This is a genomic window from Sphingobium amiense, assembly GCF_003967075.1.
Lineage (GTDB): Bacteria > Pseudomonadota > Alphaproteobacteria > Sphingomonadales > Sphingomonadaceae > Sphingobium > Sphingobium amiense.
In genome coordinates this window covers 1,800,672-2,028,791 of sequence record NZ_AP018664.1, presented here as the reverse complement: position 1 = coordinate 2,028,791, position 228,120 = coordinate 1,800,672, and the positions used below count along the sequence as shown (strand labels likewise).

207 protein-coding genes, 1 tRNA gene and 4 pseudogenes (2 of these 212 running past the window's edge) are annotated in these 228,120 nt (G+C 64.4%); 115 read left to right on the top strand and 97 right to left on the bottom strand.

Annotation, left to right across the window (positions count from 1 at the left end; all coding sequences use genetic code 11):
- The 4 genes from SAMIE_RS09730 to SAMIE_RS09715 all read right to left on the bottom strand — a co-directional run.
- Window positions 1-1,927 carry the 5' portion of a TonB-dependent receptor gene (locus SAMIE_RS09730; RefSeq protein ID WP_066703769.1) on the bottom strand. 644 nt of this gene lie to the left of the window's left edge, so 1,927 of the gene's 2,571 nt are visible here — the first part of the coding sequence; it begins with the start codon at window positions 1,925-1,927; its stop codon lies beyond the left edge, outside the window.
- Between the two features lie 152 nt (window positions 1,928-2,079).
- A complete protein-coding gene (locus SAMIE_RS09725; RefSeq protein WP_066703756.1) occupies window positions 2,080-5,031 on the bottom strand; it encodes an amidohydrolase family protein in 2,952 nt (983 codons plus the stop codon).
- A gap of 35 nt (window positions 5,032-5,066) precedes the next feature.
- Window positions 5,067-6,920 (bottom strand): gamma-glutamyltransferase family protein, encoded by a 1,854-nt coding sequence (locus SAMIE_RS09720; protein WP_066703746.1) that lies wholly within the window; start codon window positions 6,918-6,920, stop codon window positions 5,067-5,069.
- A 57-nt stretch (window positions 6,921-6,977) separates the two neighbouring features.
- A complete protein-coding gene (locus SAMIE_RS09715; RefSeq protein WP_083952624.1) occupies window positions 6,978-10,121 on the bottom strand; it encodes a TonB-dependent receptor domain-containing protein in 3,144 nt (1,047 codons plus the stop codon).
- Between the two features lie 441 nt (window positions 10,122-10,562).
- Between SAMIE_RS09715 and SAMIE_RS09710 the strand changes: the two genes are divergently transcribed.
- Complete coding sequence (locus SAMIE_RS09710; protein WP_066703744.1) at window positions 10,563-12,440, top strand: gamma-glutamyltransferase family protein; 1,878 nt, start codon at window positions 10,563-10,565, stop codon at window positions 12,438-12,440.
- Between the two features lie 23 nt (window positions 12,441-12,463).
- Here SAMIE_RS09710 and SAMIE_RS09705 read toward each other — a convergent pair whose 3' ends face one another.
- The 8 genes from SAMIE_RS09705 to SAMIE_RS09670 are packed head-to-tail and all read right to left on the bottom strand — an operon-like array spanning window position 12,464 to window position 20,915.
- A complete protein-coding gene (locus tag SAMIE_RS09705) occupies window positions 12,464-13,372 on the bottom strand; it encodes an NAD-dependent epimerase/dehydratase family protein (protein ID WP_066703742.1) in 909 nt (302 codons plus the stop codon).
- Between the two features lie 7 nt (window positions 13,373-13,379).
- Window positions 13,380-13,949, bottom strand: coding sequence for a cupin domain-containing protein (locus SAMIE_RS09700; protein WP_066703740.1), 570 nt, complete (start codon window positions 13,947-13,949; stop codon window positions 13,380-13,382).
- 6 nt (window positions 13,950-13,955) lie between these two features.
- Window positions 13,956-14,420 carry a hypothetical protein gene (locus SAMIE_RS09695; protein WP_126516807.1) on the bottom strand — a complete coding sequence of 155 codons (465 nt, stop codon included), beginning with the start codon at window positions 14,418-14,420 and terminating at the stop codon, window positions 13,956-13,958.
- Entirely contained in the window at window positions 14,420-15,577 is a 1,158-nt protein-coding gene (locus tag SAMIE_RS09690) for an alpha/beta hydrolase family protein (RefSeq protein WP_066704340.1), read from the bottom strand. The genes SAMIE_RS09695 and SAMIE_RS09690 overlap by 1 nt, the downstream gene beginning before the upstream one ends.
- A gap of 5 nt (window positions 15,578-15,582) precedes the next feature.
- Window positions 15,583-16,485 carry a VOC family protein gene (locus SAMIE_RS09685; protein ID WP_066704338.1) on the bottom strand — a complete coding sequence of 301 codons (903 nt, stop codon included), beginning with the start codon at window positions 16,483-16,485 and terminating at the stop codon, window positions 15,583-15,585.
- Window positions 16,486-16,496: 11 nt separating this feature from the next.
- Window positions 16,497-17,612 carry an FAD-dependent oxidoreductase gene (locus tag SAMIE_RS09680; RefSeq protein WP_066703505.1) on the bottom strand — a complete coding sequence of 372 codons (1,116 nt, stop codon included), beginning with the start codon at window positions 17,610-17,612 and terminating at the stop codon, window positions 16,497-16,499.
- A 37-nt stretch (window positions 17,613-17,649) separates the two neighbouring features.
- Entirely contained in the window at window positions 17,650-18,618 is a 969-nt protein-coding gene (locus SAMIE_RS09675) for an MBL fold metallo-hydrolase (protein WP_066703504.1), read from the bottom strand.
- 5 nt (window positions 18,619-18,623) lie between these two features.
- The gene (locus SAMIE_RS09670) at window positions 18,624-20,915 is read right to left on the bottom strand and encodes a TonB-dependent receptor (protein WP_066703501.1); all 2,292 of its coding nucleotides are present in this window, start codon (window positions 20,913-20,915) and stop codon (window positions 18,624-18,626) included.
- Between the two features lie 116 nt (window positions 20,916-21,031).
- Between SAMIE_RS09670 and SAMIE_RS09665 the strand changes: the two genes are divergently transcribed.
- Both SAMIE_RS09665 and SAMIE_RS09660 read left to right on the top strand, forming a co-directional pair.
- Window positions 21,032-21,928, top strand: coding sequence for a LysR family transcriptional regulator (locus SAMIE_RS09665; RefSeq protein ID WP_066703498.1), 897 nt, complete (start codon window positions 21,032-21,034; stop codon window positions 21,926-21,928).
- A 110-nt stretch (window positions 21,929-22,038) separates the two neighbouring features.
- Window positions 22,039-23,343, top strand: a complete 1,305-nt coding sequence (locus tag SAMIE_RS09660) for an MFS transporter (RefSeq protein WP_066703495.1) — start codon at window positions 22,039-22,041, stop codon at window positions 23,341-23,343.
- Window positions 23,344-23,467: 124 nt separating this feature from the next.
- On the opposite strand, the gene SAMIE_RS09655 is transcribed toward SAMIE_RS09660, so the two are convergent.
- Together SAMIE_RS09655 and SAMIE_RS09650 are read right to left on the bottom strand one after the other, a co-directional pair.
- Window positions 23,468-24,754: a glycoside hydrolase family 130 protein gene (locus SAMIE_RS09655; protein ID WP_066703493.1), complete on the bottom strand. Its 1,287-nt coding sequence runs from the start codon at window positions 24,752-24,754 to the stop codon at window positions 23,468-23,470.
- 21 nt (window positions 24,755-24,775) lie between these two features.
- Window positions 24,776-27,064, bottom strand: coding sequence for a glycosyltransferase family 4 protein (locus tag SAMIE_RS09650; protein WP_066703508.1), 2,289 nt, complete (start codon window positions 27,062-27,064; stop codon window positions 24,776-24,778).
- Between the two features lie 189 nt (window positions 27,065-27,253).
- On the opposite strand from SAMIE_RS09650, the gene SAMIE_RS09645 reads away from it, so the two are divergent.
- Genes SAMIE_RS09645 through SAMIE_RS09630 form a run of 4 tightly spaced genes read left to right on the top strand, consistent with a single transcriptional unit; the run spans window position 27,254 to window position 32,156 of the window.
- Window positions 27,254-28,009 (top strand): SDR family oxidoreductase, encoded by a 756-nt coding sequence (locus SAMIE_RS09645; RefSeq protein WP_066703491.1) that lies wholly within the window; start codon window positions 27,254-27,256, stop codon window positions 28,007-28,009.
- Window positions 28,006-29,130 (top strand): glycoside hydrolase family 130 protein, encoded by a 1,125-nt coding sequence (locus SAMIE_RS09640; RefSeq protein WP_066703489.1) that lies wholly within the window; start codon window positions 28,006-28,008, stop codon window positions 29,128-29,130. Before SAMIE_RS09645 ends, SAMIE_RS09640 begins: the two co-directional genes overlap by 4 nt.
- A gap of 51 nt (window positions 29,131-29,181) precedes the next feature.
- A complete protein-coding gene (locus tag SAMIE_RS09635) occupies window positions 29,182-30,675 on the top strand; it encodes a glycerol-3-phosphate dehydrogenase (protein WP_066703486.1) in 1,494 nt (497 codons plus the stop codon).
- Window positions 30,672-32,156, top strand: coding sequence for an FGGY family carbohydrate kinase (locus SAMIE_RS09630; RefSeq protein ID WP_066703483.1), 1,485 nt, complete (start codon window positions 30,672-30,674; stop codon window positions 32,154-32,156). The genes SAMIE_RS09635 and SAMIE_RS09630 overlap by 4 nt, the downstream gene beginning before the upstream one ends.
- Before the next feature lie 160 nt (window positions 32,157-32,316).
- On the opposite strand, the gene SAMIE_RS09625 is transcribed toward SAMIE_RS09630, so the two are convergent.
- The 4 genes from SAMIE_RS09625 to SAMIE_RS09610 form a co-directional block, all read right to left on the bottom strand.
- On the bottom strand, window positions 32,317-33,183 hold the full coding sequence (locus SAMIE_RS09625; protein WP_066703480.1) for an FAD:protein FMN transferase: 867 nt from the start codon (window positions 33,181-33,183) through the stop codon (window positions 32,317-32,319).
- A gap of 107 nt (window positions 33,184-33,290) precedes the next feature.
- A complete protein-coding gene (locus SAMIE_RS09620) occupies window positions 33,291-34,124 on the bottom strand; it encodes a DUF4198 domain-containing protein (RefSeq protein ID WP_066703478.1) in 834 nt (277 codons plus the stop codon).
- A gap of 11 nt (window positions 34,125-34,135) precedes the next feature.
- Window positions 34,136-34,660 carry a DUF2271 domain-containing protein gene (locus SAMIE_RS09615; RefSeq protein ID WP_066703476.1) on the bottom strand — a complete coding sequence of 175 codons (525 nt, stop codon included), beginning with the start codon at window positions 34,658-34,660 and terminating at the stop codon, window positions 34,136-34,138.
- A 12-nt stretch (window positions 34,661-34,672) separates the two neighbouring features.
- On the bottom strand, window positions 34,673-35,314 hold the full coding sequence (locus SAMIE_RS09610) for a PepSY-associated TM helix domain-containing protein (protein WP_066703473.1): 642 nt from the start codon (window positions 35,312-35,314) through the stop codon (window positions 34,673-34,675).
- Window positions 35,315-35,599: 285 nt separating this feature from the next.
- Here SAMIE_RS09610 and SAMIE_RS09605 point away from each other — a divergent pair, with 285 nt between their 5' ends.
- A complete protein-coding gene (locus SAMIE_RS09605; RefSeq protein ID WP_066703469.1) occupies window positions 35,600-36,514 on the top strand; it encodes an MlaA family lipoprotein in 915 nt (304 codons plus the stop codon).
- 46 nt (window positions 36,515-36,560) lie between these two features.
- Here the strand turns inward: SAMIE_RS09605 and SAMIE_RS09600 are convergent, their stop codons facing one another.
- Together SAMIE_RS09600 and SAMIE_RS09595 are read right to left on the bottom strand one after the other, a co-directional pair.
- Window positions 36,561-41,225 (bottom strand): NAD-glutamate dehydrogenase, encoded by a 4,665-nt coding sequence (locus SAMIE_RS09600; protein WP_066703466.1) that lies wholly within the window; start codon window positions 41,223-41,225, stop codon window positions 36,561-36,563.
- Between the two features lie 226 nt (window positions 41,226-41,451).
- A complete protein-coding gene (locus tag SAMIE_RS09595) occupies window positions 41,452-42,750 on the bottom strand; it encodes a PAS domain-containing protein (RefSeq protein WP_066703464.1) in 1,299 nt (432 codons plus the stop codon).
- A 184-nt stretch (window positions 42,751-42,934) separates the two neighbouring features.
- Here SAMIE_RS09595 and SAMIE_RS09590 point away from each other — a divergent pair.
- The 3 genes from SAMIE_RS09590 to SAMIE_RS09580 all read left to right on the top strand — a co-directional run bounded on the left by SAMIE_RS09590 (window position 42,935) and on the right by SAMIE_RS09580 (window position 44,326).
- Window positions 42,935-43,010 (top strand) — tRNA-Thr (locus tag SAMIE_RS09590).
- A 348-nt stretch (window positions 43,011-43,358) separates the two neighbouring features.
- Entirely contained in the window at window positions 43,359-43,775 is a 417-nt protein-coding gene (locus SAMIE_RS09585; protein WP_126516806.1) for a rolling circle replication-associated protein, read from the top strand.
- Between the two features lie 215 nt (window positions 43,776-43,990).
- Window positions 43,991-44,326: a hypothetical protein gene (locus tag SAMIE_RS09580; protein ID WP_232037410.1), complete on the top strand. Its 336-nt coding sequence runs from the start codon at window positions 43,991-43,993 to the stop codon at window positions 44,324-44,326.
- A gap of 61 nt (window positions 44,327-44,387) precedes the next feature.
- Here the strand turns inward: SAMIE_RS09580 and istB (SAMIE_RS09575) are convergent, their stop codons facing one another.
- The 4 genes and pseudogenes from istB (SAMIE_RS09575) to istA (SAMIE_RS09555) form a co-directional block, all read right to left on the bottom strand.
- Window positions 44,388-45,170, bottom strand: coding sequence for an IS21-like element helper ATPase IstB (istB, locus tag SAMIE_RS09575; RefSeq protein WP_126516718.1), 783 nt, complete (start codon window positions 45,168-45,170; stop codon window positions 44,388-44,390).
- Window positions 45,160-45,474: pseudogene (locus tag SAMIE_RS09570) on the bottom strand (IS21 family transposase); the annotation flags it as partial. The pseudogene SAMIE_RS09570 and the gene istB (SAMIE_RS09575), both read right to left, overlap by 11 nt.
- Window positions 45,475-45,645: 171 nt before the next feature.
- Window positions 45,646-46,995: an IS1380-like element ISSp1 family transposase gene (locus SAMIE_RS09560; protein ID WP_013039775.1), complete on the bottom strand. Its 1,350-nt coding sequence runs from the start codon at window positions 46,993-46,995 to the stop codon at window positions 45,646-45,648.
- 129 nt (window positions 46,996-47,124) lie between these two features.
- Window positions 47,125-48,333: pseudogene (istA, locus tag SAMIE_RS09555) on the bottom strand (IS21 family transposase); the annotation flags it as partial.
- Between the two features lie 119 nt (window positions 48,334-48,452).
- Here istA (SAMIE_RS09555) and SAMIE_RS09550 point away from each other — a divergent pair.
- The 6 genes from SAMIE_RS09550 to SAMIE_RS09525 all read left to right on the top strand — a co-directional run bounded on the left by SAMIE_RS09550 (window position 48,453) and on the right by SAMIE_RS09525 (window position 54,097).
- Window positions 48,453-49,022 (top strand): cysteine dioxygenase family protein, encoded by a 570-nt coding sequence (locus SAMIE_RS09550; RefSeq protein WP_066701895.1) that lies wholly within the window; start codon window positions 48,453-48,455, stop codon window positions 49,020-49,022.
- The gene (locus tag SAMIE_RS09545) at window positions 49,019-50,281 is read left to right on the top strand and encodes a rhodanese-like domain-containing protein (protein WP_066701795.1); all 1,263 of its coding nucleotides are present in this window, start codon (window positions 49,019-49,021) and stop codon (window positions 50,279-50,281) included. The genes SAMIE_RS09550 and SAMIE_RS09545 overlap by 4 nt, the downstream gene beginning before the upstream one ends.
- 76 nt (window positions 50,282-50,357) lie before the next feature.
- Complete coding sequence (locus SAMIE_RS09540) at window positions 50,358-51,446, top strand: LLM class flavin-dependent oxidoreductase (RefSeq protein WP_066701797.1); 1,089 nt, start codon at window positions 50,358-50,360, stop codon at window positions 51,444-51,446.
- Window positions 51,447-51,449: 3 nt separating this feature from the next.
- Complete coding sequence (locus tag SAMIE_RS09535; RefSeq protein ID WP_066701799.1) at window positions 51,450-52,412, top strand: ABC transporter substrate-binding protein; 963 nt, start codon at window positions 51,450-51,452, stop codon at window positions 52,410-52,412.
- Between the two features lie 199 nt (window positions 52,413-52,611).
- Complete coding sequence (locus tag SAMIE_RS09530) at window positions 52,612-53,403, top strand: class II aldolase/adducin family protein (protein WP_066701800.1); 792 nt, start codon at window positions 52,612-52,614, stop codon at window positions 53,401-53,403.
- Window positions 53,404-53,446: 43 nt separating this feature from the next.
- Window positions 53,447-54,097, top strand: a complete 651-nt coding sequence (locus SAMIE_RS09525) for a peroxiredoxin-like family protein (protein WP_066701802.1) — start codon at window positions 53,447-53,449, stop codon at window positions 54,095-54,097.
- A gap of 80 nt (window positions 54,098-54,177) precedes the next feature.
- On the opposite strand, the gene clpA is transcribed toward SAMIE_RS09525, so the two are convergent.
- Together clpA and SAMIE_RS09515 are read right to left on the bottom strand one after the other, a co-directional pair.
- Entirely contained in the window at window positions 54,178-56,493 is a 2,316-nt protein-coding gene (clpA, locus tag SAMIE_RS09520; RefSeq protein ID WP_066701804.1) for an ATP-dependent Clp protease ATP-binding subunit ClpA, read from the bottom strand.
- 153 nt (window positions 56,494-56,646) lie between these two features.
- Window positions 56,647-56,844, bottom strand: a complete 198-nt coding sequence (locus SAMIE_RS09515) for a DUF1192 domain-containing protein (protein WP_066701806.1) — start codon at window positions 56,842-56,844, stop codon at window positions 56,647-56,649.
- A gap of 90 nt (window positions 56,845-56,934) precedes the next feature.
- Here SAMIE_RS09515 and SAMIE_RS09510 point away from each other — a divergent pair, with 90 nt between their 5' ends.
- From SAMIE_RS09510 to SAMIE_RS09480, 7 genes are all read left to right on the top strand, one after another.
- Window positions 56,935-57,939 (top strand): NAD(P)H-quinone oxidoreductase, encoded by a 1,005-nt coding sequence (locus SAMIE_RS09510; RefSeq protein ID WP_066701808.1) that lies wholly within the window; start codon window positions 56,935-56,937, stop codon window positions 57,937-57,939.
- A gap of 144 nt (window positions 57,940-58,083) precedes the next feature.
- On the top strand, window positions 58,084-58,959 hold the full coding sequence (locus tag SAMIE_RS09505) for a UDP-2,3-diacylglucosamine diphosphatase (RefSeq protein WP_066701810.1): 876 nt from the start codon (window positions 58,084-58,086) through the stop codon (window positions 58,957-58,959).
- 105 nt (window positions 58,960-59,064) lie between these two features.
- Window positions 59,065-60,093, top strand: a complete 1,029-nt coding sequence (locus SAMIE_RS09500) for a glycosyltransferase family 4 protein (protein WP_066701812.1) — start codon at window positions 59,065-59,067, stop codon at window positions 60,091-60,093.
- A 116-nt stretch (window positions 60,094-60,209) separates the two neighbouring features.
- Window positions 60,210-60,893, top strand: a complete 684-nt coding sequence (locus SAMIE_RS09495) for a DUF1013 domain-containing protein (protein ID WP_066701816.1) — start codon at window positions 60,210-60,212, stop codon at window positions 60,891-60,893.
- A gap of 137 nt (window positions 60,894-61,030) precedes the next feature.
- The gene (locus SAMIE_RS09490; protein WP_066701818.1) at window positions 61,031-62,737 is read left to right on the top strand and encodes a long-chain-fatty-acid--CoA ligase; all 1,707 of its coding nucleotides are present in this window, start codon (window positions 61,031-61,033) and stop codon (window positions 62,735-62,737) included.
- Window positions 62,738-62,778: 41 nt separating this feature from the next.
- The gene (gene msrA / locus SAMIE_RS09485) at window positions 62,779-63,312 is read left to right on the top strand and encodes a peptide-methionine (S)-S-oxide reductase MsrA (protein ID WP_066701820.1); all 534 of its coding nucleotides are present in this window, start codon (window positions 62,779-62,781) and stop codon (window positions 63,310-63,312) included.
- Between the two features lie 109 nt (window positions 63,313-63,421).
- Window positions 63,422-63,685 (top strand): hypothetical protein, encoded by a 264-nt coding sequence (locus SAMIE_RS09480; protein WP_066701822.1) that lies wholly within the window; start codon window positions 63,422-63,424, stop codon window positions 63,683-63,685.
- A gap of 1 nt (window position 63,686) precedes the next feature.
- Here SAMIE_RS09480 and SAMIE_RS09475 read toward each other — a convergent pair whose 3' ends face one another.
- On the bottom strand, window positions 63,687-64,703 hold the full coding sequence (locus tag SAMIE_RS09475; protein ID WP_126516804.1) for an L-threonylcarbamoyladenylate synthase: 1,017 nt from the start codon (window positions 64,701-64,703) through the stop codon (window positions 63,687-63,689).
- A gap of 45 nt (window positions 64,704-64,748) precedes the next feature.
- Here SAMIE_RS09475 and SAMIE_RS09470 point away from each other — a divergent pair, with 45 nt between their 5' ends.
- Window positions 64,749-65,567, top strand: coding sequence for an ATP-binding protein (locus SAMIE_RS09470; RefSeq protein WP_066701824.1), 819 nt, complete (start codon window positions 64,749-64,751; stop codon window positions 65,565-65,567).
- 1 nt (window position 65,568) lies between these two features.
- On the opposite strand, the gene SAMIE_RS09465 is transcribed toward SAMIE_RS09470, so the two are convergent.
- Both SAMIE_RS09465 and SAMIE_RS23385 read right to left on the bottom strand, forming a co-directional pair.
- Window positions 65,569-66,894 (bottom strand): PQQ-dependent sugar dehydrogenase, encoded by a 1,326-nt coding sequence (locus SAMIE_RS09465; RefSeq protein ID WP_066701825.1) that lies wholly within the window; start codon window positions 66,892-66,894, stop codon window positions 65,569-65,571.
- Window positions 66,895-66,942: 48 nt separating this feature from the next.
- Window positions 66,943-67,119: a hypothetical protein gene (locus SAMIE_RS23385; protein ID WP_162849050.1), complete on the bottom strand. Its 177-nt coding sequence runs from the start codon at window positions 67,117-67,119 to the stop codon at window positions 66,943-66,945.
- Window positions 67,120-67,364: 245 nt separating this feature from the next.
- Between SAMIE_RS23385 and SAMIE_RS09460 the strand changes: the two genes are divergently transcribed.
- On the top strand, window positions 67,365-67,574 hold the full coding sequence (locus tag SAMIE_RS09460) for a hypothetical protein (protein WP_174522242.1): 210 nt from the start codon (window positions 67,365-67,367) through the stop codon (window positions 67,572-67,574).
- 346 nt (window positions 67,575-67,920) lie between these two features.
- Window positions 67,921-68,280, top strand: coding sequence for a hypothetical protein (locus SAMIE_RS09455; RefSeq protein ID WP_066701826.1), 360 nt, complete (start codon window positions 67,921-67,923; stop codon window positions 68,278-68,280).
- 106 nt (window positions 68,281-68,386) lie between these two features.
- Here the strand turns inward: SAMIE_RS09455 and argC are convergent, their stop codons facing one another.
- The 4 genes from argC to SAMIE_RS09435 are packed head-to-tail and all read right to left on the bottom strand — an operon-like array spanning window position 68,387 to window position 72,049.
- Window positions 68,387-69,328 carry an N-acetyl-gamma-glutamyl-phosphate reductase gene (gene argC / locus SAMIE_RS09450; RefSeq protein ID WP_066701829.1) on the bottom strand — a complete coding sequence of 314 codons (942 nt, stop codon included), beginning with the start codon at window positions 69,326-69,328 and terminating at the stop codon, window positions 68,387-68,389.
- Entirely contained in the window at window positions 69,325-70,233 is a 909-nt protein-coding gene (locus SAMIE_RS09445; protein WP_066701832.1) for a C40 family peptidase, read from the bottom strand. The genes argC and SAMIE_RS09445 overlap by 4 nt, the downstream gene beginning before the upstream one ends.
- Window positions 70,193-70,591, bottom strand: a complete 399-nt coding sequence (locus SAMIE_RS09440; protein ID WP_066701835.1) for a MarR family transcriptional regulator — start codon at window positions 70,589-70,591, stop codon at window positions 70,193-70,195. The genes SAMIE_RS09445 and SAMIE_RS09440 overlap by 41 nt, the downstream gene beginning before the upstream one ends.
- A 60-nt stretch (window positions 70,592-70,651) precedes the next feature.
- Window positions 70,652-72,049, bottom strand: coding sequence for a leucyl aminopeptidase family protein (locus SAMIE_RS09435; RefSeq protein WP_066701836.1), 1,398 nt, complete (start codon window positions 72,047-72,049; stop codon window positions 70,652-70,654).
- A 140-nt stretch (window positions 72,050-72,189) separates the two neighbouring features.
- Here SAMIE_RS09435 and SAMIE_RS09430 point away from each other — a divergent pair, with 140 nt between their 5' ends.
- Both SAMIE_RS09430 and SAMIE_RS09425 read left to right on the top strand, forming a co-directional pair.
- The gene (locus SAMIE_RS09430; protein ID WP_066701838.1) at window positions 72,190-72,390 is read left to right on the top strand and encodes a hypothetical protein; all 201 of its coding nucleotides are present in this window, start codon (window positions 72,190-72,192) and stop codon (window positions 72,388-72,390) included.
- Complete coding sequence (locus tag SAMIE_RS09425) at window positions 72,390-73,217, top strand: PdaC/SigV domain-containing protein (protein ID WP_066701840.1); 828 nt, start codon at window positions 72,390-72,392, stop codon at window positions 73,215-73,217. Before SAMIE_RS09430 ends, SAMIE_RS09425 begins: the two co-directional genes overlap by 1 nt.
- A gap of 82 nt (window positions 73,218-73,299) precedes the next feature.
- Here the strand turns inward: SAMIE_RS09425 and rimO are convergent, their stop codons facing one another.
- The 3 genes from rimO to serS are packed head-to-tail and all read right to left on the bottom strand — an operon-like array spanning window position 73,300 to window position 77,213.
- Window positions 73,300-74,682, bottom strand: a complete 1,383-nt coding sequence (gene rimO / locus SAMIE_RS09420) for a 30S ribosomal protein S12 methylthiotransferase RimO (protein WP_174522244.1) — start codon at window positions 74,680-74,682, stop codon at window positions 73,300-73,302.
- Between the two features lie 25 nt (window positions 74,683-74,707).
- Window positions 74,708-75,766 (bottom strand): potassium channel family protein, encoded by a 1,059-nt coding sequence (locus tag SAMIE_RS09415; RefSeq protein WP_066701842.1) that lies wholly within the window; start codon window positions 75,764-75,766, stop codon window positions 74,708-74,710.
- A 25-nt stretch (window positions 75,767-75,791) separates the two neighbouring features.
- Complete coding sequence (gene serS / locus SAMIE_RS09410) at window positions 75,792-77,213, bottom strand: serine--tRNA ligase (RefSeq protein WP_066701844.1); 1,422 nt, start codon at window positions 77,211-77,213, stop codon at window positions 75,792-75,794.
- Between the two features lie 113 nt (window positions 77,214-77,326).
- On the opposite strand from serS, the gene SAMIE_RS23760 reads away from it, so the two are divergent.
- The 4 genes from SAMIE_RS23760 to SAMIE_RS09385 all read left to right on the top strand — a co-directional run bounded on the left by SAMIE_RS23760 (window position 77,327) and on the right by SAMIE_RS09385 (window position 79,589).
- Window positions 77,327-78,157 carry a hypothetical protein gene (locus SAMIE_RS23760; RefSeq protein ID WP_232037409.1) on the top strand — a complete coding sequence of 277 codons (831 nt, stop codon included), beginning with the start codon at window positions 77,327-77,329 and terminating at the stop codon, window positions 78,155-78,157.
- Window positions 78,158-78,247: 90 nt separating this feature from the next.
- Window positions 78,248-78,520: a hypothetical protein gene (locus tag SAMIE_RS23380; protein WP_126516803.1), complete on the top strand. Its 273-nt coding sequence runs from the start codon at window positions 78,248-78,250 to the stop codon at window positions 78,518-78,520.
- 162 nt (window positions 78,521-78,682) lie between these two features.
- Window positions 78,683-79,147 carry an RNA polymerase-binding protein DksA gene (gene dksA, locus SAMIE_RS09390; protein ID WP_066701845.1) on the top strand — a complete coding sequence of 155 codons (465 nt, stop codon included), beginning with the start codon at window positions 78,683-78,685 and terminating at the stop codon, window positions 79,145-79,147.
- Window positions 79,148-79,214: 67 nt separating this feature from the next.
- The gene (locus SAMIE_RS09385; RefSeq protein ID WP_066701906.1) at window positions 79,215-79,589 is read left to right on the top strand and encodes a PilZ domain-containing protein; all 375 of its coding nucleotides are present in this window, start codon (window positions 79,215-79,217) and stop codon (window positions 79,587-79,589) included.
- Window positions 79,590-79,733: 144 nt separating this feature from the next.
- Here the strand turns inward: SAMIE_RS09385 and SAMIE_RS09380 are convergent, their stop codons facing one another.
- Window positions 79,734-79,892: a YdcH family protein gene (locus SAMIE_RS09380; protein ID WP_083952561.1), complete on the bottom strand. Its 159-nt coding sequence runs from the start codon at window positions 79,890-79,892 to the stop codon at window positions 79,734-79,736.
- A 169-nt stretch (window positions 79,893-80,061) separates the two neighbouring features.
- On the opposite strand from SAMIE_RS09380, the gene SAMIE_RS09375 reads away from it, so the two are divergent.
- The 7 genes from SAMIE_RS09375 (at window position 80,062) to SAMIE_RS09345 (ending at window position 89,894) form a co-directional block, all read left to right on the top strand.
- Window positions 80,062-80,259 carry a YdcH family protein gene (locus SAMIE_RS09375; protein WP_066701848.1) on the top strand — a complete coding sequence of 66 codons (198 nt, stop codon included), beginning with the start codon at window positions 80,062-80,064 and terminating at the stop codon, window positions 80,257-80,259.
- 107 nt (window positions 80,260-80,366) lie between these two features.
- Window positions 80,367-80,846, top strand: coding sequence for a DUF1465 family protein (locus tag SAMIE_RS09370; protein WP_066701908.1), 480 nt, complete (start codon window positions 80,367-80,369; stop codon window positions 80,844-80,846).
- Between the two features lie 67 nt (window positions 80,847-80,913).
- Window positions 80,914-82,971, top strand: coding sequence for an autotransporter assembly complex protein TamA (locus SAMIE_RS09365; protein ID WP_083952562.1), 2,058 nt, complete (start codon window positions 80,914-80,916; stop codon window positions 82,969-82,971).
- The gene (locus SAMIE_RS09360) at window positions 82,971-87,158 is read left to right on the top strand and encodes a translocation/assembly module TamB domain-containing protein (RefSeq protein ID WP_066701851.1); all 4,188 of its coding nucleotides are present in this window, start codon (window positions 82,971-82,973) and stop codon (window positions 87,156-87,158) included. The genes SAMIE_RS09365 and SAMIE_RS09360 overlap by 1 nt, the downstream gene beginning before the upstream one ends.
- Window position 87,159: 1 nt before the next feature.
- Window positions 87,160-88,554, top strand: a complete 1,395-nt coding sequence (locus tag SAMIE_RS09355) for an L-serine ammonia-lyase (RefSeq protein ID WP_066701853.1) — start codon at window positions 87,160-87,162, stop codon at window positions 88,552-88,554.
- 172 nt (window positions 88,555-88,726) lie between these two features.
- Window positions 88,727-89,380 carry an outer membrane protein gene (locus SAMIE_RS09350; protein WP_066701857.1) on the top strand — a complete coding sequence of 218 codons (654 nt, stop codon included), beginning with the start codon at window positions 88,727-88,729 and terminating at the stop codon, window positions 89,378-89,380.
- Window positions 89,381-89,477: 97 nt separating this feature from the next.
- Window positions 89,478-89,894 (top strand): acyl-CoA thioesterase, encoded by a 417-nt coding sequence (locus SAMIE_RS09345; protein WP_066701861.1) that lies wholly within the window; start codon window positions 89,478-89,480, stop codon window positions 89,892-89,894.
- Between the two features lie 187 nt (window positions 89,895-90,081).
- Here the strand turns inward: SAMIE_RS09345 and ilvD are convergent, their stop codons facing one another.
- Window positions 90,082-91,932: a dihydroxy-acid dehydratase gene (ilvD, locus tag SAMIE_RS09340; RefSeq protein WP_066701865.1), complete on the bottom strand. Its 1,851-nt coding sequence runs from the start codon at window positions 91,930-91,932 to the stop codon at window positions 90,082-90,084.
- Window positions 91,933-92,114: 182 nt separating this feature from the next.
- Between ilvD and SAMIE_RS09335 the strand changes: the two genes are divergently transcribed.
- A complete protein-coding gene (locus SAMIE_RS09335) occupies window positions 92,115-92,765 on the top strand; it encodes a L,D-transpeptidase family protein (RefSeq protein WP_066701868.1) in 651 nt (216 codons plus the stop codon).
- A gap of 27 nt (window positions 92,766-92,792) precedes the next feature.
- Here SAMIE_RS09335 and SAMIE_RS09330 read toward each other — a convergent pair whose 3' ends face one another.
- The 7 genes and pseudogenes from SAMIE_RS09330 to SAMIE_RS09300 form a co-directional block, all read right to left on the bottom strand.
- Window positions 92,793-95,228 (bottom strand): TonB-dependent receptor, encoded by a 2,436-nt coding sequence (locus tag SAMIE_RS09330; RefSeq protein WP_332004534.1) that lies wholly within the window; start codon window positions 95,226-95,228, stop codon window positions 92,793-92,795.
- Between the two features lie 164 nt (window positions 95,229-95,392).
- Window positions 95,393-96,973, bottom strand: coding sequence for an alkyl hydroperoxide reductase subunit F (gene ahpF, locus SAMIE_RS09325; RefSeq protein WP_066701874.1), 1,581 nt, complete (start codon window positions 96,971-96,973; stop codon window positions 95,393-95,395).
- A 145-nt stretch (window positions 96,974-97,118) separates the two neighbouring features.
- Window positions 97,119-97,682 (bottom strand): alkyl hydroperoxide reductase subunit C, encoded by a 564-nt coding sequence (gene ahpC / locus SAMIE_RS09320; protein ID WP_066701876.1) that lies wholly within the window; start codon window positions 97,680-97,682, stop codon window positions 97,119-97,121.
- 174 nt (window positions 97,683-97,856) lie between these two features.
- Window positions 97,857-98,615 (bottom strand): TIGR02186 family protein, encoded by a 759-nt coding sequence (locus SAMIE_RS09315; protein ID WP_126516802.1) that lies wholly within the window; start codon window positions 98,613-98,615, stop codon window positions 97,857-97,859.
- Window positions 98,612-99,526, bottom strand: a complete 915-nt coding sequence (locus tag SAMIE_RS09310) for a sulfite exporter TauE/SafE family protein (RefSeq protein WP_066701888.1) — start codon at window positions 99,524-99,526, stop codon at window positions 98,612-98,614. The genes SAMIE_RS09315 and SAMIE_RS09310 overlap by 4 nt, the downstream gene beginning before the upstream one ends.
- 60 nt (window positions 99,527-99,586) lie before the next feature.
- Complete coding sequence (locus tag SAMIE_RS23570; RefSeq protein WP_174522243.1) at window positions 99,587-100,636, bottom strand: hypothetical protein; 1,050 nt, start codon at window positions 100,634-100,636, stop codon at window positions 99,587-99,589.
- A pseudogene (locus SAMIE_RS09300) lies at window positions 100,633-101,376 on the bottom strand (glycosyltransferase family 2 protein); the annotation flags it as partial. The pseudogene SAMIE_RS09300 and the gene SAMIE_RS23570, both read right to left, overlap by 4 nt.
- Before the next feature lie 238 nt (window positions 101,377-101,614).
- On the opposite strand from SAMIE_RS09300, the gene SAMIE_RS09295 reads away from it, so the two are divergent.
- A complete protein-coding gene (locus tag SAMIE_RS09295) occupies window positions 101,615-101,977 on the top strand; it encodes a hypothetical protein (protein ID WP_126516801.1) in 363 nt (120 codons plus the stop codon).
- Window positions 101,978-101,992: 15 nt separating this feature from the next.
- Entirely contained in the window at window positions 101,993-102,508 is a 516-nt protein-coding gene (locus SAMIE_RS09290) for a helix-turn-helix domain-containing protein (protein WP_126516800.1), read from the top strand.
- A gap of 68 nt (window positions 102,509-102,576) precedes the next feature.
- Here SAMIE_RS09290 and istB (SAMIE_RS09285) read toward each other — a convergent pair whose 3' ends face one another.
- The 4 genes from istB (SAMIE_RS09285) to SAMIE_RS09270 form a co-directional block, all read right to left on the bottom strand.
- Window positions 102,577-103,359: an IS21-like element helper ATPase IstB gene (gene istB, locus SAMIE_RS09285; RefSeq protein WP_126516718.1), complete on the bottom strand. Its 783-nt coding sequence runs from the start codon at window positions 103,357-103,359 to the stop codon at window positions 102,577-102,579.
- Window positions 103,349-104,872: an IS21 family transposase gene (istA, locus tag SAMIE_RS09280; protein ID WP_126516717.1), complete on the bottom strand. Its 1,524-nt coding sequence runs from the start codon at window positions 104,870-104,872 to the stop codon at window positions 103,349-103,351. Before istA (SAMIE_RS09280) ends, istB (SAMIE_RS09285) begins: the two co-directional genes overlap by 11 nt.
- Window positions 104,873-104,966: 94 nt before the next feature.
- On the bottom strand, window positions 104,967-105,206 hold the full coding sequence (locus SAMIE_RS24115) for a recombinase family protein (protein WP_126516799.1): 240 nt from the start codon (window positions 105,204-105,206) through the stop codon (window positions 104,967-104,969).
- Window positions 105,136-105,759 (bottom strand): glycosyltransferase, encoded by a 624-nt coding sequence (locus SAMIE_RS09270; protein ID WP_066704174.1) that lies wholly within the window; start codon window positions 105,757-105,759, stop codon window positions 105,136-105,138. The genes SAMIE_RS24115 and SAMIE_RS09270 overlap by 71 nt, the downstream gene beginning before the upstream one ends.
- 279 nt (window positions 105,760-106,038) lie before the next feature.
- Between SAMIE_RS09270 and SAMIE_RS23375 the strand changes: the two genes are divergently transcribed.
- From SAMIE_RS23375 to SAMIE_RS09250, 5 genes are all read left to right on the top strand, one after another.
- Window positions 106,039-106,212: a hypothetical protein gene (locus SAMIE_RS23375; RefSeq protein WP_162849048.1), complete on the top strand. Its 174-nt coding sequence runs from the start codon at window positions 106,039-106,041 to the stop codon at window positions 106,210-106,212.
- Between the two features lie 21 nt (window positions 106,213-106,233).
- Complete coding sequence (locus SAMIE_RS09265) at window positions 106,234-106,608, top strand: hypothetical protein (RefSeq protein WP_332004529.1); 375 nt, start codon at window positions 106,234-106,236, stop codon at window positions 106,606-106,608.
- Between the two features lie 144 nt (window positions 106,609-106,752).
- Window positions 106,753-107,952, top strand: a complete 1,200-nt coding sequence (gene sucC / locus SAMIE_RS09260) for an ADP-forming succinate--CoA ligase subunit beta (protein ID WP_066704170.1) — start codon at window positions 106,753-106,755, stop codon at window positions 107,950-107,952.
- Between the two features lie 96 nt (window positions 107,953-108,048).
- Window positions 108,049-108,795: an electron transfer flavoprotein subunit beta/FixA family protein gene (locus SAMIE_RS09255; protein WP_066704162.1), complete on the top strand. Its 747-nt coding sequence runs from the start codon at window positions 108,049-108,051 to the stop codon at window positions 108,793-108,795.
- A 22-nt stretch (window positions 108,796-108,817) separates the two neighbouring features.
- Window positions 108,818-109,747: an electron transfer flavoprotein subunit alpha/FixB family protein gene (locus SAMIE_RS09250; RefSeq protein ID WP_066704155.1), complete on the top strand. Its 930-nt coding sequence runs from the start codon at window positions 108,818-108,820 to the stop codon at window positions 109,745-109,747.
- 63 nt (window positions 109,748-109,810) lie between these two features.
- On the opposite strand, the gene SAMIE_RS09245 is transcribed toward SAMIE_RS09250, so the two are convergent.
- Together SAMIE_RS09245 and SAMIE_RS09240 are read right to left on the bottom strand one after the other, a co-directional pair.
- A complete protein-coding gene (locus SAMIE_RS09245; RefSeq protein ID WP_066704153.1) occupies window positions 109,811-110,161 on the bottom strand; it encodes a glycine zipper 2TM domain-containing protein in 351 nt (116 codons plus the stop codon).
- A gap of 204 nt (window positions 110,162-110,365) precedes the next feature.
- Window positions 110,366-110,560 carry a hypothetical protein gene (locus SAMIE_RS09240; protein WP_066704150.1) on the bottom strand — a complete coding sequence of 65 codons (195 nt, stop codon included), beginning with the start codon at window positions 110,558-110,560 and terminating at the stop codon, window positions 110,366-110,368.
- Window positions 110,561-110,759: 199 nt separating this feature from the next.
- Between SAMIE_RS09240 and SAMIE_RS24045 the strand changes: the two genes are divergently transcribed.
- Window positions 110,760-111,035 (top strand): hypothetical protein, encoded by a 276-nt coding sequence (locus SAMIE_RS24045; protein ID WP_332004526.1) that lies wholly within the window; start codon window positions 110,760-110,762, stop codon window positions 111,033-111,035.
- Here SAMIE_RS24045 and SAMIE_RS09235 read toward each other — a convergent pair.
- Both SAMIE_RS09235 and relB read right to left on the bottom strand, forming a co-directional pair.
- Window positions 110,989-111,651, bottom strand: coding sequence for a hypothetical protein (locus SAMIE_RS09235; RefSeq protein ID WP_332004524.1), 663 nt, complete (start codon window positions 111,649-111,651; stop codon window positions 110,989-110,991). The two genes, SAMIE_RS24045 and SAMIE_RS09235, sit on opposite strands and share 47 nt — an antisense overlap.
- 74 nt (window positions 111,652-111,725) lie before the next feature.
- The gene (relB, locus tag SAMIE_RS09230; protein WP_066704149.1) at window positions 111,726-111,905 is read right to left on the bottom strand and encodes a type II toxin-antitoxin system RelB family antitoxin; all 180 of its coding nucleotides are present in this window, start codon (window positions 111,903-111,905) and stop codon (window positions 111,726-111,728) included.
- A gap of 65 nt (window positions 111,906-111,970) precedes the next feature.
- Between relB and SAMIE_RS23370 the strand changes: the two genes are divergently transcribed.
- Both SAMIE_RS23370 and SAMIE_RS09220 read left to right on the top strand, forming a co-directional pair.
- A complete protein-coding gene (locus tag SAMIE_RS23370; RefSeq protein WP_126516798.1) occupies window positions 111,971-112,276 on the top strand; it encodes a hypothetical protein in 306 nt (101 codons plus the stop codon).
- The gene (locus SAMIE_RS09220) at window positions 112,276-113,049 is read left to right on the top strand and encodes a hypothetical protein (protein ID WP_126516797.1); all 774 of its coding nucleotides are present in this window, start codon (window positions 112,276-112,278) and stop codon (window positions 113,047-113,049) included. Before SAMIE_RS23370 ends, SAMIE_RS09220 begins: the two co-directional genes overlap by 1 nt.
- Window positions 113,050-113,173: 124 nt before the next feature.
- On the opposite strand, the gene SAMIE_RS09215 is transcribed toward SAMIE_RS09220, so the two are convergent.
- Window positions 113,174-114,523 (bottom strand): IS1380 family transposase, encoded by a 1,350-nt coding sequence (locus SAMIE_RS09215; RefSeq protein ID WP_162849047.1) that lies wholly within the window; start codon window positions 114,521-114,523, stop codon window positions 113,174-113,176.
- 152 nt (window positions 114,524-114,675) lie between these two features.
- Here SAMIE_RS09215 and SAMIE_RS09210 point away from each other — a divergent pair.
- Window positions 114,676-115,461 (top strand): annotated as a pseudogene (locus tag SAMIE_RS09210) (deaminase); the annotation flags it as partial.
- Window positions 115,462-115,652: 191 nt separating this feature from the next.
- Here SAMIE_RS09210 and uvrA read toward each other — a convergent pair.
- Window positions 115,653-118,643 carry an excinuclease ABC subunit UvrA gene (uvrA, locus tag SAMIE_RS09205; protein WP_066700248.1) on the bottom strand — a complete coding sequence of 997 codons (2,991 nt, stop codon included), beginning with the start codon at window positions 118,641-118,643 and terminating at the stop codon, window positions 115,653-115,655.
- A gap of 222 nt (window positions 118,644-118,865) precedes the next feature.
- On the bottom strand, window positions 118,866-119,207 hold the full coding sequence (locus SAMIE_RS09200) for a hypothetical protein (RefSeq protein ID WP_066700246.1): 342 nt from the start codon (window positions 119,205-119,207) through the stop codon (window positions 118,866-118,868).
- A gap of 656 nt (window positions 119,208-119,863) precedes the next feature.
- On the opposite strand from SAMIE_RS09200, the gene SAMIE_RS09195 reads away from it, so the two are divergent.
- Complete coding sequence (locus SAMIE_RS09195; protein ID WP_066700241.1) at window positions 119,864-120,214, top strand: UrcA family protein; 351 nt, start codon at window positions 119,864-119,866, stop codon at window positions 120,212-120,214.
- Between the two features lie 85 nt (window positions 120,215-120,299).
- Here SAMIE_RS09195 and SAMIE_RS09190 read toward each other — a convergent pair whose 3' ends face one another.
- The 6 genes from SAMIE_RS09190 to SAMIE_RS09165 are packed head-to-tail and all read right to left on the bottom strand — an operon-like array spanning window position 120,300 to window position 126,411.
- Window positions 120,300-121,547 (bottom strand): DUF3422 domain-containing protein, encoded by a 1,248-nt coding sequence (locus SAMIE_RS09190; protein WP_066700240.1) that lies wholly within the window; start codon window positions 121,545-121,547, stop codon window positions 120,300-120,302.
- 32 nt (window positions 121,548-121,579) lie between these two features.
- Window positions 121,580-122,842, bottom strand: coding sequence for a dihydrolipoamide acetyltransferase family protein (locus tag SAMIE_RS09185; protein ID WP_066700239.1), 1,263 nt, complete (start codon window positions 122,840-122,842; stop codon window positions 121,580-121,582).
- Window positions 122,843-122,846: 4 nt separating this feature from the next.
- The gene (locus tag SAMIE_RS09180) at window positions 122,847-123,851 is read right to left on the bottom strand and encodes an alpha-ketoacid dehydrogenase subunit beta (RefSeq protein WP_197724675.1); all 1,005 of its coding nucleotides are present in this window, start codon (window positions 123,849-123,851) and stop codon (window positions 122,847-122,849) included.
- 11 nt (window positions 123,852-123,862) lie between these two features.
- Window positions 123,863-125,098 (bottom strand): thiamine pyrophosphate-dependent enzyme, encoded by a 1,236-nt coding sequence (locus SAMIE_RS09175; RefSeq protein WP_066700237.1) that lies wholly within the window; start codon window positions 125,096-125,098, stop codon window positions 123,863-123,865.
- Between the two features lie 21 nt (window positions 125,099-125,119).
- Window positions 125,120-125,356 (bottom strand): hypothetical protein, encoded by a 237-nt coding sequence (locus SAMIE_RS09170; RefSeq protein ID WP_066700235.1) that lies wholly within the window; start codon window positions 125,354-125,356, stop codon window positions 125,120-125,122.
- Entirely contained in the window at window positions 125,356-126,411 is a 1,056-nt protein-coding gene (locus tag SAMIE_RS09165; RefSeq protein ID WP_066700233.1) for a Leu/Phe/Val dehydrogenase, read from the bottom strand. The genes SAMIE_RS09170 and SAMIE_RS09165 overlap by 1 nt, the downstream gene beginning before the upstream one ends.
- A 120-nt stretch (window positions 126,412-126,531) precedes the next feature.
- Here SAMIE_RS09165 and SAMIE_RS09160 point away from each other — a divergent pair, with 120 nt between their 5' ends.
- Window positions 126,532-127,002 (top strand): Lrp/AsnC family transcriptional regulator, encoded by a 471-nt coding sequence (locus SAMIE_RS09160; RefSeq protein WP_066700231.1) that lies wholly within the window; start codon window positions 126,532-126,534, stop codon window positions 127,000-127,002.
- Window positions 127,003-127,025: 23 nt separating this feature from the next.
- Here SAMIE_RS09160 and SAMIE_RS09155 read toward each other — a convergent pair whose 3' ends face one another.
- A complete protein-coding gene (locus SAMIE_RS09155; RefSeq protein WP_066700230.1) occupies window positions 127,026-128,273 on the bottom strand; it encodes an MFS transporter in 1,248 nt (415 codons plus the stop codon).
- A 580-nt stretch (window positions 128,274-128,853) separates the two neighbouring features.
- On the opposite strand from SAMIE_RS09155, the gene SAMIE_RS09150 reads away from it, so the two are divergent.
- Window positions 128,854-131,136, top strand: a complete 2,283-nt coding sequence (locus SAMIE_RS09150; RefSeq protein ID WP_066700229.1) for a TonB-dependent receptor — start codon at window positions 128,854-128,856, stop codon at window positions 131,134-131,136.
- Window positions 131,137-131,298: 162 nt separating this feature from the next.
- Window positions 131,299-133,446, top strand: a complete 2,148-nt coding sequence (locus tag SAMIE_RS09145) for a PQQ-dependent dehydrogenase, methanol/ethanol family (RefSeq protein WP_066700228.1) — start codon at window positions 131,299-131,301, stop codon at window positions 133,444-133,446.
- A gap of 200 nt (window positions 133,447-133,646) precedes the next feature.
- On the opposite strand, the gene SAMIE_RS09140 is transcribed toward SAMIE_RS09145, so the two are convergent.
- Together SAMIE_RS09140 and SAMIE_RS09135 are read right to left on the bottom strand one after the other, a co-directional pair.
- Window positions 133,647-134,900, bottom strand: a complete 1,254-nt coding sequence (locus tag SAMIE_RS09140) for an NAD(P)/FAD-dependent oxidoreductase (RefSeq protein ID WP_066700226.1) — start codon at window positions 134,898-134,900, stop codon at window positions 133,647-133,649.
- A 24-nt stretch (window positions 134,901-134,924) separates the two neighbouring features.
- Window positions 134,925-135,302 (bottom strand): RidA family protein, encoded by a 378-nt coding sequence (locus SAMIE_RS09135; RefSeq protein WP_066700225.1) that lies wholly within the window; start codon window positions 135,300-135,302, stop codon window positions 134,925-134,927.
- 300 nt (window positions 135,303-135,602) lie between these two features.
- Between SAMIE_RS09135 and SAMIE_RS09130 the strand changes: the two genes are divergently transcribed.
- Window positions 135,603-136,526 (top strand): LysR family transcriptional regulator, encoded by a 924-nt coding sequence (locus SAMIE_RS09130; protein ID WP_066700224.1) that lies wholly within the window; start codon window positions 135,603-135,605, stop codon window positions 136,524-136,526.
- On the opposite strand, the gene SAMIE_RS09125 is transcribed toward SAMIE_RS09130, so the two are convergent.
- The gene (locus tag SAMIE_RS09125) at window positions 136,507-137,481 is read right to left on the bottom strand and encodes a GlxA family transcriptional regulator (protein ID WP_066700222.1); all 975 of its coding nucleotides are present in this window, start codon (window positions 137,479-137,481) and stop codon (window positions 136,507-136,509) included. The genes SAMIE_RS09130 and SAMIE_RS09125 overlap by 20 nt on opposite strands.
- Before the next feature lie 118 nt (window positions 137,482-137,599).
- Here SAMIE_RS09125 and SAMIE_RS09120 point away from each other — a divergent pair, with 118 nt between their 5' ends.
- The 6 genes from SAMIE_RS09120 (at window position 137,600) to SAMIE_RS09095 (ending at window position 147,215) form a co-directional block, all read left to right on the top strand.
- Window positions 137,600-138,268: a DJ-1/PfpI family protein gene (locus SAMIE_RS09120; RefSeq protein ID WP_126516794.1), complete on the top strand. Its 669-nt coding sequence runs from the start codon at window positions 137,600-137,602 to the stop codon at window positions 138,266-138,268.
- Window positions 138,269-138,655: 387 nt separating this feature from the next.
- Window positions 138,656-140,887: a TonB-dependent receptor gene (locus SAMIE_RS09115; protein ID WP_162849045.1), complete on the top strand. Its 2,232-nt coding sequence runs from the start codon at window positions 138,656-138,658 to the stop codon at window positions 140,885-140,887.
- Between the two features lie 146 nt (window positions 140,888-141,033).
- A complete protein-coding gene (locus tag SAMIE_RS09110; RefSeq protein WP_162849044.1) occupies window positions 141,034-142,608 on the top strand; it encodes a serine hydrolase domain-containing protein in 1,575 nt (524 codons plus the stop codon).
- Between the two features lie 152 nt (window positions 142,609-142,760).
- Window positions 142,761-143,429, top strand: coding sequence for a DJ-1/PfpI family protein (locus tag SAMIE_RS09105; protein WP_066700218.1), 669 nt, complete (start codon window positions 142,761-142,763; stop codon window positions 143,427-143,429).
- Between the two features lie 267 nt (window positions 143,430-143,696).
- Complete coding sequence (locus tag SAMIE_RS09100) at window positions 143,697-145,970, top strand: TonB-dependent receptor (protein WP_066700216.1); 2,274 nt, start codon at window positions 143,697-143,699, stop codon at window positions 145,968-145,970.
- A 147-nt stretch (window positions 145,971-146,117) separates the two neighbouring features.
- Complete coding sequence (locus tag SAMIE_RS09095; RefSeq protein ID WP_126516792.1) at window positions 146,118-147,215, top strand: DUF2817 domain-containing protein; 1,098 nt, start codon at window positions 146,118-146,120, stop codon at window positions 147,213-147,215.
- Window positions 147,216-147,275: 60 nt separating this feature from the next.
- Here SAMIE_RS09095 and SAMIE_RS09090 read toward each other — a convergent pair whose 3' ends face one another.
- The 4 genes from SAMIE_RS09090 to SAMIE_RS09075 all read right to left on the bottom strand — a co-directional run bounded on the left by SAMIE_RS09090 (window position 147,276) and on the right by SAMIE_RS09075 (window position 151,735).
- Window positions 147,276-148,721 carry an N-acyl-D-amino-acid deacylase family protein gene (locus tag SAMIE_RS09090; protein ID WP_066700213.1) on the bottom strand — a complete coding sequence of 482 codons (1,446 nt, stop codon included), beginning with the start codon at window positions 148,719-148,721 and terminating at the stop codon, window positions 147,276-147,278.
- Between the two features lie 49 nt (window positions 148,722-148,770).
- On the bottom strand, window positions 148,771-149,163 hold the full coding sequence (locus SAMIE_RS09085; protein ID WP_083952459.1) for a nuclear transport factor 2 family protein: 393 nt from the start codon (window positions 149,161-149,163) through the stop codon (window positions 148,771-148,773).
- 86 nt (window positions 149,164-149,249) lie between these two features.
- The gene (locus SAMIE_RS09080; protein WP_083952458.1) at window positions 149,250-150,755 is read right to left on the bottom strand and encodes an aldehyde dehydrogenase family protein; all 1,506 of its coding nucleotides are present in this window, start codon (window positions 150,753-150,755) and stop codon (window positions 149,250-149,252) included.
- Between the two features lie 413 nt (window positions 150,756-151,168).
- Entirely contained in the window at window positions 151,169-151,735 is a 567-nt protein-coding gene (locus SAMIE_RS09075) for a cysteine hydrolase family protein (RefSeq protein ID WP_066700210.1), read from the bottom strand.
- A 98-nt stretch (window positions 151,736-151,833) separates the two neighbouring features.
- On the opposite strand from SAMIE_RS09075, the gene SAMIE_RS09070 reads away from it, so the two are divergent.
- Window positions 151,834-152,799 (top strand): GlxA family transcriptional regulator, encoded by a 966-nt coding sequence (locus SAMIE_RS09070; RefSeq protein ID WP_066700209.1) that lies wholly within the window; start codon window positions 151,834-151,836, stop codon window positions 152,797-152,799.
- A 47-nt stretch (window positions 152,800-152,846) separates the two neighbouring features.
- On the opposite strand, the gene SAMIE_RS09065 is transcribed toward SAMIE_RS09070, so the two are convergent.
- Window positions 152,847-153,653, bottom strand: coding sequence for an SDR family NAD(P)-dependent oxidoreductase (locus SAMIE_RS09065; RefSeq protein WP_162849043.1), 807 nt, complete (start codon window positions 153,651-153,653; stop codon window positions 152,847-152,849).
- A 284-nt stretch (window positions 153,654-153,937) separates the two neighbouring features.
- Between SAMIE_RS09065 and SAMIE_RS09060 the strand changes: the two genes are divergently transcribed.
- From SAMIE_RS09060 to SAMIE_RS09030, 7 genes are all read left to right on the top strand, one after another.
- A complete protein-coding gene (locus SAMIE_RS09060) occupies window positions 153,938-155,731 on the top strand; it encodes an acyl-CoA dehydrogenase (protein WP_197724668.1) in 1,794 nt (597 codons plus the stop codon).
- A 65-nt stretch (window positions 155,732-155,796) separates the two neighbouring features.
- Window positions 155,797-156,591, top strand: coding sequence for an enoyl-CoA hydratase-related protein (locus SAMIE_RS09055; RefSeq protein ID WP_232037407.1), 795 nt, complete (start codon window positions 155,797-155,799; stop codon window positions 156,589-156,591).
- A gap of 2 nt (window positions 156,592-156,593) precedes the next feature.
- Window positions 156,594-157,751, top strand: a complete 1,158-nt coding sequence (locus SAMIE_RS09050; protein WP_197724667.1) for an alpha/beta hydrolase — start codon at window positions 156,594-156,596, stop codon at window positions 157,749-157,751.
- A gap of 225 nt (window positions 157,752-157,976) precedes the next feature.
- Entirely contained in the window at window positions 157,977-159,011 is a 1,035-nt protein-coding gene (locus SAMIE_RS09045) for an alpha/beta hydrolase (protein WP_066700205.1), read from the top strand.
- A 66-nt stretch (window positions 159,012-159,077) separates the two neighbouring features.
- On the top strand, window positions 159,078-159,875 hold the full coding sequence (locus SAMIE_RS09040) for a class II aldolase/adducin family protein (RefSeq protein ID WP_066700203.1): 798 nt from the start codon (window positions 159,078-159,080) through the stop codon (window positions 159,873-159,875).
- A 62-nt stretch (window positions 159,876-159,937) separates the two neighbouring features.
- Window positions 159,938-160,537, top strand: coding sequence for an HD domain-containing protein (locus SAMIE_RS09035; protein WP_066700201.1), 600 nt, complete (start codon window positions 159,938-159,940; stop codon window positions 160,535-160,537).
- Between the two features lie 20 nt (window positions 160,538-160,557).
- On the top strand, window positions 160,558-161,409 hold the full coding sequence (locus SAMIE_RS09030; RefSeq protein ID WP_066700197.1) for an alpha/beta fold hydrolase: 852 nt from the start codon (window positions 160,558-160,560) through the stop codon (window positions 161,407-161,409).
- A 43-nt stretch (window positions 161,410-161,452) separates the two neighbouring features.
- Here SAMIE_RS09030 and SAMIE_RS09025 read toward each other — a convergent pair whose 3' ends face one another.
- Window positions 161,453-162,529, bottom strand: coding sequence for an AraC family transcriptional regulator (locus SAMIE_RS09025; protein ID WP_232037406.1), 1,077 nt, complete (start codon window positions 162,527-162,529; stop codon window positions 161,453-161,455).
- 209 nt (window positions 162,530-162,738) lie between these two features.
- Here SAMIE_RS09025 and SAMIE_RS09020 point away from each other — a divergent pair, with 209 nt between their 5' ends.
- The 19 genes from SAMIE_RS09020 to SAMIE_RS08930 all read left to right on the top strand — a co-directional run bounded on the left by SAMIE_RS09020 (window position 162,739) and on the right by SAMIE_RS08930 (window position 185,986).
- A complete protein-coding gene (locus SAMIE_RS09020) occupies window positions 162,739-163,971 on the top strand; it encodes a TetR family transcriptional regulator (RefSeq protein ID WP_169800205.1) in 1,233 nt (410 codons plus the stop codon).
- A gap of 137 nt (window positions 163,972-164,108) precedes the next feature.
- Window positions 164,109-166,334, top strand: a complete 2,226-nt coding sequence (locus SAMIE_RS09015) for a TonB-dependent receptor (protein ID WP_066700192.1) — start codon at window positions 164,109-164,111, stop codon at window positions 166,332-166,334.
- A 20-nt stretch (window positions 166,335-166,354) separates the two neighbouring features.
- Window positions 166,355-167,332 (top strand): alpha/beta hydrolase, encoded by a 978-nt coding sequence (locus SAMIE_RS09010; protein ID WP_066700191.1) that lies wholly within the window; start codon window positions 166,355-166,357, stop codon window positions 167,330-167,332.
- Window positions 167,325-169,040 (top strand): class I adenylate-forming enzyme family protein, encoded by a 1,716-nt coding sequence (locus SAMIE_RS09005; protein ID WP_066700190.1) that lies wholly within the window; start codon window positions 167,325-167,327, stop codon window positions 169,038-169,040. The genes SAMIE_RS09010 and SAMIE_RS09005 overlap by 8 nt, the downstream gene beginning before the upstream one ends.
- Window positions 169,041-169,079: 39 nt before the next feature.
- The gene (locus SAMIE_RS09000) at window positions 169,080-170,363 is read left to right on the top strand and encodes an acyl-CoA dehydrogenase family protein (RefSeq protein WP_066700188.1); all 1,284 of its coding nucleotides are present in this window, start codon (window positions 169,080-169,082) and stop codon (window positions 170,361-170,363) included.
- 51 nt (window positions 170,364-170,414) lie between these two features.
- A complete protein-coding gene (locus tag SAMIE_RS08995; protein WP_232037405.1) occupies window positions 170,415-171,461 on the top strand; it encodes a phosphotransferase family protein in 1,047 nt (348 codons plus the stop codon).
- A gap of 15 nt (window positions 171,462-171,476) precedes the next feature.
- Window positions 171,477-172,259 (top strand): SDR family NAD(P)-dependent oxidoreductase, encoded by a 783-nt coding sequence (locus SAMIE_RS08990; protein WP_232037404.1) that lies wholly within the window; start codon window positions 171,477-171,479, stop codon window positions 172,257-172,259.
- A gap of 34 nt (window positions 172,260-172,293) precedes the next feature.
- Window positions 172,294-173,073 (top strand): SDR family NAD(P)-dependent oxidoreductase, encoded by a 780-nt coding sequence (locus SAMIE_RS08985; protein WP_066700183.1) that lies wholly within the window; start codon window positions 172,294-172,296, stop codon window positions 173,071-173,073.
- Between the two features lie 17 nt (window positions 173,074-173,090).
- Window positions 173,091-173,885, top strand: coding sequence for an SDR family NAD(P)-dependent oxidoreductase (locus SAMIE_RS08980; protein ID WP_066700181.1), 795 nt, complete (start codon window positions 173,091-173,093; stop codon window positions 173,883-173,885).
- 10 nt (window positions 173,886-173,895) lie between these two features.
- Complete coding sequence (locus tag SAMIE_RS08975) at window positions 173,896-175,938, top strand: 3-hydroxyacyl-CoA dehydrogenase NAD-binding domain-containing protein (protein ID WP_066700254.1); 2,043 nt, start codon at window positions 173,896-173,898, stop codon at window positions 175,936-175,938.
- Window positions 175,935-176,387: a MaoC family dehydratase gene (locus tag SAMIE_RS08970; RefSeq protein ID WP_066700176.1), complete on the top strand. Its 453-nt coding sequence runs from the start codon at window positions 175,935-175,937 to the stop codon at window positions 176,385-176,387. Before SAMIE_RS08975 ends, SAMIE_RS08970 begins: the two co-directional genes overlap by 4 nt.
- A gap of 29 nt (window positions 176,388-176,416) precedes the next feature.
- Window positions 176,417-177,589 (top strand): acetyl-CoA C-acyltransferase, encoded by a 1,173-nt coding sequence (locus SAMIE_RS08965; protein WP_066700174.1) that lies wholly within the window; start codon window positions 176,417-176,419, stop codon window positions 177,587-177,589.
- A complete protein-coding gene (locus SAMIE_RS08960; RefSeq protein ID WP_066700172.1) occupies window positions 177,589-178,596 on the top strand; it encodes an NADPH:quinone oxidoreductase family protein in 1,008 nt (335 codons plus the stop codon). Before SAMIE_RS08965 ends, SAMIE_RS08960 begins: the two co-directional genes overlap by 1 nt.
- On the top strand, window positions 178,596-179,783 hold the full coding sequence (locus SAMIE_RS08955; RefSeq protein WP_066700171.1) for an MFS transporter: 1,188 nt from the start codon (window positions 178,596-178,598) through the stop codon (window positions 179,781-179,783). Before SAMIE_RS08960 ends, SAMIE_RS08955 begins: the two co-directional genes overlap by 1 nt.
- Window positions 179,780-180,805: an NADP-dependent oxidoreductase gene (locus SAMIE_RS08950; RefSeq protein ID WP_066700169.1), complete on the top strand. Its 1,026-nt coding sequence runs from the start codon at window positions 179,780-179,782 to the stop codon at window positions 180,803-180,805. The genes SAMIE_RS08955 and SAMIE_RS08950 overlap by 4 nt, the downstream gene beginning before the upstream one ends.
- A gap of 59 nt (window positions 180,806-180,864) precedes the next feature.
- The gene (locus SAMIE_RS08945; RefSeq protein ID WP_066700168.1) at window positions 180,865-181,755 is read left to right on the top strand and encodes an SDR family NAD(P)-dependent oxidoreductase; all 891 of its coding nucleotides are present in this window, start codon (window positions 180,865-180,867) and stop codon (window positions 181,753-181,755) included.
- Window positions 181,756-181,770: 15 nt separating this feature from the next.
- A complete protein-coding gene (locus SAMIE_RS23605; protein ID WP_083952454.1) occupies window positions 181,771-184,251 on the top strand; it encodes a CaiB/BaiF CoA-transferase family protein in 2,481 nt (826 codons plus the stop codon).
- Between the two features lie 14 nt (window positions 184,252-184,265).
- A complete protein-coding gene (locus tag SAMIE_RS08935; protein ID WP_066700163.1) occupies window positions 184,266-184,895 on the top strand; it encodes a glutathione S-transferase family protein in 630 nt (209 codons plus the stop codon).
- Window positions 184,896-185,014: 119 nt separating this feature from the next.
- Complete coding sequence (locus SAMIE_RS08930) at window positions 185,015-185,986, top strand: NAD(P)H-dependent flavin oxidoreductase (protein WP_066700161.1); 972 nt, start codon at window positions 185,015-185,017, stop codon at window positions 185,984-185,986.
- 53 nt (window positions 185,987-186,039) lie between these two features.
- Here the strand turns inward: SAMIE_RS08930 and SAMIE_RS08925 are convergent, their stop codons facing one another.
- Together SAMIE_RS08925 and SAMIE_RS08920 are read right to left on the bottom strand one after the other, a co-directional pair.
- On the bottom strand, window positions 186,040-187,824 hold the full coding sequence (locus SAMIE_RS08925) for a CocE/NonD family hydrolase (RefSeq protein ID WP_126516790.1): 1,785 nt from the start codon (window positions 187,822-187,824) through the stop codon (window positions 186,040-186,042).
- A 166-nt stretch (window positions 187,825-187,990) separates the two neighbouring features.
- Window positions 187,991-190,243 (bottom strand): TonB-dependent receptor, encoded by a 2,253-nt coding sequence (locus tag SAMIE_RS08920; protein WP_083952453.1) that lies wholly within the window; start codon window positions 190,241-190,243, stop codon window positions 187,991-187,993.
- A gap of 417 nt (window positions 190,244-190,660) precedes the next feature.
- On the opposite strand from SAMIE_RS08920, the gene SAMIE_RS08915 reads away from it, so the two are divergent.
- The 18 genes from SAMIE_RS08915 to SAMIE_RS08840 all read left to right on the top strand — a co-directional run bounded on the left by SAMIE_RS08915 (window position 190,661) and on the right by SAMIE_RS08840 (window position 199,942).
- Entirely contained in the window at window positions 190,661-191,233 is a 573-nt protein-coding gene (locus SAMIE_RS08915; protein WP_066700250.1) for a DUF1643 domain-containing protein, read from the top strand.
- A 144-nt stretch (window positions 191,234-191,377) separates the two neighbouring features.
- Window positions 191,378-192,427, top strand: coding sequence for a hypothetical protein (locus tag SAMIE_RS08910; protein ID WP_066700155.1), 1,050 nt, complete (start codon window positions 191,378-191,380; stop codon window positions 192,425-192,427).
- Complete coding sequence (locus SAMIE_RS08905; RefSeq protein WP_126516789.1) at window positions 192,417-192,650, top strand: hypothetical protein; 234 nt, start codon at window positions 192,417-192,419, stop codon at window positions 192,648-192,650. The genes SAMIE_RS08910 and SAMIE_RS08905 overlap by 11 nt, the downstream gene beginning before the upstream one ends.
- The gene (locus SAMIE_RS08900) at window positions 192,647-193,027 is read left to right on the top strand and encodes a hypothetical protein (RefSeq protein ID WP_066700153.1); all 381 of its coding nucleotides are present in this window, start codon (window positions 192,647-192,649) and stop codon (window positions 193,025-193,027) included. Before SAMIE_RS08905 ends, SAMIE_RS08900 begins: the two co-directional genes overlap by 4 nt.
- A gap of 508 nt (window positions 193,028-193,535) precedes the next feature.
- On the top strand, window positions 193,536-194,102 hold the full coding sequence (locus tag SAMIE_RS08895; protein ID WP_126516788.1) for a hypothetical protein: 567 nt from the start codon (window positions 193,536-193,538) through the stop codon (window positions 194,100-194,102).
- 300 nt (window positions 194,103-194,402) lie between these two features.
- A complete protein-coding gene (locus tag SAMIE_RS08890) occupies window positions 194,403-194,663 on the top strand; it encodes a hypothetical protein (RefSeq protein WP_066700150.1) in 261 nt (86 codons plus the stop codon).
- A gap of 4 nt (window positions 194,664-194,667) precedes the next feature.
- Window positions 194,668-195,030, top strand: coding sequence for a hypothetical protein (locus tag SAMIE_RS08885; protein WP_066700147.1), 363 nt, complete (start codon window positions 194,668-194,670; stop codon window positions 195,028-195,030).
- Between the two features lie 9 nt (window positions 195,031-195,039).
- Window positions 195,040-195,324 carry a hypothetical protein gene (locus SAMIE_RS08880; RefSeq protein WP_066700145.1) on the top strand — a complete coding sequence of 95 codons (285 nt, stop codon included), beginning with the start codon at window positions 195,040-195,042 and terminating at the stop codon, window positions 195,322-195,324.
- 3 nt (window positions 195,325-195,327) lie between these two features.
- Complete coding sequence (locus SAMIE_RS08875) at window positions 195,328-195,561, top strand: hypothetical protein (RefSeq protein ID WP_066700143.1); 234 nt, start codon at window positions 195,328-195,330, stop codon at window positions 195,559-195,561.
- A 3-nt stretch (window positions 195,562-195,564) separates the two neighbouring features.
- Window positions 195,565-195,798, top strand: coding sequence for a hypothetical protein (locus SAMIE_RS08870; protein ID WP_066700141.1), 234 nt, complete (start codon window positions 195,565-195,567; stop codon window positions 195,796-195,798).
- A gap of 138 nt (window positions 195,799-195,936) precedes the next feature.
- Complete coding sequence (locus SAMIE_RS08865) at window positions 195,937-196,329, top strand: hypothetical protein (RefSeq protein WP_126516787.1); 393 nt, start codon at window positions 195,937-195,939, stop codon at window positions 196,327-196,329.
- A gap of 3 nt (window positions 196,330-196,332) precedes the next feature.
- Complete coding sequence (locus SAMIE_RS08860) at window positions 196,333-196,902, top strand: hypothetical protein (protein WP_066700137.1); 570 nt, start codon at window positions 196,333-196,335, stop codon at window positions 196,900-196,902.
- Window positions 196,903-197,115: 213 nt separating this feature from the next.
- Window positions 197,116-197,241 carry a hypothetical protein gene (locus tag SAMIE_RS23975; RefSeq protein WP_267886506.1) on the top strand — a complete coding sequence of 42 codons (126 nt, stop codon included), beginning with the start codon at window positions 197,116-197,118 and terminating at the stop codon, window positions 197,239-197,241.
- A gap of 4 nt (window positions 197,242-197,245) precedes the next feature.
- The gene (locus SAMIE_RS08855; RefSeq protein WP_066700135.1) at window positions 197,246-198,166 is read left to right on the top strand and encodes an IS1595 family transposase; all 921 of its coding nucleotides are present in this window, start codon (window positions 197,246-197,248) and stop codon (window positions 198,164-198,166) included.
- The gene (locus SAMIE_RS23360; protein ID WP_157077760.1) at window positions 198,163-198,306 is read left to right on the top strand and encodes a hypothetical protein; all 144 of its coding nucleotides are present in this window, start codon (window positions 198,163-198,165) and stop codon (window positions 198,304-198,306) included. Before SAMIE_RS08855 ends, SAMIE_RS23360 begins: the two co-directional genes overlap by 4 nt.
- A 90-nt stretch (window positions 198,307-198,396) precedes the next feature.
- Entirely contained in the window at window positions 198,397-198,750 is a 354-nt protein-coding gene (locus tag SAMIE_RS08850) for a hypothetical protein (RefSeq protein ID WP_066700133.1), read from the top strand.
- Window positions 198,747-199,424, top strand: coding sequence for an ATP-dependent DNA ligase (locus SAMIE_RS08845; protein ID WP_066700128.1), 678 nt, complete (start codon window positions 198,747-198,749; stop codon window positions 199,422-199,424). The genes SAMIE_RS08850 and SAMIE_RS08845 overlap by 4 nt, the downstream gene beginning before the upstream one ends.
- 20 nt (window positions 199,425-199,444) lie before the next feature.
- Window positions 199,445-199,942: a hypothetical protein gene (locus tag SAMIE_RS08840; RefSeq protein ID WP_066700127.1), complete on the top strand. Its 498-nt coding sequence runs from the start codon at window positions 199,445-199,447 to the stop codon at window positions 199,940-199,942.
- A gap of 308 nt (window positions 199,943-200,250) precedes the next feature.
- On the opposite strand, the gene SAMIE_RS08835 is transcribed toward SAMIE_RS08840, so the two are convergent.
- Together SAMIE_RS08835 and SAMIE_RS08830 are read right to left on the bottom strand one after the other, a co-directional pair.
- Entirely contained in the window at window positions 200,251-201,042 is a 792-nt protein-coding gene (locus SAMIE_RS08835; RefSeq protein ID WP_145988120.1) for a hypothetical protein, read from the bottom strand.
- A gap of 3 nt (window positions 201,043-201,045) precedes the next feature.
- Window positions 201,046-201,498, bottom strand: a complete 453-nt coding sequence (locus SAMIE_RS08830) for a hypothetical protein (protein WP_126516785.1) — start codon at window positions 201,496-201,498, stop codon at window positions 201,046-201,048.
- A gap of 23 nt (window positions 201,499-201,521) precedes the next feature.
- Here SAMIE_RS08830 and SAMIE_RS08825 point away from each other — a divergent pair, with 23 nt between their 5' ends.
- From SAMIE_RS08825 to SAMIE_RS08795, 7 genes are all read left to right on the top strand, one after another.
- Entirely contained in the window at window positions 201,522-202,133 is a 612-nt protein-coding gene (locus SAMIE_RS08825) for a hypothetical protein (RefSeq protein WP_066700123.1), read from the top strand.
- Window positions 202,134-202,205: 72 nt separating this feature from the next.
- Window positions 202,206-202,880, top strand: coding sequence for a hypothetical protein (locus SAMIE_RS08820; protein WP_232037403.1), 675 nt, complete (start codon window positions 202,206-202,208; stop codon window positions 202,878-202,880).
- Window positions 202,877-203,311: a hypothetical protein gene (locus tag SAMIE_RS08815; protein ID WP_066700119.1), complete on the top strand. Its 435-nt coding sequence runs from the start codon at window positions 202,877-202,879 to the stop codon at window positions 203,309-203,311. The genes SAMIE_RS08820 and SAMIE_RS08815 overlap by 4 nt, the downstream gene beginning before the upstream one ends.
- Complete coding sequence (locus SAMIE_RS08810) at window positions 203,304-203,741, top strand: hypothetical protein (RefSeq protein ID WP_126516784.1); 438 nt, start codon at window positions 203,304-203,306, stop codon at window positions 203,739-203,741. Before SAMIE_RS08815 ends, SAMIE_RS08810 begins: the two co-directional genes overlap by 8 nt.
- Window positions 203,742-204,007: 266 nt before the next feature.
- Window positions 204,008-204,223, top strand: a complete 216-nt coding sequence (locus SAMIE_RS08805) for a hypothetical protein (protein WP_126516783.1) — start codon at window positions 204,008-204,010, stop codon at window positions 204,221-204,223.
- Between the two features lie 233 nt (window positions 204,224-204,456).
- The gene (locus SAMIE_RS08800; protein ID WP_083952452.1) at window positions 204,457-205,740 is read left to right on the top strand and encodes an O-antigen ligase family protein; all 1,284 of its coding nucleotides are present in this window, start codon (window positions 204,457-204,459) and stop codon (window positions 205,738-205,740) included.
- A gap of 11 nt (window positions 205,741-205,751) precedes the next feature.
- Window positions 205,752-206,867, top strand: coding sequence for an endo-1,4-beta-xylanase (locus tag SAMIE_RS08795; protein WP_083952451.1), 1,116 nt, complete (start codon window positions 205,752-205,754; stop codon window positions 206,865-206,867).
- Between the two features lie 19 nt (window positions 206,868-206,886).
- Here SAMIE_RS08795 and SAMIE_RS08790 read toward each other — a convergent pair whose 3' ends face one another.
- From SAMIE_RS08790 to SAMIE_RS08690, 21 genes are all read right to left on the bottom strand, one after another.
- Window positions 206,887-208,749, bottom strand: a complete 1,863-nt coding sequence (locus tag SAMIE_RS08790; protein ID WP_126516782.1) for a hypothetical protein — start codon at window positions 208,747-208,749, stop codon at window positions 206,887-206,889.
- 3 nt (window positions 208,750-208,752) lie between these two features.
- Window positions 208,753-209,013, bottom strand: coding sequence for a hypothetical protein (locus tag SAMIE_RS08785; protein WP_066700106.1), 261 nt, complete (start codon window positions 209,011-209,013; stop codon window positions 208,753-208,755).
- 16 nt (window positions 209,014-209,029) lie between these two features.
- The gene (locus tag SAMIE_RS08780; protein ID WP_066700104.1) at window positions 209,030-209,560 is read right to left on the bottom strand and encodes a hypothetical protein; all 531 of its coding nucleotides are present in this window, start codon (window positions 209,558-209,560) and stop codon (window positions 209,030-209,032) included.
- Window positions 209,557-209,883 (bottom strand): hypothetical protein, encoded by a 327-nt coding sequence (locus SAMIE_RS08775; protein WP_126516781.1) that lies wholly within the window; start codon window positions 209,881-209,883, stop codon window positions 209,557-209,559. The genes SAMIE_RS08780 and SAMIE_RS08775 overlap by 4 nt, the downstream gene beginning before the upstream one ends.
- 17 nt (window positions 209,884-209,900) lie before the next feature.
- The gene (locus SAMIE_RS08770; RefSeq protein WP_066700102.1) at window positions 209,901-210,416 is read right to left on the bottom strand and encodes a TIGR02594 family protein; all 516 of its coding nucleotides are present in this window, start codon (window positions 210,414-210,416) and stop codon (window positions 209,901-209,903) included.
- A 235-nt stretch (window positions 210,417-210,651) separates the two neighbouring features.
- Window positions 210,652-210,957 (bottom strand): hypothetical protein, encoded by a 306-nt coding sequence (locus SAMIE_RS08765; protein ID WP_066700101.1) that lies wholly within the window; start codon window positions 210,955-210,957, stop codon window positions 210,652-210,654.
- Entirely contained in the window at window positions 210,954-211,265 is a 312-nt protein-coding gene (locus SAMIE_RS08760; RefSeq protein ID WP_126516780.1) for a hypothetical protein, read from the bottom strand. The genes SAMIE_RS08765 and SAMIE_RS08760 overlap by 4 nt, the downstream gene beginning before the upstream one ends.
- Window positions 211,266-211,310: 45 nt before the next feature.
- Window positions 211,311-214,907 carry a polysaccharide deacetylase family protein gene (locus SAMIE_RS08755; RefSeq protein WP_066700097.1) on the bottom strand — a complete coding sequence of 1,199 codons (3,597 nt, stop codon included), beginning with the start codon at window positions 214,905-214,907 and terminating at the stop codon, window positions 211,311-211,313.
- A complete protein-coding gene (locus tag SAMIE_RS08750) occupies window positions 214,907-217,393 on the bottom strand; it encodes a hypothetical protein (protein WP_066700096.1) in 2,487 nt (828 codons plus the stop codon). Before SAMIE_RS08750 ends, SAMIE_RS08755 begins: the two co-directional genes overlap by 1 nt.
- Window positions 217,393-221,310 (bottom strand): AAA family ATPase, encoded by a 3,918-nt coding sequence (locus tag SAMIE_RS23560; protein ID WP_066700095.1) that lies wholly within the window; start codon window positions 221,308-221,310, stop codon window positions 217,393-217,395. Before SAMIE_RS23560 ends, SAMIE_RS08750 begins: the two co-directional genes overlap by 1 nt.
- Window positions 221,311-221,943, bottom strand: coding sequence for a hypothetical protein (locus SAMIE_RS08740; RefSeq protein ID WP_126516779.1), 633 nt, complete (start codon window positions 221,941-221,943; stop codon window positions 221,311-221,313). It abuts the gene before it with no gap.
- Between the two features lie 228 nt (window positions 221,944-222,171).
- Complete coding sequence (locus SAMIE_RS08735; RefSeq protein WP_066700091.1) at window positions 222,172-222,939, bottom strand: hypothetical protein; 768 nt, start codon at window positions 222,937-222,939, stop codon at window positions 222,172-222,174.
- A gap of 61 nt (window positions 222,940-223,000) precedes the next feature.
- Window positions 223,001-224,185, bottom strand: coding sequence for a hypothetical protein (locus tag SAMIE_RS08730; RefSeq protein WP_232037402.1), 1,185 nt, complete (start codon window positions 224,183-224,185; stop codon window positions 223,001-223,003).
- A gap of 9 nt (window positions 224,186-224,194) precedes the next feature.
- Window positions 224,195-224,395: a hypothetical protein gene (locus SAMIE_RS08725; RefSeq protein ID WP_066700085.1), complete on the bottom strand. Its 201-nt coding sequence runs from the start codon at window positions 224,393-224,395 to the stop codon at window positions 224,195-224,197.
- Between the two features lie 17 nt (window positions 224,396-224,412).
- Window positions 224,413-224,883: a hypothetical protein gene (locus tag SAMIE_RS08720; RefSeq protein ID WP_066700084.1), complete on the bottom strand. Its 471-nt coding sequence runs from the start codon at window positions 224,881-224,883 to the stop codon at window positions 224,413-224,415.
- Window positions 224,876-225,217, bottom strand: coding sequence for a hypothetical protein (locus SAMIE_RS08715; RefSeq protein ID WP_066700081.1), 342 nt, complete (start codon window positions 225,215-225,217; stop codon window positions 224,876-224,878). The genes SAMIE_RS08720 and SAMIE_RS08715 overlap by 8 nt, the downstream gene beginning before the upstream one ends.
- The gene (locus SAMIE_RS08710) at window positions 225,217-225,600 is read right to left on the bottom strand and encodes a hypothetical protein (RefSeq protein WP_066700079.1); all 384 of its coding nucleotides are present in this window, start codon (window positions 225,598-225,600) and stop codon (window positions 225,217-225,219) included. Before SAMIE_RS08710 ends, SAMIE_RS08715 begins: the two co-directional genes overlap by 1 nt.
- 10 nt (window positions 225,601-225,610) lie before the next feature.
- Window positions 225,611-226,642, bottom strand: coding sequence for a major capsid protein (locus SAMIE_RS08705; protein WP_066700077.1), 1,032 nt, complete (start codon window positions 226,640-226,642; stop codon window positions 225,611-225,613).
- A gap of 30 nt (window positions 226,643-226,672) precedes the next feature.
- Window positions 226,673-227,065 (bottom strand): head decoration protein, encoded by a 393-nt coding sequence (locus tag SAMIE_RS08700; protein ID WP_066700072.1) that lies wholly within the window; start codon window positions 227,063-227,065, stop codon window positions 226,673-226,675.
- Window position 227,066: 1 nt separating this feature from the next.
- A complete protein-coding gene (locus tag SAMIE_RS08695; protein ID WP_066700067.1) occupies window positions 227,067-227,606 on the bottom strand; it encodes a hypothetical protein in 540 nt (179 codons plus the stop codon).
- Between the two features lie 21 nt (window positions 227,607-227,627).
- Window positions 227,628-228,120: the 3' portion of a S49 family peptidase gene (locus tag SAMIE_RS08690; RefSeq protein WP_066700065.1), read on the bottom strand. 434 nt of this gene lie beyond the right edge of the window; the window shows 493 of its 927 coding nt (coding positions 435-927); its start codon lies off the right edge, out of view; its stop codon occupies window positions 227,628-227,630.

The following is a 228,120-nucleotide window of genomic DNA, read 5'->3' as shown; positions in this document are numbered from 1 at the left end:
TCCTGTCGAACAGATCGGCCTTCGCGCCAATTTCGTAGTTTTCCGTGGTTTCCGGCTTCACGAAGCAGGTGCCGCTGCCGCCCGACGCATTGGCGGCGGTGCATGAGCCGTCGACCGACGCCTTCGAAGGCAATCTGGAATTGCCATAGGCGATATAGACGCTGGTTTCGGGCGTCGGCTTCGCGACCAGACCGACGCGGAAGGAGAAGAGGTGGTCGCTGGTCGACAGGCGCGCCGACACGCTGGCAGGCTGGCCGAGCATAGGCGAGCCAGCGACGGTGTTATAGCTGACGCTGTAGTTGAAACCTTCCACTTTCTCGTAACGCACGCCGCCGTTAAGTTCCAGCCAGTCTGCAAACTTCATGGTGTCGAACAGATAGGCTGCATAGCTGGTCTGCTCCCCGATGGCATGGCTCGCCAGAATGAAGTTGACGGGGCCGACATAATTGTTGTCGCCATAAACACGGGCGACCTGACCGGCCGGGGCGACAGGGCCGGCTACGATCTGTCCCGGATTGGAAATGCTGACGAGCGGCAGGTAGGAGCCGAGGCTCGCGCCGGCATCATAGGCCGGATTGGCCGTCCCGGCACCGGTCGCTGGCGCGGTAAAGGGCGCGGCATAGGGATCGAAGCCATTGCCGGTGCGGCCGATGCTGCCCTGACGCTGATCGTAACGCTCCCACAGGGCGGACGCGCCGATCACCATCGTATGACCGATGCCGCCGGTATCGAACTCGGCGCTCAGATCGAGCTGATTATAAGCCGTCTTGTTCGAGATGAAGCGCTGACTGCCGCGGCCGCCGGTGGGCAGATAATAGCCCGCCGGAATGGTCAGTGTCTGGCCTGCGGCGGTCGTCCCGATCCGGACTGTGCATGCAGCGGCAATACCGGTGTTTACATCGGGCGGCTGCAACCCGGTGGAGGCGAGACAGAATGTGCCCGTCGGCTGACTGGTCACGGTATCCTGCGTGATATGCTCGTATCGGGTCAGATTGCGGATGCTGACGGAATCGCTGAAGGCGTGGCTGAAGATGGCCTGTAACGATCTGGTCCTGCTGTTCTGGCGATCAAGGTTGGCGAAGCCATAATAGCCGCTCCGGTCGAACTCCGGCAGGAACCCGCCTTCGCGCGGATAATAGCGGATGCCATATTGCGGCATCGCCTTGTCATCCAGATATTCACCCTGAAGGGTCAGGCTTGTCGGACCGTCGATGCCGATCGTGACCGCAGGGGCCACGCCCCACCGCCTGAAATTTTCGACATCGCGACCGGGCACGTCATTCTCATGATAGACCGCGTTCAGGCGGACGGCGATCAGGTCGTTGACGCGCGAATTGATGTCGACGGTGCCGCGATAATAATTGTCCGTGCCGATGCCGGCATTCAAGATCATCTGATCGTCAGCCAGCGGACGCTTGGTCACGAGGTTGATCGTGCCCGCGACCGAACCGCCACCGTTCATCACGGAGTTGGCGCCGTTGGTGACTTCGACCTGTTCGATATTATAGACTTCGTTCCGATTAAGAAACGCGCCTGAACGGACGCCATCAATGGTGACGTCATTCTTCGCATCCTGCCCGCGCAAAATAATGCGGTCGCCATAGCCGAAACCGCCTTCGCCCGCGCCGAAGGTGATCCCCGGCACAGTCGACAGCACATCGCGCAAAGTCAGCAGGTTCTGTTGCTGGATCGTCTCTTTGCCAATCACCGTGATGGTTTGCGGGGTGTCGAGCAGGGGACGCGTATATTTGGGAGACGCAGCTTCGTCCCGCTTCGGCGTATCTTCGTCGATTGCCGTATCGGTGACGGTCATGCCGCCCAGGCTGCGCTTCTCTTCCTGCGCGACAGCGGGCTGCGCTGCCGCGAGCGCGCTGAAGCAGGACAGCGCCAGAAAAGCCGGCGTCGTAACATTCTGACTATTTCGCATAAATTCCCCCATCTGGTCGATGGCGAACTATTGCGACGCATTCGCAGAGTCAACAGCAATTGCGAATCATTTGCATTTTCTAAGAGGGAGCTGTGGCAAGCGAAAACGCAGGCGGGTTCGCTCAGGCCACAGGCTATCAAGATTTCCGGCGATCATTCTTTGGGCGGACGCACCAGATCCTCCTCGTCGAACACATTGCCGTTCGCGATGACCTTGGCGACATTGAATGTGTTCGCGATGTCGGCGCGGGGGTCTCCTTTCAGGAGGACGATGTCGGCGAGCTTGCCCGCCTCAAGCGTTCCGGCATCCAGTAATAGCGCCCTGGCGCTGTTGACCGTCGCGGTCTGGAGCGCCTGAAACGGTGTCAGGCCCGCATCGACATAGGATGCGATTTCCGAATGGAGATTTGTCGCGATGATCGTGTCCGTTCCTGCGGTTACAAAGGTGCCTGCGTCATACATGGCCTTGAGCGACTTGAGGCTGCCCGCCATCAGAGGCCGCAGCATTGCCGCCATGGGGTCCTGATCCCGCACCGATTTCTGCGCCCATACCGGGTAGAGGTTGACGCGCGGATCGTCGCGATAGGCGGGATGCTGCTCCAGATAGCCCGTGAGCGATCCGAACATCGTGGGCGTCAGAGTGCGGCCGCTGCGCGCGAACAACTGGACTACGTCCTCATAGGCCATGCCCTGCGGCCCCTGCTTGGGCGAATAGCCGCGCCGGCTGGTCGCACCCAGATGCTCGGTCGCGTCGACGCCAGTATAGGCGGCCGGGTAGATTTCATGGCCCGACACCGGGATTCCCATCGCGTGCGCTGCTTCCACGATGCGCCGCTGGTAAAGGTCGGGCATGCGGACATAGCTTTTCATCATGTCATATTTGAGCAGACGGATGCGTTTCAGTTCCCGCTCCAGATGGGCGGGGCTGGAGACGGCGATGCCCATTTTATAATAGACGCGCTGCCATTCCATCAGCGGGCTGCCGGTATAGATGCGCGGCCCGATCCGCACGCCTGCTTCGCTCGCCTCGCGGTCCTCCAGTCCGTCATAGACCTGCGCGCCCGGATCGCGGACGGTGGTGATGCCATAGGCGAGCCACGCCTTGTGCTGGTTCGCGCCGAAATCCTTCTGCACATGGCTGTGATGTTCGATCAGGCCGGGGATGGCGGTCAGGCCGGTCCCGTCGACCAGCTTGCCAGCCGCATGCAAGGCCGGGTCATGATCCTGCACCGCGACGATGCGGTTGCCCTCGATCACGATGTCCTTGTCGTGCTGCGTCTCGTCGCGGACGGAATCGACCAGATTGCTGACATGGACGATTGTGCTCCCGGTCGGTTTGGCCAGCCGGTAGGTCAGGTCCAGCGGGATGTCCGTGACCTTTCCGGTTTCCAGATCGACCGTCTTCAGCTTGTCGGCAGACTGGTAAAGGATTGTCTTCGAGTCCGCCGTCCATGTCGGGAAATAGGCGATTTCGGAGCTGTAGCTGCGTGGCGGACCCATCGGTTTGCCGTCCGGATCGACAGGCCAGATCTTGAGCAGCCCTTCGTAGATCGCTGCCATCTTCGTCCCGTCCGGCGACCATGTCGGGCCGCCGCCGCCGCGCGTGTCCATCGACATGTTGGCTTCCGGGATCTGCCAGAAGGGTTCGCCCTTGCCGTCCGCCGGGATGACATAGACCTGATTGGTCCCCTCCCGGAAGCTGTTGGAATATTTGTAGGACAGGCTGATCGCGACATATTTGCCGTCCGCTGACCAGCTCGGACTGCCCGGCTGGCCGAGCGACCCTTGCAGCCGCGTGATCGCGCCGGTCGCGACGTCGATGATGCAGACGCCAGCAACGCCCCAGCGGCCGTCAACGTCGATATAGGCGATACGCTTCCCGTCCGGGGACCATGCCGCGCCGAGCGGTTGTGTGTCGATATCGGTCAGCTTGCGGTCCTTGCCGCTCGCAAGGTCGCGGACCCAGAGTTGCGGAAGACCGCCGCCCTTGTCGGACGTGTAGGCGATCTGCTTTCCATCGGGCGACCATGCCGGGTCGGCATCCAGCGCCCCGTCCCTGGTCAGATTTTCCGGCGTCCCACCCTTCGACGACATCAGATAGAGGTCGCCCAGAGCGACGAAGGCGATGCGGCTGCCGTCGGGCGAAATGGTCGGATGGACGATGCCCAGCGCCTTGCGCGGCGCTTCGCTGTCCCAGTCGCGCATGGCGCGCTTATATTGGGGCTTCACGACCTCCAGCGTGGCGGAGAAGGGAATGGTGGAGAGCTTTGTGCTGGTGCGGTGCCTCAGCTTGCCGTCCGAAACATAATAATAGCCGCTTTTCCCCCACGAAACGCGGAAGGGGAAAACATTCTCCGCACCGCTGACGGGGGCGCCGTCTATTTCCAACCGGCTGCCGCTCGCATCCTGCACGACATAGGCGAGTTCCCCCTTCGGCCCGAAGGACGGCGCGTCGACCCGGCCCTTGACCTCGCGCAGCGGAGTTTCGGCTCCGGTGGCGAGCGTGGTCGCGTAGAGGCCTGTCTTTGCACCTTCCGTCCCGGAATAGGCGATCCGTGCGCCATCGGGCGACCATGTCGGCATGCGATCCTCGCGCGGAGCGCTGCTGACCTGTTTGATCGCGCCGGATGTCAGATCCAGCGTCCAGATGTCGTAATTGCCGCTGCGGTCGGAGGAGAAGGCGATCGTCCCGCCATCGGGGGAGAAAGCCGGTTCCCGGTCGTCATAGGCGCCTTGCGTCAGCTTGCGCGCGCCGCTGCCATCCGGTCGGATCGTCCATAGATCATAGCCGCCTTCACGATAGGCGAAATAGGCGAGCGCCTTGCCGTCCGGCGCCCAGACCGGCTGGCGCGCATCGTTGAAATAGTCGGTGATCCGCACCGCCTTGCCGCCCTTTGCCGGGACGATCCAGAGGCTGCCCTGAAGATCGACCGCAAGCCATTTGCCGTCCGGAGACACGGATACGGCCATCGAAGTGCCTTCATGCACATCGAACGCGACGGGTTTCTCTCCGCCGGGCGGGGGCAGGTTGGCGGGCGCCGCATGGGCGAGTGGCGCGCCTGCGAGCAAAAATGCGGCTATGGTCGATTGCAACGATCCGGTCATGCCCTGCGTCCCCTGTTCTCTCTAATATTCCCGATTCAGTATCCGACCGCATATCCCATGCGGCGCGGGTCGGCCCCTCCCATCCGGGTGCCGGACGGATCGACCATGATCCCCTGCACGCTGCCGATGGCATAGGGGCCGACCGGCTCGATCCGATGACCCATGGCGGTTAGCCCCTCCAGCACCGCGGGCGAAAAGCGGTCCTCCGCCTGAACGGTGATCGCCGCACCGGGCCTGTAGAAATTGGGATCTGCGTCGAAAGCGAAGCGCGGCGCTTCGATGGCGGCCTGAATGGGCATCTGCCGGTCGATGGCATTGACGAGAAACTGGAACTGCGTCTGGCCGATCGTTTCGCCGCCCGGCGAACCGAAGACCAGCTTCAACCGTCCCTTGTCGAGGACGATGGTCGGACCGTTGCCGAGCAGCGGCACCTTGCCCGGCGCGCGCATGTTGGGGTGGCCGGCGTAGGGCGCGGTGGAGCCGAGGCGCAGCCCGTTATTGAACAGGATGCCGGTGCTGCCCATGACGAGGAAGGTGCCGAATCCGCCGCCCACTGTCGTCGTGACCGCGATGGCATTGCCGTCCGCATCCACGGCCGAGAGGCTGGTGGTGTCGCCACCGCGCGTGCGCTCGTCCCGCGCCGCGAACTTTCTGGCCGGAAGAGCCGCGAGCGTCGGCGTCCCGCCTTCCGGGTAGACGCCCGCACGGGCCGGGTCGATCAGCTTGCGCCGCTGAGCCGCATAGGCCTTCGACAGCAGCGCTTCGACCGGTGTCTGGCTGAACCTGGGATCGGCGGCATATTTATAGACATCCGCCTTGGCGACCTTGATCGCCTCGATCAGAAGATGCGTGAAGCGCGGATCGTCCGGCGGCAGCGCCGCGAGATCGAACCCTTCGACAAGATTCAGCTGCTCGCACAGTTCCAGACCGGTGCGCGATGTGAGCGGGCTGCAAAAGACATCAAGGCCGCGATAATTCGTCGTGACCGGCTTGTCCCAGCGCGGCTGATAGCTTTTCAGGTCGTCAAGCCGCAGCCATCCGCCCGTTTCAGCCGAGAATCGGGCGAACTCCTGCGCGATGGGGCCGGTGTAAAAATAATCATAGGCCGCCTGAAGCGCACGGTCGCGGTCTGCGCCGCCCTTCAGCGCCTTCGTCTCTGCATCCGCCAGCGACTGAAGGGTGCGCGCCAGATCGGGATTGCGGAAGATCGAGCGCGGAGCAGGGGGCTTTCCTCCCGGCAGGAAAATCGCCGCGCTGCTGGGGTAGAGCGCCAGCGTCTTCTGTGCGCGGGCGATGAAAAGGGCAATCGACGGATCGAGCGGATGCCCGTCGCGGGCGTAGCCGATGGCGGGTTCCAGCAGCACCGACAGCGGCAGCTTTCCGAACCGGCGGACGAGCGCGATCCACCCGCCGAACGCACCCGGCACCGTCAGCGCCTTCGGTCCATGGTCAAGCGCCGCCGGATCGACCTGCGGATCGAGCAGCCGGGGCGCGCCGCCGGTGAAAGCGAGCGAATGGACGGCCCCGCTCCTGCGGTCGAGGCAGGTGGCAAAGCCGTTGCCACCCGCGCTCGATGCCCAGGGTTCCACCACGTTCATGACCGCCATCGCCGCGACGACCGCATCCGCCGCCGTGCCGCCCTGCATCAGCATGCGCGTGCCCGCCATGGCGGCGAGCGGGTGCCCGGCGGTCACGCCGCCATGGGGCATCGGCACTTCCACACGATGCGCGGCGACGCTTGCCCCGCCTGATCGCGGCGCATCGGGCGCCCGCGCACCCGACTGGGCCTTCGCCGAACGGGGCAGGGCAGCCAGTCCGACGCCCGCCAGCCCCGCCGCCAGCATTTCGCGTCGATCCAGAGAAGCGGAAGGTGGACGCCGGTCGGCCATATAAATCCTCATTCCTGAAAAAGGGGAGGGCGCTGCAGCACGCTCTCCCCACAGAGCCTAGAAGCTCTTCTTGATGCTCGTATACCAGTAGCGCGCCTGAGGCGTGTAGACGCTCGACAGATAGCCGGTGGAAGCGAGCGGCGGGTCCTTATCGAAGATGTTGCGCGCTCCGACCTGAATTGACGTACCGTTGAGCGGTCCGTCATTCTTGAACGTATATTGTGCGTAGAGATTGACGGTGGTCTGCCCCTTCACCACCCACTTCGTGTTGGTCGCGTCGAACACCGCATTTTCATACACATCGTCGACAAATTGGGTGAAAGCGCCGATCTTGACCGGCCCCATCGTCCAGTCGAGCGTAGCGGAAATGCGCCAGCGCGGCTGGCCATCGCGCCCGATCACGTCGCCGCCGCCCTGCACGGGCACGGATCGACTGATCTCACCCGCACCCTGCGCGTCGATCACCTGCTGCACGGCGGCGGGCGCATCGACGAAGTAGCTGATGAGGCGCGATGCGTTGACGTTGAACGAGAAGGTGCCGAGCGCTGCCGTTGGCAGATAATAATCGAGGCCGAAATCAATGCCCTGTACCGTGACCGGCAGCAAATTCTGGAAATTGGCCACGACGTAGAGCAACTCGCCCACGGGCGCCAGCCCGGTTCCGGCGGTCAGATCAATGTCAGTTTGGGTTGGGGCACGGCGGACCACATTGGGATTGCTGCTGCCCTGCGTGCGCAGCAGATAGTCGAGGTTCAGCGCATTCTGATAGTCGAGCAGGCCAACCACATTCTTCTGCTGGATCTTCCACCGGTCGACCGTGAAAGTGACCTTGCCCCACCCATCGCCCAGTGGCGGCGAGAAGACCGCGCCGAAGCTCCAGCTCGTCGATTCCTCCGGCTTCAGCTTCGGGTTGCCGCCGCTACGCCGCAGGACGGAAATGCTGCGCGCGCATTGTGAGAAGTTGGCGATCCGCCCGGCGCGCACGTCCGCTTCGCACAGCACATAGTCGATGCCCGTGTTCACGCGGTCGAGCGTGGATGTGTTGATGACTTCCAGGTTCGGCGCGCGGAAACCCTGCGACCATGACCCGCGCAGCCGCATGCCCTCCAGCAATTCCCACGATCCCGCGATCTTGGGCTTCGCGACCGATCCTACGTCGCTATAATCTTCGTATCGGCCCGCGATCTGGAATTCGAGCGAGCGGAAGAAGGGCACTTCCATTTCCGGGCTGAAGATCGGGATTGCGAGTTCGGCATAGGCCGACTTGACGTTCCGCTTGCCGCGCACGTCGGGCGAGGGGCTGGCGCCGCCAAGGTCGGACCCGTAGAAGATGCCCGTTACCGCGTCGGTATAGGTTGTATCGACGCCCGCGACGCCGCCCTGATAGGTGGAACGATTGTCGTGATAGGTTTCGCGGCGATATTCGATGCCCGCAGCGACGCCGATGCTGTTACCGCCCCACAATCCGATCAGATCGTTGTTCGAAATCTTGAAGTCGGCGAGCGCAAGGCTGGTGCGTGTGCGGCGGGTCGCGTCGATCATGAAGCTGTCGATGGTCGCCTGCGAATTGGGGGTGCAATCGCCGATTGAAGGCTTGTCGATGCAGCCGCCATTGAAGGGGTTATAGGCGTCGGGCGTCGTGCGGTTGATCGCCCGTTGCAGCAATGTGTTGGAAAAATTCCTCTGCGTATCCGCCGCGGTTGCCCAGGTGTAGAGCGCGGCGCTGTCGAAATCCCAGTCGCCAAGGCTGCCGCGCACGCCGCCCAGGAACCGATATTGGTAGTTGGTCACATCGACCGGCCGCGATCCCACATCGACATAGCTGAGCGCGGTGATCTGCACCGGCAGCCCCTCCGCCGGAACGACGGCGGTGGACAGGCCCGGCAGGCGGTTGGCGGAACCGACCGGTCCCAGCGGGTTCCAGTAGGCATTGGCCGCCACCGTGATCGGGATGTTCGCCAGCGATCCCGGCGCGCCGATGGTGGCATGGGTGACGCCGCGATAGAATCCCGCCTCGCCGAACAGGGTGATATTATCCGTCAGGTCGAAATGCGCATTGGCGAACAGATTGATGCGCCGCACGGACGGCTGGGTGGTCAGATCCTTGAACGTGCCCGGCGAATCGAAACGCAGGTTGGAGTCGATATTCGCCATTTCAGTGACGCCATTGCCATCGTCATAGCACATGCCCGGCGTCCCCGCCGCGATGCGGCAGCCGCTGTTGGTGTTGGGCTGGATATGCCACTGGGCCGATGCGTTGCTGAACGCGGTCCCGTTGCTGGCGATGCTCCGGTTGAGGAAGCTCACGACGCCGTTCGCGCTCGGTGTGGCGTTGAGGGCGCGGAATGTGCCCCATGGTGTCGACGTGCCGGTGCCATTGAAGGCGTTGACGTTCGCAAAGCTTGTGCCCGCCACGAACGGACGGCGGTCCGCAACGGCGGTATAATCCTGATCGGCCAGATAGAGCTTCGACTTACGCGCATAGCCGGCGAACAGCGAGATGTTGCCGCGGCCTTCCGCAAAGTCCGTTCCGACAAGGCCGTTCACGGCCAGCTCACGCAGGTTGGTTCCTTCCGCGCCGCCATATTGAATATCGAACTTGGCGCCTTTGTAATCGGAATTGAGCACGTTGTTGACGACACCCGCCACCGCATCCGATCCATAGAGCGCCGCTGCGCCATCGCGCAGGACTTCGACGCGGGCGATGTTGCCGACCGGGATGGTGTTGGCGTTGTAGCCGAATGTGGGAACGCCGGAATCGATCACGCCCGTGATCGCCTGCGATGTCGGGTGCAGCACGGTCCGGCGACCGTTGATGAGCAGCAGCGTATTGCCCTGGCCCAGGCCGCGCAGCGACACGGTGGATACGTCGCCGCGTGCCGCGTTGGCGTTGCCGCCGCCCAGAACCTGTTCATTGAAGGTGACGCCGCCCAGTTGCGGGATGGACCGGAACAGGTCTGCGCCGGATACCGCCGCCACGGCTTCGATCTGTTGTTCGCCCACGACGCTGACGGGCAGGGCGCCGGTCGTGTTCGCACCCCTGATCTGCGATCCGATGACGACGATTTCCGCCGCCGGCTGTTCCTCGCTCTGAGGCGCTGCGTCACTGGCCGTCTGGGCCGCCGCGCTTCCGATGGCGAAGGCGCTCAGGCTTGCTCCGGCTAATATTCGCAAATGTCTCGCTTTGATCTTGACCCTCATGTTTCTGTTCCCCTGTTTGCGATGCGCCTTCTCCTCAGGGCCATTCCAGGGCGTGCGGGCTTATCGGCTGACTGACCGGGCAAGCGCGTCCCGTAGCCCGCGTGGAATGCGGTGGGCGCGATCGTCGTTCTTGAATTCCGGGCAGCGTATCAGCAGACCCCCATGAACTGGATTGCCGGCACCTTCCCCTTGGGCGCGAGTTATCGAGGGCGATGAAAACAGCGCCACAGATGCGTCCGCCACCCCGCTCCGGCGCACGCTTCGTTTCCATAAGACTGATGACCGCGAAATTTCCGCCACTCAAATTGAAAGAAATGTGAAATTTATTGAATGCACCAATATGGATGGCGGAGATGGCCGCGCCTTTCGTTGATTTTGGATCGGATCGACTGACAGCGCCTCTCTTCGCAGGTTGCCGGTCACGAACAGGGGATAGCGATCATGACCGAAAGGCCGGAAAACAGGGTTTCCCGCCGCGAGCTTGCCGCTCTAGCCATGGCTGGGGCGGTTGTAACCGGATTGGAGGGAAGAGCGGGCGGGCAAACCGCGGCGGCACCGAAAGCGGCGATAGAACCAACCAGATTGGTGAGTGCGGGAGAAACCCTCCGGCCTGAAATCGTCGGCAGTTTCGGCATTGTCGCGGCGGGCCGCCATTATGCGGTGGCTGCCGGGACGCGCATTTTGATGGCTGGCGGCAACGCCACCGACGCAGGTGTCGCCGCCGTGTTCGCCGCCGCTGTCACCGAAATTTCCCACTTCGGCTTCGGCGGAGAAGCACCGACCATCATCTATGACGCGAAGGCGAAAAAGGTCTCGGTCGTGAACGGGCAGGGGACGGCGCCCGCACTCGCGACGCCCGCCCGGTTCGCCGCGGCGGGCGTGATCCCCGGCAACGGTCCCAATGGCGGCACTATTCCGGCCATGGTCGATGCGATGGCGCTTGCTCTGCAACTTAACGGCACCATGACCCTGCATCAGGTGATGCAGCCCGCCATCGAACTGGCGGACGGTTTCGTCATGTATAATTTCCTCGCCGAAGTCTTTGTCAGCCAGCAGAAGGCGACGTCTAAATGGGCGGATGCTTATGCCGCCTATTATCCCGGCGGACAGCCGCCCCGCACCGGCGAAATCTTCCGCCAGCCCAATCTCGCCCGCACGATGCGGATCATCGCCGATGCCGATGCGGCGGCGTTCGCCAAAGCCAAGGATCGCAAGGCCGCGATCCAGGCGGGGCGCGACGCTTTCTACAAGGGCGACATCGCCCGGCGCATCGGCGCGGCGATGGAGCGGGACGGCGGCCTGATGCGATACGAGGATTTGGCGCGCTACAAGGGCAAGGTCGAAGCGCCCGCCACTGCCCGCATCTTTGGCTATGACGTCTGTAAGGGCGGTTTCTGGAGTCAGGGGCCAGCCATGCTCATGGCGCTCGCCATCGCCGAGGCGGCGGGCATCGTGTCCATGGAGCCGGGGTCGGCCGATTATCTCCACATCGTCGCGGAATCCATCAAGCTCGCCTTCGACGATCGCAACATGTATTTCGGCGATCCCGATTTCGCGACCGTTCCGGCGAAGGGGCTGCTGTCGAAAAGCTACGCCGCCGCCCGCGCGGCGCAGATCGCCAGCCGCGCCTCGCTCGACCATCGCTATGGCGACCCATGGGCCTATGAGGGCAAGGCGCGCACCACGCCCGTCTTCACACCCCATATGCTCAAGGCGCCGCCGCGCCCGACCGCCGACACGACCGCGATCGAAGTGGTGGACCGGGACGGCAATCTTTTCAGTTGCACGCCCAGTTCGGGCTGGATGCTGGGCGGCGCCTATATCCCCGGCAACACGGGTGTGCCGATGAGCAATCGCATGACCGTTTTCGATCTGGACCCCGACAGCCCCAATGTGCTCGCTCCCGGCAAGCGGCCGCGCACGACGCTCTCCCCCTGCATCGTCATGAAGGACGGCGCGCCGTTCCTCGCCATCGGCACGCCGGGCGGGGACAATCAGGATCAGCAGATCATGAACGTCCTGCTGCGCGTTCTCGCTTTCGGCCAGCCGCTTCAGGCCGCCATTGAAGCGCCGCGCATCAATTCCAACCATTTCCACGGCTCCTTCGGAATCAAGAAGGACGAACCAGGTGTGCTGGAGATCGAGGATCGCGTTCCCGCACAGGTGCGCGACGATCTGTCGGCGCGGGGGCATAAGCTCGATGTGCTGGGTCCGTTCGGCGTGTCGACCGGCATCGTCGCGGCCGGCGTCGTGCCCGGCACAGGCACCCTGCGCGGCGGCGCGGATGTCCGCCGCGAGAGATATGTCTTCGGCTGGTGACGCCCGGCTCATTCAATCGTGCATCAGAAGGCCACGCCGTCCTCATGCGCGAACACGGCGTCGATCAGCGCGGGGAGATCCCTGTCCCGCACAAAGCCAAGGCTTTCGGCAAGCGGCGTCGCAAGCGGTGGATAGCTGCCGAACATGCGCCGGACCGCCACATCTTCGGCATGCGTGAAGCCATCATATCCGAAACGCTGCGATAGCCGGTCGATCAGGTCGCCGATCCGCACATGCAGGGCGGGGAGTGTGACCGGAGCGGCGACTGCGAAATCTGCGCAAAGGGCGTGAACGAGGTTGTGCGCCGTCACCTCGACCGACGCCAGCCAGCTTGTCGCCTCGCGTGCCACGGGCAGGCACAGGGGTTGGCCGGTGCGCGCGGCGTGGAAGATGTCGCTCATCCATGCCGACCCAAATCCGCCCGCGCTGACTGGTCGCGCGACCACCCCGGGCAGCCGCACCAGCACGCCGGTTATCGCGCCGCGCCGGACGGCATCGCCGAACGCCAATTCTACCATCGCCTTGTGCGTCCCGTAAACGCTGTCGGGACGCCGCAAACTGTCGTCATTGACGGGTCCGGCAGGCGCGCCACCCAGCACCGCGATGGAGCCTGCGATAACCAGCCTGCCCCCTTCCATCCGCTCGATCAGGCGCACCGGCACGTCGAGGTTGATGCGGCGCGACAGGTCGGGGTCCGCCTGCGCCGCACCGCCGGGCAGCGCCGCCAGATGCAGCAGCGCGTCGCACTCCGCCGTCGCCGCGCTCAGGACCGCTTCGTCCGTGAGATCCCCGACCAGCGTCGGCGAAGCGCTGGCCTCGGAGAAGGCGCGGTCGACCAGCAGCAGGTCGGATGGCGGCACGCCCTGCGCCATCAGCCTGCGCACCACGGCCCGGCCGATGAACCCGCCCGCACCCGTAACCGTCAGCCGCATGGGAATCTCAGCGTTTCAGGTCCGGCTCGAAAGCGCCGTCGATCAGGATGAAGGCGATGCGGCAGTTGCGGTCCGACCGGTTGGACCAGCCATGATTGGTGCCGCGCTGGATCACGATGTCGCCCGCCCGCACGGTGGTTTCGCCTTCATCCATGATGAGCACCAGCTCGCCCTCCAGCACGATGCCATAGTCGATGGTTTCGGTTCGGTGCATCAGGGCATGGCGCGATCCTTCGCCATGATGCGCCGACGCGCTGCCCGCGCCGACCTCGGCGAAATGGGCCTGCGCCTCTTCGGGCGACATGGCGCGGATGGCCTCTCCTTCCGGCGGGATATCGAGCACCCGGATGCGGGTGCCGCCCTTGGGTGGGGCGAGGATGATGCCGGTTTCGGGCGGCTCGCCGGACGCGGCATCAATGGGGGCGGGCGTCGCCTGCGTATTCCACACTTCATGGAAGATCGGACCGATCTCCCCGCCGATGCGCTGGACGCGCGGAACTGCGCCGTCCTGCTGGATGATGGCGCGGCCTGATGCATCATGACCGGTTACGATGCGGCGAACGGGAAGAAAATCCATGGCAGTTCAGTCCTTTGCAAGCGGGGTTGGGCGTAGCAGCCGTTGCAGCACGCGCCGGGTAACGAGCGCGCCGATCAGCGCGCCATAGACGATCTTGACGACAAAGGCGGGGAGGGGCGCAAGCGCGGCGATGCCGCTGCCGATCCAGATCATCGCTACGCCCCCGCCCAGCAGGGCGGACAGCGCCGCACAGATAAGTGCCATTCGGAACAATGCTGCCACGCCGGGGAGTTCCGGTGAAGCGATCCGCCCCGTTCTCACCGCCCGCCGTGCCAGCAGCGCGGGAACGAGGCAGGCCATCAGCGCGACCGGTGCGCTCTGAGGCACGAAGTCGACGGCATAGCCGCCCCATCCCGTAACCGGCACCGCGTCCCGCAAACCGAACAGGCCGAGGAAGAAAGCCGCGCTGATCGCGCCGTTTATGACTGCGCTGACCATCGTCTCGCGGGCGATGAATGCGGTCGTTCCCATCACCCCGTGGTTCCGCCCAATGTTTGGGCGAACCAGTCGGCGAGGAGGTCGCGGCCGTAGGCCATGTTGTCGGCGCCGACATGTTCGACACCGCCTTCGCGGGGGGTGAAGATCATCTTCTCGCGGCGGGGGGAGTTGATGAGCTGGTCGTAGAGATCGTCGGCGTAGGACGGGCTGATCTGCCGGTCGCTGGCGCCATGGGTGACGAGGAAGGGCACCTTGATCCGGTCCATATGACCGTTGAGGTTCATGGCCTCCGACCTGGCGAGGAAGTCGTCCTGATCCTTTGCGCCGAAGGCCCAGTGGACATGCGCCCAGTAATGCGGGACCGGGTTCTCGCCCTCGCGCGCCATGCGCCTGTCCTGCACCTCGCGCCAGTTGTGGTTCGCGCCCCACACCGCGCCGCTGGCGAAGCGCGGCTCATAGGCGACCGCGCGCGGCGCGAAATGGCCGCCGAGCGATATGCCGGTCATGCCGATGGCCCCGGGGTTCACGTCGCTCTGCTGCTCCAGCCAGTCCACCGCCTTGCTCGCCCAGCTTTCGCTGTGCGGATCGACGGGGAGGTTCTGGAGCCGCAGCGCTTCGCCGGAGCCCGGCTGGTCGACGCACAGGGTGGAGATGCCCCGCCGCGCCAGTTCGACCGGAAGGCCCGTCCAGTAGAGCAGTTCCTTGCAGCTATCGAGACCGTTGCAGAAGACGACGACAGGCTTTTTCCCTTCGCCCGGCGCGCGGGTGAACAGCGCGGGCATGGTGCCGGTATCGAGCGGGATCTCGACCCGCTCGCGATTGATCCGCCCGAGCTTCGTCGAACGGTCGAAGGCAGCGCGCGCCTTCGCATAGGTTTCCGCGCGGCCCGGCGCGCCATGGCCCTGCATCCGTTCGGCAACGAAGAGGTAGAGCGATGCGCGCTCCAGCTTGTTCGAGGCGGAGTAGGCGCGGCCCCTGCCCTCATCCTCGGCGGCAAGGTCCAGCAGCCTGTCGCCCATGCCCGCCCATGCCTTCATGAACATGGGCGTGCCCGCGTCCGCGCCGCTGGCGGCGGCGTCGAGGATCGGCTGGCACATGTCGACGATCTCGCCGATGCGCCCGCCGCTCTCCAGCGCGATCGCGACCGAGAGGTTCCAGATATAGTTGGGGAAGGGTTCGTAGAGCGCCACGGGGCTTACACCTCCCCGCCCGTGAACAGGCCGCTGTCGGCCTCCGGATGCGGCATGGTTTGCGGTCCGCCAACGCCGATGCCCCACTGGTCCATCACTTTGGGGCCGGGCACATGGACCTTCGCCTCATGGGCCTCGAAGTCCACTTCCTCCAGTTCCGAGGTATATTCGACCGCAAAGCCTGCGGGCGTGGTGAAATAGCTGAAGGTGTTGTTGCCCGCCGTGTGCCGCCCCGGACCCCAGCGCAGGTCGGTGCCCTTCTGCTTCAGGCGGTTGATGCCCACCATCATGTCGTCGACCGAGAGCATGTCATAGGCGACATGGTTGAGGCAGGGCGGTCCCGGCAGCACGGCGATGCGGTGATGCGCCGCGTTGCAGCGCAGGAAGCCCATGAAGTCGCCCAGCCAGTCCGAAACCTTAAAGCCCAGCACGTCGCAGAACCACTGCACCAGCGCCTTGTGGTCGGGCGAATGCAGCACGATGTGGCTGATCTTCTGCGGCACGCCTTCCCAGCGCTCCAGCGTCCGTGGCACGCGGACATGCACGTCGCTCGACACTTCGAAGGGCAGACCGTCGGGCGAGAAGAAGCGGAAGCCATAGCCGCCCCCCAGCGTGTCGAGATCCCTGGGCGCAAAGATGATGCGGCATCCCGACGCCGCCACCTGTCCGTGAAGCGCATCGACATCGGCCCGGCTGTCCGCCGCCAGCGCGATCACATCAACCCGCTTCTCGTCCGCCTGCCGCAGCCGGACCACATAGCCCTCCGCTCCGCCATCGGCCGCGAAATACACCATCCCGTCCCCAGAACCCGCCTCCACCAGCTTCCACTGGTCATTATAGAAAGCCCGCTCCGCCTCCACATCCGGCAACCCATAACCCACATAACGTATTTCCGTGACACGGCTCATAACGACTTCCTTCAGATCGGTTGAGAGACGACGGCGAACATCTCTGCCGTCGCCTTGTGATTATCGACCGCCGGTCCCCTGCCGATCTGCCCCATGCAGATCGCCAGCGACTGTTCGACGATGTAACGGCACCGCTCGTAGCGGCGTTCGCGATAGGCGGTGAAGGCGGCCTGCGGTGTCTCCGCTCTCGCCAGTTCCTCGGCGAGAACGATCGCGTCCTCGATCGCCATCCCTGCGCCCTGGCCCAGATGCGGGGTGGTCGCATGAACCGCGTCGCCCAGCAGCACGACCCGGCCCTTGTGCCATGGCCCATGGATCATCAGCGTTTCGAGCGGGCGATAGACGACCGCATCGTCCTGCGTGATCAGCTCCGCAAGAGCGCGAATCTGAGGCGCGGCGGCGGCCAGCTTCGACCGCATTGCCGCCGCAAGGCCGTCGCGCGGGTAGCGGGGGTTGCCCGGTTCCGGCGTCGTCGCGAACAGATACATGACCTCCGGAGACATCGGCACCAGTCCGACGCCGATCGGACCGTTATAGGCCTGAAGCGCGTCCATGCCTTCGGTCCGCGGCAGATTGTAACGCCACACCGCCTGACCCGTAAATTCCGGCTGCGGCGCATCGGGAAAGATTGTCGCGCGTGTCTGGGAATAGACGCCGTCCGCTCCGATGACGACATCGAAATTCCGGCTCGTCCCGTCCGAAAAGCGAACGGCGACGCCGTCTTCCCGCTCCTCGATCGCGGTCGCCGTCACCCCCAGTCTGACGATAGCGCCCGACCCGATGGTGCGGTCGCCCAGCACCTTGTGCAGCGCCCGCCGCCCGACGCCCATATTCGCCGGATAGCCTTCCACCAGCCGGGGCGAGGGCACCTGCGCCACCTTCGTCCCGTCCGGTGCGAAAATCTCGACCGTGTCGAAGCCAGCGCCCGACGCCACATATTCGTCGAGCAGCCCCAGATGATGCATGGCCCGCAGCACGTTCGACTGCTGGATAATGCCCACGCCATAAACCGACCAGTCGGGATCGCGCTCGATGACCGTCACGTCGAACCCTTCCCGGCGCAGCGCGATGGCGGAAGTCAGGCCGCCTATGCCGCCGCCGATGACGAGGATATTTGCCTTGTCCATAAAGCCTTGTCGTTCCTGAACTGCGAGGACCGGCCGGTCAGAACCGGTCAAGATCGTTGGCGATCGTCACCGGCCCCTTGAAAGATCGGTGAATGGCAATGTCGTATGCCGTTGAGGGTGCCTCGCCGGGGGTTCCGCCGGCCAGATGCGTGACGACGAGCGCCTTGACCTCCGCTCGTGCCGCCAGTTCTCCCACGGCCTGCGGTGTCAGGTGGTGAGTCGTCAGATGCTGTGTCATCGTCGCCTTGACGGCGGGCGGCATGTTGGGACTGACCTTACTCACCCGATCCAGCGTGGCGTCGATGTCGATCATCTCGCTGACGAGCAGATCGGCCCCACGCGCCAGCTTTTCGACCCGGTCGCTCGGCCCTGTGTCGCCGGTATAGACGATCGACCGGTCCGGCAGGTCGAAGCGATAGGCGAAGGATTTGTAGACCCGGTCCTCCGCGCTGCCTGCGGGAAAGTCGTAATGCGTGTTCTGCGCGACGCTCACCCGGAAATCGTCGACGCCCAGCGTCTGTCCGTCCGCCAGTTCGACGACTTTCACCAAGGACTGCGGCGGCGCCCAGGGCTTGCCGACGATGCCGTAACCCGCTTTTGCCGAAGGCTGAAGCGCGGCGACAAGCCCCGCGACCATCTCCTGCGTGCCGGGCGGGCCATAGACGGTCAGCACGTCGCGCGCTTCGGTCTGGTTGCGCAGGCCGAGGATCGCCGACAGGCCGCCGACATGGTCGATATGGAGATGGCTGAGGAAGACGGCGCGCACCTTCGTCAGTGGCACGCCGATGCGGCCAAGCTGGCCGACCGTGCCGTCGCCTGCATCGACCAGATAGACATTGTCGCCCCGGATGATGGCATTGGCGGGCTGCGACCGCCGACCGTCCGGAACCGGCCCGCCCATCGTGCCCAATGTGACGAACTGCGACCCGGAAGGCGCGACGGGCGGCTGTGCGAACAACGATGTGGACAGCAGCAGCGCACCGAGCGCCGCTGCCTTCACGGTCATGCGTGTCACAGGTTGAATCCCACCCGGACGCCATAGGTGCGCGGCGGGCGCAGCGTGCCCACCGGGAAGTCGAGGATCGGGCGCGTGCCCGCGCGGGCGAGCACTTCCTTGTCCTCGATATTGTTGATGAAGGCGGTGATGCTCCATCTGTCCTGCGGGCCTTCCAGCGTGAGGAAGGCGTCCGACATCATGAAGCTGCCCTGCTTTTCCTCCGGCCGGTAGTTCGCGTTCATGAAGCGGCTGCTTTCGATGTTGGAGCGCACGCCCGCGACCAGTCCCATATCGCCGCCCAGCGCGAATGTGTGCTGGTAGCCGACATTGATCGCCCATTTGGGTGAGTTGACGGTCGGCTTGCCCGAACAGTCGATGTCGTAGAAGCGCGCGCCGTTGACGCCCGGATTGGCGAGCCGCGTGCCGGTGATGGTGCAGCCGGTCGTGACCGGCGCGCCGGTGGGCGAGAAGTTCGCAGTCTGAAGGCTGTTATATTTGCCGTTCAGATATTGCACGTTGAGGTTGAAGAGGTCGTCGCGCGTCGGGGCGAAGCGGGCTTCGGCTTCCGCGCCGTAGATGCGCGATTTGCCCGCGTTGGTCGTGAGCGACCCTTGCGCGAAGAGGCCGTTGCCCGTCCGCACACCGCCCACGAACGTCACCTGCTGGTCCTTGTAATCCCAGTAGAAGGCCTCGAAATTGAGTTGCAGCTTGTTGCCGAAGAAGCGGTTCTTCGCGCCCACCGTATAGGCCGTCAGCGTCTCCGGCGCGAAGCTGTTGTTCGGCGGGGAAGCGACGTAGAAGCCGCCGGATTTGAAGCCCGTCGCAACATTGGCGTAGAGAAGCGACGCCGGACCCGCATCCACTTCCACACCCGCCTTCCAGGTGAATTTGGTGAAGGTGAGGTCGCCCGTGATCGGCGCGCCCAGCGGCGGATCGACCGGTCCCGGCAGGCCACCCGATACCGATGAAGTGAGTTGCGACTTGTCCTCCCGCGTATAGCGCCCGCCCGCAATCAGGCGGAAGCCGTCCGCGATGTCGAAAGTCAACTGCCCGAACGCGGCAAGGCTCTGCGTCTTCAGCCGCGGCGTGAAGCGCGTGGTCGAAAGCCGTCCCTGCCGGAAATAGTTGAGCGTATCCTGCTGCTCGTTGAAGAAGAAGGCGCCCAGAACATAGCGCAGCCGCTGGTCATTGGCGGAAGTCAGCCGTGCCTCCAGCGACATCTGCTCGGCATTATCCTCGATCTCGCCGCGGAAGCCGGGCAGATAGGTGCGGAACTTGGCTTCCGACCGCCGCCACGCCGGGATCACCGTCAGCGTGCCGAAGCCCATGTCGCCCTCGACCTGAGCGCTCAGGCCGTAGAAATGATTGTTGAGATAGCCGTCCTTGCCTGCATTTTCGATGCAGCCGCTGGGGATGAATCCGCCCGCGCAGAAGGGCGGCGCGAACAGCGTCGCGGCATAGCCGTTGATTGCGGCAATGGCGCGGCTGTCGGAAATGCTTACCCGGTCCTCGACGGCCGGCACCGCGAACGCCCGGCTGGGCAGCAGCACCGCACCAGCGCCCTTGCCCCCCTGATGATAATAATCGCCGACGAGGGTGATGGACCAGAGGTCGGACGGCTTGATGAGCAGCGACGCGCGCGCCGCTTCGCCCTTGTCGTCGTCATAACCGTCCGAGATGTAGCCGTCGCGGTCGACCACCTGCCCCGCGACACGCAGCGCGACCGTATCGCCCAGCGGCAGGTTGACGGCGAGGAAACCCTTCTTGCTGTCATAATTGCCATATTCGGCGATGCCTTCGACGCCGAAGCGGCCGAGCACGGGCTTCTTGGGCAGCACGTTGATCGCACCGCCGGTCGCATTGCGGCCATAGAGGGTGCCCTGCGGCCCCTTCACCACCTCGACCCGCTCCAGATCGTAGAACACGCCTGCGGGTGCGGTCGGGCGGCCGACATAGACGCCGTTGAAATTGAACGCGATGGCGTTTTCGGAAAAGCTGTTCTGTGAATTGGTGCCGACGCCGCGCAGGAAGAAACTGGTCGTGCCGCCGGTGGGCTGAACCACCAGCGCCGGGACCAGCTTGCCCAGGTTGGATGTTTCGGTGATGCCCGATCGCACGAGATCGCTGCCGGTGACGGCGGTCACCGCGATGGCCGCTTTTTGCAGGCTCTCCTCGCGCCGCTGCGCCGTCACGATGATTTCCGTGAGGCCGCCATCTTTCGCCTGATCCGCGCCCGCCTGCGCCGCCGCCCATTGCGGGGCCAGCGCTCCGCTCAGCATGGTCGCACCCCAAAGGATTTTCTTCATGTCATCTCCTCTCTTTCGCAGCCGATCTGCGCCGGTTGAAAAGCGGAGTGACAGATTTCTGAGATTGCGTAAAATGGATGAAATATGTGCATAATCACAAATGAAAGTGATGATTGATGAGGCTGGACCGCTTCGATCTCAATCTGCTCGTTGCCTTCGACATTCTGGTCGAGGAACGGAATGTGACGCGCGCGGCGCGGCGGCTCAACCTGACGCAGTCGGCGATGAGTGCGGCGCTGCGGCGTTTGCGCGAAGCCTTTGCCGACGACATCCTCGTCCAGCATGGGAAGAAGATGTTTCCCACGGCCGCGGCCCTGTCGCTGGCGCCCGAAATTTCCGCGCTCGTCGCCGACCTGCGCGGGCTGATCGCACGAGGGCTCACATTCAATCCCGCCGACAGTCAGCGCCTTTTCCGGATCGTGGCGTCGGATTATGTCACCACGGTCCTCATCGGCCCATTGGTCGAACGCCTCGAAAAGATCGCGCCGAATGTGCGGCTGGAGATCACCCTGCCGCGCAACGATATCGCCGAACGGCTGGAGGATGGCGACATCGACCTGATCGTATCGCCCGAGCGCTTTCTGGAAGGACCGCATCCCAGGGAACTGCTGTTCGAGGAAAGGCATGTCGTTGTCGGCTGGTCCGGCAATCCCCTGATCCGGGACGGGCTGACGGAGGAGGTCTATCATCGGGCCGGACACGTCACCGTCAGCGTCTCTCGCGACGGCACCTTCATCGACAACCATCTGCGCGACCATGGCGACCGGCGGCGGATCGAGATCGTATGCGCCGCTTTCAGTCAGGTCGGATGGATGCTGCCGGGCACGTCACGGCTGGCCCTGATGCACGAACGGCTCGCGCAGGTGATGGCACGGGCGCTGCCGCTGCGGATCATGGAGCCTCCGATGGCTTTGCCGGTGATGCAGGAAATGATGCAATATCATCAGGCGCGCGCAGCCGATCCCGGCCTCACCTGGCTGCGGGAGCAGTTGAGGAGCGCCGTCGAGAGATAGGCGTCGGCGAAGGACCGTGCGCCCTTGCGCGATGCCAGCCGTTTCGCCAAACCGGAGGTCGCCCTGATTTCCTTTGTCCCGACCTCTTCCTGCACGGAACGCCGCTTAGCATGACCGCACCGTCTCCGACGCCATCCAGCCCGACCGCGCGGGAGCGGGCGAAGGCGATCATCGGCGGATCGACGGGCAATCTCGTCGAATGGTATGACTGGTATGCCTATGCGGCGTTCACCCTCTATTTCGCGCCCCATTTCTTTCCGTCCGGGGACAAGACCGCGCAGTTGCTGGGGGCTGCGGCCGTGTTTGCGGTCGGCTTCTTCATGCGGCCGCTCGGCGCATGGATCATGGGAATCTACGCCGACCGGAGGGGGCGCAAGAGCGGCCTCGCGCTGTCCGTCACACTGATGTGTGCGGGATCGCTGCTGGTCGCGGTGTCCCCGACCTATGAAAGTGCCGGCCTGCTCGCGCCGGCACTGCTGATTCTGGCGCGGCTGATGCAGGGGCTTTCAATCGGCGGCGAATATGGCGCGAGCGCAACTTACCTGTCCGAAATGGCCGGAGCGGGGCGGCGCGGTTTCTTTTCGTCTTTTCAGTATGTGACGCTGATCGGCGGGCAATTGCTGGCGATCGGGGTGCTGCTCGCGCTGCAGACGATGCTGGGCGAAGCGGCGCTCGATGTGTGGGGCTGGCGTATCCCCTTCGCCATCGGCGCGGCGCTGGCGGTGGTGGTGTTCTGGATTCGCCGCGGCCTTTCCGAAACCGAAAGCTTCCGCAACGCGAGCGGCAGCGACGCGCCCCGGTCGAGCATGACCGCGCTGTTCCGCCATCACCCGCGCGAGGCGTTCACGGTCCTGATGATGACGGCGGGCGGCACGCTCGCCTTCTACGCCTATTCGATCTACATGCAGAAATTCCTCGTCAATACGAGCGGCTTCGACCGTGAGACAGCTTCGCGCATCAATGGCGGCACGCTGTTCCTCTTCATGCTGCTGCAACCGCTGGCGGGCGCCCTGAGCGACAGGGTGGGGCGCAAGCCGCTGCTGGTAAGCTTCGGCGTGCTCGGCGTGCTCTGCACCTATCCGCTGTTCGCCGCGCTCGAAACCACGCGCGATCCGGTGACGGCCTTCCTGCTCGTGCTGGGCGGTCTCGTCATCGTGACGGGCTATACTTCCATCAACGCGGTGGTGAAGGCGGAGATGTTTCCCGCGCATATCCGCGCGCTGGGCGTGGCGCTGCCCTATGCACTCGCCAACACGATCTTCGGCGGGACGGCCGAATATGTGGCGCTGCGCTTTAAGGATGCCGGGTGGGAGCGGGGTTTCTACTGGTATGTGACCGCGATGATCGCGATTTCGCTGATCGTCTATCTGCGGATGCGCGACACGCGCCGCCAGAGCGCAATCGTCGAGGATTAGCCGAACCCGCCAAAAACAACCCCGCCGGAGCGATGCTCACGGCGGGGCCGAGGTTCAGGGTCACTCCGGGGGGAAGAGTGACACGGGAAGGACGGCGCGCGCGTGCCGGACCCGTCACGGAAATTCACACCATCAAGGACAGCATCTCGGATATGCCGACGAAGGCGAAGGCGACGCTGCTGTCGGCGACGCCATAGGGCATGAAAATCTGGTCGCCGATCCTCGTTGCGCCGCAGGTGTAGACCACATTGGGGACATAGCCTTCGCGCTCGTCTTCCGACGCGGCGAGGATCGGCTGGCTCGACCGCGCCAGCACTCTGGCGGGGTTCGCCTTGTCCAGCAGCACCGCGCCGATGGAATATTCCCGCATCGCGCCGACGCCATGCGTCAGCAGCAGCCAGCCTTCGTCCAGTTCGATGGGCGCGCCGCAATTGCCGATCTGGACCAGTTCCCAAGGGTGAAGCGGCGTCAGGATGCGCTGCCCTTCGCCCCAGTCCAGCAGGTCGTCCGACTGAATGAGGTAAAGATTTTCGCCGTCCTGCCGCCCGATCATCATGTAGCGGCCGTTCACCTTGCGCGGGAACAGCGCCATGCCCTTGTTGCGCGCCGCGCTGCCCGACAGGGGGCAAAGCTGGAAGCTGCGGAAATCGCTGGTCCGCATCATCTCAGACTGGATTTCACGCCCGTTATAGGCGGTGTAGGTGCCCAGCCATTCGCGCGTGCCATCGTCATGGGTAAAGGCGACGAGGCGCAGATCCTCAAGGCCCTTGGCCTGCGCCGCTGTGATCGGGAAGATCACCGTGCCTGACAGGTTGCTGTCGGCATGGCGATAGATCCTGACCGGCCCGACCTTGTCCTGCTCCTCGTCGCCGTGGAAGTCGGCGGCGGTGGCGAAAGGCGGCTCGGGCGCGAGGTGCAGATCGCCGTCCTGCGATATGATCCCCTCGCGAAAGGCGATGGAACTGATGTGCCCTTCGCCCACCGCGCGCAGCGACATGACGATGCGCATATTGCCGCGCGACAGGCCGCTCTGGTCGGGATGAGGGACGACGCTCGGGTTCATCAGCGCCGCCGCGGCATAGCTATATTCGTGACAGAAATAGGCGCCGATCAGTTGTGACCGTTCGTCCCCGATGCTGTCGGGGTCGATCATCAGGCGATGGGCGATGTCTTGAAAGCGCGTCTTGAACACGCGCCGCATCTGCCAGTGGCGCGCCTCAAACCCGACAAGCACATGGTTCAGACCCCTCATCACTTCTGAGTCCGACAGGGCGAGCACGGCTTCGGTAATGCGCTGCGTCCGGCTCGGCGCGCCTCGTGCGCCCTGCAAAGCAAGGTGAAAGGGCCTCACGACCACACGGGTAGGATCGGCCGTGAGACGAAGCGGAAGCGCGTTGATTTTTTGCGGCATGCAGTCCTGTGCTCCTCCGCTTCAGGCAGAAACGGAGGGCTTGTCCGAATTGTGCGTCACTTCGCCGCCTGATAGCAGCCCAACGATACGGTTCATAGCGCAGGATGCAAGTTGCAGGGCCAAAAGTGATTCCGCTCCCTGATTGAGGTTGGGGCCACCCGGTGTCAGGCCATCGTAACAACCCTGGTTGAACGGCGTGGCGAGCGGCGTGTCGAGGTCATTTTGCCCCAAAAACCAGCGATAGGCCGATTCCGCCTGCGCCAGCCAGCCACCCTTCGGATCGACGGCATGCGCGGCAATCGCCGCTTCCACTGTAGCCAATGCTTCCAGAGGCTGTTGGTCATAGGGGAGGGGCGGCTTGCCGGGGCGCCCGAAGCTTTCCGATCCGACCGCGCGGAAATGCCCCTCGGGTGAGCGTTGCTGCCCGCAAAGCCAGCGGAGCCTTGAAAGGCCGCGCCGTATCATGTCGTCGCGCTTCAGTATCCGCCCCGCACGCAGCAGCGCTTCGGGCAGTCGCGCATTGTCATAGGCCAACACGTCCTCGAACCAGACCCATGACGGAGGCTGCGGCGCATAGGGCAGAGCCATCAAAGCGTCAGCAAAGCTGGTGAGGATGGTGCGAGCCGCGCGATGATCCGGATCGACCTCCAGCACAGCCGCCGCCCCGAGCATCGCAAAGGCGCGCGCCCGCGGCGACCCGAGCGCCGACAGCGGCTCCACCGCCGTGTTGAACAGCCTGCGCGCCCATTCGCCGATGGGAGTCTGCGCCGCTTCGCGCATGGTGACGCCCAGCGCCCAGAGCGTGCGCCCGTTGCTGTCTTCGGACCCTTTCTCTTCCAGCCAGCGGCGGTCGAAACTCATGAAGTTGCGAAAGCGCTGGATATCCGGATTCCAGCCATGCTGGATGAAGGCGGCGTACACGCCCGACCAGCGGTCTCGCTCGTCCGCGGCGACTTCGGTTGCCTGCACCATCAGCATCAGTGCGCGCGCATTGTCGTCGATGCAATAGCCATGGTTGCGGTCGGGAACGGACAGGATGCCATGCTGCAACATGCCCGTGGAATCGCTCATCCGCACGATCGACCGAATGTCCGGTTTCAGGAGCGCATAACTGCGGCGCGGGCTGAACCGCGCCGGCGCTCCGGCACAGGCCGCGCTCAGCAGCCCGCCGACATTGTGCGCAAGCTCGCTCCAGATCATCGCCCGGCCACAGGCATAGGCGCGGCGCGCATGGCCGTCGAGCACCGCGTCGTCAGACAGCAGCCGCACAATTTCCAGCCCCAGCGCTTTTGGATCGCGGAAGGGGACTACGACGCCGCGTTCCTCCGCCAGCACTTCGATGGCCTGCACATAAGGTGTCGAAACGACAGGCTTGCCCATGCCGAGCGCATAGCTGAGCGTTCCCGACACGACCTGTGCAGGGTTGACGTAAGGGGTCACGTAAATGTCCGCTGCCTGAAGGAAATCGAGCAATTCCTCCTGTTCGATATAGGTATCGACGAAACGGATATTGCCCGCAACGCCCAGTTGCGCCGCCAGAGTTTTCAACCCATCTCGTAGTCTCTCGCCCTGTTCGCGGACGAGATTGGGATGGGTTGCTCCCATGATGACATAGAGCGCGTCGGGGTGGGCCGCCACGACGGCGGGCATGGCGCGGATCATCTGGTCGATGCCCTTGTCGGGCGCGAGCAGGCCGAATGTCAGGATGACCTTGTGCCCGTCCCATCCGAAGCGGGGTTTCATCGTCGCCGGTTCGACGTAGGGACGATCAGGAACGCCGTGTGGGATGACGGCGACGATTGCGGGATCGACGCCATAGTCGCTGATGAGGATGTCCCGCCCTCGTCCAGCCATGACGATGATGCGGCTGGCGCGGCGCAGAATCTGGTCCATCACGCGGCGCTCATCCGCGCTTGGCGCATCGGAAATCGTGTGCAGCGTCACGACCAGCGGCAGCTTTGTGCGGTCGAGTAGCCGCAGGATCAGGTCGCCCGCCGGGCCGCCGAAGATGCCGAATTCATGCTGGAGCCAGATCGCCTTTGCGCCGCTATCCTCGATCCGGGCGGCGGCTTCGGAATAGGCGGCTACATCGTCCTGTGCGATCACGTGGATGTTATCGGGATAGACGATGCCGTCGGCGCCATTGTCCATGGCGTAAAGGTCGATGCGCAGCGACGGAAAAGCCTGCTTCATCGCATCATGGCAATGGGTGGTGAAGGTGGCGATGCCGCAACGGCGGGGAACGCTGTTCCCGATGAGAGCTATGTGTCCCACCCCAGGCACCTCGTCGCACAGCGCGCCACGCTTCATGAACATTTCCTTGTTGATGCGGCCCGCGCGAAACGCAGGCGGAGGATCGCGGTTGGTTAACTCATACGGGCCGCAAAAGTTGCTGCGCAGCAGCATCGAAACATCTTCCTGTCTTCCGGTGAAAAGATTCTGCTGCAACGCGCACCGGCATGGCGCGTTGTCGCTGCGCAACCACGATCAGGGGCAGGCATGACCGATTTATCCGACGCGCATACCGCCTGTCCGTCGCTGAAAGGCCGCAGGGCGCTTATCACCGGCGGGACGACAGGCATCGGTCGCGCCATCGCTGTCCTGCTGGCGAGCGAAGGCGTGGACGTGTTCATCTGCGGCCGGACGCCTGAACATCTTGCCGACGCGTTGGCGCGGATCGGGGAGGTGGGAACGGGCGACGGCATCTCGCTCGACTTGGCAGATCCCGACGGCGTCGACCGGGTCTTCAAAGCCGCGCAGGGTTATTTCGGCGCGCCCGACATCGTCATTGCCAACGCTGCGGTTCCGGCAGGCGCACTGGCAGAGAGTGAGGCCAGCCATCTGCGCTACAGGATCGCCGTCGATTTCACCGCTTATCTCCTAACCGCGCACAAGGCGGTCGGGGTCATGGAAGGAGGGAGCGATCTTGTGTTCATCGGCTCCATGTCCGCCGTTTCCCGCAACCCCGGCGGTTCCATCTACGTCGCGGCGAAGGCCGGGATCGAAGCCTTCGCGCAGGTGCTGCGGAAGGAAGTCGCCGGGCGCGACATCAAGGTGGGGCTGGTGGAGCCGGGCTTCACCGGAGCGGACTTCCACTATCCCGAACTTCCGGCCGACGAACAGGCCGCCCTGATCGCGGAGAACAGGATGCTGCGCGGGCAGGACATCGCCGTCGCCGTGCGCACCATGCTGACCCAGCCGCGCCGCGCGGCCCTGTCGCTGATCCGCGTCGAACCGCTATTGGAGCGCGAATGAGCCATATCCTCAAGGACAGTCTGGTCCTGACGCCGGACGTCATAGACCTTGGCCGGTCGCCGCTGGCAGGGAAGGTGGATGCGCCGACCTATGTGCTGGGCGCCTTCAATCCGGGCCTGACCCGCCTGCCCAACGGCAACCTGCTGCTGATGGTGCGCGTCGCCGAGGCGCTGCGCGATCCGGTGTGGGACGGGCATGTCCATGCGATCCGGTGGAGCGACGCGGGCTATGTGCTCGACGCGTGGCCGCTGGACGATGTGGACATCAGCGATCCGCGCACCTTCCGCATGATGAGTGCGGGGTGGAAGGTGATGGGCCTCACCTCGCTGTCATGGCTGCTCCCGGTGGAAATGTCGCCCGACGGTCTCGATGTCGTCGCCTTCCACTATGACCGCGCCATCACGCCGTCCCGCAGCGCGCAATGCTACGGCGTGGAAGACCCGCGCATCAGCCGCGTGGACGACCGCTGGTTCATGACCACCTGTTCGGTCAGCCCCGAACGCCAATGTTCCACCATTTACAGTTCCCGCAATGCTCTGGACTGGCGGTATGAAGGGATCGCGCTCGATCACCAGAACAAGGACATGCTGATTTTCGAAGGACTGATCGACGGTCATTACTGGGCGCAGACCCGGCCCCTGGGCGACGTCTATTTCGCCTATCCGCCGGGCAGCGAGTGGCGCGCGGGGCCGTCCATCAACCTCGCTTTGTCGCCCGATGCGCGTTTCTGGAAACCGCATGAAAAGCCCGGCATCCGTCCCCATGCCGCGACTCTCGCGACCGCGCGCATGGGCGGGGGCGCGCCGCCGATCCTGACGGAGGAAGGCTGGCTGACGCTCTGGCACGGGGTCGAACCCAATGAGTCGGTCGGGACATACCGCACCTACTGGTCGCTGCTCGACCGGGACGATCCCGCCAGGGTGATCCGCACCGATCATAAAGCGCTGATCGAACCCGACGCCGATCTCATCGGGCCGCTGGAGCATCAGGTCTATGTGCGCGATGTGGTGTTCACGACCGGGATCGTCGATGCTGGCGATCATTATATCGTTGCGTCGGGGGAGGCGGACCTTGCCTGCCGGATCACCCATATCGACAAGCGGCGGTTCCGCGAGGCCTAGCGTCCATTTGCCCGCCCCACCGCAAGCGGTTAGTGAATGCGACGGTGCCGCATGAACGAGAGAGCCGACGAGACATATGACCTTGCCGTCATCGGAGGCGGCGTCAACGGGTGCGGTATCGCGCGCGATGCGGCGGGCCGGGGCGCGCGCGTCCTGCTGCTGGAACAGGGCGACCTCGCCAGCGGCACCTCCTCCGCCTCGACCAAGCTGATCCACGGCGGCCTGCGCTACCTCGAACATTATGAGTTCGGTCTCGTGCGCGAAGCCCTTTCGGAACGGGAGCGGCTCTGGGCCATCGCGCCGCACATCATCCGGCCGATGCGCTTCGTCCTGCCGTATGTGAAGGGTCTTCGCCCGCGCTGGCTGCTGCGGCTCGGCCTCTTCCTCTACGATCATATTGGCGGGCGCACGCGGTTGCCCGCGACGCAGGCGGTCGATCTCCGCCGCCACGCCGCTGGCACTCCGCTCAAGTCCGGTTTCGGCCCGGCCTTCATCTATTCGGACGGATGGGTGGACGACGCCCGGCTCGTGATCCTCAACGCGCGCGACGCGGCGGACAGGGGCGCCACGGTCCTGACGCGTACGCCTGTGGACGCGCTGGAGCATGGCGGAGAAGGGTGGCTGATCCGCAGCGGCGACCGCAGCTTCCGCGCACGCGCTGTCGTCAATGCCGCCGGCCCTGCGGTGCTCGACCTGCTCTGCAAGGCGCACGAGCAGACCGACAGGCATATGCGGCTGGTGCGCGGGTCGCACATCGTCGTCCCGCGCCTGTTCGACCACCCCTACGCCTATTTCTTCCAAATCCCCGATGGCCGCATCTTCTTCGCCATTCCCTATGAGCGCGACTTCACGCTGATCGGCACCACCGACCGCGACCATCACGGATCGCTCAGGGATGTTCACGCGAGCGAGGAAGAGATCGCCTATCTCTGCGATGCGGCGAACGCCTACTTCGAGAAGGCGATCACGCCCGCCGATATCGTCTGGACCTATTCCGGTGTGCGCCCGCTGATCGACGATGGATCGGGCAAACCCGAAGCGGCAACGCGCGGCTATAGTTTCGAGCTGGACCTGAACGAAGCGGGCGGCGCGCCCCTGCTCTCCGTGTTCGGCGGCAAGATCACCACTTACCGCCACCTTGCGAACGAAGCGGTGGAGCGACTGAAGCCGCACGTCCCGGCTCTGTCGGGAGGCGACTGGACCGCGACCGCGCCGCTGCCGGGCGGCGATTTTGCCATGGACGGGATCGACGCGCTGAAGGGCGGCCTTGCCCGCGACTATCCCTTTCTCGACGCGGCGAGCGTGGACCGGATCGCGCGCGCCTATGGCACGCGGGCGCGGCGCTGGCTGGGGGAGGCGCGTTCGCTGGCTGATCTTGGCGCCCATTTCGGCCATGGCCTGACCCGCGCGGAAGTCGACTATCTGCGCAGCCACGAATGGGCGCGGACGGTCGATGACATCCTCTGGCGGCGCACCAAGCTCGGCCTCCGCCTGACGGCAGAACAGGTCGAAACGCTGAAACATTATCTGGGGGAAGCGGCGTGAGCGCGGACCATATTCTCGTCCTCGACGAAGGCACCACATCGACACGCGCCATTGTTTATACCCCCGACGGCAGGGCGATGCATGTCGCGCAGCAGGAACTGACGCAATATTATCCACAGCCCGGCCGGGTCGAGCATGACGCCGCCGAAATCTGGACCCGAACGCTGGCCTGTGTGCGCGAAGCCGTCGCGGCAGCGGGCGGCGCGGATCGCATCGCGGCGCTCGGCATCACCAACCAGCGCGAAACCGTCGTCGCCTGGGACCGGGGGACAGGCGAGCCGATCACCCGCGCTATTGTGTGGCAGGACCGCCGCACCGCACCCTTCTGCACCCGTTTGCGGGAAGAAGGGCATGAGGAGCGGGTGCAGGCGCGCACCGGCCTTATCCTCGATCCCTATTTTTCCGCCAGCAAGATGCGCTGGATCCTTGATCATGTGCCGCAGGCGCGCGAACTGGGCGACCGGCTCGCTTTCGGCACGGTGGAAAGCTGGCTGGTGTGGAAACTGACCGGTGGCCTTCATATCAGCGACGCCAGCAACGCCAGCCGCACGCAGTTGCTGGCGCTCGACGGAGCCGATTGGGATGAGGATTTGCTGGACCTGTTCGGTGTGACGCGGCGCGCGCTGCCGCAGGTCGTGGACAATTACGGCCATTTCGGCACCTGCAATCCCGCGATCCTCGGTGCCCCTATTCCGATCTGCGGCCTTGCGGGCGATCAGCAGGCGGCCTCCATCGGCCAGAATTGCCTGACGCCGGGCGATACGAAAGCGACATTCGGCACAGGCGCCTTCATCCTCACCAATATGGGGGAGAGCCTGCCCGCATCGGCGCACCGGCTGCTCGGCACCGTGCTGTATCAGGCGTCGGGCAAGCGCATCTACGCGCTGGAAGGCTCGATCTTCGTCGCGGGCAGCCTCATCAAATGGCTCCGCGATGAGCTGGGCATCATCCAATATGCCGGGGAAAGCGAAGCGCTCGCGGCCTCGGTGCCCGACAGCGCAGGGGTGCAGTTTCTCCCCGCACTCGCCGGGCTTGGCGCGCCGCACTGGCGGCCCGATGCGAAGGGGGCCATCACCGGGCTGACGCTGGGGACGAAGCGCGCGCATATCGTGCGCGCCGCCATGGAATCGCTTACGCATCAGGCCCATGATCTTCAGGCCGCTTTCGCGGCGGACGGGGCGGACTGGTCGAAGCTGCGCATCGACGGCGGCATGAGCGTCAACAACTGGATGGCGCAGGATCTGGCGGACATCCTCGCCATTCCGGTCGAGCGGCCCGCCGATACCGAAACCACGGCGCTGGGGGCCGCCATGCTGGCCAGCGTGGGCGCGGGGCTTCACCGGAGCCTTGCCGAAGCGGCGTCCATGGGCAGCGCCGCCGCCCGTTTCGACCCGGCGATGGCTGAAGAGACGCGTGCCGCCCGCATCGCCTTCTGGCGGCAGGGGCTGGGGCATCAGCTCGACGGACCGGCACCGCGCTGACCTGTTCGTCCTCGTGGATAAATGGGCATGATCCGGTCATTGATTGTTCATGCAGCCTGTCTATATTGGCTTTGTCACTCTTTCCCCTTTGGAGTGACACCTCCCTGAACCTGGCCCCGCCGTGAGACATCTCCGGCGGGGTTTCTTTTTGGGGTGCGCCTCAATCCAGCATCGCGGCGAGCGCCGGGCTGAGATGCTCGCGGGGCAGGGGCGCGCGTTCGATCAGCCGCGCTGCCAGCCCGTGCCGCTGGGCCAGCGCCATACCGCGCCCTGCGCCCGACACGAGGATCGCGGTCGCCCATGCATCGGCCATCATCGCGCTGTCGTGCAGCACCGTCACGGAGGCGAGGGAATCGACGACAGGCTCTCCCGTCGCAGGGTCGATATTATGCGACAGCCTCCGCCCCTGCGCCACCCGAAAGCGCCGGTAATCGCCCGACGTCGCCACCGCGAGGCCGCTCAGCGCCACGCGAAGCGGCGGGACGGCGATGTCGGGGGGCGTTTCCATATCGACCCACCAGGGCTGGATGTCGGGCTTCACACCGATCCCGCGCAGCTCGCCGCCGATCTCCACCAGCCCATTGTCGACACCGATGCCGCGTAGCGCTTCGGCGACGGCATCGACGGCAAATCCCTTGGCGATGCCCGAAAAATCGAGCGCGACATCGGCCAGACGTCTGGCCCGTTCGTCGCCCATTTCGATCGCGGTCCATGGATGCGCCCGTCCCGTGGCGGGCGCTGCATCGGCCGTCCCCGGCCCAAACCCCCATGCAGCGACCATCCGCCCCACTGCGGGATCGAACGCGCCATCCGAAAGCCGCGCGACCTCCAGCGCCGCTCCCAATACCGTCAGCATGTCGCGGGGGAGCGCCATCCATTCCCCGACCGGCGTCCGGTTGAACCGGCTGATCGCCGAGTCCGCTTCCCAGTTGCTCATCTGGTCGATGACGCGCGCCAGCACGGTTTCGATCGTCGCGGCGCATTCTTCCGGCGGATCGACGATCTGCGCGGACCAGCTCGTCCCCATCGTTTCGCCGCCCAGCGTCGCAATTGCGCCAGACCGCCGCCGCGCGACGAAGATGTCGGGCGACAGGCCGGGCGCGATGGCGATGCGGACGGGCGGAGGCGCTGCGATCAGGGCGCGAGCACTTCCAGCGTCGTGATGTAGGAAGCCCGGCGCTGCGGCGGACCGGCGGGCTGCGGCGCGCCCTCGCCACCTTCACGGCCACCGCCCAGCGTCGCGTTCAGCCAATAGAGGCCCGGCTGCGGCCAGTTGACCGCGACCTTGCCATTCTTGTCGGCGACAAGGTCCATCTGCCCCAGAGCGTCGCGATAGCGGATGCCGCCGGGGATCACCGTGACTTTAAGGCCCGAAGCGGGCTTGCCGTCGAGCAGAAACTGGAACGTCGCCGCCTCGCCGGAGACCAGATCGTTGGGGTGCGTCACCGGCACCATTTCGATCCCTTCGCCGGTCGGCTTGAACAGGGTTGTGGTCGGCGCGCCCAGCGTCACGAAAATCTCGTTCCGGTTGGCCATCTCCGCCGTCTGCACATCGGTCGCGCCAGCAGGGATGGCAGTCGCCAGCGTCGACTTCGTGGTGCCGCGCGGCAGCCGCTCGCGCTTGCCGTTCAGCATGTAGCTGCCGATCATGCCGCTGGTCACGCTGGCGATGCGATAGGTGCCGGGCTTCGTCAGGTGCACATCGAACGTGGAGCGGTAGCGCCCTTTGGCGGCGTTCTCGATCCGGCCCGTCGCGCCGTCCGGCTCGGTCACGACGATATTGTCGGTCGGCATCGGGAAATGTTCGAAATAGAAAAGATCGTTGGATATGGCGGCGTCCACCGTCACCCAGCTATCCGTTCCCGACAGCGTCGTCGCGGACGGCATCATCCACTGCCGGTGCGCCTGCGCGGTGCCTGCCAGCATCAGGGCGGCCAGGGCGCCCGCGATCACATGTCTCGTCTTCATCCTCGTTCCCCTCATTTGCCGAAGGTCAGCGCCACCGCGCCCAGTTCCGTGCTTCCCTTGACGTTCACTGTCGCGCCGGGCTTTGGCGGCCAGACGAAGGGCAGCCGCAGCACTTCCCGCCCGCCGACTTCGCGCGCTGCTTCGACCAGCAGCGTATAGTTGCCCGGCGACAACGCGCCCAATGGACCTTTGCCAGCGGTGAAGGCGATCTTCTGATCGCCCGGCGCGCGCGTCGCGCCGGTCACGCCATCGGCGGGAAAGCTGATCGTCCTTCCCGAAGCGCGCCACCATTGCCTGACGTCGCGCAGCCATTTGGTGCCTTCGCCGTTCTTTTTGTCATTATCGTACCAGACCGACAGGGTGCGCGGGGCCGCGCCCTCCTTTTCAACCCAGATCGCGACATAGGGGCGGTGATATTCCGCGACCGACAGGCGCGGGATGCCGATGCTGACGGTCATCGTCTGCGCGCCAGCGGGCGTTGCCGCCGCTCCAAGCGCCGCCGTGCCGGTCAGGATCAGGCGATGGCTGATGGACATCAAGTATTTCCCTTAGTGGATGAAGATGATGGCGAGGACCGCCGGGATGGCGAGGCCGGCCGCGACGATGGGCCACGTTGTCGGCCGCTTCTTCGCATGAAGTTGCAGCAGCAGCAGTCCGGTCAGCGCGAAGAGGAAGCAGGCGACCGCAAAAATGTCGATGAACCATTTCCACGCCGTCCCGGTGTTCCGGCCCTTGTGCAGATCGTTGAGATAGCTGATCCAGCCCCGGCTCGTGCTTTCGCTGGTGACGGCGCCGCTCGCCCGGTCGATCGAGACCCAGCCGTCGCCGCCCGGACGCGGCAGGGCGAGATAGACTTCGTCGGCGGACCATTCGGCTTCGCCCGCGCCGCTCTGCCCCACTGCTTTCGCGATCCATTCGGCGACAGGCGCGGGCAGGGGCTTCTTCTCGTCAGCCTTGCCGTCCGGCGCGACCAGCGGGCGCAGGCTGGCGGGCAGCGTCGTGCTCTTTTCCACCGTCGCAGGCGCGCCTTCCACATCGGCGGCGTGGTTGAGGGTGATGCCCGTGAACGCGAACAGGAGCAGCCCGACAAGGCTGACCGCCGAGCTGATCCAGTGCCAGCTATGGAGCTGCTTCAGCCAGAAAGCCCTGGCCTTTTTCCGGGGCTGCGCAAGGGGGGTAGTTCCGTGCATGGGTGGTCAGGAGAGTCCGGCTGGCGATGAGGTCGACCGCATACCGCGAACGACTCGCAATTGCAAACTCACGCGACCCTGAAAATTGTATAAACATGTAAGCGCCACGACAGGATGCGTTTACAATGCGTTCGAAGCTGTCGCCTTCGCTGTCGCATCTCTTGACCCGCCTCGTCGGGGAGCCTAGCGCCGCTGTCATGATAATTCAGGACGGGCTGCGCGTGTGCGGAGCGTCCTGACGGCAGCGGCCGGATGTCGGCTGGCTGCGCGCCAAAAGGGACATATATGCTGTTACCGGCCGTCGCCGCAGGAATGATGATCATAGGCGGCGTTCAGGCCGAGGCCGGAGCAGCGCCTCCGGTTGTGGCGACCATACCGCCCGCAGCAACGCCTGCGTCACCGCCCGCCGCGCAGGGCGATCAGCCGCAGGACATCGTCGTCACCGGCGAAAAGGGCGCGCCGCAGCGCGACCCCCTCGAACAGCTCAACGCCAAGAGTTTCGAGGCGGTGCAGTCGGTGGACAAGGCGGTGGTGGAGCCGGTCGCGAAGGCGTACAACAAGGGTCTTCCGCGCCCCGTGCGCAAGGGGCTGCGCAACTTCTTCTCCAACCTTGGCGAACCGATCGTGTTCGCGGCCTATCTGCTCCAGTTCAAGCCGGGCAAGGCGATGGAGACGGCGGGGCGCTTCGGCATCAACACGACGCTGGGGCTGGCGGGCTTCGTCGATGTCGCCAAGCGCAAGCCCTTCCATTTGCCCTACCGGCCTAACGGTCTCGCCAACACCCTGGGCTTCTATGGCGTCAAGCCCGGTCCCTATTTCTACCTGCCGATCGTCGGGCCGACCACGTTGCGCGACATCATCGGCGATACGGTGGACAAGATGATCCTGCCTTTCGTCGTGGGCTCGCCGTTCAACAAGCCGAGCGTCGTCATCCCCGCGACGATCCTCAACCAGTTGGGCGAGCGTGCGGCGTTCGACGAGACGATCCGCGAAATCCGCAAGGAAGAAGATCCCTACGCCGTCTATCGCGACCTTTACCTCAAGCAGCGGCAGGCGGAGATCGACGCCCTCCATGGCCGCGCGCCCGCCGAGCCGGTCGTGCCCATTTATGGCGAGGGACTGCGCACGCCCGGCAAGAAGGACGCGCCGAAAGTCGTGATTCCCGACCCCGACGACGCGCCCGCCGACGATCAGCCCTGACGGGCCTGACGAGGCTTCATCCGGGCAGAGATGAAGCCTCCGGGCGTCAGCGCGCCAGCAGGCCTCGCGCCTGTCCCGCGATTTCCGCCAGCATCGCAACATTGGGCGTCGCCGCCGCTTTCGCCCGCTGAACCAGCGTGCGGAACTGCCGCACCCGGTTGCCCTTCGCCTTCAGCCAGTCTTCGACATGGGTCGCGACATCCTTGCCCTTGCTGAGCGCGAGGAAGTCGAGCCGGACCTGCTGCATGTCCCGCGCCACGCCGGAAATGAGCAGCCGCTCCCACGGATCGGTGGGCTCCATGCGCGCGGCAGCGGACTGGACCCAGTCGATGCCGACCGCTTCGCCCAGATGGGTGAAGGCCCGCGTCAGCGCGATCTCGTCGACGCCCAGCCGATCCGCCAACGCGGCGATGCCGACCGCGCCGTCCAGTTTGAACAGGCCCGCGGTGCGATGCGCCAGCGCCTCCGGTGCGCCAAGGCCCAGCAGCCGCTCGACCACGCCGTTGGACCGCCGCTGCGCCTCGCTGGTCAGCAGGTCGTCGACCTTCGCCGCCAGCTTGCCGACGCCGGCCGCCAGCTTGGCCTGCCCTTCACCCGGCAGGCTGCCCGCCGGCAGGGCGCGCAATATGTCGGCGATCTGCGCACGCATCCCGTCCGCAATGTCGCTGAACAGCGCCAGCCGTGCCGCCTCCGACATGTCCGCCGCGTCGATGTCCGCCCACAGCGATCCGATGTCGTAGAGCCGTTCGGCGATCAGGAACGCGCTGGCGAGGTCGGCGAGCGAGCAGCCTTCTTCCTCCGCCAGTTCGAACGGATGGATAAGGCCGAGGCGGTTGACGATCCGGTTCGCGACTTTGGTGGCGATGATCTCCTTGCGCAGCGCATGACCCCCGATCGCGTCGGCTTCCTTCTTCTGCATCGCAGGCGGGAAGGCAGCCATCAGTTCGGCGGCCATGCTCTCGTCGGTGGACAGGTCGCCATGCTCTATGGCGTCCTGTAGCGCGAGCTTGGCGGTCGACAGCAGCACTGCAAGCTCGGGCCGCGTCAGCCCCTGACCGTCCTGTCCGCGCCGCAGCAACTGGTCGTTCGCCGCCAGCCCTTCGACCTGCCGGTCCAGCCGCCCGCTCTCCTCGAACGTCTCGATCAGGCGCACATAGCTGGCGAGGCTGGCCGCGCCGCCCGCTTCGGCGATGGAGAGGCCCAGCGCCTGAAGCCGGTTATCCTCCAGCACGATGTCGGCGACGGCATCGGTCATACTGCCCAGCAGCGCATTGCGCTTTTCGAAGGGCAGGCGGCCTTCGGCCATTTCCTTGTTGAGCGCGATCTTGATGTTCACTTCATTGTCCGAACAGTCGACGCCTGCGCTGTTGTCGATGAAGTCGGTGTTGATCCGACCGCCTTTCAGCGAAAAGGCGATGCGTCCGGCCTGCGTGACGCCCAGATTGGCGCCTTCGCCCACCACCTTGACGCGCAACTGTTCGGCATTGACGCGCAGGCGGTCGTTGGCGGGATCGCCGACATCGCCATGGCTCTGTGCCGTCGATTTGACATAGGTGCCGATGCCACCGAACCAGAGCAGGTCGGCAGGCGCTTTCAGGATCGCGGAAATGAGAGCGGTCGGCTCCATCTCCGTGTCCGTCACGTCCAGCACGGCGCGCATCTCGTCGGACAGCGCAATGCGCTTGAGGCTGCGGGGGAAGACGCCGCCGCCCTTGGAAATCAATGACTTGTCATAATCGTCCCAGCTCGACCGGGGCAGCGCAAACATGCGGTTACGCTCCTCCCAGCTTTTCGCCGGATCGGGCGAGGGGTCGAAGAAGATATGGCGGTGGTCGAAGGCCGCCACCAGCCGGATCGCCTTGCTGAGCAGCATGCCGTTGCCGAACACGTCGCCCGACATGTCGCCGCAGCCGACCACGCTGACCGGCTCGCTCTGCACATCGACGCCCATCTCGGCGAAGTGGCGCTGAACGCTGATCCACGCCCCGCGCGCGGTGATGCCCATTGCCTTATGGTCATATCCGTTGGAGCCGCCGCTCGCAAAAGCATCGCCCAGCCAGAAGTCGCGCTCCAGCGCGATGGCATTGGCGACATCGGAGAAGGTCGCCGTGCCCTTGTCCGCTGCGACGACGAAATAGGGATCGTCGCCGTCATGCACCACGACCTGTGCGGGATGCCTGACCCTGTTCTTGACGATATTGTCCGTCACCGACAGCAGCGCCCGGATGAATATGCGGTAGCTTTCGGTGCCCTCCGCCAGCCACGCGTCGCGGTCGGCCTGCGGATTGGGCAGTTGCTTGGGATAGAAGCCGCCCTTCGCGCCGGTCGGCACGATGACGGCGTTCTTGACCCGCTGCGCCTTCATGAGGCCGAGAATCTCGGTGCGGAAATCGTCGCGCCGGTCCGACCAGCGCAGGCCGCCGCGCGCCACCGGTCCCGCACGCAGGTGAATGCCCTCAACACGCGGGCTGTAGACCCAGATTTCGCGCCAGGGCAGGGGCGCGGGAAGGCCCGGCACCTGCGCGCTGTCCAGCTTGAACGCGATCGCTTCCCGCGCCGCGTCGCCGAAGAAGTTGGTGCGCAGCGTAGCGGTGATGACGGCGCGCAGCAGGCGCAGCACCCGGTCTTCGTCGATAGCCGTGACCTGTTCCAGCCCCGCGTCGATCTCCGCCTGCGCCGCTGCGATCCGGTCCGCCGCGCCGTCCCGCGCGGCAGGATCGTGCAGCGCTTCGAACAGGGTGACGAGGTTCGTCGCGACGCCCTGCGCCTTGCGCAGCGTCTCCGCAAAGGTCGCCATGCCATAGGCGACGCCCGCCTGCCGAAGGTAGCGATAGAGCGCGCGGAACAGCACGACCGAGCGGGGCGAAAGGCCCGCCGTTACGATCAGTTCGTTGAAGCGGTCATTTTCCGCCCGGCCCTCCATCACATGCGCGACAGCTTCGGTCACGACCTCGGCCCGGCCCACGACCGCGTCGGCATCGGCCCCTGCGGGCAGTTCCAGCACGAAGCGCTGGACATAGCCGAGCGCGCCATTGTCGATGGCGGTGGTCATCTCCTCGATGACGCGAAAGCCGAAATTCTCGAATGCCGGGACGACCTCGGACAGGGCGACGGTCGCGTGGCTGTAGAGTTTGAGGCGCAGGCGCTCGGCCTTGTCCTCGGCATTGCGGTAGATGCGGATCGACTTGTCGCCGTCCCCTGCAAGGCCATGGATCAGCCGGATGTCGATGGCCGCTTCCTCTGGCCCCGCGCCATTGCGGTAGGCGAGGGGGAAGCCGCCCGCGAAACGCTGCGCCAGCGCGGCGGCCCGGCCCGGCTCCTCGGTCGCGGCGAGCGCTTCCTCGACCGCCGGTATCCAGCCGCGCACCATCTGCTTCAGCATCCGGTCGAGCGCCACATCGTCGGGCACCACACCCCCTTCGCGCAGGTCGAGCGTGATGCGCAGCAGAGCCAGTCCTCCTTCTTCCAGCGCGATCGACCAGCTCAACACCGTGCCGTTGCTCTTGAGCGCCAGCATGTCCTGAATGCTGACGCGGCGCGCGGTCGACAGTTCGTCGCGCGGCAGCCAGACGAAGGCGTAGAGGTGCCGCGCCAGCGGACTCGTTGCCAGCGCCAGCTTGGGACGAGGCCGGTCGCTGAGCGACATGAAGGTGAGCGCCAGCCGCTCCAGCGTCTCCCGGTCGAAACCGATGGTGATGTCGTGCGGCAGGGCGGTCAGCGCATGCGCCAGCGCCTTGCCCGCATGGCCCTGCGGATCGAAGCCGAACTTGTCCATCAGGGACGAGAGCGCCGACCGCAGCAGCGGCACCTTGTCCGGCGTCGCGGTCAGGCCCGAACTCGTCCACATGCCCGCGTGGATCGACAGCGCCTTCACCTCCCGGCCCTCACGCAGCGGAATGATGATGAGGTCGAGCAATACGCTGCGATGAACGCGCGAAAGGCGGCTCGCCTTGATGATGAGCGGCGTGCGCTTGCCTTCCTCGAACCACTGGAAGGCCGCGTCCAGCGATGTTGGCGCGATCAGCGGCCTGTCATGCCGGGTGCAGATGCCGAGCGGCTGACTGCTGCTGCCGTCGCGATGCACGATCTCGTGGCCGGTCTGGGTGAAATGCCGCGCAAGGAACCAGCGCAGCAGCGCCGCGCCTTCCTCATCGGGAACCATGTCTGCGTCCGCGGCCATCGCGGCCTGCATCTTCGACCAGTCGGCCACCGCGGCGCGCACGTCCGCCAGCGTTTCCGCCAGCGCCTTTTCCAGCGTCCGCCGCGCCTTGGCGTCGGCCCGGTCGGCTTCGATATAGATCATCGATTCCCGCCGCGCGCCCGCCGCCTCGTCGTGGAGAATGGCTGTCAGCGCCCCGTCTGCGGATCGTTCCACCGACAGGACGGGATGCAGCAGCCGATGGATCGTGATGTCCGCGTTCGCCAGCACATTGGCAATCGAATCGACGAGGAAGGGCATGTCATCGTTGATGATCGCCAGCCGCATGAAGCGCCCTGTCGCGCCTTCGCCCAGCGTTTCGACCGCGACGGCGCTGTGGCCGGGCTTGCGGCCGGCTGCGGCGCGGGCGAGGAAGGTCGCCGCGTCCCTGAGCGCCGCCTCGTCCAATCCCTCGCTCTCGCCCGGCAATGCGCCACGGCTCAGCGCCTGCGCCAGAGACTCCAGAACCTTGCCATCAACCTGCGCATTCTTCGCGTTCGCCAGCGCCGTCATTCGCTTCACCTCTCACCGCGGGTGATCCCGCTTGTTCCTAAACGGAGGAGGCACTGGATCGCCGCCAGACGACTCCTCGGCATGAACGACTATATGCGCCGCGACCGTCGGAGGCTCAAGTCTGGTCCCGACATAAAATGTCTCGAAATTGAAATTAAATGATTCAAGCAGTGTGGGCGAAAAGGGCGAGTCACTGAGACCACCCGCATTTCCCCGAAAAATCTGCCTATTTCGCCGACGCGATCATGACTTTCCGGCCAAGATCCGATCCTTCCGGCAGAGCCGCCACGATGGAAAGGCTGCCGTCCGCTTCGCGCCGGGCGACGACGACGGCCAGCCCGTCTTCATCGGTGCCGATGGCAGCGGCGGCCAGCGGAGGAGCGGCGCGCATGGCGCGGCGCGCGACCGTGGCGCGATCCGGCTTCGCTGTCTGATGCGACCGGCGCAGAGCGCGCTCCTCCGACACAAGCGCCTTCAGCCCGCCCTTATACGCGCCAAGATATTCCGCCAGCGTTCCGACTTCGAGATCGCGGCGCATCGCATGGTCGAGCGCCGTTGCATATTCGGTGATGCGGGTCTTGTCGTAAGTGGCGCCGAAAACCAGCTTGATGATCGCGGTCATCGGGCTGCGGGCCTGCGCCTTGACGCCATAATCGTGCAGCAACTCGGCATAGTCGGCAGGGCGCGCCCGTGCGACCAGAGCGAAATCATAGGAGAGACTGACCGCGCGATAGAGCGCAGCATGGCTGCGCGCCTCCGAGATGCGCACCCGCGCTGCACCCTCTCGCGCCAGCGCCAGCCAGTCGGCCAGCGACGCATCCTCCTGCGGACACTCCATGCCGGACAGATCGAGTTCGTCCAGCGAGTCTTCCTCACCGTCGGCCATCATCGACCCGGCCGGGCCATCCGCCCAGATCGGCACGGCGGAATGCGGCATCGGCGCGGTGCGCAGCGCTTCGCCCACTTCCGCCTCCAGAGCCTGCATCATGTCGTGGCTCGCCACTTCCTTCCAGTTGATGACGCCGAACACGAAATCAATCGTCTCGTCGTCGGAAGAAAAGGGCATCAGGATGCCGCGATACATGATCTCGGCATTGCGCTGGTTGACGAACTCAGCCTCGAACCCGATGGGCGCGGCATTGGCGATGATCTGGAGATAATGATCGGTCAGCCGCGACAGCAGCGACCGGGCCGGAACATCGTCGATATAGGCGATGGTGCCGTCGACACCGCATTCCTCGCGAAGCGCCGTTCCCAGATAGACGATGGCGGGGTTGTCGATCCCGGCGCTGAAATCCAGCAGCACGGCATAGGGACCGAAATCCTCCAGTTCGTCCGGCGAAAGATCCTCGATCGACGGCAGCGCGCGATCGCCCAGCAGGGACGCCCAGTAATTATAGGCGCGAACCTGCATGCGCCGTTCTTCCGAAATAGCCGAAGGAGGCTGCGGATCGACGCCTTCGCCGTCCAGATAGGCCAGGTCGTCCCGGTCGCCGTCTGCGTTACGCTCCTGCAGAATATCCATCCGAACGTTCCAACCCACAGTCTGAAAGCTTCTTCACATATCCCACACTGGCAGGCGATGGTAAAATAGGAGTTAATGGGCCGGCGCAGGGCGGGGGTGGAGGAACGGCGCGCAGGATTATCGGCCATCGGCGAAATTGGCGGGTTGTCCTGCGCCCCAACCACTGTTATCTGCCCGCCCCGACGCCGCTTTAGCTCAGTTGGTAGAGCATCGCATTCGTAATGCGAGGGTCACGTGTTCGAGTCACGTAAGCGGCACCAGTCCTCATTTGAAACTGATTAGTCTTCTGACTTCTCCCCGGTGTGATCCGATCACAACCGGCAGTCTGTCGTTCTCTTCCTCATAGAAAATCTCCTGACGACCGTTCAGGGATCAGATTTTTCTTCCATAGTTGTTCATGAGCTATTGGTGCGATTCGACGTGTCGGATATATTGAATGAACGGATTTTCTTTAATTTCTATCCGTCTCCCCTTCATCCCATCCCTAAATACCACAAAACTAACTATCGGTTCTGCACGTCCGCATGAGAACAAACCAAGATCGAATTTCCTACCGTCAGTCTGTCCTGTCGTTCGTGAATCTCCAGCGATTCTCGTTCCCCTTCGCTGTGACCCTGACCCTGAAACAGGGGATCGCGGGTGTCGGTGGTTTTGCTGGTCGGTATCAGAAGATCGACATGTACGAAGCTAGGAAGAATTTCCGTCACTTCATGAACCTTCTGAACCGTCAGGTTTATGGGAAGGCTACTGCTCGGTACGGGAAACGGATCAACGTCCTTCCGGTGATCGAGGGAGGGAACGGTGTCCGTGTCCACTACCATCTGATTCTCGATTGTCCCCGGCCGGAACTGGAACTGGAATATCCTGCGATGATCCGCGACTGCTGGTCTCGGACCCCGTGGGGATACAACGAGATTCACATCCAATCCCTCTGTGACGAGGGATGGGTGTCCTACATTAGCAAGCTACAGAGTAAGGTCGTTTACGATGAATCGTTCGACTGGGAAAACTCTCACCTGAGTTGATTGCTGGGTCTAAGACCCCTTCGACCACCTTCGCTATCATCCGCAAACCCGACTTGGTTCGAAAACAGCTTCGGACCTTGATTCTATAATATTGTCTAAAAACCTTCAGAAACAATTCTGAAAAATCATCTCTATAAAAAACATTCAAGAAACACATCAACACCGTGCGAAGCACCATCCGAAGGATGTATTATAAAACCAGCTAAGGAGAATATATGACAGACACAAAAACACTTGTAAATTTCAACGTGCCAACAGCCACTCTACAGACATTCGATAAGCTATGCCGTTTGTACGGCAAGCCAAGATCACAAATTCTGAATGAGCTGCTCTATGGGTATATTTTAGAATTCGGTCAGCAGGCATTTTCCAGAATCGATCAGGTTCGAAAGATCGATGAGAGTCTGAATTCAGCCTTTGAAAATGGCGATGTCACGGATTTGGATGATTTGCCGCCGAAGGCGGAAAATGATGTCCAGAGCGGCTTGAATCGGAAATTTTCCAGCTTTGGAAGAAAGGATGAAAAGCTGTTGATTGCTGCTGAGAAGTGACCCGGGGTTTTCATCGAGAAGTGACCCACCTTGCGATTATGTTTCGGATGTCAGGGGTGGGTCAAGATGGGGTTTTCTCCTTCCGGGTTTTGGGCTGCTGAGCGGAGCTGTTCTTGAACCTGAAGCTGTCGTTGCCGGTCTCGAGGATGTGGCAGTGATGGGTGAGCCGATCGAGGAGCGCGGTGGTCATCTTGGCATCTCCGAACACGGTGGCCCATTCGCTGAAGCTGAGGTTGGTGGTGATGATGACGCTGGTGCGCTCGTAAAGCTTGCTCAGCAGATGGAACAGCAGGGCGCCGCCTGAGGCGCTGAACGGCAGATAACCAAGCTCGTCGAGGATCACGAGATCGGAGTGGGCAAGCCTTCCGGCGATCTGCCCTGCCTTGCCCTGCGCCTTCTCCTGTTCCAGCGCGTTGACCAGCTCGACCGTGGAGAAGAACCGCACGCGCTTGCGATGATGCTCGATGGCCTGGACGCCTAGGGCGGTGGCGATGTGGGTCTTGCCGGTTCCGGGTCCGCCGACCAGCACGATATTGTCGGCCACGTCCATAAACTCGCAGCGGTGAAGCTGGCGGACCAGCGCCTCGTTGACCTCGCTGCTGGCAAAGTCGAAGCTCGCCAGATCGCGATAGGCCGGGAACCGTGCGATCTTGAGCTGATAGGATACCGACCGCACTTCCCGTTCGGCAGTCTCCGCCTTCAAAAGCTGGGACAGGATCGGGACGGCCGCGTCGAACGCGGGCGCGCCTTGCTCCATGAGATCGGTGACGGCCTGCGCCATGCCATGCATCTTGAGGCTGCGCAGCATGACGATGATGGCGCCGCTGGCGGGATCATGACGCATGGCGGTTCTCCCCGCGCAGCGCATCATAGCGTTCCACATTGGCAAGGGGCTCGCTGACCAGCCTCAGCGCCTGGGGCGCCGTGATCGGCGGTGTCGTCAGCGGCTTGCCGTCGATCAGCCGGTGCAGCAAGTTGAGGATATGGGTTTTGGTCGGAACACCGGACTCCAGCGCCATGGTAACCGCGCGCAGTACGACCTGCTCGTCATGATGCAGCACCAGGGCAAGGATCTCGACCATCTCTCTGTCGCCGCCGGGAGCGCGCAACAGATGGCGCTGTAACCGCTGGAAGGCATCGGGCATCTCTAGCCTCTCTTATTCACGACGCTCGGTTTCGGGTCCGCTCTGGGCATTTGCTGCGGCTGGCTGTATTGCGCGGACGACCGGCATCGCTGGCGTTTGTTTCACCGCATTCGGATTGATGGGCTTTTCGGGTTGAAGGGCTGGGCTCGGAGTTCTGCGGCGCTGCCGCATGGGCTACGTCGGCGCAGGCTTCAGCCGGAGAACGAGGGCGCGGAACAGGTCGGCATCCGGACAGGCGGAAGCGAAGGCAATGCGGATGCGGCTAGCACTTTCTACGACGCGCGCAGCGACCTTGAGCAGCCGCAGGCGCAAGGTGGTAAACTCCGCGCTTGCCAGAGCAGCGGTCCTGGGCATCGCCTGCTGGATGCGCCATAGCAGCCAGTATGCGGCAGTGTGCAGTATCAGGCGCATCTGATTGGCATTGGCCGAGCGGCACGAGGTTCGGTCGCTGGCGAGCTGGGACTTGTGGCGCTTGATCAGGTTCTCGGCCTGACCACGCGCGCAGTAGAGCGTGTCGTAGATGTGCTCGGCCGATCCTGTTGCCAACGAGGTGACGACATAGCGGATGTCCATGCCCAGCGTGCTGGCCTCGATCCGTGCAACGACGCGACGCTGGCACTTCCAGGTCTTTGCCCCATAGCGGGTCTCGGCATAGTTGCGCAGGACGGGACACTGACGCTGGGCGCGCTTGACCGCGCAGGCATCGGCGACCGCAACAATGGCGGGATCGGCGCGCAGCGCTGAATTGGTGGGCAGGCCGAACACGTAATCGACGCGGGCCGCATCGCAGTAGGCCATGACCTCGGGTCGACCATAGTGCCCGTCGCCGCGGATAGTGATGTGGGTATCGGGCCAATTACGGCGCAGGTGACGCACCAGGCGTCGGATGTGCCCCGCCGCCTCCTTTCCAGAAGGCGTCTTGCCTGTGCGCAGCAGCATGGCCACCGGCCTGCCGGTCGCGGTGTCGTAGATATGGATCGGTAGGAAGCAGCGCTCCCCATGATGCCCGTTCCAGAACGAGAGCTGTTGATAGCCATGCACGACGTCGCACGTGTCGTCGATATCCAGCGTGACCGCTGTCGGAGGGGCGGGATAGCTGGCGCAGTAGATGTCGATCATCGCGGCCATCATGCTGGCCAGTTCGCGCGTAGTCGGTGCATTTTCCCACCGGCTCATCGTCGGTTGGCTGGCCAGCCCCGCGCCCGATTCCGGCAGCTTGCCGAGCGCCAGGCGGAAGCCTGGATCGTCGCGCAGAGCATCGAGATCATCGGCATCCTCATAGCCGCACGCAATCGCGAACACACGGGCACGCAGAATGTCATCCAGGCGATGGATCACCCGCGCTGGATCGCGCGGATCGGCAATACAAGCCGCCAGGCGCTGGCAAATCCCCATCGCGCGCTCGGCCTGTGCAAGCAGTAGAACACCGCCATCCGAGGTAAGCCGGCCACCGTCGAACGCAGCTGTGATTTTCTTGCGGCCGACTGCTGGGAATCCAAATGAGCTTGCGATATCATCGTTCATGGCGGGTGTGGCCCGTGGCATTTTCTGCCCTGCGGCAGGTTCGGCTTAGACACCCAGTTCCTAATTCAGATCAGAGGCTTACGCCACTCCCGCCAACCCTTCAGGACACTTTTGGTGAATAAGGCGGGCTAGGAACGGCGCGCCATTGCGCAGGGCGCCAGGCTTGCGCTGGACCACTGCCAGATAATGGCGCCAGTCATAAACAGTGCGTCCTGGCCCATCATGGGATCGTTCGATGATGCGCTGGTGTTCGCACAGCAACTGCCCCTCGGCCACCACGAGGAAGCGGTCGGGATAGAGCCGCACGCTGACAGGGCGGTTGGCAAAGGATGCCGGCACGCTGTAGCGGTTGCGCTCCAGATGGACGAGGCAGGTCGGTGAGACCCGCTTGCCATATTCGACAAAGCCGTCGAACGGCCTGCCCATCGGCATCAGGCTTGCCACCTCCTCGGCCCAGGCATCAGCGACAGAGCCCGGTTCGATCCCGTGCGGGATATCCTGCCACAGCGCCTTGCAGCGATCCTCCAGCCAGCTGTTCAGGGCGTCGAGCGTCTCGGTCTGGGGAACGGGCTGCCACAGGCGATGCCGCGCATCCTGGACGTTCTTCTCGACCTGCCCCTTCTCCCAACCCGCTGCCGGATTACAGAACTCTGCCTCGAACAGATAATGGCTCACCATCGTGAGGAAGCGGGCGTTGACGGTCCGATCCTTGCCGCGCCCGACCTTGTCGACGGCAGTGCGCATGTTGTCATAGATGCCGCGGCGCGGCACCCCGCCCAGCACGCGGAACGCGTGATTATGGGCGTCGAACAGCATCTCGTGGGTCTGGAGCAGATAGGCTCGAACGAAGAAGGCCCGGCTGTAGCTGAGCTTGAAGTGTGCAACCTGCAGCTTGGTGCGGACACCATCGATGATCGCCCAGTCCTCGCTCCAGTCAAACTGGAATGCTTCACCCGGTGCGAACGACAACGGCACGAAGGTGCCCTTGCCGCTCATCTGCTGCTGGCGGCGATAATCATCGCGCCAGGCACGAGCAAAGGCCGCGACACGGCCATAGGACCCGTCAAAGCCCAGGCTCACCAGATCGGCATGCAACTGCTTGATCGTGCGCTTCTGCTTGCGCGATCGGCCCATCTCTCGCCTGAGCCAGACCGTCAGCCGATCGACGAACGGATCCAGCTTGCTCGGCCGCTCGGGCACTTTGAACTGCGGCTCGACTGTGTCTGACCGCAGATATTTACGGACCGTGTTGCGGGATAGACCGGTACGCTTGGCTATCTCCCGGATCGACAGATGATCGCGGTAATGCCAGCGCCGGATGACGCTCAATAATGCCATGTCCAACACTCCATGGTCCCCCGCTCAAAGCCAGGGACGTGTTCAAACATGGGTCACTTCTCAGTGAAAATTACTGGCTTCCCCGGGTCACTTCTCAGCAGCAATCAACAACCACGCGCCTGCGCGGCTTCGTCACCGCCTTCGCCGACCTGCTGGCGGCGACGCGCGACGAGCAGGCGATCCTCGACAGCGGCAGCGCGCTGCTCGCCCGCCTGATCGCCACCGACGACTGGTTGCCCGAAGAGTTCGCCCGCCCCGATCCTGACCGTTACCAGCAATATCTCCTCCACTGCGACAGCCGCGAACGCTTCAGCATCGTCAGCTTCGTCTGGGGACCGGGCCAGTCCACCCCCATCCACGACCATAGCGTCTGGGGTCTCGTCGGCGTGCTGCGCGGGGCCGAGAAGGTGGAGCGCTTCGGCCGCCTGCCATCCGGCGCGCTGGCGGCGGAGAGCGAAGAACTGCTCCACGCGGGCCAGGTCGACGCTGTCTCGCCGCGCATCGGCGACATCCATCGCGTCACCAACGGCCTTGCCGATCGCCCGTCCGTCAGTATTCATGTCTACGGCGCCAATATCGGCGCGGTCGAGCGCGCGACCTACACCCCCGATGGCGCGCGCAAATCCTTCATCTCGGGATACGCCAATCGCGTCATCCCCAATTTCTGGGACAGATCGAAACAGCCATGACCACCGACACGCTTGACCGCATCCAGACGGCCACGCCGCAGGACATCCGTCGCGCGCTTCTGACCGGCAGCGAAATCGCGCTGATCGACGTGCGCGAGGAGCATGAGTTCGCGCAGGGCCACCCCCTTTTCGCCGCGCAGATTCCGCTCCGCCGCGTCGACGACGAAGCGCGCTGGCGCATCCCCCGGCTCGATACGCCGATCGTCGTCTACGACAATGGCGAAGGGCTGGCGCGCAAGGCCGCCGTGCGGTTCGAGGCGCTGGGCTACACCGATGTGCGCGAGCTGGAAGGCGGCCTCACGGGCTGGCGCGACGCGGGCTATGAACTGTTCGAGGACGTCAACAGCTACAGCAAGGCGTTCGGCGAACTGGTCGAACATCGCCGTCACACGCCCAGCCTCCCCGCCGAGGAAGTGCAGGCGCTGATCCGGGAAAAGGCCGACATCCGCATTCTCGACGCCCGCCGCTACGACGAATATAATACGATGAGCATCCCCACCGGCACCAGCGTCCCCGGCGCCGAACTGGCGCTGCGCGCGCGCGCCATCGCGCCCGATCCCGACACGACGATCATCGTCAACTGCGCCGGACGCACCCGCTCCATCATCGGCACGCAGTCGCTGGTGAACGCAGGCATCCCCAACAAGGTCTATGCGCTGCGCAACGGCACAATCGGCTGGACGCTGGCGGGGCAGGATCTCGAAACCGGCCAGACCCGCACCGCGCCCGAAGTGGACGAGGCCGCGACGCAGGAAGCCCGCACCCATGCCCGCGACGTCGCCTATCGCGCGGGCGTCAAGCGGATCGGCTGGGGCGAGCTTGACGCGCTCAAAGCCGACACGGCGCGCACGCTTTACCTCTATGACGTGCGCCAGCCGCGCGAATATGAAAGCGGCCATCTGCCCGGCTTCCGCAACGCGCAGGGCGGGCAACTGGTGCAGGAAACCGACCATAACGCGCCCGTGCGCGGCGCGCGCATCGTCGTCACCGACCCGACCGGCGTGCGTGCGGACATGACCGCGTCCTGGCTCGCGCAGCTCGGGTGGGAAGTCTATGTGCTCGACGTCGACTGGTCCGCCGTCGATCTGGAGCGCGGCGCCGACGGCGCGCCCGCCCCGCGCGGTCCCGAAGGCCGCTACAAGCGCCCCTATGAAGGCACCGACAACAAGGCCGCCGCGATGCAGGCTTATCTCGACTGGGAATATGGCCTCGTCGCCCAGCTGGAGCGCGACGGCACCCACGGCTTCTACGTCATTTAGGCAGACCCCACCGCCGTTCGCTTCGAGCGTAGTCGAGAAGCGAGCGGCCCGAACCTTCGAGTGAGGAGGACGCAGCATGAGCGTCAAATTCATCGGCTATATCGGTTTCAACAACGCTTCTGAAACGCAGGCGGCGGTGCGCAGCCGCGCGCTCGACATCGACTATGTCGATGCGGCGGCGAAAGCGCAGGAGGAGGGGGGCTTCGACCGCGTCCTGATCCCCTTCGCCTCGAACAGTCCCGAAAGCCAGATCGTCGCCGCCCATGCCGCCGCCCGGACGACGCGGCTCGGCTTCCTCGTCGCGCACCGCCCCGGCTTCACCCAGCCGACCGTCGCCGCGCGCCAGCTTGCGACGCTGGACCAGCTTTCGAACGGGCGCGTCGCGGTGCACATCATCACCGGCGGCGCGGACGATGAAATGGCGCGCGACGGCGACACGAAGAGCGTGAAGGCGGAACGATACGCCCGCACCGATGAATATCTCACCATATTGCGGCAGGAATGGACCGCGTCGAAGCCGTTCGATCATCAGGGCCGCTTCTACGACATCCGCCAGGCGTTCAGCGCGATCAAGCCCGACAATCTGCCCGTTTTCTTCGGCGGATCGTCGGACGAGGCGATCGAGGTCGCGGGCCGCCACGCCGATGTCTACGCGCTCTGGGGCGAAACGCTTGCCGCCGTGCAGGACACCGTGCGCGCCGTCCGCAAATCCGCCGCGCGCTTTGGCCGCAGCCCCGGCTTTTCGCTCTCGCTCCGCCCGGTCATCGCCGATACGGAGGAGGCCGCGTGGAAACGCGCTGCCGAAATCGAGGAACAGGTGCGCGAAAACCGCGTGGCTGCGGGGCTTCCGATCACAGGCCATCGCCCGCCCAATGCGGGTTCGCTGCGCCTGCTCGAAACCGCGAGCACCAACAGGCAGGACAAGCGCCTGTGGACCGGCGTCGCGGCGCTGACCGGCGCGGCGGGCAACAGCACCGGCCTTGTCGGCACGCCCGAACAGGTGGCTGACGCCATGCTCGACTATTATGACATCGGCATCGACCATTTCCTCGTCCGCGGCTTCGATCCGCTCGGCGATTCCATCGTCTATGGCCGCGAACTGCTGCCGCTCGTCCGCGCGAAGGTCGCGGAGCACGATGCGGCCCGTCTGGCGCTGGCGGGCTGATCCATGTCGAAACGAAACGTCGCCATCCTGTCGGCGGCTCTCGTCGCGGTGGCGGGCATAGGGTTTGCCGCCGCGACCTTTTCCCGCAAGGACGATCAGGTGCTGCGCGTCGCCAACCAGAAGGGGCAGGTGAAGGCGATGATGCTCGCCTCCGGCGCTCTGGAAGGCGCGCCCTATACTGTCGAATGGTCTGAATTTCCCGCGGCCCAGACGCTGCTCGAAGCGGTCGGCGGCGGCGCGGCGGACCTTGGCCTTGCCGCCGACGCGCCCTTCATCTTCGCGTGGCAGAGCGGCAGCCCGATCAAGGCCATCGCGGTGCAGTCTCCTGCCAGCCGTGCGCCCGAAGCGCTCGCCATCCTCGTGAAGAACGACTCGCCGATCCGCAGCGCGCAGGATCTCGTCGGCAGGTCCGTCGCCGCCACGCGCGGCTCGATCGGCCATCATCTGCTGCTGCAGGCGCTGGAGCGGGCCGGAATTCCGGCGGACAAGGTGCGCGTCACTTTCCTGCCGCCCGGCGACGCGAAAGCCGCCTTCGACAGCGGCGCCATCGACGCTTGGGCGACATGGACGCCCTATACCAATGTCGCGATCAAGGAAGGCGCGCGCGCGGCGGTGGATGCGAAGGATTATGGCCTGCCGCTCTATATCGACGTGGCGAACGCCGATTCCATTGCGCCTAAACACGCTCTGCTCGCCGACTTCCTGCAACGCGAAGCCAGGGCCGTCGCATGGTCGCGCACGCATCCGGACGATTTCGCCAAGGTGCTGGCGAGGGAAACGGGACTGCCGCTCGACATCGCCCGCGCCAGCTTCGAACGCAGCAATCGCGTGTCCCGGCCCATCGACGCGACCGTCATCGCGCATGAACAGGGCATCACCCGCCGCTTTCAGAACGCCGGTCTGCTGAAGCAGCCCCGCGATGTGAAGGACGCCTTCGACACCAGCTTCGGCGGCGGCAAGCCCTAGATTCCCGCGCGGCCGTTTGCGCTTGGATCGAACACGCCGCCCGGCATGACGGGCGCGCGAGAGGGCGTGCGCGCCGATGGCGCCACCGCGACCGGTCCCCGCGTCCGCCCGGCATGAGCGGCGCTGTCCTACCCTTCAGAAATCCTCATTGGGCGGCCCGGCGCCGTCCCCTTACACTCGCCCTCAAAGGAGCATCGCCATGGCTACTGTCTTGAAGGATGACCGGTTCCGCAACAGCGGCATCAGCGAAGCGGAATGGAAGGTCCGCGTCGATCTCGCCGCTTTCTACCGGCTTTCCGCTCTCTACGGGTGGGACGATTTCATCTATACCCATATTTCCGCCCGCGTGCCGGGGCCGGACCATCATTTCCTCATCAACCCCTTCGGCCTCATGTTCGATGAGATCACCGCGTCCAGTCTGGTGAAGGTCGACCTCGACGGCAATGTCATCGGGGACAGCGAATATGGCATCAACTATGCCGGCTATGTCATCCACTCGGCGATCCACGGCGCGCGCGACGACGCGCTCTTCATCGTGCATTTCCACACGGCGGACGGCATGGCGGTCTCCGCCCATGCCGAAGGGCTGCTGCCGCTGAACCAGCGCGCGCTGGCGATCATCCCGCGCCTTTCCTACCACGACTATGAAGGCGTCGCGCTCAATCTCGACGAGCGTGAGCGGCTGGTCGCCGATCTGGGCGACAGCAAGATCATGCTGCTGCGCAACCATGGCACGCTCGCGCTCGGCGCATCGGTCGGCGAGGCGTTCAGCGGCATCTATCATCTGGAGGAAGCCTGCAAGGCGCAGGTTCGCAGTCTTTCGGTCGGACGCGACAGGGTGCTGATCGCGCCTGAAGCGGCGCAGGAGGAAGTGCGCCGCCAGATCGGCCGCGACCGCAAACCGGTCGAAGGCGCCAAATCCCACTACGACCTCGTCTGGGAAGCCGCGCTCCGCAAGGCGCAGCGCCAGTCCCCCGGCTTCGACGCATGAGCGCTGTCCCGTCGGCGAATCCCGTGCCCGCAAGGAGAAAATGATGGCAACCCTACTGACCGAATCCCTCAGCAGCCGTTATGCCGCGCTTCAGGCGGAGCGCGAAAGAAGCTGGTCCGCCGCCCAACTGGAAGGCAATGCGCGGCAGCGCCGCCTGCTGGCCGAGCGGTTCGATCCTGCCGCCGTGGCCCAGCCGGGCGACATTCTGCCCAACTTCACCTTTCCGGAAGTGGACGGCGGCGAACTGACCCTCGATGGGCTGACGGCGGGCGGATCGGCGCTCTTCATCTTCTTCCGCTTCGCCGGATGCCCCGCCTGCAACATCGCGCTGCCTTATTATGCAGAGGCGCTTTACCCCGAACTGCAAAAGCGCGGCATTCCGCTCGTGGCGCTCAGCCCGCAGCGCGCGGACCGGCTCGCGGAGATCAAGCACCGCCATCATCTGCCCTTCGCCGTCGCGACCGACACCGACAACCAGCTCGCGCGCGAGATCGGCATCGCCTTCGATCCCGACGACCGGCCTTCGCCGCCGCCCGCCGGATGGATCGGCGAAGTGACCGGCACGGGCACTTGGACGCTGCCTCAGCCCACGGTCCTGCATGTCGGCGCGAACCGCGTCGTCCGTTCGGTCCATGTCAGCCCCGACTGGCTCGACCGGCCCGAAGCGGACGACATCCTCCAGCAGCTCGGCTGAAACAGGCGCGGGCCTCGCGCCGGTCGGAAAAAAAGGGCGGCCTTCGCAGGCCGCCCTTTCTCGTTGCATGTTGCAGAGGCTCAGGCGGCGGGTGCGGCCTTCGCCTTGCCGCCCTTCTTGCCCTTCTTGGGCGCGGCGGGCGTGATTTCGAAGGCCAGAGCGTCGTCCTTCATATGGACATGGACCTCGCCGCCATGGACCAGCTTGCCGAACAGCAGTTCCTCGGCCAGCGGCTGCTTGATCTTCTCCTGCATCAGGCGGCCCATCGGACGCGCGCCGTAGAGCTTGTCATAGCCCTTGGCGGTCAGCCATTCCTTCGCCGCCTCGTCCAGCGTGATATGCACGTCGCGGTCGGCCAGTTGCAGCTCCAGCTGCAGCACGAACTTGTCGATCACGCGCGCCACGATCTCGGGCGGCAGATATCCGAACGGCACGATGGCGTCGAGGCGATTGCGGAATTCCGGGGTGAAGAGCTTCTTCACCGCATCCTCCTGCACATCGTCGCGCGACAGTTCGCCGAAACCGATGCTTTCCTTCGCCATGTCCGACGCACCGGCGTTGGTGGTCATGATGAGGATGGTGTTGCGGAAATCCACCGTCTTGCCGTGGTGATCGGTCAGGCGTCCGTTGTCCATCACCTGCAACAGGATGTTGAACAGGTCGGGATGCGCCTTCTCGATCTCGTCCAGCAGCAGCACGCTGTGCGGATTCTGATCGACCGCATCGGTCAGCAGGCCGCCCTGATCGTAGCCGACATAGCCCGGAGGCGCGCCGATCAGGCGGCTGACCGAATGCCGCTCCATATATTCGGACATGTCGAACCGCTGGAGCGGGATGCCGAGCAGGGTCGCGAGCTGCCGCGCCACCTCCGTCTTGCCGACGCCGGTCGGGCCGGAAAACAGATAGTTGCCGATGGGCTTGTCCGGATCGCGCAGCCCGGCCCGCGACAGCTTGATCGCGGAGGACAGCACCTCGATGGCCTTGTCCTGCCCGAAGACGACGCGCTTGAGGTCGGTCGTCAGCGATTCCAGCACCGTCTTGTCGTCCGACGACACGGTCTTGGGCGGGATACGCGCCATCGTCGCGATGACCTGTTCGATCTCCTTGGGCGTGATCGTCTTCTTGCGCTTCGACGGGATCACCAGCATCTGCATCGCGCCCACCTCGTCGATCACGTCGATGGCCTTATCGGGCAGCTTGCGGTCGTTGATGTAGCGCGCCGACAGTTCCACCGCCGCCTTGATCGCGTCGGGCGTATATTTGACGTGGTGATGCTCCTCGAACGCGCTGCGCAGGCCCGCGAGGATCTTGATCGTATCCTCGACGGTCGGCTCGTTCACGTCGATCTTCTGGAACCGGCGCAGCAGGGCGCGGTCCTTTTCGAAGTGATTGCGGAACTCCTTGTAGGTGGTGGAGCCGATGCAGCGGATCGTCCCGCCCGACAGAGCGGGCTTCAGCAGGTTAGACGCATCCATCGCCCCGCCGCTGGTCGCGCCAGCGCCGATGACGGTGTGGATCTCGTCGATGAAGAGCACCGCGTGCGGCATCTTTTCCAGTTCGGTGACGACCGCCTTCAGCCGCTCCTCGAAATCGCCGCGATAGCGGGTTCCGGCCAGCAGCGCGCCCATGTCGAGCGAATAGATCACCGCTTCCTTCAGCACGTCGGGCACTTCGCCCTCCACGATCTTGCGCGCCAGACCTTCCGCGATGGCGGTCTTGCCCACGCCCGGATCGCCGACATAGAGCGGGTTGTTCTTCGACCGGCGGCACAGGATCTGGATGGTGCGGTCCACCTCGGCGGAGCGGCCGATCAGCGGATCGACCTTGCCGCGGCCCGCCTTCTCGTTGAGGTTGACGGTGAACTGCTCCAGCGCGCTGTCCTTCTTGCCCTTGCCGTCCTGCACCTTCTTTTCCTCCTCGGCGGCGCCCTTCGTCTCCTGGCGCTCGGGCTGGGGCGTTCCCTTGCCGACGCCGTGGCTGATGTAGCTCACGGCATCGAGACGGCTCATGTCCTGCTGCTGCAGGAAATAGACGGCATAGGATTCGCGTTCCGAAAACAGCGCGACAAGCACGTTCGCGCCGGTCACTTCATCCTTGCCGGAGGACTGGACGTGCAGGATCGCGCGCTGCACGACGCGCTGGAACCCGCTGGTGGGGGAGGGGTCGGACGCGCCCTCCACCTTCAGGCTGTCGAGTTCGGTGTCGAGATAATGGGTGACGGCGTCGCCCAGTTCGCCCAGTTCCACGCCGCATGCCTGCATCACCTTCGACGCATGTTCGTCGTCGATCAGCGCGAGCAGCAGATGCTCCAGCGTCGCATATTCATGCTTGCGCTCCGACGCGTGGGTCAGCGCGTTGTGCAGCGTGGTTTCGAGGGCGGGTGCGAAAGATGGCATTGTCGTTCTACTCCTGGCCCCGGTGAGGGGCGGTGTGGAACCGGATGTCGGCATTGCTCGGCGCGGGATCAAGGGGGGCCCCCTGACCAGCGGAATTGCCTGACTGCCTCAGCCCGGAGAAGCCCTGACGGGCGACAGGGGCGGGGCGCGGGTTCATCGCCTGAATAGCGCCTCGGCACTTGCCTTGTGGTTAACGGCGCTTTCCTTCTTCGCCCTGGTCCGCGCGATTTCCGCTTCCAGCGCGGCGATGCGGGCGTCCAGTTCGGCGACGGACAACGGCCCCAGATCCTGTGTCATCAGGCGGGTCAGAGGATCGTCGCTCTTGCGCGGCTGATACTCATCCATGTCCATAAGGGTAATGTTGACCCTGATCCCCACTCTGTCAATAAGGTCTCAGGTGCAGCCGGTCGATTTTGACGCGGCGCAACGAAGAGGGCGGGAATGGCGGACGAATTTGCGGTGCCGGGTGAAATGACGGCGATCGGCATCGCGGCGCCCGGCGGACCTGAAGCGCTGGTGCCGCAACGGCGTCCGGTGCCCGCGCCCGGCCCGGACGAAGTGCTGATCCGCGTTGCCGCCGCCGGGGTCAACCGTCCCGATGTGCTGCAACGGCAGGGCAAATATCCCCCGCCGCCCGGCGCGTCGGACATTCCGGGCCTTGAAGTGTCCGGCACCGTCGTCGCGGCGGGCAGCGGCGCGGAAACGCTGCTGGGGCAAAGGGTCTGCGCGCTGATCGCAGGCGGCGGCTATGCCGAATATGCGGTCGCGCCCGCGGGCCAGTGCCTGCCCGTCCCCGATGGCTACGACATGGCGGAGGCCGCCGCGCTTCCCGAAACGCTCTTCACCGTATGGACCAACCTGTTCGAGCGCGCCTATGTCGTGTCCGGCGACACCGCGCTCGTCCATGGCGGCACCAGCGGCATCGGCACCATGGCGATCCGCCTGTGCAACCTGTTCGACGTGAAGGTCATCGTCACCTGCGGGTCGGACGACAAATGTTCGCAGGCGCGCCGCTGGGGCGCGGACCATGCGATCAACTACCGCAGCCAGGACTATGTCGAGGAGGTGAAGCGCATCACCGACGGGCGCGGGGTGGAAGCCGTGCTCGACATGGTGGGCGGCGACTATCTGCCCCGCAATATCGCCTGTCTGGCCGAGGATGGCCGCCATGTCTCCATCGCGACGCTGGGCGGGCCGAAGGCGGACATCTTCATCCCCGCCATCATGCAGCGCCGCCTGACCCTCACCGGCTCGACGCTCCGCGCGCGCTCGGTGGGGTTCAAAAGCCTCGTCGCCGACGAACTGGCGCGCACCGTCTGGCCCTTCGTCGGAGAGGGGAAACTGCGTCCCGCGATGGACCGGAAATTCGCGCTGACGGATGCCGCCAGCGCCCACGCCCGCATGGACGCAGGCGAGCATTTCGGAAAGATCGTGCTGACTGTCTGATCCATGCCCGGCCCATCGTTCCCCTTGCAGGGGAGGATAGCAATCCGCGCAAACCGTAGCATTTCCGTCATATCCGGTGCGGATTTGTAACAATGGCGGCTTAGGGAATCGCTCCCGAGGACTGAAGGTCTCTGGGGACGAGAAATGAACGCCATCACGCGCCTGCCTTTTCTGAGCGACGTCGAGGATGCCGCCGACGACCGCTTCCACATCCCGGAGCGCGAAGGGCAGCGCCGCCGCTACCGCACGATCTGGATCTCCGACATCCACCTCGGCACGCGCGGCTGCAACGCGACCATGCTGATCGACTTTCTCGACAGCGTGGACAGCGACACCATCTACCTCGTCGGCGACATCATCGATGGCTGGCGCCTGAAAAAGCGCTTCTACTGGCCCGCCAGCCACAATGACGTGGTCTGGCGCCTGATGAAGCGCGCCAAGCGCGGCACCCGCGTCGTCTATATCCCCGGCAACCACGACGAAATGTTCCGCCAGTTCACCGGCATGAACTTCGGCGGCGTGGAAATCCGGCGCAAGGCGATCCATGAGACCGCCGACGGGCGCAAGCTGCTGGTGCTGCACGGCGACGAGTTCGACACGATCATGCTCGCCCACCGCTGGCTCGCCTTCGTGGGCGACGCCGCCTACACCATGCTGATGCGCCTCAACGTCGCGGTGAACGCGGTGCGGCAGCGGCTTGGCCTGCCTTACTGGTCGCTGTCCAAAATGGCCAAGCACAAGGTCAAGAACGCCGTCTCCTTCATCTCCCGCTTCGAGGAAGTGGTGGCGCATGAAGCGGGCGCGCGTGGTGTCGACGGCGTCGTCTGCGGCCACATCCACAACGCCGAAATGCGGCAGATCGCAGGCGTCGCCTATTATAACGACGGCGACTGGGTCGAAGGCTGCACCGCGCTGGTCGAGCATCGCGACGGCACGATGGAGGTGCTCCACTGGGCCGACGAGATCGCGAAGCGGGTGAAGGCGGGTGAAGCAGCCCATGGCGAGCGGATTGCCGCGTAAAATGAAGCCGTTCGTTTCGAGCAAAGTCGAGAAACGCGGAGGTTGCGCTACCCGTTTCTCGACACGCTCGAAACGAACGGATGTGGGTGGATGAGGAATAATCCCATGCGCATCGCCATCGTCACCGACGCCTGGACGCCGCAGGTCAACGGCGTCGTCCGCACGCTCCAGACCATCCGGGCCGAACTCGAATGCATGGGCCATGCGGTCGAGGTCATCTCGCCCGACCTCTACGGGTCGATCCCCTGTCCGACCTATCCCGAAATCCGCCTCGCGCTCGTGCGCGCGAGCGTGGTGGGGCAGGCGATCGCCGCCTTCCGGCCGGACGCCGTGCACCTCGCGACCGAAGGGCCGCTCTGCCTTGCCGCGCGGCGCTGGTGCCTGCGCACCGGTGTGCCCTTCACCACCGCCTACCATACGCACTTCCCCGACTATGTGGCGCAGCGCACCGGCCTGCCCGCCGCATGGTTCTGGCGCTATATCCGCTGGTTCCATGGCCCCGCGCAGGCGGTGCTCGTCTCGACCCGCTCGGTGCGGGAGCAGCTCCGCGCCCATGGCCTCGCCAATGTCAGGCCGTGGGGCAGGGGGGTGGACCTCGCCGCCTTCACGCCCGATGCTCCGCCGCCCGCCATCTTCGCCGGCCTGCCGCGCCCGATCATGCTCTGCGTCGGGCGCGTCGCGGTCGAGAAGAATCTGGAAGCCTTCCTCGCTGCCGACCATCCGGGATCGAAGGTCGTGATCGGCGACGGTCCCGCCCGCGCCACGCTGGAACGCGCCTGTCCGCAGGCGCATTTCCTCGGCCCCCTGTTCGGCGCGGAGCTTGCCGGAGCCTATGCCGGGGCGGACGTCTTCGTCTTCCCCAGCCGCACCGATACGTTCGGGCTGGTGATGATCGAGGCGCTCGCCTGCGGCACTCCCGTCGCCGCCCATCCCGTCACCGGTCCCATCGACATCGTGACGCCGGATACCGGCGCGCTCGGCGACGATCTGTCAGCCGCCATCGCCGCTGCCCTGACGAAGGACCGCGCCGCCTGCGCCGCCTATGGCCGCAGCTTCACCTGGGACCGCAGCGCGCGTGAATTTCTCTCCGGCCTTCACGCCATCGACCCCGATGTGATGGACAGCGCCGCCTGACGCTTTTTCTTGCCGCTGCGCCAAGGATGTTCTATCTCTGATCCGTCACGGCCGCCCTGCTTGGGCGGCCCTTATCGTTTTTACGCCGGAGAAAAGTCCCCGTGTCCCAGCCCCTGATGCCCCACGCGACCGCCAGTTGGCTGGTCGACAACACCGCGCTCAGCTTCGACCAGATCGCGGAATTCTGCGGGCTTCACATCCTTGAGGTGCAGGCCATCGCCGACGATACCGCCAGCATCAAATATACCGGCCGCGATCCCGTCCGCGCCCATGAAATCACCATGGAAGAAATCCACAAGGGCGAAGCGAACCCCGACTACAAGCTCAAGATGCTCAAGGGTCCGGAGCCTGTCCGCCGCACCAAGGGGCCGCGCTACACCCCGGTCAGCAAGCGGCAGGACAAGCCCGATGGCATTGCGTGGATCTTGCGCAATCATCCCGAAGTGTCGGACGGCGCGATCGGCAAGCTGATCGGCACCACCCGCACCACCATCGCCGCGATCCGCGACCGCACCCACTGGAACATCTCCAACATCGTGCCCAAAGACCCGGTGACGCTCGGCCTCTGCTCGCAGCGGGAACTGGACGCACTGGTCGTCCGCGCCGCGAAGAAGGCGGGGATCGAAGCGCCCACCGATTCGCGTCTGGACGGCGACCGCGAGGCGCTGATCGAGGAACTGCGCCGCGAGCGCGAGGACGCCGCCCGCCGCGCGGAAGAGGCGCTCAGGAGCGAGTCCGAATTTATCTCGGGCGCCGCCACGATCCTCGATCCGTTCAGCAGCAACAAGGGCGAGGTCTGATGCCGTAGCGTCATCCGACGCTGCGCCGAAACCCGCCACAAAGCGGCAATGTTCAAAGGGCCGTGCCTCACCGGGGCGCGGCCCTTTTGCCATGCTTGACGCTTGCGTAAAGCGCGCCGCGCCCATACACTCGTCTTATGGAGAGCGTAGAAAAAATCTGGCGCGAACGGTATCAGCACCCGACCGCCTGGGACCAGACATTCCCCCCCAAATCCATGGGCGAAATGGTGACGGAAAGCGCGAGTGCGCACCCCGACGCCATCATGATCGACTTCATGGGCCGCAAATTCACCTATGCCGACATGTTCGCGCAGATCCGCCGGATCGCCTGCGGGCTTCAGGCGATGGGCGTTCGGAAGGGCGACCGGGTCGGCCTCTACCTCCCCAACACGCCCCATTATGTCGCGGCCTATTATGGCGCGCTGATGACCGGGGCCATCGTCGTCAACTTCTCCCCCCTCTACACCGCCGCCGAACTGGAGCATCAGGTCGAGGACAGCGGCACGAAGATCCTCTTCACCCTGTCGGCGAAGGCGCTGCTGCCCACCGCGCTCGAAGTGCTCGACAACAGCACGCTCGAAAAGCTGGTCGTCGGCACCGTTGCGGAGATGCTGTCGCCCGTTAAATCCCTCCTCTTCCGCTGGTTCAAGGCGAGCGAGAGCGCGCCCATCCCCGACGATCCGCGCGTGCTGCACTATGACCGGCTGACCGCCAATCCGGGCGACTGCGCCGTGGCGGAGATCGACCCGGTGAACGACATCGCCCTGCTGCAATATACCGGCGGCACCACCGGCACGCCCAAGGGCGCGATGCTCACCCACCAGAACCTCACCGCCAACGCGCGGCAGGCGCAGTCCATCGACCCGCATCAGAATGAGGCCGACCGCATCATCGCGGTGCTCCCCTTCTTCCATGTCTTCGCCAACACCGTCACCCTCAACCGCACCGTGGTGAACGGCGGCGAGATGGTGATGCTGCCGCGCTTCGACGCTGCGCAGGTGCTGGCCGCCGTCCAGCGGGTGAAGGCAACCTCGCTGCCGGGCGTCCCCACGATGTTCCAGGCGCTGCTCGATCATCCGGCGATCCGCAACATCGACTTTTCGTGCCTGCGCGCCTGCATTTCCGGCGGCGCGCCGCTCCCTCTCGAACTCAAACAGCGGTTCGAGGCGGCGACGGGCGCGCAACTGATCGAAGGCTATGGCCTGACCGAAACCAGCCCCATCGTCTGCACCAACCCCTATGAAGGCCTCAACAAGAGCGGCACCGTGGGCCAGCCCGTTCCCGGCACCCGCGTGAAGCTGGTCGACCGCGAAGACCCGACGAAGCCGCCGCCCGAAGGCGAGCCGGGCGAGCTGCTTTTCGCCGGGCCGCAGGTGATGAAGGGCTACTGGAACCGCCCCGATGCCGACGCCGAAGTCTTCATGGGCGAATATGTCCGCACCGGCGATGTCGGCATCATCGACGAGGACGGCTATGTGAAGATCGTCGACCGCCTCAAGGACATGATCTCGGTCGGCGGGTTCAAGGTGTTCCCCAGCCAGGTCGAACAGGTGCTCTACCACCACCCCGCGATCAAGGAAGCGCTCGTCATCGGCGTGCCCGACCGCTACCGGGGCGAGCAGCCCAAGGCGTTCGTGACGCTGAACGAAGGCTTCGACATCGACGGCGCGGCGCTCAAGGACTGGCTCAACCCGCAACTGGGCAAGCATGAGCGGGTGTGCGAAGTGGAAGTGCGCCTCAACCTCCCCAGGACGCTGGTGGGCAAGCTGTCCCGCAAGGAACTGGTCGCCGAGGAACGCGCAAAGGCGGACGCCCGCGTCGCGGAGGCTGGAACCGCCGCCTGACGCTTCCTATCTTTGCAGCCAAATCGAACGAAGGAACGATCATGGCTCAGGAAGTCACAACCCTCGCCGGAGGATGTTTCTGGTGCACGGAAGCCGTGTATCAGAACCTCCGTGGCGTCAGCGCCGTGGAGAGCGGCTATATCGGCGGCGCAAAGCCCGACCCCACCTATGAGGAGGTCTGTTCCGGCCGCACCGGCCATGCCGAAGCGATCCGCATCACCTTCGATCCGGATGTCATTTCTTACGCCGACCTGCTCGACATCTTCTTCGCGACGCACGATCCGACGACGCTCAACCGTCAGGGCAACGACATCGGCACCCAGTATCGCTCGGCGATCTTCCCCCATTCGCCCGAGCAGGAAGCGCAGGCCCGCGCCGGCATCGAACGCGCGCAGGCGGACCAGTCCGCCCCCATCGTCACCGCCATCGAACCCGACGCGCCATGGTATCCGGCGGAGGATTATCACCAGAAATATTGGGAACGGGTCGGCGACCGGAACCCCTATTGCATAGCCGTGATCCCACCCAAGCTCGCCAAGCTGCGCAAGGGCTTCGCCGACCGCATCGAGGCGTAAGGCGGTTCAAAAAAAACGGCTGGTCCCGTTTCGCGGCGTTCCTGGTGGGCGGCTTGTATCTGCTCTGCTAGCAACGGTGTGAATTTCGATCGGGCCGGGGACCAAAGTCATGAAGACCAAGCTGTTTTTCGCCGCGCCGCTTTTGCTGCTGGTCCTGCCCGGCTGTGTGCGCACCGTCGCCAGCGTCGTCACCGCGCCGGTCCGCGCGACGGGTCAGGTGATCGACTGGACCACCACCAGCCAGGACGAGGCCGACCGCAATTACGGCCGCAAGATGCGCAAGCAGGAAGCGCGCGAGGGCCGCGAGCGCAAGCGCGCGGAAAAAGAACGCCGCCGCGAATGCCGTGAGGCTGGCTACCGCGACTGCGGCTGAATCAGGCCGCCGCGCGCCGCAGCCGGTCGTTGATCGCCACGCCGATCCCTTCCATCGGCACCGGCGCGACCGCGATCCGGCCCGCCGCGCTGGCGTCCGCCATATGCAGCGCCGCGAACAAAGCCGCCGCCGCCTCGTGCAGCTCCGCCCCGACGCTGAGGTTCATGTCGCACGGCATCGGGCCGAAGCCGATCAGATATTCGTCCCCTTCCGCCCGCAGCGCGTCGAGGCGCACGGGCTTGGACGGCGCATAGTGGCTTTCGAGCTGCCCCGGCGCCTCGATCCTTTCCCCGCCGCCCGCGACCACCGGCAGGCCGCTTGCCTGCTCCAGCATCGCCGCCGTCACGGGGCCGGGCCGCAGCAGGCGGATGCGGTCAGCCTCCGGCGCGGCGATGGTCGATTCCAGCCCCTCGCTCGTCGGCCCGTCGTCCAGGATCATGCGGATCTTGCCGTTCAGGCTGGCGAGCACATGTTCGGCCCGCGTCGGGCTGATCGACCCGCTGCGATTGGCCGAAGGCGCGGCGAGCGGACAGCCGCTTTCCCGGATCAGCGCCTGCATTGCCGGATGCGCGGGCATCCGCAGCGCGACCGTGGGCAGCCCCGCCGTCACCAGCGGCGACAGCCCGCTGTCCGCCCGCACCGGCAGCACCAGAGTGAGCGGCCCCGGCCAGAAACGCTCCGCCAGCCGGTCCGCTTCCCCCGAAAACAGCGCCAGCCGCTCCGCCATTGCCCGGTCGGCGACATGCACGATCAGTGGATTGAAGCTCGGCCGTCCCTTGGCGCTGTAGATCGCCGCGACCGCTTTGCTGTCGGTTGCGTCGGCGGCAAGGCCGTAGACGGTTTCGGTGGGAACGGCGACCGGCTCGCCCGCCCGGATCAGCAGCGCCGCCTCGCGCAGCGCCTCCGCGCCATAGCGGCAGGATCGGGTGGAAAAGGTCGATGGAGCGATGGTCACGATCCGCGCGATATAGGCTCCGGCCGTCCCGAACGAAAGTCCAATGCGCAACGGTCGTGACATGCGCACGGCCTTGCGGGCGCGCGGCCTGCCGCTTAAGCCCCCAACATGACCGACGCTCTTCTCGCCCGCATCGCCGACGCGCTGGACCGGATCGCTCCGCCGCCGCCCGCGCCCGCCGATCTTGCCGCCGCGCCCGCCTATGTCTGGGACGGGCGCGCCGTGCAGCCGGTCGAGGCTTTCGCCCCGGTCGATTATGCGCTGCTCTCGGGCATTGATGCGCAGAAAAGCGTGCTGCTGGAAAATACCCGCCGCCATGCCGCCGGACACGCCGCGCACGACGCTCTGCTCTGGGGCGCGCGCGGGACCGGAAAATCGGCGGCGGTCGCATCGGTCGTCGGCCATTTGCAGGGGGAGGGCGCGGACATCGCCCTTGTCCAGTGCGCGGTGGACGAACTCGCCAGCCTGCCCGCGCTTTTCGCCCTGCTGCGCGCGACGACGCGGCCCTTCATCCTTTTCCTCGACGATCTCGGCTTCGACGGAGAGGGCGGGGGAGCGGCGCGCGCGCTCCGCTCGCTGCTTCAGGGCGGCACCGCGGCGCGCCCCGCGAATGTCCGCCTTTATGTCACCTCCAACCGCCGCCACATCGTGCCCCGGCATCTGGCCGAACAGGACGATCCCATCAACCCGCGCGACGTGATCGACGACAAGATGGCGCTGTCGGACCGATTCGGCCTCAGCCTCGGCTTTCACGCCATCGACCAGGACGCCTATGTCGCCATCGTGCGCGGCTATGCCGACCGGCTCGGCCTGTCCTTCGACCCTCGGGAAGCGATCCAGTGGGCGACGCAGCGGGGCAGCCGCTCGGGCCGCGTCGCATGGCAATATGTGGTGGAACTGGCAGGGCGCAACGGCGTCGCCCTGTAAGTCAGCGCGCCTTCGTCACCCGCCAGATCACATTGCCCACATCGTCGCTGACCAGCAGCGCGCCCTTGGCGTCGCCCGTCACATCGACAGGCCGCCCCTGCGCGTTGCCGTCCTTGTCGAGGAAGCCTGTCAGCACATCGACCGGCCTGGCCTTGCCCGCTTCGCCATCGTTGAAGCCGACATAGACGACCTTGTATCCCGCCGCAGGCTTGCGGTTCCAGCTCCCGTGCAGCCCGACGAACGCACCCTGCGTATAGGGCGCGCCCAGTTCCACCTTGTCGGTGAAGGTCAGGCCCAGCGCGGCGACATGGTTGCCCATCGCATAGTCGGGCCGCTTGGTATATTCGCGGATTTCGGGCCGCTGCGGCTGCACCCGCCGGTCCTCATAGCCGCCCCAGTAATTCCACGGCCAGCCGTAGAACGCGCCGAACTCGATCCGGCTCAGATAATCGGGGACCAGATCGCCGCCCAGCATGTCGCGTTCGTTGACCACGCCCCACAGCGCCCCGCTGCGCGGCTCGAACGCAAGGCCCACGGGATTGCGCAGGCCCGATGCGAAGATGCGCTTGTATCCGGTCTTCGGATTGACCTCCAGCACCAGCGCGCGCCCGCGCTCCATCTCCAGCCCGTTCTCGCCGATATTGCTGTTCGACCCCACGCCGACATAGAGCAGCCCTTCGGGACTGGCGGCGAGGCTCTTGGTCCAGTGATAATTCGGCCCCTGCGCGGGCAGGTCGATGATCTTGCGGCCCTTCGCCGCGATCTTCGTCTCTCCCTCCTTGTAGGGGAAGGCCATCAGCGCGTCGGTGTTCGCGACATAGAGCGTGTCGCCGATCAGCGCCATGCCATAGGGCGAATGCAGGCCGGTCAGGAACGTACTCCTCACTTCCGCCTTGCCGTCGCCATCGGCGTCGCGCAGCAGCGTGATGCGGTTGGCGGACGGGACGCCCGCGCCCGCCTTGTCCATGAAATAGGCCATCACCCGGTCGACAATCCCCTCCTTGGGACGCGGCGGGCTGTTGGTTTCGGCGACGAGGATGTCGCCATTGGGCAGCCGCAGCATCGCGCGCGGATGCGCCAGCCCTTCGGCGAAGCGCGTGACGGTCAGCCCCTTCGCCGCTACCGGCGCCGCGTTCGCGGCCCATGGCTTCACTTCGGCGATGTTGATGGTGGGCAGCATCTCGCTGCGCGGCGCGGTGAAGACCGGTTCCGGCCCGGTATCCGCGCCCGGCGGCAACTGGGCGGTGTCGCCGTGCGCCAGATAGAGGAATGCGCCGCCGGCAAGGGCGATCGCGATGAGGGGCAGGGCGATGAAATGCTTCTTCATGCGCTCTATCTATGCGCCGCCGGGGCGGGCGGCAAGCGGCAGCGCGCGCTACTTTCGCCGGTCGCGCAGCCACAGCAGCACGGCGATCAGCACGCCGGTGCCGGTGCCGGTCAGCAGGCCGATGCTCGGCTGCCCCATGAAGCCGCCGATGATCGTCCCGGCCAGGATGAGCAGCGCGATGATCGCGCCCGCGCCGCTGGGGTTCCTGCTGTCTTTGCCCGTCATGCCCCGGCCTTGCCACGCCTGCCCGCGCGAGGGCAAGCCTCTTCCGCAACGCCCCCGCCGCTGGGCCGGAACAGGACCGCCCATCCCGATGCGGGACAGCGCGTCCCGGCGCGGGACATGCCTAACCCGCCATTCACTTTCGTCCGCCGCTTCCCACGCCAAAGGATTGATCTGGCACGGAAGTTGATGCACGTGCGGCTCGGGTCAGGCCGCCACGAAGCGGCCCAGCAAGAGCGGGGAAATTGATGCAACTGCCTTATGTCGCGGATCGCCGCAGCTATGACGATGCGGCCGATCTGATGGCGCGCTTCGGCGCCAATGCGGGCTATGAAGCAGCGTCGCTGGCCAACAGGAGCCTCGATGTCGGCAACCACATCACCTTTTGCCACTGGCGCCAGATCGAACGCCTGATCGTCCTCCTCGCCTGCAACCAGCCAGTCGGCACGGTGCACTGAAGGCATAGGCGAAAAGGCTGGCAGGGGTTTAGCGGGCGGTTTGCACGCGGCCTGAAAACCCACCCGTCATGCCAGCGAAGGCTGGCATCTCCGGCGGTGATCCACCACGATAACGCATAGCGCGAGGGAGCCTTCCCGCCCTGATGGAATCCCATCGCGCGGCTGGTCCTCAGACCGTCCGGGACCGCAGCCTTCGCTGCGGTGACGACGAAAGAGGTGGCGGGACTGGGGTGGTTGGGCGACGGGCGGGTTTCTGACATACATCGCTTATGGCAGACATCTCAACACGCCACTCACAAGCTCGTTTATTAATGCTGTGAGAGTTTACGAGACAACGGATCAGGGCATGTCAAAAGTCATTCATGTCGTAAGCCTGATAATGTTGGCTGCATCCTTTCTTTCCGGACCATATTCGATATATCTGGCCGCGCTTCGCCGATATCGGAGCAGTCTTGGGATTTTAATTCTCGGGATTATTCTTGGATTCGGCGGCCTGATCGGCTCGTTCATAGCTGCTAATATATATTACGGTGAACTGGAGGCTCGTGGCAACAAGGTCATGGACGACATGCAGGGCTATGGCCAGGCGGTCGTCGCCGGTTTAGGCCTGATCTATTTCTCGGCAGTGTTTGCAATCATAGTGATGATTGCCGCCGTCAGAGGCGTATATTCTTGGCATCTATCGCGAAAAAACGGCCATGACTGAGAAGAATTGGCTTCCGATGACCGCTGCACAGCGTCCGCACCGGTATATCAAGAGCATTCGATAAAGGACCGAAACTACCCGCCATCAGACGCCAGTCGCGCCCTGCCTAGACCCGCAATCCCGCCGTCTCCGGCAGCCCGGCGAGGATATTGAGGTTCTGCACCGCCGCGCCCGCCGCGCCCTTGCCGAGATTGTCGAGCGCCGCGACCAGCCGCACCTGACCGCTCGCTTCGTTGCCGAACACGAACAGCTCCAGCCTGTCGGTCGCGCCGACATGCTCGATGGCGACGCCGCTCATCGCCGCGCTCTCTTCCGCCGCCGCCACGCGCACGATCGGCGATCCGGCGTAGGCCGACGCGATCGCCTCGTGCACCTGAGCCACCGAAGGCGCGCCGGGCAGCGCGTGTAGGTGCAGCGGCACTTCCACGATCATGCCGCGATAGACGTTGGCGACCGCAGGCGCGAAGATTGGCGCGTGGGCGAGGCCCGCATATTTCTGCATTTCGGGCAGATGCTTGTGCGCCAGCGTCAGGCCGTAGGGGCGGAACGCGCCCGGCGCGCCGCTGCCCTCATACTCCGCGATCATCGCCTTGCCGCCGCCCGAGTAGCCCGAAGCGCCCGATAGCGTCACCGGCCAGTCCGCAGGCAGCAGCCCGCCCAGCACCAGCGGCCGCACCAGCGCCAGAAAGCCGGTCGGCCAGCACCCCGGATTGGCGACGAAGCGGCTGCGCGCCAGCGTCTCGCGATGGCCCGGCTCCAGTTCGGGGAAGCCATAGGTCCACCCCGCGCTCACCCGGTGCGCCGTCGATGCGTCGATGACGCGCGTCGTGCCGTTGTCGATCAGCGCCACCGCCTCGCGCGCGGCGTCGTCGGGCAGGCACAGGATGACGACATCCGCGCCGTTCAGCGCCTCGGCCCGCGCGCCGGGATCGCGGCGGCGCTCCTGCGGCACGGTGAGGAGCGTCAGTTCAGGCCGCCCCGCCAGCCGCTCCGCGATCTCGATGCCGGTGGTGCCGTGCCCGCCGTCGATGAAGACCTTCGTGGTCATGCCGCAATCCTCCGCCGCGCGACGACGCGCTGCGCATGCGCGCCCGCCAGCCGCGCCACTACATCCGCCAGCGGTTCCTCGACCACGGCCATCCAGTGCGCATTGGCATGAAGCAGCGTCGCGCCGTCCACCATGATGCCGACATGGCCGGGAAAGAAGAGGATGTCGCCGCGCTGCAACTTCGCCTCGCTGTCGACGGGCGATCCGATGCCTTCGCACTGCAGGTCGGTGTCGCGCGGCGCGGCAATGCCCGCGCTCGCCAGCGCCACCTGCACCAGCCCCGAACAGTCGATGCCGCGATGCCCGCGCCCGCCCCAGACATAGGGCAGCCCGATATAGGATTGCGCCACCGCGACCCAGTCATCCGCCACCGCATCGACCGGCGCGACATGGCGCATGTGCAGCCACCCTTCCGCGCAGGCGAGGAAATCGCCCTCGGCCTCGCCCGCCACCTGTGCGCCGCGCGGCCAGTAATCGACGATGGGTGCCTTGATGTCGGCCCCGCCGAACAGCGGCGCGCTCTGCGCCGTCACGCGGTGTGTCGCCGCCTCCAGCGTATCCAGCGCGTCGCGCCGGACATAGCCGACATAGCCGTCATGCCCGCAAAAGCCCCAGGCCCAGTCGGTCATCACGTCGAGCGCATGGAATGTCTCGCCGCGCAGCAGTTCGCTGACCGCTTCGGCGGTGGGCGATGTGGACGCCAGCACGGGCGTGCCCGCCGCCACGCAGGTCAGCGCCACGGCGCGCGCATAATGGGCGGAAAACAGCGTGCCCGCCAGCGACAGGTCGGCCAGGTCGCCGCGCGCGGCATGGATGCGCCGGTCGAGCGCGACGGACCGGCCGTTCAGTTCGAAACGGGTTCTTTCAGGCGGAGCGGTCCGCTGCGGATTTGGGGTGCCTGTCATCGCGGCCGGTTCCTGCGATGAAATGGTGAAAGGCGTCAAGAAATTCCGCCCCTTTGGTCGTCCGGGTGATGAAAATATTGCGCCGGTCCGCCGCATCCCGCTCCCGCCGCAGATAGCCGAGCGCCGACAGCTTGTTCAGCGCGCGGGTGATGACGGGCTTGGACACATGCAGTTCTTCGGCGAGGCCGCGCACCGTATGCGGGCCGGAACCGATATAGACCGTCATCATCAGGGCCATCTGCCGGTTGGTGAGGTCGGGCTTCCCCGAACGGACATAATCGACCAGCGTGCGCATCCACTGGCCCAGCGGCTGGATGCCCGGTCGGTCGATCTCGATGGTAGCAGCGTGCGCGTTCATGTCGCCTTAACGCGCGATCCCCAATCCGGTTGCGTAACGGACGCGGCTTGTTGCGAACGCTTATCCTTTTCTCCCGTATCGCATCTGGAGCAGCCGGAAAACGGCGCGCAGCCCCAGCGCCTCGCCGCCCTTGGGCCGTCCCGGCTTCGCGGCGGGTCGCCACGCGAACGTGTCGAGGTGAAGCCACGGCGTCCCCTCCGGAACGAAGCGCTTCAGGAACAGCGCCGCCGTGATAGCCCCGGCAAATCCGCCTTCGCCCGCATTGTTGATGTCGGCGATGTCGGATTTCAGCATATCGGCATAGCCGTCCCACAGCGGCAGACGCCATGTCGGGTCGTCGACCTCCGCGCCAGCCGTCGCGGCGTCCGCCGCCAGCGCATCGTCATTGGCGAAGAGGGCGGGGAGGTCCGGTCCCACCGCCACCCGCGCCGCGCCGGTCAGCGTGGCGAAGTCGATCACCAGTTCAGGCCTGTCCTCGCCCACCTTCGTCAGCGCGTCGCCCAGCACCAGCCGCCCCTCGGCGTCGGTATTGCCGATCTCGACCGTGATACCCTTGCGCGTGGCGAGGATGTCGCCGGGGCGGAAGGCGTTGCCGCCGATCGCATTTTCCGCCGCCGCGACGGCGAGGTGCAGCCGCACCGGCAGACCCGCCGCCATGACGAGCTGCGCCAGCGCCAGCGCATGCGCCGCGCCGCCCATATCCTTCTTCATCAGGCGCATGCCCGAAGACGGCTTAATGTCGAGACCGCCGCTGTCGAAGCAGATGCCCTTGCCCACCAGCGCCACGCGCGGATGCTCCGGATCGCCCCATGTCAGCTCGATCAGGCGAGGCGCGAAGGCCCGGTCCGCAGCCTTGCCGACCGCGTGGATCATCGGATAGCCCTGCTCCAGCGCATCGCCCTTCGTGACCGTGACGCTCGCGCCGAAGGAAACGGCGACCTTCTCCACCGCCGCCTGCAAATCGGGCGGACCCATGTCGGCGGCGGGCGTGTTGACAAGGTCGCGGACCAGCGCCACCGCCCGCGCCAGTTGCACGGTCGGCTCGATCCGCGCAACGTCGCCGCTCAACAGCACGCGCGGCCCGGCGCCATTCTCCTCCTTGCGGTATCGCTCGAACCGGTATTGCGCGGTCAGCCATCCCAGCGCCGCCGCCCCCGGCGATCCTTCCGCGAGCCGGTAGGCGCCTTCGGGCAGCGTTTCGGCCAGCCGCGCGAGGCACCATGGTCCCAGCATCGCCCTGTCCGCGACCCCCGCGACCACGGACCAAAGGTCTGCGCTTTCGCCCGGCAGGATCGCCTGCTCCTGCGCCTTGCCCCTGAATTTCTGCGCCGCCACCAGCGCCCGCACGCCCTCCGGCTGCGCGGCCAGCCACCCGTCGAAGCTGGCGGCATCGACCAGATGGATCGTGCGGGCGGGTTGCTGGCTGTCGGCTTTGAGGAGGTCGGCGGGATCGGTCATGCGGAGCGGTTTAGGATCAAGCGGCGGGACAAGCAAAGCGCAAAATTTTGTCGCGCCTCCTGCACGGCCAACCCAATCTCCCTTTGCGCGAAGCGGCTCGCAGGCGTAGATTTGCGGCCATAACATCAAGGAGATGGACGATGATGACGGGTAATGACCGCAGCCTTCAGGCCGCACGCGCCCGCGCCTATGCGCTGGCCGAAAGCGGGCGGTTCGACAATAGCCATGCGGTGCAGCAGGCGCTCGCGGCGGAAGGCTGGTCCAATGCCGGGCTGGCGCTCGACAGCGACTATGCGCGCAAGGCCATTGCCGAGCGCTGCCGCACCGCGCAGGCGCATTGATGCGCAGGGCGGGGGGCGCGGCGGCTGCCGCACTGGCGCTGATCCTCGCGGCCTGTTCGCAGCAGCAGGACGCGCCAGCGGGCAACGCCGCGGAGAATGCGGCGGCGAGCCGCTTTGCCGAGCGGATGACCGGCGCTCAGCCGCCCGCGCCCCCCGCCAGGCCTTTCAAGGTCGAGGAGAAGGACGCATTCCTCACCTTCGCATTCTCTTATCCCGCGTCCGCCGCCGCCATCCCCGCGCTGGTCGATAAATTCCGCCGCCAGATGGACAGCGCAAAGGCCGATGCTCTCCGCATGGCGAAGGAGGACAGCGCGTCCGCCAAATCCTCCGGCTATCCGTTCCGCCCGCACGACCTCGGCATCGCCTGGACAACCGCCGCCGACACGCCCCGCTTCCTTGCGCTCCGGTCGGAAAATTATGCCTTCACCGGCGGCGCGCACGGTATGACCGGCTATGACGTGCTGCTCTGGGACAAGGCCCGCCAGCGTGAAACGGCGGTCAAGGCGCTCATGACATCGCCGCAGGCGTTCAAGGCCGCGATCACCACGCCATTCTGTGCCGAACTGGACCGTCAGCGCGCGGAAAAGCGCGGCGCGCCCGTGGTCCGCAGCGGCGAAGACGACTTCACCGCCTGCATCGACCCGATGGAACAGACGCTCGTCCCGACCTCGAAAGACGGAAAGCTGATCGACAGCATCACTGTGGTCGTCGGTCCCTACAGCGCCGGTCCCTATGCCGAGGGCACCTACGAAGTCGCCGTCCCCATGGACGCGGCGCTCCGCAAAACGATCAAGACCGAATATCAGGACGCATTTGTCGGCGGCTGATGGACCCCGCAAAACACCGCAGTCCCATCCATCGTCACCCCGGTCCGAGCCGGGGTGACGCTGAATAGGGGGGACGGATCGTCTAAACCGGCGCCCCATACAGGTCGTGCTCGTCCGCATCCTCGACCACCACGTCGATCATGTCGCCCGGCTTCAGCCCCGCGCTCACGTCGCGCAGTAAGACGTTGCCGTCGATCTCCGGCGCGTCGGCCTGTGACCGCGCGGTCGCGCCGATGGAGCCGTCCTCCTCGTCCGGCTCGCCCACTTCGTCGATGATGACCGGCAGCACGCGCCCGACCTTGGCGGCGAGCTTGGCGGCGCTGATCGCGGCGGTCTTTTCCATGATCCGCTGATAGCGTTCTTCCTTGACCTCTTCGGGCACCGCACCCGGCAGATCATTGGCGGCCGCGCCCTCCACCGGCTCGAAGCGGAACGCGCCGACGCGATCCAGTTGCGCTTCCTCCAGCCAGTCGAGCAGATACTGGAAGTCCGCTTCCGTCTCGCCGGGGAAGCCGACGACGAAGGAGGAGCGGATCGCGATGTCCGGGCAGATGCCGCGCCATTTGCGGATGCGGTCCAGCACCTTGGCTTCGTTCGCGGGCCGCTTCATGGCTTTCAGCACGCCGGGCGCGGCATGCTGGAACGGAATGTCGAGATAGGGGGTCAGCAGCCCGTCGGCCATCAGCGGCACGACATGATCGACATGGGGGTAGGGGTAGACATAGTGCAGCCGCACCCACGGCGCGCGCCCTTCGGCGGTTCGCAACTGCCCCAGCGCGCGGGCGAGGTCGGTCATGTGCGTGCGCACTTCCTCGCCCTTCCACAGGCGCGGCTCGTGCCGCACATCGACGCCGTAAGCCGATGTGTCCTGGCTGATGACCAGCAGTTCCCGCGTGCCCGCCGCGACAAGCTTCTCCGCCTCGCGCAGCACCGCGTCGATGCGCCGCGACACGAGGTCCCCCCGGATCGAGGGGATGATGCAGAAGGAACAGCGATGGTTGCAGCCCTCCGAAATCTTGAGATAACTATAGTGCCGCGGCGTCAGCTTCAGGCCGCCTTCGGGCACTAGGTCGACGAAGGCGTTGGGCACCGGCGGCGACGCGTCGTGGACGGCGTTGACCACCTGCTCATATTGATGCGCGCCCGTGACGGCCAGCACCTGCGGGAATTTCGCGCGGATCACGTCCGCTTCGTCCCCCATGCATCCGGTCACGATGACGCGGCCATTTTCCTTGATCGCCTCGCCAATGGCCTCGAGCGACTCTTCCTTCGCCGAATCGAGAAAGCCGCAGGTGTTGACCAGCACCACGTCCGCGCCGGCATAGTCGGCGGACATCTGGTATCCGTCGGATCGCAGCTTGGTAAGGATGCGTTCGGAATCGACCAGATTCTTGGGACAGCCGAGCGAAACCATGCCCACCTTCGGGGCGTCGGGAATTTTCGTTGCCATGATCGCCGCGCACATAGGGATTTTTGCGCGCAATGTCACGTCAGCCGTCCCTGTCGCCCTCCGGCGGCGCGTCGCCGTTCACGATCTCGATGAGGCAGTCCCCGGTCTGGAGCCTCTGCGCCTCCGCCTCCCAGAAGCCGAAGGGCCGGTCCTCGCGGTAGATGCGCACGCCAAGCCCGGTGCGGATCGCCGAGAGCGGCCCGCCAATCTCCTCCGGCAGCACGGCCCGCTCGTTGAGCTTCACCCGCCCGCCGGACGCGGCAAGGTCCGCCATATAGTCGGCGATATGCCTGCCGCTCGTGCTCCCGGCCAGCAGCAGCCCGGCAAAGCTCACCGGATTGATGACCGTGCTCGCGCCCGCCTGCCGCGCGGGCAGTTCATTATCCTCGTTGCGCACGACGATGCTGATCGGCAGGCGCGGGGCGAGGTGCCGCGCCGTCAGCGTGATGAGGATGGAGGTATCGTCCCGCCCCGCCGACACGATCATGCTGCGCGCCCGGTGGATCGCCACGTCTTTCAATGTCCGGTCCCGCGTCGAATCGCCGCACAATATGTTGCAGCCCAGCGCCTCCGCGCGGACCAGCGCCGCCTCGCTGCCGTCGATCACCACGATCTCGCGCGGGTCGGTGCCGCGCGCCAGCAGTTCGTTCACCGCTTCCTCGCCGCTGGTGCCAAAGCCCGTGACGACGATATGATTGTGCAGATCGGCCTGAATACGCGCCATGCGCCACCTGTAGAGGATGTTGCGGAAGAAGAGGTTATAGGCCGTCCCGAGGAAGATGATCCACACGAACAGCCGGATCGGCGTCACGAAGATCGCTTCGAACAGGCGCGCTTCGGGCGTCACCGGCACGATGTCGCCATAACCCACGGTCGTCACCGTCACCGTGGTGAAATAGAGCACGTCGATGAAGCTGATCCGGTCGTCCAGATTGTCCCTGAGGCCGTCTCGCCCGAACCAGTGCAGCGCCAGCACCAGCGCGATAAGGCCGAACACCAGCACCAGCCGCCACGCCAGATCGGCCCAGAGCGGCAGCGCCGACCGCCGCCGCAGGAACCCGGCCATGTCCGGCCGCATCTGGGGGTCGTTCACCCTCATGCGGTCGGCTGTTTCCCGCGCCGTCTCACCGCGGCGTCAGCGCCGTCATCCCGCCCATATAGGGCAGCAGCACATCCGGCACCGTGACGCTGCCGTCGGCCTGCTGGTAATTTTCCAGCACCGCGACCAGCGTCCGCCCCACGGCCAGCCCCGAACCGTTGAGCGTATGCAGGAACCGCGTCGCTTTCTCACCCTCGGGCCTGAAGCGCGCATTCATCCGCCGCGCCTGAAAATCGCCGCAGTTGGAAACCGAACTGATCTCGCGATAGGTGTTCTGGCTCGGCAGCCAGACTTCGAGGTCATATGTCTTGCGCGCCCCGAACCCCATGTCGCCCGTGCACAGCAGCATCTTGCGATAGGGGAGCCCCAGCGCCTGAAGGATGCCCTCCGCCGCCGCGCACATGCGCTCATGCTCGGTCCCGGACTCCTCCGGCGCGCAGATCGCGACCAGCTCGACCTTCTCGAACTGGTGTTGCCGGATGAAGCCGCGCGTATCGCGCCCCGCCGACCCCGCCTCCGACCGGAAACAGGGCGTCAGCGCCGTCAGCCGCAGCGGCAGGCTCTCCACCGCCACGATCTGCTGCGCGACAAGGTTGGTGAGGGAAACTTCGGCGGTCGGGATCAGCCAGAGCCGCTCTCTCGGATTTGGGACTTCGTTCTTAATGAAGTCATCGGCCTGCTCGAGCATGTAGTCTTCAAGGGTCGCTGGGTCAGAGACAGGCAAATGAGCTTGAAATCTATCGGCCCATTTTTTGGCCAGCTCTTCTTTCTGTAATCGCCGCGTTGTCCAAAACAGATCCTCTTCAAACTTGGGCAACTGCCCCGTGCCGAACAGCGCCTCGTCCCGCACCAGCAGCGGCACGCCGGTTTCCTCATAGCCGTTCTGCGCCGTCTGCACGTCCAGCATATATTGCGCCAGCGCCCGGTGCAGCCGCGCCATCTGCCCCCGCAGCGCAGTGAAGCGCGCGCCGGACAGCGCCGCGCCGCCCTCGAAATCCAGCCCCAGCGCCGGGCCGAAATCGGCATGATCCTGCGGCGCAAAGTCGAACGCGCGAATCTCGCCCCAGCGGCTCAGCTCGACATTGCCCGCTTCGTCCGTACCCTCGGGCACATCGTCGGCGGGCAGGTTGGGGATCGCCGCCAGCATCGCCGTCAGCGCCTCGCCCGTCTCCCGGTCCTCCGCCTCCAGCGCGGGCAGCCGGTCCTTGAGCGCCGCAACCTCGGCCTTCAGCGCCTCGGCGGTCGCGCTGTCCTTCGCCGCCATCGCCTGCCCGATCAGCTTGCTCGCTTCGTTCCGGCGCGCCTGACCCTGCTGCAACTCCGTCTTGATCGCCCGGCTCTTCTCGTCGATCGCCAATATCTCCGCCGACGCGGGCGACAGCCCCCTGCGGGCGAGAGCGGCGTCGAAAGCGGCGGGGTTTTCGCGGATGAAGCGGATGTCGTGCATGGGCCTGCCTATGCCGTTCCGCGCAGGCCCACGCAACCCTGCGCCGGCTGGCCCGCGCAACGAAAAAGGGCGGCCCCGATGAAGGAGCCGCCCCTTATCCGCGCTCTGCGCGCTTGCGTCCGCTTCAGGCGGCGGCTTTCGCCTTCCGCTCGGCGAAGCGGCGGCGGGCGACCAGCGCCGCCGCGGCCGCGCCGAACAGCAGCACCATCGGCGGCGCGGGCACATCGGTGCCCCCGGTGCTCGTGGGCGGCCCCCCGCTCGAGCTGCTCGAAGAAGAAGAGGAAGAACTGCTCGACGAGGAGGAGGACGAGGACGTGCTGCCCGTCGATCCGAAGCTGGACGACCCGCCCGACGAGGAACTGCTGCTGCTCGACGAGGAGGAAGAGGACGAGCCGCTCGACCCGCTCGACCCGTGCGGCGGCTTGTGCGGCTTGCCCCCGCTCGACCCGCCCGAGCTGCTCGAAGAGGAGGAGCTGGACGAGGAAGAGCTGGAACTGGACGAGGAGGAAGACGAGCTGCTGCTCACGCCGGAGGAGGTCGACACGTTACCCGACGAGGTGGAGACATTGCCGGACGAAGTGGACACGTTGCCGCTCGACGTCGACACGCCGCCGGTCGACGTTGAAACGCCGCCCGTGGTCGAGCTGGTCGAGCTGCTGATGCCGCCGGTCGAGCTGCTGGTGGACGAGATCACGACCGATCCGCCGCCGCCCCCGCCGCTGCCGCCGAAGAAGCCGCCGACGAACCCGCCGCCAAATCCGCCCAGGCCGCCGCCGCCCATCACTACAGGCACCGCGCCGCCGCCCGACACGACCGGCATTTCCGGCGCGACCATGGGCGCGGGCAGGGGAACGGGACCGGGCTGGCTCGTGACCGTCACCGTCTGCGGCGCGCACGCCGTCACGGTCTTGACCACTTTGCGCTTCACCGTGCGCGCCGCATAATGTTTGCGGGGCGCGGCCTTGGTGCTGGCCTTGGAGCTTTGGACCACCGCCGGCCGCGCGTTTTCCGCGACATGCACGGCCCCGCCACCGATGATCGCGCCGCCGCAGGTGCAGGCGCATAATTTTGCCAAGGCCATTCGTACCGACATAGGGTCCACTCTTGTCTTGTTGCCTGTCGGCGGCGGTCCGAAAGGAAAGGACCGGCACCGACGGGATTTGCCTATGCGCAAGAACGCAAAAGAAAGGCTTAACTGCAATGCCGTTAACTCTGAATCCGGCCTCCAAGTCGAGCGGATTTGCGCTTTCTGCTCAACCGTCATGGTTAACGTCCCGTTATGGCACGGGCCGCTGAACCGGCGTTAAGCCTGTTGCCCGCACCGGGACTCGCCAGCCGCTCCCGCGCCCCGCCTGTGTGACGAATGTCTGCTTGTGTCGGCCCCCGGCGATGGCTATGAGGCGCGCAATCAAAGTCATGGGCGCCCGGACCGTCAAAGCGCCGGGAAGCCCTCCGAGTCGGAGAGCCAGATGGCATCGGTGCTGAATTCCGATAAAGACGGTGAAAAGCCGCCCAAATCGACCGTAACGCTTCCCGCAGATTATCGCCCTTCGCCTGACGAGGAGTTCATGAATCCGTTGCAACTGGAATATTTCCGGCAGCGGCTCTGGGACTGGAAGAAGCAGATCCTCGCCGAAGCGGAAACCACGCTTGCCGTGCTCCAGAACGAGCCGCTGCGCGAACCCGACCTCAACGACCGCGCGTCGAGCGAGACCGACTGGTCGATCGAATTGCGCACCCGCGACCGCCAGCGCAAGCTCATCTCCAAGATCGACGCCGCGCTTCGCCGCATCGACGAGGGTGAATATGGCTATTGCGAAGTCACCGGCGAACCCATTTCGCTGGGCCGGCTCGAAGCCCGCCCGATCGCGACCATGACCGTCGAGGCGCAGGAACGGCACGAGCGGCAGGAAAAGATTTCCCGCGACGATTAACGCTTTCGCCACATCGGCGTCCTACACTGCCTGCCAAAGAAAACGGGTAGCGATGGCAGGCGACGCGATGAACGACGAAGACGATATTTCCGATCGGGGACCGGCGCGGTCAGCTCCGCGCGACAGCCTGTTCCTGCTTGCCGCCATCTCGACGCCCGAAGGCGCGCCGCTTGGCAAGGCGCGCGTGCGCAACCTGTCCGCCACTGGCATGATGGCCGATTGTGAGCGGCCGATTCCCGCCGATGTCCGCGTCCGCTGCGACCTTCGCGGCGTGGGGCATGTCGATGGCGTGGTCGCCTGGGCGCGCGCGGAAAAGATCGGCGTGGCGTTCGACCGGCCCATCGACCCGCAACTGACCCGCAAGCCGGTCGGCGCGGGCGCGCCGCAGTCGACGATGCCGGATTATCTGCGGATGCACAGCGCGAAAACGAAACGCGGCTGACGCCCGATTCTTGCGTCCATGAAAAAGCCCCGCCGATGCGTTCGGTCCGGGGCTTTGGGCGTCCTTCTGCAAAGGGTCCGCCGGGCGCGGACGGCGCCGGACCCCATCCGGTCCGATCGTCGCCGCGCTTATGTCAGTCCAGCGTCAGTGCTGTGCCGCCATTTCTTCCTTGAGCCGCAATTTCTGCTTCTTGAGAGATGCCACCAGGATCGCGTCGGGCATGGGCCGACTCGACTCCGCCTTGATTCGGGCTTCAAGACCGGCATGCTTGGCTGAAAGAGCTGAAACGTGGCTGTTTTCCATGACATTCTCCTTACGAGGGTGATGGATGACGAAATACATCATGATTCGCTGCCGCTGTCTCGCGGCGAATCGCGCTTTGCGGCGGGCCGCCTGAAAATTTGCGATGGTCCGCTCCGCCCTGCGCCGCTATCACCCGACAGGGACCAGTCCGTCGGAACGAAAGGGCGCGATGAGCCAGGAAGATATCATGCGCCGGCTGGAGCTGCTGCGGGTCGATCATCGTGACCTCGACAGCGCCATCGCCGCGCTGGTGGAGGCGGGCGGCAGCGACCAGATGCAGATCGCCCGGCTCAAGAAGCGCAAGCTGCGCCTGCGCGACGAAATCGCCCTGCTGGAGGACGCGCTCGTCCCCGACATCATCGCCTGACGGGCCGTTACAGGGTTAAGCATCGTTAACGATCCCAAATGGGACAGCGCGCAAAAGCCGGTCGCGCACCGCTGACAGACGGCGTCGATTATGGCATCTGCAAGCCGATGCGCAGCGCAGCCTCTCTCGATCGCGGTCTCCACCGCCGGCTCGTCGACGGCCTCTATATCGAGGCGATGGTCATGGCGGACGAGGCACGCTCCTATTTCGACCGGGGGGCCGAAGGGGAGGAGGGCGTCACCGACCCGTTGCGACGCGTCGCCTTCGCCTGCGAATCGCTCAAGGTCACGACGCGCCTCATGCATGTCATCGCCTGGCTGCTGAGCCAGCGCGCATGGCAGCGGGGCGAAATCGGCGACGCGGATCTCGCGGACGAAAAATACCGCCTCGGCCGCGCCGCCCTCACCGAACCCGCGCAGGCCGAAGGGTTCGCCTTCGCCGCCCGCTCCCTGATCGAGGGCAGCCAGGATCTCTACGACCGCGTCGCCCGGCTTCAGGACCGCTTCGACCGGATGATGGGCGAAGGCGAAGCGCAGGACGCCAGCCCCGCCCGCGCGCTGCTCGACCGGCTCAGCCAGTCCTTCTGACCCGCGCCCGCGCATTCCTCTGCCGACAGATATTTCCTCAGCGCGCAATTCGCTCTAGACCGGCGCGATGACCGATGGTGTGCGGACAGGGCGCCGCTTCTCTGGCCGACCATATGCCACCCGGCTCCTGATCGCGCCGCTGCTGCTGGCGTGCCCATGCGCCGCGCTTGCGCAGGACGCGCCCCAGCCGCCGCAGGAAGCCGCCCCGTCGCCCGACCAGCCGCTCGACGCCATGCCCGACATCGGCATAGACTGGCCGGATATGGGGCAGCCCGATACCGTCGCCGCCCTGCCGCCCGACCCCGCCGATACGCAGGCGCCCGTAGAAGCTCTGCCCGTGCAGCAGGCGGAAGGCGACCCGGCGACGCCCGCCGATGCGGCCCCCGAACCGGTCCTCGCCGACGCAGGGGAGGAGAGGCGCTACACCGTGCAGCTTTCCGGCGTCGAAGCCATCGCCGACGCCCAATTCTCGACCCGCTTCGACCAGTTGTCCGCGCTCGAAGCGGGGGAGGGGAAGCCTGCCAACCTCGCCCAGATCAACCGCCGCATCAAGGAAGACCGCGACCTGCTCGACCGGCTGCTGCGCGCGAAGGGCTATTATGCCGCCCGCATCCGCAGCGCCGTGACGCCTGCGGGCGACCGGCTCACCGTCCGCTTCGACGTGGTGCCGGGCGCGCAATATCTGCTCGCCTCCGTCGACATCACCGGCCTTGCCGACACGGGCGACCGTCAGGCGGACCTGCTCGCCGCCTTCCCGCCCAGGGTCGGCGATCCGGTCGATGCCGACGCGATCCTCGCGGGCCGCGACGCCCTGTCCGACAAGCTCGCGCAAAGCGGCTATCCCTTCGCCCGCGTCGACGAACCCGAAGTCCGCATCGACCATGAGGAGCGCAAGGGCGATCTCGACATGATCGTGGTTCCCGGCGGTTTCCGCCGCTTCGGCGCGATCCGGCTGGCGGACGACCGGCTTTTCAGCGCGCACCATGTGCAGGACATCGCGCGCTTCAGGGCAGGCGACCCTTATATGGCCTCGGACGTGGAAGATCTGCGCCGCGCCATCGTCGCGACCGGTCTCGTTTCGACCGTGACCCTCAAGCCCGTGGATGCGGGCGATGGCGAGCATGTCGATCTCGACGTGGCGCTGCGCCCAGCGCCGCTGCGCACCATCGCGGGCGAACTCGGTTACGGCACGGGCGAAGGTTATCGCGCGGCGGTAAGCTGGCAGCATCGCAATCTTTTCCCGCCCGAAGGCGCGGTCACGCTGCGCGGCGTCGTCGGCACGCAGGAGCAGACCGCCTCCTTCACCTATCGCCGCAACAATTTCAAACGGCGCGACAATGTGCTGACGGGCCTCGTTTCGATCAGCAACATCCGCCGCGACGCCTATGACGCGCGCACCATCAACGTCTCGGGCTTTCTGGAGCGGCAGACCAACATCCTGTTCCAGAAGAAATGGGTATGGCGCATCGGCGGCGAACTCATCGCCTCGGACGAAGCCGACGCCTTTTCCGGCGGCGCGCGCCGCACCTTCCTGATCGGGGCAATCCCGGTCAGCCTCACCTATGACGGCAGCGACGATCTGCTCAATCCGTCGAAGGGATTTCGCCTGGGCGGCCGGGTAAGCCCGGAACTGTCCTTCCAGAACAAGACCTTCGGCTATACCAAGGTGCAGCTCGACGGCAGCGTCTACCAGCCGGTCAACGACCGCACCGTGGTCGCCGCCCGCGCGCGCTTCGGGACGATCTTCGGCTCCACCGTCGATCAGATCGCGCCCTCGCGCCGCTTCTATGCGGGTGGCGGCGCGTCGGTGCGCGGCTATGGCTATCAGGCGATCGGCCCGCGCTTTGGCCCCAACGACAATCCCGTGGGCGGTAAGAGCCTCGCCGAATTTTCGCTGGAGGCGCGCGTGCGCTTCGGCAATTTCGGCGTCGTCCCCTTCGTCGACGCGGGCAATATCTCCACCACCTTCCTGCCGCGCTTCCGCGACCTGCGCGTGGGCGCTGGGCTGGGGGTGCGCTATTACAGCAGCTTCGGCCCGATCCGTGTCGATGTCGGCACGCCGATCAACCCGCAGTCGGGCGATCCGAAGGTCGCGGTCTATGTTTCGCTGGGGCAGGCTTTCTGATGGCCGACGAAGCGCTCCCGCCGCCACCGCCGCCCGCGCCAAAGCCGCGCCGCGCATGGGACGGCCGCTGGCAGCGCTGGGTCGCCGCCATCCTCGCCGCATTGCTCATCGTCGTCGTCGGCGCGCTCGTCTGGCTCGACACCGCGCCGGGCCACCGTTTCCTCGCCAGCCGCGTCGCGACGATCAGGTCGGCTTCAGGCCTGCGCATCGGCGTCGGCAGTATCGAGGGCAGCATCTACCGCCGCGCCGTGCTGCGCGACCTGACGCTTTCCGATCCCAAAGGCCTCTTCTTCGACGCCCCGCGCGTGGAACTGGACTGGTTCCCCTTCGCATGGGCCTCCAACCGGCTCGACATCGACCGGCTTACCATTCCGCGCGCGACCCTGCACAAGCTGCCGAAGCTCAATCCGACCCAGCGGCGCGGACCGATCCTTCCCGGCTTCGACATCCGCCTGATGCAGTTTTCGGTGGGCCGCCTCGCCATCGCGCCCGCCATCACCGGCAGGGCGCGGACTGTCACCATGTCGGGCGACGCGGACATTCGCGGCGGCCGCGCGGTCATCGACCTGTCGGCCCGGACCGCAGGCGGGGGCGATCTGCTCGCCATCGCGCTCGACAGCCGGCCCGATAACGACCGCTTCTCGCTCGACGTAACGGTCAACGCGCCCAAAGGCGGCGTGCTGGCGACGATGGCGGGCCTCAAGCAGGCCGCCAACCTCCGCATCGGCGGCAAGGGAAGCTGGACCCGCTGGGACGGCCGCCTTGCCGCCACGCTCGACGCCGTGCCCGCCGCCGACTTCGTGCTCGCCGCGCGCAGCGGCGCCTATTCCGCGCGCGGGACGGTCGAAGGCAAAGCCATCGCGGGCAACGGCCTCCTTACCCGCATGGCCGACCCGCGCCTCGCCGTGCGCGCCAGCGGAACCCTTGTGGACCGCATCGTCGACGGGCGCGCATCGCTGCGCTCCGCCGCTTTCGATCTCGACGCGGACGGCGCCATCGACCTGCGCAACAACGCGCTCGACAATATGCTCCTGACGCTCCGCCTCGCGCGGCCGCAGGCGCTGGTCAGGAATATGCGCGGGCGCGATGTCGCCGCGAAAGTCCGCCTCGACGGCGCATTCGCCGCGCTCGGTTACGAATATCTGCTGACGGCGAAGGAACTCGCCTTCGACAGGACGGTGATCCACGATGTCCGCGCACAGGGCAAAGGCCGCACCGGCAACGGTCCTGCGCTCGTGCCCCTGAGCCTGCGCGCCGCGCGGCTCGACGGGCAGGGCGATCTCGTCGCCGGGATCGTGCGCAATTTCCAGATCGACGGCGTGCTGCAACTGAAGGGGCAGCAGATCGTCAGCAATCCCATGCCCTTCCGCTCGGACAAGCTGCGCGGGCGTCTGGTGATGCTGGTCGATCTCGCCAGCGGACGTTACGACTTCGGCCTCGACGGCCAGATCAACGGCCTCTTCATCCGCAATTTCGGCATCGTCGATCTCACCTCCAAGATCAAGGCGACGCCCCGCCGCGATGGCGGTTTCGGCCTGTCGGGTGCGGTGGGCGCGCGGGTCCGGCGGCTCGACAATGAATTTCTGCGCACCCTGACCGGCGGCCTGCCGACCGCGCGCAGCACTATAGAGCTGCTGCCCGACGGCCGCGTCGCGCTGACCGGTCTCACGCTGGATTCGCCGCTGCTCCGGCTCAGCGGCAGGGGCATCCGCAATCCCGACCAGACCCTGCATATCGAAGCGCAGGGGCGTCACGCACGCTACGGCCCGCTGGACCTGACGCTGGACGGCATGATCGAGCGGCCGGAAGTCCATCTGCTGCTTCACCGCCCCATGGACGCGCTCGGCCTGCGCGATGTGAAGGCCCACCTCGTCCCCGACGCCAGCGGCTACAGCTACACCGCCGATGGCGGATCGGTGCTTGGCCCCTTCACCGGGCGCGGCGTCATCCTGCTGCCGCTCGGCGGGCAGGCGGTGGTGCGCGTCGCCGATCTCTCCGTGTCCGGCGTCACGGCGAGCGGCGACATCCGCCCTCTGGCAGGCGGTCTCGACGGGCAACTCGCCGTCACCGGCCCCGTCACCGGCACCATCGGCTTTACTCCGGTGAACGGCGTGCAGCACGTGCAGTTGAAGCTCACCGCCAACGACGCCAGCTTCGACGGGCCGACCGTCATCGCGGTGCGGCGCGGCAGCCTAGACGGCACGATCCTGCTCGCTCCGTCGCGCACCACGCTCAACGCAACCGCGCAGGCGCGGGGGCTGCGCGTGGGCGGCGTGTTGGTCGGGCGCTTCGCCGCCAATGCGCAGATGACCGACGGCACCGGCACGATCCGCGCCAGCCTGTCGGGCCAGCGCGGCCGCATCTTCGACATTCAGGGCGAAGCGCAGGTCGCGCCCGACCGCATCCGCCTGTCGGCGCAGGGCACCATCGACAAGCGCGCCATCCGTCTCGACCGCCCCGCGCTCCTCACCCGCACCTCGGACGGCTGGCGGCTGTCGCCCGCGACCGTCAGCTATGCGGGCGGCTCGCTCCAGCTCGGCGGCGAACTCGGCCAGGATTCGACGCGGATCGAAGCGCGGATGCAGCGCCTGCCGCTCTCGCTGCTGGACATCGCCTATGACAATCTGGGCCTCGGCGGCCTCGCCACCGGATCGCTCACTTATGTAAAGCCCCGCGACGGCTCCATGCCGACCGGCAAGGCCGAACTGCGCATCCGCGGCCTGTCGCGCTCGGGCCTGTCCTTGAGCAGCCGCCCCGTCGATGTCGGCGTCAACGCGGTGCTGACGCAGGACCGGCTCGCCACGCGCATGGTATTCGTCGCGGACGGCAGGACCATCGGGCGGGCGCAGGCGCTGCTCCACCCGCTGCCCGGCGGCTCCAGTCTCGTCGAGCGGCTCAACCGCGCGCCCTTCCTCGGGCAGTTGCGCTACAACGGCACCGCCGACACGCTCTGGCGGCTCACCGGCGTGGAGATCGTCGACATCGGCGGGCCGGTCGCGGTCTCCGCCGACATGCGCGGCACGCTGGGCCAGCCCATCATCACCGGCACGCTCGCCACCGACAGCGCCACCATCGCCAGCCCGGTGACGGGCATGCGCCTGCGCGACGTGCAGGCGCGGGGCCGCTTCTCGGGCGCGCAGCTCGTCATCTCCAGCTTTTCCGCCACCGCCCGCAACGGCGGCGCGATCACGGGCGCCGGTTCCTTCACCTTCAACGGGATCGCGGGCGTCGGCATGGACCTGTCCTTGCAGGCGGAGAACGCCGCGCTCCTCGAACGCGACGACATCGCCGCGACCGTGACCGGCCCCATCACCCTCCGTTCCGATGGCACGGGCGGCACCATTGGCGGCGACCTCCTCCTCAACCGCAGCCGTTTCACCATGGGCCGCGCCGCCGCCGTCGCGCAGATCCCTGAACTCAGGGTGATCGAAATCAACAGCCGTGGCGAGGAGATCGAGCGCCCGCGCACCACCGTCCCCTGGGCGCTCGCGATCAAGGCGCGGGCGCGCAACCGCCTGATGGTGACGGGCCTCGGCCTCGACAGCGAATGGCGCGCGGATCTCGACATCGGCGGCACCGTCACCAACCCCGCCATCGCGGGCCGGGCGCAACTGGTGCGCGGCGGTTACGAATTTGCGGGCCGCCGCTTCGACCTGCGCGAAGGCAATATCCTGTTCGACGGAAAGGTGCCCACCAACCCCACGCTCGACATCAGCGCCGAAGCCAATGTCAGCGACCTCAACGCCACCATCCATGTCGGCGGCACCGGCCTCAAGCCCGATATCACATTCACCAGCACGCCCGCGCTGCCGCAGGACGAGCTTCTCTCCCGCATCCTGTTCGGCACGTCGATCACCAACCTGTCCGCGCCCGAAGCGCTGCAGCTCGCCTCTGCCGTGGGGTCGCTGCAGGGGCAGGGCGGTCTCGATCCCATCAACGCGGTGCGCAAGGCGGCGGGCCTCGACCGCCTGCGCATCATCGCCGCCGACCCGACGCAGGGGCAGGGCACCTCGATCGCGGCGGGCAAATATCTGACGCGCAAGACCTATGTCGAACTCATCACCGACGGTCAGGGCTACAGCGCGACCCGCATCGAATATCAGGTGACGCGCTGGCTCTCGCTGCTCGCCGCCATCTCCACGCTTGGCCGCGAAAGCGCGAACGTCCGGATTTCCAAGGATTATTGACGTGACCGACTGCCGCATAGACGCCGCCACCGCCATCAGCGTCACGGACCTGTTCACCATCGGCATCGGCCCGTCCAGCTCGCACACGGTCGGTCCGATGCGTGCCGCGCTCCTGTTCATGGACTCGCTGACCGCCGTCCCCGTCCGCGTCCAGTGCGAGCTGTTCGGATCGCTCGCCCTCACCGGCCGGGGCCACGCCACGGACAGCGCGATCCTCCTCGGCCTGTCGGGCCATCGCCCCGAAAGCGTCGACCCTGACGCCATTCCCGCCATCCTGCTCTCGATCCGGGAGGAAGGCCGCATCCGCTTCGGCAGCGCGGCGGACACGCACATCCCCTTCGAGGAAAAGCGCGACCTCCTCTTCCGCATGGGCCAGTTTCTCGAAGCGCACAGCAACGGCATGCGCTTTTCCGCCTGGTTTCAGGGACAGGCCGACCCCCTCGTCCGCGACTATTATTCCATCGGCGGCGGCGCGGTGCTGCCCGGCGAAGTGCCGGTGAGCGACGACGCCCCGCTCGGCCACAATGTCGTCCAGCCCTTTCCCTTCTCCTCCGGCGCGGAGATGCTGGCGAAGGGGGAGGAAAGCGGCCTTTCCATCGCCACCCTCGTCCTGCGCAACGAGGGGGCGTGGCGCGCGCAGGGCGAGACGGAAGCCTTCCTCGACGCGGTGATCGACGCCATGACCGCTTCCATCGACCGGGGGCTGGAGCAGGAAGGGCTGCTGCCCGGCGGTCTCAAGGTCCGCCGCCGCGCCCGCGCCATCCATCAACGGCTGCGACTCCAGCAGGACGCGCTCGGCCCGGCGCAGATTTTCGAGTGGGTCAGCCTCTTCGCGCTCGCCGTGAATGAGGAGAATGCGGCGGGCGGCCGCGTTGTCACTGCCCCCACCAATGGCGCTGCGGGCGTCATCCCCGCCGTGCTGCACTATTATCGCCGCTTCGTCCCCGGCGCGGACCGCGAGGGCGAGCGCCGCTTCCTGCTGACCGCCGCCGCCATCGGCTTCCTCTACAAGAAGCGCGCGTCCATCTCCGCCGCCGAAATGGGCTGTCAGGGTGAAGTCGGCGTCGCCTGCTCGATGGCTGCCGCCGGTCTCGCCGCCGTTCTGGGCGGCACCAACGGACAAGTGGAGAATGCCGCCGAAATCGGCATGGAGCATAATCTCGGCCTCACCTGCGACCCCATCGGTGGCCTCGTCCAGATCCCCTGTATCGAACGCAACACCATGGGCGCGGTCAAGGCGATCAACGCCGCCTATCTCGCGCTTCAGGGCGACGGGCGGCACATCGTCAGCCTCGACGCGGTGATCGAAACCATGCGCCAGACCGGCGAGGACATGGCGAGCCGCTACAAGGAAACCTCGCTCGGCGGGCTGGCCGTCAACGTGGTCGAATGCTGACTCCGCCGGTCGTCTGACCCGCTCTTTTCCGCGATGAACCGAGTGCCGATAGTGCCATAATGGCAACAGTTTCAATCGTTTATCTGAGGTTCATGAAACAAAACGGTTCTGCTCCGGCTTTGGCGTCTCACCCCTGACAGGGGATATGAGAATGACAATTGGAGTATCGTTTATGCGTAAGTTGATGGCCGCAACGCTTCTGGCTGGCGCCACCTTCGCCGCTCCTGCGATGGCGCAGGATGTGAACCCCACTTTCACCGGTCCGCGTGTCGAGGCCATATTGGGCTATGACCATGTCGGCGCGGGCAGCGATTTCGACAATGACAATGGCCGCGACGATCAGTCGATCGACGGTCTGCTATACGGTGTCGGCGTCGGTTATGACGTGAACCTCGGCAGCGCGGTCGTCGGCGTGGAGGGCGAATATACCGACTCCACCGCCAAGAGCAGCCGCACCGACCCGACCGACCAGTTCGGTTTCGGGCGCGTCAGCCAGGGCCGCGACCTTTATGTCGGCGCGCGCGCGGGCATCCTCGCCAATCCTTCGACGCTGGTTTACGTCAAGGGCGGCTACACCAACAGCAAGCTCAACGTGCTGGCCGGCAACACCAACGAAACCACCGACACCTCGTTCAAGCTCGACGGCTGGCGCATCGGCGCGGGCGTGGAACGCGCGATCAACGCCAACACCTTCGCGAAGCTGGAATATCGCTATTCCAACTATACCGACGGCAAGATCGACTTCCCGAACGGCGCGACCAGCGAGCGGTTCGACATCGACACCGACCGGCATCAGGTGGTGGCGAGCGTCGGCTGGCGCTTCTGACGCCTTCGCGGTTTCGCGGGAGGGGGCCGGAGCGATCCGGCCCCTTTTTCGTCGTCCGCCCTATCCGACAGCCTGCCATGATGCTATTGACACCGCTGTGAGTAACGCGATTCCCCATGATTACGCCATCGGCATCGACCCCGAAGACATCGACTTCATGGGCCATGTCAACAATGCCAGCTACCTCAAATGGGTGCAGAGCGCCGTGCTCGACCACTGGCGCGCGCTCGCGCCGTCCGAAGCGGTGGCGCAGCATCTCTGGGTCGCGCTCAAGCATGAGATCACCTACCGCAAGCCGACTTTCCTCGACGACGAGGTGATCGCCACCGTCCTCCTCGAAAAGGTGCAGGGCGCGCGCGCCTTCTACGAAACCGTCATTCGCCGGGGTGAGGAAGTGCTCGCCGAGGTCAAATCGAGCTGGTGCTGCATCGACGCCGGAACGCTCCGCCCCGCGCGCCTTGCCCGCGAAGTGATCGAACGCTTCTTCACCCCCGATCCCGAAGCCGCCGGCTGATCTGTCCGATATCGGCGGCCTGTCGCGTCGATGGCGCGTCCCTGTCGCTTCGCCGTCGCGTCACGGGCGCGTCGGTGGCGCGTCGTCTCCGCCGCACCCACGCAAATGCGTGCGTTGAGCGCCTTTAGAGCCGCACAACGGTGTGAACTTCGGTGGAAAAGCGGTGTCGCGTCGCCGACGCCGCTTTTCAGCGTTCGATCTGGCTCACGTCCCGCACCGCGCCCTTGGCGGCGTTGGTCGTCATCGCCGCATAGGCGCGCAGCGCGGGCGACACTTCCCGCTTGCGGCCGAACGGCTTCCACGCCTTTGGCCCGCGGCCTTCCATCTCGGTCCGGCGCGCAGCCAGCGTGGCGTCGTCCAGATCGACCCTGATGACGCGCTCGGGAATGTCGATGACGATGGGATCGCCTGTCTGCACCAGCGCGATGAGGCCGCCTTCCGCCGCTTCGGGCGACACATGGCCGATCGACAGCCCCGACGTGCCCCCCGAAAAGCGCCCATCGGTGATGAGCGCGCAGGCTTTGCCCAGACCCTTCGATTTCAAGTAGCTGGTCGGATACAGCATTTCCTGCATCCCCGGCCCGCCCTTCGGCCCTTCGTAGCGGATGACGACCACGTCGCCTTCCCTGACCTCATTGCCCAGGATGCCCGCAACCGCCGCGTCCTGACTCTCATAGACCCGCGCCGTGCCGTGGAAGACGAGGATGCTCTCGTCCACGCCCGCCGTCTTCACGATGCAGCCCTCCGGGGCGAGATTGCCGAACAGGACAGCAAGCCCGCCGTCCTTCGAGAAAGGATGCTCCGCCGAACGGATCACGCCGCCCTCGCGGTCGGTGTCCAGCTCCTCCCAACGCTCGCTCTGCGAGAAGGCGACCTGCGTCGGCACGCCGCCCGGCGCCGCCCGGTAGAAATTGCGCACGTCCTCGCTGTTCGTCCGCCCGATGTCCCAGCGGGCCAGAGCGGCGGAAAGCGTGGGCGAATGCACCGTCGGCAGCGATGCGTCGATCAGGCCCGCCCGTTCCAGTTCGCCCAGAATCGCCATGATGCCGCCTGCGCGGTGCACATCCTCCATATGCACGTCCTGCTTGGCCGGCGCGACCTTGCACAGGCACGGCACGCGGCGGGACAGCCGGTCGATGTCCGCCATGGTGAAATCGACCCCCCCTTCATAGGCGGCGGCGAGCAGGTGCAGCACCGTGTTGGTCGATCCGCCCATCGCGATGTCGAGGCTCATCGCATTCTCGAACGCGGCGAAGCTGGCGATGGAGCGGGGGAGGACGCTCTCGTCATCCTGCTCATAATAGCGCTTGGCCAGATCGACGATCAGGTGCCCCGCTTCCCGGAACAGCCGTTCGCGGTCGGCATGGGTGGCGAGCGTCGACCCGTTGCCCGGCAGCGACAGGCCCAGCGCTTCGGTCAGGCAGTTCATCGAATTGGCGGTGAACATGCCAGAGCAACTGCCGCAGGTGGGGCAGGCGGACCGTTCGATGACTTTCACTTCCTCGTCGGTGTAGCTTTCGTCGGCGGCGACGACCATCGCGTCCACCAGATCGAGCGCCACCTTCTTGCCCCGCACATTCGCCTTGCCCGCTTCCATCGGCCCGCCGGACACGAACACGACCGGGATGTTGAGCCGCATCGCCGCCATCAGCATGCCCGGCGTGATCTTGTCGCAATTGGAGATGCACACGATCGCATCGGCGCAATGGGCGTTGACCATATATTCCACGCTGTCCGCGATCAGGTCGCGGCTCGGCAGCGAATAGAGCATGCCGCCATGGCCCATGGCGATGCCGTCGTCGACCGCGATGGTGTTGAATTCCTTGGCGACCCCGCCCGCCGCCTCGATCTCTCGCGCGACGAGCTGACCGAGGTCTTTCAGGTGCACATGCCCCGGCACGAATTGGGTGAAGCTGTTGGCGACGGCGATGATCGGCTTGCCGAAATCCTCGTCTTTCATGCCGGTCGCCCGCCACAGCCCGCGTGCGCCAGCCATGTTGCGGCCGTGGGTGGTGGTGCGGGAACGATAGGCAGGCATGACGCAATCCTTGGATCTGGGGTAAGCCGCCCCTCTACAGCCGGCGGCCGCGAAGGGGAATATTTTATTCCTGTCTCCGTCCCATCCACGTCATTTTATTACCGCATCGCCATTTCGTCCCGCTTCGGGACCGGCGCGCCGACCGGACTGGCGCTTGCCGCCGACATGGCTAAAAGACTGTTATGGCTGCTCTCAGGCTCCGTCCCCTGCTGCTCTCGACCCTGCTGCTGGCAACGGCGAGCGTCAGCCATGCGCAGGCCGACCTGCCGCCCGTCGCGCCGGGCGCCTTTCGCTGGATGGAGCAGGGACCATGGGATGGGCCGCTCTATATGGTCATCAGCATCGAAAAGCAGCGCATCCACGTCTATGACGGCGACCGCCTCATCGGCGTCGCGGCGGTCTCGACCGGCATGAAGGGGCATCGCACTCCGACCGGCGACTATCCGATACTTCAAAAGCGGCAATGGCACCGCTCCAACCTCTACAGCAACGCGCCCATGCCCTTCATGCAGCGGCTGACATGGGACGGCATAGCGCTCCACGCCGGGCATAATCCGGGCTATCCGGCCAGTCACGGCTGTATCCGCCTGCCTTACGCCTTTGCCCGGCAGCTCTTTGCGATGACGAAGATCGGGACGCTGGTCGCGGTGACGCAGGACAGGCTGAGCGCCGCGCTGAAGCTCGATCCGCTGGTGCTCGCCGATCCCGGCAGCCGGGTGGTGAGCTTCGGCCCGGCCAGCGGCCGGGTGCCTCCGCCCGAACCGGCGGGCGCTGGCGAGCCGATGCTGGAGATCGACCCCGCCATTTTCGGGATGCGTCTCCAGCGGCCCTGAGAGGCAAGGGGGCAACGTCCCCGCCCGTCAATATTTGATGTTCAGCGTCGCGATGGCTGTCCGCCCCGCCGCCTGATTGGCATAATGATTGGAGTAGGCCTTGTCGAAATAGCGCTTGTTCGCGACGTTCAGCACATTGACCTGAAGCTGGATCGCATCGGTCAGGCTGATCGCGGCATTGGCGTCGAAGCGCCAGTAGCTCGGCACCATGCGCGCCAGCGGCTTCGAGACGACCACCGCTTCGTTGACGATGGTGCGCTGGTCGGCATAGCCGCCATAGACCTTCCCCATGTAGATCGCCCCGCCGCCCACGGTCAGCGCGGGCGTGACCTTGTAGGTGGTGAAGAGCGTTCCGCTGTGGCGCGGCGTATTGGGGAACCAGCGGCCCGTGGATGCAGCCGGGGCATAACGGGTGACGCCCGCGACCGTGGTCGCTGTGAAGCCACCGTCGACGACCTTCGAGTCCATGAAGGTATAGCCGCCGAAGATATTCCAGTCCGGCGTGACATTGCCGTTGAAGCTGAACTCGATGCCGTCGATGCGCCGCTCGCCGATGAAGCTGACGAAGCCGTTGGCGTCGGTGGCGCGGGCGTTCTTCGTTTCGGTGCGGAACGCCGCAAGCGTGAGGGCGAGGCTGTCGCCCAGCAGGTTCCATTTGGTGCCCACTTCGTAGGAGCGTGTCTTTTCGACCTTCAGTGCATCGGTCAGCGCCTGCGACGTGACGTTGATCGCGTTGGTCTCCGTGCCGTTGGCGAGGAAGGAACCGGGCGGCGTCGCGGCTGTCGCGGTCGAGATATAGATGCTGCCATTTTCCGCCGGCTTGAAGACCAGACCGACATTGTAGGTCCAAAGATCGTCGTTACGGGCGAAGGTCGGCCGTCCGCCGGTCGTGTCCGTCGCGACAAGGCCCGGCGTCACGCGGGTTTCGTAGCGATCATACCGCCCGCCGATGTTGAGCAGCAGTGCATCGCTGAAGCTGATCGTGTCGAAGAAGGATGCTGCCTTGGTCGTGGTGGACGACCGTGTCCAGGTCTTGCGGGCGCTGCGCACGATGGGCGACACTGCGTTCGACGTATCGCTCGCATAGCTGACCCAAGGATCATAGGGATTGGGGTCGATCAGGCTGGTGCAGTTGTAACGCGCGACCGAATTCGGGCCGCAGCGCCCTCCCACCGCGTTAATGCCCGTGGCCACTGCCGTGCCGGTCGCCGCGTTGGAGACATAGTTGCCGTTGTGCGCGACTTCCTGACTGAATTCGACGCTGGCGGCAAAGCTGTTGCGCACGCCGCCGATGCTGAAGTCGCCCGACAGGTCGGTCTGGTTCAGCGTGCCCCATGTCTCGCTATAGCGGCTGTTGATGCGCCGCCACACCTGACCGTTGAGCACATTGCCCTGACTGTCGTCGGGCTGGGTCCAGAGATAGCCCTGACTGCTGCTGCCATAGCGGCTGGTGTTCCGCAGCTTCACGCCGCCGAAATCATGTTCGAAGCGGAAGGTGAGGTTGTCGACGTCGGTCTTGCGGAAATCGCGGTTGGCCAGACCGTAATAAGCGCCGCGCGGCACCGAGAAAGACTGGCCCGCCGGATTGGTGAAGCGGCCCGCAGGCGCCGTTTCGGTGACGCCCGCTGGCGCGTTGGCGACGGTGTAGAGATAGGGAATACCCGTGTCGGGCAGTTCGTCCGTATGGAGATGATAATAGCTGATGGTGAGGCTGGTCGGACCGGTCAGGCCGAGCTTGATCGAGGGCGCGATGCCCCAGCGCTTCTGGTAGATGGCGTCACGGCCCGCCACGTCCTGATCGTGCCACATGGCGTTGAGGCGGATGCCGACGAAATCGCTGACCGGCTGGTTGATGTCGATCGTCGCCCGCTTGTAGTCGGCATTCCCCACGGCACCGCTCGCCGCAATGAAGCGTTCGGCGGTCGGCACTTTGGTGACGAGGTTGAGCGATCCGCCCGCATTGCCACGCCCGCCCATACTGCTGTCGGAGCCTTTGACGACCTCGATCTGTTCGACCGCGAAAATCTCGCGGCTCTGCGCGCCAACGTCGCGCACGCCGTCGAGATAGGTGCTGGCCTGACTATCGAAGCCACGGATGAAGGGGCGGTCGCCCAGCGGATTGCCGCCTTCGCCTGCGCCCAGCGTGATGCCGGGCACGGTGCGCAGCGCTTCGGTGAGCGACGCCGAGGCGGTATCGCGGATCAATTGGGCGGGGATGATGCTGACGCTCTTGGGCGTGTCGAGCAGCGGGGCGGTATATTTGGGAGAGGAGGGGGCGTCGACCTTATAGCCTTCCTCGTCGATCGCCGTATCGGTGACGGTCATCGAGCCAAGGCGCTGTCCCTGCCCTGCCGCGCCCTGATCCTGCGCCAGCGCCGCAGCGGGCGAGGAGAGGAGGCCGACGCAGCTCAGCGCAAGGAATGTGGGCGCGAGCCGGGGCGAACGGTCGGACTTCGGGTTCATGTGCATCTGTGCTCCCTGACGATTCGTGGAAGCGCTAATGCGAATGGTTCGTAATCAAAGCAACTACAATTGCGAGGCGTTATCAGAAAAATCTCGTTTGACGCTCGATTTTGCCGCCTGAAAGATGCATGGGCGGCTATCTTTCGACAGCCGCCCTCATTCGTTCAAGCCGCCTCGGCCTGTTCTGCCGTGGCGGGAAGGCGGATGAGATAGTCGAAGGCGGACAAGGCCGCCGTCGATCCCGCGCCCATGGCGATCACGATCTGTTTGTAGGGCACGGTCGTGCAGTCGCCCGCAGCGAAGATGCCGGGCTGACTGGTTTCGCCACGCGCGTCGATCTCGATCTCGCCGCGAGGGGACAGGGCAATCGCGTCCTTCAGCCATTCGGTATTGGGGACAAGGCCGATCTGGACGAAGATCCCCTCCAGCTCGACATCATGCTCCGTGCCGTGGTTCCGGTCCTTGTAGCTGAGGCCCGTCACCTTCTCGCCATTGCCCTCGACCTTCGTGGTCAGCGCCGATGTAATGATCTTCACATTGGGCAGGCTGGCGAGCTTGCGCTGAAGCACGGCGTCGGCGCGCAACTGGCTGTCAAATTCGATCAGCGTCACATGTGCGACGATCCCGGCAAGGTCGATCGCGGCTTCCACACCGCTGTTGCCGCCGCCGATCACCGCGACGCGCTTGCCCTTGAACAAGGGACCATCGCAGTGCGGGCAATAGGCCACGCCCTTGTTGCGATATTCGTCCTCGCCCGGCACGCCCATCTGACGCCAGCGCGCGCCGGTCGACAGGATGAGCGTCCGGCCCTTGAGCGATGCGCCATTTTCCAGCACGACTTCGTGATAGCCGCCCTGCGCCTTCGCCGGGATCAGCTTGGCCGCTTTTTGCAGGTTCATGATCTCGACATCATAGTCGCGGACATGCTGCTCCAGCGCGGTGGCGAGCTTCGGGCCTTCGGTGCGGCTGACCGAGATGAAATTCTCGATGTCCATCGTGTCGAGCACCTGCCCGCCGAAGCGCTCAGCCGCGACGCCGGTGCGGATGCCCTTGCGCGCGGCGTAGATCGCCGCCGCAGCGCCCGCAGGGCCGCCGCCGATCACCAGCACCTCGAACGGCTCCTGCGCCTTGATCTTTTCGGCCGCGCGGGCTGCCGCGCCGCTGTCGATCTTCGCGACGATCTGTTCCAGCTCCATCCGGCCCGAGGCGAAGGGTTCGCCGTTCAGATAGACGGTCGGGACGGCCATGATCTTGCGCGCATCCACCTCTTCCTTGAAGAGAGCGCCGTCGATGGCGACATGGCTGATGCGCGGATTGAGCACGCTCATGAGGTTCAGCGCCTGCACCACGTCAGGGCAGTTCTGGCAGGACAGCGAGAAATAGGTTTCGAAGGCATAATCGCCGTCGAGGTCTCTAATCTGCTGGATCAGATCCTGCGCCGCCTTCGACGGATGGCCGCCGACCTGAAGCAGCGCGAGCACGAGGCTGGTGAATTCATGCCCCATCGGCAGGCCCGCGAAGGTCACGCCGATGTCCGTGCCCGCGCGGCGGATCATGAAGCTCGGAATTCGGCTCGCCGTGCCGGCGGTGATGCTCACCTTGTCCGACAGTTCGGCAATCTCGCCCAGCAATTCCTTGAGTTCGCGCGATTTCGCGCCATCGTCCAGCGACGCCACCAGCTCGATGGGCTGCGTGATGTTCGCCATATAGGCCTTGAGCTGGCCCTTGAGATTTGCGTCCAACATGATCGTAGCTCCGTTGCTGCCGCCCGCTTCGCGGGGCGCGGCCTGCCGCTGCCGGACGGTGCGACCCGAAGACCGGCAGATGCGAAATTGGGTAACTGGTCGTGAACGCCCGCCGGACGCTGCCCGGCGGGTGCCCTGTCAATCGTCAGATCTTGCCGACAAGGTCGAGCGAGGGAGCAAGGGTTTCCGCGCCTTCTTCCCACTTGGCCGGGCACACTTCGCCGGGGTGGCTGACCCAATATTGCAGCGCCTTGATCTTGCGCAGCAGCTCAGCGGCGTTGCGGCCCACACCTTCCGGCGTGATTTCCACGAGCTGGATGTTGCCTTCCGGATCGAGCACGAAGGTGCCGCGGTCGGCAAGGCCTACGCCCGGACGCAGAACGCCGAACTGGTTGGAAATGTCGTGGTTCTGATCGCCAACCATATAATAGTTGATCTTGCCGATGGCGGGCGAGGTGTCGTGCCACGCCTTGTGGCTGAAATGCGTGTCGGTCGACACCGAATAGACTTCCACGCCCAGATTCTGGAGCGTCGGATAGATGTCGGCAAGGTCTTCCAGTTCGGTTGGGCAGACGAAGGTGAAGTCGGCCGGGTAGAAGAAGAAGACGGCCCACTTGCCCTTCACGTCGGCGTCGGTGATGTCGACGAACTTGCCTTCCTTGTAAGCGGTGGCCTTGAAGGGCTGAAGGGGAGTGTTGATGAGAGCCATGGACGATCCGGTTCCTTGAACAGGGGTTGATGTTGCGATGCGTGATGTAGGGGGCAGGCGCCGTAGTTGGAAATTGGTTTTCTTATATGGATCAATCGAGAGAAACGATCACCGACTGCCCCGGTGATCGACCGTTCCAACCCATCAAACGTGCCGGCTGGTGATCATCACAGCCTAGACGCGCCGGGCGATGGCTCCTGCGGCCCAGCCCATGCCCACCGCAAGCGCGATGGCGGCGAGGCCGTAGAGGAAGGACCAGCGCTGCGCGGCGGTCGCCATGAACTGTTCGAAGCCGGATTTGCGCACCACGATGTCGCGCACCGCGCCCGCGACGACCCGGCCGTCCTGCACGAGGAAGGTTTCGGCGGTATAGTCGCCCACGATCACGCGCGCCGACAGCGGCAGGCGGGCGCGGTAGAGGACGCCGTCCGTGATCTCGACCGTGCCGGGCCGCTCGACGAACAGTCCCGCCCGCGCGCGCAGGTCGACGAGGCCCGCCTGAAAGCGGTCGAGTTCGGCGGTGTTGTTGAGCGATGAGGGAGAAAGCTGCAGCTTGTCGAGGCCAAGCTCGTAGATGGCGGCGGTGCGATCGTCGACGATCCGGTCGATGGGGCGGGAAGATGCCATGGCATAGAAGCTGGGCGCGGAGCGGAAGCGGGCGGTGTCGGCATTGACCCAGATGCCCGCCACCTTCTGCTTTTCGCGCATGACTATCGACTGTTCCGGGCCTTTCAGCACCACGACGATGTCGGCGGGCTTTTCCGGCTTGCGCCCGTCGGGGTAGACGATGGCGCCGAACAGCAGCAGGTCCGCGCCGGTGAAGCTGTACTGGATCACCACGTCGCGCTGCGACACGTCGGGCACGAGTTGCGGCGCGGGCGCGGCGGCGATCAGCAGCGCGACCGGCGAAAGGGCGAGCGCGCGGCGCATCAGCGCAGTTCGATCGTGTAGATTTCGTCGGGCCGCCAGCCCAGCCCCAGCGCCATCCGGAACGCGACCAGCAGCACGATGGCGGCGAGCAGGATGCGCAGATATTCCGGGCGGATCGACATAGACAGGCGCGTGCCCACCTGCGCGCCGGTGACGCTGCCGATCAGGAGCAGCATGGCGAGGACGAGGTCCACCGCCTTGGTCGTCATCGCGTGCATCATGGTCGTCGCCATGGTGACGAACAGGATCTGGAACAGCGATGTGCCGACCACCGACTGCGTCGTCATACCCAGCAGATAGAGCATGGCGGGCACGAGGATGAAGCCGCCGCCCACGCCCAGCAGCATCGTCAGAACGCCCGTCGCCATGCCCAGCAGCAGCGGCGCGAGCGGCGAGATATAGAGGCCCGAGCCGTAGAATCGCCAGCGCATCGGGAGTGCGGCGACGAGCGGATGATGGCGGCGCTTGCGGGCGGGCGGGCGTTTGCCGGTCTTGAGGAAGTAGAGCGCCTGAAGCGATTCCTTGGCCATCAGGCCGCCGATCCCGCCGAGCATGACGACGTAGAGGATGCCGATCACCGTGTCGATCTGACCCAGTTGCTGGAGCAGGCGGAAGAGGAGGACGCCGATCCCCGCGCCGATCACGCCGCCCGCGATCAGCACCCAGCCCATGCGGAAATCGACCGTGCCGCGCGACATGTGCGTGACGACGCCCGACACGCTCGCGCCCGTCACCTGAGAGGCGGCGGAGGCGGCGGCAACCGTGGGGGGGATGCCGTAGAAGATCAGCAGCGGAGTCGTCAGGAATCCGCCGCCCACGCCGAACATGCCGGACAGAAGACCCACCACCCCGCCCAGCCCGATGATGACGAGCGCGTTCACCGACAGGTTGGCGATGGGCAGGTAAAGATCCATGCTGCCTCCCGCGTTAACGGCAAAAGGCGGCGGGATAAAGCGCGGAGACCGGGGCGGCGATCAAAAATCCGCCCCGAGCGTTAGCGCAAGGCCCGAGCGAGGCCGTGCGTCGCCCGCGATCCGCTGCCGCCATTCGAACGACAGGCGTGTGGGAATGCCGGGCAGCGGCAGGGGGAGGCTGGCTTCCGGCCCGATGTCGAGGCGGCTGACGCCGGGCTGCGCACCGCCCGACACCGCGCCGCCCAGACGGAGGGGCGTTCCGCCGATGGGCGCGGCGAGGGAGGCTTTGCCGTCGATGAAGGCGTCTTTTCGGCGGAGGCCGACGATGCCTGCCTGCGCATAGCCTGTCGCTTCCACGCCGGGGAGGATGGGCGTGGGGCCGAAGCCGCCGACGATCATCGCGGCGATGGCGTTGCGGCCGCCGTCGCCCAGCGCGGCGCGGCGTTCGACCGCCAGGCTGACGGGCAGCGTGCGGGACGGCTGGAAGGTGAGGCCGAGCGCAGCTTCGGGGGCGGCGGGCTGCCGGAGGGCGCTCGATAGGCGGGCATAGGCGGCGAGGCGGCTCGTCGTGGCTGGGGTCAGGTCATAGTCGATCCGCACTCCCGCCTGCGATCCGCCGAGCCGTCCCGCCGGGACTGCGCCTTCGCCAGCGCCGCCATCGGGCCGCCAGAGCATCCACGCGCTGCCCCGCCAGCGGCCGGGCGTGCGGGCCTGCGGATCGGGCGGAGGGGCCAGCGGGACGGCGGCGATGCCTGCGCCCGGCGCGAAATCGGCAAGGCGTTCCGACAGGCCGCCATGGTGACGGCCGGCGAAGGACTGTGAGCCATGCGTGAAATCGAGCGGGCCGCCATCTCCGGCGAATGACCGGGCGACGATGGGAGCGAGGCGGGGCGAAGGGCGGAGTGCTGTCGCGGGTGCATGCGCTGTTACGGAAACCGGCGAAAGCGGCCCAACGGTGGGAAGCCGCGGCGCAATGGATGCAACGCTGGCGACCGGGGGCGGGGCGGGCGGGTCTGCCGGGATGCCGCCATGGCTTGCCAGACGCATCGCCACCCATGCGGCAAGGACGACGCCGAAGAAGCGCAGCGGGCGGCCCGGCGCTGCGGTCACGGCAGGTTCTCGGGATCGGGGAAATGATGCTGCGTCTTGTCCCACCTCAGCGGATGGCCCCGGAGCGAGCGGACATAGAGGAAAAGGGCGCGGCGGGCGGCGAGGATGGCGATATAGTTGGCGACGACCGTGCGGGGGATCGCACCGATGCCGTAGCGCCAGCCATAGGCCGATCCCACGAATGCCGCGCGCATCCCGGTGCGCCAGAGCATCAGGCAGAGGTTGAGCCAGAGCAGCATCCGCAGCCGGGGCGAAGCAGGCGGCGGGGCGATGTCGGTGAACAGGCCCGCCAGCATCAGGATCGCCCAGAGCAGGAGCGTCGCATAGGCGGCGGAAAGGATGAGCGCGGCAAGAGTCGAGCGGCGGTCGCGAATGCGCATCCACCATTCGGCTGGGCCGCCGCGCCAGCCGAGCCGGTCCCATCCGGCGAGCGCGATGCCGACCATCCAGCGCGCTTTCTGACGGACGGCGGCTTCCACCGTGTCGGGGAAATGTTCGCGGGTCGCGACCATTCCGCCGTCCGCATCGCGCATCCGCACGAATACGCCGCGCCCGCCAAGGTCGCCCAGCCGCAGGCCCGCTTCATAATCCTCCGTCAGCGAGGCCGGGTCGAAGGGGCCGCCATGGCCCCTGTCGTCGAGGCGCCCCAGCATCTGCCGGTCGAAGGCGCAGGCGACTCCGGCGGACGGCATGGAGGCGCCCAGCGCTTCGCGGACGGTGAGGAACTTGCCATGGTTTTCCCGTCATCGGCCTGTAGAGTAGTTATGAAGACCCTGAATTTCGGCCTCACGAAGATGGTAGCGGAGGAACGTTATCGCTTGGACAGTCCGCTCAAGAAGTTCAGGGTTTAAGCGGCTTTCTGCGGCATTGCAGTCACCGGCCTAAGCGTCACAAAGCGGCTAACAGGCGCTTCCCGCAGGTTTCTATTGCAAAATAGGAAATCGCCTAGGAAGATGGTTAATATCTGGGGGAATCGCTATGGGGCCGCGCATCTTTTTAGATGAATTGATTCAGGCGAGGGGGGAAACCTATGCGGGCATCTCACATCTGCTGGGTCGCAACTCGGCTTACATTCAACAATATGTCAAACGCGGCACGCCCGCGTCCCTAAGCGCGCGCGACCAAGATATCCTTGCCCGCTATTTCGGAATGCCTGCCGACTTTCTTCGGCCGACCACGGCCTCGTCAAAGACATCTGTTAATGATCAAGCCATCGCTCATGTTCGTGCAGCAATCTCGGCATGTGAGGCATTGCAACTCGGATATGTCGTTACCGCCTTGGAAAGAGCGCTGAAGCTGCTCGAATCCAACGAGCGGATCGTAACTAGGCGCCCAAGCTGAGGCAGGTCATACATCATGCCTGATTCGTTCGGACTTTCCGAAAAACAGCGAGACTGCCTTCATCTCGTTGGACAGGGCTTAACGTCCAAGGAAATAGCGCGGAGGCTGAACACATCCGCCGGCGTTATCGACAATTACATTCTAGCAGCCGTCCGCATCATGGGCGTCAGCACGCGAAGAGAGGCGGCGCAAATGCTTCGTCAGCGTGAGAGCGAGGCGATGCAGCAATTGCACGTGCAACCGGCAAATCTTGCCAGCCGTGTAAATCCCGGTGAACTGATCGTATCGAACGCCGATCGAGACGAGACTTCGTCGACATCGGCTTCGATGCCCAGAGAGGAGCCAGGAAGCGGCCGTTTGGTCCGGGCATTGGCGCATCTAGGGGCTGCTACGATAGATCACGTAGGCGGCGAACCGCATAATCTGAAACGATGGGAGGTTCCTTTGGCGATACTGTTTACCTCCCTCCTGACCACCGCGATACTCGCCGCAATCATCGCGATCTATTATTGGACTGTTGATTGCTGCTGAGAAGTGACCCGGGGTTTTCATCGAGAAGTGACCCACCTTGCGATTATGTTTCGGATGTCAGGGGTGGGTCAAGATGGGGTTTTCTCCTTCCGGGTTTTGGGCTGCTGAGCGGAGCTGTTCTTGAACCTGAAGCTGTCGTTGCCGGTCTCGAGGATGTGGCAGTGATGGGTGAGCCGATCGAGGAGCGCGGTGGTCATCTTGGCATCTCCGAACACGGTGGCCCATTCGCTGAAGCTGAGGTTGGTGGTGATGATGACGCTGGTGCGCTCGTAAAGCTTGCTCAGCAGATGGAACAGCAGGGCGCCGCCTGAGGCGCTGAACGGCAGATAACCAAGCTCGTCGAGGATCACGAGATCGGAGTGGGCAAGCCTTCCGGCGATCTGCCCTGCCTTGCCCTGCGCCTTCTCCTGTTCCAGCGCGTTGACCAGCTCGACCGTGGAGAAGAACCGCACGCGCTTGCGATGATGCTCGATGGCCTGGACGCCTAGGGCGGTGGCGATGTGGGTCTTGCCGGTTCCGGGTCCGCCGACCAGCACGATATTGTCGGCCACGTCCATAAACTCGCAGCGGTGAAGCTGGCGGACCAGCGCCTCGTTGACCTCGCTGCTGGCAAAGTCGAAGCTCGCCAGATCGCGATAGGCCGGGAACCGTGCGATCTTGAGCTGATAGGATACCGACCGCACTTCCCGTTCGGCAGTCTCCGCCTTCAAAAGCTGGGACAGGATCGGGACGGCCGCGTCGAACGCGGGCGCGCCTTGCTCCATGAGATCGGTGACGGCCTGCGCCATGCCATGCATCTTGAGGCTGCGCAGCATGACGATGATGGCGCCGCTGGCGGGATCATGACGCATGGCGGTTCTCCCCGCGCAGCGCATCATAGCGTTCCACATTGGCAAGGGGCTCGCTGACCAGCCTCAGCGCCTGGGGCGCCGTGATCGGCGGTGTCGTCAGCGGCTTGCCGTCGATCAGCCGGTGCAGCAAGTTGAGGATATGGGTTTTGGTCGGAACACCGGACTCCAGCGCCATGGTAACCGCGCGCAGTACGACCTGCTCGTCATGATGCAGCACCAGGGCAAGGATCTCGACCATCTCTCTGTCGCCGCCGGGAGCGCGCAACAGATGGCGCTGTAACCGCTGGAAGGCATCGGGCATCTCTAGGAACGGCGCGCCATTGCGCAGGGCGCCAGGCTTGCGCTGGACCACTGCCAGATAATGGCGCCAGTCATAAACAGTGCGTCCTGGCCCATCATGGGATCGTTCGATGATGCGCTGGTGTTCGCACAGCAACTGCCCCTCGGCCACCACGAGGAAGCGGTCGGGATAGAGCCGCACGCTGACAGGGCGGTTGGCAAAGGATGCCGGCACGCTGTAGCGGTTGCGCTCCAGATGGACGAGGCAGGTCGGTGAGACCCGCTTGCCATATTCGACAAAGCCGTCGAACGGCCTGCCCATCGGCATCAGGCTTGCCACCTCCTCGGCCCAGGCATCAGCGACAGAGCCCGGTTCGATCCCGTGCGGGATATCCTGCCACAGCGCCTTGCAGCGATCCTCCAGCCAGCTGTTCAGGGCGTCGAGCGTCTCGGTCTGGGGAACGGGCTGCCACAGGCGATGCCGCGCATCCTGGACGTTCTTCTCGACCTGCCCCTTCTCCCAACCCGCTGCCGGATTACAGAACTCTGCCTCGAACAGATAATGGCTCACCATCGTGAGGAAGCGGGCGTTGACGGTCCGATCCTTGCCGCGCCCGACCTTGTCGACGGCAGTGCGCATGTTGTCATAGATGCCGCGGCGCGGCACCCCGCCCAGCACGCGGAACGCGTGATTATGGGCGTCGAACAGCATCTCGTGGGTCTGGAGCAGATAGGCTCGAACGAAGAAGGCCCGGCTGTAGCTGAGCTTGAAGTGTGCAACCTGCAGCTTGGTGCGGACACCATCGATGATCGCCCAGTCCTCGCTCCAGTCAAACTGGAATGCTTCACCCGGTGCGAACGACAACGGCACGAAGGTGCCCTTGCCGCTCATCTGCTGCTGGCGGCGATAATCATCGCGCCAGGCACGAGCAAAGGCCGCGACACGGCCATAGGACCCGTCAAAGCCCAGGCTCACCAGATCGGCATGCAACTGCTTGATCGTGCGCTTCTGCTTGCGCGATCGGCCCATCTCTCGCCTGAGCCAGACCGTCAGCCGATCGACGAACGGATCCAGCTTGCTCGGCCGCTCGGGCACTTTGAACTGCGGCTCGACTGTGTCTGACCGCAGATATTTACGGACCGTGTTGCGGGATAGACCGGTACGCTTGGCTATCTCCCGGATCGACAGATGATCGCGGTAATGCCAGCGCCGGATGACGCTCAATAATGCCATGTCCAACACTCCATGGTCCCCCGCTCAAAGCCAGGGACGTGTTCAAACATGGGTCACTTCTCAGTGAAAATTACTGGCTTCCCCGGGTCACTTCTCAGCAGCAATCAACAAGTGCGGCACCGTCTTCGCGATTCGCCCCCTTAAATGCGGACTTCGCCTCGTCCGTCATTTCCTCAACGACGGCCCAACCGTGCTGGTCGGCATGGGTCCGCCCGTAGGTTAGCTGTCGCTCGATGCTGTGTCCGTCGCGCTGCCCCTGCGAGCTAAAGCGCGCATAAAGGTAAGCGGGCTTCGTTTCGGAAGCGGCTTTTATATCCGTGATGTGTTTGACCATAAACCTGACCTACGCGGGATTGCGTTGCCAACCTGTTTACAACCGCAACCACATGCTCGGCGTCATGCAGCAACACCGCCTTGAACGATGTTCCGTCCAGCGCCTCGCGCCGCCGCATCGCCCGCCACAGGGCGTTGAGGCAGTCGGCCTTCGTCGTCGGGCCGGGGCGGGGCGTTATGCAGAGGACGACCTTATCGCTTCCTGCCGCCGCCCCCTCGACCGCCGCTGCCGTGGCGGGATCGTTGGGATAGACGCCGACGAACAAAGTGCAGTCCGCGTCCCGCCACTGGTGGAGGGCGTGGGCGAGCATCGCGCCGATCACCTCGCTTTCCTGCCAGGCGGGGATGAAGACGGCGATGCGGCCTGGCGCGGCGGAGGGCGGCAGCCGGTCGCTCGTCATCCGGGGATGGCGGACATACACCGTCGAGTCGCGCCAGAGCTTGCGGACGATGAACAGGCCATCGACCAGCAGATCGTCGATCCCGCCGATGGCGAATCCGATCGCCGCGAACAGCAATAATTCATGATAAGCGACGCCCAGAGCAGTCGCCATATAGTGCCCCCAAAAGCCCGGCCCCCCTCGCTTTCAGTGGCGCGACGTTAGACTTTTTACCGTTTATTCCAAGGGGCTTGATGCGTTGTCGAAACAAAATGTGAGAAGGTCGGTCCAAGTGCGCCGACGATCAGTCGCCTGATCTTCGGGATGGGCTGAAACGGTTCGGCGCAAAGCGCATCGTCCTGACGGTGTGGACATGCTACAGCCTGTTTCACGGGCAATAGGAAAGATCCGATCATCGACCACACTCTTGCACGGCAACGGGAGGAGGGTGACATGGAGAAGGACGTGAACTACCTGCTGCACCGGCAGCAGATGGCGATGGCACGGGCGCAGGCCAGCCGATCCGCCGAAGGGAAAGCCGCCTATAGCGGTCTGGCGCAGGCCTATACCGACCAGATCGTCGCATATCGCCGCGAGAATGAAAGACTGATCGCCCGCGCCCATTGAGGCGGACGGGAGGTTAGCGTCTTGTCCTTTCCTGCCCGTGATGTCATCCGCCCGGTTCAGGCGGAGGGACAGGGCATGGCGTTCAGTCGATATGGTATTTGTGTGGCGATGGCCGCGCTCGGCACCACGGCGTGCGTGGGCACGATAGCCGAATCGCGGGTTCGGTCGGGCCTTGTGGGGGCCGGATTGTCCGACGCCATGGCTGCCTGCATGGCCAGACCCATGGTCGACGGGTTGAGCATCGGGCAGTTGCGGAAGCTCCAGTCGCTTGGCGCAGTCCGCAACTCTCAAAAACAAGGCCTGACCGTGGCGCAATTCCTTCACAACGTCCGCGCTTTGCACGATCCGGAGATCGTCGCGGTCACGGGGAAGGCTGCTCTGGGCTGCGCATTCTAGGGCAAATTCGCCGTTTTTCCCGCCGGAGCGCTCCGCAGATTTTGCAATTTTGCAAAGTGATTTTGCGAAATTTGCTGGCGCGGTCCCCTTTGCTGTGCTTATCGCCCTTCCATCCGCTTCAACGCACAAGGACGGGCCGGACCCATGAACATTCACGAATATCAGGCCAAGGAACTGCTGGCGAAATATGGCGCGCCGATCGCCGCCGGTTATGCCGCCTTCTCCGTCGATGAAGCGGTCGAGGCCGCCAAGAAGCTGCCCGGACCGCTCTATGTCGTGAAGTCGCAGATCCACGCCGGTGGCCGTGGCAAGGGCAAGTTCAAGGAACTCGGCCCCGACGCCAAGGGCGGCGTCCGCCTCGCCTTCAACCTCGACGAGGTGAAGGCCCATGCCACCGACATGCTGGGCAACACGCTGGTGACGATCCAGACCGGCGAAGCGGGCAAGCAGGTCAACCGCCTCTACATCACCGACGGCGCGGACATCGCCAAGGAATTCTACCTCGCGCTGCTGGTCGACCGCGCCACCAGCCGCATCGCTTTCGTGGTGTCGACCGAAGGCGGCATGGACATCGAGGAAGTCGCGCATTCGACGCCTGAAAAAATCCACAGCTTCTCGGTTGATCCCGCTGCGGGCTTCCAGCCGCACCATGGCCGCGCCGTCGCCGCAGCTCTCGGCCTCACCGGCGATCAGGCCAAGCAGGCGGCCAAGGTCGCGTCCTCGCTCTACGCCGCCTTCCTCGACACCGACGCCGAGCAGATCGAGGTCAATCCGCTGGCGCTGACCGAGCAGGGCAACCTGCTGGTGCTCGACGCCAAGGTCGGTTTCGACGGCAACGCCATGTTCCGCCACAAGGACATCGCCGAACTGCGCGACCTGACCGAAGAAGATGCGGCGGAAGTCGAAGCGTCCAAATATGACCTCGCTTACATCAAGCTCGACGGCAATATCGGCTGCATGGTGAACGGCGCGGGTCTTGCCATGGCGACGATGGACATCATCAAGCTGAACGGCGAATTCCCCGCCAACTTCCTCGACGTGGGCGGCGGCGCCACCACGGAGAAGGTGACGGCCGCTTTCAAGATCATCCTGAAAGATCCGGCGGTGAAGGGCATTCTCGTCAACATCTTCGGCGGCATCATGAAATGCGACATCATCGCCAACGGCATCGTCGCCGCCGCCAAGGAAGTGAACCTGTCGGTTCCGCTGGTCGTCCGCCTCGAAGGCACCAACGTCCAGCAGGGCAAGGACATCCTGGCCAATTCGGGTCTCCCCATCGTCCCCGCCGACGATCTGGGCGACGCGGCCAAGAAAATCGTGGCGGAAGTGAGGAAGGCGGCCTGAGTCACTTTTCCGCCTGACTGAACAAATCGAGGGTGCGGGTGGTCCGGAAACGGGCTGCCCGCGCCCGTGTTGGCATTGATAACGGAGGATGTTGCAATGAAGATCCTTGTGCCCGTGAAGCGGGTGATCGACTATAATGTGAAACCGCGCGTCAAGGCGGACGGCACGGGCGTGGACCTGGCCAACGTCAAGATGAGCATGAACCCGTTCGACGAAATCGCGGTCGAGGAAGCCATTCGCCTGAAGGAAAAGGGCGTGGCGACCGAGGTCGTCGCGGTTTCCATCGGCGTCGCCAAGGCGCAGGAGACGCTGCGCACCGCTCTGGCCATGGGCGCAGACCGCGCCATCCTGATCCAGACCGACGATGAGGTCGAGCCGCTGGGCGTCGCCAAGCTGCTCGCCAAGGTGCAGGAAGAGGAAGGCGCCGGCCTCATCATCCTGGGCAAGCAGGCCATCGACGACGACAGTAACCAGACGGGCCAGATGCTCGCCGCACTGCTCGGCCGTCCGCAGGGCACTTTCGCCAGCAAGATCGAGGTCGAGGGCGACAGCGTGAACGTCACCCGCGAAGTCGACGGCGGGCTGGAGACGGTGAAGCTCACCACCCCGGCCATCGTCACCACCGACCTGCGCCTCAACGAGCCGCGCTACGCCTCGCTGCCCAACATCATGAAGGCCAAGAGCAAGCCGCTCGCCACCAAGACGCCCGCCGATTACGGCGTCGACATCGCCCCGCGCCTCGCGACGCTCAAGGTCGTTGAACCGGCCAAGCGTTCGGCGGGCATCAAGGTGGCCGATGTCGATGAACTGGTCGGCAAGCTGAAAGCGCTGGGCGTCGCCTGATTTTCCGAAGGGAACCAAGACAATGAAGACTCTGGTTTGGGTTGAACATGAAGGCGGCGCGGTCAAGGATGCGACGCTGTCCGCCGTCACCGCCGCAGGCAAGCTGGGCGAAGTGCATCTGCTGGTCGCCGGGGCGGGCGTTTCCGCTGTCGCCGATGCCGCCGCGAAGATCGCAGGGGTGGGCAAGGTCCATGTCGCCGACGACGCGGCTTTCGGCCATGCGCTGCCTGAAAATGTCGCGCCGCTGGTCGTCGAGCTGATGGGCAGCCACGACGCCTTCGTCGCGCCCGCCACCAGCAACGGCAAGAATATCGCGCCGCGCGTCGCCGCACTGCTCGACGTGATGCAGATCAGCGACATCCTGTCGGTCGAGAGCGAAGACACGTTCACGCGCCCCATTTACGCGGGCAACGCCATCGCGACCGTCCAGTCGAAGGACGCCAAGAAGGTCATCACCGTGCGCGGCACCGCTTTTGAAAAGGCCGCTTCGGAAGGCGGCAGCGGCGCGGTGGAAGCCGTGGCGTCGACCGGCGACAAGGGGCTTTCCTCCTTCGTCGGCGCGGAAATCGCCAAGCTGGAGCGTCCCGAACTGACCAGCGCAAAGGTCATCGTGTCGGGCGGCCGGGCGCTGAAGGACGGTGAGACGTTCGAACAGCTTATCTTCCCCCTTGCCGACAAGCTGGGCGCTGCCGTCGGCGCTTCGCGCGCCGCCGTCGACGCGGGCTATGTCCCCAACGACTATCAGGTCGGCCAGACCGGCAAGATCGTCGCCCCCGAAGTCTATGTCGCGGTCGGCATTTCCGGCGCGATCCAGCATCTTGCCGGCATGAAGGACAGCAAGACCATCGTCGCCATCAACAAGGACGAGGACGCGCCGATTTTTCAGGTGGCGGACATCGGCCTGGTCGGCGATCTGTTCAAGATCGTGCCGGAACTTACCGAGAAGCTGTAAGCGGCTTTACACCGGATAGGAAAGAGGGCGCGGAACCGGCTGGCTCCGCGCCCTTTTTTGCGCTTATTCGCAGCGCACGTCACTCTTGTCGATGGCGCGGCCCGCGAGTGCGCCGCCGCCTGCGCCGAGGATCGTGCCGAGCGTCTTCGACCCGCCCGGCGCGATGATGTTGCCGAGCACGCCGCCCGCCAGCGCGCCGACGATGGTGCCGGTGGTGCCGTCATCCCGCTTGCAATAATAGCGGCCGTCATTGTCGCGGTAGATATAGTCATTGTCGCGGATCGGACGATAGCGGGGCGGCGGGCCGCGGCGGTCCGGGCGGTTATAGCCATAGCCTCCGCCATAATTGTCGGAGGTGCATGCGCCCAGCGGCAGCATGGCGAGAATGGCGGCGGCGAGGATCGGCTTGCGCATTTCAGGCTTCCTTTGTTGTTGCCCGCTCGCCGGTTCAACCCGCGAGCGCGGACATGGTTGCGCAGGCGATACGGAAAGAGCGCACACGGAAAACCGCCCGTTCCATGCCGTGAGAGGGGGGGATACGGCAGGGAACGGGCGGCGGCCGGCGGCGAGCGGGGGGACGTGCCGCCGGAAACTGTCGGGGTTCGCGCGGGGACGCCCTTAGTGCGGGAGCTGCGTCGTCGCGCCGGTGGGGGTGGCGACGGCGGGGGCGGTCACGCGCTGTTCGTCGAGCTTCGCCTTGGCGTCGTTATAGCGCGTCGTGAGGTCATTCTTGAACTCGGTCAGCTTGCCTTCGTCATACAGCTTCTTGCCGACATATCCGGCGATCGCGCCGAAGATCAGGGTGCGGATCATGGGGGTCTCCTTTTAGGGTTGCTTTGGCGGGATAACCGGCCAGCCGACGCGAAGGTTCCGCGATTTCCGGCCCGGCAAAGCGCTTGCGGCAAGGCGAGCGCGGGCGGGGACGGGCCGTGCGGGCGGCGGGTCAGTCCGCCGCCGCACCCTGCGCGAAGAAGGCGTCGCGCGCCCGGATCGCGGCTTCCTCATAGGGGCGGTGCTGCGCGTCCTGCATCTCGGCGAAGCGGTCCTCCTCCTCCTCGGTCAGCGCGCGCCGGTAGCGGTCGATGTCGTAATAATCCTCGCTCTCCTCCCCGTCGAAGCCGGGCGGCGGCGGGAAGTCGGTGCGCCAGCCCCCGGCGATGTCGTCCCACCAGATGCCGCGCAGTTTCGCCGCCGCTTCATCGGGCGGGAGGCTGGCGAGGCGGACCAGTTGCGGGCAAAGTTCACACCGTTCCTCGGCCTGCGCGAGCGCGGCTTTCTGCGGCGGTGAGCGGCAGGCGCGCGGCGATGAAGAGCGCCACCGACGCGGCGGGAGAGAGGAGCGTGGCGGGGAGCGCGGGGCGCGCTTCGTCTGCGTCGGGTTCAGGGGCGTCGGGTTCAGCGGCTGCGGGTGCGGGGGTGGCGGGCGCCGGGGCGGAGGCTTCGGGCGGGCAGAGCAGGTCGCAGAAGGCGGCGAAATCCTGCGCCACGATGCGGGCGAGCGCGGCGTCGGTGCCCTCGGCAGGGGCATCGGCCATGCGGTCGAGCCGGGCGAGCATCGACATGGCGAGCCGGTTGTCGTGGCGGTGGCGGCGGATTTCCGTGCCGTCCTCGTCGCGCGTCACGACCTCCTCCTGCCCCAGCAGCGCGCGGGCGAGCAACGTGTCGGCGAGCCGGGCGCGCGCAATCAGGATCGCCGCGTCCCAGCCGATCCGAAAGGCCGCCCCGTCCGCCCGGATGCGCAGCGCATAGGCGGCGCGCTCCGAAATCTGCGCCGCCTCGCACGCGGTGCGCACGATCCCGGTGGCCGCGAGCGTTTCGACGAAGAGCCGCTGGCGCGCAGGCGACCAGCCGTCGACGCGCACCTGCGGCGCGGGGCTGGGGAGGGTGATGTCGTGGAAGGTCATGGCTGTGCGCTCCCGGATGCGAGGGTTTGCCGGGAGGGTAGGGGAGCGGTGGGTGTGTAGGACAGGGGTGGGGGTTAGGCGCCTGTTTTGCGGCGGTTTATGATCGCCTGCATTTTGGCCATCACCTGATCGTGCGGGATGCGGGGGCTGGTGGATGCCATCGCCTTTTCAACCTTGGCGCGGAGCCAGGCGTCATAGGCTTCGGCTTCCTCGGTCGTCGCGAACTCGGAGACGATTGGGTCGAGTTTGGTCACGCAAATAGGCTAGCATAGACGGGCGGCAATGCAAAATATCGAGCGCATGGCCGCCGCGTTACCGCATGGTAGAAGATGCCCTTCGATACTACTCTATGAAGAATGCGTCATCGAAGCGCTCCGATTCGGACGGCTTCGAAACTTCCTATCATCGTCAAGCGCCTGTTTTAGGCGAAGCGATTCCATATTTGATGTCTGTCGATCAAGAGTTTCTTGATATTGGACAAAAAGCTCGACAAGCCAGTTCGCATCTGGTGCGTTCTTCATCTGTTCTGCTCCCGTTCCTTCTTCTAGGTGATAACACCCTTGACAGAAGACTCAATGAGAGATTGCTTCGTTCCATCGCATTTGAGAAATCTTGGGTGAGATAATGACTTCGAATGATAAAGAAGCCTTCATCGCTTTAATCGCACCTATCGGTATCGATATGAACCAAGTTATTTCAGTGATAACTGAAAAAGCAGCTCAAATAAGGTACCATCCAAACGTGATAAAGCTCACCGAGTTTTTCTCTGAAAATGGTTTAGTTGAAAAAAGTTATAAGAATGAAGTTGAACGTTACGAGGCCTATATAAAAGCCGGAGATGATCTTTGCGAAAAAGCTGGAAGAGGTGACATACTTTCTTTAATTGGGGTTGCAAAGATGCTGTACGGAGGTCATGAAAGAAGGCGTGATCTATCGAAAACTCGCACATTAAATATTATAAGACAGATTAAGAGACTTGATGAATATAACACGTTAGAAAGAATATATGGAAGAAATATAATATTTGTTGGCTGCTATTCATCAATTGAAAGTAGAAAAAATTACCTTGTAGATAGAATGAGGTTTAGCAATAGAACGTCCAACACATCCAAGTTAGAGAGTGATGCTCTAAAGATTATATCCATTGACGAAGATGAAGCGGACAAGGACTATGGACAAAAAATAATTGATTGTTATCCAAAATCAGATTTTATATTGGATTGTACATCGAGGCGTACACTAGAAGATTCTTGTGAACGACTATTCAAAATATACTTTGGTCATCCTTTTGTATCGCCGACGATGGATGAGTATTCATCGTATATCGCAAATGCAGCCGCCTACAGATCGTTAGCCCGGCCTATTCATGAGACTGCTCCTCGGGGGCGGTCCGCCTAGATCTGTCGGTGGCCGCGTGACCTGGGCGAGCGGCTTGGCCGGCGTTTTTCAGCGCGGCAGGAGCAATGGGCTTTTCGAGGTTGATGGACTGGGGCTCGGGGATTCGGCGGCACAGCCGCGCTGGCTATGTGGGTGCTGGTCTGAGGCTGATGGCGATGGCTCTGAACACGCTGGCATCCGGGCAGGCTGACGCGAAGGCGACGCGGATGCGAGTGGCGGTTTCTATGACGCGGGCAGCGACCTTGAGCAGCCGCAGGCGCAGCGTTGCGAACTCGGCGGCGGCGAGTGCGGTGGCTTTTGGGATTTCCTGCTGGATGCGCCACAGGAGCCAGTAGGCGGCGGTGTGCAGGATGAGGCGCATCTGATTGGCGTTTGCAGAGCGGCACGAGGTGCGATCGCTGGCGAGCTGAGTTTTGTGGCGCTTGATCAGGTTCTCGGCGTTGCCGCGAGCGCAGTAGAGCGTGTCGTAGATGTGCTCGGCCGAGCCTTTGGCCAGCGAGGTGACGACATAGCGGATGTCCATGCCCATTGTGCTGGCCTCGATCCGGGCGACGACGCGGCGCTGGCAGTTCCAGCTCTTCGCGCCGTAGCTGGTCTCAGCATAGGTGCGCAGGACCGGATATTGGCGCTGAGCTCGCTTGACCGCGCAGGCATCGGCGACAGCGACGATGACCGGATCGCCACGCAGCGCGGCGTTGGTCGGCAGGCCGAAGACGTAATCGACGCTGGCCGCCTCGCAGAAGGCCATGACCTCGGGCCGGCCATAGTGCCCGTCGCCGCGGATGGTGATGTGCGTTTCCGGCCAGTTTCGGCGGATGTGACGCACCAGGCGCCGGATGTGGCCAGCAGCTTCGACACCCGACGGTGTCTTGCCGGTGCGCAGCAGCATCGCCACCGGCCGGCCGGTGGCGGTGTCGTAGACATGGATCGGCAGGAAACAGCGCTCGCCATGATGCCCGTTCCAGAACGACAACTGCTGATAACCGTGCACGACATCGCAGGTATCATCGATATCCAGCGTCACCGCCGCGGGCGGGGCGGGATAGCTGGCGCAGTAGATGTCGATCATCGCGGCCATCATTCTGGCCAGTTCGCGCGTAGTCGGTGCGTTCTCCCACCGGCTCATCGTCGGCTGACTGGCCAGCCCCGCACCCGATCCCGGCAGCTTGCCCAGCGCCAGCCGGAAGCCCGGATCGTCGCGCAGGGCGTCGAGGTCATCGGCGTCCTCGTAGCCGCAGGCGATCGCGAACACGCGGGCGCGCAGGATATCGTCGAGGCGATGAACCACCCGCGCAGGATCGCGCCAGTCGGCAATGCAAGCCGCAAGCCGCTGGCAAATCCCCATCGTGCGCTCGGCCTGCGCCAGGAGTAGGACACCGCCGTCCGATGTCAGCCGGCCACCGTCGAAAGCGGCTGTGACTTTCTTGCGCCCGGCCGCTGGGAATCGGAATGTGCTTGCGATATCGTCATTCATGGCGGGTGTGGCCTGTGGCATTTTCTGCCCTGCGGCAGGTTCGGCTTCGACACCCAGTTCCTAATTCAGATCAGAGGCTTATGCCACTCCCGCCAAACCACCAGATCCCGTCTGGTGAATAGGACGGGTTAGACCTTTCTCGTCAGGTTGGAGCAGCTATATTTGGTGAGAATGGTGAAATTATATCTATGGGGTGCAACGAAGTTCCCGCACCGGGAGGCGGAACCTATTGGTGCCACCATGACCACGACCATCGCGATTTCGTCATAGGTCATGACTCTAACCAACGTGTCAAAGAGGATTTGGCGCGAGACGCGCTCGATAAGCTTAAGGCCGAAGGTTGGCTTTCTGAAAAGGTTAGGGAGTTCGATCTAGATGAGATGATACAAAAGGTATTCGCCAAGCCAGGCGATTCCGGTTCAGAAAAAGGCCCTTGGCATAACGCGATGCTATCAGACATCATCGAATATGGTCGAATGGTTCACGCTGAAATGAACGCAATAACGGACGCTGCTCGGTTTCGGCGTTCTACTCACGGCGCTACTTTATATTGCACTACCATGCCGTGCCATATGTGCACAAAGCTCATAATTGCCGCAGGTATTGTACGGGTAGTGTATGTTCAGCCTTATGTTAAAAGTTTGACATCCGAGCTATTCAAAGACTCTGTCGTGTTTGAAGGGGCAGATAATGACCACAGGGTTAATTTCTGCAGCCTTAAAGGTGTTACTCCTGCTGGCTTTAAAATCGCCTTTGCCAAAAATTCCAAACGAAAAAATTCTGATGGGTCAGCGAAGTCTTGGGAAAAACCAAATGCTTTGCCAACTTTTCTATCAACAATCCCTTATTATATAGAGCTAGAGCTTGGTGCACTTGGGGAGTTTTTAGCTAACCCTTACATAAAGGAACTGACCCAGGCGCAATCGCAACAGGCTTAATTACTCCGCCGCCACAGCCTCCAGCCCCAATAGCGGTGCAAGATACCGACCCGTAAAGCTCCGCGGCTCCTTCACCACCTTTTCCGGCGTGCCTTCCGCGACGACTTAGCCGCCCTTGACGCCGCCTTCCGGTTGATCGCGTTCGACCGTCCCCCGGACGGTCTCGGCGCGATCAAATGTCGAGGATCCAGTCATTCTGCGGCCTCGGTCTTCGGCTGGGCCAAAAGGGGGGCGAGGTAGTGGCCGGTGAAGCTGCGCGGTTCCTTGACGACCTGTTCCGGGGTGCCCGTCGCGACGATTTCACCCCCCTTTACCCCACCCTCGGGACCGAGATCGATGATGTAATCTGCGGTCTTGATGACATCCAGATTATGCTCGATCACGACCACGCTGTTGCCCTGGTCCACTAAGGCGTGGAGGACTTCGAGGAGTTTGCGGACGTCTTCGAAATGCAGGCCGGTGGTGGGTTCGTCCAGGATGTAGAGGGTGTTGCCGGTGGCCCGGCGGGAGAGTTCCTTGGCGAGCTTGACGCGCTGGGCCTCGCCGCCCGAGAGGGTCGTCGCCTGCTGGCCGACCTTGACGTAGCCGAGGCCCACTTCGGCGAGCATCGCCATCTTGTCGCGGATGGGGGGGACGGCCTTGAAGAATTCCACCGCGTCCTCGACCGTCATGTCGAGCACGTCGGCGATGGAACGGCCCTTGAACTTCACCTCCAGCGTCTCGCGATTGTAGCGCGCGCCGTGGCACACGTCGCAGGTGACATAGACGTCGGGGAGGAAGTGCATCTCGATCTTGAGCACGCCATCGCCCTGACAGGCTTCGCAGCGGCCGCCCTTGACGTTGAAGGAGAAGCGGCCGGGCTTGTATCCGCGCGCCTGGCTCTCCGGAAGGCCCGCGAACCAGTCGCGGATGTTGGTGAAGGCGCCGGTGTAGGTCGCCGGGTTGGAGCGCGGGGTGCGGCCGATGGGCGACTGGTCGATGTCGATCACCTTGTCGCAATGCTCAAGGCCGCTCACCCTGTCATGCGCGCCCGCGAGGATGCGCGCGCCGTTCAGCGCACGGGCCGACGCGGCGTAGAGCGTGTCGATGGTGAAGCTGGACTTGCCCGATCCCGACACGCCGGTGATGCAGGTGAAGGTGCCGAGCGGGATCGACGCGGTGACGCCGCGCAGATTGTTGGCGCGGGCATTGTGGACGGTGATCTTCTTGCCCGTGCCCTTGCGGCGTTTCGCGGGGACTTCGATGCGGCGGGTGCCGTTCAGATAATCGGCGGTCAAGCTGTCCCTGTGTTTCAGGATTTCAGGCAGGGTGCCCTGCGCCACGATGCTGCCGCCATGGACGCCCGCGCCCGGCCCCATGTCCACGATATAGTCGGCGGCGCGGATCGCATCCTCGTCATGCTCGACGACGATGACGCTGTTGCCGAGGTCTCTTAGGCGTTTCAGGGTCACGAGCAGGCGGTCGTTGTCGCGCTGGTGCAGGCCGATGCTGGGTTCGTCGAGGACGTAGAGGACGCCCGAGAGGCCGCTGCCGATCTGGGAAGCCAGGCGAATGCGCTGGGACTCGCCGCCCGACAGGGTGCCGCTGGTGCGGTCGAGGTTCAGATAGTCGAGGCCGACATTGTTGAGGAAGCCGAGGCGCTCGACGATCTCTTTCAGGATGGCGCGGGCGATCTGGTTCTGCTGGTCGTTGAGTTGCGCGGGCAGGGTGGAGAAGAAGCCGAGCGCGTCCACCACCGAGCGGCGGGTGGAAATGGAGATGTCCTCGCCCGCGATCTTCACCGCGAGCGCTTCGGGCTTGAGGCGAGCGCCGTGGCAGGTTTCGCAGGGCTGGGCGCGCTGATATTTGGAGAGTTCCTCACGCATCCACGCGCTGTCGGTCTGGAGCAGGCGGCGGTTGAGGTTGCCGATGACGCCCTCGAACGGCTTCTTCACCTCATAGCTTTTGCGCCCGTCCTGAAAGCGCAGGGTCACGGGCCTGCCGCCGGTGCCGTGGAGGATGATGAGCTGCACCTCGCCGGGGAGTTCCTGCCACGGAGTGTCGAGCGAGAAACCATATTCGCGGGCGAGGCTGCCCAGCACCTGCATATAATAAGGCGAGGGCGGGTTGGATTTGGCCCAGGGGACGACCGCGCCCTTCTTGAGGGAGAGGGCTTCGTTGGGGACGACCAGTTCGGGGTCGAACTCCTGCCGCTCGCCAAGGCCGTCGCAGGCGGGGCAGGCGCCCTGCGGCGCGTTGAAGGAGAAGAGGCGCGGCTCGATCTCGGCGATGGTGAAGCCGCTGACGGGGCAGGCGAATTTTTCGGAGAAGACGATGCGGTTGGCCGGGATGGAGGCGTTTTTCATCTTGCCCTTTTCACCGCCGCCGTTCGTGTCGAGCGCAGTCGAGACACGCTGCTCCAAAGGCTTCTCGACTTCGCTCGAAGCGAAGGGAGATTGGTTTTTCTGAACCTCCGCCAGCGTGCCGTCCGCCAGATCGACATAGGCGAGGCCGTCCGCCAGTTTCAGCGCCTGTTCGAAACTGTCGGCGAGGCGGGTGCCCATGTCGGGATCGACGGCGAGGCGGTCGACCACGACTTCGATGTCATGCTTGTATTTCTTGTCGAGGGCGGGGGCGTCCTCAATGAGGTACATTTCGCCGTCGATGCGCACGCGGGTGTAGCCCGCCTTCTGCCATTCGGCGAGTTCCTTGCGATATTCGCCTTTCCGCCCGCGCACCACGGGGGCGAGCAGGTAGAAGCGCGTGCCTTCCGGCAACAGCATCACGCGGTCGACCATCTGGCTGACCGTCTGGGCGCTGATCGGCTCGCCGGTGACGGGGCTGTAGGGGATGCCGACGCGCGCCCAGAGGAGGCGCATATAGTCGTAGATTTCGGTGACGGTCGCCACGGTCGAGCGCGGATTGCGGCTGGTCGTCTTCTGCTCGATAGAGATGGCGGGGGAAAGACCCTCGATATGCTCGACATCGGGCTTCTGCATCATCTCAAGGAACTGGCGCGCATAGGCGGAGAGCGACTCCACATAGCGGCGCTGCCCTTCGGCATAGATGGTGTCGAAGGCGAGGCTGGATTTGCCGGAGCCTGACAGGCCGGTGATGACGACGAGGGAGTCGCGGGGCAGATCGACGTCCACGCCCTTGAGATTATGCTCGCGCGCGCCGCGGACGCTTATGTGGGTCAGCATTCGCTGCCGCTCTGCTTCTGTATATGGGTCAGCATTCGCTAAAGCTCTGCTTCTGGATATGGGTAAGGCTCATGGGGCGATGTTCTATCTTCGTTCCTGACGGGAATCCAGAGCGGAAGATAGGAAGCCGCGCCGCCACGCGAAAGATGGCCGGAAAGACAAAGGCCCGGCCCGGCGTAAAAATGCCGGACCGGGCCTTCGCATCATCCCATTCTCACGGGATCAGTAGCAGCGCTGGTTCCAGCGGCCGGTATATTTGTCATATTTGGTCACGCAGTCGCGGCCACGCACATCGCCACGGCGGTTGTTCCAGTCGCGACGGTCGGCATAGCGGCCGCGATTCCAGTCGCGGCGGGCTTCGCGGTCGTGGCGCGCCTCACGCTCGCGGCGGCGCTCCCATTCGCGGCGGCGTTCCCAATCACGACGGTCGCCGTCATAACGCGCCTGCTGGTAGCGCGCCTGCTGATAGCCGGCGTCGCCCCACGAATGGGCGAGGGCCGGGCCGCTGGCTGCCGCAAGGGCGGCGATGGCGGTAGCGAACTTTGCCAGTCTGGACAGAGCCATAAAAAATCTCCTTCGTTCGATGGAGCGTCAACCCGGTGGCCCGCGCAAAGGTTTCATCGTCGCGCGAAGGCCGCCATGTCGTTCGTCCTCTCCATGACGTTGTTCGTCCTTTCGATATGACGCCTGCCTGAATGGTGGCGCGGATCGTCGATGGGAGGCTGCGGCGGGGGAAGGCGGCGATAGAGTGGGGGCATCGGACGGGACGGCGCGAGGGCGCGTTCATCGACGGTTCACCCGGTTGAGCGCCGTCCTGTCCTCTGAGAGATTTTCGCGATCCGGTGTGCCCGACAGCGCCTGGATACGCCCCCGGCCTTCCCTTGCGCCGGGGGCGTTTTCGCGTATCGCACCGGTCGTTTCGATTCGCGCATTCCCTTACGGCTTTAATGCTTTCTCCATGTCGCCGGTGGCGCGGGCCATGTCGTTCGTCGTGCCGTTCGTCCGGTCAGACAGGCGCTTTGTCGCTTCGCCGACGCCTGTCGCATCCGGGTCGAAGCGGGCGCGCGCGCGCCGGGCGGGGCGGCTAGATCGAAAGGGCGGACGGGAAGGAGCGCTTCCCCCAAGACCCTTAAAGGGCGCTCCCCCGGCCGCACCGGCGCCGTTCCGCGCAGCCCCCCTTGGCGGCGCGCCGGTTTCAAAAGGTTCAAGAGGAGATTGCCATGTTCGCTTCGTTCAAGATCGCCGCCGTCGCCGCTGCTTCCGCCACTCTGGCGCTGGGCGCGGGCGCGGCTTCCGCCGAGGATTTCGTGTCCAACGGCCGCACCATGGAGGTCCGCCACGGCGACCTCGACCTGTCCAAGGCCGATCAGCAGGCGGTGCTGCGCAGCCGGATCGCCCGCGCCGCCAGCCGGGTCTGCATGAGCACCGACCTTTCCGCCTATACCGCGTGCCGGAGCAAGGCCATCGCCCATGTCCAGCCGGGCATGAAGGCGGCCATCGCCCGCGCCGACAGTGGCGAGCGCTATGCCGAGGCCCGGCCCGTGGAGCCGCGCGCGGTCGTCGGCAACTGATCCGGCGCATCGGAAAAACAGCAGGGGGCCGTCGCGGACATGCGGCGGTCCCTTTTCCGTTTGTGCGCCCGACGGCGCGGACCGGTCAGGTCAGCGGATGTTTTTTCGACCGGACGACGCGCCAGATTACTGCAATCAGCACCGGGATGGCGGCGGCGAGGACGATCGTCGGGTTGAACCAGGGCGCGACATGGTGGAGCGCGTCCAGCTCATAATGCAGGAGCGCCGCCATATAATAGGTGATGGCGGCGACGGAGAGACCCTCCACCGCCTGTTGCAGCCGCAGTTGCAGGTTGGAGCGGTGATCCATAGAGGCGAGCAGGTCGCGCGTCTGGCTGCGCAGCACCACGTCGATGCTGGTGCGCATCAGGCCGCTGGCGGAATCCGCGCGGCGCGACACCTGCTGCACCCGGTTCATGAAGGACTGGCAGGTGCGGATCGCGGGCATGAAGCGGCGTTCGGTAAATTCGGACAGGGTCTGGTGCCCGGCGATGCGGCTTTCGCGCAGGGACTGGAGCCGGTCATGCACGATCTGGGCATAGGCCATGGTGGCGCTCATACGGAAACTGGCGTCGGATTCGAGCCGGTTCAGCTCCGCAGTCAGGCAGGACAGTTCGTGGAACAGCTCCGCATCGCTCTGCCGGTCGGGCAGGGCGATGGCGTTGACGAGCTTGCCGAATTCATCCTCCAGCCGCTTGAGCCGGCCGTTCATTTCCTTGGCGAGCGGCAGGCCGAGCAGGGCCATCTTGCGGTAATTGCCCAGTTCCTGAATCCACTGGACCAGCCGGGTGGCGTCGCCGCCCGACAGGTTGCGATCCTTGACGAGCAATTTGCCAAAGCCCGTATCGTGCAGCCGGAAGTCGGCCCAGATCGTCGCCGCCCGGTCGAACACGTCGCAGGTCACGAGGTCGCCGGGATGGAAATCCTCCAGCAATGTCGTGGGTTCGGGATCGGAGGCGGACAGCAGCCGCAATTGCGTTCCGCGCAGGATCGCGGCGGGAAGATCCGCCATCCAGTCGGGGGGAAGGGGCGTGAAGCCGCCCTGCTCATCCGTCGCGTCGAGCGAGCGGATGAAGGTGTAGGTCGCAAATTCCGCATGGCATTCCCATGTGAATTCGAACCCGGCGATGGAGGCGGTGAGATGGTTGAGATCGGTGCGGGCTTCCCCGCTCTGGCCCGCGATCTTCAGCGCATGCTGGCGCACCGCCTGCTGCTCGCCCTCGGAATAGACGGCGAGCAACTGGGTGATTTCGCACGGCGCCTGGATATGGGCCAGACGCCGCGCGTGCATTTCCTCGGTCAGTTGCCCGCGCAGGGGATGGTTCTGGGTCAACCGCTCTGTCCTCCCCCCACGCGACGGTGCCCTCAACCGTCGACGAACAGCAGCGCCGGCGTTTCGAGCAGCCGCTTGAGAGCCTGGACGTAACTGGCGGCATCCCAGCCGTCAACGACCCGGTGGTCGCAACTGATCGACAGGTTCATGAGCTTTGCGGCGACCACCTGGCCGTCGCGGAACACGGGGCGTTCGATCACCTTGTTGGGGCCGATGATGGCGACTTCGGGGCGGTTGATGACCGGCGTCGTCGCGATGCCGCCGAGCGGGCCGAGCGAGGTGATCGTCAGGGTCGAACCCGACAGTTCGTCGGACTTGGCCTTGCCGGTGCGGGCGGCGTCGGCGAGGCGGACGATTTCGCTCGCCAGTTGCCAGATGTTGCGGCTTTCCGCGTTGCGGATCACCGGCACCATGAGGCCCGCGTCGGTCTGCGTCGCCATGCCGAGATGGACCGCGCCCGAGCGGGTGACGACGCCCGCTTCGTCGTCATAGCGGGCGTTGATCATCGGGAAGTCGGGCAGCGTCTTGCAGATGGCGAGGATCAGCAGCGGCAGCATGGTGAGCTTGGGCTTCGCGCCGCGCGTGGCGTTGAGGTCGACGCGCAGAAGCTCCAGCTTCGTCACGTCGATTTCCTCGACATAGGTGAAGTGGGGGATGGTGCGCTTCGACGCGGCCATATTTTCGGCGATACGGCGGCGCAGGCCGATGACGCGGACCTGTTCGTCCGCGCGCTTGCCGCCGCCGGTGCGATAGGCGCCGTTATAGCTGAGGAAGGCGTCGAGATCGGCGTGGCGGATGCGGCCGTCTTCGGTCGGCTTGATGTCGGCGAGGTCGAGGCCCAGATCCTTCGCGCGCTGGCGCACGGTGGGGGAGGCGAGGACGCGGCTGGCGGCGGCGTGCGCCACCGGTTCGGGCGCGGCCACAGGCGCGGGTTCGGGCGCGGCCTTCGGTTCCTCGACCGGCGCGGGCGCGGGCGTGGGTTCGGGCGCGGCTGCGGGTTCCGCCGCCACAGGTTCCGGCGCGGCGGCGGCAGGCGTATCCGATCCTTCCGCGCCCTCCGTCTCGAATTCGGCGAGGATGGAGCCGATCGCGATCTGATCGCCGACTTCGCCCGCCAGCCGCACGATGCGGCCGGAAACGGGGGCGGTCATTTCGACGGTCGCCTTGTCGGTCATGAGGTCGGCCAGCGGCGCGTCCTCCTCGACGAAGTCGCCCACCGCGACGTGCCAGCCGACGATCTCCGCCTCCGCGATGCCTTCGCCGATGTCGGGCAGTTTGAAGCTGTAAATATTCATGGACTTAAATCTCGATGGTGCGGCGCATGGCTTCGGCCAGGCGCTTGGGGCCGGGGAAATATTCCCATTCGAAGGCGTGCGGGTAGGGAGTGTCCCAGCCGGTGACGCGCTCGACGGGCGCTTCGAGTTCGAAGAAACAATGTTCCTGCACCAGCGCGGCGAGTTCCGCGCCGAAGCCGCAGGTGCGGGTCGCTTCATGGATGACGACGCAGCGCCCGGTCTTCTGGACCGACGCCTTGATCGCTTCCAGATCGAGCGGGACCAGCGTGCGCAGGTCGAGTATTTCGGCGTCGATGCCGCTGTCTTCGGCCGCCGCCAGCGCGACATGGACCATCGTGCCGTAGGCGAGCACCGTCACGGCGGTGCCTTCGCGCGCCACGGCGGCCTTGCCGAGGGGGACGATATAGTGCCCCTCGGGCACTTCGCTCGCCGGATGCTTCGCCCACGGGCGGACGGGGCGGTCGTGATGGCCGTCGAAGGGGCCGTTGTAGAGCCGCTTGGGTTCGAAGAAGAGGACGGGATCGTCATCCTCGATCGCGGCGAGCAGCAGCCCCTTGGCGTCATAGGGGTTGGACGGGATCACCGTCTTCAGCCCCGCGACATGGGTGAAGATGCCTTCGGGCGACTGGCTGTGCGTCTGGCCGCCATAGATGCCGCCGCCATAGGGACTGCGGACCGTGATCGGCGACCACCATTCGCCCCCGGTGCGATAGCGCATGCGCGCCGCTTCGGAGATGAGCTGGTCGGCGGCCGGATAGATATAGTCGGCGAACTGGATTTCGACCACGGGACGCTTGCCGTAAGCGCCCATGCCGACCGCGACGGCGACGATGCCGCCTTCGGTGATCGGCGCGTCGAACACGCGCGATGCGCCATATTTTTTCTGAAGGCCGTCGGTCGCGCGGAACACGCCGCCGAAATAGCCGACATCCTGTCCGAAGATGGTGACGGCGCGGTCACGTTCCAGCGCCACGTCCATGGCGCTGTTGATCGCCTCGATCATATTCATGGCAGCCATCGTCAAAGCCCCGCCTGCGACCGCTGCGCCACGAGATGCGCAGGCATGTCCTTGTAAACATCGTCGAACATCGTCGAAGGCGCGGGGCGGTCGCCGCCGGACAGCGTGCCGTAGCTTTCGGATTCCTTGCCCGCCGCGCGCACTTCGTCGTCCAGCGCCTTGGCCAGATCGTCATGTTCGGCCTGCGACCATGCGCCAAGGTTGATGAGGTGCGTCTTGAGCCGTTCGATGGGATCGCCGAGCGGCCATGCCTGCGCCTCCGAACCGGGGCGGTATTTGCTGGGATCGTCGGAGGTCGAATGGCCTTCGGCGCGGTAGGTGAAGAGTTCGATCAGCGTCGGTCCCAGACCCTGCCGCGCGCGCTGGGCGGCCCAGCTGGTCACGGCGTGGACGGCGAGGAAATCATTGCCGTCCGCGCGCAGGGCCGGAATGCCGAAGGCGAGGCCGCGCGCCGCGAAGGTGGTGCGTTCCCCGCCCGCGATGCCGGAGAAGGAGGAGATCGCCCACTGGTTGTTGACGATGTTGAGGATGACGGGCGCCTGATAGACGCTGGCGAAGGTCAGCGCGTGGTGGAAGTCGCCTTCCGCCGTCGCGCCTTCGCCGATCCATGCCGCCGCGATGCGCGGGTCGCCATCGGCGGCGGCGCCCATCGCCCAGCCGACCGACTGGCTGTATTGCGTGCCCAGATTGCCCGAGATCGAGAAGAAGCCCGCTTCCCGGCTGGAATAGAAGACCGGCATCTGCCGCCCCTTCAGCCGGTCGCGGCTGTTGGAATAGACCTGATTCATCATGTCGACGAGCGGCCAGTCGCGCGCGACGAGCAGACCCTGCTGACGATAGGTGGGGAAGCACATGTCGCCGCGATCGAGCGCCATCGCGGCGGCGACCGCGACGGCTTCCTCGCCGGTGCACTTCATGTAGAAGCTGGTCTTGCCCTGCCGCTGCACGCGGACCATGCGGGCGTCATAGGCGCGCGTCAGCATCATGCTGCGCAAGCCCTGCCGCAATGTTTCGACCGAAAGGCCGGGGTTCCACGGGCCGACGGCGTTGCCGTCTTCGTCCAGCACCCGGATCAGGGTGAAGGCGTGGCCGTGAATGTCGGCAGGCGCGACGTCGACGGGCGGCATCGGGACGCTGCCCGCAGGCGGGATCGCATGGTGCGAAAAGTCCGCGCTGTCGCCCGGACGGGCGTTGGGCATCGGAACATGAATGCCATGATCGTTGCGTGGGTAGGTCATCTGTTATCCTTGGTGAGCCGGTCAGGCCGCTGCGCCCTGCTGGAGGCTGACGGTTTCGACGAGCACGGAATTGCGCATTCTTTCGGCGATCAGCGCCGCATATTTTTCCTCCACGTCCGGCTGCTCGATGCGCACCGTCAGCCGCCCGTCCGCTTCGCTCGCCGTCACCGCGCTGGGCACCAGGCTGCATTGCGCGAAGTGGTTGAGCAGTCGGATCAGCGCCTGCGGATCGGAACGGGTGACGATGTCGAAGCGCATCACGCGGCCTGACGCCGCCTCGCGCTGGCAATCAGATGCTGGGCGAGGCGGTCGGCCATGACGCCGGGGGGCACCTGTTCTTCGGTCGAGCGGCGGAACACGTCCAGCAGCCGGCCCGCGATCTGGCCGACGCGGTCGGCGACCTGATCGCTGGTTTCGCCGAGATATTCGGCCGACACGTTGATGATGCCACCGGCGTTCACGACATAGTCGGGGGCGTAGAGGATGCCGCGATCCACCAGCGCCTGACCGTCCGCTTCGGTCGCGAGCTGGTTGTTCGCGCCGCCGCAGACGAGCCGGACGCGAAGGTCGGGGATGCTGTCCGCGTTGAGGACGCCGCCCAGCGCGCAGGGGGCGAGGATGTCGGCGTCCGCGACGAGGATTTCGTCGATGCCGACATGCTTCGCGCCGAGTTCGGCGGCGAGCGCGGCGGCGCGCGCCTTATCGACGTCGGCAACGATGAGGTTCGCGCCCGCGTCCCGCAGCAGGCGGCACAGGCGGCCGCCGACATTGCCGACGCCCTGCACGGCGACCGTGGCGCCGGCGAGGTCGAATTTCAGCACGTCCTGCGCGGCGGCCTTCATGCTTTCGAACACGCCGAGCGCGGTCCAGGGCGACGGATCGCCACCGGCCATGCCTTCGGCCACTTCCAGACCGGCCACGTAAGGCGCCTGCCGCCGCACGGCGCGCATGTCGGCGATGGTGGTGCCGACGTCTTCGGCGGTGATATAGGCGCCCTTGAGCGCGGCCACCGCTTCGCCGAACACGCGGAAGAGGGCGGCGCGGTCGAAATCGCCTTCGGGGCGTTGCAGAACGGCCTTGCCGCCGCCGAAGGGGAGGCCCGCCATCGCGTTCTTGTAGCTCATGCCGCGCGCCAGACGGATCGCGTCGGTGACGAGATCGGTCTGCGTGTCATAATGCCAGAGGCGGCAGCCGCCAGCCGCCGGGCCGATGGCGGTGGAATGGATCGCGATGATCCCCGTTACGCCGGTTTCCGCGTCGTTGATGACGTGGAGGCGTTCCTGGAAATCGGCATTTTCGAAGGCGTGCGTCATGGCTTTGCTCCCTTGCCGCAATCCTATCACCGCACGGCCTGATAAAAATTGCTATTCATCCGCCCTTATGCTGATTATGGGATAAATATATTCGATCATTAGATTGAGAGCGAATAAATTATGTCAGAATTTCTTGATGCCTTCGACAGAAAGATCCTTGCGGCCGTGCAGCAGGATTCGAGCCGCTCCACCGCCGATGTCGCGGCGCTGGTGGGCCTGTCGCAGGCGCCGTGCTGGCGGCGCATCCAGCGGCTGAAGGATGCGGGCTATATCCGGGGCGAAGTGGCGTTGCTGGACCGGCGCAAGATCGGCCTCAACGCCCAGATCTTCGCGCAGGTGAAGCTGACGGCGACAGGGCGTTCCAATCTGGAGGAGTTCACCGCCGCGATCCGGGAATTTCCCGAAGTGCTGGAATGTTTCGTGCTGCTCGGCACGGTGGACTTCATGCTGAAGATCGTCGCGCGGGACATCGAAGCCTATGAACGCTTCTTTTTCGAGAAGCTGTCGCGCGTGCCGGGGGTGCAGGAAGTCAATTCGATGGTCGCCCTGTCCGAGATCAAGGCCACCACCGAATTGCCGATCGACGCATAGCGCCGTTTTCGTCCCGCTGCGCTCTAGGCGGTCGCCATTCCGCCCGGCGAGAGCAGGTCGTCCCGCCGTTCGGGCCGGATGAGCAGGGCCATCACCCCGCCCACGGCCAGAACGATCACCAGCGTGGCGAACACGAGCGTGAAGTTGTTCCTGCTGCCGTCGAGGATCGCGCCGATGCTGATGGGCGCGAGGAACGCGCCGATCTGCGCCCCGCCGTTCACCACGCTGAACGAGGTGGCGACCAGCGGCGCGGGCATGACCGCGAGCGGCAGCGAGAAGAGGCAGGACAGCGCGATCGACAGGAAGAAATAGATCAGCATGAAGGCGGCGGTCGCCGCGAACGCGGTCGATGCGACCGTCAGCGACAGGGTGGCGAGCGACGCGAGGAACAGGCCGATGGCGATCGGCAGGCCGCGCCGGTGCGGGAAAAGCCGGTCGCCGATATGGCCGCCCAGATAATAGCCGATGGCCGCCGTCAGGAAGGGCATCGCCGCGGCGATCCCCATATCCTTGATGCTCAGCCCGAACCGGGTGAGGAGATAGGTCGGAATCCAGCTCATCATGCCCCAGTTGGCGACGCTGGCGAAAATGGCGCAGCCCACCGACCAGAGGATCGGCTGGCAGCGCAGGATATGGCCGAGGCTGGACCGGCCGGCGGGGAGGGGCGCGGTCGTGGCGACATGCTCCGGCTCCGCCGCTGCGTCGTCGCGCCTGTCGCCCACTACCCGGAACACAAAGGCCGCGAGGATGAGACCCGGCACCAGCAGCGAGAAGAACACGCCGCGCCAGCCCCAGTCGACGATCAGCGTCGCGACGAACAGGGGGGCGAGCGCCGGGCCGAGCTGGGTCGCGCCCAGCAGCAGGCCGTTGACCCGGCCCACCTGTCCCGGCGCCCAGATGCGCACGGCCTTCGATACCGCCGATGGCGCCGCGCCTTCGGTGACGCCGAACAATATCCGGACGACCACCAGCGAAACCATCGAGGTCGCGAGCGCCGTCAGCGCGGTGAAGACCGACCAGAGCAATATGGCGCAGGTCAGAATCCGCCGGGGGCCGTAGCGGTCGGCGAGCATGCCGCCGGGTATCTGCATGAGCGCATAGCCCGCGAAGAAGGCGCTCATGACCGCGCCGGATTCGGTCGCGGAAAACTGAAGGTCTTTTGCGATGAAGGGGATGGCGCTCGCCATCACGAGCCGGTCGAGATAGCAGACGAGATAGGTCGTGAAGAGGACCGCGATGACGGCGCGGGGCGTGCGGGACGATAGCGTCATGCGCCTGCCCGCCGTGCGAGAGGCGACGCCGCCACGAGTGAACGGGGCGCGGCGAGGGCGGTCGGATCGCGAAGTGTCATCGGCACCGGGTTGCGACCCCCATCGCAGGAACCGGGCAGTAATAAGTCGACCAAATCCTCTGTCTCCCCGCACGTGGAATTATGAGCAATGCTCAACCTTACCACCTTGCGGCGCAGGGAATGAGGATGGCGCGGCCACAGGTCCGTTGCTTGTTCATCAACGATGAGGCCGGTCAATATGGTCCCGATGCAAATAAAACAGGAATCCGGCCGCCGCGCGCGGCTTGTGGCAGGCGAATCGCGCCCCGCCGGATGCCCGTGACTTCGTTGCGCCGGGGCGCTGCTCCAGTTGTCCAAAAAGCAACGCATGCCTGTCTGGGGCGGCATTGGATGATGGTCGAAGGTTACTTACTCCTCATGCATTCGGTCGATCGACAAAGAAGCTGTCAGGCTTTGGTCAGTTTTCGCGGCCGTGGGCGACAAAAAGAAAAAACAGGGAGGGAGGCAATGTTCTCCTTCCGTTCAGGACAATCGTCAGGTCATTTATAATGAGGGGTAATATGACAAATTCGATCAAGCGGACGCCGCTTCTCGTGCGAGGGCTGCTCGCGACGAGTTGCATGGTGGCGATGGCCGGTCCGGTCATGGCGCAGGAAGAAAATGGCGGACTGTCCGAAATCGTCGTGACCGCGCAGAAGCGCAGCCAGTCGGCGCAGGATGTGGGCATCACCATGTCGGTTGTCACCGGCGACGCGCTGGTGCGGCAGAATGTCCAGGAAGTCGCCGAGGTCGCCCGCGCGATCCCGAACGTCCAGATCAACTATGGCCTTGGCCAGAACGCCTTCAACATCCGCGGCATCGGCGTGAACGAATTCGCGTCCAACCTGGACTCGCCCGTCGCGATGCATGTCGACGAAGTCTATCTGTCGAAGAATTTCATGTCGAACCTGCTGCTGTTCGACGTCGACCGCGTCGAAGCGCTCAAGGGGCCGCAGGGCACCCTGTTCGGCCGCAACACCACCGGCGGTTCGATGAACTTCTACACCCGCAAGCCGACCGATACGCTGAGCGTGGGCGGCACGGTGAATTACGACAGCTATGAAACCATCCGTGGCGAAGGCTATCTGAGCGGCCCGCTGTCGGACACGGTTTCCGCCCGCGTTTCGGGCATGTATGTCGATCAGGGTCAGGGCTTCTACAAGAATGTCACGACCGGCCGGGACGAGGGTTACGAGAAGAAATTCGCGCTGCGCGGCCAGATCCAGTGGAAGGGCGCCGACACCTCGCTGCTCGTGTCCGCGACCTACGGCAAGGACCATTCGAACCTTCCGCCTTATTACACGCCCGGCGTCTTCACGCCGGAATCGGTGGCCGCTGGCGCGCCGGTCTTCTGTTCGGCCTATCTGAATGGGACCGTGACCGGTGGGAATGCGGGCTGCGTGCGCGGCGACGGCCATTATCCCGGTTCGTCCAACCCCTATATCTCGCACGGCAACCTGACGCATCAGGCCCACAGCAAGGGCTATGGCGTCACCGCGCGGCTGGAGCATGACCTTGGCTGGGCGACGCTGACCTCCATTTCGAGCTATCAATATTATCTGCGCGATTCCGCGGAAGATTCCGATGGCGATCCGGGCGCGTCGATCGAAACCTATTACCGCAACAAGATTGGTCAGTTCACGCAGGAAGTGCGGATCGCGTCGAAGAATAACGACATCTGGAACTATGTCGTCGGCGCCTTCTACGAACATGACAAGTTCAAGAACAACGACTATCTGACCATCGCAGGCGGCGCGGCGCCGGGCCTCTATTCGCCCTTCGGCCAGAAGCTCGATGCGGTCGCGCTGTTCTTCCACAACGAAATCAAGGTCGCGCCGACGGTGTCGCTGATCGCGGGCGTGCGCTATTCCTCGGAAAAGCTGCACCTGACGGGCGGCACCTATGCGGGGACCGGCGTGTCGTCGGGCGAAGACCAGCATCCCACCACGATCATCGGCCCGCTCTCGCTCGCCTCGCTCGCCGAAAATGGCGGCAGGCGGCATGACGAGAATGTCTCGTTCAAGATGGGCGTGCAGTGGAAGCCGCAGATCGACAGCGACTTCGTCGACAATCTGATGATCTACGGCAACGTTTCCACCGGCTTCCGATCGGGTGCGTTCAACGCCGAATATGCATCGCCCCAGTCGGCGCTGACGTCGCTGAAGCCCGAAACGCTCACCGCCTATGAAGCGGGTTTCAAGACCGAACTGGGCGGCCGCCGCGTGCAGCTTAACGGCGCGGTGTTCCGCTACGACTTCCGCGACGGCTTCATCAACGTCGACAGCGCGGCCTCGCCCGTTCCGATCACGATCAACGCCGCGAACATCAAGACCTACGGCGTCGAGCTGGATACGCGCATCCTGGTCACGACCGGGCTGGAGCTGACCGGTTCGGCGGGCTGGCTGGACTCGTCCATCCGCTCTGACATCAGCGCCGGCGGCCAGAGCCTGAAGGGCAACCGTCCGGTCAACTCGCCGAAGTGGACGGCGTCGGGCGGGGTGTTCTACACGCATCCGATCACCGACGGCCTGAAGCTGGACCTGTCGCTGAACGCCAACTACCGTTCGTCGCAATATATGGAGGCGGTCAACGCGCCTTCGAATCTCGAACCGGGCTACTGGGTCGTGGACGGCCGCGTGGGCATCGCCGAGATCGACAGCCGCTGGACCATATCGGCCTGGGTCAAGAACCTGACCAAGTCGCAATACCGGATCTACGTGAACGATCTCCCGGCATTCGGCTGGGTGCTCAATGTCTACGGTCCGCCGCGCGTGTTCGGCGCGACGGTCGGCTTCAAGATGTGACGGCACGGGCCGTCCCTGTCCTGAAGCATCCCATACCCATGCCGGCGCTCTGCCGGCATGGGCTTACCCGGCCGGTGGCCTATGATATGCCGTCGCGGCATCCGGTGCCCGGACCGGCCGCGACCGAAACAACATGATCGTCTATTCACAGGATATGGTACGATGAGATTCTATCGTCGCAACGCGCTGCTCATGGCCTCGCTGGCCACATTTGCCCTTGCCGCCTGCCACAATACCGGGCAGCAGGCGTCTTCTGCCAGCGGTGAGCGGCCGGTCGACGAACAGCGCATCGTCCAGTCCCAGAAGAACGAACCGGGAAGCTGGCTGACCACCGGCCTCACCTACAGCGAGGACCGCTACAGCCTGCTGGACCAGATCAACGTGGACAATGCGGGCAAGCTGGGCCTTGCATGGTCCTACGACCTCGACGTCAACCGCGCGCAGGAAGCGACGCCGCTGATGATCGACGGCGTGCTCTATTTCTCGACCGCTTGGAGCAAGGTGGTCGCGCTCGACGCGAAGACGGGCAAGCATCTGTGGACCTACGACCCCGAAGTGCCCAAGGACATGGGCGACAAGGCATGCTGCGACGTCGTCAATCGCGGCGTGGCGGCGTGGGGCGACAAGATTTACGTCGGCTCGCTTGACGGCCGCCTGATCGCCATCGACCGGAAGACGGGCAAGAAGGTGTGGTCGGTGGTCACGGTCGACCAGACCAAGCCCTACACGATCACCGGCGCGCCGCGCGTCGTGAAGGGCAAGGTCATCATCGGCAATGGCGGCGCGGAATATGGCGTGCGCGGCTATGTGACCGCCTATGACGCGGAGACCGGCAAGCAGGCGTGGCGTTTCTACACCGTGCCGGGCGACCCGTCCAAGGGCTTCGAAGGCGATTATCTGAAGGCGGCGGCGAAGACCTGGCACGGCAAATGGTGGCTGGCAGGCGGCGGCGGCACGGCCTGGGATTCGATGAGCTACGATCCCGAACTCAACCTTCTCTATGTCGGCACCGGCAATGGCAGCCCGTGGTCGCGGGACATCCGTTCGCCGGGCGGCGGCGACAATCTGTACCTGTCCTCGATCGTCGCGATCAATCCCGACAATGGCCAGTATGTCTGGCATTATCAGACGACGCCGGGCGACGACTGGGACTTCACGGCGACCGCGCAGATGACGCTGGCCGACATCAAGATCGACGGCAAGGTCCGCAAGGTGCTGATGCAGGCGCCCAAGAACGGTTTCTTCTACGTGCTCGACCGGCAGACCGGGAAGCTGATTTCGGCGAAGAATTTCGTGCCGCAGACCTGGACGACCGGGATCGACATGAAGACCGGACGCCCGATCGAAACGCCCGAGGCGCGCTACAAGCCGGGCAAGCCCTTCGTCGGATCGCCGGGCGCCTATGCCGCGCACAACTGGCACCCGATGTCCTTCAGCCACAAGACCGGCCTCGTCTATATCCCGACGATGGAAATTCCGGTGAAATATGTGGCGGACGCCAAGTATAAATATCATCCGCGCGCATGGAATCTGGGCGTCAACTTCGCGCAGGCGGGCCTGCCGGACGATTTCGACGCCCGCAAGGCGCTGGTGAAGACCCAGAAGGGCCGCCTGATCGCCTGGGACCCGGTGAACCAGCGCGAAGTGTGGCGCGTGGAGCATTCCAACCCCGCCAATGGCGGCGTCGTCAGCACGGCGGGCAATGTCGTGTTCCAGGGTCTCGCGAACGGACGCTTCACCGCCTATGACGCGCGCAATGGCCACAAGCTGTGGGAATTCCCCACCGGCATGGGCATTCTGGCCGCGCCGATCACCTATTCGATCGATGGGCAGCAATATGTGTCGGTGCTGGTCGGCTGGGGTTCGGGCTATGGCCTGACGACCGGCTTCGGCGAGGAACAGGCCGGCGCCCGCAATGCGCCGCGCCGCCTGCTGACCTTCACGCTCGGCGGAAAGGCGACCCTGCCGCCGGTCGCCAAGGATGTGGAGCAGCGCGTCGACCTGTCGCCGGAAAAGACATGGACGGCCGCGCAGATCCAGCAGGGGCGCGAGGCCTTCTCCGCCAACTGTTCGCGCTGCCATGGCGAAGCGGCGGTCGGCAACAAGGTTCTGCCCGACCTGCGTTATTCGGGCGCGCTGACCAGCGCCGATACCTTCAAGATGATCGTCATCGACGGCGCGCTGAAGGATAACGGGATGGTGAGCTTCAGCAGCCGCCTCACCCCGGCGGAAGCCGATACGATCCGCGGCTACATCTCGCACGAGGCGCGCCGCTACTGGGAGTATCAGGACAAGAAAAAGAAGAACTGACGGGCACGAACCCGTCAGAAAGTGGGGGCCTGTTGACCGCCCACCGCCTGTGGGGGGCGGTGGGCGGTTTTTTTATGCGCGGTTGGGGCGCGGGTTCGCGGGGCGGGCATGCGAAACCGGCCCCGGTCAGGAGAGACCGGGGCCGGAGGGCGTGTTCAGCGAGTTTTATCGGGGGAGGGATCGGCTCCTCCCCGCGCGGATCACAGATCCTTGACGGACCGGGACAGCGCGAGGCGGCTGACGATGGGGTCCGGATCGCCCGCGACCAGTCCGGCCAGCAGTGCGCCGGTCGTCGGCCCGAGGGTGAAGCCCTGATGACCATGGCCGAAATCGAACCAGAGGCCGGTATGCTGCGCGGCGGCGCCGACGACCGGCAGCATGTCCGGCATGCAGGGCCGCTCGCCGCGCCACGCCGACGCTTCGACCGGCTCGCCCAGATCGAGCAGTTCGGACGCGGCGGCATGCGCGCGCCGCAACTGGCGCGGCATTGCCTCGCCGCGCTCGATCGACAGGTCCGCCCCGGTGCAGATGCGCAACCCGGCGCGCATCGGCGCGTAGACGGCGCTGACCTCCGCGTCGATCATGGGGATATTGGGGAGAGCGCCGCCCGGCGTGAAATGCATGTGATAGCCGCGTTTGCGGATCATCGGGACGCGATAGCCCAGCGGCTCCAGCAACTGCGGCGACCATGGGCCGAGCGCGACGACGACCTGCTGCGCGTCGAACGTGCCGACGCTGGTGCGCACGCGCCAGCCGGAGCCGGACTCCAGCCCCAATATGTCGGCCCTGATTTCGTCCCCGCCCTGCTTGCGGAACAGCGCCGCATAGGCTCTGACCAGACCGCCGGGGTCGCTGCACGTCCAGGCGTCATGCCAGTGGATCGCGCCGGCCAGCCGCTGCCGCAGGGCCGGTTCGGCAGCGGCCAGCGCTTTGCCGTCCTCGATCGTGAAGTTTATGCCATAGATGGTTTCCCACGATTCCGCCTTGCCCGCCATCTTGTCGAAGGCCGCGGCGTCGCGGAAGATGAGGCGATAGCCCTCGCGCCGGATCAGCGCTTCCGAGCCGGACGCGGCGATCAGCGCGGCGTGATCGGCATTCGCGCGAGCCACGAGCGCCGAATAGACCTGACTGATGCGCCGGTGGCGTTTGGGCGCGGAATTATACCAGTAGGGCAGCAGCGTGGGCGCCGCCTTCAGGAGGCCGCGCACGTCCCAGTCGACGGCATTGTCCTGTTTGAAGGCGATGCCCCACAGGGTAGCGATGTCGCGGGGCAGGGCATAAGGCTCGCGCGCCTCGCCCTGGATGACGCCCGCATTGCCGTAGCTGGTTTCGCTGCCCGGCGCGGCGCGGTCGATCAGCGCGACATCATAGTCCCGCGCCTGCAAGGCAAGCGCGGCGCTGGTCCCGACCATTCCCGCGCCCAGCACGATGATCTGTTTCGATTGTGATGACATGGGAAGGAACCTTGAAGGGAGAGACTATTCCGCGGAGACGATGACCTCGATCTCGACCAGCGCGCCGGGGATCAGAAGCTGCGACACCACCGCCGACCGCGCCGGATAGGGCTTGGCGAAGCGCTGCGCATAGGCGGTGTTGAAACCCGCGAAATCGCCGGGATTGACGAGCCAGATGGCAACCTTCGCGACATCGGCGAGCGACTTGCCCAGAGGGGTCAGCAGCGCCTCGATATTGTCGAGGACGACATGGGTCTGTTCCTCGATCGTCGTGCCGATGATCTTGCCGTCGCGCATGGCGAGCTGGCCGGACAGGAAGAGGAGGTTGCCGACCTGAACCGCCGGCGTGATCGGAATGACATTGCCGTTGGGGCCGATCACGTCATCGCCAAAAGTCTTCATGTCCACATATCCCTGTTAGTGTAAATATCTGATAATAAATTATAATATTGGATTTTGATCGCCGGCCGCGCGGGAGGGCATTGCCCGAAGTCCGCCCCAGCGCGCTTAAAACCCTGCCCCCGTCAGAGCCTCCATCGACGGGTGCGGGGCGTGAAGTCGCCGGGAAAGATCGGGATTCTCCGCCATTTTATGTTTGTCACAGCGCTACATTGACAAGAACTGACCTTCAATGCGACGTTAGGCTCTGATTGGTTGCCTTTTGAGCAACGGGCGCGGGAGAAGCCGGTGTTAAGGGACGATATGGAATCCATGTTGCGCGGCGGATTGAGCGAGCGGCGGCTCGGCTATCTGTTTGCGGCGGTGGAAGCCAAGTCCATTCGCGGCGCCGCCGACAAGCTCAACATCGAACCGTCCGTCATCAGCCGTCAGATCCAGCTTCTGGAGCGGGAACTGGACACCGTCCTGCTCGACCGCCACGGGCGGGGCGTGCTGCCCACCGAAGCCGCGCGACTGGTGCTCGATTTCTATCGCCGCCGCGTGTCGGACGAAAAGACGATGCTGACCCAGCTCGAGGAGCTGAAAGGCCTGCAGCGCGGCGACGTGCAGATCGCGTGCAGCGAGGGGTTCATCGAGGCGATCATCGAAACGGTTCTCAACGATTTCTGCGTCAAATATCCCAATGTCCAGATCACGCTCAATTCGATGCCGGTCGCGTCGGTGATCCGCCTGATCGCGGAGGAACGGATCAATATCGGTCTCGCCTTCGCGCCCCCGCCGCACAGCGCCGTCGAAATCCACGCCCGCAAGCGTCACCCGCTTTATGTGATCGCGCGGCACGATCATCCGCTGGCGATGCAGGAGGACAGCCTGACGCTGCAGGATCTGATCGGCCATTCGCTGTGTCTGGTGCCGCAGGAATTCGGCATCGGGCAGCTCATCAAATCGGCCGAACATACAGCGCAGGTGGACCTGCCCCGGACGATGATCACCAATTCGCTGGAGGCGCTGCGGCATTTCGTGACATCGGGGCTGGGCCTGACGATCCTGCCGAAAATTCTGGTGCAGCACCAGCTTGAGTCCGGGCTGGTCAAGACGCTTCGTATCCGCAACAGTTCGCTCGAAGCCGCAGAAGCGCAACTGGTGGTGCCGCCCCGGCGCATCAAGTCCATCGCCGAAACCGCCGTGCTGAAACGGCTGGCGGCGCTCAACTGGTTCCAGAACTAGCCTGGTTCCGTTCGGCGCGTTCGCGCGCGCGGCGCCTGAGCGCCTGCGGCGTTTCGCCGGTCAGGCGGCGGAAGGAGCGCGTCATCCGTTCCGCGTCGCCAAAGCCGCAGTCGCGCGCGATCTGGTCCAGCGATTTCGCGTCGCTTTCGACAGCGGGGCGGGCGCTTTCCACGCGCAACTGTTCGATCGCCTTGGCGGGCGACATGCCCACAGATGCGCTGAACGACCGGGAAAACTGCCGCGCGCTCAGTCTGGCGCGGTCGGCAAGCGCCTCCACGTCGAGCGCAGCGGTCAGATTCTGCCGCGCCCACGCCATCAGGTCGCCGAACCGGTTGCTGGGGGCGAGATTGTCGAGCAGGGCGGAATGCTGCGTCTGGGTGCCCGCGCGCCGGAAGGGGACGACCAGCAGTTGCGAAACGCGACGGGCGACTTCCGACCCATAGTCGGTTTCGATCAGCGCGAGGGCGAGGTCGATCCCGGCGACGACCCCGGCCGACGTCCAGATATTGTGGTCGCGCACGAACAGGCTTTCGGCGTCGACGGACACGTTGGGAAACCGCTGGCCCAGTTCCAGCGCGCGGTTCCAGTGGGTCGCGGCCCGCCGGTCGTCGAGGATGCCCGCTTCCGCCAGCACGAAGGCGCCGGAACAGACGCTGGCGATCCGCCGCCGGTCGTGCGCCGCCTGCCGGATGAAGGGCGCCAGATCGCGATATTTCGCGCTGTCGTGGGTGCCGTCGCCGCCGGGGATGAGCAAGGTATGGAAATCGCCGCAGGTGCGCATGTCCCCGGCAAGGAGCGTCGCGCCGCTGCTGCTGCGCACCGGGCCGGCCTGCGCCGCGATCATTTCGACCGAATAGCCCGCGCAGCCCGCGCGGGCGGCGAGTTCGAACGCGCCGACCGCGCCCGCGGCGTCGAGCAGCAGGAAGTCTTCGAACAGAAGGCAGGCGATCCGCATCGGGGGTCTCCATGACGGGAAGCCGGGCGGCTTCGCACGACCTTATTTGCCGGAAAATCGACCTTCAGGTCAATGTGGCGGCGTTGTAAAATGTTGGCAGATCAACTGGAGACATGCCTTGAGCGAGCCTTTCGAAATATTGTTCGTCCTCTATCCCAAGTTCGACCAGCTCGACTTTGCCGGACCTTATGAAGTCTTTTTCCGCATCGCCAACGTCAAGATCCGGCTGGCCAGCCCGGATGGCGGCGACCTCGAAACCGAATCGGGTCTGGTCTATCGCGGCATGGAAAAGCTGGCCGATGTGGAGCGGTGCGACCTTATCTGCATCCCCGGCGGCGGCGACCAGAGCGCGATGATGACGCCTGAGGTGCTGGACCATGTCAGGCGGCTGTCCGCCGATGCGCGCTACGTCACATCGGTCTGCAACGGGTCGCTGATTCTGGCGCGCGCGGGCGTGCTGGAGGGCAAGCGCAGCGCATGCCACTGGTCGTTCCGCCATCTCCTGTCCGACTATGGCGCCATTCCCGACGATGCCCGCGTCGTACGCGACGGCCGCTTCTTCAGCGGCGGCGGTGTGACCTCGGGCATCGACTTCGCGCTGGTCGTGGCGGCGGAAGTGTTCGGCGAGACGACCGCGCAGGCGCAGCAGTTGATTATCGAATATGCGCCGCAGCCGCCTTTCAACGCGGGACGGCCCGAGACGGCGCCGCCGGAGGTGCTGAAGGCGTTCGACGCCATGTTCGGCGACGCCCTGCGCAGCGTCGGCGGCTTCGTGCCGCAGGTCTGACGGCCTTAGGGTTGCAGAATGACGGCGTCAGGCCAGTCGGGCGGTTTCGCGCGGCTGGCCTGATCCATTTGAAGGAAGCGTGTTCCGGCCCCTCCATGTTGTTGCTCAAAAAGCAACTGACGACTGATGGTGGCGACATTGGATGTAATGGAAAAGTCATTTAGCCATAGTCCGACCGGAGGAACTTCACTGCGCGGTATAGCCGACACGAAGGAGGCAGCCGCGGGTTTTTAACTGCTGGGTCAGGGCGGATGTTCGCCCGAGTGCCGCACATCATAAAAGCAAAGTGCGTGTAATTCGATCGGCAAGAATTGGGGGTTGATGATGACAATTTCGAAAGCGGGTTTCACCAGGGCTGCCATCGGCTCCCTTTTTGCCACCACCTGCATGGTTGCGATCGCCGCGCCCGTGCTGGCGCAGGATCAGGCGAACGAGGGCGGCCTGGCCGACATCGTCGTGACGGCGCAGAAGCGCGCCCAGTCGGCGCAGGACGTCGGCATCACCATGTCGGTCGTGACGCCCGACGTGCTTGCCAAGCATAATATCCGCGAAGTCACCGAACTCGCTTCGGTCCTCCCCAACGTCCAGATCAACTATGGCGTCGGGCAGAATTCCTTCAACATCCGCGGCATCGGCGTCAACGTCTTCGCCGGCAACTTCGACCCGCCGGTCGCGGTGCATATCGACGACGTTTACCTGTCGAAGAGCATCATGACGCCGCTGCTGATTTTCGACCTCGACCGCGTCGAAGCGCTCAAGGGTCCGCAGGGCACGCTGTTCGGCCGCAACACCACGGGCGGTGCGCTCAATTTCTACAGCCGCAAGCCGACCGATCACTTCACCGCCGGCGGCACGCTGGGTTACGACACCTATGAGACGGTGCGCGCCGAAGGCTATGTCAGCGGTCCGCTGACGGACTCGGTGTCCGCGCGTCTGTCCGGCTTCACCACCCATCAGGGTGAGGGCTATTATCGCAACACCCTGACCGGCAAGACCGAAGGTTATGACCGGAAGTGGGCGCTGCGCGGCCAGTTGGCCTTCCATGACAGCAAGACCGACGTGCTGCTGTCCGCCACATATGGCCGGGACAACAGCCAGTTGGCGCCCTATGACGTTCCGGGTGTCTACACGCCGGAATCGCTGGCGGCGGGCGCTCCCCAGCTCTGTCAGCCCTATCTGAACGGCACGCTCAACGGCGCCGACGCCAATTGCCGCCGCTCGCTGGATGGCGGCTATCCGGGTGACAAGAACCCCTACACGACCGACAACAATATTCCGCACCAGATGCGCGCCAAGCAGATCGGCTTCACCGCCCGCGTCGAGCGCGATCTGGGCTGGACCAAGCTGGTTTCGATTTCGAGCTACCAGAAGTTCAACCGCTTCATCGTCGAGGACTCGGACTCCTCGCCGGTCAACTCGCTGGACTCCTACGAAGCCTTCAACATCAACCAGTATTCGCAGGAAATCCGGATCTCGCAGAACCAGCCGAGCCGCTGGAACTACGTCCTGGGCGCCTATTATCAGCATGACAATCTGGCGTCGCATTCGGGCCTGATCATCCTCGACGGTGCGCAGAACCTCTACACCGACTACAGGCAGAAGGTGAACGCGCGCGCGATCTTCTTCCACAACGAGTTCGCGCTGACCGACCAGCTCTCGCTGATCGCGGGCCTGCGTTACAGCAACGAAAGCCTGAAGATCAACGGCGGCACCTGGCTGGCTGACGGCATGTCGGTGATCCGGGGTCAGGAAAAGCCGACCACGCTGATCTTCCCGCTGTCCACCTCCTCGGCGGTGGCCAATGGCGGCAAGCGGCACGACAAGAATGTGTCCTACAAGTTCGGCGCGGAATGGAAGCCCGAGCTGAACAGCGACGCCATCGACAAGCTGCTCCTCTACGCAAACGTGTCGAGCGGTTTCCGTTCGGGTGCGTTCAACGTGGTCTTCGCGTCGTCGCAGAGCGAGTTCACCTCGCTGTCGCCGGAGAAGATCACCGCTTACGAAGCCGGTTTCAAGTCGCTGCTGGGCGGACGGACCCTGCAGGTCAATGGCGCGGTGTTCCACTATGACTTCACGAACGGCTTCATCAACGTCGACAGCCCGACCTCGCCGGTTCCGGTGACGATCAACGCGGCTGCGGTGAAGACAGACGGCGTCGAGCTGGACGTGCAGTGGCAGCCCATTCAGGGTCTGCAGTTCGGCGCGGCGGGCGGCTATCTCCACTCGAAGATCGACAGCGCCATCACGGCGGGCGGCCGGAGCCTTCAGGGCAATTCGACCGTCAACTCGCCCAAATGGACATTCACCGGTGACGCGTCCTACACGACCGACATCGGCAGCGATCTGAAGCTGAACCTGGCGATGAACGGCAACTATCGCACGTCGCAATATCTGCAGGCGAGCAATTCGCCGGTGTCGAAGATCGGCTCCTACTGGGTGGTCGGCGCGCAGGTCGGCATCGCGGCCTCCGACGACCGCTGGGCCTTGACCGCATGGGTCAAGAACCTGACCAAGTCGGTTTACAAGACCTACCTCAACGACCTGCCGGGTCTGGGCATCGTGCTGGCATCCTACGGTCCGCCGCGGACCTTCGGCGGCACCTTCACGGTGAAATACTGATCCTGCGACCCGCGATGCGGGTCCGGAGCTAAGGGTTGCGGCCGGGGCCGGGTGGGTAAACCGCCTGGCCCCGGCTTTCGTTTGAGAAGGCTTCGCCGGCGGGCGTGGCGTTCCCCCGTGCGGGGAGGGATCGAAGGAGTGTGATCGTGACGGTGGCAAAGATCGGCACCCGATTTGACGAGGCGGAGATCGACGCGATCTTTGCTGAATTCGACCAGGGTCACCTGCCCGGTGTGGCGGTGGGCATCGCGGTCGAAGGCGTGCCGGTCTACGCCAAGGGTTTTGGCCTTGCGAACATGGAACTGCCCGTCGTCCTGACGCCGCGCACCCGCATGCGGGTCGGGTCGAGCACGAAGCATTTCGCCTGCCTCGCCTATCTGCTGCTGTGCGAAGACGGGCTGGCGGGACTGGACGACGAGATCGGGCGCTATATTCCAGGGCTGAAGCCCGCCGTCGCCCGCGCCCCCATGCGCGCGCTGATGACCCACACCAGCGGCATCCGCGATCCTTTCTGGCTGACCATGGCGATGCACGGGGTCGACCGCCCCGTCACCGACCGGCAGATCCTCGCCTATTACGAGACGATAGACGATGTCGATTTCGCGCCGGGAACGCGGTGGGGCTATAATAATGGCGGCTATGCGCTGCTGACCGCCGCCATCGAGAAGATCAGCGGACAGCCGCTGGAGGATGTGCTGCGCACGCGGATATTCGCGCCGGCCGGAATGCACGACACGCTGTTGCGGCGGTGGGACAGCGATTTCGTGCCGAACAGCGCGGGGCTTCATTTCCGCGACGCGCAGGGCGTATTTTCCAAGACGCATATGAGCATGGAGCTGAGCGGCGCGGGCGGCCTCGTTTCGACGATGGCCGACATGCTGACGTGGCTGAGGCATATGGACGCGCCGGTCGTCGGCAGCGCAGAAAGCTGGAAGCAGATGCTGGAGCCGCAGCGTCTGACGGGCGGATGGTCGACGCGCTATGGCCTCGGCCTCTTCTGCGAGACATATCGCGGCGTCGATGTCATCCATCATCCCGGCGACGTGATGAGCGGCAATTCGCAGATGCTGAAGGTGCCGGGCGCGAGGCTGGACATCAGCATCGGCACCAACCGGTCGGACGCGAGCGCCAGCGTTCTGGCGCTCAAGGTCATCGACGCGATGGTCGACGGCCTCGCGCCCGTGCCGGAAACGGCGGATTACGAAAAGCGCACGGGTGCGTTCGTGTCGCGGCGCGACGGGCGGGTCGTCACTCTGACGGCGAAGGATGACTTTCATCTGCTGGCTATCGACGGCGGCGTCGCCATTCCGGTCGCGCCCGACGAAAGCGGCGTGCTTCAGCTTCCGGCAGCGGCGGCTTTCTTCCAGCGCTCGGTCCGGGTGGAGGAAAACGCCATCGTGCTGAGCGATTTCGCCGACGAGGATCGCCTGGAGGAAGTCGCGATAGATGAAAGCGCGACCGTCGGGACGCGGGTCGGCCATTATCGCTCGGAAGATTTCGACCTGACCGTCCTCGTGACGGAGGACGGGGAGGGGGCCAGCGCATCGCTGCGCGGGCGTCATGGCTGGGCCGATTACCGGATGACGCCGGTCACGGCGGACGTCTGGCGGATCGAGCAGGTGGGTTTTTCCCCGATCGGCGGCATTATGACGTTCGAGGCCGGGGCGCTGCGTCTCGATTTCGGGCCGGTGCACCATATCCGCCTGGCCCGCATCGGGTGACGCTATCGCGTGCGGTGAAGGACCGGCGCGTGACCGGCGCTCGCCGCTGTCCCGTTTCGTCCGAAAATCACGACTGGAAATGCCGGAAATTTGACCTTTGGGTCAATGTCGATCCGGGGTAAATATTACAAAGAAATGATGGAGACAGAAAAGTGGACAGGCCGTTCGAAATATTGTTCATCCTCTATGATCGGTTCGATCAGCTCGATTTTGCCGGTCCCTATGAAGTATTCTTCCGCATTCCCAATGTGAACATCCGCCTCGCGACACCTGATGGCGGCGACATCGTGACGGAGCCGGGCCTCGTCTACAAGGGAACCGAGAAGCTCGCCGACATCGACCGGTGCGACCTGCTCTGCGTCCCGGGCGGGATGGATCAGACCAGCCTCGCCACGCCGGAAATGATCGGCCACATCCAGCGGCTCGCCGCCGATGCCAGCTATGTGACGTCGGTGTGCAACGGATCGCTCGTCCTTGCGCGGGCGGGATTGCTGGAAGGCAAGCGCAGCGCCTGCCACTGGGCGTTCCGCCATCAGCTTTCCGACTTCGGCGCCATTCCCGACGACGCGCGCGTGGTGCGCGACGGCCGCTTCTTCAGCGGCGGCGGCGTGACATCGGGCATCGACTTCGCGCTGACCGTGGCGGCTGAAATCTTCGGCGAAACGACCGCGCAGATGCAGCAGTTGCTGATCGAATATGCGCCCGAGCCGCCCTTCAACGCCGGGCGTCCCGAGACCGCGAGCCGCGAAGTGCTGGTCGCGTTCGACGCCATGTTCGGCGACGCGCTGCGCCAGACCGGAGCATATGTTCCGGAAGTATGACCGGGCGGGGTAGCTGGACCGGGAGCGCCCGGCCAGCCCCGCGACACAGGCGATAACAGGAATCCCGCATCGGTGAGGTGCGCGGGCAGTTTCCGCAACGCAGGACCTGAACGCGGTTCTGCGGGCGGGGGCGCTGTGCCGGGAGAACGGTCCCGGCGCGGCGGCAGGCAAGGACGAACATCGACGATTTTCGACAACCAACCTTGGGGGGTAATTATGTCAAACTGCCGGAATATCAGTCTACGCTATTGTTCGACTGTCGCCATCATGATGGCGGGACTGTCGCATGCGGCGATGGCGCAGCAGGTGGATGGCGCGCGGAGCGGCGAAGGCCTCAACGACATTGTCGTGACGGCCAACAAGCGCGGCGCGGAATCGCTGCTGGACGTTCCCACCGCGATCTCCGCGGTGTCCGCCGACGCCCTCCAGCGGACGGCCGCGCAGAGCATTCAGGATTATGCGGCGGCGCTGCCGGGCCTTGCCGTGTTCGACGCGGGGCCGAACCAGAAGCGCGTCAAGATCCGCGGCGTTTCCGGATCGTCGGACTCCGAACCGCAGGAAACGGTCGGCATCTATCTGGACGATGTGTCGATCACCAGCCCCGGCGGCACGAACAACGAGAATAACGCATCGCCCGACCTCAACCTGTTCGACATCGAGCGGATCGAGGTGCTGAAGGGTCCGCAGGGCACGCTCTATGGCGCAGGGTCCATGGGCGGCACCATCCGTTTCATCACCAAGGCGCCCAAGCTCGACCGCATCGAGGGCGAAGTGCAGGGCCGCGCTTCGATTACCAAGTCGGGCGACCCGTCCTATAGCGGCGACGCGGTAATCAACCTGCCGATCGTCGAAGATACGCTGGCGCTGCGTGTGGTCGGCACATATCGCAACTCGGGCGGCTATATCGACAATGAGTCGCCGGACTTTTCGAAGAAGAATTATAATGACGACAGCAGTTGGCTGGTGCGCGGCACGTTGCTGTACAAGCCCGCCGACACCGTCAGCATCGCGCTCAAATATCTGCACCGCGAAGTCAATGTTCACGGCCTGAACTCGGTGCCGCGCACGTCGAAGCTCACATCGACCTATCTGGTCGAGCCGCGCAGCCGCAGCAACATGGACCTTATCAACGGCGAACTGACCGTCGATCTGGGATCGGCGACGTTCAGTTCTTCGACATCCTATCTCGACCGCAAGGATCTGGGCTTCCGCGATCTGACGCCGCTGGGCCGCGCCTATATGTCGGTGATTTCCGGATTTGCGGAACCCGCGCCCGCGCTCGGCCTCTACAATAAGCAGGGCTATCACGAGTTCGCGCAGGAAATCCGGCTGGCTTCCGACGACAAGAGCCGGCTGAAATATGTCGTGGGCGCCTATTATTCGAAGCTCAAGAAGCGGTTCGTGCAGGATGGCCCCTGGCCGGGCCTTTCGGACTATCTCGACCGGAACGGCACGCCCGCAGCGCTGGACGGGAAGGGCGCGTTCGTATCGCCGATCACCGGGGTCAACGATCTGAGCTTCTATTCGGCCAATGTGCCGCAGGATCTGCGCCAGATCGCCCTTTTCGGCGAAGTGACCTATTCCTTCACCGACCAGCTCGACCTGACGCTGGGCGGGCGCTATTTCGACATCAGCCAGCATTCGCTGTTCGTCGGTAATTCGCTCGCGCTGTTCGTGACGCCGGACGCCGCCTACCGGAAGGCCAGCCTGAAGGAAGACGGGTTCAACCCCAAGGCGACGGTGTCGTTCAAGCCTTCGAACGATCTTCTGCTCTATGCGACGGTCGCCAAGGGTTTCCGCCCGGGCGGTTTCAACCAGCCGGTGTCGACGAACGCGCAGTGCCTCGCCGAATTCCAGCAGATCGGCTTCAACCCCAACGATGTGCCCGGATTCAAGTCGGACACGCTGATGAGCTACGAAGTCGGGGCGAAGGGCGATCTGCTTGAAAAGCGGGTGCAGTTCAGCGCGGCGGCATACCAGATCGACTGGAAGGACATCCAGCTCCGCAACCAGTTGCAGTGCGGCTTCACCATCTTCGACACCGCGTCGAAGGCGCGGATCAAGGGTCTGGAAGGCTCCGTCACGGCGCGGGTCGCCACCGGTCTGACCGTGTCGCTCAACAGCAGCTTCACCGATGCGAAGCTGCTGGGGGCGAGCGTGACCACGGGCGGCATCGCGGGCGACCGGCTGGTGGGCGTGCCCAAATATTCGGTGTCGGGATCGGCCGAATATGAAGCCCCGCTGTCCGACGCGCTGCAGGGCTATGTCCGTATGGATGCGAGCTATGTCAGCACCTACAAGTCCTTCTTCTCGACCCAGCTTCTGAACGGCGCGATCCGTAACCGGGATCTGGGCGATTTCGCCATCGTCAATGCCCGCATCGGCGCGGTCAGCGAAGCTGGCGGATGGGACGCGCAACTGTACGTCAACAATGTGTTCAACAAGCTGGGCGATACCGGCGCGCAGAACGACATTTTCGGCGACGTGGTGTTCCGCACCCGGCCTCGTGAAATCGGGGTGCAGATCAACAAGCGCTTCTAGGACGACCGACAGTATAAAAGCGTCCTCCGATCGGGCGCGAGCTTTCGCTCGCGCCCGATTTTGCGATACAGGGGCGTGGGCGTCGGCCTTATCGAAGCCCGGCTTCCGCGCCCTCCGACAGATGGCAATCAGGGAATTTCCGCCAAGATGACTGCGACGACCGCCGGCGATGCATTCGCCCATGACTATAGCTCCGCCCGCGCGCGGTTTCTCGGCCAGTGCGAGAGGCTGCACATTCCCGTCAGCAGTTATCGCCATCCGCAGCCCGGCCCCGGCGGCGAGGCGATCTACAGCGATGCGGCCCGGATCGGTCCGGCCGGGGCGGCGCGGACGCTGCTGGTGGTGAGCGGCAATCATGGCGTGGAGGGCTATGCCGGAAGCCATGCGCAGGTCGCGCTGATCGACGAACTGGCGCGCGAGGGGCTGCCCGCGGACACGAGCGCGGTTTTCATCCACATGCTCAACCCATGGGGCGCGGCGTGGCGGCGCAGGCATACGCACGACAATGTCGACCTCAACCGCAGCTTCGTCGACCGGACGATCCCGCTGCCCGTCAATGCGGAGCATGACGCGCTGGTCGGCACGGGTTTCCTCGACTGCCTGCGCGCGCCGACGCCGGGCAGGGCGCTGGAAGCGATGGCGCAATTCCGGCGCGCGCATGGCGACGACGCCTATGCGCAGGCGGTGTTCCAGGGGCAGTATGACAGCGCCGGGGGGCTAGGCTATGGCGGCAGCGCGGCGAGCTGGTCGCACGGGCTGCTGCGGCAGGTGGCAGGCGACATGCTGGAACCCGCCAGCCTCGTCGCGCTGATTGATCTGCACACGGGTCTCGGCCCGTTCGGCATCGGCACGCTGATCTGCACGGAAACGCCCGGTTCTGCGGAGACGGCCATGTTGCGGGCGTGGTATGACGAACCCTTCGTCGCGCTGCTCGAAGACCGGAAGGGATTGCCTTACGAGCTACAGGGCGATCTGGCGCAGGGCGTGCGGCAGGTGCTGCCCGCCGCCCGCATTCTTCCGATCAGTCTGGAGTTCGGCACCTATGAGGCCGACCGCTTCGCCGAACTGATGATAAAGGACGCATGGGCGGAGGCGCAGGGCAATCCCGACGACCCGGAGGTCGAGGCGATACGGTGCGATCTGATGCACTTTTTCTACCCGCAATCCGCCCTGTGGCGCGACATGGTGGCGCAGCGGACGAAGTCGGTTGCGATGATGGCGTTGGCGGGGCTGGCGGGGCTGTGAGCGTCCGGGCCTGATTTCGCGGCCCCGGGGGACGGAGAGAATCCCCCGAGGCCGCTCCCCTTATCCCTGGCGGGTCAGAACCCGGCCCGAACGGCGCGTGCCGCCGACCTGCTGGCCGTTGACGACGACCATCTCGATCCCGTCGGCGGGCGTGGCCGGATCGTCGTAGGTCGCGCGGTCGCCCACGCGGTCCGCATCGAAGAGAACGAGGTCGGCGAAGGCGCCGACGCGAAGGGTGCCGCGGTCGACCAGCCCATATTCCTGCGCCGGCAACTGCGTCATGCGGCGAACGATGTCCTCCAGCGGAAACAGGCCGCGCTCGCGGCAGAAATGGCCCAGAACGCGGGGGAAAGTGCCCCACAGGCGCGGATGCGGCATCTTGTCGTGGGGAAGCCCGTCAGACCCGATCATGCATTTGGGATGGCTGATGATCCGGTCCAGATCTTCCTGGCTCATCATATGGTAGATCGCGCCGCCCGGCTTCAGCCGGTCGATCGCCGCGTCTTCGCTGATGCCCCATTCGGCGGCGATGTCGGTCACGGTCCGTCCGGCAAGGTCGGGATAGGGGGTCGACCATGTGATCTGGGTGGAGCTGGATTTGGCGGCTAGATCGTGCAGCAGCGAAGACGATCCCGCGACATAAGGATAGGCGTCGAGCGCAATGGACTGTTCTTCGGCGGCGGCGTCGATGCGGGCGAGCGTATCAACGCTGCGGCCGAAATTGCGTTGACCCATGCATTTGTGGTGCGAGATGATGAGCGGAACGTCGGCGCTGCGCGCGGTGTTGAAGGATTCGTCGAGCGAGTCCATGATCGCGTCGGCTTCGTCGCGCATGTGGGTGGTGTAGACGCCGCCATAGGCGGAGACGACTTCGAGGAGCGCGACGACCTCGTCGGCCTTGCTGCCGCGGGCGGGCGGATAGAAAAGCCCGCTGCTCATGCCGATGGCGCCTGCGCGCATGCATTCGTCGAGCAGGGCTTTCATCGCCTCGATCTCAGCGTCGGTCGCGGGCTGGGTCACGTCCTCCATCACGGCGACACGCAGCGTCGAATGACCGACGAGCGGGGCGGCGTTCACGGCGGGCGAGGCGGACCGCACGGCGTCGAGATAGGCGGCGAAGGTGGAGAAGATGAAGGGACCGGAGGTGCCAGAGACCAGCAGGTCGAGGGGAGCGGGCACGGTGTCGCGCACCAGCGGGGCAAGGCTGATGCCGCAATTGCCGGTGACGATGGTGGTGATGCCCTGCGACACGCTGGGGGCCATTTCCGGACCGACCAGCAGCGCATTGTCCTGATGCGTGTGCACGTCGATGAAGCCGGGGGAGAGGATCAGGCCTTTCGCATCGACGCGGCGGACAGCGGCACGGTCGCTAAGGTCGCCGATCATGCCGATGCGGTCGCCGCTGATGGCGACATCCGCGACATAGGACGGCGCGCCTGTGCCGTCGATGACGGTGGCCCGATCGAAGATCAGGTCGAATGGCGCGTCGTGCAGATCGTTGTTCATTGTAATTCCCTGAAAATATTAGAAAAGGCTGGCGCGAGCGGCGGCGTCCCTAGCCTTCGAGAAGCACGTAACTTTCCTTGGTCAGCTTCCAGTCCCGATCGGTGAGAAGCCAGGCGGCGTGATAGATGCCCGCCCTGTCCGGCTGTCCGCGCCACGATCCGCGCCATCGGCCCGTCTCGGCCGCGCGTTTTCCGTCGGGGCCGAAAACGACGCTGTCGGGCGTGCGGTCGAAGGTGATGAAGGCGGGATCGGCGAAGTAATTGCGATAGACGTCGAGAATGCCGGGCTTGTCGAAGCAGCGCGCCGAAAAACTCGGCATGACCGCATAATCCGCCTGAAGAAGGGCGTCGATGACGGGCAGATCCTTGGCGATAAGGGCGTCGTTGAACGCCGACCGCGCCTGCCGGATCTTCGCTTCCTGCTGTGCAGCCATGTCCGTCATGCCGGGATGCCCCGGAATGCTGACACGGCCCCGCTCAGCAAGCGAGCGGGTCTATATTCCCCCCTGTGTCGCATCGGACGACGCCCTCAGCCCTTGTCTTTGCCGGCAAATCGGGGCGCGGGGATCGTAACCATGCGCATTTCGGTCATCGCTTCGATGGTGTGGCGGCCACCGAGCCGTCCGATCCCGCTCTTCGTGCCCGACGCGCCGCCCAGCGGCATGTGGGTTTCCCACGTCACGGTGTGCGCGTTGATGCTGATGATGCCGGCGGAAAGTTCGGTCGACATCGCCATCGCGCGTTCCATGTCCCGCGAGAAGATCGCCATGGTGAGGCCATATTCGGTGTCGTTCGCGACCCGCAGAAGCTCGTCGTCGCCGTCCAGCGCGATGACGGGGACGACCGGTCCGAACGTCTCTTCGCGGGCGACGCGCATGTCGGGGGTGACATCGACGAGCACGGTCGGCGCGTAGAAGAGGTCGCTGCCAAGGTCGGGCAGGCCATGGCCGCCAGCGATGCAGCGTGCGCCCGCGGCGATGGCTTCATCGACATGCTCGCGCGTCTTCTGGACGACCGCGGCGTTGTTGAGCGGACCCATGGTCGTGCCCTGATGCAGGGGATCGCCCGGCTTGTGCGAGCGGGCGATCTCGGCGATCTTTTCGGCCAGTTCCCCGGCAATCGCGCTATCAGCGAGAACCCGGCCGGTGGCGGCGCAGATCTGGCCCGAGTTCATGAACGCACCCAGTGCGGCAGCCTCTGCAGCGAGATCGAGGTCCGCGTCGCGGCGGACGATCACGGGGCCGTTGCCGCCCAGTTCGAGCAGCATCGGCTTGCCCGCGCCGCGCTCCGCGACGCTCTTGCCGGTCCTCGTCGAACCGGTGAAGCCGATGCCCTGCACATCTTCATGGCCGACGATTTCATCGCCGACGACAGCGCCCTGTCCGAGCACCAGATTGATGAGGCCGTCCGGCAGGCCCACGCTGGCGATGACGCGCATGAGCGCGGCGGCGACGAGCGAGGTGGTCGGGGCGGGCACCCACACCACGGCATTGCCGGTCGCGATGGCGGGCGCGAGATATTCGCCGGGGATCATCACCGGGTAGTTCCACGGGGTGATGACGGCATAGACGCCGCGCGGGTGCCGCTGCGTCAGGAACAGGCGGTCGGGGGTCTGGCCGGTCTGCACTTCGCCGGTCATGTAGCGCACCAGTTCGGCGCTCATGTGGAAACCATGGGCCGTGGCCGTCACCTCTCCGGTGGCTTCCGCCAGAGTCTTGCCCTGTTCCATCGACAGGATGCGCGCGAGGTCGTCGGTCGCGGCGGCAATCGCGTCGCCGATGGATGCGCACAGCGTCGCCCGGTCCCACGTCGAAAGGCGCGCCCAGGCAGGCTGCGCCGCCTTGGCATGGGCGACGGCCCTGCGGGCGGTTTCGCGCGTGCTGAGCGGCAGGCGGGCCAGTTCGCCGCCGGTCGCGGGATTGATCGCCGCGAAGGTTTCGGCCTCATCGCTTTCCCAGCGTCCGCCGATGTAATTGCCAAGATCCTGTGCAAGTTCGGGCAAGTCGTTCAGGGGGGCGCGCAGGTCGGTCGTCATGAGTTTTTCCCTGATGTGCTCGCCCATCGATAAAGCGAGACTTGCTTCGGTTTCCGACTGCGCCCACCGCGCAGCTATCCCTGACGGCGAGGCAGATGCAGAGCTGGGCCGACCCTTTTCAGCCGCTCAAGCACCCGCCCTTTTTCGCGCGGCGCTCCAGCAAAGGGGAGCGATCCGCGAAGCCGGAAGGAACTCTTTCCAACTGTCTATGGCTCATCGAAAAATCGTCCAATGGCATCCGGGGAAGCTCAAGGTTGCTCTTTAAGCAACGCTTCCATTCGTGACGCGGCAGTGCGGCCCGGCGCGCGCGCTCTGCGCAGACGGTCAAAAAAAACGCGCGGGAACATCAAAGTCCCCGCGCGGGCATGACCATCATGAGGGAAGACGGTCGTGCTCTTGAGGTTCGGCGCCTGTCAGGCGACTTCGGGCGCCGGGGCGATGGCCAGCCACTCGTCCGTCGAAGTGACGGTCGCGTAGCCGAATGCGAGAGCAGCCATGCTGGCGGCGTGAACATGCGCGGCCGGAACGACCGTGCTTTCGAACACGAGTTCCGTCGTCGCGCAGGCATCGTGGACGACGGTGACGCCGTAGCCCAGATCGGAGGCCGCGCGCGCAATCGCCTGAACGCACATGTGGCTCATCGCGCCCACGACGACCAGCGCGTCGACATCCTGCGCGTCGAGAACCTCCTTCAGACGGGTATCGCGGAAGCTGTTGGCATAATGCTTCACCACGACTTCCTCAGTCGCCAGCGGAGCAACGCCGTCGATGATCTCGTCCGCCGGATTGTTTGGGACGTAGAGGGGGGTGTCGGGAAGCAGTTCGTGGCGGACGTGGATGACCGGCTCGTTGCGGTCACGGGCGGCGCCGATCACGCGCGCGGCGTTGGCGACGGCTTCGTCGATGCCGGTGAGGGGCAACTGACCCGAGGCCAGGTAGAAATTCTGGAGGTCGACAGACACAATGGCGCGCTTGCCCATAAACTATTCCTTTCAAGCGGTGCAAAGATGGACTGGATAGCGCTGCGGCGACGATGCTGATATTGGCGCGAACGACATTCGAAGGGGCGATACCGACAATGGCGGAAAAACAGCCGATGGAGATCGGCATCCTTCTTTATCCCGGCGCGCAGGCTGCCGCGGTGATGGGAATGACCGATTTCCTGACATTCGCCGACCGCCGGGCGAGAAATGGGTCGGGCGAGCCGGCGTTGCGGATCAGCCACTGGCAGCAGGGCGAGCGCGAGCCGCAGAGGATATTCGACAGCGCCCCCGAATGCGGGGATATGGACCCGGCCGTATTGCTGCTGCCGCCAGCGCTCGAGGGGCCGGTGACGACGGAAGCGTCGGCACCCTTCGTCGAGTTCCTGCGGGTGCGTCATGCGGCGGGCGTGGTGCTCGGTTCCGTGTGCGCGGGCGCGTTTCTGCTGGCCGAAACGGGATTGCTGGATGGGCGGCGGGCGACGACGCACTGGGACGCCGCAGACACATTCCGCCAGCGCTTTCCGGACGTGAAACTCGACACCGATCTGCTGCTGATCGACGAAAGCGACATCCTGACCGCGGGCGGGGTGATGGCGTGGACCGACCTGTGTCTGCGGCTGATCGACCGGTTTCTGGGGTCGGCGGTGATGCTGGACACGGCGCGTTCGTTCCTGTGCGATCCGCCGGGCCGGGAGCAGCGTTATTACAGCAATTTCTCGCCAAGGCTGGACCATGGCGACCTGGCGGTGCTGAAGGTGCAGCACTGGCTGCAGGCGACGGGAGCGACCGATGCGCGGCTGTCGCGGCTGGCGGAAGTCGGCGGGCTGGAGGAGCGGACGCTGCTGCGCCGGTTCCTGAAGGCGACGGGCCTCACGAGCACCGACTATTGCCAGCGGCTGCGGGTGGCGAACGCGCAGGAAATGCTGCGGTCGAGCGTGCTGCCGATCGACCGGATCGCGTGGGACGTGGGCTATGCCGACACGTCTTCGTTCCGGAAGCTGTTCACCCGCATCGTGGGGCTGACCCCCGGCGAGTATCGCCAGCGCTTCCGCGGGCGATAACGCAGGGCATCGGCCGGACGCCGATGCCCTGCGCGGGGGAGGGAGGCTTATTTCCGCAGGCCGTAGCGCGCGGCAGGCTCTGCGTTGAACATGGACTGCAGAAGCGTTCCGCTCGCGCTGTCATAGGCTTCCAGCAGGGACAGGTCGGCGAGCGACGGGGCGATGACAGGCTCGCCCTGATCCACGCCCGCCATCACGGCATCGACGCAATCCTCGGTCGACATGACGATGGCGTCGGGCAGCGGTTCCAGATCGGCGCCGCCCGCCACGTCCCATCCTTCGGACACCACCGCGCCGGGCAGGACCAGCCGCACATTGACGCCGGTGCCTTCGACCTCGTTCTGGAGATATTTGGTCAGCAGGAAGACATAGGCCTTGGTCGAGGCGTAGACCGGAATGCCGACGCCGGGGAAGGGCGCGAAGCCCGCGCCCGAGCCGATGTTGATGAGCGTGCCCGCGCCCTTTTCCGTAAAGCGGACGAGAGCGGCCTTCGACAGGGTAGTGAGGGCCGTGACGTTGAGCGCGATCATGTTGGCGATCACCTCGTCGGAGGTTTCGACCAGCGTCTTGATCGTGGAATAGCCCGCATTGTTGACGACGAAAGACACCGACGGATCGCCGGAAATCCGCTTCGAAACGGCGGCGACGCCCGCCGGGTCGGACAGGTCGGCGACGAGGACTTCGGCACGGACCGGGAAACGGCTTTCCAGATCGGCCGCAATGGCGCGGAGCCGGTCTTCGCGCCGGGCGACGAGGACAACATCATAGCCGCGCGCGGCAAGACGGTCGGCGAACAGCTTGCCGATACCCGAAGACGCCCCGGTGACGATCGCGGTGCCAAGATTCCCAGACAAATTGATTTCCTTTACCATGTGGAGGGATGGTGAACGGGTGAATACCCCATTCATATACGTCGCAATATGCTACTGATCCATCCCCGGCGATGACCAATCGCCTCACGGAGCGGGTGACATATATGGTCAACGGCGGTGCCCGTGACTGCCGGGCGGCTTGAGCGAGATTGCGATGTTTCGCCTGCATCAAACCGTCCTAGCCGCAGCGCCCGGAACGCACCAAGGCTCAGGTGCGCATTTTCGCGCCGTCCTTTTCGCGCACTGCTTGGCTACCAGGAGTTACCGTGAGCACCATCGTCGATCGTCAGAATCTCGACTTCCTGCTGTTCGATATGTTCGACCTGGAGAAGGCGCATGCGTCCGGCCCCTTCGAAGGGCAGGACCGCGAGCTGATTTCGCAGCTTCTGGACACGGCCCAGCGCATCGCGGAGACCGAGTATCTGACGACCGCCGCGCCGCTCGACGCGGTTCCGCCGACCTTCGAAAATGGCGAGGCGGTGATGCCGGCCTATGTCGGGCGTGCGCTGAAAGCCTATAGCGACGCCGGGCTTTCCGCGCAGAGTTTTCCGGTGGAATATGACGGGCTGGGCATGTCGCATACGGTGAGCATGACGGTGAACGGCATGTTCAGCGCGGCCAATGTCGCTATCGCCAACTATTTCCTGCTGACGGCGGCGGCGGCGCGCCTGTTGCTGGCGTTCGGGACGGAAGAGCAGAAGTCCCGCTATGCCTCGCACATGATCGCGGGGCGGTGGATGGGCACGATGTGCCTGTCCGAGCCGCAGGCGGGATCGTCGCTTTCGGACATTACGACCCGGGCCGATCCTGCGGGCGACGGCGCCTATCATCTGCGCGGCACGAAGATCTGGATTTCGAGCGGCGGCCACAGCATGAGCGAGAATATCGTCCATCTCGTGCTCGCGCGGCTTCCGGATGCGCCTGCGGGCGTCAAGGGCATCTCGCTGTTCCTCGTCCCGCAGAAGCGGCTCGACGAAGCGGGCAGGCCGGGCGAGGATAATCATGTCACGCTGGTCGGTCTGGCGCACAAGATGGGGCAGCGCGGAACGACCAACTGCCAGCTCAATTTCGGCGAGGACGGTCCTTCGGTCGGCTATCTGGTCGGCAAGCCGCACCAGGGGCTGCACGCCATGTTCCATATGATGAACGAAGCGCGCATCGGTGTGGGGCATGTGGCGACCATGTCCGGGCTGGTCGGGTATCTCTATTCGCGCGACTATGCGAACGAGCGGCTTCAGGGCCGCCGCATCGGCCAGAAAGACCCCGCTTCGCCGCAGATTCCGCTGATCGAGCATGTCGACATCCGGCGAATGCTGTTGGCGCAGAAGGCGGCGGTGGAAGGGGCGCTGGCGCTCTGCACCTATTGCGCACTGCTGGTCGACGAGCAGAAAAGCGCGGCGGAAGAGGATCAGGCCGACCTCGCCCTGTTGCTGGAAGTGCTGACGCCGATCGTCAAATCATGGCCATCCGAACATTGTCTTGAGGCTAACAAGTGGGCGATGCAGATATTGGGCGGGGCGGGATATACCAGCGATCATCCGGTGGAACGCCTGTATCGCGACAATCGTCTGAACCATATCTATGAAGGCACTTACGGCATTCAGGGCATCGACCTGCTGGGGCGGAAAGTCCGGCTGGCGGAGGGGCGCGGCCTCGACCTTCTGATCGAGCGGATCAACGCGACGATCGGGCAGGCGGCGGGCATTCCGGCGCTGTCGGATCACGCTGCCCGGCTGGCCGAAGCGATCGGCTGGGTCACGGACGCCACCCGCGCCGCGCTGGCCGAACCCGATCTGGAGCGCAGCCTCGCCAATGCGACGCTCTACCTCGACGGGACGGGGACGGTCGTGATCGGATGGCTGTGGCTGTGGCAGGCGATGGTCGCTGTTCGCGGGCAGGAAGGCGGCGAAGCCAGCAAGGCCTTTTATGAAGGCAAGCGCGCGGCCTGCGACTATTTCTTCCGCTATCAGTTGCCGCGCGCGCAGATCGACCTCGGGCTGGTGAAGGCGCTGGACGACACCTGCCTTTCGACGACGCCCGATCAGATCCGCGCCGCCTGACGGCCAAGGGCCGGGCGGGCGCGAACGAGAATGAAATGGAGGATGGATTGGCACAGCGCGATACCTTGACGACCGATCTGCTGTCGACACTGAAGGACGGCATCCTGACGCTGACGCTCAACCGGCCGGAGGCGCGCAATGCGATGAGCGATCCGATGCTGGAGGCGATGGACCGGGAACTCGCCTTCGCGCAAGACAGCAGGGACGTGCGGTGCGTCGTCCTTCAGGGGAGTGGCCGCGCTTTCTGTGCGGGCGGCGACGTCAAGGCGATGGGGGAGAACCCGATCACGCCGTCTTCGCTGGACGAGAGGGTCGAATATCAGCGTGCCATCCAGCGCGCGACATCGGGCAGGCTGGTTGCGATGGCCAAGCCGACTATGGCGGTCATCCACGGCCCCGCCGCGGGCGCGGGCCTTGCGCTGGCGCTGGCGTGCGACCTGCGGATCATGGCGCGTCCGGCCTTCCTGCTGACGGCGTTTGCGAACGTGGCGCTTTCGGGCGATTTCGGCATCGGGTATCTGCTGGCCCGGCTGGTCGGGATGGCGCGGGCCAAGGAGTTGATGTTCCTGCCCGAACGCGTGACGAGCGAGCGCGCGCTCGATCTGGGGCTGACCAACTGGGTGTGCGAAGCCGAGGAGCTGGAGGCGCAGGCGGCGCTGATCGCAGGGCGGCTCGCGTCCGCGCCGCCGCAGGCGCTGGCCTATATGAAGGAGCATCTCAACAGCGCGCTGTCCACCGAGTTCGGCGCCTATATGGACCATGAGGTGCGCTGCCATATCGACTGTTCGCAAACGGCCGACCATGGGGAAGGCGTCAGGGCTTTCGCGGAGAAGCGCGCGCCTGTTTTCAGCGGGGACTAAAGGTGGCCGGGCAATCCGCCACGCATCCGGGGCCGCTTTCCCCGGCGCTGTTGCCCGAAGGTATCCGGTCCCGCATCGTCAGCGGTGTCGGCGACCTCGACATGCATATTCTGGAAGCAGGCCATGAGGGGAAGCGGCGGCCCGCCATCCTCCTCCTTCACGGCTTTCCCGAACTGGCGTGGTGCTGGCGCAGGGTGATGCCGCTGCTCGCCGACGCGGGCTATCATGTGGTCGCGCCGGATCAGCGAGGGGTCGGGCGGACGACGCCGCAGCCGGATGCCTATCTCACCGATCTGGAACCCTATGCCACCGGCAATCTGGCGGCGGATGTCTTTAACCTGATGGACGCGCTGGGCCTGCCGTCCGTCGACATGCTGGTCGGCCATGACGCGGGTTCCATCGTCGCGGGTTTCTGCGCGCTTGCGTGGCCCGACAGGGTGCGCCGGCTGGTGCTTTCCGCTTCGCCCTTCGGTGGCGCTCCGCCCGCAGGAACGCCGCCTGCCGCGCCTTTCCTCGACCATGTGGTGCATCAAGAGCTGGCGCGGTTGCCGCAGCCGCGCAAACATTATCAGGCCTATTATTGCGGCGCGGACGCGAACGCGGACATGTGGAACCCTCCGCAGGGCATGCACCCGTTTCTGCGCGGCTATTATCATCAGAAAAGCGCCGACTGGGACGGGAACCGGCCCGGCCCGCTGAAGGGATGGACCGGCGAGGAAATCGCCAGACTGCCGCATTATTACTGCATGCCCGCGCAGAGCGGCATGGCGGAGGTCGCCGCCGCGATCATGCCCGATGTGCGGCAGGTCGCGGGCTGCGACTGGCTGAGCGATGCCGATCTGGCGGTCGCCGCCGCGGAGTTTGCCCGCACCGGGTTTCAGCCCGCGCTCAACTGGTATCGCAGCGCGCTGGCGGAGGGGATGACCGGCCGGGATATGACGCCATTTCAGGGCCGCCGCCTGCCCATGCCGGTGGCTTTCGTGTCGGGCAGGGCCGACTGGGGTCCGTATCAGGCGCCGGGACTGATGGAGGCGATGCGCGACGGGCTGGCGACGGAGCCGGTCGCCATCCACTTCATCGACGGGGCCGGGCACTGGGTGCAACAGGAACAGCCCGAACGCTTCACCGAAATTCTGCTCGCCTTTTCCCGGCGCGGGTGATCCCTGTTTCCGGGCGGTTGAAGGCGTTTTGCCGCAAATCGCGACCAAGGGGTTGCGAGGGCTGGTCATTGCCCCATGGTGTGCCGATGGCATGATCGGCGCAGCATTTCGCGCTGATGAACGGTCCGGTTCTGAAATGAGTCCCTCGGTCCCTTATCCTGCTGCACGTGGATGGCGCGGTGCGCGCGATCGGACGAAATGCGTAAAAAACTGGAGAGGCACAGAATGACGAAGCTCTTGAACGATCCCCGGATAGACCCACGGATCAAGGCCGTTTTCGGGGAATATGGCACGCCCGCCGCGCCCGACCTGCTCACGCGCGAAGAGCTGATCGAAGTCATGAATACGCCCGAAGCGAAGGCCGCCGTGGCGGCGGACGCCCAGTTTTTCGCCGAGGCCGTGTGCGAAATCTCCGCACCGACGAAAGGCCTCGTCTACGAGACGAAGACCTTCATTTCGCAGCCGGACGGCAATGAGATCAAGATCCAGTATATCCGCCCCGAGGGCACGGAAATCCTGCCCTGCGTCTATTATATGCATGGCGGCGGCATGGCCACGCTGTCCGCCTTCGATCCCAATTACCGGGGATGGGGCAGCATCATCGCGGCGCAGGGCGTTGCGGTCGCCATGGTCGATTTCCGCAATAGCCTGCTGCCCTCGTCCGCGCCGGAAATCGCGCCCTTTCCCGCGGGCCTCAACGACTGCGTTTCCGGGCTCAAATGGGTTCATGCCCATGCCGAAGAATTGCGGATCGACCCCGACCGCATCACCCTGGCCGGTGAGAGCGGTGGCGGCAACCTGTCCCTTGCGACCGCGCTGAAGCTCAATCGCGATGGCGACATCGGCCTCATCAACGGCGTCTATTCGCTGTGTCCGTTCATCGCGGGGCAGTGGCCGCATCCGGACCATCCGTCCTCGGAGCACAATCAAGGCATCTTCATCAATATCGGCAACAATCGCCTGACCCTGGCCTATGGTATCGAGGCGTTCGAGCGCAAAGATCCGCTGGCATGGCCGATCTTCGCGTCGGAAGACGATCTCAAAGGGCTGCCGCAGACGGTTATCAGCGTGAACGAGTGCGACCCACTGCATGACGAAGGCGTCGCATTTTACCGCAAGCTGCTGGCGGCCGGGGTGCCCGCCCGGTGCCGTTCGCTGATCGGAACGGTGCACGCGGTCGAGATTTTGCCGCGATGCGCGCCCGACATCAGTGCAAATACCGCCAACGACATCGCTTATCTCGCCCGGACGGGCAAATAGGGATGGCTCTGCCTTCCGCCGATGTCGCTGGCTCACCCCTCGATGGAATAGCTAAAGGAGATTGAAATGGCTGACGGTTCCTGGTCGCCGACACCTTCCCTGAGGAGTCAGGTCAGCGAGGCGGAGTGGCAGATGCGTGTCGATCTCGCCGCGCTTTACCGCCTCGTCGCGCTGAACGGATGGGACGATATGGTCTACACCCATATCTCCGCGCGCGTGCCGGGGCCGGAGGAGCATTTCCTCATCAATCCCTACGGCATCTTCTTCGAGGAAATGACGGCATCGTCGCTGGTGAAGATAGATATGGACGGCAATGTCGTTCAGGAAACGCCCTACAAGGTCAACGCGGCGGGCTTCACCATCCACTCCGCGATCCACGGCGCGCGGGAAGACGTGAAGTTCGTCATGCACCTGCACACCGATCAGGGGATCGCGGTGTCGGCGCAGAAGGAAGGGCTGCTCCCGCTCAGCCAGACTGCGCTGGCCGTGCTGCCCGAGCTGGCCTATCATGACTATGAAGGCATCGCGCTCGATCTGGACGAGCGCGAGCGGCTGGTCGCCGACCTCGGCAACAACGCGGCGATGCTGCTGCGCAATCACGGCACGCTTGCGGTCGGTCTGGATGCGGGCGACTGCTGGCGGACGATGTTCATATTGGAACGGGCCTGCAAGATTCAGGTGATGGCGCTGAGCGCCGGGCGCGACGGGGTCCTGATCGCTCCGGAAGAAGCGCAGCATACCGTCGCCCGCCAGATGGCGGCGCGCGGCCCGCTTCGGCTGGAGGGTGGCCAGTCCGCCTATGAGCTGATCTGGCCGGGCTGCCTGCGCCGCCTCCATCGCGAACTGCCGGGCTTCGACGCCTGACCGAACAGATGTGCGATGGCGTGACCGCGCCGTCGCACAGCCTCATGCAAGAAAGTCCGACAATGTCCGACACCAAGGAAATCGAAGGCGCCACGACCCATTTCACGCAAATGGCGGATTCCACAAAAGACGACTGGGCGATCATCGACAGCCACTACAAGCCGTTTCACGCTGGACTGTCGAACCGGATATTGACGCACCTGAAGCTGCTGGACGGCGATTTCGGGGGCTATCCGGTCGACCGGCTGGAACATAGCGTCCAGTCCGCCACGCGCGCCTATCGCGCCGGGATGGACGAGGAATATGTCGTATGCGCGCTGCTGCACGACATTGGCGATACGCTGGGTTCCGGCAATCACGCGGACCTCGCCGCCGCGATCCTGAAGCCCTATGTTTCGGAAAAAAATCACTGGATGGTGGAGAAGCACGCCATCTTCCAGGGCTATTATTTCTTCCACCATATCGGCGAAGACCAGCATATGCGGGACAAGTTCAGGGGACATCCGCATTTCGAATATACGGCGGACTTCTGCCACCTCTACGACCAGTCCGCGTTCGACGCCAATTACGACACCATGCCGCTCGAAGCGTTCGAACCGATGGTCCACCGGCTGTTTTCGACGATGCGATATTCCTTCTACAAAAGCCCGACCGCAGAATAACAGGTCCATAGCAGACAGACATGATCGAAACGCGTTGCGTCAGCCTGAACGGCCTTGAATTCACCGTCGACATTGCGGGCCACGAGCATGCGCAGACCGTCCTGCTGCTCCATGGTTTCCCGGAATCGCGCTATATGTGGCATCCGCAGGTCGAGGCTCTGTCGGCGGCGGGCTTTCGGGTCATCGCGCCCGATCAACGTGGCTATTCCACGGGCGCGCGCCCGACGGGCGAGGACAGCTATCGCGTGGAACTCATCGTTCAGGACGCGATCGACCTGATGGACGCGCTGGGCGTTGCGGACTTTCATCTGGTGGGACATGACTGGGGCGGGCAGATCGCGTGGCTGGTCGCGGCGGGCCATGCCCGAAGGATAAAGACGCTCAGCATATTGTCGCGCCCGCATCCGGCGGCGTTCGCGCGGGCGATGGCGGAAGATCCGCAGCAGCCGGAGCGCTCGCGCCATCACCGTTTCCTGAAAGACGCCGACGCCTACGACCGGATGCGCGTCGACGGGCTTCGGCCGTTGCGGGAGGCGCTGGAAACCCAGCATGTCCCGCCGGAAATTGCCGCTGTCCATATCGCCAAGCTGGCCGAGCCGGGCGGGGTGGAAGGCGCGATCAACTGGTATCGGGCCAGCGGCTTCACGGGTGCGCAAACGCCCGCCATCGACCTTCCCACGCTGTATATCTGGGGCACGGAAGACGCGACGGTCGGGCGCTATGCGGCGGAACTGACATCCGATTATGTGACCGGCCCCTTCCGGTTCGAGATCGTCGAGGGGGCAGGGCATTTCATCGTCGATCAATGCCCCGAGATCGTGACCGACCTGCTGCTGGGCCATATCCGGCAGGGCGCGGACAGCCCCGCCTAGGACTGGCGAGTCCGCGCCCGCGCACTGCTGTGGCCCGTTCCGCCTAGCTGTCGCACAGGCGGCGTTGCAGCCGGTAGGCGGTCGGCGACATGCCGAGCCAGTCGAAGCAGGCGCGCCAGAGGCTGCGGCGATCCGAAAAACCAAGATCGAAAGCTATGTCGTCCAGATTGGCGTCGGTCGCCAGCAGGGTGCAGAGTTTGCGCATCCGCACTTCGCGGGAGAGTTCGCGGAAGCTCGTCCCCTCCTGCGTGAGCCGACGCTGCAGGGTCGCGGCGCTCATTCCGAGCTTGCGGGCGGCGACACGCTGGTTGGGGATTTCCTCCTGCATCAGCACGCGCAGTTCGTCGACGATCGAGCCGGACTCGTCCGACCGCGTCGCGCGCGGTGACCTCTGCGCGATTTCCATGAAGACGGACGATTCGTGGAAGGAGAAGCTCTTGTAGCGGCGCACGCCGAGCGGCAGGTCGAGAATTTCCTTGGGATAGACCATGGAGACGCCCGTTCCGTGCCGCCAGCAACTCGTCGCGAGGCCCGTGAGGAGCGATTCGTCGCGGTCCGCCAGCAGGCTCGACAGCCTCGTGCGGACCGGCTCGATCCACTGGCCGGTGCCCCAGACCAGCACGCAGTGAAACACGATGGCGATCAGTTCCGCGTAGATTTCGCCCCGTTCGGACAGCTCGTTCATGGCGTAGGTGACATTGATGCCGTCCGCCCCATAGCCGATGGATACCGTCATGCCGGAGGGGATGACCTGCACGAACTCGCAGAAGCGCTTCAGCCCTTCGCCCACCGAGTCCATGTGATTGACCGCGGTGAAGATCACGGTCCAACTGCCCTTGGGCAGGGGGCGGGGGGTGCAGCCGTGGCCTTCGTCGTCGTATTTATAGACGCCATCGACGCACAGGTTCCAGAAATCGACGCGGGAGATGCTTGCGGGCAACTGGCCCCGCGCGTCGCAGAGGCCCGCTCCGGCCATCAGCGCGCGCGCCCTTTCCGCGCCGAAAAATGTTTCGACATAATGTCTGGAAAGCTGTTCCGCGCCGAAATTGCGCGCTGCGGTGGAGAAGAGGAGCGAGCGGTCTTCCTGCACCGTGCTGGGCCATGACTGGGAGCCGAACATGGATGGATAGCCGCTTGAATCCTGAACTCGGCAGAGGTTCGCTTTCATATCCAGCCTCTCTCTTGGCGGCCCCATCTTTGCGTGGCCAGTCCCTGAAATAATTTGCACTATAGGACAAAAAATGGTTCAAGGCAATGCCTGCCGCCCATGTCTGAGTTGAGGATGCTTCTCCGTTGCCCGTCGCCCGCCGCCTTTCCGCCATCATGGATATGCCAGCGAGGACGCGTGGACCCAAGCGGGCGCCCGCGCAGGCGAGGTCCATCGAAACCCGCAAGCGGATCATCGAAGGGGCGATTCTGGTTCTGGCGGAACGCGGAATAGCGGGCATGACGCACCGGGAAATCGCCCGCACCGCTGGCGTCTCCCTGGCGTCGACCACCTATCATTTCGCCAGCAAATTCGACATATTGGCCGCCGCGTCGCAGGAAATGCTGGACGAAGACACGCTGCTTCTTCCCGGCGAAGATGCGGCGGGATCGGGCGGGGCGGGGTGCCCGCGATCCTGGCTGGTCGAGTTCCTCATCAAGGTCGCCGGGGAACAGCGGGTCCGGGGCGCATGCTGGACCGAGATCATATTGGACGCCCCCCGCCACCATGAATCGCTTGCCCTTGCGCGCGGCTGGTTCACGGCGGCGGCGAAGGTCTGGAGCGAATGGGCGCTGGCGTCCGGGGGCGACGACAGCGAACTTGCAGCGCGCTCCTACGGCGACATCACCGTGGGACTGCTGCTTTTCGTGCTGGTTCTGCGCCCGACAGAGGAAGATCTGCGGGCCGTATTCGATGGCGGGGAAGATCCGCTCGACCGCTGGGGGCACGGGGAAAAGGCGGCCGCCGCCAAGCCCGCACGGCTCAGCGGCAAGTCGGCGGTGACGCGCGAGGCGATCCTGACGGCGACGCTGGACGAGCTGGTTTCGAAGGGGCAGACGGCGATCGGGCTGAAGGCGATGGCGAGCAAGGCGGGGCTTTCGCCGTCCGGCGCTTTCTATCATTTTCCCACCACCGCCAGCCTGATCGAGGCGGCCCAGCATCGCCTGTTCGAGAATGCGAAGGATCGCTATCGTATCGTCGCGTCGCTGGAACGGGGGGAGGAAAGCCTGGAAAGGCTGATCGACCGGACAACCGTCATCTTCTTTCGCGAAGCGACGGAATATGCGCTGGAAAGCCTTGCCATCTACCGGGTATGGCTGGAAGCCAGCCGCCAGCCGTCGCTGCAATCGGCGATCTGGGCCGATATTGCGGACCAGCACAGCGCGTGGCGACGCCTTTTGACACCGATCTCATCGTCGCTGCGGCCGCTCGATCCCCTGCTGTCGCAGGCGCTGTTTACCGGAAAGCTGATCCGGCTGGTGTCCAGCGGGTCGCGGACGGAGGATCTGGCGCATGTCCGCCGCGAATTTGCCCATGATCTGACCATGATCTCTTCCGGCCGTTTCTGGCTGTAAGGCGATCATTCGAAATGCGATTTACCCCTTGCGGCAAATTGCGACATCGGGGGTGCGATCAACCATCATTCTCCATCGAACCGAAATCCATCAAACACGAATCGGCACAAAAAGACAAAACCGATGGAGGGGTTATCATGAAGAAAGGTTATTACGTGCTTGCGTTGCTGTGCGGGACTGCCGTCGTGCCGGTGGTTCATGCCCAGACGACCGACGCGCCCGCGCAGGAGCGGAACGGTCAGGAGCAGTTCGAGGATATCGTGGTCACTGCATCCCGCCGAAGCGAGACCATCCTGAAAACGCCGATCGCGGTGTCGGCCTATTCCGGCGACAAGCTGCGCGCCGCGCAGACGGTGTCGCTGACGGATCTCGTCGGTCCCAACCCGAACATCCAGATCGGCAACAGCTACAATTCCGCCAATGTCGCGATCCGAGGCATCGGCAACGGTTCGTCGATCAACGCCGGGTCGGACGCGGGTGTGTCCATCCAGGTCGACGGCGTTTACATGGCGCAGCCCGCGCTGACATTGTCGACGTTCCTCGACGTGGCGCGGGTCGAGGTTCTTCGCGGTCCGCAGGGCACGCTCTTCGGTCGCAACGCTACCGGCGGTGCGGTGAACATCATCCCGAACGAACCGACGCGGGACCTGCATTACGGCTTCGACGTCAGGGCGGGCATCGACCCCGGCCAGATCAACACGTCAGGCTATGTCAGCGGCGCGCTCGATGCGTCGGGCACCTGGACCGCGCGTCTTTCGGCCCAGCAGACCTATAATCGCGGCTTCACCAAGAATCTGTCGACGCCCCAGCCCTATCCCGCAGGCTATTCGAACGATCTGGTTACGTCCCGCGCGCCGAGCCGGCTCGACAATGCGGATAACCAGTCGGTCCGCGGCCAGATCAAATGGGAGCCGTCCGACAGCTTCAACGCCCGGCTGCTGGTCGAATATCAGCGCGATCATTCGAACGGCCCGGCGACCTTCCTGGAGGGCACGCCCGATCCCACCCAGCCTCTTCCGGCGATCCTCGTCGGACAGTCGACCGGCAACGTCAAAAAGCGCGAAGTTTACAGCAATGAAGGGCTGCGGCGGGTCGAAGGCAAGAATGTCAATCTGACGCTGAACTGGGCGCTGGGGAACGGCGACCTCAAGGCGCTCGGCTCCTATGCGGATACCAAGATCCACAATATCCAGGACGGCGACGGAACCGACGCGCTGCACACCTATTCCGACTTCAAGAACAAGACCCATCAATATTATGGGGAACTGCTCTATACCTCGGACGCGGCGCTGCCGTTCACCTACATTATCGGCACCAACTATTTCCACGAGAAGCTGCAACAGGATATTTCGGTTCCGATCAGCCTGCTGCCCATGCCGGTCGATCTGGGCGCGAAGATCAACACGACATCCTATGCGTTCTTCGGCCACGCCCAATATGCCCTGACACCGGAGGCAAAGATCTTCGCCGGTCTGCGATACACGCACGACAAGAAGGTCGATCTCGACGACTATAACAGCTATGTCGGCATCCTGCCGAGGCAGAGCACTTCGTCCAGTCAGGTCACTTACGAAATCGGTGCGTCCTACGCGTTCAGCAATACGCTGGACGCCTATGCGAAATATGCCACCGGCTACAAGGGCGGCGGTTTTTCGGCGGGCGGCCTCGCCCCGGCTTTCGATCCGGAAAAGAACACCAACCTCGAAGCGGGCCTGAAGGGCTGGTTCTTCGACCACGGATTGCAGGCCAATATCGCCGCCTTCCACATGAAGTATAACAATCTTCAGGTGAACCAGATCAACGGCGCGTCGACGCAGGTCGTCAACGCGGCGAAGGCGACCATCTACGGCATCGAGGCGGAAACCGTCATCCGGCCGATCGAGGCGCTGCGGTTCGAAGTGTCGGGCGCCTATCTCCACGCGACCTTCGACCGTTTCCGCACCGGCGATCCCGCCCGCCCCGATCTGGGGACGGTCGATCCCGACGGCACCCGCCGGTTTGACCTCGATGGCAACGATCTGCCGCAGGCGCCGCGATACAGCGTCAGCGCGGGGGGCTATTACGACGTGCCGGTTTCGTCGGGCAAGGTCACGCTGGGCGCGCGTTACGACTGGAAATCGCGGATCTATTTCAGCGAGTTCAACATCCCCGTTTCTTCGCAGTCGGCGGCGGGCAAGCTGAACCTGTCGCTGAACTATGAGAGCGACGACAAGCGGATCACGGCCAGCCTGTTTGCGAAGAACATCACCAACAAACAGGTCAAATCGAACGTGATCGTGGTGTCCGCGCTGATCGGCTCGCTGGCGCTCGGCCAATATCAGCCGCCACGGCAGATCGGCGCTTCGTTCGGCTACCACTTCTAGAAAGAAACGACAGCAGAACGATGCCGACCCAACATCCGAGCGTGGCGCAGGCCCGAACAGTCAAAGACCATATATCAGGCCTGATCGCGCGCTCGGATGAGATGGAAGAACTGCCGGTCGCGATGCGTTATGTCATGGACAATTACACGCTGACCGGCGCGGAGCGGGAGTTGGTGTGCGCCACCAGCACCGTCGATCTGGGCACCTGCGCGGGCGAGTGGTTCGTCCCGCCGCAGGTGAAGCCCGGCCACCATATCGTCTATGTCCATGGCGGTGGATGGTTCGCCGGGTCGGTGGACACGCACCGCCATCTGATCGACCTCCTCGCGCGGACAACCGGACGGGCGGTGTTCGCGCCCAACTATCGCCTTGCGCCCGAACATCCGTTTCCGGCGGGTCTGGACGATGCCCGGCGCGCCTATTTCCATGCGTGCGCGCACGGGCCGGCGGGGCCGATGGAAGTCGCGTCCGTCGCCCTGATGGGCGACAGCGCGGGCGGCAATCTCTCCGCCGCGCTCGTGATCGACCTTGTATCCCGCAACGCCCGGCTGCCCGATGCGCTGGCCCTTTTGTCGGGCGTCGTCGATTTCCGTCCGCCCGACCGGATGCCGCCCGGTTCGGATGACCCGACATGCGAGCCGACGACGCAGACCAAAATTGCGGAACTCTATCTTCAGGGCGTCACGACCGTGGACGATCCGCTGGTTTCGCCCGCCGCAGCCGGTACCGACATCCTCGAACGGTTCCCGCCGACCATCATTCAGGCGTCGTCCGACGAATATCTGCGCGATCAGGATGTCGCCTTCGCCGCCGCGCTCTGGCGGCTGGGCGTGACGGTCCATCTCAGCATCTGGCCGCATCTGCCGCATGCCTTCCATCTCTTCCCGCAGGAACTGCCGGAAGCGGGGCGCGCAGTGGCTGAAATCGCCGCGTTTCTGGAGGGTGTCGAGGCGGCTCCGGTCGATGAATTTGCAAGCGTAGGAGCGCAGAATGACTAAATCCTGGCCCGTTATGTCGCTCAAGGAAGCGGAAGCGCAGCTGTGCGTTCCAGGGTCGCGCTTCGAAATCCGCAAGGCCGTGATCAACGGTCGCGAATTGCGGACATGGGCGAGCCTGCCCGACAATGTCGCCGAACTGGCGAAGCAGGTGCGGGCCAAGCATGGGGAGCGGGAGTTTCTGGTCCTCAACGACGAGCGCGTCACCTATGAGGGCTGGTTCCGCGCGGTTTCGACGCTGGCGGACCATTTCGTCCGCGAGGGCGTCAGGCCGGGGGATCGCGTCGCCATCGCGATGCGCAACCTTCCTGAATGGCCGGTGGTGCTGTTCGCGGCGACGGTGTGCGGGGCCATCGCCGTGCCGCTCAACGCCTGGTGGACGGGCGAGGAACTGGGCTATGCGCTGGAGCAGTCCGGCTCCACGGTGCTGATCTGCGACGACGAACGCTTCGAGCGCGTGACGGGCGGCAGTCCGGAACTGGCGGGTCGCCTGAAGATCATCGTTTCGCGTTCGCCCCGTCCGGGCATCGTTTCGCTCGAATCCATCATCGGCGAGGTCGCGGGCTATGGGCGGCTGCCGGACCTGCCGCTGCCGGACGTGGCGATGAAACCCGACGATCCGCTGACGATCTTCTACACCAGCGGCACCACGGGCCGTCCCAAGGGCGCGCTGGGCACCCACAGGAACATGCTTTCGGGGCTGGTGGCGATGGATTTCATCGGCCAGCGCGGCGCGTTGCGCCGGGGCGAACCGATCAGCGACCTCACGCCGTCGGTCACGTTGATGACGATCCCGCTGTTCCATGTGACAGGCTGCGCCGCGCTGCTGATGTCCGCCTTCGCCTGCGGAGGCAAGGTCGTGCTGATGCACAAGTGGAACACGATCGAGGCGATGGGGCTGATCGAGCGGGAGCGGATCACATCGGCGGGCGGCGTCCCGACAATCGCGTGGCAGTTGATCGATTCCCCCGAGAGGAGCCGGTTCGATCTCAGCTCGCTCAATTATGTGCCCTATGGCGGTGCGCCCGCCGCGCCGGACCTGCCTTTCCTGATCGAACGGGAACTGTCCGCCGTCCCCTACAACGGCTGGGGCATGACCGAAACGTCGGGGACGATCACCGGGCACAGCGCGGAAGACTATATGAACCGCCCCGATAGCTGCGGGCCGCCGCTTCCGGTCGACGACCTGCGCGTCGTCAACGAGGCGGGCGAACCGCTGCCCGTCGGCGAGATCGGCGAACTATGCGTTCAGGGGCCGCAGATCGTGATGGGATACTGGCAGAATCCGCAGGCGACCGAAGCGACATTCGGCGACGGCTGGATGCGGACCGGCGATCTGGCCACGCTGGACGAGGAAGGTTTTTGCACCATCGTCGGCCGCAGCAAGGACGTCATCATCCGCGGGGGCGAAAATATCTACGCCGTCGAGGTCGAGAACGCCCTGTTCAGCCACCCTGCCGTCACGGACGCGGCGGTGGTCGCCCTGCCGCACGACAGGCTGGGCGAGGAACCCGGCGCGATGTGCCTGATCGCCGAGGGGCATTCGGTCAGCGAGGATGAACTGAAGCTCTGGCTGCGGGAGCGGCTGGCGGCGTTCAAGATCCCGGTGGTGATCCGATTTCACCACGAACCCCTGCCGCGCAACCCCAACGGCAAGGTCATGAAAAACGAAGTGCGCGCGCTGCTTCTCTCTGACGCGATGCAGGACTGACATCCTGACCGGACGCAAACATTATCTAAGGACTCAACGATGGATTTCGCACTTACACCCCGCCAGACTTCCTTTCGCGATCGCGTGCGCGCTTTCATCCAGACCAACGTCAAGCCGCGCCTTGCCGACTATGAAGCCGAAGTGGCGGCGGAACCGCGCTGGAAGGTGATACAGGTCATCGAGGAACTGAAGCCGCTGGCCCGTGAGCAGGGCTTGTGGAACCTGTTCATGCCCCCGCATTCCGGTCAGGAGCATGTCGACAACAGCTTCGTGTTCGAAGGGGAGCAGCTCACCAACCTCGAATATGCGCTCTGCGCCGAGGAAATGGGCCGGGTGTTCTGGGGTTCGGAGATCTTCAACTGCTCCGCGCCCGATACCGGCAATATGGAAGTGTTCCACCGCTACGGCACGCTGGAGCAGAAGGAAAAATGGCTGCGCCCGTTGATGAACGGCGAAATCCGGTCCGCCTTCCTGATGACCGAACCCGATGTCGCCAGTTCCGACGCGACCAACATCCAGACGTCGATCCGGCGCGAGGGCGACGAATATGTCATCAACGGCCGCAAATGGTGGTCGACCGGCACCGGCGATCCGCGCTGCAAGGTCGCGGTCGTCATGGGCAAGACCGACCCCAACGCCGACAAATATCGCCAGCAGAGCATGATCCTGGTGCCGATGGATGCGCCGGGCGTGACGATCAAGCGCATGCTGAACGTCTATGGCTATGACCATGCGCCGCACGGGCATGGCGAAGTGGTGCTGGACAATGTGCGCGTTCCGGCGAGCAACATGTTGCTGGGCGAGGGGCGCGGTTTCGAGATCGCGCAGGGGCGGCTCGGGCCGGGCCGCATCCACCACTGCATGCGGACCATCGGCGTGGCCGAAAACGCGCTGGAGGCGATGGCGAGCCGCCTGTTGTCGCGGCAGGCGTTCGGCAAGCCGATTGCGAGCCAGTCGGTGTGGGAACAGCGCATCGCGCGCGCGCGGATCGACATCGAAATGACGCGGCTGCTCTGCCTCAAGGCGGCGGACATGATGGATCAGGCCGGCAACAAGAGCGCGCAGGTCGAGATCGCGATGCTGAAGGTGCAGGCGCCGATGATGGCGTGCCAAATCCTCGACGACGCCATTCAGGCGCATGGCGGCGCAGGCGTGTGCGACGATTTCGACCTCGCCTTCGACTGGGCGAACACCCGCACGCTGCGGCTGGCGGACGGTCCCGACGAAGTGCATGCGCGCGCCATCGCGCGGGCGGAGTTCAAGAAATATCGCGATGTCGCGGGCGACAGCCTGTCGAGCGGCGATGTCGGGGCGACGCGCTGATGCCGGGGGCGTTCGCCTTTCTTCGTGCCCGCGCAGATGGGGACGGCCGCGATGGCTGAGGCGGCACTCGTCGAAAACGCCCTCGACGTCGGCAAGCTGACGGCGTGGATGGAGGCGCATGTCCCCGAGTTCGAAGGGCCGATCGGCCTCGACAAGTTCGCGGGCGGCCAGTCGAACCCGACCTTCGCGCTCGACACGGCGACGCAGCATTATGTGCTGCGTCGCAAGCCCGCTGGCGCGTTGCTGGCGTCCGCCCACGCCGTCGACCGTGAATACCGGCTGCTGAGCGCGCTGCATCCGGAGGGCTTTCCGGTGCCCCGTCCCATCGCCCTGTGCGAGGACGACGCAGTGATCGGATCGGCATTCTATGTCATGGAACGGATCAAGGGGCGGACGCTGTGGGACGGCGCGCTGCCCGACGAGACGCCAGCGGCGCGCCGGGCGATCTATGTCGAGATGGTGGAAACGCTGGCGCGGCTGCACCGGTTCGATCCGGCGCAGGTCGGGCTGGCGGATTACGGCAGGCCCGGCAATTATTTCGAGCGGCAGGTCGCGCGCTGGAGCCGCCAGTATCGCGCATCGCAGACCGAGGATGTGCCGGAAGTCGAAAAGCTGATCGAATGGCTTTCGCGGACCGTGCCGGAACAGTCGGCGTCGACCATCATTCATGGCGACTACCGGCTGGATAATCTCATCTTCGATCCGTCCCGGCCGAAGGTGCTGGCCGTCATCGACTGGGAACTGAGCACGATCGGCGATCCGCTCGCCGATTTCAGCTATTTCGCGGCGCACTGGCTGATGCCCGCGGACGGGCTTGCGGCGCTGGGCAATGTCGATCTGGAGGCGGCGGGCATTCCCTCTCTCGACGAGATTACTGACCTCTACTGCCAGATGAGCGGGCGGCCGCGCATCGCCAACCCGCACTGGTATTTCGCCTTCAACCTCTTCCGCATCGTCGGGATCGTGCAGGGCATCCGCAAACGCATCATCGACGGCACTGCTTCAAGCCTGGAGGCGGAAAAGGCGGCAGCAAAGCTCGTGCCCATGGCGCGGCTCGGCTGGGAACAGGCCCGGCTGGCCGGCGCCCTAGAACCATGAAGACTGGAGGGAAATGTGAACAAGCTGTTTGACCTGAGCGGCAAGGTCGCCATCGTTACCGGGTCGTCGCGTGGCATCGGCCGCGCCATCGCGGAGGCGCTGGCGGACGCCGGGGCGCAGGTCGTCATCTCCAGCCGCAATCTGGATGCGTGCGAGGAAGCTGCCGCCGCGATCAATGCGCAGACGGGCGAAACGCGCGCCACCGCCATCGCGGCGGACATTTCGGTGAAGGACGATCTGCGGGCGCTGGTTGCCGAAACGGAAAAGCGGCTGGGGCCGGTGGACGTTCTGGTCTGCAACGCGGCTGTCAGTTCGCATTATGGGCCGACGCTCGAAATTCCGGACGATGAATTCCACAAGATCATCAACGGCAATATCCTGTCGAACCAGTGGCTCGTCCAGCTCGTCGCGCCCGGCATGATCGAGCGGCAGGCAGGGTCCATCATCATCGTCGCTTCGCTCGGCGCCTATCTGGGGTCCGGCATGATCGGCACCTATCATGTGTCGAAGGCCGCCGATCTTCAGATGGTCCGCAACCTTGCCGTGGAGCTTGGCAGGCACAGCATCCGGGTCAACGCCATCTCCCCCGGCATCACGAAGACGGATTTCGCAAAGCGGCTGTGGGAAGACCCCGCAGGCGTCGAGCAGGTGACGAAGCGCACGCCCCTGTGCCGCATCGGCGTGCCGGGCGAAATGGCGGGCGCGGCGGTCTATCTGGCGGCAGAGGCCAGCGCCTTCATGACGGGGCAGTCGCTGCTCATCGACGGCGGCATGGCGATAGGCCCGGCAAGGCTTTGATGCAGTCGGCTTCCAACAGAGTCAGGAACGAACCATGAGCAACCTGTTTGACCTTAGCGGCAAGATCGCCATCGTGACCGGATCGTCGCGCGGCATCGGTCGCGCCATTGCGGAGGCCTTGGCCGAGGCGGGCGCCCGCGTCGTCATTTCCAGCCGCAAACAGGCGTCCTGCGACGAGGTCGCGGCCGCCATCAACGCGCGCCACGGCGAAGGGCGCGCGACGGCCATCGAAGCCAGCATTTCGAACAAGGCGGCGCTGGAAGCGCTGGTCAGGACTGCGCAGGAAGCGCTGGGTCCGATTGATATTCTGGTCTGCAACGCGGCGTCCAATCCCTATTATGGGCCGACGCTGGGGATCAATGATGACCAGTTCCGCAAAATTCTGGAAAACAACATCCTGTCGAACCACTGGCTCGCCCAGTTGGTCGCGCCGTCGATGATCGAGCGTCGGTCGGGTTCCATCGTCATCGTATCGTCGATCGGCGCCTATATCGGGTCTGACATGATCGGCACCTATCATCTGTCGAAGGCCGCCGATCTGGCGATGGTCCGCAATCTGGCCGTCGAGTTCGGCCCCCACAAGGTCCGGGTCAACGCCATCTCGCCCGGCGTGACGCGCACCGATTTCGCCAAGGCACTGTGGGAAGACCCCGCAAAGGAAAAGGCATTCAGCCAGCAGATCCCGCTGCGCCGTATCGGCGAGCCGGGTGAAATGGCGGGAGCGGCCCTGTTCCTGGCATCCGACGCCTCTTCCTATGTGACCGGGCAGGCCATCGTCGTGGACGGCGGCATGACCATCGCGCCGGTGGCGTGAAGACAGGATCGGAAAGCATGGGGCGCTTCAAGGACAAGGTCGTGGCCATTACCGGCGCGGCTTCCGGCATCGGGGCGGCGGCGACCAATCTGTTCGCCAGCGAAGGCGCGCGGGTGGTCGCTTTCGATACAAGCCCGGCGCTGGCGGACAGCTTTGCCGGAAATGACGCCATCGCCACCATGCAGGGCGACGCGGGCCGCGAGGAGGATGTGCTGGCGATGTTGGCCCTGGCCACGAGCCGTTTCGGCGGGGTCGATGTCGTCTGCGCCAATGCGGGCGTGACGGGGGGCGAAGCGGGGCTGTTCGACCAGAGCGTCGAAAGCTGGGAACAGGTGCTGCGCATCAACCTGATCGGTCCGTTTCTGGCTGTGCGGCATGGCGCGAAGGCCATGCTGGATAGCGGCAGGACCGGCGCCATCGTGTGCACCGCATCGGTCGCCGCGCTGCGCGCGGGGGCGGGCGGCCCGGCCTATTCGGCGTCGAAGGCGGGCGTCGTGAACCTCGTCCAGATCGCCGCGCAGCAGCTTTCCGGATCGGGTATCCGCGTCAACGCGGTCTGCCCCGGTCTGATCGAAAGCGGCATGACCAGAGACCTCTACGATAAGGCGCGCGCCAAGGGGCGGGAAGGCTCCATCGGCAAGCTCAACCCGCTGCGGCGCGGGGGACGTCCTGCCGAAATCGCGCGGGCCATCGCTTTCCTTGCATCGGACGAGGCCAGCTACGTCAACGGGCACGCCCTCGTCGTCGATGCAGGACTTTCGACTTCTCACCCCTTCGCCCGGCCCAGCGCCCTGGGCGAGACCATTTTTTGAGAGAGATATGATGATCGAAACGCAACGCCATGGCACCGTCCTCACAATCCGGATCGGCAATCCGCCCGTCAACGCCCTGTCGGAAGATGTGCGGCGCGGCATCTATCAGGCTATAGACGCGGCCCAGAGCGATGACGGTGTGTCCGCCATCGTGATCCACGGGGCAGGGCGGATGTTCAGCGCGGGCGCAGACATCACCGAATTCGGCAAGCCGCTCGCCGAGCCGGGCCTCGCGGTGGTGATCGACGCCATCGAAGCCAGCGCCAAGCCGGTCGTCGCCGCCATCCATGGTTCCGCGCTCGGCGGCGGGCTGGAGGTGGCGCTGGGCGCGCATTATCGCGTCGCGACCGCGAGCGCGAAGCTCGGCCTGCCGGAAGTCGCGCTGGGCCTGCTGCCCGGTGCGGGCGGCACCCAGCGGCTCCCCCGCCTTGTCGGCATCCCCGCCGCGCTCGACATGATCGTGTCGGGCAGCCCGATTTCCGGCACGAAGGCGCTGGACATCGGTCTGGTGGATAAGGTCGTGCCGGAAGCGAGTCTGGTTGAAGACGCCATCGCCTATGCCGCCACACTCGATGCGCCGCGTCCGACCGGGACGCGCGCCGTTTCCTTCGAGGGGGGCGAGTTCGAGCGGTTCGCGGAACAGAATGCGCGCAAGATCAAGGGGCTGGATGCACCGCAGGCCTGCATCGAGGCGGTCCGGGCGGCGACTAGCCTGCCGCTCGCCGAGGGGCAGGAAAAGGAACGCAGCCTTTTCCACACGCTCATGGGGGGGGCGCAGTCGAAGGCGCTGCGCCATGCCTTCTTCGCCGAGCGCGCCGCCGCAAAGATCGACGGCCTGCCCAAGGATGTCGCGCTGCGGCCCATCGAAAAGGTCGGCGTGATCGGTGCGGGCACGATGGGCGGCGGGATTTCCATGAATTTCCTGTCTGCCGGGATTCCGGTCACCATCGTCGAAATGGTGCAGGAAGCGCTCGATCGCGGCACCGGCCTGATGCGGAAAAATTATGAGGCCACCGCCGCCAAGGGGCGCATGACCAGCGCCCAGGTCGAAGGCGCGCTGGCGCTGCTGACGCCGACGCTGGATTTCAACGCCCTGTCTGAATGCGACCTCATCATCGAGGCCGTTTATGAAAATATGGACGTGAAGAAGGAGATTTTCGCGCGGCTGGACGGCATCGCCAAGCCGGGCGCGATCCTCGCGTCCAACACATCCTACCTGTCGGTCGATGAAATCGCGCAGGCGACCAAGCGGCCGGAGGACGTTGTCGGGCTGCACTTCTTCTCGCCCGCCAATATCATGAAGCTGGTCGAGGTGGTACGCGGCGAGAAGACCGCGCCGGACGTGCTGGCGACGGGCATGGCGACCGCGCGCAAGATCGGCAAGGTGCCGGTCGTGTCGGGCGTCTGCTTCGGCTTCATCGGCAACCGGATGCTGGACCCCCGGCTGGAGGGCGCGATGGAGATGCTGCTGGAGGGCGCGACGCCCGACCAGATCGACCGCGTGTCGGTCGCCTTCGGCATGCCGATGGGACCGTTGCAGATGATCGACCTCGCCGGGGTCGACATCGGCTGGCACCGCGACCCCACCCGCATCGAAAGCCTGCGCGACGCGCTCAACGCCGTGGGCCGCTGGGGCCAGAAGGCGGGCGGCGGCTTCTATGATTATGACGAGAAGCGCCGTCATCTTCCCTCCCCCGTCGCGAGCGGGATCATCGACGATTATCGCGCGAAGGCCGGGGTCACGCCGCGCGCCATTTCCGACGAGGAAATCATGGTCCGCACCATGCATGTCATGGTGAATGAAGGGGCCAAGATCCTGAGCGAAGGGATCGCTCAGCGCTCGTCGGACGTCGATGTCGTCTGGATCTACGGCTATGGCTGGCCGCGTCACACCGGCGGACCGATGTTCTGGGCGGAGCAGGTCGGCCTTGCCAAGATCGTCGCGGATCTGGAACGCTATGCGGACCGGCTGGGCGAGGGCTTCTCGCTGTCACCGCTCCTGGCCGAAGCGGCGCGCAGCGGCCGGTCGCTCGACGAGGCCAGGGCCGGATGAGCGACATGCTGGCGCGCTTGCAGGCCGACAGGGGAGTCACGCACCATTCGGACTGGTTGACGGTCGATCAGGCGATGATCGACCGGTTCGCCGATGCGACGATGGACTGGCAGCATATCCATGTCGATCCGGAGCGGGCGCGCGAAACCCGCTTCGGCGGCACCATCGCGCACGGCTTTCTGGTGCTGTCGCTGCTTTCCTATCTGGAGGAGAAGACCACCGCGGCGCGGCTGCCGGATATGAAGGTGGGCGTGAACTACGGCTTCGATCGCGTGCGCTTCGTGTCGCCGGTCAGGGCGGGCAGCCGCATCCGCTCGGTGTCGACGCTCAGGAGCGTGAAAGAGAAGAACCCCGGCCATTTCGAACAGACGCAGGACATCTGCGTGGAAGTCGAAGGGCAGGAAAAGCCCGCCGTCGTCGCGACGTGGGTAACCCAGTTTTTTGTGTGACCCCAAAGGGTCTGCCTAGGAGATTGAACATGCAGGACGCCGTTATCGTGTCAGCCGCGCGGACCCCCATCGGGCGCGCCTATCGCGGCGCCTTCAATGCGACGCCATCGCCGACGCTCGCCGCGCATGCGATCCGGGCGGCGGTGGCCCGCGCCGGCATCGACCCGGCTGAGGTCGACGATGTGCTGCTGGGCGCATCGTTGCAGCAGGGCTATCAGTCCACCATCGGACGGACGGCGGCGATGCGTGCCGGGCTGCCGGTCACAGTCGCGGGCATGTCGCTCGACCGGCAATGCGCTTCGGGCCTCATGACCATCGCCACGGCGGCCAAGCAGATCATGGTCGACCGGATGAAGGTGATCGTCGCGGGCGGCGTCGAATCCATTTCGCTGGTGCAGACCGAAGCGCTCCGGATCGACGAAGATCCCGAACTGGTGGCGATGGTGCCCGACATGTTCATGCCCATGCTGCAAACCGCCGAAACCGTCGCGCGCCGTTATGGCATCGGGCGGGAGCGGCAGGACGCCTACGCGCTGCGGTCGCAGCAGCGCACGGCTGCGGCGCAGCAGAATGGCGCGTTCGACGACGAGATCGTGCCGGTCGAGGCGACCATGACGGTGCGCGACAAGGCCACCGGGGCGGTATCGTCGCAGCTTATCACGCTGACCAAGGATGAGGGCGCCCGTCCCGAAACCACCGCCGAAGGGCTGGCTGCGCTCAGGACCGTGGTCGACGGCGGAACCGTCACTGCGGGCAATGCGAGCCAGTTGTCCGATGGCGCGGCCGCTGTCGTCGTCATGGACGCGGGCCTCGCCGCCGAGCGCGGGCTGCGTCCGCTGGGCCGCTATGTCGGCATGGCGGTGGCAGGCACCGAGCCGGATGAAATGGGCATCGGCCCGGTGTTCGCCATTCCCAAGCTGCTCCAGCGCTTCGGCCTGACCATGGACGACATCGGCCTCTGGGAACTCAACGAGGCCTTCGCCGTGCAGGTCATCTACTGTCAGGACAAGCTGGGCATCCCGGAAGACCGGCTGAACGTGAATGGCGGGGCGATCTCCATCGGTCATCCCTATGGCATGTCGGGCGCGCGTCTGGTTGCGCACGCGCTGATTGAGGGACGCCGCCGGGGCGCGCGCTATGTCGTCGTGACGATGTGCGTCGGGGGCGGCATGGGCGCTGCCGGTCTGTTCGAGGTTCTGTGATGAAAGCTCTGCTTTCCGTCGATCCGGGCGGTCCGGAATCGCTGACGCTGTCGGAAGTCCCTATTCCCGATCCGGGGCCGGGCCAGTTGCGCGTGCGCGTGCTGGCCTGCGGCATCAACTATCCTGACGTTCTCATCATCGAGGACAAATATCAGTTCAAGCCGCAACGGCCCTTCGCGCCGGGTGTCGAGGTTTCGGGCATCGTCGATGCGGTGGGCGAGGGCGTGGCGGGCTGGAAGCCGGGCGACAGCCTGATCGCGACGCTGGCGCAATCGAACGGCGGGCTGGCCGAATATGCCGTGTTCGATGCGGCCGACGCGTTCAAGATCCCCGATGGGCAAGACCCCGTTGCGGCTGCCGGGCTTCTGCTCACCTACGCGACGACGATCCATGCGCTTGCAGATCGCGGCAATCTGGCCGCTGGCGAGACGCTGCTCGTGCTCGGGGCGGCGGGTGGCGTCGGGCTGGCGGCGATCGAAATCGGCAAGGTCATGGGCGCGCGCGTCGTGGCCGCCGTGTCCAGCGAGGAAAAGGCGCAGGTTGTCCTTGCCGCCGGAGCCGACGACGTGATGGTCTATGGCCGAGCGCCGTTCGACAGGGATCAGGCGCGCGCTCTGGGACTGGCGTTCAAGGAGCGGGTGGGACCGGAAGGCGCGCATGTCATCTACGATCCTGTGGGCGGCGACTATGCCGAACCGGCGCTCCGCTGCATCGCGTGGGAAGGGCGCTATCTGGTCGTGGGCTTCCCGGCCGGAATACCGAAGATCCCGCTCAATCTGCCGCTGCTCAAATCCTGCGACATTCGCGGCATCTTCTGGGGCGGCTTCGCCAAGCGCGCGCCGGATCATAACCGGCGCAACATCCTGCAACTGATCGACTGGTGGACGGCGGGCCGCATCACGCCCCGGATCGACCAGATCTTCCCGCTCGAACGCGGCGGCGAGGCCATTGCCCGGCTGGCGAGCCGGTCGGCGGTCGGAAAAGTCATCGTGACGATCGGCGCGTGATGAACGGCGACGCCGCCCTGCCCACGTCTGCGCCCCGAGCGATCGGCGTTCTGCCGGTGATGTCCATCGTCCTGACAGGGCTGGCGAGCGCCGCCATCATCGTGGCCATGCCGGGGCTGCTTGCGGGTATGTCCACGACTATCGGGCTGACCGACAGCCAGATCGCGCTCATCACTTCTTCGGAAATGGTCGGAACGACGGCGACGACCCTTTTCGTGGCGGCATGGCTGAGCCGGATCGACCGGCGCAAGGCGGCCCTTGTCGGACTGGTTCTCATCCTGTCGGTGAACCTGCTTTCCGCTTACGCCACGGCCTTCACGACGCTGATTGTCGCTCGCTTCATCGCGGGTCTGGCGGCGGGCGCGCTTCAGGGCATCCTGTCCGCAAGCATCGCGGCGACGCCGATACCGGACCGTATCTTTGCGATCTATCTGACGGCAAATCTGACCGCGACAACGGTCATGCTGGCCCTTTTGAGCCAGCTCAACGCCATCGGGCATCCGCAATGGCTGTTCATGTCTGTTGTCACGCTGGCGACGCTCGCCATTCTGCTGCTTCGCTGGCTGCCCGCAGGCGTCGCGGCGCATCGGCCGACGGATGCGAAAGGTGCAAAGCCTGCCCGAGGCTATGGCCTGTCCGCGCTGCTCGGGACGTTCATCCTGCTGATCGGCGTCGGCCTGACCTGGCCGCTGGTCGGGGTGCTGGGGCTGGACCGCGCCATGTCGGGCGAAGCGGTCGCCCGCGCTCTGTCCTTCGCGACCGTTGGCGGCATTGCCGCGAGCGTTCTGGTGTCGGCCATGGGGGACAGGGCCGGGCGGCGGCTGCCCATATCAGCGGGCGCCGCGGGCCTGTGCATCGCCGTTCTGATCTTCATGCTGGACGGCGGGCGGGCGAGTTTTACGGCGGCGGCTTTCGTCTACATGTTCTGCTGGATACTGATCCTCCCCTATTGCGCCGGGCTGGTCGCCACGCTCGATCCCAGCGGCCGCCTGTCCGTCCTTTGGGTGACGATGCAGTTCGCGGGCCTCGCCATCGGGCCGATCATTGCCGCCGGGCTGCTGCTGTCGTCGGCCGATCTGCCTTTTTACGGCTCTCTCATTTGCTTCGGCATTGCCGCTGCGCTGACCCTCTATGCCGAGCGCGGATCGCGTTCGGCCCCTGCAATTCTGGAGAATGGTTCGTCATGACAAGCACATATCGGGCGTGGACGCTGGTCAAGCGGGCTGAAGGCCTCCCCAGCAGCGATCTGTTCGAACTGCGCGATTTCGAAAGCGCTCCGCTGGCCGACGGCGAGGTGCGCGTCCGGAACGAATGGCTGACGGTCGGTCCGGCCATGCGGGTGCGGATGTCGGCGGAAACGCGCGGCTATCTCGCGCCCTACGGGCTGGGCGATCCCATTCCGGGCTGGGCCGTGGGCGAAGTGATCGAATCGCGATCCGCAGACTTCAAACCCGGCGACCGGGCGATGCACCAGTTCGGCATGCGCGATTACGGGCAGGGACCGGCGTCCGCCTTTGAAAAGCTGCCTGCCTCCGGCGCGCCCGAACATTATCTGAACGCCATGGGGTCGACCGGCTTCGTCGCCTATTATGGACTGTTCGAAATTGCGAAAGCCAAGGCCGGAGAGACGCTGTTCGTGTCGGCCGCGGCGGGCGCGGTCGGCAGCACCGCGGTGCAGATCGGCAAGGCGATCGGCCTGCGGATCGTCGGTTCGGCCGGGGGCAGCGCCAAGGGCGAGCGGCTGAAGGAAATCGGCGCCGACGCCGTGATTGATTACAAGACTCCCGGATCGCTGGAGGACAAGCTGGCGGCGGCGGCTCCGCAGGGCATCGACATCTATCTCGACAATGTGGGTGGCGAGCATCTCGACGCCGCGCTGGCGAATGCGAACCCCAATGCCCGGTTCGCGATCAGCGGGATGATCGGCAGCTATAATCAGGAGCGCGCATCCGACACGATGCACCACCTCAACCGCATCGTGACGCAGCGGATCACCATTCAGGGCTACCTGCCCTATGCCGACCGCGCCGACCTGCTGGATGCTTTCCGCGAACGGATGTCCGCTTGGATCGCGGACGGGACCGTGCGTCCGTGGCAGGAAGTTCGCGACGGGCTGGAGAGCGTTCCCCAGGCCATCGAGGATCTGTTCGCCGGCGGTTTTTCGGGCAAGCCCCTCATTCGTCTCAACACCGAAGATGCGCGGCCTTGACGGGCGCGGCTCCTTCGCGCTCCGCAGGCAGCGGAGCCAGCCATCGAAAGGATGACTTCATGACAGCCCCCCTCATTTCGCTTTCCGGGCGTGTCGCTCTCGTGACCGGCGCCGGTCAGGGTCTGGGCCGCGCCCACGCTCTCGCGCTGGCCCGGCACGGCGCCATGGTCGCGGTCAACGACCTGTCCCGGAAGGACGCCGAAGCGGTCGTGCAGGACATCGTCGCCGCCGGCGGACAGGCGATGGCCTGTGCCGCCAACGTCGCCGATTGCGAAAGCGTGACCGCAATGATCGAGGGGATCGTGGCGCAATGGGGACGAGTGGACATCCTCGTCAACAATGCCGGAATCCTGCGCGACCGCACCTTCGCCAAATCGACCATCGAGGATTTCCGGGCGGTGATGGAGGTGAACCTGATGGGGTCGGTCCACTGCACGCACGCCGTCTGGAACCTGATGCGGGAACAGGGATATGGGCGGATCGTCTTCACCACATCCTCGTCGGGCCTCTATGGCAATTTCGGTCAGGCGAATTACAGCGCGGCCAAAATGGCGCTGGTCGGCCTGATGCAGACGCTGGCGATCGAGGGCGAGCGCTACGGCATCCGCGTCAACAGCCTCGCCCCCAGTGCTGCCACCGGCATGACCAGCGGCCTTTACGACAGCGGCGACCTCGCCCGTCTGGGCAGCGACATGGTCGCTCCGGCGGTCGTTGCGCTGAGCGCCGAAGACGCGCCGACGCGAGCCATTGTGCTCGCGGGCGCGGGGCGGTTCGCGCGGGCGCATGTCACGATGACCAAGGGTGCCTATCTGATCGGCGAAGAGGATATGGCAGGGTCGATCCTTTCGCAGATGGACAGGATCGGCGACCGGGCGGGCGAGCATGTGCCGGCGTCTGGCCCGGAACAGCACCGCATGGAGGTGTCCGGACTGCAAGAACTCGTCCGGTAAACGCCGTTGGCGCATATGGGGGGATATGGCGAAGGCTTTCTGAAGCCCTACAGGGTGATCGACCTGACCGATCATCGGGGGCTTCTCGCCGGGCATATGCTGGCGCAGATGGGCGCGGACGTCGTGCAGGTGGAACCCCCGGAGGGGAACGCCGCCCGGCGGCTCGCGCCGTTCGCGCCGGACTGGCCGGAAGGGGAGCGATCCCTGTTCTGGGCCACCTACGCCGCGGGCAAGCGCTCCATCGTCGCCGATCCGGGCCACGACGGGGCGCTGTGGGATCGGCTGCTGCAATCGGCGGACATGTTGATCGAATCCCGCGCTCCTGCGCAGGGGCGTCCGGTCTGGCTCGATCCGGGGGCGCTGGCCGAACGCTATCCGCACCTCATCCATATTTCGATCACGCCGTTCGGGCTGGAAGGCCCGAAGCATGACTGGCCGGACAGCGAAATCACGCTTTGGGCGGCGGGCGGTCCCCTGTTGCTGACGCGCGACCATGACGACCGTCCGTTGCGCATCAGCGTCCCGCAGGCCTATCTCCACGCCGGGGCGACCGCCGTCAGCGCTGCCCTGATCGCGCTGGCCGACCGCACGCATACGGGTCTTGGCCAGCATGTCGATCTGGCGGTCGTGCAGACGCTGCCGCAGTGCACGCTGGGCGCGGTGCTCGCCGAAGGGGTGGGGCATGCCGATTTCGTGCCGCGCAGAAAGGCGGGGGACGAACATGTCGTGGACCTGAGCGGCAGCGGTTCGATCACGCGCAAGTCGAAATGGACCGTTTCGGACGGGCTGGCGGAAATGCATCTCGGCATCGGACCAGCCGCCGGTCCCGCGTCCAACAAGCTGATGACATGGATGCGCGACGAGGGCTGGTTCCACCCCATATTTAGCAACTGGGACTGGAGCGGCCTTCACGAGAAGATCATCGCCGGGGACGTCAGCGAGGCCGATCTCGATGCCGTTCGGGCGTGGGTGCAATCCTTCCTCGCCACGCGGCACAAGGACGAACTGGTCGGCGTCGCGATGGAACGCGGGGTGCGCATAGCGCCGATCCTGACGGTGGCCGATCTGGCCGAAAGCGCTCAGTTTGCGGCGCGCGATTTCATTCAGACCATCGACGGTCCCTTCGGCCCCTACAGGATGCCGGGCGCTTTTGCCCGAGGCTGTCCTGAAGGATTTGTGCAGCCTCGGCCCGCGCCTCGGCTGGGCGAGCACGACGCGGAAGTTCGGGAAGAGTGGCTGGAGGAAAGTCTGTCGCTGCCTTGTTCCGCCGTGCAGGGCGGAGCGAGCGGGCGACCTCTCGGCGATCTCCGGGTGCTCGACCTCGCATGGGTGGTGGCCGGTCCCCTGATCGGGCGCACGCTGGCGGATTTCGGCGCGACGGTGGTGCGGGTGGAATCGTCGCGCCGGGTCGAAACCGCGCGCGTCATGGGGCCGTTTCCGGGTGGCCGCTATGATGTGCAGCAGTCCGCGCTGTTCGAAACCTGCAATGCCGGGAAGCTCGGGCTGTCGCTCGACCTGTCGAAGGAGGCGGCGCGTGAGGTGGTTCGCGATCTCGTCCGGTGGGCGGATGTTCTGGTTGAGTCCTTCACGCCCGGCCAGATGGCGAAATGGAACCTGTCCTATGAAGAGCTGAGCGCCATCAACCCCCGGCTGGTGATGGTGAGCACGTCGCTGTCGGGTCAGGACGGTCCCGACGCGCGCTATTCCGGTTATGGCAACCATGGCGCGGCCCTGTCGGGCTTTCAGTATATCGTCGGCGCGCCGGGCGGGCCTCTGGTCGGCCCCTATGGTCCCTATACCGACTTCGTGGCCCCGCGCTTCGGTCTGGCGGCGCTGCTGGCTGCGCTGGATCATCGGCGGCGGACGGGGAAGGGATGCCATCTTGACATTTCGCAGGTCGAAGCGGGCGTGCAGTTTCTCGCGCCGCAGATCGCGGCCAGTTCCGTCACGGGCGAGATACAGGGGGCGGTGGGCAATCGCGATGCGCTGATGGCGCCCCATGGCGTATTCCGCGCGGCGGGGGACGATCAGTGGATCGCGCTCGCCGTCGAGGATGACGGGCAATGGCGCGATCTCGCCCGGCTGATGGGTGGCGCCGAGCTGGAGCAGGACCAGCGCTTCGCCACCGCCCCGTCCCGACGCGTGCATGTCGAGGCGCTGGAGGCGATTGTCGAGGCGTGGACGGCAGGGCGGGAAGTGGAGTGGCTGGAGCAGAGCCTGCGTGAGCGCGGCATTCCCGCTCATCGGGTCCAGTCCATCTATGGCATGGGCGCCGATCCGCAGATGCAGGCGCGCGGGCATCTGATCCGCATCGACCATCCCCTGTCCGGCACGGCGACGATCGAGGCCGTGCCGTTCCGCCTGTCGCGAACGCCCGCGCGCTACGATGTCTGCGCGCCGCCATATGGCCGGGACAATGATCGCGTGCTGCGCGGGATATTGGGTTATGGCGAGGATCGGCTGGAGGCTCTGGCGGCGGCGGATGCGCTGGTCTGAGCAAAGGAGGGGACGTGATCGAACTCTATCACTGCGATGGTGCGCGGTCGTTTCGTGCACTGTGGATGCTGGAAGAGCTGGGTTTGGACTACAGGTTGCGCATGCTGCCTTTTCCGCCCCGGTTTCTCGCGCGCGACTATCTGGAGATCAATCCGCTCGGCACCGTTCCGTTCATGATCGTGGACGGAACGGGGATGAGCGAATCCGCCGCCATCGCGCAATATCTGGCGGACACGCATCCTGAAGCGGGGCTGTCGGTCGCGCCTTCCGACCCTGCCTATGCCGATTATCTCAACTTCCTGCACATGGGAGAGGCGACGCTCACCTTCCCGCAGACGCTGTATTTCCGATATACGATGCTGGAGCCGACCGAGCGCCGCAATCCGCAGGTGGCGGAAGATTACAAGCGCTGGTTCCTCAAACGGCTGGAAGCCGCGATGGGGATGATCGACGGGCGGGACCATGCATGCGCCGGCCGGTTTACGGCGGCCGATATATCAGTCGGCTACGCCATCAAGTTCGCGGAGGCGCTGGGCCTTGTCGACGATCTCCCGCAGGCGGCGGTCGAGTATTTTCGGAAACTCGAAGCGCGCCCGGCCTATGGGCGGGCGATCACGGTCGAACGGGACAATGCCGTGGAATGACCGGAGGGGCGGGCGCGCCTTTCACACACCCAAATTGCGACCATGCGGTTGCGCGATAGGGTCATGGCGGGAACGGTCGGTCGCCATTACCACTCGTCGCAAAGGTTCAGGAAATTTCAATGCAGACACGCATCACTGAGTTGTTCGGTATTCAATATCCCATCGTTCAGGGCGGCATGCATTTCGTCGGCAAGGCTGAACTGGCGGCGGCTGTTTCGGACGCGGGCGGGCTTGGCATATTGACGGCACTGACGCAGCGGACGCCAGCAGATCTGGCGGCGGAAATCGACCGGTGCCGCGCCATGACCGACAAGCCGTTCGGCGTGAACCTGACCTTCCTGCCTGTGGTGAACGCGCCCGACTATCCGGGCTATGTGAAGGTCATCTGCGACAAGGGCATTCCGGTCGTGGAAACCGCGGGCAACAATCCCGTCGAGCATCTGCCCACGCTCAAGGCGGCGGGCGTCAAGATCATCCACAAATGCACGTCGATCCGGCATGCGCTCAAGGCGCAGGACATCGGATGCGACGCGGTCAGCGTCGACGGTTTCGAATGCGGCGGGCACCCCGGCGAGGATGATGTGCCGGGCCTCATCCTGCTGCCGCTGGCGGCGAAAGCGCTTTCCGTTCCCTTCATCGCATCGGGCGGTATGGCGGACGGCAGGTCGCTCGTCGCCGCGCTTGCGCTGGGCGCGGACGGCATGAATCTGGGCACGCGCTTCGTCGCGACGCAGGAAGCGCCGGTGCACGAGCGGGTCAAGCAGGCCATCGTGCAGGCCGGGGAGCGGGACACGCGCCTCATCATGCGGCCGCTCAGGAACACCGAGCGGGTGCTGCGCAACCCTGCCGTCGATCAGGTGATCGAGAAGGAGCGGGCGCTGGGCGACAGCATCCGGTTCGAGGACATCGCCGAGGAAGTGGCGGGTGTCTATTACCGCATCATGGTCGATGGCGAGGTCGATGCGGGAGCATGGAGCTGCGGCATGGTCGCGGGCCTGATCGACGACATCCCGACCGTCAGGCAGCTTATCGACCGTATCGTCGCGGAGGCGAAGGCGATCGTCACGCAGCGGCTGGCGGCGGTCTTCTGATCGCATTGCGAGCGCCGCTCCGCCGGGGAGGGCGCTCGGACAGGGGCGGGGGGTCAGCCTGCCGCCGGGATGACCGGCAGCAGGATGCGCGACGGATGCACTTCGTCATGGAGCACCTGCTGATGCGCGACCCGTGCATCTGCCAGCGTGCCGCTCCATTCGTCCCAGATGTTGAGATTTCGCGCCCAGCGCGGGAAGCAACTGCTGGTGACATCCACCTGTAGCCGGTGCCCCGCCTTGAAAAGGTTGCTGGTCGGCAGAAGCTCGATGCGCAGCAGATAGGGCTTGCCGGGTTCCAGCGGCGCGGCCGGACGGGTGGGGTCGTCGGGATTGTCGCGATAGCGGGCGCGGAGGATGCCATCGGTGATGAGGCGCGCTGTGCCGTCGGGATGCACATCCACCAGCCGGGCGACGAAGTCGGTATCGACCACGTCGGTCTTCACCCACAGTTCGACAAATGGCGTCCCGGTGACTTCGATGTCCTGATCGAGAATGTCGGATTTATAGACCAGTATGTCGTCGCGCTTTTCGATCACATTCTGGTCGCTGCCGCCCGGAACGCAGCTTACCCCGAATACTGCGCCGCCGCGCGTGGGCACGGGGTTGGCAGGATCGTAGACGAAAGCGTCCTCCGGCGCGCCGCCCTTGACCGGCTGCGGCGTCAGGGCGCCGTCGCCCCCGCTCGTATTGGCTCGTCCGCCGCTGGACAGATACCAGGGCGTGACGACCGTCCGCGAGATCGGCCATTCCTGTTCGTCGCGCCACCTGTCCGCGCCCATGACCCAGATTTTGACGGGCGCTTCTGCATTTTCTTCCTCATCCAGCGAGGAAAAATAGCGTGCAGCAGCGCCCATATGGCCGAAGGGGTTGAGCGCCTGAATGGCGGCGGAGCCGGGCGAAATCTGTTCGCCGGTCATCTTTCCCTGCGGATGATGCGCCCATGGGCCGACGATCAGACGACTTTTCTGCCGCGCGACCTCGCTGCCGCCCTTCGAACGCATACCGACGAACTGGTCGATCGAACCCCGGATGAATATGTCATACCAGCCCGCGACGACCAGCGCGGGGACGGTGATATTCCCATAGTCGTTCGACCGGACGCTTGCCTTCATCGACGGATCGTTCGCGCCGTTCCTGAGCAGATCGAAAAGCTGCGCGCCCTGAATGCTCTCCGCCACAGGTGCGAACCGGTCGAGCGGGAGATGGTCGTAGCCATCCCGCGCCAGCGCTTCGAGCCACCCGGCCGCGCGCGTGACGGCTTCCGCTTTCGCCTCGGGAGAGTCCCAGTCCCGGCGCATCAACGCCTCCACGCCCAGCATGGTCCACCAGTAGCCGTTCAGTTCCAGCTCGAAGACGCCGCCGGAGTAGATGAAGGATCGGGTGAAGTGGCCGACCGGCACGATGGGATGGATCGCCCGGAGCGAGGGTGGCCGTTCCGCCGCCGCCGCCCACTGCACGAAGCCGAGGTAAGACGGGCCGCTCATATGGACGCGACCGTCGGAATAGGGGAGGGAGGCGGCCCATTCCACGGCTTCCGCGCCGTCCTGCCCTTCATCGACCCAGGGCTGGAAATCGGCCTTTCCGTCCGACGTGCCGCGTCCACGAACATCCTGAACGATGGTGACATAGCCGTGGCGCGCGCCATGCGTGAGGTCGGTCGTGAAGCCCGGCGCCACCGCCTTGCCATAGGGCGTGCGTGCGAGAATGACGGGCCAGCGCCCTTCACCTGCGGGCCGCGCGATGTCGGCGCGAAGCACGGTCCCGTCGCTTAATGTGCACGGAACGTCATAATGGATGACCACGTCCTTCGGAGCGGTAGCCGGATCAAAGGACGACATGGTCGCGCGCACTCCAGAAATGCATTTCGTTTCGCCGGTCCGGTTTGAGGGCGGATCGACAGCTTCCTATTCGGGCCTCTTAAAACAGAGGCATTCTGGCCGGCAAAGCATGCTTCGCCGGCCAGAATTTCTTGTTTCATCCTTCCGGTCGGACGTGCAGGCCCGACTAGAAGTGATAGCCCACCGACATGCCCACCTGACGTCCCGGCTGATACTGGCCGAGCGCGAGCGAGCCGATGATCGAGGACACGACGATGACGTTGCCCTTCACCTGTTCGTTGGTCACGTTCTTGACGAAGAGACTGCCGGTCAGACGGCCATTGTCGCTTTCATAATTCAGGAACACGTTGAGCTTGCCCACCGCCTTCTGCGCCGAAATGGGCAGGTTGAACTCGGTGAAATAGACGCGCGACTTCCAGTCGTAGCGAGCGCCCAGCGTGACCTTTCCGGTGGAGGTCGCGATGTCGTAGTAACCGCCGAGGCTGCTCGTATATTTGGGCGACTGCGGCAGGGCGTTGCCCGAAAGGTCGAGCGAGCAGGGGACATTGCCCACCCCGGTGCCCGGATCGCACGTATTGGGCCGGGACGAGTCCGCAGTCCGGAACTGGTCGAACGACGCGTTGAGGTAGGCGGCCGACCATTCGATGCGGAACGGATCGGCCAGGCGCAGCGAGGTTTCCAGTTCGACACCATAAACCGTGGCCTTCGCCGCGTTGGTGACGGAGGAGGAGACGCCGACGATCTGGTTCACCTGCAGGTCGTCATACTTCATGTAGAAGGCAGCAAGATTGGCCTGCAGGGCGTGGTTGAGGAAGTTGCCCTTCAGGCCCGCTTCATAGTTGGCGTTGGTTTCAGGACGGAAGGACGGCGCCAGCGTCCCTGCGGAATAGCCGCCGCCCTTGAAGCCCGTCGAATATTTGAGATAGCCGTCGAGCGTCTGGCTGAATGCGTATGACGCGCCGACTTCGTAAGTCAGCCGGTCCCACTTCGACGAGGACGACTGAAGCGCCCCGCCGTTGATGAAGTTGTTATACTGGACGATGGATTTCTTGTCCTTGGTGTAGCGCAGACCGGCGAACAGCTTGAAGTCCGGCGTGAAGGCATATTGGGCGCGCCCGAATGCCGCATAGGACGTCGTGATGAGCGGAACCGCGCCACCGAACACCGTGATATCGTAGAGGGTGACGCCGCCGCCCAGCGGAGCTTCCGCGATGGGAACCTGAATCGCCTGTTCCAGATGCTCGCGGAAATAGTTGACGCCGAAGAGATAGGTGAACGGCTTGGCGTTGTCGGACGTGTAGATCAGTTCGTTGTAGGTCTGGCGCGCGGTGTTCTTGAAGGATGCATAGGTATCCTCCGCCGCGGTGCCGTCGCCGTCCGATACGTTCAGCAGCTTCGAATCGGCGTAGGAGAACAGCGCCTTCAGGTTTCCGCCGCCCAGCGCCCAGTTCATCGTGAGGTTGGCGTTGAAGGAGTGAACCCGGCGATAGTTGATGTTCGCGAACACTTCCCGTTTGGCGACACTGCCGCGCGACTGGCCGACCAGAATCGAGGGCAGCGGAATGGTCGGATCGGGCGTCCCTTCCAGAAAGCTCGCGGGGCCGTTGGAATCGTCATTGGCATATTCGACCAGAACGCGCGCATTGAACGTGTCCGACGGCTCCCATTTCACCTGCCCGCGGATGGACTGGTTCTTCGCGTCGTCCAGACGGTTCGGCCCATTGGGGAGAAGGTTGCGCGTGAAGCCGCGATTATAGGTTTGCTGCGCCGCGACGCGGCCGGTCAGCGTGCCCGATTCGTTGAGCGCACCGTTGATGAAGCCCGAAATCTGGAACAGGGCCGGGTCGACGCCCGCCGTCAGGTCGAAGCCATAATGGGTCTCTGCGGTCGGCTCGTTCGGGACCACGTTGATGACGCCGCCGGTGGCGTTGCGTCCGAACAGCGTGCCCTGCGGCCCGCGAAGAATTTCCACACGCGCAAGGTCGAGGAAGGTGGCGAGGGTCAGCGACGGCTGGCCGATATAGACGCCGTCGGAATGGATCGCGACGCCCGAATCCTGACCTGCGTTGATCTGCTGGTTGCCGATGCCGCGAATGGTGATGTTGGACGAGTTGTAGCTGTTGCCGATCTGGATGTTCGGGCTGGGTCCGACGAGATCGGTGAGGCTCTTCGTCTGGGCGGCTTCGAGCTTCTGCCCGGCATAGGCGGACACGGCGATCGGCGTTTTGCGCACGGTGTCGCTGCGGCGGGAAGCGGTGACGATGATTTCACCGAGGCTTTGCGACGACAGATCCTGAGCAGACCGCGCGGTCTTCGCCGCTGGTTCACTGGCAGGCTGCGTCGCCGATGTGTCGGCCTGAGCCAGTGCGGCGTGCGAGACGCATGTTCCGCAGATGGCAATGAGCAATCGGTAGCGCAATGTCCCCTCCTTTATTGTTGCCGCGACCTTTTAGTGGCTCTCCCCGGCTCCTTGGAATGATGCTTCGTTGCAAAGTGGGGGTGTTAATTTCTCGCACTCGGGAATGCCGAAACGCAGCGTTCCGCAGCGTTATGCCGGCGCGCCGGAGGGCAAGACACGCGATGTCCGCCGTGGCGCCGAGCATCAAGTAAGGGAGGGTGACTCATCGGGTCGTCGTGAGGCGCCATCGGATGACGGTTGCGCGAATGATCAAACGACAGCGCTGCGGAAAGTGGCTCCCCGAGTAGGGGAAGAGAAATTGAGGTTTTCTGCGGTTTTCCGAATGCCGCACCCTTGAAATCGGCCCACGTATTCCTGCCGAGTCCCGCGGCCAATGCCGCACCCAGAATTGAGGTCGCCTGAGACGTGGATGGCGGCGTGAACAAGCCATTCGGCACCGACCTGTTCGGCAATGACACGATGCAGCGGACTGCAATTTTCGTTGGCGAGGAGCGCATCGAGCTCGGCCGCCGGTGGGGACCGGGGCCGATAGCGTGTGTAATCGGCTGCAACCCGTCGATGGCCGACGGCCAGAAGGATGATCCCACCTCCCTATGGTGGAACGCGTGGTTCCAGCTGTTCGGCTTCGGCGGCTATCGTGCGGTCAACCTCTACCCCTTCTGCACCTCGAGCCCGGCTGAGTGCCGGAAGCGTGCCGACTGGCATCTGACCGACGACTGGTATGCGCGGGACCAGCTGATCATGACGAACCTCCCGCACGTCGCGAAGGTCGCGAAGGAGTGCGCTCAGGTGTTCGTATGCTGGGGCAACATCGCATGGGACGAGACGTGGATCGAGCATGTCATTGAAGAGGTGCAAGGCGGCGAGGAGCCGTGGCCGGATCTTTGGTGCTGGGGCACGACGAAAAGCGGTGCACCGACGCACCCGATGGCGCGGGGCAGGTATCGTATTCCGCGCGACCAGAAGCCGATCCTCTGGCGGCCAGCATGAAGCCCAGCCCGCCACCCGGCGATCAACAGCGCTGTTCATGCCCCGAGTGCATCGCCGGCGACAATCTACCCCCTCAGTATCAAGGATGGCCCGGCGCCTACCAGTTGAGCCTGTTCCTCCCGAGAAAGACGAAAGGACGGAAAGATGACGGATAGCTTGGAAGCGGCGCTAGAGGAGATGAAACGCGCCGTCGCCATATGCGCTGCTAAGGGCGGCCAGAGCCATGGCATGACACTTGACCAGGTCGAGGTTGAAGCGCTGGCCGCTTATTTTGAGCGCGAGAAAGCGGCGATGACCGGCGCATCAACCGATGCTGCCCCTGTTGCTGGAGTGTCGGCCGATCTGCTGACGAAGGCGGTTGGCGACATTACCGCCGCCCTGATTATGGCGGGGCAGCAAAACAAGGTGAGCGAGTGGACTGCGCCATACGTCGCCGCGATCAACGAACATGACGCACACCCGCCTGTTCCCGATGCTGCTGGGGAGGATGCAGCCCTGCTTGCAGATGCAAACTCATGGTATTCGCAAGAGCAGACGGATGAGATCGCGCGGATTATCGCAGAAGGTTATCATGGTCATCCATGGTGGTGGAAGGACGTATTTGATGACGGTGCGGACCAAACGGCCGCACGCCTGCGCGAAGAGGATTGCTCGGTAGCGAACAACGTTATTGCCGCCCTCGCACAACCGCCCGCTGCCGAGCCTGTCAAGGCAATCGCGCTAGGCCGCAAGCTGGACGCGGAAGATGGGGGCTATCCCGCGCCCGCTGCCGAGCCTGCGCCTGCCACTTTTGCTAACGTAACTGTCAGTCATGGACCATGCCAGCATCGCTGGGCACACGCTCCTACGGTCGGATATTACCAGTGCATCGACTGCCTCGAGCGCCATGAGCATGGCAGCGACATGTATCGCCAGATTGAGGCGTCGTTCGCAACCGGCAACGGAGGGGAGGGGCGGTCACTCACAGTTCCGGTTCTCAATCCGATCTACGCGGAAGATCACCCATTGCTTGCGCCGATCATCGAAAAGCGCGCCCGTGCCGCTGGCAATTTCTCACCCGAGTTTTCCGGCCAACGTGGCGAGGATTTTGACCGGGGCCTGCTGTGCGCCTTTGAGGCGGTGAACGGCGAATTGCAGCGCATGACCACCGCCCTCGCGTCGAAGCCGGGCGGGGAGGGTGACGATGGGGAGTGAGACTTGCAGATACTGCGGCGGTGCCAAGCGTATCCGCATCGTGTCGCCCGTGTCCGATCATGCGGAAGCGGACTGCTGGTGCGTCAAGGAAGCCGCAATCCGCGCCGACGAACGGGAGCGGTGCGCGAAGGTGGCGGAGCGTCACCATATCGCGGCTCCGAGTTGGTCAAGAACCATCGCCCAAGCAATCCGCACCAACCCTGAGATAGGACGGGAAGAATGAGCGAGGCATCCAAGGCACCGGTGCCGGAAACCTTCGAAGGCCTGCGGCGGCAAAACTCCGCAATGCGATCTCTCCTCGCGACGCAAGAAGAGATCATGGCTGGCCTGACAGAGAAAGGCCGTCAGTATCAGGAGGCGATCACGACGCTTGATAGCGAGCGGCAGGCCAACGAAATCCTCACGGCTGAGAATATCGCACTCTCTGCTGAGGTGGAGGCTTTTCGGGCGATGCTGGAGCAGGCATGGCGCGACGGCTTTCAGAACGCTCGCAACTGTCTTGCAGATGATAACGCCTTCGAACTGACCGAGGATGTCGAAGAAGACGCTTGGCTGGATAGCGTTACCCGAACCCTCCTCAACAAGGAACCCGCGCGATGAAGATGGTGGAGAAGGTCAGTGCCCGATTCGTTGCATTATCCCAAGTTGTCAGCGGATGAGACCTTAGCGTTCGTTTTGCGTGGCAAGGCCCAATTTATTTTTTATTTGGTCAAACCCTCTTGCCTTTTTCAAGGTGCAGGAAAGTCCGTGCGTTGCTTGAAATTCGGCGACAAGCTGAGTCACTCCATCGACGAACCGAGTCCCTGAAGCTTCATTTACCCTCTTGCGCGTTGGCTGGGCTATGGCACTATCTGTGGTATCGGGTCAGCAGGGGTTACCCTACAGATCAGATCCCCAAGGACTTTCCACTGTTCTGGGAGGCAGCGAAGAGGTCGATGCCTGGCTGGCACGTCGTACCCTTCCATAAGGTTCGTCGACATCATCGATCTCTTCGCTGCTCATCATATTGACGAAGAGCATATGCTCTTGCAATGCGATTTTTCGGTCTAGACCGGCTTCGGTGATCGTCTCGCCGCATTAACCCAGCAGACCCTCGTAAATTCGTGCGATGGTCGCTTCGACGATCGCTGCGATGATCTTCGTGCATCATTCTAAGTCGACGTCGATGCTTCGGTCGGGCTACGATCACGTCGACAGTCGAGGAGTTGCGATGCCGTACAATGTTGACTTCCGTTTGCCGGTGCACCGCGCGATCCATCGTCCAGCATCAGCGGCACCCAAGGGCAGCCTGATCCTTCCTGTCCTGGGGGCAAGCGGGTTCGTCTGTTGGCGCCCGGTTGAGGCTGGAAAGGCGCCGCCAATAATGGTTGTGGAGTGGACGACATATTCGGCGCACCCGCTTGAAGGAAATGTCGCGGACGAACCCTGTCTGGTTTTTGAGGAACCAGAGATCCGGCTCGATCCTGCGACAGCCTTCGATCCGAGAGACAAGGGAGCGCGGGATGTCGGCGACATTGTCACCAACGGAGACACCGTCATGATTTCGGCCTGGACGGCGGAACAGGAGTTGAAGAGCTTCCTCCTCCGGGCGGGTAAGTCGACAGATCCGATGGTCGCCTACAAGGGCTGGGACGTCGTCGTCGAAGGGCAGCACATTTTCACCAAGCTGCCTTAAGACCATATCCACACCATCGCGCACAATCGAAGCGCTCCGGTGCATATCCGGGGCGCTTTTTTTCATGTCCGAAGATCAAGAAATGATCAAGAAGTCGAAGTTCTAACAATCGGACATGTTGAAGTGCCGGTGACGAGTTAAAAATGGGGTTTTCCACCGCTTAACCGTCCAGCCCGTTCTGGGTAGGACCCGCGTTTTTACTGTTGCAGGCCGTCCTCTGTTCTGTCTTTCTAAATGTGCAACGCAGCGATGCGGAGCGCTGGCCCGGCAAGGGCACTTGAACAGAACGGAACAAACGACATGCGCAACGCTATGCTCTTCATCTCCACTGTATCGCTCGCAATCATAGCGGGCGGCACGCTTGAAGCCTCCTATCAGGACGGCATCGTCGGCCACGCCATTGCGGCCAAGCCCGCCACCGAAACCACTTATTCCCTCGTGCAGAACGTGAAGGAAGGCGACGGCTGGCATGCCTACGTCCGCGACTATGGCATGACGCTGGAGGACTGCACCGCCGCTATGCACGGCATGCGCTTCACTGGCTGCGAAGCGGAGGGCTAAGGCCATGACCCGCGAAGCAACCTACGCCGCCTTTGACCGCGCTTTCGCCAACGTCAGCGCCTATGTCATCCTCCACAGTGGCGCCGCAATCGGCCGCGTCGCCTTTAAGCACGGCGCATCTGTGCAGTGCTATGCGCAGATATGGGGTGGCGACATGCAGCGCGGCACGGCGGGTGGTGGCGGCTATGACCGCGCCACGGCTGCGGCCGAGCAGGCGTTCTCGCGGATGAGCGAAGATAGCGCGACCCGTGACGATGCTGCCAACCATATCATCGCCCTACAGTCAGCATTGGCCGGTTCGGATGGCAAGCGCTGGGCGCTGTGTATCGAGGATGCCGGCTACACTGTTCAGCATGTGTTCGGGTGAGGGGATTATATGGCTCACATCATCACCGCCCAGCACATCGAGCGCGTGGCCTCTACCTATGAGGGCGGGGCGTTCAGCCTAACCGACGCGACCTATCGCGCCTCCGGTGCCCATCGCGCGCCTTTCGGGATGGATTATGCAATCCGTGCATTTATCCGCGAGGCACTTTGTCCCGGCGAATACCGAAATGACGGTGCCCGCATCAACGAAACCGCAGACGAGCGCCTATCGCGTCTCGGAAACGATGGCGCGGCGCGAGAGCTTCGCGCTCTGGCTCAACGTATGGAGGCCTGACCCATGTCGCCCGAACAGTTCTCTACAGCTTTGAACGGATGGAATAGCCATCATAAGAACAACCGGGATGAGTGCCCGTCTCACATCTCCGTGGGCCTTATCTCCGGTGGGGTTATTGATGGCGCGTGGTGGTGGGCCGACGATTCCGATGACGTGATTGCAGTCGCTACCGCAAAGTTCGGCCTCGCGCTCATCCCCGTCCAATCCATCGGCATCGTCTACTTCCGGGAGGCCTAAGCGATGACCGCATACAATCCCATCGCCACCCTGCAGAAGTTGGAATCCGTGGGCATGGACCGCAAGCATGCGGAGGCATTGGCCGACGAGCTGCACCATGCTACCACGGAGCTTGTGACGAAGGACGAGCTACAGAAAGCGCTCGACGCTCAGGCTAATACCCTGACCCTCCGCATAGGCGGCATGGTTGCCGCTATGCTGGCCCTCGCCGTCACCCTCTCCAAAGTCTTCGCGTAACCGGTGCGGCGCGCCCCGTGCGCGCCGTCCCTCCAAGCGGCGGCCCCTCACCGGGGCACTTACCCCCTATCGCCGCTTCGAGGGGCGCAATGCCCCGGCCTGGCCAGCATCGGCCACTTGAAAGGAATGACCATGTCCATGCAGATGCGCATAGATGAGATGATAGACGCGCTTGAGTTGTGCCAGCCGGACCGGGCGGAGCGGTTCCGCGTCATGCTCGAGGCAATTGGCACCGAGATGGCCGCGAGCATCGCGCAGCACTACGATTGCCTCCACGGCGACGCTACCCACGAGGGCAAAGGCTTCGCGGGCCTTTGCGCTCCGTTCCGGCCCAAGTATCAGGGCCAACCGTTCCCGGAGCCGGAATTGTGGGGCTATCTGGACGATGGCGGACAAGCCGAATGGGAGGATCAGGCGCAGGACGCAGATTTGCCGCCCCTGCCGGATTTCACCTGCACCGCTTGCGGGCGACCGGAGGCGGATTGCAGCGCCAATCCTTGCCCTGCCGTCATCGCCGACAGGGAGGCTTGACCCATGTTCGAGCAACTGAGTCTGTTCGATGCGGCCGAGGCTGCGGCCTGCCTGTGGGAAGAGGTGCTTGAGCGCAAGGACGAGCCGAACGTGAAAGCCGCCTTCGAGCATCGCGGTTACGCCGATCTTCGCGCCACTGTCTGCGGGTGGGCAGAGCCGGTCCATCGGGATTGGCAGGAAGCCAGCGCCAACGGCTATGACGATCCCTTTGATTTCGAGTTCGTGCCCGCATGGGTATCGGCGAACGTGACGTTTAGTGACCGCGGTGCAGAACTGGCCACGAAGCGGACATTCCCCATGATGTCGGCCATGCTGGTTGAGGTGCAGCCGGTGAAAGATGAGGGGGACGGCTTCGACACCTGCCCCCTTACCGAGGCAACCGCGATCGGCGTCTACATCCGGAACCCGCTAGCGATGCATGTTCGGGACTTTGACATAGACGAAGGGGGGCTATCCGGGAACGATCTTGATCAGTTTAAACGTCACGTCGCTGTCGATGCTCTGGGATGGGCCAAGGCTTTGGCCGAGCATCTAGGATGCGAGGTCTACAACCCCCACGGGCTGGAGGGCTGAGACGTGAAAATCACATTGAATCCTAGCAAGCCAGAACGCGCGAAGCTGCACATGGAGGCGGCTTGGCACTTCATCTATCATCGAAAGCTGACTGATGATGTCGAGGTCTACCGATTCAAAAATTTGGGAATTATATACTTGACTCCCGAAGCGCGCTCGGGTAGTTATCTTCTTGTCATTGGGATAAGCCCTTTGATCGGAAGGAGATTTTAAATGCGGAACGACCTCATCAAGAACGCCATCCTCCATGCAAAAATGGCCCGTTACGCGCCGGCTGATCTTGCTCTTCTCTATCGTAATCACGCACGGGCACTGATCGCCGAAGCACGCGGTATTTAACTCCATGTCCAAGTCCACCATCAGCACATTCGAGTTGTTCCAGATGTTCCCCGATCAGGAGAGCGCCCGCACCTATTTCGAGGCGAAGCGCTGGCCTGACGGGGCCACCTGCCCGGCGTGTGGCGAGGTCGATCGCATCGGCACCCGCAAGGGCGGCTTCTACCGCTGCAATACTTGTCTGCTCGATTTCACCATTCGCACCGGGACCATTTTCGAGCGATCCAAAGTGCCGCTGCACAAGTGGCTCTACGCGATGTATCTGCTCGTCACGGCCCGCAAGGGCATCAGCAGCGTCCAGCTTCACGCGCAGATCGGCGTCACGCAAAAGACCGCCTGGTTCATGCTCCAACGGCTCCGCGAGGCCTGCGGGAACGACCCTACCGAACTGGCCGGGATCGTTGAGATTGACGAAGCCTATATCGGCGGCAAGGAAGCGGCGAAGCACGAGAGCAAGCGGCTGAACCTTGGCCGGGGTGGCGTCGGTAAGACTGCCGTCATCGCTGGTCGGGCACGCGAGAGCGGACGCGTGAAGGCAGAGGTTCGCGCCAGCGTCACGGGGCGCAACGCGGTTGGCTTTGCTCACCGGCACGTTCAGGTCGGCTCGACCATCCACACCGACGAGAGCGGTATCTACAGCCGCGTTGGCGGGTTGCTCTACCGGCACGAGACGATCAATCACGGCCTCGGTGAGTATGTCCGGGGCAACGTCACCACGAACGGCATCGAGAGCGTGTTCGCGCTGCTCAAGCGCGGGCTGCACGGCGTCTATCACCACGCATCGCCAAAGCACCTGCATCGCTATGTCGGCGAGTTCGCTTTCCGGCTCGGTGACGGGGACGTGAAGAACCACACGCTTGCCCGGCTCGACAAGCTGTTCGCTGCCGCCATCGGCCAGCGCCTCACCTACAAGGAGTTGATCGCATGAGCGAGAAAATCCGAGCGATCCTAGACGCCGTTGCCGACCGCGTTCTGGCCTACCGGCCTGCCGACAAAGGCCAGCAGGCGAAGCGGGTTGAGCGCCGCGTGAAGCGCGAACGCAAGAAAGCCGAGAAGGCAGATGACTAATGGTTTCGGGAGTCATCTATATAATTCCCAAAAATTTCGGTGTCGGCGTTTACCGCAACGGCAGCGACATCGAAACGCGGGAGTCGTGATATGGAAATCATGACGCTTGCCGATGCCCGCGCATATCTGACCGTAGCCCGCACCATTTGGCCGCAATACTCGGAGCGTGCCACCCGCGAAGGATGGGACGTTTTCAATCTGCGCGAGAGCGGCGATGTTGATGCGCTCACCGATGCCGGGATTGAGCGTATCGATGAGACGGAAATATTCACCGATGATGATGATGCGGTTGATCACGTCCGCAGCCAGATGGCTGTGAGCGTCATGCATCATCACGCTTTCTGCATTAATAAAGCCTGCAACAGCTTGCGCTATCACCTTTGGGGCGCGGACTGGGTGGACAGCCGCTGCGGGCCGGACCGGTCAGCAGGAGGTCTACGATGAGCCCCCATCCCGCTTTGAACAAGCGCTCCCGTGAGCTGGTGCAGCTTGCGGGCGAGTGGCGGGGCGGCCTGCCTGACCATGGTGCATGGATTGAGGAGAAGATTGACGGGGTCCGCGCTGCGTGGATCGGCGGCGAACTTCTCACTCGGGAGGGAATCCCCATCGGCGGAATAGATCACATTGCCTATCGCCTGCGATCAATCGAGAAGGCGGCAGGGCACGCGATCATGTTCGACGGCGAGTTCCTGGCGCCCGGCGGCTATCGTGCCACGCTGCGCCACATAGGGCAGGGGCTTCGCGCACCGGAAGGTGGCACGCTCCACCTCTTCGACGCGATGCCAGCGCCAGAATGGGCAGAGGGCGGCACCACTCGCCCCCTGTACGAGCGCAAGCGCATGCTGCGGGACTGGGTGGCTCTGGCCGCTGACCCATCGGCGGATTGGGAATGGCGGCCGGGCACGAAGGGCCGAGAACCGATAGGGCCAGCCCTATCCGTGGTTCCAGACACATGGGCCGCCTCTCAGGCCGACGTGGAGCGGCTGGCCTGCGAGATATGGGCAAAGGGAGGCGAGGGCGTCATGATTAAAGACGCCGAATCGGTTTACTGCCGCGCGCGCTCCAATGCTTGGCTCAAATACAAGCGCGCCGGCTGGTCGACGCGCAAGGTGGCATAGGGGGTATCGGGGAAATGAATATGGCTGATCTGAAAATCGGAGACCTGACCCTGTCGAGCATTTCGCTGCTGGATGAGAAGGAGATTGTGGCGCGGGAAGTGGATCGCCAACGCGCCGATCCCACCTTAGCTGCCCAAGGCTATAGCTATCAGGTTATCAAGGCCAACCGCGGACCGACCTTCGAGTTCGTGGGCAAGCTGCTTGGGGAGCACACTACCAATTCGAAAGGGGACCGGTCCAAGTGGACCGAGCTGCGTCTGTGGGAGACCCCTTCGGGGAAATGGGTGGCGGAGAGCGCTGGCTGCAGTGATGAGCCAGGACATGTCGATATAGCCGACGCTGCGGTGATCCGCGGACCTGTGGTGCTGGTCGACCGGCAGACACTCAAGGATTTTCAGGAGAAGGCGCCCCAGACCCTATCGATGGAGTTTCAGGCCATGGATTTCTGGGGCTGGTCCTCGCCGGCAAAGGCTCTGGCGAAGAAGCTGGGGTGGAACATCAAGGTGCAGGTAGACTGATATGGCGAGATCGCCCGACCATTGCCCCGCCCGCTGCAGTGCAGCCGACCGTCCCAAAGTAGAAATGCGCGAAGACTACCTCCGCGCTGCTGGAATAGAAGGGGAATGGATCAAGCGCGCCGTTCGCTGCACTTACTGCCAAACCGTTTCCTCCCGGAACGCCTCAGGCGGGTTAACGCGCCGGGGCCACTTTGCTGGCAATGAGCTGTTTACGGCAGAGAATTGGCGGCCGTATCACCAATGACGAACGGGCGGCGAGCCCTGTGGCGACCCGCCGCCCGCCCTACCGTCGGTCACCAGCCGCCGGATCAGATGTAGCTGAGCAGCCCATACTCCATGGCGAAGGTTCCCGGCTTCACCCCCCCAGTGGCGAACGGGGTATCGCGGAACGTGCCGAAATATGTCTTCGACTGGCGGTAGGCGGTGGCCTGCGGATCGAAGCAGAGGAAGATCGGCTGCCGCTTGCCGACCTTCTCAATGAGCGGACGCCAGCCGCTTTCGAATTCGCTGTTCACGACCCAGGGCAGCTTGAACGTCACGGTGCGGAAGATGAGCCCCTCGTCCTCTGCTGGCACGCCCCAGCGACCGTAATCGAGGTCGCCCAGATCCTGCACCCCGAACTCGAAATTCTTGTCGTAATAACGGCCTGAGGTGACCTTCTGCCCGATGATCGCTTTGGCGGCTTCGAAGTCTCCGGTGTGACCCCCTATGTCGATGCGCCACCAGCGCGCCGTGACGGGCGAGGGGATCTCGAGATGGGCGTGATAGAGTCCATCCTCACGGGAGATGGCGGGGCTGATGAAGGGCAGGGCGCCGCTATCGTAGGGCGCTGAGCCGTCGACCTGCGCCTGGGTAGTGCCGAGCCTTACTCTGATGGTAGTGCCGGGCTGGGCGTTGGCTTGCAGCACACCGATGAAGTCGACCAAGCGATCCTGACCGAAGTCACCTCGTATCCAGAGGGCTCCAGCGCCAGCACTACGCCAGGTCATGCCGATATGCTTGAACTGAGCCAAGTGGACGGCGGGCTTCTCGGACCTCTCATTGCCAGTGGCAATCGTCGGAAGAGGATGAGGCAGCAGCATGAAGGGCAGGGCAGGCATGGATTATCCCCAGTTGCTCAGGATGGTTTTGCCAGCCTCGTAATCGATGCCGATCTCGACGGTGGCGGCGGGAAGGTCTGCTGCTTTCTCAGTGTCGATGATGCGCGCAGTTGGGGTAGACACATTGAACTGCAGCCCGCGACCCACATCGGCGCCGCTGACTTCACTCAGGAAACGCCGACGATCAGGAGAAAGCAGAGCCAGTCGCTCCTGCGCTACCAGAGCCGCGTCGGCCTCGCTGTCGAAGAAGCACTCAAGCGGCTCCTTCGTATCACGAGCCAAATCGCCGTATTTCAATGCAACTGCCTCATCCGGCCCCGCAATGGCATTTCGGACAGCCTGTGTGATGAAGCCGATGCGGCTTGCAGTGGCGGGCAATTCGATTCTCCCTGATTGTGATGAGATTAACTTCAAAGACGAGCCGTGCGCTTGACCGACTCGATTTTTGTTCTCCATACGTTCGGACGTCAGGAGGACATATGGACAGCATCAAGGATGTGCGCGCAGCGGTCGCTGACGCGCTGGAGACGCGGGGCCATTCCAACCGCGCGTTTATCGCGGAGATCCGGGAGGGCCAGACAAAAACTATAAATGTGCTTTACTCGTCCTTAAATGAATGTATAGATGAACCTATCAGCCAGATGCTGATACGGGCGCACCGCCGAACCGGGGTGCAGGAGAAGAAAATGGCTAATTTTCAGGCGATCCCTACCACCCTCCGCAGCCACGCGCTGTTTGACGTCGTCCAGGTTGGCGATAGCATCTGTGTCGAAAGCAAGTCGGATCGGGTTGAGCGGCGCATTTGCTCAGCCATCCTTTTGTCCGACATCGAGACCAACCCCCAACATTATCTGCGGAATCTTTTGCCCGATCTGCGTAAGGCCGCCGCCGTCGCCTTGGTCGAGACGCGTGTCGACGGAAAGGTAGCCCAGTTGGTCATGACCGCTGGCGACTGGGCTCGCGGCGCGGCAGAACGCCGTCGCTATGCCGAGTGGCTTGTCGATACCACCCGCAAAAACGCCGCTGGTCGCGGGTTTTGGGACGGCGTCAACGAGGGCGGAGAGGGCTACAATCCTTACCGGGCCTCATAAATGATCGCCTCCCATAACATATACGCCTGCCGCGATACGCTCGCGGCAGGCTTTGCGTCACGCCGATCGGGGATGCGCGGCTGCGACGATCATGACATCGATGCGCCAGATGGCGTCTCAATACAGGTGGCCGATGGTCACCCTCACGTCTTCACACGGCTCGACCCGATGCCAATCGCCGATCTCCACGCGGACGCCGTGTTGCGTGCTTGGCGACAGGGTAGCTGGGACATCGCCGTAACGCGACATCCCCCGCTCGACATCCAATCGCTCGGCATGCTGACCGCAAACGCCATTTGGGACGATGCCCTATTGCTGGAGGAGTTACTCGACGCGGCCACGCGCGGGACTCTCATCAGTTGGTTGTGGTTACCCATGCGCGAGGGACCACATCTGCGTCGGCGCGCGCATCAGTCAAAAGATGCGACGCTCAATGCCGACGGCGGACGATCGGGCGATGTCCCCTCAACGCTGACACAGCCCCGTCTCGCCGGTCGCGGCGGATCGCGCGTCGTGATCCGCCTGGGACGCCACTCCGACGCAGAGGCCGCGAGCATCCGCAAGCGTCACCCGCGCAAGGCCGACCAGACCAGCATCACTGCCGCACAACGCTCTTACATTGGCGGCCTGAGGCGGCGTCTCGGCATGCCGGATATCTTGCTTAACGGCGTCGGTAGAGTCGAGGCCAGCGCGATGATCGACCATCTCCTCGCCCAGCAACAAGACAGGCGTTACCGGCAGCGATGACCTACCTCAACCACCTCACCATTAACACCGGCAAGTTGCGCCGCAGCCCGCGCGATGAGGTGTCGACCGACACGATCGCCGACACCTCATCGCGCATCGCCGCAATGTTGCAAGACGGACGCGCCGACTTGCCGATCCCGGGCTATCACATAGAGGGGCAGGCTTACGGGCCGTCGCTCGCGGTGACGGTCATGGGTGGCGCCGATCCGCTGGCAACCATCGCGATTGCCCGGCGTGATCGGGACGGGCGGGCGATGTGGCGCGATCTGATGGATGCTGTGGGCGGCATTGACGCGTCGCTGGTGCGCGACCCGCCGGGCGCGCCTTACGCGGCGGTGATGCTATGGCCTGCCCTCGCCCTAGAGGCCGATGCGGCCTCTTGGATCGGCGATCTCGGACGCGTCCTTGCATGGAGCTGGATCGATGCCTAGGCCGACACGCGAGAGCCTAGCCGTAGACCGCCTGTGCGATGTCTATGAGCGCGACTGGCTGGTGACAGAGTATCGTCCGACAGCCCACGGCTTTAGCCTGCCGCTGGGATGGCCGGTGGATATGACGGGTCCAGGCAATCCCAGGGTCATCATGATCGCTGCGCTTGCGGAATATCTCCGCTCGGTGGAGCGACTGCGTGACGTGGCGCTGCCGATCGCTCCTGGCACGATCAAGCGGCTGCGTGCCGAGTTGGACCTTAAATTCAATTGGGGCCAGTGGTGGGCAGCGCGATCAGGCGATCTCCATACGATGACCCTGGCGGCATTTTGCGCCAAGCATCATTGCTCCATCGGCGCTGCCAGCCAGCGGCGCGGCAATGCCGATTATAAAACTGCCGATACCCCAATGAGCGGGAATGGAAGCGCATGATGCAGGCGATGCGCGGATAGACGAGAGTTCATCTTGGTACGCCTATTGACGGTTACCTTACGTTGATGCGATCAGTTGAGCATCAGGGGTAATAAGGGGCAAATGACGTGTGGCAGAGGTCTTCGATAATTGTGTTATTCGTGCTCGTTGCTGCTTGGGCTATTAAGCTTCAAATGGGCTCGAACCACGGCGATCTAGCACTGGCATCGGATGTTGGATCTTGCCCACTTTTGGAAGATGGGACCAACGCAGATATGGTGCGATTGGTGAAGCCCACGCTCCTTTTTCCTGCCTCGTTCAAGCACGTCGAGACCAGGGTGGAGCCGACCGATGCGTCCGGAGTCCGGCGGATTTCGATGGATTACATGGCCAAAACCGGCTCGGGGATCACGACAGGTTCTAATGCATATGGGTGGCTGAAAGAAGACGGTTGCTCTGTGATCCTCGCTGGCATTGAAGCATTCAAGTTCGATTTCCGTTAGTCGAATATCCCGAGCGACTGCTCGCACGTTTCCCCACCCTTCTTCTTGTGCCCATGATACTCCATGGATTACGCAAGATTCGGTCAGCCGGATGGTGACGGCTGACACGCGCATTCGGTGGGAGCTCGCATTTGAACGTCAACGCAACCAGAGCCGTCAGGACAAGGACATCAGGGCTTATCCCCGCGGTTTCGAACCTTGAGGCAGTGTTCGTTTGCTTAGCTCTCGCGTTGATGTCGGGTGGCCTCTCGAAAGCGCTTACAGGTGGCAACTCATCTGTTGCTGAGCGCATGGACGGTGATGTGGCCGTGGGTGTGGTCGCCCTCTGCATACCCGCCTACCTCTATTCATTCTGGGCGATTTACAAAAGTCCGTTCGTCTACTTTGAGCGGCTCAAGCGGTCAGCGCCGCTGTGGATCCCGATCGCTCTTTGCGTATTTTCTGTCACTTGGTCGATTGCTCCCGATGCGACGATCCGACGAACCTCGCTCCTGCTGATCTGCGGTCTTTTCAGCGTTGGATTGTCAGCAAGGCTTGGCCGAGATGGCCTGATCAGAGCGGTCGGATTTGTGACCGCGTTCGTGGTCACGATCAGCCTCATATCTGCTGTGGTTGTTCCTGATCTCGGGATGCCACATGACAAGTTCTACCCAGCTATCCCCGGTCTCTTCACTCAAAAGAACAACGCTGGAAGAGTCCTTCTGGTCGGCGTGATCGCCGGGTTGGCGTTGATGAAATCCCGACCGACGTACTTGGCTTGGTTCATTCTCGCCATGTCCGTGATCGGGGTTACAGCCAGCTTCTCGGGCACTGCAATCGGAGCCATGGTGATATGCTTCTTGGCCTATTACATCTTGGTCTCTCTGCGTGGTGCCGGGCTGCTGTATCTAGGCGGTATCGCGGGTTTCATAGGAGCAGTGATCATTATTCTGGCATTCGGCGCGACTTTCGCCACCGATGACGATGTGTTTGCCGCCTTCGGCAAGGATTCGACACTGTCGGGCCGGACGAAGATCTGGTCTGCGGTATGGCGCGCTCTTGGAAGCGGCGATCACTGGTGGTTGGGATTTGGCTACGAGGCATTTTTCGCATCGCCGAAAGGCGTCGGCTCCGTCAACTGGAACATGTATGACTATATTCCGCCACATGCTCATAATGGAATGATGCAAACATGGCTGAATATCGGGGCAATAGGCGTCTGCGTAACAGCAGTCGCGATGATTTACATTTTTGTGCGCGCGGGACGAATTTTCGCGAGTGGCGCTGATCGGCGATCTGCTTTCGATTTTATATTCCTGTTATACTTTCTTCTCATCAACGTGACCGAGCAGACGACTCTGGCTTACAACAATTTCATATGGAGCATATTCTTTGCTGTCGCTGCGCTGCCTCCTGCCGCGCGCGCTCCGCTGGCTATAGCTGGACGCCCATCGTTTCGATCGTCAGGCGGTGACGGCATACCGGCGCGCCCTTCGGCACCAGAAGATGACCACTTCGCGGCACTTCGAAGCGATTAGAAGAGGCTACAATGGCGATCCCACTTTGGAGCCGACGCGCGATGATAGCAGGAGCTGGCAGCGCATTAGCCGGCTCTGCTTTGGCAAAATCAATGCTGGAATCGACCACCGTCTCAGACGACGGCGCGGGCCTAGCTGCTCTCGCTGCACGATCGCATCTGCCATTCGGTGCATTCGTCGCGGGCGAAAGCCTAAACGACCGGCAGTTCGTGAACGCTCTGCGAAATAACTGCAATTTGATAGCGCCAATGAACGATCTTAAGCGTCGGGCGATAGAAGTGGCACCGGGCCGCTACAATTTCACCCGCGCTGATCGAATGCTCAAATGGGCGACCCAAGCGAAGATGGCGGTACATGGCCATACCCTCATTTGGTATAAAGCAGACCCGCCTTGGCTCATTGAGCAGCTTGAGAAAAAGGCGGATGGAAAACTTTTAACTGACTATGTCAGCCGTGTAGCTGGCCATTGCGCCGGCAGGGTCAGAAGTTGGGACGTGGTGAACGAGAGCATCCGCCCGGAAGACGGTCGGAAGGATGGCTTGCGCGATAACATCTGGGTAAACGCCTTCGGTGAGCAGTATATCGATATGGCGTTCCATGCTGCGCGCCGAGCAGATCCTAATGCACTTTTGCTATTCAGCGATTATGGCCTGGAGACTGACCACCCAGTTGCAGAACGTCGCCGCAAGGCGGCTCTCGGGTTACTCGAGCGCGCCCTCGCGCGGGGCGCGCCTATAGGCGGTGTTGGTCTGCATGGTCATATTCGCCGATATGGATTTCCTTACAGATCTAAAGTTCTTCGGCCATTTCTCGATGAACTGAGAGGGATGGGTCTCAAGATCATGGTGACCGAATTTGACGTCGCCGATTGGAACGGGCCGTTCGATACTTCGCAGCGTGACGATGAGGTTGCGCAACTCGCCCGGGACTTCACAGAGCTTGTGTTTTCATACGACAATCTTGATGCCTTCATCTGCTTCGGTATTTCAGATCGCTATAGCTGGCTAAACAAGGAGAAGCCGCTTCTCTGGATTCCCCAGGTCCGCGGCCTCCCCCTCGACAGCGACATGCGGCGCAAGCCAATGTGGACAGCCATCGCCCATTCGCTGCAAACCAGAGGAACTTGAACGCCTCTGTCGCTCAGAACTATGCGGGAGTATGAGCCAGCGCCCCGGCAGCATCGTTCCAGGCGCTGGTTGCCGCAGTCCCCGTCGCGTAAACAGGCTTGCCTGTCGTCGTGTTGTAGACGACGCGGCCTACCTCCTTGAGGGTCGTGTTGACCACGCTGGTTGCGCTGGTCAGTTCGGCGGTGGTGGCCGTAACTGGGGCGGCAATCGACTCGATACGAATACCGTCGATATAGATAATCTGGCCGGTGGTCGCCTGCGCGCGGAGGCGAAGCGGACCTGAAACGGCGGCCAGATTGACGATCAGCGGAATCCAAGACCATGTCGTCCCCATGGACGCAGACGCCGACGCGGCAAGAGTGCCGTTTGCATCGTCGATCCGCACAACGCGCGTCTTGGTGTTGTCGGAGGCCTTGGCGCGCACCCAAATACGGACGCGACCGCTACGGGCGGCCGAGAGGCCGAGCACACGGTTGGCCGAAAGATCGTTGCTGGCCAGGAAGGCGATGTCGGTAGCCGCGCTATCATAGACAGCCATCACACTGCCTGCGAACGATAGCGCAGGGTCAGTGGTGGGTGCGGGGTCGGGGATCATCCGGCGGCCCGCAGTCACTCCGCCATTGCCGGACGGAATGGCCGCAATCTGGCTCATCGGAATGAAATCGTCTGTCATCTTGTTGATGGCGTTGATTGCACCGAGGCGACCATCGTCTATCGGCAACTCCAACACAGCCGGATAATAGTTCGCGTTGTCAAACTCGTACGTCCGCGTAATGGACCCGCCACCGCCCGTCTCGCGCACGCCATGATTGCGGAATACAAGGTTGCGTGCCGAGCACGGGTTGCCAGCTTGGTCGCGGACGCGCACCAGCTTGAAAGCGCCGCTGCTGCTCGCGCTGAAATGGCCATTCTCGAGGACCATGTCGTCGCACGGACCGGTTGCAAGGATATAGTCCGCCTCACTGGCGCGACTGATGAAATAGTCCTTGATAAAGACCGACGTGCGATTCCCGCCGAGGCTGGTGGATTCCATCGCGCCTGCACGGAAATCGAAAACGGGATAGTTGCCGCGGTTCGCGCCATAGGTCGCCGCCGCGCCGTCATTCGAAGCGTTGATGTCGCCGACTTCGAACTTCGTGCCACCATTGATGTCCAAAGTGCTGACCCACGCGGAGGTTGCCGCTGGATCAATGCCGATATGTGGGCCGTCGATGAATTCGAAGCGACCGCCGACGACATAGACGCGATTGCTGCCAATTGACCCGCCAATAGGCAGGTCACCAAAGCAGATGCCGCCCGCGCGGCCATCGCTGCCGCCCAGCATGCACATTTGCGGGTCCCAACATGAGAAGTCCTCAAGGCGGTTGCCGTACACAGCCGGTCCACGGGCACGCCTCCAGGAGCAAAAGCGCAGACTCACTTGGGTTGCATTGAGGCCGTGCAGCATGCCCTTTGTGAAGGTGCGGTCATCACCGAAGAACGTCAGGCCGTTCAAAACGGTCTGCTCGCAACCGAAGGTTCCGGTGTTTCCGGAATTCGGCGCACCGAGGCGCAAGAGAAATTCTTGCCCGTTCGCGGACGGGATGAATCCGCCCTGCGGGCCAGCACCACGCTTTTGCTGAACGCCAGAAGGGCCGGACAATGAGAAGCCAACCGCTGTCCCTGAAATTGAGATGCCCCCGACACGGTAGAGCCGATTTAGCTGTACTGGGAGGTTGTAAGCCAGAGCCTCGTCGATCGCTGCCTGTACGAAGCCCGTGTCGTCAGCAGCTGTGAGCGTGGGAAGAGCCCCGCGCTTTTCGGGAGTGATGGGCATACCGCGGCTGATACCCCATTTGTCAGCCTGCCTTTTCGTGAAGCCCGCCGGATTGATCAGTTCCATGGATCAGTCCTCCACCAGCACGGCAACTTCGCCCGAACCTTTGACCCAAAAATGGTCCGATGTTCCCGACAGAGCCTTCCCCAAGGACACAGCGATGCCGTCATCTGCGGACGGCGCTGATGCTCCGCCGATGAACATCAGCACCGCATCTCTCGATTTCGATTGAAGCATCACGCGCTCATTCGCGATGGCGGTATAGCCGGTTGCCACGGCAATATCTTGCCATTGTCCGGTCAGGGCGAAGTCGGGATAGCTTTTGGCCACAGCAATTTCCTTTGGATCAGAAGGGCACGCGTTCATTGGGATCGATGGCCGCCACCGCGTTCCAGGCCGCCATCAGGCTTTCCAGCCTCAGGGTGTTTTCGGTGCAGACCTCCGCGTCTGCGACATCCACGATGGCCGCTTCACCTGACCGCAAAGGCCCGGTGGACAGGACGGGAAGGGCGGGCACTCCCGGTGCTCCGCCACCACCGGGATTGGCTTGGGGGGCGATGGCGCGCAGGCGCTCGCGCAGGCGAGCAAGCTCAGCATCGCGAGCCTTGAGATAGTCATTGCTGGTCTCCTGAATGACGGCGCGCTGCTCGGCCGCCACCTGAGCGTTGCGCGCGCGATCTAGGCGCAGCGCCTCGGCGGTGCGGTCGATGATGCGGGTCTGGAAGGCGGCATACTCGGTGCGCAGTTCGCCCAACTGACGCTTGTAGCTGGCGCGCAGGGTGTCGATGCGCCAGACCCACAGCCCGCCAGCCACGACTGCCGCAAGGGCGATGGCGGCGAAATAGGGGCGAATCGGATCGAGGATGCGCCCGATCATGACCCTGCCTCGATTTCGCGCGCAGCGTCGACGGCGGCACCGGCAACCTGCCCGGCCGCGTCGACCGCGCTTTGCGGTGGCGGGGCGATTGCCGGTTGAGCGTCGGCCAGCTTGTCGGTCAGCTTGTTGCGGGTGTCATTGTCCCAGATGCCCCGGATTGCGCCGATGACCTCCCGGAAAGACAGTAGCAGCGCGGTCAGCCCGAATGCCTCCGCGGAGGGCACGCGCCCATCCGGACCGATATGACTGCCGATGATCGAGAAGGTGTTGCCGATCAGGTATAGGAGGCCAGCGGCGAGCGCGGCGAGCAGGATCAGCCCCATTTGATGAAGCCGGTCGCTCACGCCTCATTCCTCGACACCGGCGCGCCGCTGGAGGACAGCTTCACCGGCGCGCCGATTACGGGAACGCCCGTCGGCCAGCGACGCGCGACGCACCGGGTCTTGGCCAGCCGCATGATCGTGACGGCATCGCCCTGATTGCCGCCCAGCACATGATAGTGCGTGGCGTCCTCGCCAACATAGAAGGCGACATGACCGCCGCCCTCCCGCTCGAAGACGAGGATCGCGCCGGGCGCCAGGCGGTCGGCCGCAAGAGCGCTGCCCCAAGTCGCCCAAGCCTTCGCCCGGACGCCGACCTTCATTCCGCCAAGGTCGACGCCGCCTGCGCGCAGGCAGTGCGCGACGAACAGGCCGCACCATGGCACACTATCCGCATTATAGATGATGCCCAGCACCTTGACGCCGAGCACCTTGGCCCAGCCGAGGATCGTGCTATTATTGGCGCTCCCGGCCGCCTCGCGCGTGCCAAGGAGCGCTCGCGCGGCTAGTAGCCACGCGGGATCTCTGGAACCCATGTTCATTCTCCCATGAAAAAGGGCGCCCGAAAGCGCCCCAAAGTTTACTTTTGATGGGCTTCTCGGTATCAAACCGATGGCGCGGGAATGTCGGAGAGCACCCGACCGGAGGAAATGCCGCAGTAGTCGGGACTGGTCGTTCCAGTCGGCAGCCACATTGCTAGCTAGTGGTCCCGCGCCACCCCATCATCGCCATCTACTCGCCGCCCGCCTGCCGCCGCGCTTGTGCGCCTGATTATTCCCGCCTGATGCCCTCGCGGGCGAACTGCTCATTTCGCTGCTGATGCCGGAAATGCCGGGTCGCGCGGCCGATGAAGTAAAGGAGGATGCCGAGGCTGAAGAGGCTCGTCGCCCAGCCGTCGAATGGACTTCGCTGCGCTTCCCAGATCACGGTGACGGTCAGGATCGAGCAGCCCGCCGCCACGCTCATCCCGTATCGCTCCCATGCGTTGAACAGGGCGGGGAAGCGGATCAGCTTCCAGATCAGGATCGCGGCGATCATCAGCCGCGCCAGCGAGTTGAGGATGTCCCAGGCGATCATTGCGCTTCTCCTCCTCCGATCATCCGCTCGATGCGCTGGATCAGCCACGGGAGGATGATGTGCGCGGCGATGCCGAAGAGATAGGTGAGTGCGACCGTGCCGCGCGCGTCGTCCTCCCTGATGCCCATGATGGCGTGCGCCGCCCATGGCGTGACGAACATCGCGAAGGTCGCGCCCATGAAGACGGCGAGCAGGATCTTGCCTTTCGTCATCGTCCGCCACCGCCGCGCGCCAAGCGAGGAGATGGCGCCCGTGAAAGCCGCGAGCGGAATATAGACGTAGCGCATCATAAATTCGTCGGTGCTCATCGCCGCCCGCTCCATTGGATATTCACCCGAAATTCGCCTCGACGCTCATGCCGCAGCCATCAGCGGCAGGTGGTAGTGATGGAGCTCGTCCTCGGTCACCACGTCGATGACATCCCTGTGCTGATCCAGCCAGTCGAGCAGTTGCAGGAACCCGGCGTTGATGTAGGGATTGAAATGTTCGGAACCCACGTCCTGCTCGTTGTGAAAGCCGAAATAGGCGACGCCTTTGCAATCCACCGCCTGTTGCGCATGGGCGATCAGCCGCGCCCCGTTGCTCCCGTCAGTTACCAGCGTTGCGCCCACCGCCCTGACCCGCATCGGGTCGCCCCACGGATACATTTCGCCGTAGGACATGCAGGGGCCGGACGTGCCGATCGGCTGGATGAACGTGCGGACCGACCGGAAGTGGCTCCGGAACATGTTGTGCGCAACGAGGTCGCGGAAATCGACGGCGCTGAAATATGATCCATGGTCGCCCCCTGTCAGGCCCATGGCGTTCATCCAGTTTCTGGCCTTGGCCATTTCCGCCATCCGGCCATTCTCGGAAAGACCGTCAATGAAGCCTTTGTCTTCGGTCACCCAAGCCTGACTCGCCATCTGGAAGCCGTGCAGGTCGTTCAGTGCGCGCAGTTGAGCGACGGAGCAGAATTTGTCGTTCTGGACGTCGTGGGTTTCGGTCATCTGGGACAGGCAGAAGACACCCCGGAACCCCCTCTTGATGAGCTGGGGCGCGGAATATGTGGCGTGTGTCAGATAGCCGTTATCGAACGACAATATGGCTTTCGCCTTCTTGAGCAGGTTCGGCACGAAGTCGATCATGCCGATCTCCATGCTCAACGACTTGCCCGAGGCGGACCGCACCTTGAAGATGGCGAACCGCACGTTCTGAAGATCAGCGCCCGCGCCGACAGGCAGGAAATAGTTGAGCGACACACCCCAAGACTGCCACAGGCCGGCCCCTTCCTGCGACGTCAGGCGCTGTCGCAGGTCGTATGGCGCAACGTCCGGGTTTAGGCGGTGGAAGTTGCCCGTGGGCGCGTCGGGCGAGCCGTGGGAGTGCAGTTCGATCGTCAGGGCAGCGATGCTGGAGAAGACGGTCGAGACAGGCCGGAAGAACAGGCGCACCTGCCCGCCCCGCACATCCACGGGTTGCCCGGCTTCGTCGGGCGCGACGGAAACCTCCGATCCGCCGGTGGTGGTGATGCGAACCGCCGATGCCCCGATCATTGCCTGGAGGGACGGCCCTTCGGTCAGGGCAGGGTTGCTGTCTCCGTTGCTGATGTTGCTCAGGGTATCGAACATCGCCAGCGTTCTGCGGCCGACCACAGGATGCAGGCGCTGGTGAAGCCTACCGCCAATCAGCGGGGCGGCCCGCTCCGCTGCGTCGGGCGCCAGCCACTCGCGGCTTGGAATGACCGCGCCATCGTCGATCGAGCCTCCACCGCCTGCCGCCTCTTCCAGTTCACGGAAACGTTCGGCAGTCACGACCTGATAGTTCTGGGCGAATTTAAAGCTCGCCTCCAGCCGATTGGAGGTGACAGGCGCTCCGATCGTCCGGACGTCCACCCCGTTGACGACGTTGAACCAGCCGCCGTCATCCACTGCGCCGGGCGTCGAGACGAAAGGACCGTGAAGGCCCACATATTCGCCTGCCAGAAACGGCATCGTGCCGCCGAAGTCGCCCGGCGTCAGCACGGCAGAGCCAGCGGGCAGCGTGAATGTCCGGACATCCCGGCGGGTGACGGTGTTATCCACTCGCGACCAGCGGACCAGCGTAAACGTCCCCGCTTCCTTCACGAAAATCTGCACTTCCGTCAGGGTGCCGTTCCCGCGCATGGGCGCGTTCCAGATGAAATGACTGTCGGAAACGAGACTGCCGTCGACGGGCGGCACGCGCCGGCCCACCTCCTGAACGTCATTCGCGAACAGCTTGTCTGCGATGTCCTCTGCGGTGGCGAGGCGCACTTCATGGTCCGCACCCTGCGCCTCCAGTGCCAGAATGCGGTCAGAGGTGACGGTCTGGATGGCCTGACGAACGTCGAAAGCGACATGGAGCTGGATGTTCGTGGTCGCCGCGCCCACCGTGCGCGGATTGGCGTCCGCGTTGACCGCCCACCATCCCAACCCGGCCTGCGTCTCGACCTTCGAGGTGAAAACGCCGGGTCCGTAGAGCGCGATATGTTCGCCCGCCTTGAGGGTGAACAGGCCGAAGTCCGCAGCCGTCAGCGTCTTCAGGCCGGTGCTGGTGATGGGTATCATCACCTGCTGCTCGCGCGTCACCTCGTTCGCGATACGGGAATAGCGCGCGAGGCGCAGCGTGCCGGTGCCCACGGCAAAGAGGCGAAGCTCGTTCAGATAGCCGTCATGGGCCATCTGATCGGCCCAGATGAACATGCTGTTGGATACGCCCGTGCCGCTTTCCGGCGTGCGAAGGATGCCTACTGTCTGGGTGATCTCGCCCTGCAACAGCGCAAGCTGCGCTTCGGCCTTGCTCGCCCGTGTGAGGAGGTCCGCGACCTTCGCGGCCATGTCGAGCATCGCGCCTGCGTTAACGACCTGCTGAACGGTCGAAATCTGCAACTGCGCTTCGAGCCGGGCTGTGGTGATCGGCGCGCCGACTGTGCGGGTGTCGAGGTCGGCGAGGATGTCCCACCAGCCACCCGCATCAGCAGTGTTGCTCGTGGCGGTGATGATGCCCTGACCTTGCAGACCGATATAGTCGCCCGCGTCAACGATCATGTCGGCAGGCACAAGCTGATACCCTGTGCCGGTCACATTCAGATAGACGGTTCGCTTCTTCGTGACCGTGGTGCCGGACTTCGAATAGCTTTGCAGCCGGATCGTCCCGGTCGCAGCGGCAAAGAGCCAGACGCCGGTCACCTTGCCGCCCGCCTGCACGCTGTCGTTCCAGAGCAACAGATTGGGCGAGGTGACGCCGCTCCCGACCTTGCTCGGCTCCGCCTGCCGACCGATATTCTGCGTCCGCACCAGCCCGCGCAGATTGTCGCCCAGCGCCGTCAACAGCGCCTCGCTGGCGAGCGATACCTTCATGACCCAGAAGCCCGCCTCGACCAGCCAATAGCCGTTGCGGCCATAGTCGGCATCGGAATGGACCAGCGCCCACTTGCCGTTCGCGGGCACAGGCGCGGCGATCAGGTCGGCATAGGTTGCATAGGTCCGGTCCTCGACCAGCGCGATCAGCGACCCGCTGCCGACGATGGCCGCGACCGTCTGCCGGTCGGCCGCCAGCCGCGCCGGGCTGGGGATGTTGACCGTGGTGCCGGTGGAAAGCGTGATCGGATACAGGCCATTGCCGAACAGCCCGCCACTGGCCGGGCCGGACAGCCACGCCTTCACCTGATTGACCGAGCCATCGAAGGTCGCAAGCTGATTATTGACCGCCTGCTGTTGTGCGGCCTGTGCGGCGATCAGCCCCTCATATTTGCCGCCGATCATCGACAGCATCTTGAGCGGTGAGGGCACCTTGATGACGGTGCCGTCCGGCTGCGTAAACGGGTAGAGGCCGGTGCCATCGGTCCCGGCAACCGTGCCGGTCACCCACTCGCCCAGCTCATCGGTGAGATGCGCGAAATTCGTGATCACCACGATCATCTGGGCAACAGCTTCAGGCAGCGTCGTCATCAGCGATAACCCTCAAAGATCATGACGAGGATGTTGCGAGCGTATGAGGAACTGGACGTCCCGCCACCGGGGATCGCATAGGGCGTAGCGGTGATTTTGATGCTGACCGGCCCATTGGCGATGATCGGCAGTTTGAACCCCGAATTGAGTATCCAGCGGGCGTTACCACTTGATACGCCGATACCTTGCGGCACATCGCGAACGAGCTGGTAGCCCGACCCGAAATTCATGTAGCAACGCAGCCGCATGGCCGTGTCGATGTTGAGGGTGCCGTCCTGGGTGAATTGCAGTTCCAGCAACGCCTTGCCGTCTGTGTCATCGCCCACGACATAATTTACGATTTCCGCGAGAGTGACTTCGCCTCCCGACACCAGCACATCGGGATAAGAGGCTGACCAAAGTCCCGTGACGCTGTTGGCATCGATCGACTCCGTCTTGACCGACCGCGCCTCAAGCGTGTTGACGATCACGTCTTCCATGATGACCTTGGCGCGCCCGGGGTCATAACCCCACATCAGCGAGCCGTTCGGTTTGAGGAAGCGCACCGCGTCGAACTCGAAGTCAGCCGAGGACAGTTCGCCATTGTTGGTGAAGACGAACCCGACGATCTTGTTGCCCGCCTTCAGCGCCAGCACGGCCTTGGCGGTGATGTCGCCATTCGCGCCCACAACGACCGTGCGCAGATCGGTGACAGACGCCTCCACGTCGCCGATCGAGGCGGACACGCCCCGCATATATTGCGACATGGAGACGCCGGGCGCGACCATGACGCTATTGATGTTCCAATTCCACGACTCACCGTCGCCGCTCTTCGCGCCCAGCAGACTGAAGGTTTCGGCGACCGCCTGATTATTCTCCGTCTGCTCCGCCTTGAAGCTGGATACGACCGTGCCGATCGCCTGCCCCTCCAGCGTCGTGCGTGCCATCATCACGGCGTTGCGCGTGTCGGTCAGGATGACGAGATCGTGCCAGTTCATCCCGTTCAGATCGAGGTCGAAGATCACCTCTTCGACCGGGCGACCTAAGATGTTGGTGCCCGCTGGGGTGCCATTCGTTGCCCCCGGTTCCGCAGGCTTGAGCGATTCGAGAGATTCTCCCGTGCCATAATTGATGTCCCCGGCCGTGATTGGCCCAGACATGAGCTGCCAATCGCTGTTGGCGAGTGAAGGCGCGGAGCCAGCTTTGGGGGTGTCTGACGCGTAGAGCCACCGCGACCCGTTTGGCAGGGATACGATGTTGCCGCGCCGATACGTCTCGGCCGGATCATAGGCGCCCCGATCGATCAGCGCAGCGTCGAAGGCGATCTCGTCGAAGGTGTGAACACGCCAGCTCCGGTTGGCGCCGAACATGATGCGCTTATACGGCGGACTGACATCAGCCTCGGAGCATCTACGGACTGGCGGCAGGCGGCGTCCCTGAGCATGCAGCGTGAGCGCGGGGCTGCCAATGGTGGGCCGCACAGCGAAGAGACGCCCAGTGAAGTCGACACCCGCTTGAGCATTGCAGGGCCGTGCCAGGCGACGAGCGAGCTCCAGCAGACTGGTCTGCTCGGTGATGACGATGTTGATCGGGTAGGGGACTGCCAAGTCGAGGGCGGCGAAGGACGCTGCGTCGATCAGCCCCGATGACACGCCGCGCACTGCCGCGATCCGCTGAATGATGGCACCCGTCTTCCGAAGGAAACCGCCGCCATTGTCGCCGTCGACGTCGCCGGTGATGACGCCAAACGGGGGCGCGCCAAGACGTGCCATGCCTCGCGCGTGGCAGGTGGCCCAGCGACCGGCGGGGATGGTTGCCGCGACCAGCTCCTCGTATGTGGCGTAGTTTCCGATGCTCGAACCGAACGAGGCCGCTCCTCTCTCATACAGTGCCGAGATGCCCTGAATGGGATATGCGGAGAACTGGACGACGTTTTCGACGCCGTTGATGAGCACGGGCTCCACATTCAGCGCGCGCCCGAAGATCCATGGCTTCAGCCGCCCTTTGAGGTCAGCGCCGCCTTCATCGTCGCCGGTGCCCGTATATTCCTGAGCAAGCACGTCGATGTTGAACGGTTCCACGTCCACTTCCGCAGTGACGGAAAGGCCTCCGCCCTCGCCTGTGAAGCTCTGCACCCGGCCCTTGAAGATGCGCGCCCCTGCTATATCGCCAACGTCGTAGCTTCCGGCGGCATTCAGCGAGCTGGCTGTGTCGATCGCATAGAGGGTGACGGGCGCGCCTGCCCATCGGTATGACCGAACCGAACCGTCCATATTCTGGAGCGCGTCCAAGCGAATTACGAAGCTGGCAGATCCGGGCGCGACGTCTTCTGAGAAGTCGCCGTCGAACAACTGGATGGCAAGTGACGGTCGCTTGGAAATGGCGGGCCACCAGCGTCCCCCGGCGACCCCGTTGAGCCGCCGGTCCTGCGCCGATGCCGCGCGCAGCACCGGGCGGCTCCCGTCGCTGATCTTGAGGGGAGCGAGTTCCGCGAGGATATGCAGCATCAGAAGTTCTGTCGGACAGCCGTCAGGCCGCTGGTGCCGCTGCCGCCGCTTTGGAGAGAAATGGCGCGCACCAAGGCGACAATGTTGCTGTTCTGGACATTCATTGCCGTCAGCAGGTCATTGTTATTGGCCTTGAGCGCTGACACGATCTGCGCGGTCTGTGTCTCCGTAGCGCTCACCACCGGCGCCAGACTGCTGTCGCTGGCGAAGAGGCCGGGGCGGGCGGATGCAATGGATGCGACGTTGGTTTCGGAATCGATTCGGGCCTTCGTCAGCGCAGTGACCTGGTCGAGCAGCTTGAAATAATCCTCACCCGATCCGCTGATCTGCCGCTGGAGATCGAGCATGGTGCGCGCCGCATCGGAATAGTCGTCATAGGCAGTGGTGTCGCCAGCCGCGACGCGCTGGGCGAGAGGATCGTATTTCGCCTGCGCCTCAGCCAACCGGTCGCGCAGGGACCGGGCATCGTTGCCCACCGTCAGCTCGTCGAACAGCGACTTGAGCGAGGCGGTCACCTTCTCCCCGGCTTCTTTCACCGCATTCGCCCGTTCGATGCCGTACAGCTCCTCGAGCTGCGCATATTCCTCAGCCGACGCGCCCGCCTCGCCGAAAATCTTCTTGAGGCGGCCGAACTCCTTGTCGAGCGTATCCAGTGCCGCAGCGACCGGATCCTTGTACGATTTGAGCCGTGAGAAGACGCCCTCGAAGTCGATGGCCTTCTGCAGCTGGGCTTCAACATCGGCCGTGCGGGACAGCAGCACCTGTGTGGAGGCGCGCAGACCCAGCAGCGCGCCGTCCTTCACTGCGTCGGAGATGGCGAATTTGATGGCATCTTCGCCACCCTCTTTGCCGAAGTCCTTGATGTCGGTGCGCCCCGCGCCGCCCTTGAGCTTGCCTTCGCGCCCGGTCGTGGAGACACGCCACTTGCCCTTGTACTGGCCGATGCTGACCTGATAGCCGCCGACGTCGACGCCGAACTGCTCCGCGATGCGGTCCAGCCCCGTCTGGATCGAGGTGCCTGCGAGGCCTGCATTGTCACGGTAGGCGCTCTTGTTGCCTGCGACCGAGACATCGTCTTTTCCGTTGCCCGTGAGGACCGCGGTGCCCCACTTCGGGGTCTTGAGCAGGCCGCCTGCGATCGAACCGAGAGTGCCACCGACAATCGCTCCGAGAGGGCCGCCAATCTGGGACCCTATGGCACCGCCGATTTCCGAACCTAGCTTGGAACCCTTGATGCCGAAGACGTCAGTGAGTCCCTTGCCGAACAACTTTCCCATCTGAGCACCGGCCATCACCTGCCCTATGGCGCTGCCGATGCCTGCGGAGTCGAACCCGCTCTTTTTCAGGATGCCGCCAAGTTGTTCTCCTAGCCCGTCCCACATTTTTTGCTTTCCAGCCCCGAACCCGCCGAGGAGCTTGCCAAGCTCGCTATCGGGACCAGCGTTGGCCGTGAGGCGGTCCAGAATCTTGGCGACATCTTTGCCGAAGAAGTCGGCGATATGTCGAAGCCCAATGTCTATCTGGCGCTGTGCTTCTCGTGCAGCTTCGGCCTGACGTTTGTAGGCAGCCTCCTGCTGCTCGTTGAACTGATCGGTCGGTCGCTTCCGACCATCCCAGAGAGCCTTGTCTAGCGCTTCGTTCGCGTTCTTCTCGCGCTGATTATCGTTGGCCGTCTTACGCTGGGCAGCGGCTATCGAATAAGCCACGGCGTCATCAGGTGAGATGACACCAGCGCGCATCACGCGGTCTATTTCACTCAGTGACTGGGCGTATTCCAGCGCAGATGCCCGGCCTTCGTCGAACTTGCTGAAAAGGGATTCGGCGGCGCGCTGCAGTTCCTCTGCCTGACGCTTAGCTTCTTCCGCCGCGCGCTCGGCCGCACGTTGCAACTGATCGTTGATGCGCTGGCTGTTGATGGCGTTGCGGCCGCCCTCCCATGCGACATGATAGTGGTCATTGTGACCCTTATCACCCGGTCCAAATAGCTGCTCGACGCCGCGCGCGTTTCGACGAATGCTGACACCTGCGTCGGCGAAGACCTGACGGATCATATCCTTGGTCAGCGATCCCATGCCGCCAGCGGGAACGAAGTCGATGGCCCGGCCCTTATAGTGATCCGAGCCATCCACATGCTTGCCGCCGGTCGTGGACGTTATGGTGCCGCCGAATGCCTTGAGAATGACTTTGCTCATCTGGCTGACGGTGGCGGTTTCCTTGTCGCGCGCCGACGCCGCATCGCGAGATGCCTTCTCCGTTTCCCGAATTTTAGCGATCTCGGCGTCTCGTGCGCTACGCAAACGCTCCAGTTCCGCCGCGCTCTTGCCGGAGCTGATGGCGTCATTGATCTCATTGTCCCAACGCCGCTTCGCTCGCCCCTCCGGGGTGCTGATCTGGTCCAAGATCTGCATTTGATACTGGCCGCGAGCTATCGTCGTCGTGCGGGTCAGACGGTCAATCTCTTCCTGATTGCGCTTGAGCGCGGCCTCCAGACGCTTGATCTCCGCTTCCTGAGTGGCACCGGCGGTTGTTCCGAAATCAACACCGCCTTCTCCCGATCCATCACCGCCCTGCTTATCTGCAAGGGCGAGGCGAGCCTTTGCCTGTTCCAGCATCGCCGCGGTCCTTTTACGGATCTCGATGGTCGCCGCGCGCTCATTCTCCAGCTCGATGAAGTCCGCGCGCGCCTTGTCCTCGGCTGTCTGAACAGACCGCTCCATCGCCTCATTCAGCTGGTCGATGGCAGCGGCATGTTGCTTTACGGCCTTCTCGGCTTCCTTTGAGGCCTCATCCTGCTGCCACAGTTTCTCCACCAAAAGGCCGACAGCAAAGGCAGCGCCAGCAAATGCGATGCCCCATGGACCTGAGAGCAGAGTGGCAATCCGCCCGATACCCTTCTGGGTGCCATCAGCCTGCATTCCGAGACCGGAGAGGGCGAACGCCAACTGCGGCAGCTGCTGCGCGAACACCACGCTGGCCTTCTGGCCGCCGATCAGGCTGATGATGAGATCCTGACCCTGCTGCCCGGTCTGGATGTATGCCTGCCGGAGCACGCCCGAGCCACGCACCAGTTGCTGATAGCCGTCATTCTGGGCGTGGATCGCGTTACTGTGAGCCTGCAACTGGTCGCGCGCATGCTGGACTGCCGCCGCATGCAGTCGCTCATCGATGATGTTCTGCTTGAGGAGATCGTCGGCCGTGTCCAGCGCCTGATTAAAGCGCTGCTGAGCCTGATACATGGGGTCCAGCTCACCGCGAAGGACTGCGGCTGCCTGAGCATAGCGCTCCATGTCGCGAGCCTGCTGTTCCAATGCCTCGAAGCCCGCGCCATTTTGGATGGCCGACGTGCGCGCTAACCCCGGCGCGAACACTTCGTTATAGCCCTCTTGCGCCCGGCGCCCGCGAACTTCGTCACGCGCGGCACGGGCCTGCTCTGCGTATAGTTCCCGATACGACGCGGCCAGCGCGGTGTTGCGCGACGCAGTGGCATCAATCTCGGCCTGCAGACGGGTGTAGGTGGTGACCTGAGCATCCGCCTCCTGCCGCGCACGAGTGGCTTCCACCACCTGGGCGCCGAGCGCTTGGATGTAGGACTGGGTCGCCGCCGAAGTATCGCCCGTGCTGAGGGCAAGGTTCTGCGCTGCCTCGCGGGTGGTGCGCAGCGATAGCTCATACGCCTTGGCCTGCGCCGCCGCCTGACGGAATCCATCGACGCCAAGGTCCATTGCGCCCGTCGGCTTGAGGCCACGGGACAGCGCGCCATTCACCACACGCTCCACCTCGGCGAAGTTCGCTTCGAACTGGCGGCGGACGCGCGAGGCAGACTCCCCGGCCTCCTTTTCGAAGAGCGAGAAGCCGTTGCCGGTGCCGTCATATTCGGCGCGAATGAACGCCGGAAAGATCGAGGACTGAGCGGTCACTTACTTCCCCAAGGCTTGGCTGATGAAGGTGGGCAGGTTCGATCTGGCCCAGTCGAAGATGGCATTCGGGTTGACGCGGGCGCGTCGGGCGGTGCGCCGGATGCCGATGAAGGCGACGAACTGATCCTGCAGGACGCGGCCCGCCCGAACCCGGCCGCTGTTCGGCAGGCGGCGGGGATTGGCGCGGCCGACGGCGCGGGTGGTAATGTTCCGGACGATCAGCACTGCCTCGCCCGGATGACGCCCTGGGATCTGGATCAGTGGACCGATGCGGCGTTCGTATCCGCCCGCGCGATACTGAGCGGGTGTCATGCGGTAATTGCCTTTGACGCGCTTCTGCAAATCGTCGCTGGCGATCCACAGCCATGGGCCGCGTGGCGTGATCTCGGCGCCTTCCGTATAGGAGATGATGGCGCCAACCGTGCGTTCGTTCGCCGTCCGCAGGTGGACGATACCGGAGGCCGAGAAGCCCTCCGCGCCGCGGCGGTGGACCCTGCCTGACGAACGAAGGTCAGAGGAAGACGTAACCGCATTCCCAAGCCTGCCGAGCCCGGCGCTGGCCATCTGGGCTCTCAGCGTCGAAACGGCCAGCCGAGCTGCGCGATCGGTCGCCACGAGCGCGGCATTTTCCATCTGCTGGATCGCGCCGCGCTTGAAGTCCGAGAAGCGCCCCGCCTGACGGAGCGATGGCCTAATCGGCATCCTTCCTCAGGCGAGCCAGCTGGTTGCCAATGACGTTGAACGCCTGGACCAGCACAGCAGGCTGATCGAGCAGCGCCCCGCCGTCGGGCCACACCATGCCGCTGAGCCCCCGGTCGCACTGGTGATAGAGGCGCAGCAGGTCGAACTCGTCATCGCCGACTAGCTCGCTGGGGTTTCGGGAGAAGTCGCCGACGCCTTCGACGTGCCAGCTGGTGACTCCGCCCCATGGCTCGTAGTCTGCTGGTCGCTGGGAGATGGCGCAGGCGATGAGGAGTTTTTTTCCGCGTCCCCTGACAGGAACATGCGGTTCGTGGCCGCGACGTACAGGTCCACGAAGGCCTTGCCCGGCGACAGGTCATTGTCCTGCTCCAGCTTCGCAAGATCCTTGTCGAGCGCATCGATGGTGTCGAGCGGGATGGTGCCCTCATGCGACCGGAACGGCGTGCATAGGCCAGACCAACCGGAAAGGATGACGGAGATAAGCAGGGCAGGGGCTTCGCGGTTGAAGATGAGGTTGTCCGCAGCCATCTTGCGGAGCGGACCCCAGTTTTCGTGGACGCCCCGCGTCACTCGCGCGATCTCGTCCTCGCTCGGCCCGGGCGGAACGAATGCGGGGATCTTTTCGGGTGCCAGATCCCTGTGCTCGTTCTCGAATTCGTCCGCCGCTTCCCAGTGCGCGCGCAGCAGCATTTCCCAACGCTCGAATTCGTCATCGCTGGAGAGCGCGCGCAGGCCGCGGATGATTTCGTCGCGCATCGCGTCCTTGTCGTGACGGCGCAGGCCTTCTTCGACCATGAGGCGATCATAGCGGCGGCGCTCGCGCCTGGTGGCGGCGCGCAGGCGGAATACGGGCGGGGTTTCAAGGTGGGCCAGCGAAGCGGGGGTGAACCGCTCGATCTCGCTGGCCTCATAAGGGACAGATGCCACAGCTTACTCCGATGATTGGAAGGTCCGGAGCTTCGGATGGTGAGGTCCGAAGCTCCGAAGGTCAGAAGGGGAAGACGATCGACACGTTGCGGTCGAAAACGTCCACGAACAGGTCGCCGGTCTCGGTCACATGATCCTGTCCGATGTTGGGCGAGCGATAGTTGAGGCGCGCGTCTGGCGCGTTCACGCTGACGACGGTGCCCGGACCCATGCCGTACTGCGCCCATACCGCGTGCTGCGCCTGAGCATCGGCCAGCGCGAGGGTGTCGAACTGCGCCTTGCGATATTTCTGCAGGTCGGCGGTGATGGTCGTGCGGCTTTCCACCAGTTCCTCGGCGTCCGACCCGTCGGACTTGTTCGGGTTCGGCGGAGCTGCGGTGCGCAGGCCGAAGTCGAACACCAGCGACGCTCCGCCGACGGCCTTGTTCGCGATCCACAGGTCGCCGTCGCGGAACTTGGGCACCGCGCCCAACGCTGGGATGGCCGGAGTGGCTTCGTCGACCGAGTTCTCGATGGTGCCCGTCATCGTCACTTCGAGCATCGGGATGGCGCCCTGCTGGCGGGTCGACACCGGTAGGTTGATGCGCAGGCCCGACACTCGCATGTTGACAAGATCGAAGCGCAGGCCGTCGAGCCAGAGCGACTGCGACAGCGGGTCCGGATCTGTCTCGCTGATGGAGCGCTGATAGGCCAGCTGGGGCGGGATCTGATAGTTGCCGCTCGGTGCCGCGCCCAAGGTCTCCATGAGCGTGGCGACTTTACCAGCGGAGTAGGAGCGGATGGGAGTCAGCCGCTTGGGATAGCTGGCGCCGATGCTGTTGAGCGACACGAGCAGTCCCTTGTATAGGCCCGCCGTCGCAGCGGCGCTGGCGCCCAGCGTCACTGATGTGGTGGTGGGGCCGGCGCCGATGGCCTCGGGCGCTGCCGGGATGGCAGTCGAGACGCGATTCTCGGTGAACTTCGCTGCCTGCAGCACACGGCCCGGAATGTAGGCGTTGGCGGCAGGCACTGCTCCGCCTGCAGGCGGGCGCAGATAAATGTTGAAGGTGAGGGTGCAGTTCTTCCCGATCACCTCGTCGCCGTTCTTGTGGATGGTGCCGGTATACTCTTCATTCTGGACGGTCACGCCCTGAATGTTGAAGTTGACATTGGATACCGTCATAACATCGCTTGTCGGCGAGGGCTGGACGAACGTGTCGACGAGGGGCTGCTGCGCCACCGCGAGCGCAGTCTTGTTGGCCTTCAAGCCCATGGATCAGTCCTCCTTGCTGCTGGCGGGTTCGGAAGCAGCGGGCTCCGCCCCCGCGGCCTTGGCGGCCTCTTCCTTCTCGGGATGAACGAAGGTCGCCTTTTCGACGGCCTTATCCAGATCGTGGCCGCGCTTGGCAGCGGCATGGATGGCGTTGAAGTCCACGCTGCCGTCGGGCAACGGCGGCGCGCTTGGCGTGTCAGCCATGGTCGTTTCTCCGGTGGTTAAGTGAAAAGCTGGCCGCCGTGCCCGACGATGGTCGAGTGACTGCGGATGAGTGTGTAGTAGGTGACGCGGACCTGCAGCACGGCCGATCCGACGTCGGCGGATTCGGGCTGGCTGCTGTCCGAGCCGATAGGTTCGACGTCCTCCACCATGCCGCCCAGTGTCGGATCAGCCTGAAGAGCGTCGTTGATGTCGCTGACTGCAAGCTGGTTGATCTGGTCCAGCGTCGCGTCGGTGGTGTTTCCGCTTTGCACCTCGAAGGTGAAGAGCGCGTCGTTGAAGAACTGCCCCATCTCGGGCGAAAGGTTGAACTTCACCTCATGGCGCACGCTGTATCCGGGCCATTCGCCTTCGCTCAGCGGCTCGGCGGTGCTGCGGTCGGCAAAGCCCTGCAGATCGGGGCGGCGCACGGCGATCGCTTCCATCAGCGCGGCTTCGACTTTTCGGATGGCGGCAAGGGTTTCAGGCACCCTTCACCTCCTTGACGCCAACCTCCCAATAGAAGCCGCTCTCGTCGGTATTCGCTCCTGCCGGTGCAAATGTCCGCCCGGGCAGGCGGGGTAGGGTGATGCGCCACGTTCCCTGCGGCCGCGTAGGGAAGGTTGCCTTGTCCAGCTCGATCAGAATGTCCTGAGCGGTGGCTGCGGCGAAGTCGAGCACGCGCGTTTTGTCGCGATGGCTGACCTGGCGCTTGATGGTCACCGGGTCGCTGCCGGGCATCACCACCGTGATGGTGTCGCCCAGCAGCTGGTCGGACTTGGAGAACAGCTTTTCGGTGCGGCTCTCCAGATCGGGAAGGGGCATCAGACCGGCGGAGCGCCCGCGCCGTCCGCGGCAGAAGCGGCGGCGGCTTTGTGAGCTTCCACCAGTTCGGCGATGCGAACCTCGGTTTCGGTCTTGCCCTTCACCCGCTCGGGCTGCTCGAGGCCCGGGCCGGTGATCTCATAGAGACCGCCGGCGATGTGCTTGGCAGTGAACAGGGACGCATCGTCGCCATCCTGCTCCGCTGCCGCATGTTCCGCCGCTTCGCGTGCGAGTTCGTCCGACGTCTTTCCGGCAATGATGCCCTCGTCGATGAAGGACTGGCGGCGATCTTCCGGGACCGTGTGCCTGTCACCTGCGTTCAGCACCACCATGCTCGTACCGTTATGATACACCTTCTGCTTGAGGATCTTATCTTTCGACATGTGCCACTCCTCAGATGGTGCCCGTCAGGACGAGGTCCGGACGCGCGTTTACGAAGAGCGGGTAGGAGTAGATCTCCGGCTGGACCCACTGTTGCTTCTCGCTCTTGTCCTTCTCGAGAAAAGGATAGTAACGACGCCCGGGCTGGTTGAGCAGAGGCATGGACTCGTTCATCGGGCCCATGACGTGCTGCCACATGCCCGGCACGCCAACCGGGAAGAAGCGGGCCTTGTTGGTGGGGATGGAGATGGTCGAGCCATCGTCCGTGCCGCGATAGTGGACGAAGGTGACGCCGCCGAGCGGAAATTCCTCCCACAGGCGCTCGCCGCGTAGCTCCGCCGCCGCAGCATAATTCTGATAGGTCTTCTCGACGGCGGGGTGGCCGGTCAGGGCAAACCAGAAAGCGTCGCCGCACAATGCCTTGACGCGGAAGCGCGGGTCGTTGCCAGCGCCTGACGCACGCGCGATCGGCATCACGATCAGTGTGGCGATCTTTTCGCGCAACTGGCCAATCGTCATGTTCGGATCGTCCAGCGTGAGGTCGATGTCGCTGGGTTGCGTGATGCCGAACTCGGTCCAGAAGTTCACCAGCGTCGAGCCGTCGGTGTCCAGCACCAGACCGTTGAGCGCGCCTAGCCGCTGGAATTCGAAGGTGGCCTCGGTATCGCCGATCAGCTTGTCCTGCTTCTTGGCGACCTCGGCAGCGGCGCGGTCGGTTTCGGTCTCATCTTCGAGCGGATTGATGTTCGCCAGTTCGTGCGCGTACAGCTTGTCACCCTTCGCCAAGCGGGGGATACGCAGCGGACGCGCATCCTTGTCGTCGGGCTGCGCCATCTCGATAGGTGCGCCCCGCAAGGTGGTGCGGATCAGGCTGACGTACCGCTTCCGGCTGATCACGTAGACGGTGTCGGTGGTGGCGCGGACCGGCTCAAAGCCGATCACGCTGTCGAGCTGATTGGGGATATAGGGGCGGCGGTCGAGCCCGCGGATCATCGACGCCTGCGTGAAAGCGTCGCCGCCGAAAACTGCCATGGAAATGGCCATGATGCTTTGTCCTTTCGAAAAGAGCGGCGGTTATTCGCCGGCGTGCTGCGGCAGGACCTTCATCCCGCGCGCGCGTAGCGCCTTGATTGCGGCGATCCGGTTCGCGTTGGAGATGCCGGTTGCGAAGGTCAGGTACGGCAGGCTGATGGTGGCCGGGCCGTTGCGGGTTGCCACCGTCTTGACGTCCGCGCCGGTCGAGGTGACCGGGTGAAACAGGATTGCAGCAGCCACCTGGGATCCGTCCGAGGCGGCGGGATTGTGCGGCACGAACTTCTCGTTTGCCGTCACTTGGCCCAGCACAAGGCCCGCGTCATAGTTGCCGGCAGCCGCGGCAAAGACGATTTCCTCGTTGATCTGGTTCGGCGGGTTGCTTTCGCCCAGGTAGCAGCCCGAGCGCTTGTTGTTGAACGCTACAGCCGGCATGTCACTTGCCCTCCTTGTTCAGCCCGTAGGCCTTGGTCCAGACGCTATCGGCTTCGGCCTTCTTGTCCGGCTTTTTGCCGCCATCGGCGTCGATGTTGCTGTTGCCGGTTTCGGCGATGGCCTTCTTCATCTCCTCCCGGGCAGCCGCTTCGGAAGCGGCCTGCTGCTGTTCGGCGGTCAGAGCGGTCGTGGTCTCGGCGGCGGCCTTCGGCGCCTTTTCGAGGTGGCCGATCACGTCCTCGGCGGAGAGGGCTTCGCTGGCGAGCAGCGACTGGGCGAGGGCTTCGCGGCCGACATAATGTTCGGATGCGAAGACCTTGTTCATGCGCTCGTTTGCGGCCTTGAATCCGCTCGTGTGCGCCTCCTTGCGGGCAGCCTCGGCAGCCGCCGCCATTTCGTCTTCGGTGGGCATGGAAGGTTTCTCCTTGTCAGGATTGGTGGGCTTCTCGTCTTTTCCGGGGCCGACCGGAGCGGGCGAAACTTGTGGATCTTCGTTGGCCGCAGAGGCCCGATGCGCCGCGAGGCGCTTGCTGGTGGTCATGCTGGCTCCTGTGTTGGCCGGTCAGGCGGACCGGGCTTCGGCGATGAGCGCGTCCCATGCCTCGCGTTCAGACGCGATTTCGTCGATCAGGCCGAACTTGAGCAGGTCGTTGCCGGTGAAAACCTCACCCCGCAGTTGCTTGAGCGACTTGACCGAAACACCGCGATCGCTGCGCATCGCAGAAACGAACTCGACGATCTGCTCGCTGGCCTCATCGACGATCTCTTCCAAGCGGCTGATAGTCTCGGCATCGACCGGTTCGACACCACTCCATTTGGCCTTGCGATCTGCCCACGCGGCTCGGATGACGATGGGCTCAAGTCCCGCCTTCTCGTACATCTTGGACTTGTCGACCATGTTGATGATGGCAGCTATGGAACCGCCCATTACCTCGCGGCGGCCCATGATCTTGTCGCAGGCGCTGGCAAGAACGTAGGCGGCGCTGCACGCGCGCTCGTCGAGATAGGCATAGATGGGCTTGCCGCCTTCCGCTTTCGCCATGCTGGCCAGTTCC

Coding starts and splice junctions, on each gene's coding strand:
- SAMIE_RS08845 (WP_066700128.1), top strand. CDS start 198,747: ATGAGCCCCCATCCCGCTTTGAACAAGCGCTCCCGTGAGCTGGTGCAG.
- SAMIE_RS09525 (WP_066701802.1), top strand. CDS start 53,447: ATGGCAACCCTACTGACCGAATCCCTCAGCAGCCGTTATGCCGCGCTT.
- dksA (WP_066701845.1), top strand. CDS start 78,683: ATGGCATCGGTGCTGAATTCCGATAAAGACGGTGAAAAGCCGCCCAAA.
- SAMIE_RS08795 (WP_083952451.1), top strand. CDS start 205,752: ATGGCGATCCCACTTTGGAGCCGACGCGCGATGATAGCAGGAGCTGGC.
- SAMIE_RS09255 (WP_066704162.1), top strand. CDS start 108,049: ATGAAGATCCTTGTGCCCGTGAAGCGGGTGATCGACTATAATGTGAAA.
- SAMIE_RS08925 (WP_126516790.1), bottom strand. CDS start 187,824: ATGTCGTCCTTTGATCCGGCTACCGCTCCGAAGGACGTGGTCATCCAT.
- SAMIE_RS09665 (WP_066703498.1), top strand. CDS start 21,032: ATGAGGCTGGACCGCTTCGATCTCAATCTGCTCGTTGCCTTCGACATT.
- SAMIE_RS08740 (WP_126516779.1), bottom strand. CDS start 221,943: ATGGAAAATGCCGCGCTCGTGGCGACCGATCGCGCAGCTCGGCTGGCC.
- SAMIE_RS09090 (WP_066700213.1), bottom strand. CDS start 148,721: ATGAACAACGATCTGCACGACGCGCCATTCGACCTGATCTTCGATCGG.
- SAMIE_RS09095 (WP_126516792.1), top strand. CDS start 146,118: ATGACTGCGACGACCGCCGGCGATGCATTCGCCCATGACTATAGCTCC.
- SAMIE_RS09185 (WP_066700239.1), bottom strand. CDS start 122,842: ATGAATATTTACAGCTTCAAACTGCCCGACATCGGCGAAGGCATCGCG.
- SAMIE_RS09725 (WP_066703756.1), bottom strand. CDS start 5,031: ATGACCGGATCGTTGCAATCGACCATAGCCGCATTTTTGCTCGCAGGC.
- SAMIE_RS09245 (WP_066704153.1), bottom strand. CDS start 110,161: ATGCGCAAGCCGATCCTCGCCGCCGCCATTCTCGCCATGCTGCCGCTG.
- SAMIE_RS08775 (WP_126516781.1), bottom strand. CDS start 209,883: ATGGGGCTGATCCTGCTCGCCGCGCTCGCCGCTGGCCTCCTATACCTG.
- SAMIE_RS09155 (WP_066700230.1), bottom strand. CDS start 128,273: ATGACGCTATCGTCCCGCACGCCCCGCGCCGTCATCGCGGTCCTCTTC.
- SAMIE_RS08725 (WP_066700085.1), bottom strand. CDS start 224,395: ATGGCTGACACGCCAAGCGCGCCGCCGTTGCCCGACGGCAGCGTGGAC.
- SAMIE_RS08880 (WP_066700145.1), top strand. CDS start 195,040: ATGGCTCACATCATCACCGCCCAGCACATCGAGCGCGTGGCCTCTACC.
- SAMIE_RS09375 (WP_066701848.1), top strand. CDS start 80,062: ATGAGCCAGGAAGATATCATGCGCCGGCTGGAGCTGCTGCGGGTCGAT.
- SAMIE_RS09645 (WP_066703491.1), top strand. CDS start 27,254: ATGACCGATTTATCCGACGCGCATACCGCCTGTCCGTCGCTGAAAGGC.
- SAMIE_RS09380 (WP_083952561.1), bottom strand. CDS start 79,892: ATGGAAAACAGCCACGTTTCAGCTCTTTCAGCCAAGCATGCCGGTCTT.
- SAMIE_RS09490 (WP_066701818.1), top strand. CDS start 61,031: ATGGAGAGCGTAGAAAAAATCTGGCGCGAACGGTATCAGCACCCGACC.
- SAMIE_RS08980 (WP_066700181.1), top strand. CDS start 173,091: ATGGGGCGCTTCAAGGACAAGGTCGTGGCCATTACCGGCGCGGCTTCC.
- SAMIE_RS09510 (WP_066701808.1), top strand. CDS start 56,935: ATGGCGGACGAATTTGCGGTGCCGGGTGAAATGACGGCGATCGGCATC.
- SAMIE_RS08905 (WP_126516789.1), top strand. CDS start 192,417: ATGGGGAGTGAGACTTGCAGATACTGCGGCGGTGCCAAGCGTATCCGC.
- SAMIE_RS08930 (WP_066700161.1), top strand. CDS start 185,015: ATGCAGACACGCATCACTGAGTTGTTCGGTATTCAATATCCCATCGTT.
- SAMIE_RS23370 (WP_126516798.1), top strand. CDS start 111,971: ATGGTAGAAGATGCCCTTCGATACTACTCTATGAAGAATGCGTCATCG.
- SAMIE_RS09100 (WP_066700216.1), top strand. CDS start 143,697: ATGATGGCGGGACTGTCGCATGCGGCGATGGCGCAGCAGGTGGATGGC.
- SAMIE_RS08830 (WP_126516785.1), bottom strand. CDS start 201,498: ATGGAGAACAAAAATCGAGTCGGTCAAGCGCACGGCTCGTCTTTGAAG.
- argC (WP_066701829.1), bottom strand. CDS start 69,328: ATGACCACGAAGGTCTTCATCGACGGCGGGCACGGCACCACCGGCATC.
- SAMIE_RS09695 (WP_126516807.1), bottom strand. CDS start 14,420: ATGGGAACGACCGCATTCATCGCCCGCGAGACGATGGTCAGCGCAGTC.
- SAMIE_RS09215 (WP_162849047.1), bottom strand. CDS start 114,523: ATGAATGACGATATCGCAAGCACATTCCGATTCCCAGCGGCCGGGCGC.
- SAMIE_RS09535 (WP_066701799.1), top strand. CDS start 51,450: ATGTCGAAACGAAACGTCGCCATCCTGTCGGCGGCTCTCGTCGCGGTG.
- SAMIE_RS09115 (WP_162849045.1), top strand. CDS start 138,656: ATGGTTGCGATCGCCGCGCCCGTGCTGGCGCAGGATCAGGCGAACGAG.
- SAMIE_RS08960 (WP_066700172.1), top strand. CDS start 177,589: ATGAAAGCTCTGCTTTCCGTCGATCCGGGCGGTCCGGAATCGCTGACG.
- SAMIE_RS09495 (WP_066701816.1), top strand. CDS start 60,210: ATGCCCCACGCGACCGCCAGTTGGCTGGTCGACAACACCGCGCTCAGC.
- SAMIE_RS09175 (WP_066700237.1), bottom strand. CDS start 125,098: ATGACCTACCCACGCAACGATCATGGCATTCATGTTCCGATGCCCAAC.
- SAMIE_RS09705 (WP_066703742.1), bottom strand. CDS start 13,372: ATGCGGCTGACGGTTACGGGTGCGGGCGGGTTCATCGGCCGGGCCGTG.
- SAMIE_RS09700 (WP_066703740.1), bottom strand. CDS start 13,949: ATGGATTTTCTTCCCGTTCGCCGCATCGTAACCGGTCATGATGCATCA.
- SAMIE_RS09415 (WP_066701842.1), bottom strand. CDS start 75,766: ATGAGGGTGAACGACCCCCAGATGCGGCCGGACATGGCCGGGTTCCTG.
- SAMIE_RS09000 (WP_066700188.1), top strand. CDS start 169,080: ATGGATTTCGCACTTACACCCCGCCAGACTTCCTTTCGCGATCGCGTG.
- SAMIE_RS08860 (WP_066700137.1), top strand. CDS start 196,333: ATGTTCGAGCAACTGAGTCTGTTCGATGCGGCCGAGGCTGCGGCCTGC.
- SAMIE_RS08865 (WP_126516787.1), top strand. CDS start 195,937: ATGCAGATGCGCATAGATGAGATGATAGACGCGCTTGAGTTGTGCCAG.
- SAMIE_RS09610 (WP_066703473.1), bottom strand. CDS start 35,314: ATGCACGGAACTACCCCCCTTGCGCAGCCCCGGAAAAAGGCCAGGGCT.
- SAMIE_RS23605 (WP_083952454.1), top strand. CDS start 181,771: ATGGGGGGATATGGCGAAGGCTTTCTGAAGCCCTACAGGGTGATCGAC.
- SAMIE_RS09045 (WP_066700205.1), top strand. CDS start 157,977: ATGACGAAGCTCTTGAACGATCCCCGGATAGACCCACGGATCAAGGCC.
- istA (WP_126516717.1), bottom strand. CDS start 104,872: ATGGCATTATTGAGCGTCATCCGGCGCTGGCATTACCGCGATCATCTG.
- SAMIE_RS09015 (WP_066700192.1), top strand. CDS start 164,109: ATGAAGAAAGGTTATTACGTGCTTGCGTTGCTGTGCGGGACTGCCGTC.
- SAMIE_RS09160 (WP_066700231.1), top strand. CDS start 126,532: ATGTCAGAATTTCTTGATGCCTTCGACAGAAAGATCCTTGCGGCCGTG.
- istB (WP_126516718.1), bottom strand. CDS start 45,170: ATGCGTCATGATCCCGCCAGCGGCGCCATCATCGTCATGCTGCGCAGC.
- SAMIE_RS09035 (WP_066700201.1), top strand. CDS start 159,938: ATGTCCGACACCAAGGAAATCGAAGGCGCCACGACCCATTTCACGCAA.
- SAMIE_RS08950 (WP_066700169.1), top strand. CDS start 179,780: ATGACAAGCACATATCGGGCGTGGACGCTGGTCAAGCGGGCTGAAGGC.
- SAMIE_RS09655 (WP_066703493.1), bottom strand. CDS start 24,754: ATGCCGCAAAAAATCAACGCGCTTCCGCTTCGTCTCACGGCCGATCCT.
- SAMIE_RS08910 (WP_066700155.1), top strand. CDS start 191,378: ATGACGGATAGCTTGGAAGCGGCGCTAGAGGAGATGAAACGCGCCGTC.
- SAMIE_RS09385 (WP_066701906.1), top strand. CDS start 79,215: ATGAACGACGAAGACGATATTTCCGATCGGGGACCGGCGCGGTCAGCT.
- SAMIE_RS08985 (WP_066700183.1), top strand. CDS start 172,294: ATGAGCAACCTGTTTGACCTTAGCGGCAAGATCGCCATCGTGACCGGA.
- SAMIE_RS09195 (WP_066700241.1), top strand. CDS start 119,864: ATGTTCGCTTCGTTCAAGATCGCCGCCGTCGCCGCTGCTTCCGCCACT.
- SAMIE_RS09360 (WP_066701851.1), top strand. CDS start 82,971: ATGGCCGACGAAGCGCTCCCGCCGCCACCGCCGCCCGCGCCAAAGCCG.
- SAMIE_RS09180 (WP_197724675.1), bottom strand. CDS start 123,851: ATGAATATGATCGAGGCGATCAACAGCGCCATGGACGTGGCGCTGGAA.
- SAMIE_RS09125 (WP_066700222.1), bottom strand. CDS start 137,481: ATGCGGATCGCCTGCCTTCTGTTCGAAGACTTCCTGCTGCTCGACGCC.
- SAMIE_RS09010 (WP_066700191.1), top strand. CDS start 166,355: ATGCCGACCCAACATCCGAGCGTGGCGCAGGCCCGAACAGTCAAAGAC.
- SAMIE_RS09475 (WP_126516804.1), bottom strand. CDS start 64,703: ATGTCACGACCGTTGCGCATTGGACTTTCGTTCGGGACGGCCGGAGCC.
- SAMIE_RS08765 (WP_066700101.1), bottom strand. CDS start 210,957: ATGATCGCCTGGGACATCCTCAACTCGCTGGCGCGGCTGATGATCGCC.
- SAMIE_RS08850 (WP_066700133.1), top strand. CDS start 198,397: ATGGAAATCATGACGCTTGCCGATGCCCGCGCATATCTGACCGTAGCC.
- SAMIE_RS09435 (WP_066701836.1), bottom strand. CDS start 72,049: ATGACCGATCCCGCCGACCTCCTCAAAGCCGACAGCCAGCAACCCGCC.
- SAMIE_RS09080 (WP_083952458.1), bottom strand. CDS start 150,755: ATGACGACCGACCTGCGCGCCCCCCTGAACGACTTGCCCGAACTTGCA.
- SAMIE_RS09235 (WP_332004524.1), bottom strand. CDS start 111,651: ATGACCTTCCACGACATCACCCTCCCCAGCCCCGCGCCGCAGGTGCGC.
- SAMIE_RS08895 (WP_126516788.1), top strand. CDS start 193,536: ATGGTCGCTTCGACGATCGCTGCGATGATCTTCGTGCATCATTCTAAG.
- SAMIE_RS09075 (WP_066700210.1), bottom strand. CDS start 151,735: ATGGGCAAGCGCGCCATTGTGTCTGTCGACCTCCAGAATTTCTACCTG.
- SAMIE_RS08790 (WP_126516782.1), bottom strand. CDS start 208,749: ATGGAACTGATCAATCCGGCGGGCTTCACGAAAAGGCAGGCTGACAAA.
- SAMIE_RS09470 (WP_066701824.1), top strand. CDS start 64,749: ATGACCGACGCTCTTCTCGCCCGCATCGCCGACGCGCTGGACCGGATC.
- SAMIE_RS08840 (WP_066700127.1), top strand. CDS start 199,445: ATGGCTGATCTGAAAATCGGAGACCTGACCCTGTCGAGCATTTCGCTG.
- SAMIE_RS08965 (WP_066700174.1), top strand. CDS start 176,417: ATGCAGGACGCCGTTATCGTGTCAGCCGCGCGGACCCCCATCGGGCGC.
- SAMIE_RS09650 (WP_066703508.1), bottom strand. CDS start 27,064: ATGAAGCGTGGCGCGCTGTGCGACGAGGTGCCTGGGGTGGGACACATA.
- SAMIE_RS08695 (WP_066700067.1), bottom strand. CDS start 227,606: ATGACCACCAGCAAGCGCCTCGCGGCGCATCGGGCCTCTGCGGCCAAC.
- SAMIE_RS08800 (WP_083952452.1), top strand. CDS start 204,457: ATGTCGGGTGGCCTCTCGAAAGCGCTTACAGGTGGCAACTCATCTGTT.
- SAMIE_RS09685 (WP_066704338.1), bottom strand. CDS start 16,485: ATGAGCCGTGTCACGGAAATACGTTATGTGGGTTATGGGTTGCCGGAT.
- ahpC (WP_066701876.1), bottom strand. CDS start 97,682: ATGGCTCTCATCAACACTCCCCTTCAGCCCTTCAAGGCCACCGCTTAC.
- SAMIE_RS23375 (WP_162849048.1), top strand. CDS start 106,039: ATGGAGAAGGACGTGAACTACCTGCTGCACCGGCAGCAGATGGCGATG.
- SAMIE_RS08710 (WP_066700079.1), bottom strand. CDS start 225,600: ATGTCGAAAGATAAGATCCTCAAGCAGAAGGTGTATCATAACGGTACG.
- SAMIE_RS08995 (WP_232037405.1), top strand. CDS start 170,415: ATGGCTGAGGCGGCACTCGTCGAAAACGCCCTCGACGTCGGCAAGCTG.
- SAMIE_RS09445 (WP_066701832.1), bottom strand. CDS start 70,233: ATGACAGGCACCCCAAATCCGCAGCGGACCGCTCCGCCTGAAAGAACC.
- SAMIE_RS08700 (WP_066700072.1), bottom strand. CDS start 227,065: ATGCCGGCTGTAGCGTTCAACAACAAGCGCTCGGGCTGCTACCTGGGC.
- SAMIE_RS09605 (WP_066703469.1), top strand. CDS start 35,600: ATGCTGTTACCGGCCGTCGCCGCAGGAATGATGATCATAGGCGGCGTT.
- SAMIE_RS09715 (WP_083952624.1), bottom strand. CDS start 10,121: ATGAGGGTCAAGATCAAAGCGAGACATTTGCGAATATTAGCCGGAGCA.
- SAMIE_RS08975 (WP_066700254.1), top strand. CDS start 173,896: ATGATCGAAACGCAACGCCATGGCACCGTCCTCACAATCCGGATCGGC.
- SAMIE_RS09290 (WP_126516800.1), top strand. CDS start 101,993: ATGCCTGATTCGTTCGGACTTTCCGAAAAACAGCGAGACTGCCTTCAT.
- SAMIE_RS08760 (WP_126516780.1), bottom strand. CDS start 211,265: ATGAGCACCGACGAATTTATGATGCGCTACGTCTATATTCCGCTCGCG.
- SAMIE_RS08900 (WP_066700153.1), top strand. CDS start 192,647: ATGAGCGAGGCATCCAAGGCACCGGTGCCGGAAACCTTCGAAGGCCTG.
- SAMIE_RS09540 (WP_066701797.1), top strand. CDS start 50,358: ATGAGCGTCAAATTCATCGGCTATATCGGTTTCAACAACGCTTCTGAA.
- SAMIE_RS09200 (WP_066700246.1), bottom strand. CDS start 119,207: ATGGCTCTGTCCAGACTGGCAAAGTTCGCTACCGCCATCGCCGCCCTT.
- SAMIE_RS09005 (WP_066700190.1), top strand. CDS start 167,325: ATGACTAAATCCTGGCCCGTTATGTCGCTCAAGGAAGCGGAAGCGCAG.
- SAMIE_RS09620 (WP_066703478.1), bottom strand. CDS start 34,124: ATGAAGACGAGACATGTGATCGCGGGCGCCCTGGCCGCCCTGATGCTG.
- SAMIE_RS08755 (WP_066700097.1), bottom strand. CDS start 214,907: ATGACGACGCTGCCTGAAGCTGTTGCCCAGATGATCGTGGTGATCACG.
- SAMIE_RS09365 (WP_083952562.1), top strand. CDS start 80,914: ATGACCGATGGTGTGCGGACAGGGCGCCGCTTCTCTGGCCGACCATAT.
- SAMIE_RS09660 (WP_066703495.1), top strand. CDS start 22,039: ATGACCGCACCGTCTCCGACGCCATCCAGCCCGACCGCGCGGGAGCGG.
- SAMIE_RS09085 (WP_083952459.1), bottom strand. CDS start 149,163: ATGACGGACATGGCTGCACAGCAGGAAGCGAAGATCCGGCAGGCGCGG.
- SAMIE_RS08885 (WP_066700147.1), top strand. CDS start 194,668: ATGACCCGCGAAGCAACCTACGCCGCCTTTGACCGCGCTTTCGCCAAC.
- SAMIE_RS09430 (WP_066701838.1), top strand. CDS start 72,190: ATGATGACGGGTAATGACCGCAGCCTTCAGGCCGCACGCGCCCGCGCC.
- SAMIE_RS09220 (WP_126516797.1), top strand. CDS start 112,276: ATGACTTCGAATGATAAAGAAGCCTTCATCGCTTTAATCGCACCTATC.
- SAMIE_RS23975 (WP_267886506.1), top strand. CDS start 197,116: ATGCGGAACGACCTCATCAAGAACGCCATCCTCCATGCAAAAATGGCC.
- SAMIE_RS09025 (WP_232037406.1), bottom strand. CDS start 162,529: ATGTTCGGCTCCCAGTCATGGCCCAGCACGGTGCAGGAAGACCGCTCG.
- SAMIE_RS09720 (WP_066703746.1), bottom strand. CDS start 6,920: ATGGCCGACCGGCGTCCACCTTCCGCTTCTCTGGATCGACGCGAAATG.
- SAMIE_RS09150 (WP_066700229.1), top strand. CDS start 128,854: ATGACAAATTCGATCAAGCGGACGCCGCTTCTCGTGCGAGGGCTGCTC.
- SAMIE_RS08855 (WP_066700135.1), top strand. CDS start 197,246: ATGTCCAAGTCCACCATCAGCACATTCGAGTTGTTCCAGATGTTCCCC.
- SAMIE_RS09640 (WP_066703489.1), top strand. CDS start 28,006: ATGAGCCATATCCTCAAGGACAGTCTGGTCCTGACGCCGGACGTCATA.
- SAMIE_RS08835 (WP_145988120.1), bottom strand. CDS start 201,042: ATGCCTGCCCTGCCCTTCATGCTGCTGCCTCATCCTCTTCCGACGATT.
- SAMIE_RS09140 (WP_066700226.1), bottom strand. CDS start 134,900: ATGTCATCACAATCGAAACAGATCATCGTGCTGGGCGCGGGAATGGTC.
- SAMIE_RS09310 (WP_066701888.1), bottom strand. CDS start 99,526: ATGGATCTTTACCTGCCCATCGCCAACCTGTCGGTGAACGCGCTCGTC.
- SAMIE_RS09240 (WP_066704150.1), bottom strand. CDS start 110,560: ATGATCCGCACCCTGATCTTCGGCGCGATCGCCGGATATGTCGGCAAG.
- SAMIE_RS09680 (WP_066703505.1), bottom strand. CDS start 17,612: ATGGACAAGGCAAATATCCTCGTCATCGGCGGCGGCATAGGCGGCCTG.
- SAMIE_RS09560 (WP_013039775.1), bottom strand. CDS start 46,995: ATGAACGATGATATCGCAAGCTCATTTGGATTCCCAGCAGTCGGCCGC.
- rimO (WP_174522244.1), bottom strand. CDS start 74,682: ATGTGCGCGGCGATCATGGCAACGAAAATTCCCGACGCCCCGAAGGTG.
- SAMIE_RS09600 (WP_066703466.1), bottom strand. CDS start 41,225: ATGACGGCGCTGGCGAACGCGAAGAATGCGCAGGTTGATGGCAAGGTT.
- SAMIE_RS08875 (WP_066700143.1), top strand. CDS start 195,328: ATGTCGCCCGAACAGTTCTCTACAGCTTTGAACGGATGGAATAGCCAT.
- serS (WP_066701844.1), bottom strand. CDS start 77,213: ATGCACGACATCCGCTTCATCCGCGAAAACCCCGCCGCTTTCGACGCC.
- SAMIE_RS09595 (WP_066703464.1), bottom strand. CDS start 42,750: ATGGATATTCTGCAGGAGCGTAACGCAGACGGCGACCGGGACGACCTG.
- SAMIE_RS09460 (WP_174522242.1), top strand. CDS start 67,365: ATGCAACTGCCTTATGTCGCGGATCGCCGCAGCTATGACGATGCGGCC.
- SAMIE_RS09145 (WP_066700228.1), top strand. CDS start 131,299: ATGAGATTCTATCGTCGCAACGCGCTGCTCATGGCCTCGCTGGCCACA.
- SAMIE_RS08780 (WP_066700104.1), bottom strand. CDS start 209,560: ATGATCGGGCGCATCCTCGATCCGATTCGCCCCTATTTCGCCGCCATC.
- SAMIE_RS23380 (WP_126516803.1), top strand. CDS start 78,248: ATGATCGCGCCGCCGCAGGTGCAGGCGCATAATTTTGCCAAGGCCATT.
- SAMIE_RS23360 (WP_157077760.1), top strand. CDS start 198,163: ATGAGCGAGAAAATCCGAGCGATCCTAGACGCCGTTGCCGACCGCGTT.
- sucC (WP_066704170.1), top strand. CDS start 106,753: ATGAACATTCACGAATATCAGGCCAAGGAACTGCTGGCGAAATATGGC.
- SAMIE_RS23385 (WP_162849050.1), bottom strand. CDS start 67,119: ATGACGGGCAAAGACAGCAGGAACCCCAGCGGCGCGGGCGCGATCATC.
- SAMIE_RS08715 (WP_066700081.1), bottom strand. CDS start 225,217: ATGCCCCTTCCCGATCTGGAGAGCCGCACCGAAAAGCTGTTCTCCAAG.
- SAMIE_RS09545 (WP_066701795.1), top strand. CDS start 49,019: ATGACCACCGACACGCTTGACCGCATCCAGACGGCCACGCCGCAGGAC.
- SAMIE_RS09505 (WP_066701810.1), top strand. CDS start 58,084: ATGAACGCCATCACGCGCCTGCCTTTTCTGAGCGACGTCGAGGATGCC.
- uvrA (WP_066700248.1), bottom strand. CDS start 118,643: ATGCTGACCCACATAAGCGTCCGCGGCGCGCGCGAGCATAATCTCAAG.
- SAMIE_RS08750 (WP_066700096.1), bottom strand. CDS start 217,393: ATGCTGCATATCCTCGCGGAACTCGCTCCCCTCAAGATCAGCGACGGG.
- SAMIE_RS09330 (WP_332004534.1), bottom strand. CDS start 95,228: ATGAACCCGAAGTCCGACCGTTCGCCCCGGCTCGCGCCCACATTCCTT.
- SAMIE_RS09455 (WP_066701826.1), top strand. CDS start 67,921: ATGTCAAAAGTCATTCATGTCGTAAGCCTGATAATGTTGGCTGCATCC.
- SAMIE_RS09030 (WP_066700197.1), top strand. CDS start 160,558: ATGATCGAAACGCGTTGCGTCAGCCTGAACGGCCTTGAATTCACCGTC.
- SAMIE_RS09020 (WP_169800205.1), top strand. CDS start 162,739: ATGCCAGCGAGGACGCGTGGACCCAAGCGGGCGCCCGCGCAGGCGAGG.
- SAMIE_RS09425 (WP_066701840.1), top strand. CDS start 72,390: ATGCGCAGGGCGGGGGGCGCGGCGGCTGCCGCACTGGCGCTGATCCTC.
- SAMIE_RS09130 (WP_066700224.1), top strand. CDS start 135,603: ATGGAATCCATGTTGCGCGGCGGATTGAGCGAGCGGCGGCTCGGCTAT.
- SAMIE_RS09270 (WP_066704174.1), bottom strand. CDS start 105,759: ATGGCGACTGCTCTGGGCGTCGCTTATCATGAATTATTGCTGTTCGCG.
- SAMIE_RS09670 (WP_066703501.1), bottom strand. CDS start 20,915: ATGAAGAAAATCCTTTGGGGTGCGACCATGCTGAGCGGAGCGCTGGCC.
- SAMIE_RS08810 (WP_126516784.1), top strand. CDS start 203,304: ATGCCTAGGCCGACACGCGAGAGCCTAGCCGTAGACCGCCTGTGCGAT.
- SAMIE_RS09635 (WP_066703486.1), top strand. CDS start 29,182: ATGAACGAGAGAGCCGACGAGACATATGACCTTGCCGTCATCGGAGGC.
- SAMIE_RS08770 (WP_066700102.1), bottom strand. CDS start 210,416: ATGGGTTCCAGAGATCCCGCGTGGCTACTAGCCGCGCGAGCGCTCCTT.
- SAMIE_RS24115 (WP_126516799.1), bottom strand. CDS start 105,206: ATGGTCAAACACATCACGGATATAAAAGCCGCTTCCGAAACGAAGCCC.
- SAMIE_RS09480 (WP_066701822.1), top strand. CDS start 63,422: ATGAAGACCAAGCTGTTTTTCGCCGCGCCGCTTTTGCTGCTGGTCCTG.
- SAMIE_RS08870 (WP_066700141.1), top strand. CDS start 195,565: ATGACCGCATACAATCCCATCGCCACCCTGCAGAAGTTGGAATCCGTG.
- SAMIE_RS09135 (WP_066700225.1), bottom strand. CDS start 135,302: ATGAAGACTTTTGGCGATGACGTGATCGGCCCCAACGGCAATGTCATT.
- SAMIE_RS08825 (WP_066700123.1), top strand. CDS start 201,522: ATGGACAGCATCAAGGATGTGCGCGCAGCGGTCGCTGACGCGCTGGAG.
- SAMIE_RS08945 (WP_066700168.1), top strand. CDS start 180,865: ATGACAGCCCCCCTCATTTCGCTTTCCGGGCGTGTCGCTCTCGTGACC.
- SAMIE_RS09170 (WP_066700235.1), bottom strand. CDS start 125,356: ATGCGCTTCGACATCGTCACCCGTTCCGATCCGCAGGCGCTGATCCGA.
- SAMIE_RS09335 (WP_066701868.1), top strand. CDS start 92,115: ATGGCTGCTCTCAGGCTCCGTCCCCTGCTGCTCTCGACCCTGCTGCTG.
- SAMIE_RS08890 (WP_066700150.1), top strand. CDS start 194,403: ATGCGCAACGCTATGCTCTTCATCTCCACTGTATCGCTCGCAATCATA.
- SAMIE_RS09350 (WP_066701857.1), top strand. CDS start 88,727: ATGCGTAAGTTGATGGCCGCAACGCTTCTGGCTGGCGCCACCTTCGCC.
- SAMIE_RS09070 (WP_066700209.1), top strand. CDS start 151,834: ATGGCGGAAAAACAGCCGATGGAGATCGGCATCCTTCTTTATCCCGGC.
- ahpF (WP_066701874.1), bottom strand. CDS start 96,973: ATGTTGGACGCAAATCTCAAGGGCCAGCTCAAGGCCTATATGGCGAAC.
- SAMIE_RS09295 (WP_126516801.1), top strand. CDS start 101,615: ATGGGGCCGCGCATCTTTTTAGATGAATTGATTCAGGCGAGGGGGGAA.
- SAMIE_RS08970 (WP_066700176.1), top strand. CDS start 175,935: ATGAGCGACATGCTGGCGCGCTTGCAGGCCGACAGGGGAGTCACGCAC.
- SAMIE_RS09165 (WP_066700233.1), bottom strand. CDS start 126,411: ATGACGCACGCCTTCGAAAATGCCGATTTCCAGGAACGCCTCCACGTC.
- SAMIE_RS09675 (WP_066703504.1), bottom strand. CDS start 18,618: ATGACCGTGAAGGCAGCGGCGCTCGGTGCGCTGCTGCTGTCCACATCG.
- msrA (WP_066701820.1), top strand. CDS start 62,779: ATGGCTCAGGAAGTCACAACCCTCGCCGGAGGATGTTTCTGGTGCACG.
- SAMIE_RS09710 (WP_066703744.1), top strand. CDS start 10,563: ATGACCGAAAGGCCGGAAAACAGGGTTTCCCGCCGCGAGCTTGCCGCT.
- SAMIE_RS09500 (WP_066701812.1), top strand. CDS start 59,065: ATGCGCATCGCCATCGTCACCGACGCCTGGACGCCGCAGGTCAACGGC.
- SAMIE_RS09250 (WP_066704155.1), top strand. CDS start 108,818: ATGAAGACTCTGGTTTGGGTTGAACATGAAGGCGGCGCGGTCAAGGAT.
- clpA (WP_066701804.1), bottom strand. CDS start 56,493: ATGCCATCTTTCGCACCCGCCCTCGAAACCACGCTGCACAACGCGCTG.
- SAMIE_RS09625 (WP_066703480.1), bottom strand. CDS start 33,183: ATGGGGACGAGCTGGTCCGCGCAGATCGTCGATCCGCCGGAAGAATGC.
- SAMIE_RS09580 (WP_232037410.1), top strand. CDS start 43,991: ATGACAGACACAAAAACACTTGTAAATTTCAACGTGCCAACAGCCACT.
- SAMIE_RS09040 (WP_066700203.1), top strand. CDS start 159,078: ATGGCTGACGGTTCCTGGTCGCCGACACCTTCCCTGAGGAGTCAGGTC.
- SAMIE_RS08705 (WP_066700077.1), bottom strand. CDS start 226,642: ATGGCCATTTCCATGGCAGTTTTCGGCGGCGACGCTTTCACGCAGGCG.
- SAMIE_RS09370 (WP_066701908.1), top strand. CDS start 80,367: ATGCGCAGCGCAGCCTCTCTCGATCGCGGTCTCCACCGCCGGCTCGTC.
- SAMIE_RS09465 (WP_066701825.1), bottom strand. CDS start 66,894: ATGAAGAAGCATTTCATCGCCCTGCCCCTCATCGCGATCGCCCTTGCC.
- SAMIE_RS09530 (WP_066701800.1), top strand. CDS start 52,612: ATGGCTACTGTCTTGAAGGATGACCGGTTCCGCAACAGCGGCATCAGC.
- SAMIE_RS08955 (WP_066700171.1), top strand. CDS start 178,596: ATGAACGGCGACGCCGCCCTGCCCACGTCTGCGCCCCGAGCGATCGGC.
- SAMIE_RS08815 (WP_066700119.1), top strand. CDS start 202,877: ATGACCTACCTCAACCACCTCACCATTAACACCGGCAAGTTGCGCCGC.
- istB (WP_126516718.1), bottom strand. CDS start 103,359: ATGCGTCATGATCCCGCCAGCGGCGCCATCATCGTCATGCTGCGCAGC.
- SAMIE_RS09515 (WP_066701806.1), bottom strand. CDS start 56,844: ATGGACATGGATGAGTATCAGCCGCGCAAGAGCGACGATCCTCTGACC.
- SAMIE_RS09615 (WP_066703476.1), bottom strand. CDS start 34,660: ATGTCCATCAGCCATCGCCTGATCCTGACCGGCACGGCGGCGCTTGGA.
- ilvD (WP_066701865.1), bottom strand. CDS start 91,932: ATGCCTGCCTATCGTTCCCGCACCACCACCCACGGCCGCAACATGGCT.
- SAMIE_RS09440 (WP_066701835.1), bottom strand. CDS start 70,591: ATGAACGCGCACGCTGCTACCATCGAGATCGACCGACCGGGCATCCAG.
- SAMIE_RS08820 (WP_232037403.1), top strand. CDS start 202,206: ATGCGCGGCTGCGACGATCATGACATCGATGCGCCAGATGGCGTCTCA.